General features: G+C 59.7%; 145 protein-coding genes, 69 pseudogenes, 1 riboswitch and 1 other annotated feature (2 of these 216 running past the window's edge). Of the genes and pseudogenes, 101 read left to right on the plus strand and 113 right to left on the minus strand.

Features of this window, described 5'->3' with window-relative positions:
* On the plus strand, positions 1-594 hold the 3' portion of the coding sequence (locus ACNJYB_RS37920; protein WP_439371695.1) for an alginate O-acetyltransferase AlgX-related protein. It extends 336 nt beyond the left edge of the window; 594 of the gene's 930 nt are visible here — the last part of the coding sequence; the start codon falls outside the window, past its left edge; the stop codon is at positions 592-594.
* A gap of 1494 nt (positions 595-2088) precedes the next feature.
* Here the strand turns inward: ACNJYB_RS37920 and ACNJYB_RS37925 are convergent.
* The 9 genes from ACNJYB_RS37925 to ACNJYB_RS37965 all read right to left on the minus strand — a co-directional run bounded on the left by ACNJYB_RS37925 (position 2089) and on the right by ACNJYB_RS37965 (position 16727).
* The gene (locus ACNJYB_RS37925) at positions 2089-3285 is read right to left on the minus strand and encodes an IS256 family transposase (protein WP_439371696.1); all 1197 of its coding nucleotides are present in this window, start codon (positions 3283-3285) and stop codon (positions 2089-2091) included.
* Between the two features lie 271 nt (positions 3286-3556).
* Positions 3557-4657, minus strand: a complete 1101-nt coding sequence (locus ACNJYB_RS37930) for a polysaccharide pyruvyl transferase family protein (RefSeq protein WP_439371697.1) — start codon at positions 4655-4657, stop codon at positions 3557-3559.
* Between the two features lie 118 nt (positions 4658-4775).
* Positions 4776-5219, minus strand: coding sequence for a hypothetical protein (locus ACNJYB_RS37935; protein WP_183232425.1), 444 nt, complete (start codon positions 5217-5219; stop codon positions 4776-4778).
* A gap of 40 nt (positions 5220-5259) precedes the next feature.
* A complete protein-coding gene (locus ACNJYB_RS37940; RefSeq protein WP_439371698.1) occupies positions 5260-9222 on the minus strand; it encodes a glycoside hydrolase family 99-like domain-containing protein in 3963 nt (1320 codons plus the stop codon).
* Positions 9223-9228: 6 nt separating this feature from the next.
* On the minus strand, positions 9229-11322 hold the full coding sequence (locus tag ACNJYB_RS37945) for a tetratricopeptide repeat protein (protein ID WP_439371699.1): 2094 nt from the start codon (positions 11320-11322) through the stop codon (positions 9229-9231).
* Positions 11319-12662 carry an HlyD family type I secretion periplasmic adaptor subunit gene (locus tag ACNJYB_RS37950; protein ID WP_439371700.1) on the minus strand — a complete coding sequence of 448 codons (1344 nt, stop codon included), beginning with the start codon at positions 12660-12662 and terminating at the stop codon, positions 11319-11321. The genes ACNJYB_RS37945 and ACNJYB_RS37950 overlap by 4 nt, the downstream gene beginning before the upstream one ends.
* Positions 12652-14886, minus strand: coding sequence for a peptidase domain-containing ABC transporter (locus tag ACNJYB_RS37955; protein ID WP_439371701.1), 2235 nt, complete (start codon positions 14884-14886; stop codon positions 12652-12654). The genes ACNJYB_RS37950 and ACNJYB_RS37955 overlap by 11 nt, the downstream gene beginning before the upstream one ends.
* 127 nt (positions 14887-15013) lie before the next feature.
* A complete protein-coding gene (locus tag ACNJYB_RS37960) occupies positions 15014-15628 on the minus strand; it encodes a class I SAM-dependent methyltransferase (protein ID WP_245312186.1) in 615 nt (204 codons plus the stop codon).
* A 175-nt stretch (positions 15629-15803) separates the two neighbouring features.
* Positions 15804-16727, minus strand: coding sequence for a calcium-binding protein (locus ACNJYB_RS37965; protein ID WP_439371702.1), 924 nt, complete (start codon positions 16725-16727; stop codon positions 15804-15806).
* A 989-nt stretch (positions 16728-17716) separates the two neighbouring features.
* Between ACNJYB_RS37965 and ACNJYB_RS37970 the strand changes: the two genes are divergently transcribed.
* Positions 17717-18076 (plus strand): helix-turn-helix domain-containing protein, encoded by a 360-nt coding sequence (locus tag ACNJYB_RS37970; RefSeq protein WP_439371703.1) that lies wholly within the window; start codon positions 17717-17719, stop codon positions 18074-18076.
* A gap of 312 nt (positions 18077-18388) precedes the next feature.
* Here ACNJYB_RS37970 and ACNJYB_RS37975 read toward each other — a convergent pair.
* From ACNJYB_RS37975 to ACNJYB_RS38000, 6 genes and pseudogenes are all read right to left on the minus strand, one after another.
* Positions 18389-18657: pseudogene (locus ACNJYB_RS37975) on the minus strand (IS256 family transposase); the annotation flags it as partial.
* Between the two features lie 218 nt (positions 18658-18875).
* Positions 18876-19038: pseudogene (locus tag ACNJYB_RS37980) on the minus strand (IS30 family transposase); the annotation flags it as partial.
* 488 nt (positions 19039-19526) lie between these two features.
* Positions 19527-19886: pseudogene (locus ACNJYB_RS37985) on the minus strand (IS110 family transposase); the annotation flags it as partial.
* 841 nt (positions 19887-20727) lie between these two features.
* Positions 20728-21801 carry a ribonucleotide-diphosphate reductase subunit beta gene (locus ACNJYB_RS37990; RefSeq protein ID WP_439371704.1) on the minus strand — a complete coding sequence of 358 codons (1074 nt, stop codon included), beginning with the start codon at positions 21799-21801 and terminating at the stop codon, positions 20728-20730.
* Positions 21792-23627, minus strand: coding sequence for a ribonucleoside-diphosphate reductase subunit alpha (locus ACNJYB_RS37995; protein ID WP_439371705.1), 1836 nt, complete (start codon positions 23625-23627; stop codon positions 21792-21794). Before ACNJYB_RS37995 ends, ACNJYB_RS37990 begins: the two co-directional genes overlap by 10 nt.
* A gap of 209 nt (positions 23628-23836) precedes the next feature.
* A riboswitch (cobalamin riboswitch) is annotated at positions 23837-24049 on the minus strand.
* A gap of 20 nt (positions 24050-24069) precedes the next feature.
* Positions 24070-24308: pseudogene (locus ACNJYB_RS38000) on the minus strand (hypothetical protein); the annotation flags it as partial.
* Positions 24309-25064: 756 nt separating this feature from the next.
* Here ACNJYB_RS38000 and ACNJYB_RS38005 point away from each other — a divergent pair.
* The 4 genes from ACNJYB_RS38005 (at position 25065) to ACNJYB_RS38020 (ending at position 28137) form a co-directional block, all read left to right on the plus strand.
* Entirely contained in the window at positions 25065-25289 is a 225-nt protein-coding gene (locus ACNJYB_RS38005) for a hypothetical protein (protein ID WP_439371706.1), read from the plus strand.
* A 558-nt stretch (positions 25290-25847) separates the two neighbouring features.
* A complete protein-coding gene (locus ACNJYB_RS38010; protein WP_439371707.1) occupies positions 25848-26087 on the plus strand; it encodes a hypothetical protein in 240 nt (79 codons plus the stop codon).
* Positions 26077-26457, plus strand: a complete 381-nt coding sequence (locus ACNJYB_RS38015) for a recombinase family protein (protein WP_439371708.1) — start codon at positions 26077-26079, stop codon at positions 26455-26457. Before ACNJYB_RS38010 ends, ACNJYB_RS38015 begins: the two co-directional genes overlap by 11 nt.
* 189 nt (positions 26458-26646) lie before the next feature.
* The gene (locus tag ACNJYB_RS38020; protein WP_439371709.1) at positions 26647-28137 is read left to right on the plus strand and encodes a recombinase family protein; all 1491 of its coding nucleotides are present in this window, start codon (positions 26647-26649) and stop codon (positions 28135-28137) included.
* Here ACNJYB_RS38020 and ACNJYB_RS38025 read toward each other — a convergent pair.
* A pseudogene (locus ACNJYB_RS38025) lies at positions 28090-28527 on the minus strand (transposase); the annotation flags it as partial. The gene ACNJYB_RS38020 and the pseudogene ACNJYB_RS38025 sit on opposite strands and share 48 nt — an antisense overlap.
* 785 nt (positions 28528-29312) lie before the next feature.
* Positions 29313-29729 (minus strand): annotated as a pseudogene (locus ACNJYB_RS38030) (IS3 family transposase); the annotation flags it as partial.
* Positions 29730-30003: 274 nt separating this feature from the next.
* Between ACNJYB_RS38030 and ACNJYB_RS38035 the strand changes: the two are divergent.
* Positions 30004-31341, plus strand: coding sequence for an IS110 family transposase (locus tag ACNJYB_RS38035; RefSeq protein ID WP_439371710.1), 1338 nt, complete (start codon positions 30004-30006; stop codon positions 31339-31341).
* Positions 31342-31343: 2 nt separating this feature from the next.
* Here the strand turns inward: ACNJYB_RS38035 and ACNJYB_RS38040 are convergent.
* The 13 genes and pseudogenes from ACNJYB_RS38040 to ACNJYB_RS38100 all read right to left on the minus strand — a co-directional run.
* Positions 31344-31604 (minus strand): annotated as a pseudogene (locus tag ACNJYB_RS38040) (transposase); the annotation flags it as partial.
* A 429-nt stretch (positions 31605-32033) separates the two neighbouring features.
* Positions 32034-32798 carry an FkbM family methyltransferase gene (locus tag ACNJYB_RS38045; protein ID WP_439371711.1) on the minus strand — a complete coding sequence of 255 codons (765 nt, stop codon included), beginning with the start codon at positions 32796-32798 and terminating at the stop codon, positions 32034-32036.
* 433 nt (positions 32799-33231) lie between these two features.
* Entirely contained in the window at positions 33232-34392 is a 1161-nt protein-coding gene (locus ACNJYB_RS38050) for an O-antigen ligase family protein (RefSeq protein ID WP_439371712.1), read from the minus strand.
* Positions 34393-34565: 173 nt separating this feature from the next.
* Positions 34566-37040 (minus strand): glycosyltransferase, encoded by a 2475-nt coding sequence (locus ACNJYB_RS38055; RefSeq protein ID WP_439371713.1) that lies wholly within the window; start codon positions 37038-37040, stop codon positions 34566-34568.
* A gap of 90 nt (positions 37041-37130) precedes the next feature.
* A protein-coding gene (locus ACNJYB_RS38060; RefSeq protein WP_439371714.1) for an IS5 family transposase occupies positions 37131-37891 on the minus strand; the annotation gives its coding sequence in 2 pieces (ribosomal slippage) (positions 37131-37532 and positions 37535-37891; 759 coding nt in all).
* Positions 37892-37939: 48 nt separating this feature from the next.
* Positions 37940-39340 (minus strand): methyltransferase domain-containing protein, encoded by a 1401-nt coding sequence (locus ACNJYB_RS38065; RefSeq protein WP_439371715.1) that lies wholly within the window; start codon positions 39338-39340, stop codon positions 37940-37942.
* Positions 39341-39476: 136 nt separating this feature from the next.
* Entirely contained in the window at positions 39477-40250 is a 774-nt protein-coding gene (locus ACNJYB_RS38070) for an ABC transporter ATP-binding protein (protein ID WP_439371716.1), read from the minus strand.
* A gap of 10 nt (positions 40251-40260) precedes the next feature.
* Positions 40261-41019 (minus strand): ABC transporter permease, encoded by a 759-nt coding sequence (locus ACNJYB_RS38075; RefSeq protein WP_439375748.1) that lies wholly within the window; start codon positions 41017-41019, stop codon positions 40261-40263.
* Between the two features lie 205 nt (positions 41020-41224).
* Positions 41225-42076 carry a glycosyltransferase family 2 protein gene (locus ACNJYB_RS38080; protein WP_439371717.1) on the minus strand — a complete coding sequence of 284 codons (852 nt, stop codon included), beginning with the start codon at positions 42074-42076 and terminating at the stop codon, positions 41225-41227.
* The gene (locus tag ACNJYB_RS38085; protein WP_439371718.1) at positions 42073-43002 is read right to left on the minus strand and encodes an NAD-dependent epimerase/dehydratase family protein; all 930 of its coding nucleotides are present in this window, start codon (positions 43000-43002) and stop codon (positions 42073-42075) included. The genes ACNJYB_RS38080 and ACNJYB_RS38085 overlap by 4 nt, the downstream gene beginning before the upstream one ends.
* Positions 42999-43721 carry a nucleotidyltransferase family protein gene (locus ACNJYB_RS38090; protein ID WP_439371719.1) on the minus strand — a complete coding sequence of 241 codons (723 nt, stop codon included), beginning with the start codon at positions 43719-43721 and terminating at the stop codon, positions 42999-43001. The genes ACNJYB_RS38085 and ACNJYB_RS38090 overlap by 4 nt, the downstream gene beginning before the upstream one ends.
* 14 nt (positions 43722-43735) lie before the next feature.
* Entirely contained in the window at positions 43736-44737 is a 1002-nt protein-coding gene (locus ACNJYB_RS38095) for an SDR family NAD(P)-dependent oxidoreductase (RefSeq protein ID WP_439371720.1), read from the minus strand.
* Positions 44712-45872 carry a glycosyltransferase gene (locus tag ACNJYB_RS38100; protein WP_439371721.1) on the minus strand — a complete coding sequence of 387 codons (1161 nt, stop codon included), beginning with the start codon at positions 45870-45872 and terminating at the stop codon, positions 44712-44714. Before ACNJYB_RS38100 ends, ACNJYB_RS38095 begins: the two co-directional genes overlap by 26 nt.
* A gap of 85 nt (positions 45873-45957) precedes the next feature.
* Here ACNJYB_RS38100 and ACNJYB_RS38105 point away from each other — a divergent pair.
* Positions 45958-47171, plus strand: a protein-coding gene (locus tag ACNJYB_RS38105) for an IS3 family transposase (RefSeq protein ID WP_271580986.1) whose coding sequence is annotated in 2 segments (ribosomal slippage) — positions 45958-46234 and positions 46234-47171 — 1215 coding nt in all. Because the reading frame shifts where the segments join, the coding sequence is not laid out codon by codon here.
* 179 nt (positions 47172-47350) lie between these two features.
* Positions 47351-48385 (plus strand): IS110 family transposase, encoded by a 1035-nt coding sequence (locus ACNJYB_RS38110; protein WP_271610751.1) that lies wholly within the window; start codon positions 47351-47353, stop codon positions 48383-48385.
* Positions 48386-48843: 458 nt separating this feature from the next.
* Here ACNJYB_RS38110 and ACNJYB_RS38115 read toward each other — a convergent pair.
* Positions 48844-49071 (minus strand): annotated as a pseudogene (locus tag ACNJYB_RS38115) (IS256 family transposase); the annotation flags it as partial.
* A 213-nt stretch (positions 49072-49284) separates the two neighbouring features.
* Between ACNJYB_RS38115 and ACNJYB_RS38120 the strand changes: the two are divergent.
* From ACNJYB_RS38120 to ACNJYB_RS38140, 5 genes and pseudogenes are all read left to right on the plus strand, one after another.
* Positions 49285-49486 (plus strand): annotated as a pseudogene (locus tag ACNJYB_RS38120) (IS110 family transposase); the annotation flags it as partial.
* A gap of 727 nt (positions 49487-50213) precedes the next feature.
* Positions 50214-51317 (plus strand): phosphoribosyltransferase domain-containing protein, encoded by a 1104-nt coding sequence (locus ACNJYB_RS38125; RefSeq protein WP_439371722.1) that lies wholly within the window; start codon positions 50214-50216, stop codon positions 51315-51317.
* Positions 51314-52063 (plus strand): hypothetical protein, encoded by a 750-nt coding sequence (locus ACNJYB_RS38130; RefSeq protein ID WP_439371723.1) that lies wholly within the window; start codon positions 51314-51316, stop codon positions 52061-52063. The genes ACNJYB_RS38125 and ACNJYB_RS38130 overlap by 4 nt, the downstream gene beginning before the upstream one ends.
* Positions 52053-53147, plus strand: coding sequence for a cysteine protease StiP domain-containing protein (locus ACNJYB_RS38135; RefSeq protein WP_439371724.1), 1095 nt, complete (start codon positions 52053-52055; stop codon positions 53145-53147). The genes ACNJYB_RS38130 and ACNJYB_RS38135 overlap by 11 nt, the downstream gene beginning before the upstream one ends.
* Positions 53144-53395, plus strand: a complete 252-nt coding sequence (locus tag ACNJYB_RS38140; protein ID WP_439371725.1) for an HpcH/HpaI aldolase/citrate lyase family protein — start codon at positions 53144-53146, stop codon at positions 53393-53395. Before ACNJYB_RS38135 ends, ACNJYB_RS38140 begins: the two co-directional genes overlap by 4 nt.
* Here the strand turns inward: ACNJYB_RS38140 and ACNJYB_RS38145 are convergent.
* Positions 53371-53583: pseudogene (locus ACNJYB_RS38145) on the minus strand (IS256 family transposase); the annotation flags it as partial. The gene ACNJYB_RS38140 and the pseudogene ACNJYB_RS38145 sit on opposite strands and share 25 nt — an antisense overlap.
* A gap of 79 nt (positions 53584-53662) precedes the next feature.
* Here ACNJYB_RS38145 and ACNJYB_RS38150 point away from each other — a divergent pair.
* The 4 genes and pseudogenes from ACNJYB_RS38150 to ACNJYB_RS38165 all read left to right on the plus strand — a co-directional run.
* Positions 53663-53845 (plus strand): annotated as a pseudogene (locus ACNJYB_RS38150) (transposase); the annotation flags it as partial.
* Positions 53844-54449 (plus strand): annotated as a pseudogene (locus ACNJYB_RS38155) (transposase); the annotation flags it as partial. The pseudogenes ACNJYB_RS38150 and ACNJYB_RS38155, both read left to right, overlap by 2 nt.
* Before the next feature lie 224 nt (positions 54450-54673).
* Positions 54674-54853 (plus strand): annotated as a pseudogene (locus ACNJYB_RS38160) (helix-turn-helix domain-containing protein); the annotation flags it as partial.
* 2 nt (positions 54854-54855) lie between these two features.
* Positions 54856-55047 (plus strand): hypothetical protein, encoded by a 192-nt coding sequence (locus ACNJYB_RS38165; protein ID WP_439375809.1) that lies wholly within the window; start codon positions 54856-54858, stop codon positions 55045-55047.
* Positions 55048-55356: 309 nt separating this feature from the next.
* On the opposite strand, the gene ACNJYB_RS38170 is transcribed toward ACNJYB_RS38165, so the two are convergent.
* The 3 genes and pseudogenes from ACNJYB_RS38170 to ACNJYB_RS38180 form a co-directional block, all read right to left on the minus strand.
* A complete protein-coding gene (locus ACNJYB_RS38170) occupies positions 55357-57132 on the minus strand; it encodes an ABC transporter ATP-binding protein (protein ID WP_439375749.1) in 1776 nt (591 codons plus the stop codon).
* Positions 57133-57341: 209 nt separating this feature from the next.
* A complete protein-coding gene (locus ACNJYB_RS38175; protein ID WP_439375750.1) occupies positions 57342-58454 on the minus strand; it encodes an AMP-binding protein in 1113 nt (370 codons plus the stop codon).
* A 408-nt stretch (positions 58455-58862) separates the two neighbouring features.
* Positions 58863-60130: pseudogene (locus tag ACNJYB_RS38180) on the minus strand (IS256 family transposase).
* Positions 60131-60733: 603 nt separating this feature from the next.
* On the opposite strand from ACNJYB_RS38180, the gene ACNJYB_RS38185 reads away from it, so the two are divergent.
* On the plus strand, positions 60734-63139 hold the full coding sequence (locus tag ACNJYB_RS38185) for a DUF3141 domain-containing protein (protein WP_439371726.1): 2406 nt from the start codon (positions 60734-60736) through the stop codon (positions 63137-63139).
* Between the two features lie 384 nt (positions 63140-63523).
* Positions 63524-64957: a hypothetical protein gene (locus ACNJYB_RS38190; RefSeq protein ID WP_271591202.1), complete on the plus strand. Its 1434-nt coding sequence runs from the start codon at positions 63524-63526 to the stop codon at positions 64955-64957.
* Between the two features lie 1325 nt (positions 64958-66282).
* Here the strand turns inward: ACNJYB_RS38190 and ACNJYB_RS38195 are convergent.
* Both ACNJYB_RS38195 and ACNJYB_RS38200 read right to left on the minus strand, forming a co-directional pair.
* Positions 66283-67059 carry an acetoacetate decarboxylase family protein gene (locus ACNJYB_RS38195; protein WP_439371727.1) on the minus strand — a complete coding sequence of 259 codons (777 nt, stop codon included), beginning with the start codon at positions 67057-67059 and terminating at the stop codon, positions 66283-66285.
* A 335-nt stretch (positions 67060-67394) separates the two neighbouring features.
* Positions 67395-68663 (minus strand): IS256 family transposase, encoded by a 1269-nt coding sequence (locus ACNJYB_RS38200; protein WP_439370872.1) that lies wholly within the window; start codon positions 68661-68663, stop codon positions 67395-67397.
* 885 nt (positions 68664-69548) lie between these two features.
* Here ACNJYB_RS38200 and ACNJYB_RS38205 point away from each other — a divergent pair.
* Positions 69549-70307, plus strand: a complete 759-nt coding sequence (locus ACNJYB_RS38205; protein ID WP_439371728.1) for a glucose 1-dehydrogenase — start codon at positions 69549-69551, stop codon at positions 70305-70307.
* 125 nt (positions 70308-70432) lie between these two features.
* Here ACNJYB_RS38205 and ACNJYB_RS38210 read toward each other — a convergent pair whose 3' ends face one another.
* The 4 genes from ACNJYB_RS38210 to ACNJYB_RS38225 form a co-directional block, all read right to left on the minus strand.
* Positions 70433-70678: a patatin-like phospholipase family protein gene (locus ACNJYB_RS38210; protein WP_439371729.1), complete on the minus strand. Its 246-nt coding sequence runs from the start codon at positions 70676-70678 to the stop codon at positions 70433-70435.
* A gap of 43 nt (positions 70679-70721) precedes the next feature.
* Positions 70722-72308 carry an IS66 family transposase gene (gene tnpC, locus ACNJYB_RS38215; protein ID WP_439371730.1) on the minus strand — a complete coding sequence of 529 codons (1587 nt, stop codon included), beginning with the start codon at positions 72306-72308 and terminating at the stop codon, positions 70722-70724.
* Positions 72309-72382: 74 nt separating this feature from the next.
* Positions 72383-72712 carry an IS66 family insertion sequence element accessory protein TnpB gene (gene tnpB, locus ACNJYB_RS38220; RefSeq protein WP_439371731.1) on the minus strand — a complete coding sequence of 110 codons (330 nt, stop codon included), beginning with the start codon at positions 72710-72712 and terminating at the stop codon, positions 72383-72385.
* Positions 72713-72723: 11 nt separating this feature from the next.
* On the minus strand, positions 72724-73065 hold the full coding sequence (locus ACNJYB_RS38225) for a transposase (RefSeq protein WP_439371732.1): 342 nt from the start codon (positions 73063-73065) through the stop codon (positions 72724-72726).
* Positions 73066-73184: 119 nt separating this feature from the next.
* Here ACNJYB_RS38225 and tnpC (ACNJYB_RS38230) point away from each other — a divergent pair.
* Positions 73185-73989, plus strand: a pseudogene (gene tnpC / locus ACNJYB_RS38230) (IS66 family transposase); the annotation flags it as partial.
* Here tnpC (ACNJYB_RS38230) and ACNJYB_RS38235 read toward each other — a convergent pair.
* Positions 73960-75148 (minus strand): annotated as a pseudogene (locus tag ACNJYB_RS38235) (IS110 family transposase). The pseudogenes tnpC (ACNJYB_RS38230) and ACNJYB_RS38235 overlap by 30 nt on opposite strands.
* Positions 75149-75400: 252 nt before the next feature.
* Here ACNJYB_RS38235 and ACNJYB_RS38240 point away from each other — a divergent pair.
* Positions 75401-75658 (plus strand): annotated as a pseudogene (locus ACNJYB_RS38240) (transposase domain-containing protein); the annotation flags it as partial.
* Positions 75659-76682: 1024 nt separating this feature from the next.
* On the opposite strand, the gene ACNJYB_RS38245 reads toward ACNJYB_RS38240, so the two are convergent.
* From ACNJYB_RS38245 to ACNJYB_RS38265, 5 genes and pseudogenes are all read right to left on the minus strand, one after another.
* Positions 76683-77756 carry a ribonucleotide-diphosphate reductase subunit beta gene (locus ACNJYB_RS38245; protein ID WP_439371704.1) on the minus strand — a complete coding sequence of 358 codons (1074 nt, stop codon included), beginning with the start codon at positions 77754-77756 and terminating at the stop codon, positions 76683-76685.
* Positions 77747-79489, minus strand: a complete 1743-nt coding sequence (locus ACNJYB_RS38250) for a ribonucleoside-diphosphate reductase subunit alpha (protein ID WP_439371733.1) — start codon at positions 79487-79489, stop codon at positions 77747-77749. Before ACNJYB_RS38250 ends, ACNJYB_RS38245 begins: the two co-directional genes overlap by 10 nt.
* Positions 79490-79625: 136 nt before the next feature.
* Positions 79626-79856: pseudogene (locus tag ACNJYB_RS38255) on the minus strand (IS481 family transposase); the annotation flags it as partial.
* Positions 79857-80446: 590 nt separating this feature from the next.
* Positions 80447-80749, minus strand: a complete 303-nt coding sequence (locus ACNJYB_RS38260) for a hypothetical protein (RefSeq protein WP_439371734.1) — start codon at positions 80747-80749, stop codon at positions 80447-80449.
* A gap of 219 nt (positions 80750-80968) precedes the next feature.
* Positions 80969-81178: a hypothetical protein gene (locus ACNJYB_RS38265; protein WP_439371735.1), complete on the minus strand. Its 210-nt coding sequence runs from the start codon at positions 81176-81178 to the stop codon at positions 80969-80971.
* Between the two features lie 281 nt (positions 81179-81459).
* Here ACNJYB_RS38265 and ACNJYB_RS38270 point away from each other — a divergent pair, with 281 nt between their 5' ends.
* The 5 genes from ACNJYB_RS38270 (at position 81460) to ACNJYB_RS38290 (ending at position 88802) form a co-directional block, all read left to right on the plus strand.
* The gene (locus ACNJYB_RS38270; protein ID WP_439371736.1) at positions 81460-81660 is read left to right on the plus strand and encodes a hypothetical protein; all 201 of its coding nucleotides are present in this window, start codon (positions 81460-81462) and stop codon (positions 81658-81660) included.
* Positions 81661-82528: 868 nt separating this feature from the next.
* On the plus strand, positions 82529-83797 hold the full coding sequence (locus tag ACNJYB_RS38275) for an IS256 family transposase (RefSeq protein ID WP_439370872.1): 1269 nt from the start codon (positions 82529-82531) through the stop codon (positions 83795-83797).
* 713 nt (positions 83798-84510) lie between these two features.
* A complete protein-coding gene (locus tag ACNJYB_RS38280) occupies positions 84511-85710 on the plus strand; it encodes an IS256 family transposase (RefSeq protein ID WP_439371737.1) in 1200 nt (399 codons plus the stop codon).
* A 761-nt stretch (positions 85711-86471) separates the two neighbouring features.
* A complete protein-coding gene (locus tag ACNJYB_RS38285; RefSeq protein ID WP_439371738.1) occupies positions 86472-86738 on the plus strand; it encodes a hypothetical protein in 267 nt (88 codons plus the stop codon).
* A gap of 886 nt (positions 86739-87624) precedes the next feature.
* Positions 87625-88802 (plus strand): IS3 family transposase gene (locus tag ACNJYB_RS38290; protein WP_439368046.1). Its coding sequence is split into 2 segments (ribosomal slippage): positions 87625-87922 and positions 87922-88802, totalling 1179 coding nucleotides; the frame shifts between segments, so codons are not numbered across the junction.
* Between the two features lie 25 nt (positions 88803-88827).
* On the opposite strand, the gene ACNJYB_RS38295 is transcribed toward ACNJYB_RS38290, so the two are convergent.
* Entirely contained in the window at positions 88828-89013 is a 186-nt protein-coding gene (locus ACNJYB_RS38295) for a hypothetical protein (protein ID WP_439371739.1), read from the minus strand.
* A 1103-nt stretch (positions 89014-90116) separates the two neighbouring features.
* On the opposite strand from ACNJYB_RS38295, the gene ACNJYB_RS38300 reads away from it, so the two are divergent.
* Positions 90117-90305: a hypothetical protein gene (locus ACNJYB_RS38300; protein WP_439371740.1), complete on the plus strand. Its 189-nt coding sequence runs from the start codon at positions 90117-90119 to the stop codon at positions 90303-90305.
* Between the two features lie 288 nt (positions 90306-90593).
* Positions 90594-90830, plus strand: coding sequence for a GNAT family N-acetyltransferase (locus ACNJYB_RS38305; protein WP_439375751.1), 237 nt, complete (start codon positions 90594-90596; stop codon positions 90828-90830).
* Positions 90831-90851: 21 nt separating this feature from the next.
* On the opposite strand, the pseudogene ACNJYB_RS38310 reads toward ACNJYB_RS38305, so the two are convergent.
* Positions 90852-91208 (minus strand): annotated as a pseudogene (locus ACNJYB_RS38310) (sigma factor-like helix-turn-helix DNA-binding protein); the annotation flags it as partial.
* 664 nt (positions 91209-91872) lie between these two features.
* Between ACNJYB_RS38310 and ACNJYB_RS38315 the strand changes: the two are divergent.
* Together ACNJYB_RS38315 and ACNJYB_RS38320 are read left to right on the plus strand one after the other, a co-directional pair.
* Positions 91873-92685: pseudogene (locus ACNJYB_RS38315) on the plus strand (IS630 family transposase); the annotation flags it as partial.
* 537 nt (positions 92686-93222) lie between these two features.
* Positions 93223-93324 carry a phosphatase PAP2 family protein gene (locus ACNJYB_RS38320; RefSeq protein ID WP_082821898.1) on the plus strand — a complete coding sequence of 34 codons (102 nt, stop codon included), beginning with the start codon at positions 93223-93225 and terminating at the stop codon, positions 93322-93324.
* A 149-nt stretch (positions 93325-93473) separates the two neighbouring features.
* On the opposite strand, the pseudogene ACNJYB_RS38325 reads toward ACNJYB_RS38320, so the two are convergent.
* A pseudogene (locus tag ACNJYB_RS38325) lies at positions 93474-94109 on the minus strand (hypothetical protein); the annotation flags it as partial.
* Between the two features lie 599 nt (positions 94110-94708).
* Positions 94709-95675, minus strand: a pseudogene (locus tag ACNJYB_RS38330) (ISL3 family transposase); the annotation flags it as partial.
* A gap of 437 nt (positions 95676-96112) precedes the next feature.
* Here ACNJYB_RS38330 and ACNJYB_RS38335 point away from each other — a divergent pair.
* Complete coding sequence (locus ACNJYB_RS38335; protein ID WP_082821953.1) at positions 96113-96397, plus strand: DUF3892 domain-containing protein; 285 nt, start codon at positions 96113-96115, stop codon at positions 96395-96397.
* Between the two features lie 350 nt (positions 96398-96747).
* On the opposite strand, the gene ACNJYB_RS38340 is transcribed toward ACNJYB_RS38335, so the two are convergent.
* Positions 96748-96951: a cold-shock protein gene (locus ACNJYB_RS38340; RefSeq protein ID WP_061877633.1), complete on the minus strand. Its 204-nt coding sequence runs from the start codon at positions 96949-96951 to the stop codon at positions 96748-96750.
* A gap of 348 nt (positions 96952-97299) precedes the next feature.
* On the opposite strand from ACNJYB_RS38340, the gene ACNJYB_RS38345 reads away from it, so the two are divergent.
* Both ACNJYB_RS38345 and ACNJYB_RS38350 read left to right on the plus strand, forming a co-directional pair.
* Positions 97300-97563: a hypothetical protein gene (locus ACNJYB_RS38345; RefSeq protein ID WP_439371741.1), complete on the plus strand. Its 264-nt coding sequence runs from the start codon at positions 97300-97302 to the stop codon at positions 97561-97563.
* 1215 nt (positions 97564-98778) lie between these two features.
* Positions 98779-99057 (plus strand): hypothetical protein, encoded by a 279-nt coding sequence (locus ACNJYB_RS38350; protein WP_439371742.1) that lies wholly within the window; start codon positions 98779-98781, stop codon positions 99055-99057.
* Here the strand turns inward: ACNJYB_RS38350 and ACNJYB_RS38355 are convergent, their stop codons facing one another.
* Genes ACNJYB_RS38355 through tnpA (ACNJYB_RS38370) form a run of 4 tightly spaced genes read right to left on the minus strand, consistent with a single transcriptional unit; the run spans position 99058 to position 102099 of the window.
* Positions 99058-99681, minus strand: a complete 624-nt coding sequence (locus ACNJYB_RS38355) for a UPF0149 family protein (protein WP_439369411.1) — start codon at positions 99679-99681, stop codon at positions 99058-99060.
* Positions 99678-101237, minus strand: a complete 1560-nt coding sequence (gene tnpC, locus ACNJYB_RS38360; RefSeq protein WP_439375492.1) for an IS66 family transposase — start codon at positions 101235-101237, stop codon at positions 99678-99680. Before tnpC (ACNJYB_RS38360) ends, ACNJYB_RS38355 begins: the two co-directional genes overlap by 4 nt.
* Positions 101238-101287: 50 nt before the next feature.
* Positions 101288-101641 carry an IS66 family insertion sequence element accessory protein TnpB gene (gene tnpB / locus ACNJYB_RS38365; protein ID WP_027577378.1) on the minus strand — a complete coding sequence of 118 codons (354 nt, stop codon included), beginning with the start codon at positions 101639-101641 and terminating at the stop codon, positions 101288-101290.
* A complete protein-coding gene (gene tnpA, locus ACNJYB_RS38370; RefSeq protein ID WP_439369410.1) occupies positions 101638-102099 on the minus strand; it encodes an IS66-like element accessory protein TnpA in 462 nt (153 codons plus the stop codon). The genes tnpB (ACNJYB_RS38365) and tnpA (ACNJYB_RS38370) overlap by 4 nt, the downstream gene beginning before the upstream one ends.
* An 86-nt stretch (positions 102100-102185) precedes the next feature.
* Between tnpA (ACNJYB_RS38370) and ACNJYB_RS38375 the strand changes: the two are divergent.
* Positions 102186-102980, plus strand: a pseudogene (locus ACNJYB_RS38375) (AMP-binding protein); the annotation flags it as partial.
* A 299-nt stretch (positions 102981-103279) separates the two neighbouring features.
* Positions 103280-105055, plus strand: coding sequence for an ABC transporter ATP-binding protein (locus ACNJYB_RS38380; RefSeq protein ID WP_439375752.1), 1776 nt, complete (start codon positions 103280-103282; stop codon positions 105053-105055).
* A 124-nt stretch (positions 105056-105179) separates the two neighbouring features.
* Here the strand turns inward: ACNJYB_RS38380 and ACNJYB_RS38385 are convergent.
* The 4 genes and pseudogenes from ACNJYB_RS38385 to ACNJYB_RS38400 all read right to left on the minus strand — a co-directional run.
* A pseudogene (locus ACNJYB_RS38385) lies at positions 105180-105650 on the minus strand (IS5 family transposase); the annotation flags it as partial.
* 336 nt (positions 105651-105986) lie between these two features.
* Complete coding sequence (locus ACNJYB_RS38390; protein WP_271610751.1) at positions 105987-107021, minus strand: IS110 family transposase; 1035 nt, start codon at positions 107019-107021, stop codon at positions 105987-105989.
* Between the two features lie 178 nt (positions 107022-107199).
* Positions 107200-110249 (minus strand): annotated as a pseudogene (locus ACNJYB_RS38395) (multidrug efflux RND transporter permease subunit).
* A gap of 10 nt (positions 110250-110259) precedes the next feature.
* On the minus strand, positions 110260-111429 hold the full coding sequence (locus tag ACNJYB_RS38400; RefSeq protein ID WP_439371743.1) for an efflux RND transporter periplasmic adaptor subunit: 1170 nt from the start codon (positions 111427-111429) through the stop codon (positions 110260-110262).
* Between the two features lie 723 nt (positions 111430-112152).
* On the opposite strand from ACNJYB_RS38400, the gene ACNJYB_RS38405 reads away from it, so the two are divergent.
* From ACNJYB_RS38405 to ACNJYB_RS38435, 7 genes and pseudogenes are all read left to right on the plus strand, one after another.
* On the plus strand, positions 112153-112413 hold the full coding sequence (locus ACNJYB_RS38405; protein ID WP_156504716.1) for a hypothetical protein: 261 nt from the start codon (positions 112153-112155) through the stop codon (positions 112411-112413).
* 1496 nt (positions 112414-113909) lie between these two features.
* Positions 113910-115468 (plus strand): annotated as a pseudogene (locus tag ACNJYB_RS38410) (oleate hydratase).
* An 819-nt stretch (positions 115469-116287) separates the two neighbouring features.
* Entirely contained in the window at positions 116288-117325 is a 1038-nt protein-coding gene (locus ACNJYB_RS38415) for an IS110 family transposase (RefSeq protein WP_439371744.1), read from the plus strand.
* Positions 117326-118419: 1094 nt separating this feature from the next.
* Positions 118420-118662: a tyrosine-type recombinase/integrase gene (locus ACNJYB_RS38420; RefSeq protein ID WP_439371745.1), complete on the plus strand. Its 243-nt coding sequence runs from the start codon at positions 118420-118422 to the stop codon at positions 118660-118662.
* A gap of 1007 nt (positions 118663-119669) precedes the next feature.
* On the plus strand, positions 119670-119954 hold the full coding sequence (locus tag ACNJYB_RS38425; protein WP_061883397.1) for a DUF3892 domain-containing protein: 285 nt from the start codon (positions 119670-119672) through the stop codon (positions 119952-119954).
* Positions 119955-121073: 1119 nt separating this feature from the next.
* Positions 121074-121439, plus strand: coding sequence for a tyrosine-type recombinase/integrase (locus ACNJYB_RS38430; RefSeq protein ID WP_439371746.1), 366 nt, complete (start codon positions 121074-121076; stop codon positions 121437-121439).
* Positions 121440-121640: 201 nt separating this feature from the next.
* Positions 121641-122435 carry a tyrosine-type recombinase/integrase gene (locus ACNJYB_RS38435; RefSeq protein WP_439375753.1) on the plus strand — a complete coding sequence of 265 codons (795 nt, stop codon included), beginning with the start codon at positions 121641-121643 and terminating at the stop codon, positions 122433-122435.
* Positions 122436-122510: 75 nt separating this feature from the next.
* Here the strand turns inward: ACNJYB_RS38435 and tnpC (ACNJYB_RS38440) are convergent.
* The 3 genes and pseudogenes from tnpC (ACNJYB_RS38440) to tnpA (ACNJYB_RS38450) form a co-directional block, all read right to left on the minus strand.
* Positions 122511-124088: pseudogene (gene tnpC / locus ACNJYB_RS38440) on the minus strand (IS66 family transposase).
* Between the two features lie 65 nt (positions 124089-124153).
* Positions 124154-124483, minus strand: coding sequence for an IS66 family insertion sequence element accessory protein TnpB (gene tnpB / locus ACNJYB_RS38445; protein WP_439371747.1), 330 nt, complete (start codon positions 124481-124483; stop codon positions 124154-124156).
* Positions 124484-124498: 15 nt separating this feature from the next.
* Positions 124499-124894, minus strand: a complete 396-nt coding sequence (gene tnpA / locus ACNJYB_RS38450; RefSeq protein ID WP_439371748.1) for an IS66-like element accessory protein TnpA — start codon at positions 124892-124894, stop codon at positions 124499-124501.
* Positions 124895-124983: 89 nt separating this feature from the next.
* Here tnpA (ACNJYB_RS38450) and ACNJYB_RS38455 point away from each other — a divergent pair.
* The 3 genes and pseudogenes from ACNJYB_RS38455 to ACNJYB_RS38465 form a co-directional block, all read left to right on the plus strand.
* A pseudogene (locus tag ACNJYB_RS38455) lies at positions 124984-125874 on the plus strand (tyrosine-type recombinase/integrase); the annotation flags it as partial.
* Positions 125875-126851: 977 nt separating this feature from the next.
* Positions 126852-127889: a cytochrome-c peroxidase gene (locus tag ACNJYB_RS38460; RefSeq protein ID WP_061877637.1), complete on the plus strand. Its 1038-nt coding sequence runs from the start codon at positions 126852-126854 to the stop codon at positions 127887-127889.
* Positions 127890-128893: 1004 nt separating this feature from the next.
* Positions 128894-129562, plus strand: a pseudogene (locus tag ACNJYB_RS38465) (IS3 family transposase); the annotation flags it as partial.
* Here the strand turns inward: ACNJYB_RS38465 and ACNJYB_RS38470 are convergent.
* The 8 genes and pseudogenes from ACNJYB_RS38470 to ACNJYB_RS38505 all read right to left on the minus strand — a co-directional run bounded on the left by ACNJYB_RS38470 (position 129532) and on the right by ACNJYB_RS38505 (position 140677).
* Positions 129532-131601: a recombinase family protein gene (locus tag ACNJYB_RS38470; RefSeq protein ID WP_439371749.1), complete on the minus strand. Its 2070-nt coding sequence runs from the start codon at positions 131599-131601 to the stop codon at positions 129532-129534. The pseudogene ACNJYB_RS38465 and the gene ACNJYB_RS38470 sit on opposite strands and share 31 nt — an antisense overlap.
* Complete coding sequence (locus ACNJYB_RS38475) at positions 131591-131827, minus strand: hypothetical protein (RefSeq protein ID WP_439371750.1); 237 nt, start codon at positions 131825-131827, stop codon at positions 131591-131593. The genes ACNJYB_RS38470 and ACNJYB_RS38475 overlap by 11 nt, the downstream gene beginning before the upstream one ends.
* A gap of 807 nt (positions 131828-132634) precedes the next feature.
* Complete coding sequence (locus ACNJYB_RS38480; RefSeq protein WP_439368201.1) at positions 132635-133657, minus strand: IS110 family transposase; 1023 nt, start codon at positions 133655-133657, stop codon at positions 132635-132637.
* Positions 133658-133930: 273 nt separating this feature from the next.
* A complete protein-coding gene (locus ACNJYB_RS38485; protein ID WP_439371751.1) occupies positions 133931-135067 on the minus strand; it encodes an MFS transporter in 1137 nt (378 codons plus the stop codon).
* A 771-nt stretch (positions 135068-135838) separates the two neighbouring features.
* Positions 135839-136062 (minus strand): annotated as a pseudogene (locus tag ACNJYB_RS38490) (ATP-binding protein); the annotation flags it as partial.
* A gap of 1103 nt (positions 136063-137165) precedes the next feature.
* The gene (locus tag ACNJYB_RS38495; protein ID WP_439371752.1) at positions 137166-138122 is read right to left on the minus strand and encodes a hypothetical protein; all 957 of its coding nucleotides are present in this window, start codon (positions 138120-138122) and stop codon (positions 137166-137168) included.
* A gap of 28 nt (positions 138123-138150) precedes the next feature.
* Positions 138151-138336 (minus strand): hypothetical protein, encoded by a 186-nt coding sequence (locus ACNJYB_RS38500; RefSeq protein WP_061883417.1) that lies wholly within the window; start codon positions 138334-138336, stop codon positions 138151-138153.
* A gap of 958 nt (positions 138337-139294) precedes the next feature.
* Positions 139295-140677 (minus strand): aspartate aminotransferase family protein, encoded by a 1383-nt coding sequence (locus ACNJYB_RS38505; protein WP_439371753.1) that lies wholly within the window; start codon positions 140675-140677, stop codon positions 139295-139297.
* Positions 140678-141430: 753 nt separating this feature from the next.
* Between ACNJYB_RS38505 and ACNJYB_RS38510 the strand changes: the two genes are divergently transcribed.
* Positions 141431-141649, plus strand: a complete 219-nt coding sequence (locus tag ACNJYB_RS38510) for a hypothetical protein (RefSeq protein WP_061877507.1) — start codon at positions 141431-141433, stop codon at positions 141647-141649.
* Between the two features lie 444 nt (positions 141650-142093).
* Here the strand turns inward: ACNJYB_RS38510 and ACNJYB_RS38515 are convergent.
* Together ACNJYB_RS38515 and ACNJYB_RS38520 are read right to left on the minus strand one after the other, a co-directional pair.
* Positions 142094-142423 (minus strand): annotated as a pseudogene (locus ACNJYB_RS38515) (hypothetical protein); the annotation flags it as partial.
* Positions 142423-142826 (minus strand): annotated as a pseudogene (locus ACNJYB_RS38520) (transposase); the annotation flags it as partial. The pseudogenes ACNJYB_RS38520 and ACNJYB_RS38515, both read right to left, overlap by 1 nt.
* Positions 142827-143294: 468 nt before the next feature.
* On the opposite strand from ACNJYB_RS38520, the gene ACNJYB_RS38525 reads away from it, so the two are divergent.
* The 5 genes from ACNJYB_RS38525 to ACNJYB_RS38545 all read left to right on the plus strand — a co-directional run bounded on the left by ACNJYB_RS38525 (position 143295) and on the right by ACNJYB_RS38545 (position 147466).
* The gene (locus tag ACNJYB_RS38525; RefSeq protein WP_439371754.1) at positions 143295-144941 is read left to right on the plus strand and encodes an extracellular catalytic domain type 2 short-chain-length polyhydroxyalkanoate depolymerase; all 1647 of its coding nucleotides are present in this window, start codon (positions 143295-143297) and stop codon (positions 144939-144941) included.
* A gap of 267 nt (positions 144942-145208) precedes the next feature.
* On the plus strand, positions 145209-145517 hold the full coding sequence (locus ACNJYB_RS38530; protein ID WP_156504812.1) for a hypothetical protein: 309 nt from the start codon (positions 145209-145211) through the stop codon (positions 145515-145517).
* A gap of 45 nt (positions 145518-145562) precedes the next feature.
* Entirely contained in the window at positions 145563-146081 is a 519-nt protein-coding gene (locus tag ACNJYB_RS38535) for a hypothetical protein (protein ID WP_439371755.1), read from the plus strand.
* Entirely contained in the window at positions 146078-146575 is a 498-nt protein-coding gene (locus tag ACNJYB_RS38540) for a hypothetical protein (RefSeq protein WP_439371756.1), read from the plus strand. Before ACNJYB_RS38535 ends, ACNJYB_RS38540 begins: the two co-directional genes overlap by 4 nt.
* A 60-nt stretch (positions 146576-146635) precedes the next feature.
* Complete coding sequence (locus ACNJYB_RS38545; RefSeq protein WP_439371757.1) at positions 146636-147466, plus strand: nodulate formation efficiency C protein; 831 nt, start codon at positions 146636-146638, stop codon at positions 147464-147466.
* A 142-nt stretch (positions 147467-147608) separates the two neighbouring features.
* Here the strand turns inward: ACNJYB_RS38545 and ACNJYB_RS38550 are convergent.
* A protein-coding gene (locus ACNJYB_RS38550) for an IS3 family transposase (RefSeq protein ID WP_439368046.1) occupies positions 147609-148786 on the minus strand; the annotation gives its coding sequence in 2 pieces (ribosomal slippage) (positions 147609-148489 and positions 148489-148786; 1179 coding nt in all).
* 343 nt (positions 148787-149129) lie between these two features.
* Here ACNJYB_RS38550 and ACNJYB_RS38555 point away from each other — a divergent pair.
* The 4 genes and pseudogenes from ACNJYB_RS38555 to ACNJYB_RS38570 all read left to right on the plus strand — a co-directional run.
* On the plus strand, positions 149130-149360 hold the full coding sequence (locus tag ACNJYB_RS38555) for a hypothetical protein (protein WP_061878729.1): 231 nt from the start codon (positions 149130-149132) through the stop codon (positions 149358-149360).
* Between the two features lie 388 nt (positions 149361-149748).
* A pseudogene (locus tag ACNJYB_RS38560) lies at positions 149749-149988 on the plus strand (IS3 family transposase); the annotation flags it as partial.
* Between the two features lie 65 nt (positions 149989-150053).
* Positions 150054-151076, plus strand: coding sequence for an IS110 family transposase (locus ACNJYB_RS38565; RefSeq protein WP_439368201.1), 1023 nt, complete (start codon positions 150054-150056; stop codon positions 151074-151076).
* A 193-nt stretch (positions 151077-151269) separates the two neighbouring features.
* Positions 151270-151798: pseudogene (locus tag ACNJYB_RS38570) on the plus strand (integrase core domain-containing protein); the annotation flags it as partial.
* Between the two features lie 8 nt (positions 151799-151806).
* Here ACNJYB_RS38570 and ACNJYB_RS38575 read toward each other — a convergent pair.
* Together ACNJYB_RS38575 and ACNJYB_RS38580 are read right to left on the minus strand one after the other, a co-directional pair.
* On the minus strand, positions 151807-153876 hold the full coding sequence (locus tag ACNJYB_RS38575) for a recombinase family protein (protein WP_439371758.1): 2070 nt from the start codon (positions 153874-153876) through the stop codon (positions 151807-151809).
* A complete protein-coding gene (locus tag ACNJYB_RS38580; protein ID WP_439371750.1) occupies positions 153866-154102 on the minus strand; it encodes a hypothetical protein in 237 nt (78 codons plus the stop codon). Before ACNJYB_RS38580 ends, ACNJYB_RS38575 begins: the two co-directional genes overlap by 11 nt.
* A 360-nt stretch (positions 154103-154462) precedes the next feature.
* Between ACNJYB_RS38580 and ACNJYB_RS38585 the strand changes: the two are divergent.
* A pseudogene (locus tag ACNJYB_RS38585) lies at positions 154463-154642 on the plus strand (IS3 family transposase); the annotation flags it as partial.
* A gap of 83 nt (positions 154643-154725) precedes the next feature.
* Here ACNJYB_RS38585 and ACNJYB_RS38590 read toward each other — a convergent pair.
* On the minus strand, positions 154726-156468 hold the full coding sequence (locus ACNJYB_RS38590; RefSeq protein ID WP_082821874.1) for an ABC transporter ATP-binding protein: 1743 nt from the start codon (positions 156466-156468) through the stop codon (positions 154726-154728).
* Between the two features lie 418 nt (positions 156469-156886).
* Between ACNJYB_RS38590 and ACNJYB_RS38595 the strand changes: the two genes are divergently transcribed.
* Complete coding sequence (locus ACNJYB_RS38595) at positions 156887-158473, plus strand: hypothetical protein (RefSeq protein ID WP_439371759.1); 1587 nt, start codon at positions 156887-156889, stop codon at positions 158471-158473.
* A 133-nt stretch (positions 158474-158606) separates the two neighbouring features.
* On the opposite strand, the gene ACNJYB_RS38600 is transcribed toward ACNJYB_RS38595, so the two are convergent.
* The 3 genes and pseudogenes from ACNJYB_RS38600 to ACNJYB_RS38610 form a co-directional block, all read right to left on the minus strand.
* Positions 158607-159784, minus strand: a protein-coding gene (locus ACNJYB_RS38600) for an IS3 family transposase (RefSeq protein WP_439368046.1) whose coding sequence is annotated in 2 segments (ribosomal slippage) — positions 158607-159487 and positions 159487-159784 — 1179 coding nt in all. Because the reading frame shifts where the segments join, the coding sequence is not laid out codon by codon here.
* 130 nt (positions 159785-159914) lie between these two features.
* Positions 159915-160091 carry a hypothetical protein gene (locus tag ACNJYB_RS38605; RefSeq protein ID WP_156504628.1) on the minus strand — a complete coding sequence of 59 codons (177 nt, stop codon included), beginning with the start codon at positions 160089-160091 and terminating at the stop codon, positions 159915-159917.
* A gap of 176 nt (positions 160092-160267) precedes the next feature.
* Positions 160268-160393 (minus strand): annotated as a pseudogene (locus ACNJYB_RS38610) (transposase); the annotation flags it as partial.
* A gap of 80 nt (positions 160394-160473) precedes the next feature.
* On the opposite strand from ACNJYB_RS38610, the pseudogene ACNJYB_RS38615 reads away from it, so the two are divergent.
* Positions 160474-160716, plus strand: a pseudogene (locus ACNJYB_RS38615) (hypothetical protein); the annotation flags it as partial.
* A gap of 174 nt (positions 160717-160890) precedes the next feature.
* Here ACNJYB_RS38615 and ACNJYB_RS38620 read toward each other — a convergent pair.
* Entirely contained in the window at positions 160891-161259 is a 369-nt protein-coding gene (locus ACNJYB_RS38620; RefSeq protein WP_439371760.1) for a hypothetical protein, read from the minus strand.
* A gap of 153 nt (positions 161260-161412) precedes the next feature.
* On the opposite strand from ACNJYB_RS38620, the gene ACNJYB_RS38625 reads away from it, so the two are divergent.
* Positions 161413-161787, plus strand: coding sequence for a hypothetical protein (locus ACNJYB_RS38625; protein WP_061876422.1), 375 nt, complete (start codon positions 161413-161415; stop codon positions 161785-161787).
* Between the two features lie 360 nt (positions 161788-162147).
* Here ACNJYB_RS38625 and ACNJYB_RS38630 read toward each other — a convergent pair.
* Positions 162148-162277, minus strand: a pseudogene (locus ACNJYB_RS38630) (cold-shock protein); the annotation flags it as partial.
* An 84-nt stretch (positions 162278-162361) separates the two neighbouring features.
* Between ACNJYB_RS38630 and ACNJYB_RS38635 the strand changes: the two are divergent.
* The 5 genes and pseudogenes from ACNJYB_RS38635 to ACNJYB_RS38655 all read left to right on the plus strand — a co-directional run.
* A pseudogene (locus ACNJYB_RS38635) lies at positions 162362-162759 on the plus strand (transposase); the annotation flags it as partial.
* A 412-nt stretch (positions 162760-163171) separates the two neighbouring features.
* Positions 163172-163516 (plus strand): annotated as a pseudogene (locus tag ACNJYB_RS38640) (integrase core domain-containing protein); the annotation flags it as partial.
* 265 nt (positions 163517-163781) lie between these two features.
* Positions 163782-163919, plus strand: a complete 138-nt coding sequence (locus ACNJYB_RS38645; RefSeq protein ID WP_439375754.1) for a hypothetical protein — start codon at positions 163782-163784, stop codon at positions 163917-163919.
* A gap of 116 nt (positions 163920-164035) precedes the next feature.
* Positions 164036-164296 (plus strand): helix-turn-helix domain-containing protein, encoded by a 261-nt coding sequence (locus tag ACNJYB_RS38650; protein ID WP_439371761.1) that lies wholly within the window; start codon positions 164036-164038, stop codon positions 164294-164296.
* A pseudogene (locus tag ACNJYB_RS38655) lies at positions 164178-164483 on the plus strand (integrase core domain-containing protein); the annotation flags it as partial. The gene ACNJYB_RS38650 and the pseudogene ACNJYB_RS38655, both read left to right, overlap by 119 nt.
* A 205-nt stretch (positions 164484-164688) precedes the next feature.
* Here the strand turns inward: ACNJYB_RS38655 and ACNJYB_RS38660 are convergent.
* The 3 genes and pseudogenes from ACNJYB_RS38660 to ACNJYB_RS38670 all read right to left on the minus strand — a co-directional run.
* Entirely contained in the window at positions 164689-165087 is a 399-nt protein-coding gene (locus tag ACNJYB_RS38660) for an avidin/streptavidin family protein (protein ID WP_439371762.1), read from the minus strand.
* Positions 165088-165319: 232 nt separating this feature from the next.
* On the minus strand, positions 165320-167113 hold the full coding sequence (locus tag ACNJYB_RS38665) for a di-heme-cytochrome C peroxidase (RefSeq protein ID WP_439371763.1): 1794 nt from the start codon (positions 167111-167113) through the stop codon (positions 165320-165322).
* A 751-nt stretch (positions 167114-167864) separates the two neighbouring features.
* A pseudogene (locus ACNJYB_RS38670) lies at positions 167865-167960 on the minus strand (IS66-like element accessory protein TnpA); the annotation flags it as partial.
* Between the two features lie 567 nt (positions 167961-168527).
* Here ACNJYB_RS38670 and ACNJYB_RS38675 point away from each other — a divergent pair.
* Both ACNJYB_RS38675 and ACNJYB_RS38680 read left to right on the plus strand, forming a co-directional pair.
* A pseudogene (locus ACNJYB_RS38675) lies at positions 168528-169466 on the plus strand (IS110 family transposase); the annotation flags it as partial.
* Positions 169467-169829: 363 nt separating this feature from the next.
* Positions 169830-170858, plus strand: a pseudogene (locus tag ACNJYB_RS38680) (IS110 family transposase).
* A gap of 507 nt (positions 170859-171365) precedes the next feature.
* Here ACNJYB_RS38680 and ACNJYB_RS38685 read toward each other — a convergent pair.
* The gene (locus ACNJYB_RS38685) at positions 171366-172235 is read right to left on the minus strand and encodes an outer membrane protein (protein WP_439371764.1); all 870 of its coding nucleotides are present in this window, start codon (positions 172233-172235) and stop codon (positions 171366-171368) included.
* Positions 172236-173483: 1248 nt separating this feature from the next.
* Here ACNJYB_RS38685 and ACNJYB_RS38690 point away from each other — a divergent pair.
* Positions 173484-173918, plus strand: a complete 435-nt coding sequence (locus ACNJYB_RS38690; protein ID WP_439371765.1) for a hypothetical protein — start codon at positions 173484-173486, stop codon at positions 173916-173918.
* Between the two features lie 299 nt (positions 173919-174217).
* On the opposite strand, the pseudogene ACNJYB_RS38695 reads toward ACNJYB_RS38690, so the two are convergent.
* Positions 174218-175229, minus strand: a pseudogene (locus ACNJYB_RS38695) (IS630 family transposase).
* 1710 nt (positions 175230-176939) lie between these two features.
* Positions 176940-177569, minus strand: a pseudogene (locus ACNJYB_RS38700) (IS3 family transposase); the annotation flags it as partial.
* Positions 177165-177282 (minus strand) — a sequence feature (AL1L pseudoknot). (Overlaps the previous pseudogene by 118 nt.)
* 114 nt (positions 177570-177683) lie before the next feature.
* On the opposite strand from ACNJYB_RS38700, the gene ACNJYB_RS38705 reads away from it, so the two are divergent.
* On the plus strand, positions 177684-178424 hold the full coding sequence (locus ACNJYB_RS38705) for a glycosyl hydrolase (protein ID WP_061883115.1): 741 nt from the start codon (positions 177684-177686) through the stop codon (positions 178422-178424).
* A gap of 577 nt (positions 178425-179001) precedes the next feature.
* Here ACNJYB_RS38705 and ACNJYB_RS38710 read toward each other — a convergent pair.
* Positions 179002-179256, minus strand: a complete 255-nt coding sequence (locus tag ACNJYB_RS38710; RefSeq protein ID WP_082822285.1) for a transposase domain-containing protein — start codon at positions 179254-179256, stop codon at positions 179002-179004.
* Between ACNJYB_RS38710 and ACNJYB_RS38715 the strand changes: the two are divergent.
* The 4 genes and pseudogenes from ACNJYB_RS38715 to ACNJYB_RS38730 all read left to right on the plus strand — a co-directional run.
* Positions 179183-179346: pseudogene (locus ACNJYB_RS38715) on the plus strand (cytochrome P450); the annotation flags it as partial. The gene ACNJYB_RS38710 and the pseudogene ACNJYB_RS38715 overlap by 74 nt on opposite strands.
* Before the next feature lie 257 nt (positions 179347-179603).
* Positions 179604-180032 carry an IS66-like element accessory protein TnpA gene (tnpA, locus tag ACNJYB_RS38720; RefSeq protein ID WP_439371766.1) on the plus strand — a complete coding sequence of 143 codons (429 nt, stop codon included), beginning with the start codon at positions 179604-179606 and terminating at the stop codon, positions 180030-180032.
* Positions 180029-180384: pseudogene (gene tnpB / locus ACNJYB_RS38725) on the plus strand (IS66 family insertion sequence element accessory protein TnpB). The gene tnpA (ACNJYB_RS38720) and the pseudogene tnpB (ACNJYB_RS38725) overlap by 4 nt, the downstream one beginning before the upstream one ends.
* Positions 180385-180507: 123 nt before the next feature.
* Positions 180508-181168: pseudogene (locus ACNJYB_RS38730) on the plus strand (IS66 family transposase zinc-finger binding domain-containing protein); the annotation flags it as partial.
* A gap of 269 nt (positions 181169-181437) precedes the next feature.
* On the opposite strand, the gene ACNJYB_RS38735 reads toward ACNJYB_RS38730, so the two are convergent.
* Positions 181438-182841 carry a GGDEF domain-containing protein gene (locus ACNJYB_RS38735; RefSeq protein ID WP_439371767.1) on the minus strand — a complete coding sequence of 468 codons (1404 nt, stop codon included), beginning with the start codon at positions 182839-182841 and terminating at the stop codon, positions 181438-181440.
* 1667 nt (positions 182842-184508) lie between these two features.
* On the opposite strand from ACNJYB_RS38735, the gene ACNJYB_RS38740 reads away from it, so the two are divergent.
* From ACNJYB_RS38740 to ACNJYB_RS38750, 3 genes are all read left to right on the plus strand, one after another.
* Positions 184509-185686, plus strand: a protein-coding gene (locus tag ACNJYB_RS38740) for an IS3 family transposase (RefSeq protein ID WP_439371768.1) whose coding sequence is annotated in 2 segments (ribosomal slippage) — positions 184509-184806 and positions 184806-185686 — 1179 coding nt in all. Because the reading frame shifts where the segments join, the coding sequence is not laid out codon by codon here.
* 374 nt (positions 185687-186060) lie between these two features.
* Entirely contained in the window at positions 186061-186225 is a 165-nt protein-coding gene (locus ACNJYB_RS38745; protein ID WP_156504765.1) for a hypothetical protein, read from the plus strand.
* 1927 nt (positions 186226-188152) lie between these two features.
* The gene (locus ACNJYB_RS38750; protein WP_439375755.1) at positions 188153-188215 is read left to right on the plus strand and encodes a hypothetical protein; all 63 of its coding nucleotides are present in this window, start codon (positions 188153-188155) and stop codon (positions 188213-188215) included.
* A gap of 569 nt (positions 188216-188784) precedes the next feature.
* Here ACNJYB_RS38750 and ACNJYB_RS38755 read toward each other — a convergent pair.
* Positions 188785-189138: pseudogene (locus ACNJYB_RS38755) on the minus strand (DDE-type integrase/transposase/recombinase); the annotation flags it as partial.
* A gap of 172 nt (positions 189139-189310) precedes the next feature.
* A protein-coding gene (locus ACNJYB_RS38760) for an IS3 family transposase (RefSeq protein ID WP_439368046.1) occupies positions 189311-190488 on the minus strand; the annotation gives its coding sequence in 2 pieces (ribosomal slippage) (positions 189311-190191 and positions 190191-190488; 1179 coding nt in all).
* Positions 190489-190798: 310 nt separating this feature from the next.
* On the opposite strand from ACNJYB_RS38760, the pseudogene ACNJYB_RS38765 reads away from it, so the two are divergent.
* Positions 190799-191026, plus strand: a pseudogene (locus ACNJYB_RS38765) (IS66 family transposase); the annotation flags it as partial.
* A gap of 137 nt (positions 191027-191163) precedes the next feature.
* Here ACNJYB_RS38765 and ACNJYB_RS38770 read toward each other — a convergent pair.
* Entirely contained in the window at positions 191164-191331 is a 168-nt protein-coding gene (locus tag ACNJYB_RS38770) for a hypothetical protein (RefSeq protein ID WP_156504658.1), read from the minus strand.
* Positions 191332-191569: 238 nt separating this feature from the next.
* Between ACNJYB_RS38770 and ACNJYB_RS38775 the strand changes: the two genes are divergently transcribed.
* Positions 191570-191956 carry a hypothetical protein gene (locus tag ACNJYB_RS38775; protein WP_061876649.1) on the plus strand — a complete coding sequence of 129 codons (387 nt, stop codon included), beginning with the start codon at positions 191570-191572 and terminating at the stop codon, positions 191954-191956.
* A gap of 52 nt (positions 191957-192008) precedes the next feature.
* Here the strand turns inward: ACNJYB_RS38775 and ACNJYB_RS38780 are convergent, their stop codons facing one another.
* A complete protein-coding gene (locus ACNJYB_RS38780; RefSeq protein ID WP_197488604.1) occupies positions 192009-192215 on the minus strand; it encodes a hypothetical protein in 207 nt (68 codons plus the stop codon).
* Between the two features lie 338 nt (positions 192216-192553).
* On the opposite strand from ACNJYB_RS38780, the gene tnpA (ACNJYB_RS38785) reads away from it, so the two are divergent.
* The 3 genes and pseudogenes from tnpA (ACNJYB_RS38785) (at position 192554) to tnpC (ACNJYB_RS38795) (ending at position 194975) form a co-directional block, all read left to right on the plus strand.
* Positions 192554-192976 (plus strand): IS66-like element accessory protein TnpA, encoded by a 423-nt coding sequence (tnpA, locus tag ACNJYB_RS38785; RefSeq protein WP_439371769.1) that lies wholly within the window; start codon positions 192554-192556, stop codon positions 192974-192976.
* Complete coding sequence (gene tnpB / locus ACNJYB_RS38790) at positions 192973-193317, plus strand: IS66 family insertion sequence element accessory protein TnpB (protein ID WP_439371770.1); 345 nt, start codon at positions 192973-192975, stop codon at positions 193315-193317. The genes tnpA (ACNJYB_RS38785) and tnpB (ACNJYB_RS38790) overlap by 4 nt, the downstream gene beginning before the upstream one ends.
* A gap of 69 nt (positions 193318-193386) precedes the next feature.
* Positions 193387-194975, plus strand: a pseudogene (gene tnpC / locus ACNJYB_RS38795) (IS66 family transposase).
* Positions 194976-195328: 353 nt separating this feature from the next.
* Here tnpC (ACNJYB_RS38795) and ACNJYB_RS38800 read toward each other — a convergent pair.
* Positions 195329-196105, minus strand: coding sequence for an acetoacetate decarboxylase family protein (locus ACNJYB_RS38800; protein WP_439371771.1), 777 nt, complete (start codon positions 196103-196105; stop codon positions 195329-195331).
* A gap of 217 nt (positions 196106-196322) precedes the next feature.
* On the opposite strand from ACNJYB_RS38800, the gene ACNJYB_RS38805 reads away from it, so the two are divergent.
* Positions 196323-196589: a hypothetical protein gene (locus tag ACNJYB_RS38805; protein ID WP_439371772.1), complete on the plus strand. Its 267-nt coding sequence runs from the start codon at positions 196323-196325 to the stop codon at positions 196587-196589.
* A gap of 599 nt (positions 196590-197188) precedes the next feature.
* Positions 197189-197947, plus strand: coding sequence for a glucose 1-dehydrogenase (locus ACNJYB_RS38810; RefSeq protein ID WP_439371728.1), 759 nt, complete (start codon positions 197189-197191; stop codon positions 197945-197947).
* A gap of 162 nt (positions 197948-198109) precedes the next feature.
* Here ACNJYB_RS38810 and ACNJYB_RS38815 read toward each other — a convergent pair.
* A pseudogene (locus ACNJYB_RS38815) lies at positions 198110-198353 on the minus strand (integrase core domain-containing protein); the annotation flags it as partial.
* Between the two features lie 254 nt (positions 198354-198607).
* Between ACNJYB_RS38815 and ACNJYB_RS38820 the strand changes: the two are divergent.
* A pseudogene (locus tag ACNJYB_RS38820) lies at positions 198608-198835 on the plus strand (IS110 family transposase); the annotation flags it as partial.
* Positions 198836-198854: 19 nt separating this feature from the next.
* Positions 198855-199097 (plus strand): annotated as a pseudogene (locus ACNJYB_RS38825) (transposase); the annotation flags it as partial.
* Here ACNJYB_RS38825 and ACNJYB_RS38830 read toward each other — a convergent pair.
* From ACNJYB_RS38830 to ACNJYB_RS38855, 6 genes and pseudogenes are all read right to left on the minus strand, one after another.
* Positions 198979-199500, minus strand: coding sequence for an ATP-binding protein (locus ACNJYB_RS38830; RefSeq protein ID WP_439371773.1), 522 nt, complete (start codon positions 199498-199500; stop codon positions 198979-198981). The pseudogene ACNJYB_RS38825 and the gene ACNJYB_RS38830 overlap by 119 nt on opposite strands.
* A gap of 67 nt (positions 199501-199567) precedes the next feature.
* Positions 199568-200862: pseudogene (locus ACNJYB_RS38835) on the minus strand (Mu transposase domain-containing protein); the annotation flags it as partial.
* 212 nt (positions 200863-201074) lie between these two features.
* Positions 201075-201618, minus strand: a pseudogene (locus ACNJYB_RS38840) (IS66 family transposase); the annotation flags it as partial.
* A 45-nt stretch (positions 201619-201663) separates the two neighbouring features.
* Positions 201664-202146, minus strand: a complete 483-nt coding sequence (locus tag ACNJYB_RS38845) for an NAD/NADP octopine/nopaline dehydrogenase family protein (protein WP_439371774.1) — start codon at positions 202144-202146, stop codon at positions 201664-201666.
* Entirely contained in the window at positions 202143-202778 is a 636-nt protein-coding gene (locus ACNJYB_RS38850) for an NAD(P)-binding domain-containing protein (protein ID WP_439371775.1), read from the minus strand. Before ACNJYB_RS38850 ends, ACNJYB_RS38845 begins: the two co-directional genes overlap by 4 nt.
* Before the next feature lie 223 nt (positions 202779-203001).
* Positions 203002-203865 carry a DMT family transporter gene (locus ACNJYB_RS38855; protein ID WP_439371776.1) on the minus strand — a complete coding sequence of 288 codons (864 nt, stop codon included), beginning with the start codon at positions 203863-203865 and terminating at the stop codon, positions 203002-203004.
* Between the two features lie 1184 nt (positions 203866-205049).
* On the opposite strand from ACNJYB_RS38855, the gene ACNJYB_RS38860 reads away from it, so the two are divergent.
* On the plus strand, positions 205050-205298 hold the full coding sequence (locus ACNJYB_RS38860; protein WP_061876656.1) for a hypothetical protein: 249 nt from the start codon (positions 205050-205052) through the stop codon (positions 205296-205298).
* Between the two features lie 191 nt (positions 205299-205489).
* Entirely contained in the window at positions 205490-205732 is a 243-nt protein-coding gene (locus ACNJYB_RS38865) for a hypothetical protein (RefSeq protein ID WP_061876657.1), read from the plus strand.
* Between the two features lie 345 nt (positions 205733-206077).
* On the opposite strand, the pseudogene ACNJYB_RS38870 reads toward ACNJYB_RS38865, so the two are convergent.
* Positions 206078-206290, minus strand: a pseudogene (locus ACNJYB_RS38870) (IS256 family transposase); the annotation flags it as partial.
* A 379-nt stretch (positions 206291-206669) separates the two neighbouring features.
* Here ACNJYB_RS38870 and ACNJYB_RS38875 point away from each other — a divergent pair.
* Positions 206670-207598, plus strand: a pseudogene (locus tag ACNJYB_RS38875) (transposase); the annotation flags it as partial.
* Between the two features lie 74 nt (positions 207599-207672).
* Here ACNJYB_RS38875 and ACNJYB_RS38880 read toward each other — a convergent pair.
* A protein-coding gene (locus tag ACNJYB_RS38880; protein WP_439375484.1) for an IS3 family transposase occupies positions 207673-208886 on the minus strand; the annotation gives its coding sequence in 2 pieces (ribosomal slippage) (positions 207673-208610 and positions 208610-208886; 1215 coding nt in all).
* Positions 208887-209533: 647 nt separating this feature from the next.
* On the opposite strand from ACNJYB_RS38880, the pseudogene ACNJYB_RS38885 reads away from it, so the two are divergent.
* A pseudogene (locus ACNJYB_RS38885) lies at positions 209534-209629 on the plus strand (hypothetical protein); the annotation flags it as partial.
* A 96-nt stretch (positions 209630-209725) separates the two neighbouring features.
* Here ACNJYB_RS38885 and ACNJYB_RS38890 read toward each other — a convergent pair.
* The 3 genes from ACNJYB_RS38890 to ACNJYB_RS38900 all read right to left on the minus strand — a co-directional run bounded on the left by ACNJYB_RS38890 (position 209726) and on the right by ACNJYB_RS38900 (position 212665).
* Entirely contained in the window at positions 209726-211285 is a 1560-nt protein-coding gene (locus tag ACNJYB_RS38890; protein WP_439371777.1) for an oleate hydratase, read from the minus strand.
* Positions 211286-211669: 384 nt separating this feature from the next.
* The gene (locus ACNJYB_RS38895) at positions 211670-211990 is read right to left on the minus strand and encodes a hypothetical protein (RefSeq protein WP_439371778.1); all 321 of its coding nucleotides are present in this window, start codon (positions 211988-211990) and stop codon (positions 211670-211672) included.
* Between the two features lie 459 nt (positions 211991-212449).
* Positions 212450-212665, minus strand: a complete 216-nt coding sequence (locus ACNJYB_RS38900) for a hypothetical protein (protein WP_439375756.1) — start codon at positions 212663-212665, stop codon at positions 212450-212452.
* 729 nt (positions 212666-213394) lie between these two features.
* Here ACNJYB_RS38900 and ACNJYB_RS38905 point away from each other — a divergent pair.
* Positions 213395-213706, plus strand: a complete 312-nt coding sequence (locus tag ACNJYB_RS38905) for a transposase (RefSeq protein ID WP_439371779.1) — start codon at positions 213395-213397, stop codon at positions 213704-213706.
* Positions 213703-214524, plus strand: a complete 822-nt coding sequence (locus ACNJYB_RS38910) for an IS3 family transposase (RefSeq protein WP_439371780.1) — start codon at positions 213703-213705, stop codon at positions 214522-214524. Before ACNJYB_RS38905 ends, ACNJYB_RS38910 begins: the two co-directional genes overlap by 4 nt.
* Before the next feature lie 1070 nt (positions 214525-215594).
* On the opposite strand, the gene ACNJYB_RS38915 is transcribed toward ACNJYB_RS38910, so the two are convergent.
* Positions 215595-216080, minus strand: a complete 486-nt coding sequence (locus ACNJYB_RS38915) for an NDP-hexose 2,3-dehydratase family protein (protein WP_439371781.1) — start codon at positions 216078-216080, stop codon at positions 215595-215597.
* 2020 nt (positions 216081-218100) lie between these two features.
* Here ACNJYB_RS38915 and ACNJYB_RS38920 point away from each other — a divergent pair.
* From ACNJYB_RS38920 to ACNJYB_RS38930, 3 genes and pseudogenes are all read left to right on the plus strand, one after another.
* A complete protein-coding gene (locus tag ACNJYB_RS38920; protein ID WP_439371782.1) occupies positions 218101-219276 on the plus strand; it encodes a hypothetical protein in 1176 nt (391 codons plus the stop codon).
* Positions 219277-219351: 75 nt separating this feature from the next.
* Positions 219352-220377, plus strand: a pseudogene (locus tag ACNJYB_RS38925) (IS110 family transposase).
* A 379-nt stretch (positions 220378-220756) separates the two neighbouring features.
* Complete coding sequence (locus ACNJYB_RS38930; protein WP_061882397.1) at positions 220757-220966, plus strand: hypothetical protein; 210 nt, start codon at positions 220757-220759, stop codon at positions 220964-220966.
* A gap of 294 nt (positions 220967-221260) precedes the next feature.
* Here the strand turns inward: ACNJYB_RS38930 and ACNJYB_RS38935 are convergent.
* The 3 genes and pseudogenes from ACNJYB_RS38935 to ACNJYB_RS38945 form a co-directional block, all read right to left on the minus strand.
* A pseudogene (locus ACNJYB_RS38935) lies at positions 221261-222365 on the minus strand (IS110 family transposase).
* A gap of 109 nt (positions 222366-222474) precedes the next feature.
* Positions 222475-222843 carry a transposase gene (locus tag ACNJYB_RS38940; RefSeq protein WP_439371783.1) on the minus strand — a complete coding sequence of 123 codons (369 nt, stop codon included), beginning with the start codon at positions 222841-222843 and terminating at the stop codon, positions 222475-222477.
* Between the two features lie 109 nt (positions 222844-222952).
* A complete protein-coding gene (locus ACNJYB_RS38945) occupies positions 222953-223435 on the minus strand; it encodes a hypothetical protein (RefSeq protein WP_439371784.1) in 483 nt (160 codons plus the stop codon).
* A 194-nt stretch (positions 223436-223629) separates the two neighbouring features.
* On the opposite strand from ACNJYB_RS38945, the pseudogene ACNJYB_RS38950 reads away from it, so the two are divergent.
* The 4 genes and pseudogenes from ACNJYB_RS38950 to ACNJYB_RS38965 form a co-directional block, all read left to right on the plus strand.
* Positions 223630-224390: pseudogene (locus tag ACNJYB_RS38950) on the plus strand (IS5 family transposase).
* Positions 224391-225222: 832 nt separating this feature from the next.
* Positions 225223-226869 (plus strand): extracellular catalytic domain type 2 short-chain-length polyhydroxyalkanoate depolymerase, encoded by a 1647-nt coding sequence (locus tag ACNJYB_RS38955; RefSeq protein ID WP_439371785.1) that lies wholly within the window; start codon positions 225223-225225, stop codon positions 226867-226869.
* 324 nt (positions 226870-227193) lie between these two features.
* Positions 227194-228211, plus strand: a pseudogene (locus tag ACNJYB_RS38960) (IS110 family transposase).
* 200 nt (positions 228212-228411) lie between these two features.
* Positions 228412-228675: pseudogene (locus ACNJYB_RS38965) on the plus strand (transposase); the annotation flags it as partial.
* A 239-nt stretch (positions 228676-228914) separates the two neighbouring features.
* Here ACNJYB_RS38965 and ACNJYB_RS38970 read toward each other — a convergent pair.
* Both ACNJYB_RS38970 and ACNJYB_RS38975 read right to left on the minus strand, forming a co-directional pair.
* A pseudogene (locus ACNJYB_RS38970) lies at positions 228915-229713 on the minus strand (IS110 family transposase); the annotation flags it as partial.
* 22 nt (positions 229714-229735) lie between these two features.
* Positions 229736-230222 (minus strand): annotated as a pseudogene (locus ACNJYB_RS38975) (IS110 family transposase); the annotation flags it as partial.
* On the opposite strand from ACNJYB_RS38975, the pseudogene ACNJYB_RS38980 reads away from it, so the two are divergent.
* A pseudogene (locus ACNJYB_RS38980) lies at positions 230219-230416 on the plus strand (IS3 family transposase); the annotation flags it as partial. The pseudogenes ACNJYB_RS38975 and ACNJYB_RS38980 sit on opposite strands and share 4 nt — an antisense overlap.
* An 89-nt stretch (positions 230417-230505) precedes the next feature.
* Positions 230506-230686 (plus strand): annotated as a pseudogene (locus ACNJYB_RS38985) (IS110 family transposase); its annotated part runs 478 nt beyond the window's last position; the annotation flags it as partial.

Consider the following 230686-nt stretch of genomic DNA (forward strand, 5'->3'; position numbering starts at 1 on the left):
CAGGCAGGCAACTACGAAGTATTCCATCGAACCGATACTCATTGGACAGTGGAGGGCTGCTTCAGCGCCTATCAGATGCTGTGTTCCTACATGACTATACCGCAAAAGACAGATCTGATCATGCGGAACGCACCGGCCCGCGAGGGTAGCTGGGACCTCGGCTCTAAGGTGACGCCCAAACGCTTCGAGACGATCCGGTTCGGACGTTTTGGTATCGGCGCATCCCGGGTCGAGGCCAACGAGATCGTGACCGCGCGTGAAACCGGCCAAGAACCGAACGATCTGTTGCTGCACGTTGGATCGATCGTCGAATATCGCAATGAAGGGCGCCCTCTGGCGAGATTGCGGATTCTAGTGTTCGGTGATTCCTTTTTTGAGTATCGGCCTCATATGCTCACCGGAATGTTTGCCGAGACCGTCGACGCCGTGATGTTTGTCTGGTCGGCCGCCATCGACTGGAAACTGGTCGACGAATTCAAGCCGGATATTCTCCTGACAGAAATTGCGGAGCGATTTGTTCGCGTCGTACCAACGGATGACGTCGACATTAGACGCCATGCGAGCAATAAACTTCAGTATATGTTGCGTTCGTAATCCGAACGAAGACCTTCATAACTTGACATGCGGAACCGCACATGCTCCCAACGTGGAACAAACTCCTGCGCTGTGAGTTCTTGCCCCCTCACATCTACGAGGAACGAACGGCAGCCGCATGGACGTCCTCCGATGAAAATGAATGGTGCCCCGCCATCCGGTCGCAACCGCAAATGTCAGCTATCTCGTACCTATCAGCGCGTCGGTCTCTTCTGCGAGGGCTTCTCGCCAGCCTTCTGCTTCCCATCCACAGTTACGCAAGAACTCGATGCCCGATCTTCGGAGCCATAAGGTGGGACGCACAATACTGCGACACGAGCGGGGAACCGTGTTTTGAAGAAGAAAAAGCTCTGAGTCCCCAAGGCTGGCACTTTCGCGCGCCGCTCCATAGCCGCCTGAGTGATTCCGAAACGTTGCGATTCCACGCTACTGAGGCCTCGTTCGACCAAGAGATACAGGTCGCTCATGCGGCCGGCCTCGGCTATTGGGCATATCTGGCGTACGGCAGCGATGGCAAACCTGACCTCGCGCACTCAATGATGCAGGGCCTGACGTACCATCGTCGAAGCGGCATTGCCGATCAGATGAACTACTGTCTAATAGCGACCTTGGACACGCTAGGTCGCGCTAACCGATTCAACGAAGCGACAAAGCGCATTCACGGTCTCTTTTCGGACCACAACTACCAGAGGACGCAGGACGGCAGGCCGCTTCTCTTCCTCTACTACCTCGATGCTCTATTGCCCTCATACTGGAATGGTTCGCTCGCCGAGCTTGGGAAATCGCTGTCTCACCTGCGAAATCAGACGACCTCTTCGGGAGGTAGACCCCCCTACATCGTACTTCTGCACACACCGCCTGCTACAGCTGAAACGATCCGAAAGCAGATAGGCGCCGATGCCGTTTCGGCATATGGGATAAATTTCGGGCCAAACAGGTCTGGCACTTATCTCGAGCTCCAACGACACGTGGAACAATATTGGGAAGATGAGTTGGCCCATACCTCAGGCAGTGTGGTGCCGACCGTCATGGTCGGCTGGGATTCGCGGCCGCGGAAGGAGACCCCTCCCGCTTATGATAAACGGGATTACACGCGCATCGACAAGAGCGCGCATGTCGCGACCGCAACCCCTAGCGAATTCTCTTTCGCCTGCCGACAGGCGTCGCGCTTTATGTCGAACCATCCGGACCGATGCCCCTATCAAATTGCGCTGATTTATTCATGGAATGAATACAGCGAAGGTGGAGCACTGGCTCCGACTTTGGGTGATCCGTCCGCCTCAATGTTGAGAACTGCGAGCGAGGTTCTGAAGGCCTGTCGCGCAGGAGGGGACTAAAGAAGTTCTGTGCGTCAAGTTCAGCAAAATTGATCATGGGGTCCGGCCGAGCCACCCCCTCGGAGCCGCCGTCGCTCGCTTGCCCAAAAGCGCAGCGCTGGCGAGCGACGGCGGCGGAGAGGGGTGGCGTGCATCCCCTTGGTGGGCCTGAGCATCGTCAGGCCGCCTGGCGTAAGGCCTCCTTCTTGTGCTCCTTGAGCAGGTCCATGTTCAGATAGCGATGATCCTCGAGCCAGGTCTCGTGACGCTCGGCGGTCAAGGCGCGCACCAGCCGCAAGCAGCTCTCGGCATTGGGGAAGATCCGCACCACATAAGTGCGCCGCCGGATCTCCTCGTTGAGACGCTCCAGCATGTTGGTCGATTTCATGTGCTTGCGGTGTGCCAGCGGCAGGCGGAAGTAGGTGAGCGTCTCCTCGATGTTCTCTTCCACCCAGCCGGTGAGCTTGGGGTACTTGCTACCCCATTTGGCGAACCAGGCAGCAAGATCGCGCCGGACCTCCGCGAGGTCGCGCCGGTCGTACATCCATCTGAGCTCCAGCAGGCAATCGTCATCGACCTTGCGGGGCACATAGTCGAGCGCATTCCTGAGGAAGTGCACATAGCAGCGCTGCCAGAACACGCCGGTGAGGACTTCGGGGATGGCCTTCTTCAGCCCGGGATGATCATCGGAGACCACGAACTCGACGCCGTGCAGGCCACGGGCCTTCAAGGCTTCCAAAAACTCCTTCCAGCTCGATCGGCTCTCCCGGTTGGCGAGCTCGACCGCGAGCACCTGGCGCCGGCCCTCCCAGTCGACCCCGATCGCGATCAGCACCGCCTGGCTCGCAATGATTCCATCCTCCCGGATCCGCTCGTAGCGGGCATCCAGGATCAGATAGGGAAACGGCTCCTTCAACTTGCGTTCGCAGAACGCCTTCAGCGAGACGTCCAGCCGCTTGTGGATGGCGCTGATCGCCGAGGCCGAGAAGGCATGACCCACCAGTTCCTCGGTGACCTGTTTCACCTTCCGCGTCGAGACGCCCTGCACATACATCTCGGCCAAGGCCGCAACCAGCGCCTTCTCCGACCGCTGGTAGCGCTCGAACAGCTCCGTCGAGAACCGCCCCTGCCGGTCCTGCGGCACCTTCAGCTCGATCTTGCCGACCCGGGTGATCAGTGAGCGGGGATAGTAGCCGGAGCGATAGCCAAGGCGCCCTTCGACACGCTCCCCTTTCTCCGCACCCAGCGTCTCCGTCATCTCAGCTTCGAGAATTTCCTGCACCGCACTCTGGATCAGCGGCCTCAGGAACTCCTTGTCCGACCTCAACAACTCTTTGACTGCAGAGACATCCGTCCTAATCTTCGTCACGGTCATGGCGGGTCCAAGCTCCTCTACGAGCGGTGATCTTCGCAATCACCGGACTTACCATGACCGCCTCAGCCTCTCAGCTTTTGCAGAACTTCCCGCACACTACCACTAAAGATCGCACGGGGCGCGCCAGGTCCACGACGACACCCGCGATCAGCTTCGGCTTTGCAAATCAGATTGTACGATAGCAATAACGCGGCAACGCGTCTATGTACCCGGCAAGGAATGGACGCGCTTACATGTCCGCTTCCGTCCCGGGATCTGCGGCTAGAGACGGTCAGTTCTTGACGATGAGTTTGTTGGCGGACAGAAATCGCGTGTATGCTGGATAGAGCCCTTGATAGCGTCGCGCGAGACTGCCGAGCCCGACGAGACTATAGAGTTGCTCCACATCAATTCCATCAAGATCAACGATGGACACGAATGGCATACCCAGGAACCGACACATATCCTCGGTCCTTGTATCGTGACAGATGACAAGAGCCGGAACGCCGCGTTGTAGAGCGATCATGCAGCCGTGGAAGCGACTCCCGAACACGAAATCATAGGTCTGAACGGCATCGAGCCAGTCATCCACGTCGAAAAAGACCTGCACGTGATCGGCCGCCCACTTCCGCACGTCGGCCTCCGGCGCGACGTTCGCCAAGAATGTTGAGATTTCCTTTAACGCTTCTTCAGCATTCCGCGCCTGTTTGTCTGCCAGCCTGATTTCCGCCTGCTCGCTTTGAGCAACGAAATCCGCTTTCCAGGATATTCCCGTGCCGTAGATTTCTCGCACGAGCCGAAGCATCCTTTCCTTGTCGAACGAATGACCGACGACGTCTCGCGACGCGTTGATGGAAAGGCGCTTGACCTCTTCAAAAGGCCGCCGGGGAATGTTCATGCCGTGAGGTCCTCCCATGTAGTAGGAAGGGCAGCCGGTCACAGTCACATTGTGCGCACCACGAAGCGCGAGAACTTCTTGCGTGTACGGGCCGCGGACGCCGATGCTCACCGCGCGTTCGGCAATAACTTTCACGAACCGCTCGGTGCCAGGCATCAAGCTTATGTTCGGATCGTAGTTGTTTGATTGAGCTCCGAGACCAACTACCGATACCGGCAAGTCGGCGCGCTCGATGTATTGCGCCATGCCACCCAAATCGAATTTTGGAAACAGAAAGTTGGCCGCCGCAACGACAATCATGTCGAAGCGCTCATGCACTGCCGTGGGATCGATACTGTGGTCCCACGAGAGGTCTTCGTAGACGATACGATCAAGCAGCCCGCGCGCAATCAACTGGTTCCCGGTATTGCCTCCGGTCTTCGCCAGTTTTGACATCGGATCTTCGCCAACTTCCGCAGAAAAGCTCGGCGTTGCCCCAAGTAGAAAAATGTTCACTGTGCTTCTCCGGAGGCGATATCGACCCTAAACCAATATTTCTCACCCATATTGCTCTTGACCACCATCATCCAAACAACTTTGCGGCCACAACAAGGATCGTCACGGTATCTTTATCCTACCTTCCCTTGATCGCTGATTTCCATTGCGCCGCCTCTCCCTCGTAGTCAGCCGCCGGCGATCGCCCTTCGCCGCCACCAATTGAAAGAAAATGCGCTTCCGCTGATTTCACCCGACCGTCTCTTACGGCTGCCGCGACGTCGGGGTATTTGCCGAGATACCATTCGGCATCCACGGCCGGCCCTCCTCCACGGCGGCCCTCAAAGTAGCCGAAGCCTATGTAGTGCATGTGTGCACTCTCGACCTCCCCACGAGAAACCGCTTTTGCGACGTCGGGATTGTCCCGCAAATAGCTGTCCTCGTCGAACTCGGCAGCGGCGATGGCGATCTGTAACAACAGCTTGAGTAAGCCTGCCGGCACCTTGACATGGCCGGATCCATCCAAAGCGGACTTGTCGAGGTTTAACGCGCTCATCAACGATTCAGCAGAAGGTACAAACATCAAGTCATCCAAAGAAGCCCCTTAGTTGCAGTCACCGCGATCACCTCTCGGCCGCAGCGCGCGCCGCAGCTTTTGCTGCCCGCTTCGGTTTCGCAGCGTCGGCGGCTGTCGCCAGCAATTGCGCCGAAACTTCCTGGAGATAGACCGTCTGGGCGCCGAGTTCCCGCTCTCCAAAGCCGAACCGCTCTCGAGCCAGGCGGTGTATGGTCTCGATCTCTTCGACGTGTTTTTGCGCTTTCAACGAATGGGTGACGCTCGCGGCGTGGCGGCGGTGAACGTTGAGAGGATCCGCGATATAGACGATTTTAGCGCCCGGCATCTCAAGAGCCTCGAGATAGAGCAGCCAATCGCCAGCCATCCGCAGCTCCTTAAGACGGTCACGGCAGGCATTGAGCGCGCGCAACAGCGCCTCTCGGCGCCACAGAACCGAGCTCACATTCAGAATCGTATTCCGGACGCCGAGGTAGCGGGCCACGAAGTCGCGACCATCGAACACATCGGTCCGCGACAATGCGCCTGGCTCGATTGTAGCGTAATAAGGCTTGTAGCTCGCATAGAGATGCGCCCCATCGGCATCGATGGATTTGGAGTCGGTGAAGCCGAGCGCGATATCGGGGTCACCGCTCATCAGTGCGAGCAGGCTGGAGATGAAGGTCGGCTCTGAGAGATCGTCGGCCTCGGCGATCCAAAGGAAGTCCCCCTTCGCCATCTCGGCAGCCTTGGCCCATTGCGCGAACACCGAGCCGGAATTCTGTTCATTGATCACAAGCGTAAGATCGCGCTGGCGCTGATCCGCAAGCTTCACGATGACGGAAATGCTGTCGTCGGATGAGCAGTCGTCGAGGACGATGACCTCCTCGACCGGATGGTTCTGGTCGAAAATGGTGTAAAGCCGCTCCGGCAGGCAGTGCGCGTAGTTGTAGTTCGGCACTGCAACCGACACGGTGGGTAGTGACGGAACGGCAAGCCGCAAGAGATCGCGGACATAATCCGAGAAAGCGAACTTGGTCTGAATGATTTCGGTCATGTGAGTACGCTCGGCGTCCGATGGCGTCCAGCGCAGAAAGTTCTCCACAGCCTGCGCCATCGCCGGCACATCACAATAGGGCACCACGCGGCCGATGTTCTCCGTGAGAAGGAAGCCCGGGATGCCGCCAGAGTTCTGGAATGCAACGACAGGCACGCCGACGCTTAGCGCCTCCAGCGCCACCGTCGGGAACGGATCCTCGCGCGAGGTCAGCGCGTAGACGTCGGACGCGGAATAGAGCGCCTGCATGTCCGAACGAGAGCCGGCGAGATGAAAGTGGCCCGTAGCCTCAGCCTGCCTGATCTCCGGTCCGAGCCATTCCAGGAGACCGGGATCGATGCCCCCGGCCCAACAGAAATGCACATTTCCATTGCGTCGTCGAACCAGATTCCAAACTTGCAAAAACAGGTCAAAGCCCTTGCGCAGATCGGCATAGCCGACGCCGAGCACCATCTTGTCGGCAGCTGCGATGCCAAATTCCTTGCGAACGAGCCCAGCTTCCGTCGGCGCTGGCTCGATCTGCTTGTAACTACCCTGCGCGCGAATGAGGAAACGCTCATCAGTCCTATCAAGCCCAAGCGCTTCGGCGAGCTTGTCGCGCACGAAATCCGAGGCGAACACCACACGATGCGCACTCTCAATCGCCGCGCGCGCGACCTCTTCCAGATGCTTCTCGTGCAGGATCCGCGGCAATTCGTGGACCAGGGAAACGGTCCGAAAACCCATTTCGACGAGGAATTTCGCGGCGCGCCCGCTCGCGGCCGTGTTGGCGATGGCCGCTGTAAAGCCCTTTTCCCGGAAGTGTCGTAGGATCGCAGGGATCTCGGAAGCCTGCTTGAGTACGGCGAGCGGCGCGACGGTGGCGTATTCGGCCTCCATCGCTCCGCCCTGAAGCAGGAGAAAGTCGATCTCGATATTAAAGGCGCTGCGCAGCGTCTTGCCGATGTTCAGCAAGAGATGCTGCGCGCCACTGGGAAACGCATCATGTCCGACCAGCAGAATCTTGGGCACTGACAGGTCGCGGGTCAGACCAGTGGCCGCGCGCGCGGTGGCATTTAGGTAAGCCGAACCGAAGTGGAGATCGGGCTCGAGATACGCGCCCTCGCACCATTCGTTCCAGGCATTGATACAGACGAACGATTCGCCGAAGAAGGTGTGGGTCTGCGCTTGCTCGACCAGCGCTGACAACCACGCCTCGTATTTTTGCGGAGTCGAGCCCTGGATCACCAGGCCCGCGCCTTGCCGGCGGGCATCGTTGTCCCAGCTCGGCACCACCGTCTTGATCAGCGGAAATTTCGGACGCGGCTCGTTAAGCGAATATTTTGCAACGTTGTCGTAACTGTAGATCTGCCCCGCATAGGTATCGTCCAGGATCTTAGCTTCGGAGTTCACCAGCGGCACGTGTTTGGTGAGCTTGTGCGGCGGAAATTCGATCACGCCGTCCATGCCGTTCGCGGTTGGATCGTAATCATCAAAACTCTGGCTCATGATGATAACTGGATCTTCGTTGAATCTCTTCGCGAAGATCGCGCGCCAGCGCGCGATGACGTTTGCCGTGTCCGGAATGAGGCGCGGCCGATAGATCATCAGGAGCGGACGACTCTGGACACGGATATAGCGTTTGTCCTTGAAGTGCCGATTGAAGTCCGACAACAGGCGCTCGTCATCGTCGGACAGGTAGTCCTGCGAAATCAGGACCTCGCCCTCCATGCCGTCCCATCGCCGCGTCCAGTTCTCGTTGGCCCACATCAAGCAGAACGGCATGTTGATATCGCGCGTCTTCAGGAATTGCTCAAGCGGCCTTTCCAAGAGGCGCTTGCCATTGAACCAATAGTAATAATAGACGAAGCCGTGGATGCCCGCCGCCTTGGCGAACTTCGCCTGCTTGCGCATGGTTTCGATGTCAGCGAGAGAGTAAAAACCTAGGTCGCGCGGAATCCGCGGCTGGTAGTGATCCTTGAACCGAGGTATGCCGCGCGCAATATTCGTCCATTCGGTGAAGCCGGTGCCCCACCATCTGTCGTTCTCAGGGAACGCGTGAAACTGCGTCAGATAATAGGCCAGCACCTTGGCGCGCGGCTTTGCGCCAGGCGGCAATGGACGCAGTTCCTCGAACAACGGGCTCGGACGGGTGAACCGCTTGATCTCGGCTGGAATGGTGGCTTCGTTCTCCGGAGGTGACGGATAGATGTCATCCTCGTGGCGATGCTCGAGATAGTGTAGAAGCGGATTCTGGTCCGTCTTCCCTTTGAAGTAGCGCTGAATGTAGAACTTGGTGTCGAAGTCCGCCGACGGGTTGCGCCCTTCCTTGTAACCATGAAAGATGAAGTGCTCGAACGGATCGACGCCGGCCGCGGCGACGTCCTGATAGTTCTGAAGATAGTATTGCGCGTCAAATTCCGGGATCGGGCTGAACGGGCCCAGTCGGTTCTTCAGATAGTGCGCGAGCGGGCTCTCGCCTTCTGGAATGCCGTACTTCTCGCGATACCAAGCCGGCTGAAAATAGGGGCTTGGCCGCCGCCCATCGCGCTCGCCGACCATCGCATAGTGCAGGAACGGATGCACATCCGTGTCCTGCACGTCGGGATAGGTCGTGACGTACCAAATCGGGTCGAAGATCGGATTTGGCTTACGACCTTCCCTGTAGCCATAGAGGAAGAAATGCTCGAACGGATCGGCGCCGACCGCGATCACGTCCGGATAACTCGCGGCGTAGAACTCCTCGTCGAACAGACCGAGGCCCTTGAGGGTGCGCGCGGCATCTCCAAGGGCGGTGGCCGGCGCTGGCTGCTCGACCTCGCGCGGCGGCTCCGTCTGTCTGCTCGCCGGTCCCTCGGTAGCGAGCTCCTTCGCGGAACTGTTTAGTTTTGTGGCGCCCGGCTCTGACCTGGATTGCAGCCTTGCAGCGGCGCTGCGCCTCGTCCGAGGTTCTCTTTGACCGGCGTTGCGCGCGAGCTTCGAAAGGAAATCAGCCATTGTTACTCACTCATGCATTGGACGGTTTGTTCCGCAGAACGCTTCTGTCTCCGGCGTGAAAGTTCCGTCGCGTGTCGCGCAGATCGACTGGAGGCGCCGGACGGCGCCTTCATTGCCTTGCCGCGCCGCGTATTGATACCAATTGACCGCCGCGTCGCGATCTTGCGCGGTGCCTCGGCCCGACATCAACGCGTCGCCCAGCGCAACCTGCGCTTCCGCCATGCCTCGCTCGGCGGCCCTCTGAAACCATTCCGTCGCCTTCGTCACGTCAGCCTCGCGCCCCTGTCCCTTCCCGAGCATCACGGCAAGGTTGTACTGCGCAACCATGTGTCCCTGCTCCGCAGCTGCCTCGTACCAGTTCACACCCTCTGCAAGATCCAGGCCCACTCCGGCGCCCGTGCAGTACATGACGGCGAGCTGGAATTGCGCCGCCGCATGCCCCGCGCGCGCCGCCTTGGCCATCCACGATGACGCTGCCTGCGCATTCCCCACGCCGCTCTTCGGATCCAGATGAAGAAGTCCCAGCATGTACTGCGCCTCGACATGACCGGCATCGGCCGCGCGCGTGAGCCAGGGAGTGGCGCCTGGCATATCGGCGGTCCCGCCGAACCTGCCCATCTTCAGGGCGCCGAGTTGAAACGCCGCCGGAGGATGACCGGCCTCGGCGGCCTCTCCCAGCAAGGAGTGCGCGCGTGCAACGTTATCCTCGGACGCGTCACGAGAAAGCAGGAAGAGCGCATAAGCGGTCTTGGCGTCAGGATCTCCGCTACCGGCGGCCCGGCTCAGCCATTCCGACGCCATTTCCTGATCTTTGGGAACGCCCGCACCGATCGAATAGAGCTTTCCGAGTTGCACCTGTGCGGCGCTGATGCCACCATCTGCGGCACGCTCGAACCATTTGATCGCTGCCTCCACGTTGCGCTGAACGCCGGAGCCGTTGAGATAGAAGATCGCAACGTTGAATGCTGCAGTGGCATGACCATTTTCGGCCGCGCGCTCGAACCATTTCGCGGCTTGACGGATGTTGGGGGAGACACCGACACCAGTCGCATAGAACCGGCCGACGAAGAATTGCGCCTGCACATCGCCGCGCTCGGCTGCCTTCTCGTACCAGACCGCCGCTTCCCGCAGATCGGGCTCGGCGTCGGCTCCGTGCGAATAGAATTCCGCGAGCGCCTGGATTGCCGGAAGGTAATCCTTTCGCGCCGCCTTGCGCAGCGCAGTCTCGGCCCGATCGAGGTCTTTGGCTACGCCCTTTCCGCCGAGCCGTAACATACCGATGTTGTAGAGCGCGATCGGATCATCATGCGCGGCCGCACTCTGGAACAGGCGCGCCGCTTCGGTTGGGTCCTCGGAGATACCGGCGCCCTTCAACGTCATGAATGCGAGCGCAATCTGCGCCCTCACGTGATCCTGCGCGGCGGCCTTGCCATACCAGATCGCAGCCTGCGCGAAATCGACGGGTACGCCGCGTCCCTGATAATGAACATCGCCGAGCGCAAACTCGGCCGGTGCAAACTTCTGATCGGTCGCCGCCTGATACCAACGAATTGCAGCAGCGAAGTCCTTCGTGCATCCCTGCCCCCCGCTGTAGAGATTGCCCAGGATGGTCTGAGCTTCCGCTTTGCCGACTTCGGCCGCGGCCGATATCCAGCGAAACGCGGCACTAATGTCCCTGGCGACACTGGTCCCGTGCGGAAATACTAGGTGATGCACATTCGATGCGGTATCGCCCAATCGCGCGGCGGAGGATTGACGCCAAGTCTCCGGCCTATTCGGTCCGAGGGTGGCATTGACTCCGTACAGATAGATCAGGCCGAGCTGATACTGCGCCTCGACGTGACCTCGCCGCGCCGCACGTTCGTACCATACCACCGCATCCGGGATACTGCCTACGACTCCCTTGTTCTTGGCGTAGAGCATGCCGATCCGATAGTCCGCTTCCGCGTCACCGTTTTGCGAATCGCGCTTCCAGAGCTTGAGCGCCTCCAGATAGTGACCGCGCTCGAACGCTGCCTCTGCCGGACCAAGCCGCCTTTCGTCGGATCCGGAAGATGCGGGCCGAAGCCACTGAAGAAGCGATCGGGTCAACGGCATCATGGCTCACGCATGGCCTCCTGGATGCCCTTCAGCATTCCGCCAAGCAGATACATTCCGACCGCCCGCGTGCCGACATGGACGTCTCCCGCAAGTGTCATGCCAGGAATCAGGCGGAAGTAGTTCGGGACATCCTTGAAGTTGGTCGAGTCCACCGAGCACCGCGCCTTGTAGTAGGCATCGATAGGTTTCCCATCGTCGTCGGTGGTGAAGGCGCCCTCGCTGATCCAGCGTACTTTGCCGTCGGCTGTACCATGCTCCGCGGCATTGAACGCGTCGATCTTCATCGTGCAGGAGTCTCCGGGCCGGATGAAGCCGACATCCCGCGAGGCGAGACGAATCTCGGCCTCGAGCTTGGTGTCGGTCGGCATCAGCGTAATGAAGGGATCGCCAGGCTTCAGGACCGATCCGACCGACAGCCTTGCCATCGTCAACACGACGGAGTCCTCGGCGGCAGTCAATCGGACCAGATCCTGATGCTTGAGGGCCTTCTCGTAAGAGGTTCTCGCCTCGTCGAGCTTGTTGCGGGTCGTCACCAGATCCTGGCTCAGCTGCGCAAACCATTGCTGCTTGAAGGCGTCACGGTCCGCGATCGCCGCGGCGAGCGTATTCTGGGCTTCGATCAAGCTGTTGTGGGTGTTCTCCAGGGTCCGCAGCAATTCAAGCCTTGTATCCTGGGAGATAAACATGTTGAGCTGCGAGCCCGTGCCGTGCTCGGCCAGCGTCGTGCGCATGGTCTCGATCTTCTGCAAGATCTCGTCACGCTGCCGATATCTCGCATCGTCCCCGCGAAGCTTCACCATGGTTGCCTGGGTCTGCTTGATCTTCGAATCGAAGCTATTGATCTGCGCGGTATATTGCGCCGTCCGCTGATCATAGAGCGCCTTCTGCAAGGCTGCGTATTTCTGGTAGTCTGGGTCCGGCTTGTTCGCAAAGACCAGCGGATGCGGGTTCAGCTCGGCTTCATCGCGCGCCACCTGAGTCTCGAGGCTAGCGATCTGCAACTTCGCCTGGGTTAGGTCAGCCGACGTAAAGGTCGCATCCAGGGTCGCAATAAGCTGTCCCGGTTGCACCTGCTCGCCTTCCCGCACGTCAATCGTCTTAATGATCGATGGATCCAGCGCTTGAAGGACGCTGATCTGTCCCACCGGCACGATCCGCCCCCCAACGCTGGTTATGACGCGATCTATCCGCGTCAGAGCCAGAATGGCAACGATCGCGACAAGGAAGGCCGAGAGCACAAACAGCGTTGCTCGCGCGACCAGAGGCTCAGCCTCCTCTCGGATCGCATCCGTTTCCGATTGAAATTGGCGAACGGTCGCAAGCGCACCATCAGGAGACAAGCGTCGGGCTCCCGAATCTCGGCCGTTCGTTGCGGACTGCCGGCACCAAATGCTTGTTCTGCTGATACCACAGCGAGCTGTAGATATCGTTGCGCGCCAGGAGCTCCTCATGCCGCCCGATATCGTCAACCACACCACGATTAAGCACGAGAATTGCGTCCGCCTTTGTCAGGGAAGACAGGCGATGCGAGATGATGATCAGCGTCCGGCCATGCGCGATGCGCGTTATGTTGGCGTTCACGATCGCCTCACTGTCGGCGTCGAGCGCGCTTGTCGCCTCATCGAGAATCAGGATGGGCGGGTTAACGATCAGCGCACGCGCGATCGCAAGCCGCTGCCTCTGCCCTCCCGAGAGGTTCGGCGAACCTTCATAGATATGCGTCTCGTAGCCGCGCGGCAGCTTATCGATGAATTCTTCCGCACCCGCCAGCCTCGCCGCCGTGACCACATCGTCGAACGACGCGTCCGGCTTGGCCGCGGTGATGTTTTCGCGGATGGTCCCACTGAAGAGAAAATTTTCCTGGAGCACGACACCCACGTTACGACGGAGATGGTCGATGTCGTACTCGCGAACGTCAATGCCATCGATCTTGATCAATCCGTCATAATCGCAATGCAGCCGCTGCAGCAACCGCGCAAGCGTGGTCTTGCCAGATCCACTCCTGCCCATCACGCCTAAAGTAGTCCCTAGCGGAATCTCGAAGGAGATGTTGTTCAGCGTCGGCGATAGCGCTCCCTTGTATTTGAAGGTGACGCCGGAGAACTCCACCTTGCCCGCTAGCGGCGAACGCACGCCATGGCCGGAACGTCCCTCTTCGGGAGGAAGGTTGACGAGATTGCCGACGGTTGCAACCGCACTTCGTGCCTCGTCGTATTGATTGATGAGCTGCGCCATCTGCATCAGCGGACCCGAGACGCGCTGTGACAACAGCAGGAATGAGAACAGCGCGCCGATATAGACCGGGTCGTTGCTTTCGAGCGCGAGATAGACGCCGAGCGCATAGGAGCCACTGACGGCCAGCCGCTCCAGCGGACGCACCACCGACTGGATGGCGTTTCCGGTCATGCCTTCCACGAGCCGGGCCTTGGCAAGTCGTGCGACCAGAACATCCCACAAGTGGCGCTGCCGCGTATCGAGCGCGAGGGACTTGATCGTCCGGATGCCATTTAAGGTCTGAACCAAAAACGCGCCCTGCGCGCCCTCCGCGGCCAGCACGGCAGTCGACGCCTTGCGGTAATTCGGCAACATTAGGACGAGCCACGCGACGATGAAGGCCGACAAGGCGAGCACCACGAACGTCATGACGGGGCTGAAGAATAACATGACGGGCAGGAAGAACATCAGCGTCGTAGAATCGAGAATGGTGCCGAACAATTGCCCAATGAGGAACGAGCGGATGCGAAAGACTTCGCGAATGTCGCGCGCGACGAGGCCGACGGGCGTCTGCTCGAAATAATCGATGGGGAGATTGAGGACCTTTTCGAAGACGTAGGTCGACAATTTGACGTCCAGCCTGGTCGTCAAGCGATGGACAAGGAGCTGTCTCAAGAACGAGAACGCCGCCTCGAAGGCTATGACTGCCAGCATCGCGACGCAGAGCACATAGAACGTGTTGTACGCCTTGTAGAAGATCACCTTGTCCGACAACAGGCGCCAGAACATGATCGGCGCCAGGCCGAGCAGCCCGAGGATCACAGCGGCAATCGCGACGTCGCGGACCATGCGGCGTTCGCGGAACAACAGCGCGGCTACGAGGCCGAAACTGAACGGCTGCGCTTCGTCCGATATCTCGTAGCTGCGCTTAATCAGGACCAGATCGCCGGACCAGATACCTTCAAAGCGTGGTTGGTCGATCACGAGCAGCGCGTCTTCCGCGGCATTCGGGTCCCTCAGCACGATGCGTGTATTGTGGGCGTCTCCCTCGACACGCAGGAGTACCATGTGGCTCCCATTGCGAAGCCGAATGATGACCGGTAGCGCCTTCTTCAGATGAGACAGCCCGCTCCAATCGAGCTTGACGCACTTCGCGCGCATGCCTGCTTTCTCCGCACAGCGGACAAGCTGATGGAGTGTGACGTTCTCTTCCCGCAGAAGGTTGTCTTGGATGAGCTGTGAGGACGTGAGGTGCAGCCCGTGCTGTCGTGCGACGATAATCAGGCACGCTAGTGCCGATGCGGGCGCCGCATCGGCCAGGTCTCGTTCATCGGCGCGGTGGACGGTCATTGGGGCCAAGCGATCTGCCATTGTGTTAAGGCGTTACATTCAACCATCAATATAACATTGAGCGGTAAAAAACCAGCCTCACTCATCGTTAAATTGTGAGGGGTGGCTGGCCGCACTCACCAATACCTCAGGCATTGGCTTCCTGGAAATTGAAGCCGTACTCTAACAAAGACCTTCGGATGGCCTCGTCGTCGGCCTCGGGCATCAGCGCGAGCGCACAGACCTCGAAATTTTGGCTGCTGACCGAAACGGTTGCAAACCCGGCCATCAGCAGGAGACTACCGAGTCGCTCGGCCGTAAATCCGGTGCGGTGGGCCATGTGGACGCGCCCCTCCTCAATGGCGCGCGAATGGCCATAGAGCATGTCCAGCGGCCTGATCGGCCCCGCCGGCGAATGATAGGCTATTGCGCCGATCCCATGCTGGGCTATGAAGTGAGCAACCGATTGCAGATCCGGGCTCATGATCAAGGCGAAACCATCGGGCTTGAGGATCTGGTGGAATTGCCGCAATGTAGGATAGACCTCGTGGGCATACAGGTGCTCGAGCACATGCGATGTCCACACCGCGTTGAAGGACTGAGGCTTGAACGCGCCACTCAACTCAAGGATCGAGCCGATCACATCTGGTTTGACGCCGGGGTCGATGTCGAATCGGGTCTCTTCCCAATCATGGTTGAGCATCATCCGGGCGATGCGCTGTGCCGTACCGGGTCCTGAGCCCGCGTTGAGCAATCGCTTCATCGTGAGAGACCAATCCGTGCCCGCACCGCGCGGTGAAAGGGCCAGATGATAGCATTAGCAAACCACAACACAGCCACCAACGAAAGGACATCCTCATAAGATGCGAAAGCGCTGAGCTCAAAGGCAAAGCCCCGCCATGAGCGGGGCTTTCTCAGCGCAGCTTGCAGGCGCCGATTCAGACCTTCGGCAAGTGCACGTCTCCATCGGTGAAGTGGAGATATTCGACGCCACTGACCACCACCGTCTGGCTGTCTCCGAAGTGCAGCGTGTAGGAGTTCGTCTTCTCGTCGACATCGACCTTGGTGACATCAAAGGAGGAGCGATCGGCGAAATCCACGGTGTCCGAGCCTGCGCCGCCTATAATCGTATCATTTCCGGTGTGGGTCTGAAGATGGAATGTATCGTTGCCATTTCCTCCCTGCAGCGTCGAGTTCGCTCCTGACTCACCATAGACCCAGAAGACGTCATTGCCGTCACCGCCCGCAAAGACATCGCCCTGAACGCCAATTAGCGTATCGTTGCCATCGCCACCGAGAAGCGTGCTGTGTCCCGACGATAGATCTCGCAGAATGTCGTTGCCGCTGCCGCCTTCGAGCACCTGAGCGCCGGTGCCCGCCTCAAGATAGTCGTTACCGCTGCCGCCATCCAAAGTGTCGTTGCCGCCGCCACCGTAGATACTGTCGTTGCCTGCGCCGCCGAACAGTGAGCTGTTACCGTGTCCGCCGCGGATCGCGTCGTTGCCGCTACCGCCATAGACCGTGTCGTTCCCATAATCATATAGGTTCACGCTATCGGAACCTTTTCCCATGGCGATAAACACATCATTATGCCCGCCAATCACATCGAGCGTCTTGCCGCCAGCGTCGTCTAAAATAATCGCCTTCAGGTTTGGCGTGGTCTCGACGGTGGTCGACTGCGTAATGTCGAGGATCTGAACGCCTGCTGGAACAGCCCCTCCGAACGGTCCAGACTGAAACGCAGCCTTCGAAGTATCCCCAGGATGATCGCTGTACACTCCGCTACGTTCTAACGAGTCGATCAGTGCCGACCTAACGCTCGCCTCAATGTGATTTCCGTTATGGTGGAGAAACTGGTCCAACTCAGTTTTCGTCAGGTAAGATATAGCCATTGGAGGCCCTTTCGGTTCTTATTGAGGACGACGCCATGCTCCGGGTCACGTCAAGGAACTTCACGCTGTGACATCCAGTCGCCGCGCGCGATTGGGAAGATAAGAAACCCGCAGCATATGTTATGTTCAATGTTAAGATTGTGAGTAGTGCGTGTCAAGGACGAAAAAATCCAACTGGCCGCACTCATTTCACCGAGCTTAGCGTCGCAAGTTCGGCGATCTGCTTGCGACTCCGGAGGTTCCGAGCCAACACTCCGGGTCGGGGAGGGATATTGCTATCCCCAGGAAAGGCTGGATCAGCCCTTTGCCTGATGAGATCCCCACCAACGCGACCCCCTCGCTGAACGTTGGATAGCTTCTGAAGTGGTTGCCCGCAGCAAAGTCGCTTATTCTGCGCAAGAAAGGCCATATGAGCTATACGTCGATGTCAGCTCGGCACGTGACTAAGCGCGACTAGGTTGCGATGTGCTTGCCCGAAAGAGTCACGATGCTGAACAATCATGTGACGGAGTCACTGATCCATCGAAGGTCCTTGCGCAACAACCACTTGCCGGGCTATCCAGATCATTGAGATGAAGATGTCAAGACGGAATGCAAGGACGATGTTCGCCATTTGCTACCCAAACACACATTGCGATTGGCGCCCTTCTGCCGGTCCGCTTCAGCTGATCATCACGATGGTCAGCAGCCCCTCGGTCTTCTTCGTCTCGGTTGGGCTAGTTGGGCAATTCCGCCATTCGGGAGGTCTCCGCCGGCAACCCCGTTCCTGCCTAGCTCCCAAGTTTTGCCCCCCGCCAGAAGGCGCTTCATCGTCTTCAACGCTTTCGCTGGTAGCGTTAACAACGGGGCTGTATGATACCTTTGTAGGTTAGCAGACGTCCTTGTATGTTATTTGACAGCACCCGCCCCTCGGTTCAAGCCGGCGGCGAGTTACTTTGTCTGAACCCGTTCTAGTCCGAATGAAAAAACATTCTCATCAAGAGATTAAACTGAAACTCGCTCAGGCGGATGAATTGGCTCGAGCAGGCAGCTCCCAGGTGTCGATCTGTGAGGCGCTTGGCGTGAGCGTTATGACGCTCCATCGTTGGCGGAAACTGCCGCTCAGCAAGGACGTGGGGCAATCTTCAGAGGGGCCTAACGCGGGCAGGGATCCGCCTCCTCCTCATGTTAGCATGGATGAAATGCGTCGTGCGTTGGAAGAGCTTACGGTTGAGAACCGGCGCCTCCGCAAACTTGTCACGGATCTGATGCTTGAGAAGATGACACTCGAAGAGGCTTCGGCACCCAGCTTTGCGTCTCGCCGAGTACACGATCGCTAACCCGAGCTTGTTCATCTCTTGCTCCAAAAGTTGATGCGCACTTCGGCTCCGGTCTCCAGCAGATCGGTCGCGAATGTGTGCCCGCCGCGCAGCATCGGATCCTTCAATATCCGACCTCTGTGCGCACACTGACCCGCCGAACTGATCTTCCTCCATCTCGACACCGGGGTGATATATCCGGTGCGGAATGGAGCCGAGGTTCGGTTGCAGAAGCAATCGAGGAGGGCGGTGATGTCGCGCTGGCCCGTACAAGTTTTGGGGATCTCCCGATCGCTGTCGAAGTAGGTCGGGCCGGCGTTGCTGGAATGAATGTTATGCGGCCCTCCTGACGTGGGCAACGGGCTTGATCGTCATGCTGTCGTCGTGAGTTTGAAGGGCCGCTCGCAGAATCCCCAATTGCTTATGTGCCTTTAATTGTCGGAAGCTCTTGTTGGCCTCGATCATGCCGGCCGCAAACCCAGCCCTAGGCCGTACCGGGATCCCGCCGGCGTTTGACGTTGGGCGACGTGAAACGGCGAATGGTGCTCCATGATGTTCTTGGCGATGTTGGTCTTCGGCAGCTTCAACCGGACGACGGTCAGGTGAAATGGACCCGCGGAGCGGGACCGCTTGAACCAGTTTGTTAGTCGCCCGTGAACAAGGCTCTAAGCGATTGAGCGGGAGTCTGCTTTCAGATTTGAGACGGCTTGAGATTGCAGGGGTTGGGAGGTGCTCCCCGGCAAGGTTGATTGGGACTGGATCGGCGGCGAGATCGCGCCGCTCTACAGCGAGAATGGTCGGCCGGGGATCGAGACCCGCTTCATGATCGGGCTGTTGTTGTAAGGGCGACCGTCGGCTTGAGGATGTCAGGCGTGGCAAAAGAGGGCCGGGCGTTGAGGGCCGCTGCTACAGCGATATCTCGTTCCGGCGCTGTGGATGCTCAGGTCTGTGCCTTTCGGAAAGTACTGCCGCAGCAACCCGTTGGCCGCCAAGATCGGGGAGCTGACCCTGGAGAGTCGACGTGCACCGAACCAGATCACGCAGTGGAAGGCCCAGCTTCAGGAAGCGGCGGCCGATGTGTTCGCAGGATGTCGGGGGCATCGAGATCGAAGCCGAAGGCCATCTGGCCAAATATGTGGACCAGCAGCAGTCGCTGGGTTTCAGTTCCGTGTCCAGCAAATCCTGCTGAAGGGCTACGTCAGCTTCGCCGAGGAGCACGGCGACCGGCACATCAGAAGTGCCCGGGTCCTGGCATGGGCCGCACGAGCGCCGTCAGCGGAGCAGCGCCGCAACCGGTTGCTTACCGCGCGGCGGTTCGCGCTGGCGATGCATGCCGAGAATCCGCGCCATCAGGTTCCAGCGGCGGATGCACTCGGCCACGCTGTCGTCAAGCGGCGATCGCCTTATTCTATAGTGCGGACGAGATCGCACGATTGCTTCGCGCTGCGGCGGCACTCCGGCCGGTAGATGTGACTGCCGTTAGCTCGCCGGCGCGTCGCAGCCGCGCGAGAGAAGCGGCATCCCGGCGGTTGGTCTTCACACGATCGCCCGGCTTCCTCGGGATTAGCGATGGCGCTACCACCGTGCATTCGTGGCCGAGCGACCGGATCAGGCGATATAGACCGTAGCCAGTTGGGCCGGCTTCGTAACAGAAGTGGACGTGGTCAAACCGGTTGGCAATCCGCCCTATGACGCGGCGCATGTTGGTGGTGGAAGCATCCACCTCACCGAAGAACCGAACCTCCCCCTCCCGGCCTGCATCCGCAATCGCGACGGCATTTCTCAGCTTGGCTACATCGATTCCGACAAATGCTTCTCTATAATCTGCCACGGCTCGTCCTCCTGTGATGAGGATCGGCTCGGTACGCCCGAGCCGATCCTCGGACGCGCAGTGTAGGGCGAGCCACCTCACCCGAGAGCCGGACATACGGTCTACCACTAGACTAGAAATGTCATCGGTGAGAGGACAGCTAGGCTGGCCTGATCGCCCTATGTTCGACCCGCCGGAGGCGCGGTCGATGGTGGGGACGCCGCCGGATAGGCTCGGTTGCTCGGCTTGCCACGCTTCTTCGACAGCAGTGCCGCAGGACCTCCGATCCGATAGGCCTTCAGCAGCCGGAATGCCTGCCGCGATGTGACCGGAAGCAGTTGCGCTGCCATCGCACTGCAATCCGTTCCGCCACAACATCCCGCAACACATGCACCCGGTCGATCTCAGCCCGGCTCATCGACAGCACCGTCATCACTCAAAATCTCCAAGCCTCCTGCCTTAGCCTGAACGCATCTAAGCCGGGCCGGCAAGGGCCCCTGCCCCGCATTGATGGCGCCTTTTGGACGCAGCCAAGTGATTTCAATGATCCTTCGGGTGCTATGAATCGACGGAACGAGAAGTCCTCTGGTCCCTTGTCGCATTCGAGCGGATTCGGGTCGTAGAGCCCTCCACATCATAGCCGCTGAAAACAGCCGCCCACCATCAAAGGCGGCTGTGATCGTCTTGCGCCTGACGGCTGGAAACAGGAAGGGCAGAATCGTATCGTCGACCATGGCCGGTGTGGTTGCCTCGATGATGTCAGCGCAGAATTGGTCTCAGCAACCGAATCTGACGTCCCATCAGCGGGTTAAACCACACTCGCCTCGCAGCCACCCACAGGCCATTCATCAATAAAGATGGGCTAGATACGGCCGAAAGCCGCCCACACCCCGTTTTCGCCGTCCCAGCTGCCGCGGCTTGCCGCCTTGGAGTACTCCGTGGCGCGCTGCTCGAAGAAATTGGCGTGCTCGACACCATTGAGAATCTCGACAAGCCACGGCAATGGATGCGCCTTGAGCTGGGTGAATCCGCCCTCCTTGGCCTCGAAGAAGCCGAAGACCGGGGCAATCCGCAGCTGGGTCAGTCGCCAGTCGGCGACATAGCGGACGTAGGCGTGGATCTGCTCAGCTCGCATGCCCTCGATCTTGCCGAGGCCGAAGGCGAGATCGACGAAGTTCTCCTCCAGCTTCACCATGGTCTTGGCGACGTCGACGATGTCGTCACGGACAGCGCGCGTCACCGCGCCGGTTTCGCGGTGCCATTCGTGAAACAGCTTGATGATACCCTCACAATGCAGACTCTCGTCGCGCACTGACCAGCTTACGATCTGTCCCATGCCGTTCATCTTGTTGTGGCGCGGGAAGTTGAGCAGCATGGCGAAGCTCGCGAACAACGCCATGCCTTCGGTGAAGGCGCCGAACATCGCCAAGGTCCGAGCGACATCGGCCACGCTGTCGACGCCGAACTCGTGCATGTAGTCCGCCTTGGCGCGCATCTCGGCATAGCCGCGGAATGCCTCAAACTCGGACTTGGGCATGCCGAGCGTCTTGAGCAGCAGCGCATAGGCGTCGATATGAACCGTCTCCATGTTGCTGAAGGCCGCCATCATCATCTGAACAGTGAGCGGCTGGAAGATCGGGATGTAGCGCTTGAGATAGTTGTCCCCGACCTCGATGTCCGACTGAGTGAAGAAACGAAAGATTTGGGTGAGCAGCGCGCATTCGCTGGCGGTGACGCGGTCCGACGCCCAGTCCTTGAGGTCGGCGCCGAGCGGCACCTCCTCGCCCATCCAATGGGTCTGCTGCTGGCGCTTCCAGAACTCGTAAGCCCAGGCGTAGCGATCGACATCATAGGTTCCGGTCGCGTCGAGCAGCCCCACTCGTCCCTTGCCGATCAGCGTACGCGGATCGACGGCCGAAAGATCGATCACTGACATGCAAGGCACTCCTCATAATCAGTACGCTGTGGCTGCGGCGCCGCCACCTTGTCGCTGTCGCCGATCTTGCCAGCGAACGCCGCGCGCGAGATAGACTTTGAGCGGCAGTAGTAGAGGCTTTTCAATCCGCACTGCCATGCCGTCCAGTGCAGCATGTGAAGGTCCCATTTATCGACATCGGCTGGGAGATAGAGGTTGATCGACTGGCTTTGGCAGATGAACGGGGCGCGGTCGGCGGCAAGCTCGACGATCCAGCGCTGGTCGATCTCGAAAGCGGTGCGAAAGATCGCTTTCTCGTGCTCCGACAAGATGTCGAGACGGGCCACCGACCCTTCGTGTGCTATAATCGACTGCCACATCGCCGAAGTGTCGGCGCCCTTCGCCGCAAGCACTTTGGCGAGATGCGGATTACGCACCGAGATGGCGCCGGACAATGTCTTATGGGTGTAGATGTTGGCCGGGATTGGCTCGACGCAGGCGCTGGTGCCGCCGCAGATGATGCTGATCGAGGCGGTCGGCGCGATCGCGATCTTATGGCTGAAACGCGCCATCACGCCGCGTTCCAGGGCATCCGGGCACGGACCACGCTCGCGCGCGAGCGTCACGGATGCCGCGTCGGCGTCGCGACGGATTTTTCGGAACATGTTCAGATTGAACGACTTGGCCATGACACTTTCCATTGGAATGCCCTTGGCCTGCAGGAAAGAGTGGAAGCCCATGACGCCGAGGCCGACGGAGCGCTCACGCAGGGCAGCGTAGCGGGCACGCTTCATGCCGTCCGGCGCCACCGTGATGAAGTGGCTGAGCACGTTGTCGAGGAAGCGCATGACATCCTCGATGAAGGTGGGCTCCTCACTCCACTGGTCCCAGGTCTCGAGGTTGAGCGACGACAGACAGCAGACCGCGGTGCGCTCCTCGTCGCGATGATCGATGCCGGTCGGCAGGGTAATTTCGCTGCACAGGTTGGAAGTCGAGACCTTGAGGCCCAGCTCGCGCTGATGCTTGGGGAGCGCGCGGTTTACGGTGTCGATGAACAAGAGATAAGGCTCGCCAGTCTGGAGCCGGTTCTCAAGGATGCGTTGCCACAGCTGGCGGGCATCGATCTGGCGGACGACCTCGTTAGTCTTCGGGCTCCGTAGAGCGAATGCGGTGCCGGCGCCCACGGCACGCATGAACTCATCGGTGACGTTGACGCCGTGATGCAGGTTGAAGCTCTTTCGGTTGAAGTCGCCGGACGCCTTGCGAATCTCGAGGAACTCCTCGATCTCGGGATGGTGGATATCGAGATAGACCGCCGCCGAGCCGCGCCGCAACGAGCCCTGGCTGATCGCCAGCGTCAGGCCGTCCATGACGTGGATGAACGGGATGATGCCTGAAGTGACGCCGCCCTTCACCTTCTCGCCGATCGAGCGAACATTGCCCCAGTAGGTGCCGATGCCGCCGCCGTTGGAAGCAAGCCAGACGTTCTCGTTCCAGGTACCGACGATGCCTTCGAGCGAGTCCGCCACCGAGTTGAGGAAGCAGGAGATCGGCAGGCCGCGCGTGGTCCCGCCGTTGGAGAGCACCGGTGTGGCCGGCATGAACCATAGCCGGGACATCGCATCATAGAGACGTTGGGCATGCGCAACATCGTCCGCGAAAGCGCAAGACACCCGCCCGAACATGTCCTGGTAAGTTTCGCCGGCGAGCAGATAACGGTCGGTCAGCGTCAGCTTGCCGAACGACGTCAACAAGTCGTCGCGCGACGGATCGAGCGTGAGGTCGGCCGGCTTTGGCGATGGCGCGAGGGGCCACGGCAGCGGAGCCGGCGATGGCGAAAGGGGCACCAGACACGGCTCAGGCGCCGCAGGCTTCGCCTGCGCTAGGCGCGGCCGCACACTCGGTGGCGCGACGAGATGACCACGCTGATCGAAATCGTAAGACGGCGACATCGGCAACCCCGCGATGTTAGGCGCCGGGGCCGCGCGGACGACTTGCGAGGAGAGCTGGCAAGTGTGCCCGGCTGCAAGCGCCCCACCGGGGCACCCCGCCCGAGGACTTTCGTTCAGTCGCGGCAGGTCTCCTGGCTCGCGGGTCGCTGGGGCTGTCGGCCTTCCCAGCGCTGTCGCGCCAGTGACCATGATGACAACCGCTCGCCGCTTACAGTTGCGGGGGCAGCCTCGGAATAGCCGTTGCCGGCGCACCGGGTTCCCTCTTAGCTTCCATCCTACGAGATGCGGATTGGAAGACCGTGACGGACTACATATAGGCACCGCTCGCAGAGATTCGTCAAGGCGGCGCCGTCAAGTTAACGAATTGGAGCAGCCCCGAGGTCAAGGTTCGGCGAGCGCTTGTCGTGGAGATCTCGCGCCAAGTCGCAAAGGCTCGCTCGCGCGAAACACGACGGAAATCGGCAGTGACGGCTCCGAGAGAGAGGATGTGGAAAAGGTTCGCGACCTGAGCATGAACTGACAGAAAAGTTGAGCCTGACGGGACGATTTGAAACGCTTCATGATTCGATCGCGTCGACCCGGCGATGTCCGCTGTAAGTGCCTCCCGTCGAGTCTCTACCCCTCGCCCTGGCGGGGGCTTGGCTCGGGGAATCACTTTCCAAACCGAAAGTGCCTTATGTGATGGGCTACGCGACCGTCGGGCTCGCAGGCGGCGTGGTCGCGCGCTTTGTTCACGATTCCAAAAGCTGCTTGGTTTGCCTCCATGAACATCGGAAGGACGAGAAACATATGTCCAAACCGCGTCTCGATAATACCGGAATCGTCACGCCGTTAGGGTGCAATGCGCCTACATTCACCGGAGGAGGCTTTGATCTGCAAGAAGTATCGCTTGAAGTCGTTCGCAGTGCGGTCGGATTGCTCTCAGAAGGAAAGTACGACCCCGGCACCTGGCAAGTGTCTATCCTGACACTGCAAGGCCAAAACGGAGTACGTGTGCTGCCACGCTGGGAGCATTTGATTGCCCCCCCACATCCACGCTGTTGGGCCGGGGAATGAACGTCTTGCTTTCTTCGCACGTGATGCGGGCAATGTGCAAACTTGCTTGCGAATTTGTCCCCCTCGAGAATGGCGGAGTTCTTCTCGGCTGGCGCGCGGGGAAAGACCGGGTGGTAATCGACCTTCGCAGTCCGGCCCGCACGCCCTTCACGGGCGACACTGTTTCGTGCCCGATCACGCTTGGCAGGTCGCGGAGATTCGGCGGGCTTTTCAGGATACCGCGGGTGACGTTGATTACCTCGGCGATTGGCACTCGCATCCGGTGGCGCCGCGGCAATGAGCGATCTGGACTCGGCTACGCTGCGGCGCATTGCTCGCCGCGTGAAGGAGCCGCTCATGCTGATCGTGGCAGGCGGCGAGATCAATCAAGACTGGTCGGCGCGTTGTTGGAAAGGGCGCATTAATGGGCGATTTCTGAGGCGCCGCTTGGAGGCACAACCACAGGAGCTAAAATTGTTCGATCCGCCACACGATTGGGCAACCGTCCGTCACGCTGTATGAGCCGACGCTTGGCGTGTAAGTCGCTCGGATGAATTGGACCAGTTCGGAACAGAGCTGGCCCCGGTTGTTTGGACAGAATTTCCGCGTTGATAGGTGGAGCGTCTGCCGTGGTTAGGCTGCCATGCGGAGCGGCAGCGAGTTGAAGTAGGCTTGATCCGGAGTGCCGCCGTCAAGGCTCGAGTGAGGACGCCGGCCATTGTACAACAACGTTTAAGAATGCCCACAGGACCGTTTTTCGCGAGGTTCTTTATCGGCATCATCCTTGGTTTGGTCGCCGAGTTTGCGTTCATGGGACCGTCGATAAGGCTGACGATGTCGTTTTCCGCTGCAACCTGGACGGCGCGCAAGCAGATCGTTGGCTGGAAGTTCCAGCATGGATGTTCGAGCGGACGGCATGCCCTGACGCTGAGCCTTTGACAGCTCATCCGCTTGTTAGCATCGATGCACTTACCGCGCTTTCTGCGCTTCTCGATCTGGCGTTGAAGGATCGAACGCCATCAGCTGTCCTGGTTTCTGGCGCATCCAAAGGCTCTCACCACCAGAATCGGGGAGCGACTCATGTCACGCCAGACGGCAATGCCAGGGAGCGGATGCCGACACAATCAAAAACCGCGATTGCAGCGGCAGATGGACCTGTTCGGGAGCGGCCTGTTGAACAGCGCCATCGGCGCGCCGGCATGGTCGGAGCTGCCGGCGGAAGTACGGGCGGTCCTGACGAGTCTGATCACGCAGTTAATCCTCGACCACGCTGCGGCGACGGCAACGCCGCGCGCAAAGGAGGTCGGTCATGATCTGTGACAAAGTCAGGCCTCATCATCTCGCGCGCAAGGCGATTCTTTACGTGCGTCAATCCTCAACGCATCAGGTGTTGCACAATCGCGAGAGCAGCGCGTTGCAATACGCCATGCAGGACCGGCTGACGGCGCTCGGGTGGTCAGAGATCGAAGTGATCGACGATGATCTCGGTCGTTCGGCCGCCGGCGGGGTCCAACGCGCCGGCTTCGAGCGGATGGTGGCGGAGGTTTGTCTTGGTAAGGTTGGTGCGGTTTGCGCCCGCGAGGTCTCGCACTTCGCTCGTAACAGCCGGGATTGGCAGCAACTCATCGAGATGTGCCGAGTGGTCGATACTGGCCGATCAGGAAACCATCTATGCGCCGAGGCACGGTAACGATCGCCTGTTGCTCGGGCTCAAGGGCAGCCTCAACGAGTATGAACTGGATCTGTTGCGCCAGCGCTCGCTCTCGGCCCGCTACGAGAAGGCGCGCCGGGGCGAGTTGGTTGTGACGGCGCCCGTCGGCTTCGTGAAGGCCGGCGGCCGTTATGAGAAAGATCCAGATCGCAGGAAGCGATCAAGCTGGTGTTCGACAAGGTCGAGGAACTGGGCAGTGCGCGACAGGCGCTCTGCTGGCTCCACGAGTACAACCTCGATCTCCCGGTAAAGCAGTCCAACGGCGATACCGCCTGGCGGCGACCGAATTACTCCGCCATCCACCGGATCATTGAGAACCCGGTCTACGGCGGCGCCTATGCCTATGGTAAGACGGTTGTGGCGGCGGGATACAGCGCCGAGGGCTTGAGCGTGAGGATCCGCCGTAAGGCGCGGAACGAATGGCTGGCGCTGAAGCCCAACACCCACGACGCGTATGTGAGCTGGGAGAGGTTCGAGGCGATCCGCACAATGGTCAGCAGCAACGTTCCCACTGGTCGGCATCGCGGCGCACCCAAGCATGGTGACGCGCTGCTGGCCGGTCTGATCCGGTGCAAGCGCTGCGGCCGCAAACTCACACTCCGGTACTCCGGCATGAAGCACCATATCCCGCGCTATAGCTGCAGCCGCGCCTGGATGGATAATGGCGGCCCTCACTGCATCGCCTTCGGCGGATTGCGCGTCGATGACGCGATCGAGGAAGCGCTGCTTGGCGTCGTCAGTCCGGGGGCTATCGCCGCTGCAACCGCTGCCGCCCAGGAAGCCGGGGACCGGCGCGATCAGGTGCGCGATGCTCTCAGTCGCGACCTCGAAGCGGCGCGCTATGCCGCCGACCGGGCCTTCCGGCAATACGATGCTGCTGACCCCGCGAACCGGCTGGTGGCGGGCGAGCTTGAAGCGCGCTGGAACAGGGCGCTCGCTCACGCGGCGGAGGTCGAGGGCAAAATCGCCACGCATGATGCGGAGATGCCCGCCCCCATTGCTGATCCAGCTTCGCTCGGCGTTCTGGCCTCGAACCTCAGAACGGTCTGGGATGCGCCGACGACGGATGCTCGCCTCAAGAAGCGCATTGTGCGCACCCTCACCCATGAGGTCGTGGCCGATATCGATGATGCTGCCTCCGAGATCGTCCTCGTCGTCCACTGGGTCGGCGGCGTTCACAGCGAGATACGCCTGCCCAAGCGCCGGCGGGGGCAGCGTAACAGCACCTCCGCCAACATCATCGAAGCTGTGCGTCAACTGGTGCTGATCGCCAGCGACGATCTGATCGCCGGTCTCCTCAACCGCAATGGCCTCAAGACAAGGCAACGGTCATCGCTGGACGCGCGAGCGTGTCACCTCGATGCGCTCGAACTATCGCATCCCGGTGTTCAAGCCCGCCGAGGACAGGATCGAGCCCTGGCTAAACCTGCGCAACGCGGCAAAGCTTCTAAAGATTCCGCCCAAGACACTCCGGCTCGCCGCTTAAGCCGGCGGGATCGCAGCCATCCATCCGTGGAACTTCGCCCGAGCAAAGCTGATAACAACTGCTGCTCAATCTATCGCCAAACGAGCGCGACAGAACCCAAGATACCCCACGGGATCGCATCCCAATCAGCAAAACCTCTTCTCTTCAACAACATAGACAGATGGGTGTTCTGATGCGCAGTTGTAAAAGTCGAGATAGCGGCCGATCGAGGCGCGGGCGTTGGACACCGTGTCGTAGGCGCGCAGATAGACCTCCTCATATTTGACGCTGCGCCACAGCCGCTCGACGAACACGTTGTCGCGCCAGGCGCCCCGGCCGTCCATGCTGATGGCGATGCCATGGCTGGCGAGAACGCCGGTGAACGCGGCGCCTGTGAACTGCGAGCCCTGGTCGGTGTTGAAGATGTTCGGCTTGCCGTGGCGAGCGAGAGCATCCTCCAGCGTCTCGACGCAGAATGCGGCTTCCATCGTGATCGAGACGCGCCACGACAGCACCCGACGGGTCGCCCAGTCGAGGACAACAGCCAGGTAGACGAAGCCCCGCGCCATCGGGAGTGGAGTAAGAAGCGCGAGCGCGCTTCTCCTCCGCGAACCGTACGTGCACCTTTCAGCGCATACGGCTCTCTGTTCAAAGCTTGGCCCATGGCCATAGCAACATCATGTCGCGAGCTTGTGCTGCATTTCACTGATTATCAAAGGTCTTCACCTCATTCGGTCAGGTAGTTTGCACTCCAAGCAGTTTGAACTGTTCCCCTTCGCCATGTGGCAGGCTTTCCCTGCCGCGGACTACTACGAGAACTCCGCCAGCATGATGGACATCAGGGTCAACTCCCTTGCGACGCAAAGCATCGTGGGCATTCCATTATGCCTTCCCTCGTTCATATACTGGACGTCATCGTATTGGTGAGGCTGCCGGTCGCAGTCTTTTCCCTTGCTTTCCGCAAGTCGATGCCGATGCCATGGTCTGGCTGCGTTCTTCCCATGACCCCTCGCGAGCGTCCTTACATCTGGGCTCGCGTTCGGATGCCGGCCGTCATATCTGTCCGGCGACATCATCAGCATTCCATCTGTTAAGCCGTGTAGGCGGAGACGACATTTCAGCCCTCAGATGCGGGTGAACCGGTTCGTGTTCCTCAACCTTCCAATACTTCAGCCTCGGGGACCATCTCGGCTTAACGGCTTCGCCTCAATCCCCTTTACCTGCGGGCTACGTCTCCCTGCCAGTTGACGACAGGTCACCGCCGCTTGGGCTCATGTCCCCTCACAGCAGGGAACAAGTCATTTTTCAGTCCTCCTTTCTCTTTTGCATTCCAGTCATACGCTTCCCCAACTGAGGGGCGAGGCGCACTGTAGGTGATGTCGATCGCCCAGACCTGGTTCGGGCGTGTGATCTCCATCCCGCGCAGCAGATACGGATAGATCTTGTGCCCTGGTTCGGGCTTGGTGGTACGCGGCCGGCGGTAGAGCGCCTCTATCCCCATCCGCCGCATCAGCGTCTTGACATGCCGGCGGCCGATCTTGCACCCCTCGGCAGCCAGCAGGTCTCGCAACATTCGCGAACCGGCGAAAGGAAACTCCAGGTGCAGCCGGTCGAGCCGTTGCATGATCGCGAGGTCGGCGGGCGACACCGGACGTGGTAGATAATAGACACTGCCACGACTGATCTTCAAAACTTCCGCCTGTTTGGTGATCGGCAGGTCGTGCTCACGGTCGATCATCGCTTTGCGCTCAGCAGGCCGGCTTTGCTGAGCGCGCCTTCTAAAAAACTATCCGCGGCGCTGCGCTCCCCCTGTGGGATAGAAACGGGCCGGCGCTAGATTGCCGGCCAGAAGGGAGCGGCCGATACGATTTTGGTGGCACGTGACCCCGTTAAAAAACCTGGTCCATGGGTTGTTGCGCACTTGAGAGTGGTGACGCCATGCGGCGATCCCGTTTAGGAATCTGACCAATAGCGCAGCCCAGCCCTTCCGCCGCCGTCAGCAGGAGGATTGGATATATGAACCCAAAAGATCGAAGTCGAGGAACGGTGGTAAGATACGGATGGTGCACCCGAACGCGGGTGCCATCGACGTCGGAGCGACTATGCACATGGCTGCTGTGAGGGCAGATCGCGCACCGGAGCCAGTCCGCAGCTTCGGTACCTTCACGGCCGATCTGCATCGGCTGGTCGACTGGTTTACTGAATGCGGCGTCGAGACCGTCGTCATGGAATCGACCAGCGTCTACTGGATTCCGATTTTCGAGCTTCTCGATGCCCGGGGATTTACCGTGTTCCTTGTCAACGCGCGCGATGCCAAGCACGTGCCGGGGCGCAAGACCGATGTCAGCGATGCGCAATGGCTGCAGCGGCTCCATTCATTCGGGTTGCTGCGGGCCAGCTTTCGGCCCAAAGGCAAGATTGCCGAGCTGCGAGCCTACGTGCGCCAGCGCGAGCGTCTGCTGGAGTACGCCGCCTCACACATCCAGCATATGCAGAAGGCCTTAACGGAGATGAATCTTCAGCTGCACCACTTTGTCGCCGACATCACCGGCGCGACCGGCCTGCGTATCATACGGGCGATCCTTGCCGGCGAGCGCGATCCGGAGGCGCTGGCCTGCTTGCGCCATTACAGTTGCCACTCCAACGCCGAGACGATCGCGAAGGCGCTCACCGGAAGCTATCGCGCCGAGCATCTGTTTGCGCTCGAGCAAGCACTTGCGCTTTACGACGCCTACCACGAGAAGGCATCTGCCTACGACGCCCGGATCGAAGCCGTGTTGAAGGAACTGAGCATCCATCGCGGTCGTGGCCATGGATCAGCGCCGCGGGCCTCGCGGCGTCGGAACCGAACCGATCAGGCGAACGCTCCAGCTTTCGACGTCCGCGAGGCGCTGTTCGCGTTGCTCGGAAAGGACATCACCACGATCGACGGCCTCGGTTCTTACCTCTCGCTGAAGCTGATCGCTGAATGCGGCGACGACCTCTCCTCGTGGCCAAGTGCAAAGCATTTTACCTCCTGGCTGGGACTGGCGCCGAGTAACAAGGTCTCCGGCGGCAAAATGCTCTCGTCCCGAACGCGCCGATCCGGCGGCCGGGCGGCGTCACTTCTACGCCTTGCTGCCGTCACCGTCGGACGCACCGATACTGCGCTCGGCGCCTTTTACAGGCGACTTTCATCGCGCATCGGTAAGGCCAAGGCCGTGACCGCCACGGCCCGCAAGATCGCAGTTCTGTTCTACAATGCTGTGCGATACGGAATGGACTATGTCGATCCCGGGGCCTCGTCCTACGAGACGCGCTACCGGACGCGAGTAGTCAGCAATTTGCATCGGCGTGCCAAGGCATTCGGCTTCGTTCTCCAGCCCTTGGAGCCGAACGTCGGCAATGCCGTTTCTTAGGAATCGTTCTCCAGCGTCAGTTCCCCGATCTTGGCGTGCAGCGTTTTCACGTCCACCGCGGGCTCGCTCGTTCTGTTGCCACCGCCAGGACCAAATACCTCGGCCGCCGCTTCCTGAAGCTGGGACTTCCACTGCGTGATCTGGTTCGGGTGCACGTCGAAATGCTCAGCCAACTGGGCCAGCGTCATCTCGCCCTTGATCGCCGCTAACGCCACCTTGGCCTTGAATGCCGGTGCGTGCTGCCGGCGGGCTCGTCTGCTCATCGTCTCTCCTGATTCGCGGGAAAATCTTGCCCGCCGTCAGGCACAAACTCCACTTATCGCCCTGTCCAGATTTCCGGAGCCAGCTCTGAGCGCCTGTAGAGCGTCGGGAGCCGATGCGTCATCTCCGATGCTTCCGCAATGGTGATCTCCTCCCCCGAAACTTCTTTGTATATGCGTCGAAACTCTTCGAGCCGCTCGGGCGCTACCTGGTGACCGGTGATGTGCATGATCGGATCCCACGAAACGCGCTTGCGAGCCATAGACCCGGGATTGTGCCTCTGATGGTTCGTTTGCGCACGCTTGCACTCAGTGTGATCTGTTCGCCGTCAGGGCCTGTGAGACAAACAGGTCCTGACGGCGAACACAGTTCCGCCCCGCCCGATCTCGAGTATCTAGCGAGCGATACGCGCGCGATCGCTATGACCGCCACTACGCGCCAAGCACTGCCGCGGTGCAGACATGCACGTCAACCCAGCCGGGTGCGAGATTCTCATCCATCGCTTTAAGCGCCCTCCATCGAAGATACATGTCCTTTACTGCTTCCAGGGGAGACCATTTTTGACGCGGGAGTTCGAGCCCGAACAGACCACTTGTTTCCCCAGTAAAGCGGGCTTCGTGGTAGCTTCCTTCGGAAGGAGGGTTTGGCACGTGCGTGAAAGGGTGCATCCATTGGTTGACGATCTGACCGCGATTGTATCCGGCTTCGGCCAGCGTCTCGATATCGACTTCGCTGTTCACCTCCAGCGACACAAATACGGGACGCCGATAATCTTTTGCTAGTTGATCGCGGAAGATTACGTCTGCTCCTTCCAGATCACATTTGATGTAATAGGGGGTCCCGTATTGGTCGAGGAGTTCATGCAGATCGGTAGTGGGGACAATGATCTCCATCGACTGGTACTCCCCTTTTTCAGCGGCTAATTTGGTAAGGCTGCCCCAATCGTCCTTCTCTGGGACGCTATAGAATGAGGCCAGCTCACCTGCGCGATCCGACAGCGCCTTGTTGACAGCCGTAAACCTTTCTTCAAAGCGAGAAAGTCGCTCACGTGTAGCATTGCAGATGGACGGTACCGCCTCCAGACCGATGACGCGAAATCCTTTCGAGAGGTAGAATTCAGAATCAAGCCCTCGGTGGAGCCCCAGGTCGAAAATTAGATCGCGCTGAGGCTGCTCCCGGCAACTGGCAGATTTCAAGATTAAAGCCCCTCTAGTTACAAATGTTTCGACGCGTGACAGCGTCTGCGGTCGAATACAGCAATTCGCGTGTGGAGAGATCCTATGTATCATTACAAGCTGATCAAGCGCAACCGAGGCGAGACCGTGATCCAGATTATCTTTGAGCGGGACGGCGGTGTGCGGTGCCCGGCGGGATCTGCAAAAGCCGGAGGCGGCTTCTCAATGAGGACGTCATGTGCTTGCGCGAGACGCGGCCAAGCTCAGCCGCGCGTTCTTCCATGGCTTGGGATACGTTCCCCAAATGGTCGGACAGGTTTCGATCGCGGCGGTGACGCGGAGTGGTCTGAACGCGTCAGCATGTAGAGCAACACGGGGAGCAGTAGGAGGAGGCTTCAGTCGACCTTGACGAAGGGAGGGCGAGACGTTGTGGCCCGTTGTTTCTCTTGCATGCTCACACCGGCCGCGAGCCTACTCCCAGGACATACATCCATCCCTCATGAAAATCGAATAGATGCGAATTGAGAAGGGAGCTGGTCATATTCTGGATTACGACAAGTAGTCCGAGCCAGCTCGCGAATCCGCCTCCGCGAAATAGCAGGAGATGGGAGATCCACATCGCATAGAGTGCAACAATCCCGATGATGCCCCATTGAACCGCAACGTTGAGGGTCTGGTTGTGCGGGTTCTTGGTCACTTGGGCGGCCAACCCGGTCTTGCCGACGGCATCGCGCTCAAACAATGCCTGTGCGGAGCCAGTCCCATTGCCGAAGATGGGGGCTTCAGCGAAGAATTTCAGCGACTTTTCCCAATATTCGAGCCGCTGCCCAGTCGAGCGGACAATATCCTGCTTCGAGGACTGATATTCGATCCAGAGATCCGCGACGCGGGCGCGCAAATAGCCAGACGTGAACCAGACCGCGACGGCAACCACAACACAGGCACTAAAAAGCAGCGTCGATCGGCGGCGGTTGAGATACCTTGTTGCGAAGACGATGAGCAGCACCGGAAGATAGACGATTGCTGCGCGCGCCGACACGACGAACGCCATGTTCGCGAAGAAGGCTACTATCAGTGCGGCGCACGCCGTAGCAGCCCAGTAATCGCCCCGCCGACAGAACGAAATAGTCCAGGGCGCGAGCGCGACCATGCACAGTACGAACTCCTGACTTTGATCGATATAGTTCTTAACCGGGACTCCCGCACTCAAAGTGGTTGTCAGCTTCAGTTCGGGCTTAAACAGAACAATCCACGACAGCCCCATGACTAGCGCACAAGATAGAACGAACGAGATGAAGATCCAGCTACCGCGCGGCGACCGCTCAAAATGGTAGATCAGAAATGGAAGCGCCAGCAACTTAGCGAGAGGCTTGATGCCTATAAACTTTGCATGCCAGGAAACATCGGCCCAAAGAGTCCCGACTAGCGCGATTAGGACCATCGCGAGCGGCAGCAAGCAAAACGGCCGGGTGACGAGATGGAGGAATGGACGGAAATCGGCCGACGAGGTCAGCGGGATCAAAGAGATCAACCACAGCAACAGAAAGATAGTAAATCCGGTCGTCGACCACGGCAACATCACCGCGGACAGAACCGCGAGGACATCGGCGTACAAAAATCGTGCTCGTGGTTCGGACCAGGAGCCAACTGTGAAAAATTTGGAAACCGTTGATCTGGTGGTTGTGAGCTCGATCATGTCCGAATACCGCGGCGGGGCGGACCGAAAGCGAAATCAATGGGCCTGATGCCGGTTCGAGGCTCTTGACGTGAGCGCGCCTCAAAATCGACCTAGTCGGCGAGTGAGGCGCTCTGTTCGCGCGGATTTGCTGATTCGATTAGAGCCTTTAGTCCTTGCTCATAACTGCAAAGCATCTTGCGCGCGTCGAGATTCCGCTCGGCGCTGCGCCGAGCGGCCTCCTTCATTCGTTGAAGTACTTCCCGATCGAGAGCAAGCTTCGTTAGCCTGTCTACAAACTCATCGAGCATGCGCGGCTGACAAAGAAATCCGTTCACGCCATCACGGACGAGTTCAGGTAAGCCCCCTACGGAAGACGCAATGACCGGAACGCCCAGTGCGAGCGCCTCCAGGACGACAACCGGTCTGCCGTCGAGCCGAGAAGGCAGGACAAGCACATCATACGATGAGACCCAGGGGCGGACATCTTCAACGTCGCCGATAAGATGAAAACGATTGCCGAGGTCTGCCGACGCGACTGCGCTCTCGATCTCCGGCCGAAGCGCTCCGGCTCCGGTCATTACAAACAAAATCGGTAAATGTAATGACTTACGAGCAATTTCAATGAAAGCCAGAGGGTCTTTCTCCTCGGACCAGCGGCCCGAAAAGCCGACGATGAGTTCGTCCGGCGTTGCATTCAAATGATCGATCACAGAGCCGTCTCGGGGGCGCGGCAGATAATCGTGCAGATCAATCCCGCTGGCGATTAGCCGGACGCGGTCTTGCGACTCTCCTGCCTCGAGGAGGAACTGCAAGACCTCCTTGTTCTCAACGAAATTGACGTCGATTAGATGAGCGTATTTTCTGTTGTTTTTGGTGTGACCAACCGTATTGAACAGCAAGTCTGCCACTCTGACCTTCGGGAATGCAGCGCGGATCGAAGGTAGTAGACTGTACATGAAGGCGCTTCCTGCGATCCAGACAACGTCAGTCTCGCGGGAGAGGATCAGGTAGTTCACGAAATCCGGCCACCGATCCGCGGCAAGGAACCGGGGCAAGTGGAAGATTTCGGCGGTGGCTTGTCCGAACCAACCCGTGGAATCCCCATGTTCGCGTCCAGCCTCGATTGAGGTGATGACCGTTACGCGCCATCCTTGTTTGGTGAGATGGGCGACAATGCCGCTAAGCAAACGCTCCGCTCCTCCTATTAGCGTAAACGGAAGCGCGAGCAGGATCGCTGGGGCTGCTCTAGCTTTCGAAGCGCGTCTCAGAAAGTTGGTAGCAGCATTCTCCGGACGTCTACCTGCCGCTGCAGCAAGACGCGAAGTGCGAAGCGCGGCGGGCGTCACGAGGTCTCCCAGCGCCTGCCGAATCAACTTGCGATGAACTGACATGCCGTGCAGGTCGGTCTGGGTGCTCAGGCTAGGGCCGTGGCGCCGATACAGGAAGAGGTGATCGTTCGCCATGTTATGGATGCGCGCGCCCATCGCTGAGAGCTGGGACCAGAACAGCCAATCCTCATAGACATGTCCGGTGACGGTGCGGTCGGTGTCGCGATAGCCGCCGGCCTTTTCCCAGAGGCTTCGGCGAAAAACCGCACATGTCAGAACATGGTTCCCTTCGAGCATGTCCGCCAGCACAGGCTCGCCAAGAATGCCAACCTTCTCGTCAGAGCTTCCGAACTGCTGCATGGCGCTGGAGACGATGTCGTATCCATAGGTCTCGAGCAGGAACACCGCCTTTTCGATATATGTCGGTTTGAGCAAATCATCGGCATCGAGGCAGCAGATGTATTTTCCGCGCGCCTTGCTGATGCCGAAATTTCGATTCGCGCCTACTTGATGAGGCTCCGTCTGAACAACGACCTTTGTCTTGGGCCGCGTCAGGGCTAATGTCTGCTCTCGGGAAGCCGGATGGGTTGAGCCGCCCTCGACAACAATTACTTCCAGATCGTCAAAAGTTTGCGCCAGAACTGAGTCGACTGCTTCGGCAACGAAATGACCGTAGTTGAATGATACGATAACGACCGAGACGAGCGGTCGCTCGCGCGGCCATGCTGCGGCTTCGTTCGATGTCGGCTCGACAGGCTCACAAAGACCCGTTCGCTGGTCGAAGACCAGCCTTGGCAGCTGGATTTGAGCTGCGGCCGACTCCTCTTCGCGTAGCCTTCGCCGATTGGCGATCGTTTCGCCCAACCTTTGTTGAAACTCAAAGTTTAAGGTCCATTTTACCAGCTTGAGCGCTTGGCGTGTTATCCGAGCCAGCTGAGGAACTCTATGCCCCGCCCGCCGCAATATCGACGTTGATCTCCAGATCGTACTGCGGAGAATGAGGTCCATCTCGGACCCCAGCGCCGATACCTGATCAGTCAGGGCTCTAACGCTCTCTTTCAGGTTTGCCACTTCTAGCTCTCTTGAAATCGTTTCAGCTTGAGCGGCTCGTTCGCGTTCTGCATAGTGGGCCTCCAAGAGTGAGACGTGACTGGAGAGGCGTGCTCGATCGGCTGTAATGGCGATATTGCTATCCGTAGCGCGCGCGAGTTTATGGGAGAGCGCATTGATATGGATGGCCAGTTCCCGCAGTTTCAACTTTGTATCCTGCTCTAACTGGGAATACGCGACCGCTGCCTGATCGAGCTCGCCGGTCAGAAATGTTATGCGCGCTTCTAGGGCTCGGACTCAATTGATCCAATAGGCAGCGATGGCGGCGAGATGGATGGCAGCCAAGAAGTTCCTGGCTAGTTTGTCGTAGCGAGTTGCGACACGCCTGAAATCCTTGAGGCGGCAGAAACAGCGCTCGATGACGTTGCGCCCCTTGTAGGCGCGTTTGCTGAAGCTGTGGAGAGTGACCCTGTTGGATTTGTTTGGAATGACAGGCTTGGCACCACGATCGACGATTTCGGCTCGAAAGCCGTCGCCGTCGTACCCTTTGTCGCCAATGAGGGCAGACATGGGTGGCGCGAGTTCCAAAAGGGCTGGCGCTGCGGCAATATCAGCGTCCTGGCCTGGAGTGAGATGAAATGCGCAAGGTCTGCAGTCAGGGTCGCTCAGCGCGTGGATTTTCGTGGTCCGCCCGCCGCGCGAGCGGCCGATCGCTTGTTCATGCTCCCCCCTTTTCCGCCGCTCGCCGAGCGATGCGCTTTGATCGTGGTGGAGTCGATGGACAAAGTCACGCCGTCTTTGCCGCAGCGGGCGAGCGCTTCAAAGATCGCCCGCCAATGTCCGCGCTTGGCCCAGCGATTGAAACGATTGTAGATCGTCGTGTACGGACCATAGTCGGGCGGGCAATCGCGCCAGCGTGCGCCGCACTGAAGCATGTGAATGATACCGCTGATGACGCGTCGATCGTCATCGCGCACCGGTCCGGTCTGGTTCGTTGGCAGATGCGGCTCTATCAGAGCCCATTGCTTGTCGTTGAGCCAGAACAGTCCCTTGCGCATCGAAGTCCCCCGCGTGGAATCAACCCGCTGCGAGGGAATCACAGTTCGCTAATTAGGTACAGACCCTAGTCCCTTGGACTTCTTCTCGCTTTGGAGCGTGAGTTTTGCATAACTCTCGGTCTCCTGCTTGAGCTGACTCGAGATCTGTTCAATTTGTGCTTCCAGCGCTTCGGAGTGCGCTTTGCTCTCGCGGGCCAGCGCCGCATAGTTTGCGGTCTCCCGCCTGAGCTGCTCGGAGTGCTCCTTTATTTGCGCTTGCAACGCTTCGGAGTGGGCGTTGCTCTCACGCGACAGCACGGCATAGTTGTTCGCCTCCTGGTTGAGTTGGTTGGAGAGCCTTTCTATCCGTTCTTGCAACATATCCAAGTTTGCGGTGCTGGTGCGCAGCAGCACCGCATAGTTGGCGGCCTCCTCCTTGAGGTGATCGGAAAGTTCGCTTATCTGCGCTTCCATTGCCTCAGACGTAGCTTTGCTCTCGTTCGCTAACGCCGAGTACTTGGCCGTGATAGCAGCGCATTCGGTACGCGCGGCGGTCAATCTCCGCAGATCACTGGTCCAGAGCTGCGCAATTCGACTCAACAGGGGGACGTCAAGGGGCGACTGCGATAGATCGGGCAAGCCCGCAACTAGATCGGGCGTACTCTGAGCTGCGTGGATTAACATTAACGTTTGCCGTGCAGCGCGCAGCTTGCTCTCCGCAATGCGACCCTCAGTTCCCGTTATGCGGGCAAATAGCTCCTTGATGTCGTCCGCAAGCGAACCGTCCCGGAAAACGATCCCGACAAAGTTCGAGGCGAAATCGCGGATGTAGATCTCGGCTCCAACCAGGTGAAATCCGAGTCCTTCTATTAGGAGACGTAGCGAGTCCCCCGATGGATAGAAGACATGTTCCAAGGAGCTCTCGAACCAAACTCGGTTTTCATGAGTGTCCGAGATGTAGGGCACTTCGAACAACAAGAAGCCGTCCGGCTTGAGCAAGCTTAGCGCAGCCTGAACTCCGCGACGGAAGTCACGTAGGTGCTCGAATACAGCGATGGCGGTTACGCAATCAAATTGAAGCGCATGCGTTTCCGGAATGGCAGGATCTAGCAGGTCCCGACCAAGGATCGTGATATTGGCGTCCGTCGCATGCGCGATCATGCCCTCATTGATTTCTATGCCATAGAGGTCAAAAGTGCTCGGGAGCCTCTTCAGAAGATTGCCGTCGGCACAGCCAATATCGAGAATTGTTCCGCCGTCCTTAAGGCGGCAAACCAGTTCAGCCGCCCACGACAGTCCATGCTCGGCCATCAATTGGTAGTCATTGTAGCCAACGGCGCAATCGACCTGCTGCGAGCCGTAGTATGCATCATCGTAAAATGATCCAAGATCGTCCGGTATCGCTTCTATGACGCCGAGCCCGCATTCGTCGCATCGAAGAACCGCGACATGGTCGGTGCGTGTTGCCATCAGGGTGAACGTCCGTCCCTGACAAGCGTTGCATCCGAAACCTGCTGAAGGGACGTGGAGGTTCATGCAATCACCGTAGCCTTTGACCGAACTATGCCCTGTCTTACGATTTTGATCTCGTGAGCGCCGACCGTTGCTAGCGAGGATCGAGTGCGGCGCTGCGATAGACCGACAAGATCTCGTCGATGGGGCCGATGGCTCTAACGTGCCCGCCGTCCAGCCATACGGCCTTCTCGCACCACGTCCTGCAGATCTGCTCGTTGTGGGAGGCCAGGATGAGAACGCTGGCATTCTCCACGAATGATTTCAGGCGTTGTTCGGCTTTGGCGAGGAAGCCGGCGTCTCCGGCAAGAATCCATTCGTCCATCAGAAGGATCTCGGGGGCGAAGCACGTGGCCACGGCAAATGTGAGCCGCGTCAGCATGCCGGACGAGTAAGTGCGTGCCGGCAATTCGAGATAGTCGCCGAGTTCAGTGAACTGTCCGATCCTCGGAATCAGTTGGTCGATCTCTTCAGGATCGAGGCCCAACAGAAGTCCACGAAGCTTGATATTGTCGAGCCCGCTCAACTCAGGATCTATCCCAAGTCCAATGTCGAACATCGGCGATATTCGCCCCGAAACGCGGACCGCGCCCGAGGCTGGCTCATGGATTCCTGCCATAACGCGTAGCAACGTCGTCTTGCCGGCTCCGTTGGCGCCCACGAGTGCCACACGGTCGCCGACAGAGAACTTTAGCGATACGTTCCGCAAGGCCTCTACCACCAGCCGGTCATTCGCATCGCTCGCGATCCGTCCGCGCGCTCCTCGATACAGAAGGCCCTTCTTCAGGGATCGCGATCCCCCACTGTAGATCGGAAAAGAGACACTGACGTTATCCAGTGCCAATCGTTCGATAGCTGCGTTCGTCAAAGAGGACATTCTAGACCCAATAGGAGATGCGTTCGCGGAATCTGCCAAAAAACAGCCCGACCACGACAAGATTGATCAGGGTCATCATGATGACCACCACGTAAGTGGCGGCGGTCGGAATGTCGCCTAACAGGGGGTCTCTCACGATTTGGATCAGATGATAGAACGGGTTCCAGTCCACAATGAGCGTGCGATCCTTAAGCTGATCGGACTTCCACATGATTGGTGTGATGAAGAACAGGATTTGGACAAGGGAGCCGATAAGCTGTGGGATGTCCCGAAAGCGTGCTGAAGCCATCCCGATGAACAGGGTTACCAAAGCGCCGTTGATCGTGACGAGTAAGAACCCCGGCACCGCCAGCAGCGCATTGGCGCCTGGCCAGGAGTGGAAGTAGGCCATGACGCCCAGGTAAATGACGAAGTTATGGGCGAAGATGATGACCTTGCTCCAAGTCGCGCGACAAACGTACAACGTGTAGGGCAACTTGATCTGCTTGATGTAGGTCTCCGAGCCAACGAACAACAAGCCGGCTTCGGTCAGGAAGCTGGAGAAATAGCCCCAAACCAGAAAGCCGACACACAGATATGGGAGAAAGTCGTCGATTCGGCTTTGAAAGATCTGCGCGTAGAGAAGCCCGAGAGAAACGATCATAATGGCCATACTGACCGTCAGCCAAAGGGGGCCGAGAACCGAACGGCGGTATCTCTGCATGATGTCATTCCAACCAAGCCGGAGCCAGAGCCGCCGCTGGCGAGCGGCCGATGCCATATCGACGATAGCAAGCGAGGCGCGCGACTTCCGTTCATTTACGGGTACGCCGCTTGGTGCCGTCTGCGGACCGCTCTTGCCAGTTCTCATATCTGTCATACCGAGCGCGTCCTTGCCGGCCCCTCTTGTTCATGGCTGATCGAGCGGCATTGAATTCGTGCCGAAGACGGGCATGCGACCGAGCCGATTGCGTTTGACGGGCAACTTATCTCTCCAGACCGCGGTTCGGGGTGGCATTCATTCGGTTACTCTCCGGATCGGTCAAATGGACTGCAACGTTACGGAGTTGAACGATCAAGAGCCGCCTTAGGTATTTCAAGAACGTCCAAGCGACGAGCGGAGCATACTCCCACGCGCTGATCACGCCCTTTTCCCACAAAGAGAAATGCGTGCGCATTTCGCCCAGCTGCATGGCATGCAACCGGCTGCTTAGCCCCGTTGTGCCGAACGCCGGCTTGTCCGCTCGCGCGAGTGTTTCGTCCATTCTCATGGAGCGGACGCCGGAGAGAACGTGCGCGGCCACGAACCAATAGTCTTCACACGCATAGGTCTGAGGAAAATAGTGCCTGACTTCAGCTCGCCGGATCACGACTGTCGAGATGGGCGCGATGTTGGCGACTAGGATGGCGCACCGCGTAATGCATCGCGTGTTCATAGCCCGATTGAAGGACGACCATGCGGCCCCGGCGAAACCCTTGCGATGGGAGCTAAGGAGCGGTGCTCCCGGAGCCAGCATCAGTTCCATTTGAATCCGCAGCTTTTCTGGATGCCACTCGTCGTCTGCGTCGAGAAATGCCAGAAAAGGCTCCGAGCTTGCCAGGATGCCGGCATTGCGAGCGGCACCAGGACCACGGTTTCGGGGAAGCTTGATCAACTTGATCGGTTGAGCGACATACTCCCTGCAAATCCTGTCAGTGGACTCGTCGCCGCTCGCGTCGTCCACTACGATTACTTCGCGTGGTTGGAGCGTCTGACACGCCACGGAGCGCAAGGCGCGCCGAAGCGCATCGCCGTCGCAGTAAGTGGGAATGATGACGGTGATTGGGGCCGTATTCAAAGCGACACCCGTCCGTTTTCAGCCTGTGCAGCAGCGAGCATCCGGCGCAAGATCGCATCGATGTCAGGAAGCGGAACGGCGATGCCAAGCTGGCTCAGACGACTGGCATCGCCGATAATGATATCGAGGTCGCTTGTGCCGCGTCGCTCTCCCTCAATCGCGTGAGTGATCGGGGCGTCGACGATTTCCATTAGGCGATCGACGAGATGCTGAACGGTGGTGCCGACCCCCGTGCAAACGTTGATGATCTGCCCCACAGCGCGGGGAGTGTCAGCCAGATCAATAAGAGCGCGGGCTGCATTAGCGGCGTCAATAAAATCACGCACGGCATTAAGCGGGCCGGTTCTCAACGTTCGCTCAGAGCGGGACGTCGCCGCGAGTTGGCTCACGAAGCTTCCCAATGCCGTTGAACGGGGCGCTCCGGCGCCAATGGGATTGAAAAGCCTGGCCATGATGACTGGTAACCCACGAGCATGCGCGGCAAGACCGTGATGAGTTTGGGTCAGCTTTGAAATGCCGTAGAGACTCAAGGGCATGCAGGGATCGGTTTCCCGAACGATGCAATCCCTATGTATGGATCGGCCGTACTCCGCAGCGGTTCCCGCCAGAACGATCGTGGGCGGCTGGTCGACGCTCAGTGCCGCCTCAAGAAGATGAATCGCCAGGATGACGTTAGATTGATAGATATCCTCCGGCAGGTCTGAGTGGGTCTGGCCAGCCAGATGGAAAATCATTGAGGGACGCACGCTATCCAAAACGCCGCTCAGGTCATGCCGCGTGGGCGACCTCGGAAGTAAAATCGATCGGTCGTCGACGGAGCCTGGCGATCTGCACAAGCCAACGGCCTTCACGCCCCGCCTTGTCAGCTCGCGCCTGACATAGTGGCCAAGGAACCCGCTCGCTCCGGTGACCAGTGCGACTGTCATCGCTCACTCTGCAAAAACAGTTCCCGCTTTTCTTCAAACAGCTGCTGCGCCGTTGCGTAGTCCTCTGGTCTGCCAATATCGAGCCATAGGCAATCCTGCGATCGGCAGAGGACGAAGTTACCGGCTTCGATCAAAATTTGCATAAGATGCGGCATGTCGAGGTACTTGCCGGGCACCAGATGGGGAGCAACCGAACCGCGGTTGAGGACGTAGAGACCCATGCTGACCAAATGAGAGTAGGTGGGCTTTTCACGATAGCCCGTAAGCCGCATGTTGCCGTCAACCTCAACCAGGCCGAATTCGATTTTCGTGCTTCGTTTGAAAACGGCAATCGACGCGGCGATTGGCTGCTCGCGATGCTCCTGTACCATTTTCGCTATGTTGAAGTTCGTGAGCAAGTCTCCGTTGGCAACAATAAAATCGTCGCTGAGTTTGTCGAGCGCATAGGCTAACGATCCAGCGGTCCCCAACGGCTCGTCTTCCAGTATATAGTCGATCTTCAGGCCAAACTTCGATCCATCCTCGCAAAATGCGCGGATCAGGTGATGCAAGTGATTGACGGAAAGCACCACCTCGTGAATGCCGGCGGCTTTCAATTGTCGGAGCAGGAGCTCAAGTACGGGCAAATCTCCGAGCGGGACAAGCGGCTTCGGAAAGGAGGCCGTGAACGGCTTCAGGCGTGTTCCTTTGCCGCCCGCCATAATCAGGGCTTTGGTCATACGACGAGTCTTCGCTAAAGGTTGTAAAGGGAGGCGCGATATGAGCCGATATTGGCTTCGACAAAACTGATCGTGAGCTTCAGCCCCTCGTCAATTGAGGTGCCTGGCGTCCAATGCAACAGTTGCCGGGCTTTGTCATTGTTAGAGACCAGCCGAAGAACTTCGCTCTTAGTGGGGCGAATGCGCTTCGGATCGTGACCAATTCTCTTTTTCACGTTCATCAACGACAGTATTCGTTCGACGAAGTGACTGATGGGGAATGTCTGGCCGGTACCGAGGTTGATTGTCTCGCCGTCGATCCCGGGCATTGCGCCTGCCGCGAGGAATCCGGAAACCGTGTCCCCTACGAAGGTCATGTCGCGCAATGTATCAAGAGCGCCGAGCTCAATGACGTCGCGTGTCAGGGCCTGTGAAATGATCGTGGGGATGAAAGCGCGGGCCGATTGCCGTGGGCCGAACGTGTTGAAGGGCCGGACTGTCACGACAGGCGTCGAGAAGGAACGGAAGTAGCTCTCCGCCATCTTGTCGGCGCCAATCTTGGACGCGGAATAGGGCGACTGGCCCTGGAGCGGATGACTTTCGTCTATTGTTTCGGTGATTGCGGTTCCGTAGACCTCGGAAGTTGAGGTGTGCACGACGCGCGAAACGCCGAGGCGCCGCGCAGCTTCCACGACGTTTAGAGTGCCTTCGACATTCGTTTGCACGTAGCTTCGTGGCGCGACGTATGAATACGGAATCGCGATCAGAGCGGCCAGATGGAAGACGATTTCCTGGTCGCGCACCGTCTGAGCGACGAACTCGGGATCTTCGATATTTCCAGCGACCACGTTGATCGAATTCTTCAGATCCGTCGACAAATACTCAAGATTGCCCCAGAAGGGAGACGAACTGTAGCGAATCATCGCCGTCACGTCAGCACCCGCGCCCGCGAGTGCTTCCGCGAGATGGCTTCCTATGAAGCCGGCGGCACCTGTCACTAAGACCTTTCGTCTACGATAAAATCGGTTGAGATGCATGACTGCACGGCATTTCTGTTAGATTTTCGTCCTCACGATTTGTGATGAGGTGTGAATAGACTTCGAGGATCTTCGGGACGACCACGGCTCTTGAGAAGCATTCGTCAAATCGTTCGCGGGCCTTTCGGCCCATTCGCATCCGCGTAACTGGGTCTCGCGCGAGGCGCACAATTGCTTCGGCCGCAGCGACGGGGTCGCCGTGCGGGACCAGGAAACCGTCAACGCCATCCCGAACGACAGAGCGACAGCCGGGCACATTCGTTGCGATCATCGGTATGCCGTAGCCCGCGGCCTCCATAAGCGCTCGCGGCATTCCTTCACTCTCGGACAAAAGGATCGCAATGTCGGCGCGCTCCCAGACTGTCGCGATGTCGGGAGCCTTCCCCATCCAGGTAATACCGTCGATCACAGAAAGTTGGGTCAGTTCGTCGGCTGTATAGCTCGTCGGATTTCCTGGATCTGGCGTCCCCCAGAGCTCCAACTCGATCCGTGGCCTCCGCGCCTGAGCGAGCGATACGGCCTCTACTGTGGTCTCGAGCCCCTTCGATTTGAGCATTCTTCCTAGAAACGCGATCCGTACGAGCCCATCACCCATGCTTCTTGTCGAGCGACGGGATTCGATCTCGATACCCCATCCACCGATAATCACGGAATCCGCCAGATGCGGAAACTCGCGGCGATCATCTTCGTTTTCGAATGAGACGAGAGCCGTTTGGCCCCGAGAGAGCCAGCAGGCCTGCAGGCGAACGAAGCCTCGGGCCATTTCGGCAGCCCATCCTGCGTGTCCCCATAGCTGCCCGAGGCCTGTGAACGAGGCGAGGAGAGGATACTTCCGTCCAATCGGGCCCGATAAGCCTAACAGCACAATAGACCTTATGGAGAGAGCATGGACGAGGTCCGGCCGCTCCTCCGTCAGAATTTTGCGAAGGCGCAGGATCGAACGAAGTAGGGAAACAAGCGACAAAGAGGCGCGTTCCGTCGGCGTCTCCAGCAGACGAAAGTCTTCTCGCTCGATCGCATCCCGCCGGTGCCGCACAAAAGTAGCGACCGTGACCTCAAAGCCTGCCGCTCGTGCTGCGCGAGCCGGCTCAAGGAAGTGGGTCGTGAACGTCCAGTCTTCCGGTACGATGTACAAGATCCGAGGCCGTGAAATGGACCCCGATTGTGGGACCACGTGCTTAGTTGGAAGGGGCTGCTCCGTTTGATAGACGGAGCGCATGATGACAACGAAGACGAGACGCAAGATCGACGCGGCACTGAAGGCAAAGATCGCGCTGGAAGCCGTGCGGGAGCAGACGACGGTGGCCGATCTGGCCCAGCGCTATGAGGTTCACCCGAACCAGATCTATGCCTGGAAGAAGCAGCTACTGGACCAGGCGGCCCGGGCCTTTGACGCGGGTGTCGGGCGGGAGAGCGAGGACGCTCGCGAACGAGAGATCGAGAAGCTGCACGCCAAGATTGGACAACTGACAGTCGAGCGCGATTTTTTAGCGCGGAGGTCCGGAAAATGAGCACGCCGGACCGTCGAGGAATGCTCGATCGCGCCGACATGGCGCTGTCGATTCGCCGGCAATGCATGTTGCTTGGTATCGCCCGCTCTGGGGTCTACCGGCCGCCACGGCCGGCCAACGACAACGACCTCGCCCTGATGCGGCGCCTCGACGAGCTGTTCACCGCCTGGCCGTTCCTGGGCTCGCGGCGAATGACCGCGATGCTGAAGGCTGAGGGGCTTCAGGTCAATCGCAAGCGTGTGCAGCGGTTGATGCGCAAGATGGGCATCGCGGCGCTGGGACCAAGGCCGAACACGACAAAGCCGGCGCCGGGCCACAAGATCTATCCCTATCTGCTGCGCAACATGACGATCGACCGGCCAAACCAGGTGTGGGCGGCCGACATCACGTATCTGCCCATCGGCCGCGGCTTTCTTTATCTCGTCGCCATCATCGACTGGGCGAGCCGTGCGGTTCTGGCGTGGCGGTTATCGAACACGATGGACGTCTCGTTCTGCGTGGCGGCTCTGGAAGAGGCGCTGGCGAAGTACGGCACGCCGGAGATTTTCAACACCGACCAGGGCAGCCAGTTCACCAGCGTGGCCTTCACCGGCGCGCTGGCGGCCGCAAAGATCAAGATCTCCATGGATGGCCGCGGTCGTTGGATGGACAACGTCTTCATCGAGCGGCTGTGGCGGTCTCTCAAGCATGAGGACATCTATCTCAAGGGCTATGCCGACGGCCGCGAGGCCAAGGCAGGGATCGCGAGCTGGATCGCCTTCTACAATGATCGTCGCCTTCATCAGTCCCTCGGCTATCGCACGCCGATGGCGGTCTGGCGCGAACGGATGCAGGCCGCGAAGGCTGTGGACATGGTGGACAACGCTGACGCGTTGACCACATGCCCACAGCAACAGCAGCAGACAGAGTCTCTGGCAGCGTGATAGAAAGGATCAGGAGCGGTCAGTTTCCAACTAACAAACCGGTTCAAGCGGTCCCGCTCCGCGGGTCCATTTCACCCGGCTCCGGAGCAAGGGGTCATGATGGTGGCTGTCCCCCGATAGATGATGAAACGGGGTCACGACTTGAGTCGGCCCCAAGCATCTGGAGACGGAGGACAGCCGTGGAGAATTATGCCGGAATCGACGTGTCATTGGAACTGTCGAGCGTGTGTGTTGTGGACGCCCAGGGTAAGATCCTGAAGGAAGCGAAGGTCGCAAGCGAACCCGACGCCTTAGTTGACTTTTTTGAGACGCTCGGCTTTGCAGTGAAGCGGATCGGGCTGGAGGCTGGGCCGCTGTCGCAATGGCTGCATGCAGGCCTGAAAGGTGCAGGATTTGAAACAGTTCTGCTGGAAACGCGGCACGTGAAGGCCGCATTATCTGCAATGACGGTCAAGACGGATCGCAAGGATGCCCGCGGGATCGCCCAGTTGATCCGGATGGGATGGTTTCGGCAGGTACACGCAAAGTCGGTTGATGCGCAAGAGATCCGGGCACTCCTGATCGCACGCAAACAGCTTCTCGGGCGGCTGATCGATGTAGAATTAAGTATCCGAGGGATTTTGCGCGGCTTCGGTCTGAAGGTTGGCCCGGTGACGCGAAGAAATTTTGAAGCGCGGATTCGAGAGTTGGTTGCAGGCCAGGCGACATTGGAGCGCATTGCTGGTGCGATGCTTTCGGCACGATCGGCCCTGAAGGCAGAATACGGAAGACTACACAAGGCTGTGCTGGCAATTGTGCGTGATGATGCAGTCTGCCGCCGGCTTATGACAGTACCAGGCGTTGGCCCCCTGGTGGCCATCACCTACAAATCGGCGCTTGATGATCCTCATCGCATTGTAAAGTCAAAGGCAGCAGGCGCGCTGTTCGGGCTCACGCCAAAGAAATATCAATCGGGAGAAAAGGACGTCACGGGCGGAATCACGCTGGCCGGCGATGAGACGGTGCGGACGGCCTTGTATGAAGCCGCCAACGTTCTGTTATCGCGCATCACGCGGTTCTCAAAACTCAAACGCTGGGGGATGGACGTCGCCAAGCGGAGAGGCTCGAAGCGCGCAAAGGTCGCCTTGGCACGCAAGCTCGCAGTGATCCTGCATCGGATCTGGGTCGATGGCACGACTTACCGATGGGCCGAAGCGGGCTCAATCGCAGCATAGAAGACGTGGAGGAGATCGAGAACGCAACCGGGATGAACTGAAGCCCGGTGCCCGAAGTCCCGTCGCCGGGACGGTGGATGCGGTGAAGCCGTTACACGCCCAGTGGCCGTCGTCCGACGAACCACGCGTATCTAGATAGGCTCACCGCTCCCTCTGACAGCATGATGTGGCGGCCAGGCGTCGACCACGAACAGAAGCATGAGCTCGGCGGCGTGGCGTTCACTCGGGAGGCTTGACATCATCGGGCCCATTACAGAAGCGCGCGTGTAGATGCGCGTCCAATATCGTAGACCGAGAGGCTGATCACCTCCTGAATCTGGTAGGATCTCTCTGTTGGAAATGGCCGCACACAGCCTCGGCCTTCCTCGAAGGCCTGATCGCGGCTATCCCCTACTGAAAACCTTAAACGACCATCGCCAGCGAGTGGAGCTATGACTGAATCTGGGTGACGGAGCCGATCAGGCGGCGTGGCTGTGCTGGGTCGGAATGACCTCGATGCCGTCAGCGAATCTGACACCGGCGATGAGCTTCGGCAACTGATTTGTGCCCTTCAATCGACGCCAGGTTTTCGAGGCTGCATCGATCAGCTTGAACACCATCAACCTGGCTGTCTGTGGCGACAACGATCCCTTGGTCCGAACTGTCCTGTGTCGCACCGTGGCGAACACGCTCTCGATCGGATTCGTAACCGGTATAAGATCCTCGGTGCTGATGTTCGGCTGCGGCTTTCAAGATCGTGGCGTATGGTGCGACCATCCGGGACAGAGGCACCGGGAGCACGAAAGTGTGGGCAGGCCGATGCGTACGATGAGCTGCGAGCTCGAGTTAGTAGCTGGCCGCCTCTACGACTAGCCCGGTTGCGCCGTGAGCGCGGATCCGTAGTTGTCGTGTCGCCCATCCGAACGTGCCTTTACGAGGCAGCGACCGTTTCTGCTTTATCGAACAATGAAATGGTCCTCCCTCAAAGCCTGGGGAATGAAACCTGCGAAGCGGATCGGCATGAAAAAGGCAAAGGTCGCCATCGCCCGCAAGGTCGCTGTCATCGTCCACTGCATCTGGGGCGACGGCACATCATTCCACTGGAGCAACGCGCCGGCCTGACGTTATTTTGAAAGGTCCTGGTCCTTTGCCGCCGCACCCAGTCCATACGCTGGTGGGTAAGGGTGCCAAAAACAGAGCAACCGGCGTGCCGGACCGAAAAGGCTAATCCTACGGGGATGGCGAGCATCGGGTCGACGACAATGGACGCAAAGCTGACAACCGCGTGCGACTGCTAACATTCTCACGCTAGCTCAATCAGTTTGGATTACTCGAAGGCAGCACATGGCGAGGCGGTAGGTTCTGGACCGGCATGATGCGAGCGCCGTGTGCTGCAGTTGAAAGTGCTCGATCCTATCAACTCGCATATAGCCGGTTGTCTTAGACTGGTCGCGCAGCAAGCTGATGCCGGTGTCGTCGTATTCATCTGGGCCAGTGCCAGGTCGATCACACATCGTCCGCAACTCGACGCCGAGCCTCTGGATCCGCACCGGCGAGGCACACCTTTCTATCTCTATTGAAACACTTTTGCGCAAATTCTCTGGTGGCACACTCATTGCTAGTTAGATCCCAGATCCCTGCCGGGGAGAATGCGCATTAGTAGCCTTAGCTAACCCTGCAATCGCAGTTGTGGCGATCGCGAGCTATCGCTCAAGCACTGTGGAGCCCACTTGATGCTCAGCTTCCTCGATTCGTTTGGCATTCAGCCGCAGAGGGCGTACGAATCGCTGCTTGGCCGCGCAGACGTTGTCCGCCAAGCCCGCTACATGATCGCGCACGTCACCTGCGAATGTTGACCGCCGCCGACAAGACCCAGTCGATCCAGTTGGCTACGGGCCGGCTCGATATCGCCGTGGAAAAGGCGGTCTGGCCGCTGGAAAGTCTTTGCGCGTTTGCGGCGCGCGAAAATCCGCGGCGGGGTTTCCTGGTCGTATCCCGCGTCCTAGGGCGCTATTTGCCCGCCACGCCGCAGATGATGCGGCAGAGCGCCCGCGATCTCGCGGCGCGGCTTCCTGACGATCTGCCGGGGCCGGTGCTCGTCGCCGGCCTGGCCGAGACCGCCGTGTGCCTTGCCCAGACGGTGCACGAGGAATTTCGCCTCGCAACGGGCCGGGTCGACATCCACTTCTTGCATTCGACGCGACAGCAACTGGATCATCCGTTGCTGTGCCGCTTCGAAGAACCGCACAGCCATGCCTCCGCGCATCTGATCTACAGGCCGGCGCTTCCGCAGCCGCGATCACTGGTATTGGTCGACGACGAGATCTCGACAGGAACGACCCTTTGCAACCTGGCCCAGGCGCTCGCCACTGCTTGGCCGCGGATCGAAGCAATGGCGGTAGCGACGCTGACCGACTGGTCGGCCGGCAAGACGTGGCAAGCACGCATGCCGCGTCCCACGTGCATCGCGGCGCTGCTGCGCGGACGCATGGAGTGGACGCAGGAGACGACGACGGTGCTCAACAGCGCGTTCGATACCGCTGCCGCTTCACTCGGGCGCATGGCGACGCATCGCAATTTCGGTCGGCTGGGACTCGACTGGCCCGTCGTGCCCGAACCCGATACCGCTGTGCCCGAGATCCTCGGCCCACTGCGGATCATCGGAACCGGCGAGTTCACCTATCCCCCCTTCCTGCTGGCGGAACGCCTCGCAGAAGAAGGGCATGATGTCGTCGTGCAGGCGACCAGCCGAAGCCCCGCACTCCCCGGTGCCGCGATGGCGACCAAGCTCCGCTTTGCTGACAATTATGGAACGGGCGTGCCCAATTACCTCTACAATGCCGACCGCGCCGATGGACGCGCGAACTGGATCGCGCATGAGACCGGCGCGGTGACAATCGACCCCGGGCTGATTGCCGCTCTCCGTGCCGAACTGATCGGCTGGACGGCATGACGCGTGCCATCGCCCTGGTCGATCTGGACGACACGCTGTTCCAGACGCTACGCAAATGCCCGCCCGATTTGCCGGCCGACCGGTTGACGCCGCTGGGCTTCGCGCGCGACGGATCGCCGCTGAGCTATGCGACCCCGCGGCAGATGCAGTTCCTGGAATGGCTGGCCGATACGACGCATCTCGTCCCCGTCACCGCCCGCAGCCTGGACGCATTGCGCCGGGCGCGCATTCCATTCCGCGCAGCGGTGTGCGCGCATGGCGGCGTCGTGCTGGATGACAGCGGTCAGGTCGACCTGGACTGGGCTGCGACGATCGCCGACCGCGCCGCGCCCTTCGCGTCGCAGCTTGCTAGCCTCGCGGAGGCGATCAGGCGCATGGCGCGCGACCGCGGCATCGCGGTCAACGCCCGTGTGCTGGTCGAGGACGCGCTGCCGCTCTACACCTTGGCCAAGCATGAAGATGCGGATGTCGCGGCACTTTTTGCGGTGGTCGACGCTGCCGTGCCGTCCTTGCCCAAGGGCTGGACGGACCACCGCAACGGCAACAACGTGGCGCTGACGCCACCCTATCTCGGCAAGGCCCATGCGGTGGCATATATCCTACCCGGCCTCCGCGCACGCTTCCCTGATGCGCCGGTGATCGGCATCGGCGACAGCCGCACCGATGCGCCCTTCATGGGCCTTTGCGATTTCGCCATGATGCCCACCCGTTCGCAGCTGGCCGGCGGCATGTTCCATGCGGACTGAGGTCGCGCCCCCGTTTTCGGGCAGCTACGACCCGGCCGACGTCACCTTCCTGCTCAAGCCAGTGGTAATGGCCCCGACTTCCGTCGCGGAAAAGGAAGCGGCGATCCAGTCCGGCCGCCACCACTATTCGGAGATGATCCCGCCGGAGAGGGTGCCGGACGACAGCTATCTATCCCTCTATCACGCCGCGCTTGCGCGGAACGGTGCCCGCTTGGCGCAGGATGTCGCCACCCTCGCTACGCAGCTCGCCGCACGCAGGCCGGGGCGCGAGCTGGTAATCGTCTCGCTGGCGCGTGCGGGGACGCCGATCGGCGTCTTGCTCGCGCGGACCTTACGGGCGCACGGACATCGCGCAGCCCATTATTCAATCAGTATTATCCGCGATCGGGGTGTCGACCGCGTCGCGCTCGCGCATATCGCCGGCCGGCACGATCCGCGCGACGCGGTGTTTGTCGATGGCTGGACCGGCAAGGGCGCGATTGCCGGCGAACTTCGCGCGGCCCTGGCCAATGCGTCATTCGGCTTCACACCGGACTTAGCCGTGATCGCTGACCCTGCAGGACAGGCAGACATCGCCGCGACGGCGGATGATTATCTGATCGCCTCGGGCTTGCTGAACGGCATCGTTTCGGGCCTGGTCAGTCGCTCGATCCTCAACGCCGCGTTGGTGGGGCCGGGCGATTTCCACGCCTGTGTCACCTACCCGCAATATGCCGGTGCTGATCTCTCACGTGCCTTCGTGGACACAATCGCGCCGTTGGCCGCTGCGGCGATACCGCAACCGGTAGACGGGCACGGCGCCCGCCGAGCGGCGCTGAAACAGGAATGCGAGGCGATGATGCGGCAGTTGCTGGCGCAAAGCGGAACGCGTGACCGCAACCGGATCAAGCCCGGCATAGCCGAAGCGACGCGCGCCCTGCTGCGGCGGGTGCCGGAACGGCTGCTGGTTCGCGATTTCGAGGACGCCGATGTGGGGCACTTGCTCCATCTCGCCGCCGCGCATGCCATTCCGGTCGATACGCTGAGTGGGGAATCGCAGTATCGGGCGGTCGCAATTATCCGTAGCCTGGGCGACGACGCATGAGCCGGGCTTCCGCCCTCGCCCTCGGCGTCATCTTGTATATGCCCTGCACCCGCGCGGATCTGGCCGATGCGTTGCTCGGCGCCAAGCGCCTACCCGGCCTCCGGTTCGCCCGGCTGTGTCTTGACAATGCCGTGCTCGAACGGGACCTGCCGGTCGCACTCACCTGGCTTTCGGCATTCCTTCGTTCCGAGCTAACGCCAAATTTTGTTGACGGCCGAGCCGGTCAGGCGGCGGTGGTTGTGGGCTGACGGTCAGTCGGTTTGGCGATGATCCCGCCGTTGAATGTCACATGGATAACGAGTTTTGGCAACTGGTTGTGGCCATCGAGACGACGCCAGCTTTTCTGCGCGGCCTCAAGAAGTTTTAAGACCATCGCGTGCGCCGTCCTGTTGAACAGGCAACCTTTCGACCGGATCGTGCGGTGGCGCACGGCGGCGCCATTCGTGGCGCGGGTGATTATGGCCAATCCGTCGCGCGTGTTCGCAATCGGACGGCCGATCCGACCAGGGTGAGCTGTGCCCAGCCAACTCGACGTCCATCTCGTCATGGATAACTGCGCCACTCACAAGACCCCGCTGATCGGGAAATGGCTGGCCAAACGGCCGCGATGGCATGTGCACCTGACCCCGACCAGTTCGTCATGGCTCAATCAGGTCGAGCGCTTCTTCGCGCTTCTTACCGACAAGAAGATCAGGCGACAACTTGGTCTCGCGCGGGCTCGACCCGACGGTGCCAAGACTGTTCATCGCCGACGGCGCGAAGGCGTTGTCGAAGGCCATCCGCCGCAACTTTGGTTCGGCCGCTGCGATCCAGCGCTGCCAGATCCACAAGGCGCGCAACATCATGGAACGCCTGCCAAAACAGCATCATGCGGCCACCCGTCGGGTGCTGCGCCAGGCCTGGGAGCTCGATGACGCCGACAAGGCTGAAAGATTGATCCGCAATCTCGCGCGTCGACTCGACCAGCAATGGCCCGGCGTAGCGGCGAGCATCCTCGAAGGCCTCGACGAAATCCTGACCGTCGTCCGGTTGAAGCTGCCGAAGGAGCTTCGTCGATCGCTCGCCTGTACCAACATCGCCGAGAACATGATGGGCACCATTCGCCGCGTCACGCGCAACGTCAAACGCTGGCGGGATGCCAGTATGGCCTTGCGATGGGTCGCGGCCGGCATGATCGAGGCCAACAAGGGCTTCCGACGATTGAAGGCGCATAAGCAATTGTCGCTTCTGCGTGCGGCCCTTCAAGCTCACCACGATCGCATGACGATCAAGCCCGTTGCCCATGTCACGAGGGCCGCGTAATCATTCGTTCCGGCAACGTCGGCCCGACGTAGTTCAACACCGATCGGGACATCTCCTCCTTCGAATCGTGCAACAAGAATGCACCATCTAAGCTTGGGACTAGACACCTAGATTAGGCCTAAGAAGATGCGGCCAGCCTGACAACGCGGCGAAAGACGGCGCAGGCGCTGGCTCTCACAGCGCGGATCGTGCTGACCTGTGCAGAAGGCGGTCAGAATAAGGAAGTGGCAGCCAAGCTGGGCCTGGAGCGCGGGACGGTAGGCAAATGGCGGCGGCGCTTTGTGGAGCAGCGCGTGGCCGGGCTGCACGATGAGCCGCGCTCGGGCGCACCGCGCAGCATTGACGATGGTCGCATCGAAGCAGTGATCGTGAGGACGCTGGTAAGCTGCCCCGAGAACGCCACTCATTGGAGTTCTCGGGGCATAGAGAAGGCCAGCGGCCTGTCGGTGTCGACGGTGCAACGCAGCGGGCCTTCGGGCTCCAGCCGCACCGGCTGGAGACATTCAAGCTCTCGACCGATCCGAACTTCGTCGCCAAGGTGCGCGACGTCGTCGGCCTTTACATCTCACCGCCGGCACATGCATCGTTCTGTGTGTAGACGAAAAATCCCAAATCCAGGCGCTGGACCGCAGTCAGCCGATGCTGCCGGTGCGTCCCGGTCAGCCGGCTCGAAGGAGCCATGACTGCAAAAGGCACGGCACCACATCGCTGTTCGCCGCCCTCGACATTGCGACCGGGCCGCCCTCAGGTCGGACATCGCCTCGTTCATCGAACGACACAACGCTGATCCCAAGCTGTTCCGGTGGACCAAGTCAGCCGACGACTTCTTTGCTTCTATCGAGCGTTTCTGCCGTTCCAATGCCCCGGCACAGCACGACGCGATGTTGCGAAATTCTGGTTCAGGACACTAGACGGCCTGCCGTTCGAACAGACTGCGATAGATGCCGCCGGGTTGCACGGTCAGTGCCGGATGCGTGCCCTGCTCGACGATCTCGCCACGATCGAACACCAGGATGCGGTCTAGCCCGCGCACCGTCGACAGGCGGTGCGCGATTACGATCGAGGTGCGGTCCTTCATTAGCCGTTCCATCGCCTCTTGGATTAGCGCTTCCGATTCTGAATCCAGGCTCGACGTCGCCTCATCCAGGATCAACACTGGCGCATCGGCAAGGAACGCGCGCGCGAGCGCAATGCGCTGCCGCTCGCCGCCCGACAGATTTACGCCCCACTCGCCCACCAGCGTGCCGTAGCCCTTCGGCGGTCGTATGATGAAGTCATGCGCATGGGCGAGCCTCGCCGCGTCCTTGATCGCGGCCATGCTGGCGCCGGGTCGGCCATAGGCGATGTTTTCAGCCAACGAGCGGTGAAACAGGATTGGCTCCTGCTCCACGATCGCGATCTGGCTGCGCAGCGACTGCTGCTTGGCTTTCGCAACGTCCTGGCCGTCGATCAGGATCCGGCCGCCGGAGACGTCGTAGAGCCGCTGAAGCAGCTTGACGAACGTGGTCTTGCCGGAGCCGGAGCGGCCCACGAGACCGATCCGCTCGCCGGCGCGGATGTTGATCGACAGTCCGTCGTAGAGCGGCACGCGATCGCCGTGATAGAGGAAGGTGACGTTCTCGAACGTGATCCTCCCAGAGTGAATTTTGATCGGCTTGGCGTCGGGAGCATCGATAATGCCGATCGGCTCGCCATAGATCGTAACCAGTTCCCCCATGTCGTTCACCGAGCGCTGCAGATTGTTGATGTGCATCCCAACGTCCCGCAAATAAGCGTGAATAATGTAATAGCTCGTCAACACATAAGTGACGTCGCCTGGAGAGGTCCGCCCCGCTATCCACAGGAGGATGGCGCCACCGATCACCGAAGCACGAAAGCACAAGAGCATCATCTGCTGCACCGTGCTCGTGCAGTTGGACCGCAGCCAGGTGCGCTGCACCCGCGCCCGCCAGCGTCTGACCACCCCGTCAAACCGCGCATCCTCACGCGCCGCAGCACCGAAGGATTTCACCACAGTATTGCAGGTGAGTGCGTCCGCTAGCGTGCCGCTGACTTTGCTGTCCCAGGCGTTGGAGACGCGCGCCGCCGGCGCGATGTAGCCGATCGTGAATGCCGCCGTCATGGCGACATAGATAACTGCGCCGAAGCCGAACACGGCGCCGAGCTCGAGCCAATGCAGGCCGAGCAGGATCGTCGAGCCCACGAGCACCGCGAGAGACGGCAACAATGCCGTCAGGATCGTATGATTAAGCAGTTCGAGCGCCCACATGCCGCGGGTGATCTTGCGCACGGTCGAGCCGGCGAACGAGTTTGCGTGCCAGTCCGTTGAGAAGCGCTGTACTCGCATGAAGCCCCCACGGGCCACATCTGACATGGTCTTCAGCGTGAACGGCACGATCGCCTGCAAGCCCATAAACCGCAGTACAATCGAGAGCAGACCAAGCGCGAGGGTGCTAGCGAACGCAATCAGTGCCGCATGTCGCGCCGCCTGGTCGGAGGGGACCGAGGTCAATGCGTCCACTAGACGGCCGGAATAGACCGGCATGAACAGATCGGCAACCGTCGCCCCCAAGAAGCCGACCAGGACAACAATGGCACGGACTGGCTGCTTCAGCCAGTGCTCCAACGCAAACGGGAGAACCACGCCGATTGCGACGAGGCGTTTGTTATCTTGACTGCTCATGGCGCTAGGGGCTTGCGGCGCACACTGTGTAAAAACCGTTCGCTCCAAACCCGATGTGCACAATGCTTGGCGCGCCGTCCGAGGGATGCGATAAATGCCCGTAGTCTTTGGGCTGCGGCCGAAGTCTTCTAACCATTCCACCCACTCCTGGCGTAACCGCTGAGCTGAAGCGCCTCACGCTTTGCGTGCTCCTCCGAGATCCACTCAAGCTACTGTCCGAATTTGCGACGTGGATTTGCATGCGGCGGGGAGAGACTGTCGTTGAGACGATCGGCGGTCCGATTGCGAACAGGCGGGTGTACCGTCCCTTCGGTAGGGCCGTAGTTGTTTATGAGCTTGAGAGCCGCTGGTAGAGACGCAGGCAAACGTGGGAGACGATCCCCGCCAACAAGCAAGTACTCCAATCTGGAATTGATGAGCTTATCTTCCAGCGCGAGTGTAGCCAGTGGCGTGATCAAAAATGAAACGGCCAGCGATTGATCTCGCCACCATTGCAGCAGACGCAAGGAATCTGCTGCTGCCGCTCTGGGCGGCAGCAGCGATGTGCTGCGGTTACATAACGCAGACCATAGCTCCCACGTGCTGGCATCGAATGCTGGTCCAGCCGTGAGTGCGCAGCAGGATTCTGGTTGCGGACACAACGCTTGCACATGCCATGCTATGAGATTGACCAGGCCGCGATGCTCGACCATGACCCCCTTGGGTGATCCGGTGGATCCTGAGGTGTAGATCACGTAGGCGAGGTGGCGCGAGGTCAGGCCGAGCGCACGCGGGTCCGGATCCGACGCCGGGAGATTGGCCCATTCCGGCGTCGCTGCCGCCAGATCCACCACCGTCAAATCGCGTAGCGCCTCGCCGCCCAGCGCGGATCGTCCGGCCGCGTCGGCCAGCAGCAGGTGGGGCGCCAGCACCTGGTGCAGCCGCGCCGACGGATAGGCCGGATCCAGCGGATGATAGGCGCCACCCGCGTTAAGGATCGCCAGCAGCCGGACCACCATCGCCACGCTGCGCGCAACGCAGATCGCCACCTGCTCGTCCGGCGACACCCCGAGGGCGATCAGATGATGCGCCAGCTGGTTTGCCCGCGCATTGAGCTCGCCATAGCTGACGCGCTGGTCCTGATAGACCTCCGCCACAACATCCGGCGCCTGGCGCACCTGGGCCTCGAACAGCTCATGGATGCACTGCTGTTCAGGATACGTCACCGCCGTCCGGTTCAGATCCTCCAGCAGATACGTGCGCTCGGCGACTGACAGTACCTCAATCCGCCCAACCGGCTGCTCGGCATCGGCAACAACAGCAAGCGAATTTAGCAAATGCATCCAATCGACCAAACTGAACCCTTAGACTTGGGTCGCGACGATCGTGACGGGTTCCCTTTGCATCTTAAGCAATGGATGTGCCAAATAGTGTTCGACGAGCGTTTCCTCGTGACACAACGCGCCTCTCGCTGCGTTGACAGGGTGTTCCCGACTTGCAGTCGAGCTTCGGACATCGATGTCTTGGAGATGACACAGCTTAATAGCGTCTAGCGGTTCTTGCCCGAGTGAGAACTGAAGTGTTCGTATTGCTTACCGTGCCGCACATGACGGGTCGGCCTTAGTGATCTTATCTCTCAGCCTTCGCTGATCAATTTCGACCAGAGCCGCTCCGCGAAATCCAGATGGCATTTCATTACGTCCGACGGAGTGTTGGATGAGCTATGGCTGATTTTGGGTGACGCGGCCTGATCAGGCGGCGTGGCTTTCAGTGTTCGGAATGACTTCGATTCCGTCGATGAACTTTACACCGGCGATGACTTTCGGCAACTGGTTCGTGCTCTTCAATCGCCGCCAGGTCTTCGACGCGGCGTCGATGAGCTTGAACACCATCAGCTTCGCGGTTTGTTGCGACACGATCCCTTGGTCCGCACCGTTCGGTGGCGCACCGTGGCGAAGACGCTCTCGATCGGGTTCGAGCTGCGTAGGTGGATCCAATGCTCGGCAGGGAAGTCGAAGAAGGCGAGCAGCGCGTGGCGATCCTTGATCAGGCACTCCACCGCACGTTCGTATTTGACGTGGTATTTTTCGACGAAGACGTCGATCGCGGTTTCAGCTTCGGCCCGGTGTGGGGCCAGATAGATGTTCCGCAGGTCGTTCTTCATGGTGCCCTGCACGGATTTGGCGACCTTGTCGAGTACGTTGCTTACTTTATGGCACCAGCATCGTTGGTGCCGCGTGCCGGGAAAGGCCTCGTCCAGTGCCTTCCAGAAGCCGAGGGCGCCGTCGCCGATGGCGAGTTGCGGGGCAATCCGTAACCCGCGTTGCCGCAGGTCGATCAGGAGTTCGCGCCAGCTCTGCGCGCTCTCGCGCACGCCGACCTGGAAGCCGATCAGCTCCTTTCTGCCTTCCGGCGTGGTACCAATCAGCACCAGCATGCATTCGCTGTGATCTTCCATGCGGGCCTGCAGGTACACGCCATCGGCCCAGATGTAGACATAGCGACGCGCCGACAGATCGCGTCTCTGCCAGCGTTCGTACTCGACCTGCCAATCGGCCTTCAGGCCGGCGATCACCGAAGGCGACAGGTTCGGCGCATCCTTGCCGAGCAGCGCCGAGAGCGCCTCCTGGAAGTCGCCGGTCGAGATGCCGCGCAAATAGAGGACCGGGATCAAGGCATCCAGGCTCTTCGTCCGCCGCGCCCATAGCGGCAGGATTGCCGAACTGAAGCGGAGGCGGTCGCCTGGCCCGCTCGCTCCGCGGTCGCGGACCTTGGGACGAGCGACCTCCACCGGACCGATGCCGGTCGCAATCTCGCGCACCGGACCGTGCCCATGTCGGACCAGGCGCGCTCGACCGTCGGGCAGCGTCAGATTGGCCGTGCTGGCCAGAAACGCCCCAACCTCGATCTCGATCGCCCTAGCAAGCAGGTCCCGCGCGCCGGCTCGAACGATATCGGTCAGTGGATCATCAACCGCGGACGGCTGACGGAAAGCAAGAACATTGGTAGTCTCGGTCATGGCGTATCGCTCTCCTCAAGAGGTTCTGGCAGGCTCGTCACCCGCCTCGATACGCCGCCTTCCTCACACCGTCATCACCCAGATTCCGCCATAGCTCCGGTTGAACCGGTCCAAAGTCGGTAGCGCGGTCCGCGGGATAAGGTTTTCTCGAAGCCGGTGCGCTCCGATCGACGCTGCATCGTCCCACACTGCCAACTCTATTCTCGCTTTGTCTCGGCTACACGGCTCGCGAGGTCCTGCAAGGGGGATGTAAAGACGTCGGCTGTCTAACAAAGATCACCCGCAGCGTCCGATCTCTGACAGCCTTGGTTTCTATCGGACAAAGATGCGCAGCAGAACAAAACGACGGAAGTTGCTTCGCGGTCTTTGTCTCTCCATTACGCTAGATGCTTGGCATCGGCTTTGCATAGAGAGACTGGGAACCTGGTGGAAAGCCACCCTGCTCGCACAACGTATTCTTGAGGTTACGCTTTCTTGGTCACACTTTGACCTCGCTTGCGAGCAGTTCGCCAGATGAGAGACGCCATAGATAGGCAATCCGGCACCACAGCGCAATTCAGTATCACGGGGCGGCATCTACTCTAGAAGATAGGAGGTCAGGCCATGTCTGACTCGTTCCAGCGCTCCAACCTGGCCCAGTCAATGAAAGCGCAACGTGCAGAACTCGAGCACGCGCTCACCCACAGCCCATTCAGAGCCCACGCCGATCGCATGATAGAGGCAGGTGCCAGGACCATCAACGTTCTGCAAATCGGGTGGACACTGCGGGTCAAGCGCAGCTGCGAAAGGGTCTTTATGCTCCTGCCCGAGCTCTTGGCAAGCGGCGAACGTCTGGCCAAAGATCTGCGGAATCTGCGTGAGAATGGACAGATTGGCGTTTCCTGGCGCGAATACATCCGCGATGCCAGCCAGCGCACCATATTGCTAATGGATCTTCTCCGAGAAAGCGGCGACATCTTCCTTGAACATGAGGCGGCAGGCTGTCCACCCGCTCTTTTCTACAAGTACGAAACGATCATGGACGGGCGGGATCTTCCCATAAAGTCCAACTTTGTATTGCTACGCATCATCCCGCCCCAAGACGTTACGGCCGATTACTCCCGTCGTCGGCCCTTTGTTATCATCCCTCCGCGTGCGGGACACACTGCGGGTGTCGGCGCCCACGCACCAGATAGTCAGGTCGGCGTCGTATTGCGCGAAGGTCATCCCGTTTATATGGTGGGCTTCCGCCGCGAGCCGGAGCAGGATCAACATCTTTCCTATGTTGCCTGCGCCGAAGCGGCGTTTGTTCGGGAAGTGGCGCGCCGGCATCCGCGCGCCCCTCTCCCCGCCGTTGTTGGCAACTGCCAAGCAGGCTGGGCGACCCTCGTCATGGCCGCAACAAACCCTGACTTGACAGGACCCATTGTCATCAATGGATCGCCAGTGACGGCTGTGTCGGGAAACATCGGCGATAATACTTTCCGCTACATTGCTGGCATATACGGCGGAGTCTGGATCCCAATGTTTCTGTGCGATCTCGGCAAGGGCATGTTTGATGGGGCCAACCTCATACATAATTTCGAATTGCTCAATCCCGAGCGACTGTTCCTAAAGTACGCTGAGCTTTTCCGCGACGTGGACACGGCGCGCGGAAGCTTCCTTGCCAGCGAGAAGTGGTGGAGCAGTTTCTGCCTGCTGCACGAGAACGAGATCTGTTGGATCCTGGAAAACCTGTTCATCGGCAACCGGCTCGGCAAAAACAAGGCCTATTTGGGATCGGAGCGTCAGCACGTGGATCTCAAGCAAATTCGGGCACCGATCGTCGTGTTTGCCAGCCATGGCGACAACGTTACTCCGCCGCAGCAGGCCCTGAATTGGATCACAGATATTTATGAGAACGAGGAGGAAATCCGCGTTCGCGGCCAACACATTATCTATATGGTGCATAATGACATTGGACACCTCGGCATCTTCGTCTCTTCAAAAGTTGTCAATAGAGAGTTCAGGCAAGTCGCAACCACTTTCGAAGCGATCGAAGCGTTGATGCCCGGACTCTACGAAATGTGCGTCAAGGATATTCAAGAGCATGATGGGCGGAAAACTTTCAGTGTTGAGCTGGTCGAACGCAGCTTCAAGGACATCCGGGCATTGAATGACAACTATCGTGACGAGTTTCCTTTCGACGCGGTTCACCGCACTTCTCAACTGCAGGCACAGATCTATCACACGATCGGCCGCCCCTTCGTAAGAGCGGCAGTCACAAGCTTCACGGCCGACGCCAGTCGAACTGTTCACCCGGAGCGCCTGTCGCGAGCGGTAATTTCTTCGCGAAATCTGATGCTGACTGGCTTGAAGTCGATGACCGAACAGGTTCGTCGGTCTCGAGCAAAGGCCAGAGTGGATAATCCATTCCTGCTTGCGGAAGCACTGTATGTGCAGCACATTGCAGAGGCCATTATCTTCTGGCGCGACCTGCGCGATATGATTTATGAGCTGCTGTTCCACAGCATGTGGAACACTCCTTTTCAGCGCTACTTTGGTAGTCCCTACGAGGTGATCCCGAGGCAAATGACGCCCGAAGAATTGCGGTCGCGCCCGGACGTTCAGTTTGCGCTTAAGATGATCGCGACCGGCGGCTTCATCGAGGCCCTCATCCGTATGATGGCGCTGCTTGTGACCGATCGCGGCGGTATCCGTCGCGATCGTCTAGATCGCTGGTCACGCGTCCTGACGCAGAACGAGCCATTCCGCTCCGTACCTTCTGACCGTCTGACTGCAATCACGCGCCAGCAGACCATTATCGCCACCTTGGAACGGGAGCAAGCAATCGAGACGCTGCCGTTGCTGCTGGATGAGTCCGAGGAGCGGCGGCGCGCCTACCTGGTCGCATGCTATATACCCGGTCCCATTGCGGAAATGTCGCCGAGCACGATCGACCTGCTATTGCGGTTTGCTCAGGTGCTTCAGCAACCGCCAATCACTGCCGATGTTACAGAAAATCCGTTGGCGGAAATGGAGGCTGAGTAAAGCGCCGATGCTTGGGACGAAAGGACGACCGTCGGCTTGAGGATGTCAGGCGTGGCAAATGAGGGCAATGTCTATGCGCCTCGTAGTTGGCCCATGATTTGAAGCCAGTTCGTCCTGCACATAGTACTCTGACGCCCCTCGCCGGATCGGCCAAACATGCTCGACGCGAGCCATATTGTGTGTTCCGTATCCTGAGCGCTGATCGTAACGGCGGCCCCGAAAGTTCAAGAATTGGATTGAGGAAAGAAGGGAGCGGATACCGATGCGGCCCCCCTTGCAAAGAACCAGCCGCCGCTGGAGTCGGCCAATCGAGTGGCGTCGCTCCGATATAGGTTGTTGGGCCACTTTTTTACCGCCGGGCTCCGCAAGAATGGAGGCTTCGTCTTGGACCACGATACCATCCGCGCCGAGTTGATGTACCTAGAGTCCCTTGGCTCCCGAGTCTCGGGCTCAAAGACCCACGACCAACTTGTCGAGCATGTCAAACAGCAGTGGGCGGGGTTCGGTATGCGGGTTCACGAGGACGTCTTGCATTTCGATCGCTGGAGCATGCCTGCCGAGAACCCGAACCGTCTGCGCCTTAAGATCGACGGGCGCGACGTAGAGATCTCTTCGGTCTTTCCCTACTCCGGGATCACCGGCCCGCTTGGGACCGAGAAGCAGTTGTACAGATTGCGTGGTCCAATACCGCGATGGACCAAAGCACGCGGCAGAATTGCGGTCATCGAGGTCCGCAATCGTGAGTTCCCGTTTAGTGCGGTGGTCAAGACTTGGGATCGGGCGCATGCATGGGGCAAGACCACTATGCCGCTGCTGCCTACGACAATCGCCGGCCTTGGTCTGACGCGTGCTCGACGAGCTGGCGTTGAGGCCGTGATCTTCGCCTGGCGCGGCATTAGCCCTTCTAACGCCAAAGGGCAGTATTTACCGTTCACGTTGCCCTACCAGGACATTCCAGGCGTCTTCGTGGCTGGAGACGAGGCCGGCTTCGTGCTGGACGCCGCCTCAAGGGGCAGGCGGGCGACGCTCGTCGTCGACGCCGTGATCGAGCGAGACAGCACTATGCGAACAATATGGGCCGCGGTGGAAGGTAACAGCGCCCCGTACGAAACTATCCTCGTGGTAAGCCACAGCGACGGTACAAATATTCTCGAGGAGAACGGCCACATCGGTTTGGTCGAACTCGCGCGCCAAGTGGTCGCTCAACCGTTGGCACGCACAGCCGTCTTCCTGTTAACCGCTGGACACCTCCGAATCCCGGCGGTCACCGATCATGGCCAAGCCACTTCGCGCTGGTTGCGGGACCACCCGCAGTGGTGGGCCGGTGGTCCGAGAAATCGCCACGCAGTGGCAGGTCTGGTGATCGAGCACCTCGGTGCTCGGGAATACCTTGATGATCCTCTCAAAAACAACTATGGCCCGACAGGCAACCCTGAACCCGAACTGCTCTACGCCTCCAACCCGGAGCTGACGGCGCTTATCGAATCAGAGTGGCGTACAACCGGGAAGGCGCCGAGAGTGTCGGCCCCAAACGCACTCATTCAGTTCGGCGAAGGCCAGCCGCTCTACCTAAAAGGCATCCCAAACATCGCGCTCGTCACCGTGCCGCAGTACCTATTAAGTACGGAACCGGGCGACTACGTTGACATCGCTCTCCTGGAGAGACAAATAGCCAGCTTCGCGAGACTGCTGCAACGAGTCGACGCTATGTCCAGCAAGGAAATCGGCACCGTCAAGGTTGTCACACCACTGGCGAAGGCGGCTGCCGCGCTGCGCGCGATTGGTATTCTGGCTTGCAGCTCATCGCTCTGGCGGTAAACCGCTTGCCGTCGCTCTGACCCATATGAGGACCAGAGCATGTAGCGCGGGCCTTTAGCGTAGCCTAATCCAACATGCTGATGTCCCTTCATGATCTTCAGTCGTGACAATTCGACTAATTAACGTTGATCCCTCTGCGTCCCAACAGCGCCCTTTTCATGTCTATCTGCGATCAGAGCGCCGGTTGGGCCCGAAGTCCATCGTCCGCCATCTCCCAGTCATCCGCAGGTTCCTGCACGAGGTGTGCTCCGGCGGCGCTGCCGCCCTGTGCAAGATCAGCCAAGAGGACGTGATCGGCTACGTTGAGCGCCACGCCCGGATTGGAGCCCGGGAACACGCAAGGCGATGTGCTGGTCGTTGCCTGCCTTTCTCCGTTACCTCCACCATCGAGGGCTGAACTCGCGCTCGTTGGGGGACTGTGTTCCATCAGATGCGCCGATGGAGGCTCGCAACTCTACCGACCTATCTGCCTACCGCTCAGGTGCGGAAGGCTCTTGACGGTTGCGACCGAAAGACGGTGATGGGACGGCGCGATTGCGCCATTCTGTTGCCGTTGGCCAAGCTCCGGCCTGTGGGCCGACGAGCACGCGCGATGATATGGACTGGCGCTCCAGCGAGATACTCGTTCGCGCCAAGGGCCGCGATACTGCCAGACATTGGCGCGGCTATCGTTGCATATCTGCGCAATGGCCGCCCAAAGTCCTCGTGCCCACGGCTGTTCGTCCGCACACTCGCGCCACACGTCGGCCTTGTTTTTGGATGCGCGATACGCCAAGGCCACCCTCTATCGCGTTAAAATCGAAGGCGCGCCCAACGCTGCGCCCATATCTTCCGACATAGTCTCAGTACAGAGCTTCTCCGATCTGCGGCGACCTTTCGGAGATCGGACAGTTGCTGCGGCAAGAGAGGCGACGGGCGACACCTCCGCTCTCGGAGTCGAAGTTGGCGACATGGCGCGCGAACCCGCGCACGTCGCTCAATCGCGGCGCCCAGGATGCATGCCGATCGGGCGGCGGCATTGCCCATTCCATTGCCAGCTTCTTGGTGATGATCCTGGCTTTGCGCTTCTCCAGAAGGCAATGAAGTCGGCGAGCCGACGGGTCTGGTGCTCACACTTGTATCCCAGCCCCTTGCGCATGCTCAGGTACTTATCGGGTGCGCAGTGCAGATCGGTCATTGCACGGCATGCTGCCCCGATGAAAGCGCGCCAAGCCCCATGTCTACAGCGACGCGGAGATCGATGCGATGCTGTAATGGCCCATTAGTGGGGATGCCGAGAGCCCGGGGCTGAACTCAGGATTGTATGAACTCCTTAAGCTTATCGATCACTGTTTACCTGGAGTTGCGGTTTCCGAAAGGATATCAATGACCTCGAGCTTGGCGTCATACTCCTCGTATGTGCCGAGCACGGGTTCGCCAAGTGCAATATTGTGCACGGGATCGACAACGGAGGGTGAGTCGTAAGTTAAGGAGGTGGGTCCAGTAAACTGAACTTCTTCGCCAAGCTCGTCGCGTCGCAACGTTCGCGCGGTGCACCATTTGACGAGCTGCGTTACTGCACCCTTCCCGCGCTCATTGATGGGGGGCAGATGCCGAACCGAGTAGAAATACGTCCGCGCAGAAAACATCTGTTGCGAACTCGAGCTCATGCGCTCGTCCGGTTGAGCGGTAAGAGTCAGCAGGCGCTTGCCAGCTGGACGCTCGAGCGTACCCTGAATTAGGCCAGCTTCTCTAATCAGAGTAATGTGCGCCAGCTTTTTTGGAGCACCAAGAACCTCTCGCCCCGAGGCAAGCGCTGCATCATTCGTTGTCACGTAAATGTAAGGAATGTAAAAGCCGGTTTCACCGCCGGGATCGCGAACTTGAATTCCTGAATAGCACTCCGAGTACGGCCCCACAGTGCTTGAGGGATAGCTCGCGACCCCCACAATGGCGATTGAAGGGTTTGCTACAGGTACTAATCCCTTCGGCAATAGAGACGAGACCTCGTGCCCCACGCTGAATACAAGGTTTATGGCTTGGCAGCCGAGAAACGCGCTGCCACGGCCTTTGCTCCCACGGTAGAGAGGCGCATCAAACGGAATACCTTTGACGTCGGGCATCGCATTCCTCCTGTCTCTTGGAGTGTTTGGACGCAACTGTAGATTCAGCTAACTCATCTCACCAAGAGTATTAGGTTGTTGAAGCCTCCTGAAGAGACTGTGATGTGCAACTTCCAATGCGGCTCGGTGATCCGTCGGCTCATAGATCCGGTGATCGCGATCGTCTTACAGACGACGCATCCAGTTCTGCGCGTTGCACCTCAATTCTGTGCTCAGAATGAGCCTGACGATTGTGCGTTCATTCCGGCGAAGCGTGCTCACCGACGATGACGCTACTCGACAGGCCTCTCTATCTGTCGTCTGCGAGCTATGCAGGATTTTGGGTGACGAGGCGATCAGGCGGCGTGGTTTGCCGGCATGTGGATGACCTCGATGCCGTCGTTGAATCTGACACCTGCGATGAGCTTCGGCAACTGATTTGTGCCTTTGAGCCGCCGCCACTTTTTTGATGCGGCGATAACCAGCTTGAACACCATCAGCCTGGCGGTCGTTGAGGACAGCGATCCTTTCGTTCGCACGGTTCTGTGTCGCACGGTCGCGAACACGCTTTCGATGGGGTTGGTCGTGCGCAAGTGATCCCAATGCTCGGCAGGAAAGTCGTAGAAGGCCAGCAGCGCGTCGCGGTCCTTTGCGAGGCATTCGACCGCCCGGCCGTACTTGGTGCGGTATTTCTCGGCGAAGACGTCGATCGCCACTTCGGCGGCCGCCCGGTTTGGCGCCCAATAGACTTCGCGCAGGTCCTTCTTCATGTTGGCCTGCACCGAGAGCGGGACCTTGTCCAGGACGTTGACGGTCTTGTGCACCCAGCAGCGCTGGTGCCGCGTGCCGGGAAACACCTCGTCAAGCGCCTTCCAGAAGCCGAGCGCGCCGTCACCAACGGCAATTTCCGGGGCGATTTGCAACCCGCGTTGCTTCACGTCGATCAGGAGCTCACGCCAGCTCTGCGCGCTCTCCCGGACACCGACCTGAAAGCCGATCAACTCCTTCTTGCCTTCCGGCGTCGCGCCGATCAGCACCAGCATGCACTCGCCGTGGTCTTCCATGCGTGCCTGCAGGAAGACGCCATCGGCCCACACATACACGTACCGCCGCGCCGAGAGATCGCGCTTCTGCCAACGCTCATACTCGCCCTGCCATTCGGCCGTCAGCCGGGAAATCACCGCCGGCGACAGGTTCGGCGCGTCCTTACCCAGCAGGGCCGTCAGCGCCTCCTGGAAATCGCCCGTCGAGATGCCACGCAGGTACAACACCGGCAACAGCGCATCCAGGCTCCTGGTCCGCCGCGCCCATAGTGGCAGAATCGCCGAGCTGAAGCGGATCCGCTCGCCATCGCCGGCTGCACCGCGGTCCCGGATCTTCGCCCGTGCGACCTCGACCGGTCCGATGCCGGTCGCAATCGTTCGAGCCGGGCCGTAACCATGCCGCACGACACGGGCGCGCCCGTCGGCAAGCTTCAAATCTTTCACCGTGGCAAGAAACGTCTCGACTTCGATCTCCACGGCCTGCGCCAGAAGCTGCCGAGCACCAGCTCGCAAAATATTGGTCAGTGGATCGTCGATCTCGTCGGGCTGACGAAGGGCAACAATATTGCTAGTCTCGTTCATGGCGTATCGCTCTCCTTGAGAGGTTCTGGCAGGCTCGACACCCGCCTCGATACGCCGCCTATCTCATTCCGTCATCACCCAGCTTCACGCATAGCTCGTCGTCTGCAACGTCGATGCCAAGCACCTCATCGGGCGTTATAGGACTCGCTCGGCTGAAGATGTCGAATTGGAGTACGAGGAGGCCGCCGACAACCTCCGCCTCTTCTTCTGTTGCCTTTCCGCTTGTTTGATTGGCGACGCGGAATGTCGAAAGCCCGACATGATCAAGCGGGACATAAACGGATGAGGAGCTCGCATGGCTCAAAGTTGTGGGTGGCTCGACTAAGCCTTCATAAGTCGAAACGCTTTCGCTGTGCATGGCCCGAAACGCATGCTAGCGGATACCCAGGTCGCGTAAGAAGATCGGAACAGCTGTAGCAACTCTGCAAGAGTTGCTGGAGTTTGCATTCGTATCAGATTCTCGGCGCGTCGATTGCACAGGGTGGATACTCCAATTCGCAAGGCTCGGAGAACCTCATGCGTTCTGCGCCCCACTCCCGCGGCCAGCCACCAAGAGCTCAGTACGTGCACCTGTGCGGAACCGGCATTGCGTCGCCTGCGGTCCACACCCATCTTGCGGAGGAAGCTCGGTCGTGAATTGTTGGGCTCAACAAGGTGGCCCAATGTCGCGAAGCCAATTCAACACTCCGACGGTAACGCCTGAGCGGCGGACGCGTGTCCACGACGTGAAATCGTTATCGAGTTGGTTTTTACGCCGAGTTACACGGGGACTCCGACAACCATCGGGCATCGCAGCGCGACACAGCAGATCGACCAGGGGCCAATTGAGAGCATAGTGGATGTCGCAAAGAGCTTGCACCACCACACTGTCGAGGAAGCAAAATTATGGGACGTGTCAGCGAAAAAGTCATTCTGGTGACCGGCGGGGCTCGAGGGATGGGGGCCGCTCATGCGCGCCTGCTGGTAGCGGAGGGAGCAAAAGTCGTGATCACCGATATTCTTCATAAGGAAGGAGAGGCCTTCGCGGCCGGCCTTGGCGCATCCGCGATCTATCTGTACCAAGACGTTGCTCAGCCAGAGGAATGGTGCCAAGCGATCGCGGCTGCGGAGAACAAGTTTGGCGCGCTGCATGGCCTTGTTAACAATGCCGGCATAGCCAGTATTGCTCCTATCGAGCAGTTTCCGCTCGAGCAGTGGACGAAGACCCTTGCTGTCAATCTCACCGGTGTATTTTTGGGAATGCAGACTGCCCTGCCGGCCATGCGCCGCGCGGGCGGAGGCTCGATCGTCAACATCTCGTCGGTCGAGGGGCTGAGGGGTAGTGCAGGGCTTCACGCCTACGTTGCTTCCAAGTTTGGCGTGCGGGGCATAACCAAGTCCGCTGCTTTGGAGGCCGCGGCGTCTGGGGTTCGCATCAACTCAGTCCATCCGGGGTTAATCAACACTTGGATGACAAAGGACTTCGATTGTTCCAGTTTTCCCATTCCGCTTGGGCGGGCAGCCGAGCCGCCAGAAGTGTCGCAGGTAGTGTTGTTCCTGCTCAGTGACGAGTCCTCTTATCTTACGGGTTCCGAAATCGTCGTCGATGGCGGTCTGACGATTGGCATCCCGTACAAGTGTCAGGCGCCCGAAAGCATCTTCTGACTAGAAGTTGACCAATTGTCACATAAAACAGGATCTGAGCTTGTGATGTATTACAGCAGTGGGAACTACGAAGCCTATGCTCGTCTCCGCAAGCCGTGGACAGCAAGACGGCGTGGTTCGTTGGTTCAGGCTTGGCGGCGCTCTCCGGCGCGGCCGCCGGTGCTGGTTCCGGCGACATAGTCGAAATAGTCCGCCAGACGATAGTCGGCGCGGTTGCTTGCCTTGGTTAGCAACCGCTCGATTTCCTCTAGAATTTTCAACGAGAGGCCCCCTCGGATTCCGCCCCCGTCGATGGCAAGACGTTTGCGCGGCCCGCCACTCTCGAGCCGCGCTTTTAGTTCAATCCGACGTTCTGGAAGACGTCCCACCATGTGCTTCTCCCGCTTCTGAAACGTAAGCGGCAAGCTGAGGCCGTCAGGTGGCGTCGTTCCATGGCATAAGCGCGTCGATTTCGCCGCTCGGCCAGCCGTTGGCGATACGCTGAAGCGTGAGAGCAAGCCAAGCGAACGGATCGACGTTATTCATTTTCGCCGTCTGCAGCAGCGTTGCGATGGTCGCCCAGGTTCGTCCGCCGCCGTCGCTGCCAGCGAAGAGGCTATTCTTTCTCGTGATTGTTTGTGGCCTGATGGCGCGTTCGACGATATTGGAGTCGAGCTCGATGCGGCCATCGGTCAGGAAGCGTTCGAAGATGGCACGGCGCGAGACGGCATAACGGATCGCCTCAGCCAGTTTTGATTTGCCGGAGATCCGCCGCAAGGTCTGCTGCCAGAGATCGAAGAGATCTGCGACGACCGCCGCGGAGGCTTGCTGACGCGCGGCAACGCGGGTGTCGGGGTTTTGACCGCGCACGGATTTCTCGACCTGCCAGAGCCTTGCCATCCGCTCGACCGTCGCCGTTGCCACTTCTGAGCTCCCTGCAACATGCAGCTCGTAGAACTTGCGCCTGCTGTGTGACCAGCAGCCAGCCAATGTGATGCCATCATTGCCGCGATCTCGCGCGAGCTTGTTATAGGCGGCATAGCCATCCACTTGGAGGATGCCGCGATAACCATTGAGATGCCGGACCGCGCATTCGCCGGAGCGGCTGTCTTCAAAACGATAAGCCACCATCGGGGGACCGCTACAGCCAAACGTTCGGTCATCCCTGGCATAGGCCCATAAGTAGGCCGTCTTTGTCGATCCGGAGCCGGGAGCGAGCGTCGGCAAGGTGGTTTCGTCGGCAAAGACCCGTTCGGCCTCCTTGACCTCGCTGAAGACGTAGTCGGCCACGATCTCGAGCTCGAAGCCGAGCTTGCCCATCCATTGCGCCATCAGCTGACGGTCGAGCTCGACCTTGTCGCGGGCGTAGATAGCCTCCTGCCGGTAGAGCGGCAGGCCGTCGGCATATTTGGCGACGGCGATCTGGGCGAGAAGCGCTTCCGTCGGAACGCCTCCTTCGATGATATGGGCCGGGGCCGGCGCCTGGATCACGCCGTCCGCATTCTTGAAGGCATACTTGGGACGGCGGGTGACGATCACCCGGAACTTCGGCACCACATCCAGACGCTCCGACACGTCCTCGCCGATCAACACCTTCTGCTTACCGGCATGCTCAGCCAGCTCTTCCGGCTCAACGATAGTTTCGATCCGTTCCAGATGAGGCGCAAAGCCCTTGCGCCGGCGCGGTGCACGCGCGCCATCCGCTTGCTCACGACCCTTGCTGACCTGGGCCTTGATCGCGGCGATACCGGACTCGATCTCCTCGAAGACAAAGGCCTGCTGTTCATCGTCGCCGCTCGCCGAGCCGAGCTTCTCCGATCGTCGGCCGAACCGGGCGCGGTCGAAGGCCTTCAGGATCTGCGTCAACCGCTCGATGCGCGCATCGGCATCGGCGTTGCGGGCCTTGAGATCAGCGACTTCGCTCTCCAGAGCATCGGCGCGGGCCGCCTTCTTGGCCATGGCAAGAACCATGGCCTTCAGCGTCTCTACGTCATTCGGGAGGCTGAGATCGGGCGGCGTCATTGACCCGACCAGAGCACATTTTGCTTCGCTTCTTTCGTCCTTTCAGGCGGTTGATTCACTTCGCCGCAGTGCTTTTACCCAACAATTCCCGGGGGCCTGATCGGCACAGCCCGGATCCGCTTCCAATCCATCCCATCCACCAGTGCCATCAACTGCGCCGGATTCATCTGCACCCGATGATGCCCGATCCGCGGCCAGCAGAACTTCGCCTTCTCGAGCCGCTTCAAATAGAGGCACACGCCGGAGCCATCCCACCACGCGATCTTGATTCTGTCGGCTCTTTTGGCCCGGAACACATAAAGAGCACCGTCGAACGGATCTGAGCCTGCATCGCGCACCAGCGCAATAAGGCCATCGATACCCTTGCGGAAATCGACCGGATGGCTGGCCAGGAACACCTTCACACCAGAGGGGATCATGCCGAACGGACCGCCCGGATCACCCGCTGCAAATGCGCCTCGTCGACGTCCACGCCGGCGCGCACGACCACCTCGCCAATGGCAATCTCGATCACTGACATGCACGCCATCGCGGCTTCGCGGCTCGAAGACTGCGAGGGGTAAGTTCGTTCGGCCCGAGCATCGCGACGCCACGCGAAGAGCTGCGACGGGTGAATGCCGATCCGATGGGCGATCCCCGATACACTCGCGCCGGGCTCCAGCGCCTCTGCCACCACTTGTGCTTTGAACTCATCCGACCAGCGTCGGCGAAGTTGTCGCGGAGCCCCCTCAAGACGCTCGGCGACCGCTTCGATCATATGGAAGGTTCTAGTTTCAGAACTAGGCGCAGACATAGAAGCTCACATCGGCTCACAGACTCGCAGCCGATAGCCGATCGCTCCCCACTCCGCCAGACGGGGTCTCTTTGCCGCTTACGCTCAACCGCCAGAGCGTACGCTTTAAGGCCGAGAGGATCGATTTGCCGCTATCGACGCTGGCCGACCAGATCGGCCACGGGACCTTTGCCGTCATGTCGCTCTTCCATGATCGAGCGTCATGTGCTTGCGGCCGAGCGCCTTCATGGCGACGACACCACCATCCGCATCCTGGCCAAGGGCAAGTGCACGACCGGCCGGATCTGGACCTATGTGCGGGATGACCGGCCGTTCGCCGGGCCTGCGCCGCCGGCGGCGGTCTATTACGCCTCAAGCGACCGACGAGGCGAGCATCCCCAGAAGCATCTGGCGGTCTTCGCCGGCATCCTGCAAGCTGATTGCTACCACGGCTTCGAGCCGCTGTTCGACCCCCAGAAGAAGACACTGCCAATTACGCCGGCGTATTGCTTTGCCCATGCCCGGCGAGGCTTCTTCGAGCTGGCTGACATCGAGAAAAATGCTCGGGAAGGCAAGAAGGGCAAACCGGTCTCCCCGATCGCACTGGAGGCGGTCAGGCGGCTGGACACGTTGTTCGAGATCGAGCGCGCCATCAACGGCTGTGACGCTGACGACCGGCGCGCCCTCCGCCAGGAACAGAGCAAGCCGCTTCTCGACGACATGCACGCCTGGCTGCTGCGCGAGCGCGAAACCCTCTCGCGCTCGTCCGAGGTCCTGAAACCTATCAACTACATGCTCAGGCGCTGGGAGGGCTTCGCCCGCGTCCTCGACGACGGCAGGATCTGTCTGACCACGGATGGTGTTGAGAAGTCATTACCTTCAGTTCGTGGCAACTTTTTTTGGTTTTTCCTTCCAGGCAGCCACCATGCGTTCGTAGGCCTGCTCGACGCGTGCGACGTAACCAGCTTCCCGTTCGCGGATTTCCTTGATCCAATAGTCCCGGCCCGGGCCAGCCTTGCCGTAGGCACGGGGAGCCCCAGCCTTCAGAGCCACCTTCCGGAGTTTCATCGCTGTGAACGTTGGCCGCGCGTAAGCGTAGTCCTTCCCGGTCGTCAGGACGTGCCAGATCATGACTGCGAGCTTGCGCGCCGTCGCGACGGCTGCGACCCCGGCCCCGTGCTTTTTCTGCGTTCGGTGGAAGAATGCTCGCAACGGACCCGGCGCCGTCTTGGCTGACCACGCCGCCTCAACCAGCATCTTGCGGGCGTCACGGTTGCCCTGCTTCGAGATCCGGCCATGCCGTGCCGGGTGCTCGCCTGACTGCCGAACCCGCGGTGTCAACCCGAAATAGCTGCTGAGCTTATCCGGCGACGGGAAGCGTGCGATGTCGCCGATGGAGGCCAGTACACTCGATTCGACAACCGAACTCACGCCGGGGATCGTCATCAGCTTGAGAGCCCGTGGATCGTCCAGAGCCTGCTGGGCCACGACTTTGTCGATTTTCCGCGAGTTGCTTCGTCACGCGTTCGAGTTCCACGATCAGACGCCGGAGCATTGCACGCTCCTCCGATGGAAGAGGCAGACTGTTCAGCCAATGCTGTCCGCGCTTGCCGAAGAGATAGCCTTTGTAGGGCGGGATCAGGTTAGCATGCAGGATGGCCTTCATGCGTCCTTTAATGCGGATGATCTGCGCCAAGACGCCAGTGCGCTCGGCCATCTGGCGCCGGCGGCTGTAGGTGTCCTCGTCAGCAACCCAGACCTCCGGCAAGAAGCCGGCAGCATGCAACTTTGCCAGGGTCCCAGCATCGACCTTGTCCGTTTTGACTCGCGCATAGGCAATCGCCCGAACGAGCCTCGGATTGGCGACCGCGACGCGCTTGACGTGCGGGCGCAGAATACGTTCGACCGCCGCGCTGTTGCCCGTCACCTCGATGACCACCTCATCTTCGAGGCTGAGTGTCTTGGCAAAGGCGACAAGCCGATCGTGGACGAGATCTACGCGGAGCTGTCGGATTATTGTTCCGTCCTCCAGGATCGCCACCTGGGCGAACGATCGGTGGATGTCCATGCCGACGATTTGCATGCTTGGTTCTCCTTTGTCTCAGGAGCCAGTAGCTTGCACGACATCTACGGATCCGCGCTCGCAGCGCAGCCGGGCAAGTCGTAGGGGGCGGCCAAGTAACAAAGCGAGCTCACAGCTCATGGTCATGGCGGCCTGCCACCGTTTCGTGCTCCAGCGCCCCTATCCCGGCTTCGACAGACTAATCCGGACGACCAGTCCTCTCCACCGGGTTTGAGCGCTGAAAATATCATGCCCTTTAACAATTGCGCCGAACGCGCATTGAGAGGCATCGCCTTGGGACGACGCAACTGGACCTTCGCCGGCCAGCGCGGGGCCGACCGTGCCGCCATCATGCTGACGATGATCACGACGTGTCGTCTCAATGACGTCGATCCAAAGGCCTGGCTAGCCGATGTCCTCGCCCGTATCGCCGATCTTCCTACATCACGGCTACACGAACTGCTGCCCTGGGAATGGAAGCTTCTGCGCCAAGCCGGCAACTCCGACGATCAGTAAGCCGCCTGACCTTCACCCGACGCCATCATATAGCTCGTCGCTCTCGCGCGCGCACGTCAATCAGGCGGTCTTCGTCGTACGCGTACAGCACATCCGTAGCACTACTCGATGCACCCTAACCTAAGCCTCAGGCCGAGGTTGTATCGTGAAGTTTCTCACAATCGCTGTTGTAGTTGGATGACGCAGCTCACCGCGGAGTGTCCGCGACGATCGACGGCGAGTTCGGCAGTCTCGCGCAGGGTCTCACCAAATTCGCGGTGTCGGCGCCTGATAGACAAGTCGCAGGTTCCGCTCACTAGAAATGTCATCGGTGAGAGGACAGCTAGGCTGGCCTGATCGCCCTATGTTCGACCCGCCGGAGGCGCGGTCGATGGTGGGGACGCCGCCGGATAGGCTCGGTTGCTCGGCTTGCCACGCTTCTTCGACAGCAGTGCCGCAGGACCTCCGATCCGATAGGCCTTCAGCAGCCGGAATGCCTGCCGCGATGTGACCGGAAGCAGTTGCGCTGCCATCGCACTGCAATCCGTTCCGCCACAACATCCCGCAACACATGCACCCGGTCGATCTCAGCCCGGCTCATCGACAGCACCGTCATCACTCAAAATCTCCAAGCCTCCTGCCTTAGCCTGAACGCATCTAAGCCGGGCCGGCAAGGGCCCCTGCCCCGCATTGATGGCGCCTTTTGGACGCAGCCAAGTGATTTCAATGATCCTTCGGGTGCTATGAATCGACGGAACGAGAAGTCCTCTGGTCCCTTGTCGCATTCGAGCGGATTCGGGTCGTAGAGCCCTCCACATCATAGCCGCTGAAAACAGCCGCCCACCATCAAAGGCGGCTGTGATCGTCTTGCGCCTGACGGCTGGAAACAGGAAGGGCAGAATCGTATCGTCGACCATGGCCGGTGTGGTTGCCTCGATGATGTCAGCGCAGAATTGGTCTCAGCAACCGAATCTGACGTCCCATCAGCGGGTTAAACCACACTCGCCTCGCAGCCACCCACAGGCCATTCATCAATAAAGATGGGCTAGATACGGCCGAAAGCCGCCCACACCCCGTTTTCGCCGTCCCAGCTGCCGCGGCTTGCCGCCTTGGAGTACTCCGTGGCGCGCTGCTCGAAGAAATTGGCGTGCTCGACACCATTGAGAATCTCGACAAGCCACGGCAATGGATGCGCCTTGAGCTGGGTGAATCCGCCCTCCTTGGCCTCGAAGAAGCCGAAGACCGGGGCAATCCGCAGCTGGGTCAGTCGCCAGTCGGCGACATAGCGGACGTAGGCGTGGATCTGCTCAGCTCGCATGCCCTCGATCTTGCCGAGGCCGAAGGCGAGATCGACGAAGTTCTCCTCCAGCTTCACCATGGTCTTGGCGACGTCGACGATGTCGTCACGGACAGCGCGCGTCACCGCGCCGGTTTCGCGGTGCCATTCGTGAAACAGCTTGATGATACCCTCACAATGCAGACTCTCGTCGCGCACTGACCAGCTTACGATCTGTCCCATGCCGTTCATCTTGTTGTGGCGCGGGAAGTTGAGCAGCATGGCGAAGCTCGCGAACAACGCCATGCCTTCGGTGAAGGCGCCGAACATCGCCAAGGTCCGAGCGACATCGGCCACGCTGTCGACGCCGAACTCGTGCATGTAGTCCGCCTTGGCGCGCATCTCGGCATAGCCGCGGAATGCCTCAAACTCGGACTTGGGCATGCCGAGCGTCTTGAGCAGCAGCGCATAGGCGTCGATATGAACCGTCTCCATGTTGCTGAAGGCCGCCATCATCATCTGAACAGTGAGCGGCTGGAAGATCGGGATGTAGCGCTTGAGATAGTTGTCCCCGACCTCGATGTCCGACTGAGTGAAGAAACGAAAGATTTGGGTGAGCAGCGCGCATTCGCTGGCGGTGACGCGGTCCGACGCCCAGTCCTTGAGGTCGGCGCCGAGCGGCACCTCCTCGCCCATCCAATGGGTCTGCTGCTGGCGCTTCCAGAACTCGTAAGCCCAGGCGTAGCGATCGACATCATAGGTTCCGGTCGCGTCGAGCAGCCCCACTCGTCCCTTGCCGATCAGCGTACGCGGATCGACGGCCGAAAGATCGATCACTGACATGCAAGGCACTCCTCATAATCAGTACGCTGTGGCTGCGGCGCCGCCACCTTGTCGCTGTCGCCGATCTTGCCAGCGAACGCCGCGCGCGAGATAGACTTTGAGCGGCAGTAGTAGAGGCTTTTCAATCCGCACTGCCATGCCGTCCAGTGCAGCATGTGAAGGTCCCATTTATCGACATCGGCTGGGAGATAGAGGTTGATCGACTGGCTTTGGCAGATGAACGGGGCGCGGTCGGCGGCAAGCTCGACGATCCAGCGCTGGTCGATCTCGAAAGCGGTGCGAAAGATCGCTTTCTCGTGCTCCGACAAGATGTCGAGACGGGCCACCGACCCTTCGTGTGCTATAATCGACTGCCACATCGCCGAAGTGTCGGCGCCCTTCGCCGCAAGCACTTTGGCGAGATGCGGATTACGCACCGAGATGGCGCCGGACAATGTCTTATGGGTGTAGATGTTGGCCGGGATTGGCTCGACGCAGGCGCTGGTGCCGCCGCAGATGATGCTGATCGAGGCGGTCGGCGCGATCGCGATCTTATGGCTGAAACGCGCCATCACGCCGCGTTCCAGGGCATCCGGGCACGGACCACGCTCGCGCGCGAGCGTCACGGATGCCGCGTCGGCGTCGCGACGGATTTTTCGGAACATGTTCAGATTGAACGACTTGGCCATGACACTTTCCATTGGAATGCCCTTGGCCTGCAGGAAAGAGTGGAAGCCCATGACGCCGAGGCCGACGGAGCGCTCACGCAGGGCAGCGTAGCGGGCACGCTTCATGCCGTCCGGCGCCACCGTGATGAAGTGGCTGAGCACGTTGTCGAGGAAGCGCATGACATCCTCGATGAAGGTGGGCTCCTCACTCCACTGGTCCCAGGTCTCGAGGTTGAGCGACGACAGACAGCAGACCGCGGTGCGCTCCTCGTCGCGATGATCGATGCCGGTCGGCAGGGTAATTTCGCTGCACAGGTTGGAAGTCGAGACCTTGAGGCCCAGCTCGCGCTGATGCTTGGGGAGCGCGCGGTTTACGGTGTCGATGAACAAGAGATAAGGCTCGCCAGTCTGGAGCCGGTTCTCAAGGATGCGTTGCCACAGCTGGCGGGCATCGATCTGGCGGACGACCTCGTTAGTCTTCGGGCTCCGTAGAGCGAATGCGGTGCCGGCGCCCACGGCACGCATGAACTCATCGGTGACGTTGACGCCGTGATGCAGGTTGAGGCTCTTTCGGTTGAAGTCGCCGGACGCCTTGCGAATCTCGAGGAACTCCTCGATCTCGGGATGGTGGATATCGAGATAGACCGCCGCCGAGCCGCGCCGCAACGAGCCCTGGCTGATCGCCAGCGTCAGGCCGTCCATGACGTGGATGAACGGGATGATGCCTGAAGTGACGCCGCCCTTCACCTTCTCGCCGATCGAGCGAACATTGCCCCAGTAGGTGCCGATGCCGCCGCCGTTGGAAGCAAGCCAGACGTTCTCGTTCCAGGTACCGACGATGCCTTCGAGCGAGTCCGCCACCGAGTTGAGGAAGCAGGAGATCGGCAGGCCGCGCGTGGTCCCGCCGTTGGAGAGCACCGGTGTGGCCGGCATGAACCATAGCCGGGACATCGCATCATAGAGACGTTGGGCATGCGCAACATCGTCCGCGAAAGCGCAAGACACCCGCCCGAACATGTCCTGGTAAGTTTCGCCGGCGAGCAGATAACGGTCGGTCAGCGTCAGCTTGCCGAACGACGTCAACAAGTCGTCGCGCGACGGATCGAGCGTGAGGTCGGCCGGCTTTGGCCCAGAAGAACTCCTTCCGCTCGATCTTCTTCTTGATGTCAGCCGCGGTCCAACTGTCGCCGGCCGGATCGGTGAAGTGAGTGCCATTGTCCGTGAGGACGGTGTGAACCTTATAAGGCACGGCCTCGATGAGAAGGACAGTTGACTTGGCTTCCTTGGGGCCAGTCGAACGATCGGTGACAGTCTCGCGCTGCTTCCACTTCGCGACAGTCTTCTGGTTGATTCCGTAGCGCTTGGGGAGACCTCTCAGGCTCTCTTGACTATTTTGTATTGCTCGACGGACTGCCTCCGTCGTGGTGGCGCAGCCGTGTAAAATCTGTCCCATAGCGCTTCCTTCGAATCGTGCGACAAGGATGCACCATCAAAGTCTGGGACTAAACACCTAGTGGTGCCAAGACCAACGATGAGGCCGCGCCGCCCTTTCAACTTTGAACCAGTCCAGTGCGACTATCACACAAGACCCGACGGTCATTGCATCCTTGGCACGCGAGAACTGGATCGGGGCGATCGGTCGGTCGGCAATTGGTAATCTCGCCAGACAGGGCCTGCCGGCCTCCTCGCCCTCCAGATCATCGGTCGTTCGCTTTGTGGATTTAAACCATTTCGGCGGCAGACCCAGCACGTACCCGCGCCGTCTAAGTTCCTGACAAGTTTTGTTGAGCGCTGCCGCGATGAATTTCTCTGGAGTTTGCTTTCCTACCAAATGCCAGAAGATCTCGTCCTGCTCGCGCGTCCAGCCTACGGAGGTTTCGCTATCAGGAAATGATCAAGTCATTGAAGAATGGGTTGCTATGATGCCGGCGAACCGGGCAATCTAGGTGCGCCGGCATCGAGATGGAAGAGAGACCCGCGCCTCCTGCCTACAAAGCAAAACGGTGGAGTGTGGCCGCGTGAAACCAGGAGCCACATTCTGCGTCATTGGCGAATGAAGGCGCCGCCGATGCCGATAGTTTCGGCATTGAAATTAACGAGCCCACCGAAGCTCTTGAGCCGTTTGAATTCCTGGTTTTCAGCGGTTAAGGACAAGGCGACATAGCCAGTGTCATCGTCAAGGCCAGTGAGAACCGCTACCGTAGTTGGGCCAGTGCTGTTCTTGAAGTGGTAGTGGCCGGTTGCAGGATAGTTATGTCCATTATAGCTGATCGAAGCAGAAGTAATTTGGCCGGTCGCATCGTTTGCCTGTGAAATTACCAGCTTCGCTCCGATGTTGTCGTTCACATACGTCCCCTGAAGTCTAGACATGATTCTGCTCCATTACGAGTGGCGGTATCGCGCAATGAGTCTGCGAGAAGAGGCACTATCGCCAAGGGCGAACTGCGCCGCACCTATCAGGATTGAGGGTTGCCTAGGCTATGAAGATGTTCCAGGCCTTGCTGCGGCGATATATATGCTTTTGGGGATGCTTTTAATCATCCCGATCAGATCCGGGCGCTCCCGTTAATAGGTGAATTCGGTCGTATCATGCAGGACAAGAACAAGCCCTTCCGCAGCCGCGATACATTCCCGCGTCGATTTAAAATGACCAGACAGGATGTCGGCCTCGCTTGCTCGTTCATTGGAAAGAAAAACGATAGGCCGCCTTGTATTCGCCCGGTTTTGGCAAACCATCGGAATGCTCTGTCCGATGTCTCCACCAATCTGCTTCACCAGGATACGAAATCTCTCGCCAAGTCGAGCGTCCTGGAATTCGCACAGCGCAGCTTCACGAAGCTCTGTTCAGCGCCGACAAGTGGTTCGCGATCAATACGCTGCCCTGACCGGCCGCATTGCACAGGAAGGTTGCGCGCTCGATATCGGAATGAGGTTACCATGTCGGCCTCAAACACGAAACGTTTCTGCCGGCGCTCGCGCCGTTCTATTTTAATGTCGCGTGCGGCTATCTGAGCTCGTACAGGCCAAAAGGCCCAGGGTGAGTTTCAAACCAGAAATTGCCGGAGCGGTCGAAGAAGTATTTCAAGGGCGACCCATTCTTTTCGGTGGGATTCGACGACTTCTCGAACCGTTGTAAAGTGCTCCGTGAGGCATGCAATCACGATCCTCGTCAAACGATCGCCTCTCTGGCCGATGAAATGGATGACGTCATCGAGCAGCAGGACGTCGGGATCGGCATCATCGCGGACGGCGTTTAGGAAGGACAGCAGACGACGCGCGACGTTGCTGTTCTCGATACCCAGGCCTGGCGCCTCGCCTTCTCAAGGAAGGTCGGGCCTTTGCTGCGGAACGCGGTTGGAACGTAAGCGCTGTTCAGCGGCCACCTACCGGATGAGGGGGCGATCTGCGAGGCTGCGGTTCGGTCAAGTCGGCCGCGTCGGCCTGGTCGTTCGCGTTGTGATCAGCGACATATGCGCCAGTAGCGTTCGCAACGGCATCAATCTGGACGAATTCTCGATCGTTCGACGCTTCGAACGAAGCGGTTAGTCTATCCGTTTCATTGCGGGATCAACGCGACCTTCGCAGGGTTGGGGCGACGGCAAGGTCTCAACGTCGGCCGAAGTGCATGGGACCGTGGAGGGTTGGGCCGAGATGCATCAGAACATCACAGTTACCGTCGAGCCGTCCGCATACTTGCAAGCCGCTGTGGCTCGCGCCGAAGCGGCGTCACGCATTCAGCTAAACGGCCAGCTCGGCACGTCAATGCAAGGGCCCGGTGATAACGCGGTTAAGTCCTTACAAGCGCCGCCGACAGGATCATAAAACTGTTGCTATTTCCACAATCGTGGCGCGCTGGCATGCAGAAGGTCAGCGCGGCCATAGACGATAACATGGGTGAACCTGTCGTGGTTATGCCCGTCACTCCGGGGAGGCCAAACTTCCCCGGAGACCCTCAGCCTGACAGGGCTGTCAGAGCTATCGCTGTGTTCATGGCCAAGCCTGAGACCGTGGTGACGGGGGACAATAAGGAGCTATGCGTGAAGCTGGGTGATGACGGAATGAGATAGGCGGCGTATCGAGGCGGGTGTCGAGCCTGCCAGAACCTCTCAAGGAGAGCGATACGCCATGAACGAGACTAGCAATATTGTTGCCCTTCGTCAGCCCGACGAGATCGACGATCCACTGACCAATATTTTGCGAGCTGGTGCTCGGCAGCTTCTGGCGCAGGCCGTGGAGATCGAAGTCGAGACGTTTCTTGCCACGGTGAAAGATTTGAAGCTTGCCGACGGGCGCGCCCGTGTCGTGCGGCATGGTTACGGCCCGGCTCGAACGATTGCGACCGGCATCGGACCGGTCGAGGTCGCACGGGCGAAGATCCGGGACCGCGGTGCAGCCGGCGATGGCGAGCGGATCCGCTTCAGCTCGGCGATTCTGCCACTATGGGCGCGGCGGACCAGGAGCCTGGATGCGCTGTTGCCGGTGTTGTACCTGCGTGGCATCTCGACGGGCGATTTCCAGGAGGCGCTGACGGCCCTGCTGGGTAAGGACGCGCCGAACCTGTCGCCGGCGGTGATTTCCCGGCTGACGGCCGAATGGCAGGGCGAGTATGAGCGTTGGCAGAAGCGCGATCTCTCGGCGCGGCGGTACGTGTATGTGTGGGCCGATGGCGTCTTCCTGCAGGCACGCATGGAAGACCACGGCGAGTGCATGCTGGTGCTGATCGGCGCGACGCCGGAAGGCAAGAAGGAGTTGATCGGCTTTCAGGTCGGTGTCCGGGAGAGCGCGCAGAGCTGGCGTGAGCTCCTGATCGACGTGAAGCAACGCGGGTTGCAAATCGCCCCGGAAATTGCCGTTGGTGACGGCGCGCTCGGCTTCTGGAAGGCGCTTGACGAGGTGTTTCCCGGCACGCGGCACCAGCGCTGCTGGGTGCACAAGACCGTCAACGTCCTGGACAAGGTCCCGCTCTCGGTGCAGGCCAACATGAAGAAGGACCTGCGCGAAGTCTATTGGGCGCCAAACCGGGCGGCCGCCGAAGTGGCGATCGACGTCTTCGCCGAGAAATACCGCACCAAGTACGGCCGGGCGGTCGAATGCCTCGCAAAGGACCGCGACGCGCTGCTGGCCTTCTACGACTTTCCTGCCGAGCATTGGGATCACTTGCGCACGACCAACCCCATCGAAAGCGTGTTCGCGACCGTGCGACACAGAACCGTGCGAACGAAAGGATCGCTGTCCTCAACGACCGCCAGGCTGATGGTGTTCAAGCTGGTTATCGCCGCATCAAAAAAGTGGCGGCGGCTCAAAGGCACAAATCAGTTGCCGAAGCTCATCGCAGGTGTCAGATTCAACGACGGCATCGAGGTCATCCACATGCCGGCAAACCACGCCGCCTGATCGCCTCGTCACCCAAAATCCTGCATAGCTCGACAATAAGGTACATGCGCGCGGCCACTCTCTGGGCCCGCTCGTAAGTACAAGCGTTCCCATCTTCAGTTTCGATCATAAGGCTTTGCCGTGGCCGTTGCTGCAAGGCTACCGGATCACGCTCATTCGCTCGGGCGAGACCTTCGAGGTGACAGACATTAAGTCTGACAGCGTCGCGCATATTGAAGTCAAGGTCGTAAGGCTCGGCAGGGGCGTAGAGTGATGGGCGTAGCAAAAATACAATTCGCGCCGCGTACTGCTCCTGTCTAAACTGATTGTCCCGATGTCCTTGCTCACTCGCTCGCGAAGCTGAGGCGATGTGGGGGCGATGCGATCAACGTCCTGCGTCTGACCGATGAGTTGCCTGAGGTCGTGTTGCCGTTCCTTGCTGGGGCGGCTTCACGACGGCAGGACATTCCGGCTCGCGCCATTCGGGTTGTGATGAAATGCTGCGGTGAGCCAGTACTTGAGCGCTTGAGCGAGCGCTCGGCCTTCATCGCTTGCGGCAACTGAAGCAGAGATATGGGTCCTGTCCCAAGGAGTGGTGTAGCTGATTAGCAAAGTCGCTCGCGACGCGCGCCCCCACATAGCGCCGTAGCGAGCGAGCGGCTTTGCGGGTGGTCACCGATGATTCGTCGGTAAGGTTTGGATTGCGACAGCCAACCTGATTCGAGGAACCACCGATGACCGACGACATGATGAACCTGCGCACGCTCGTAGAGAAGACCCCCGACGCCGATCTGTTGCGCGAGATGATCGGCTTTGCCGCCCACCGGTTGATGGAGCTGGAGGTCGAAGGCCTGACCGGGGCCGGGTATGGCGAGAAGAGCCAGGAGCGGCAGGTCCAGCGCAACGGCTATCGCGACCGGAGCTGGGAAACGCGCGCCGGCAGGGTCGAGCTGCGCATCCCCAAACTGCGCAAAGGCTCCTACTTCCCGGGCTTCCTCGAACCGCGGCGGATGGCCGAGAAGGCGCTGACCGCCGTGGTGCAGGAGGCTTATGTGCAGGGCGTCTCCACCCGCTCGGTCGACGATCTGGTGCAGGCGATGGGCATGAGCGGCATCTCCAAGAGCCAGGTGTCGCGGCTGTGCGGTGAGATCGACGACAAGGTGAAGGCCTTCCTCAATCGCCCCATCGAGGGTGACTGGCCCTATCTGTGGATCGACGCCGCCTACGTGAAGGTGCGCCAGAACGGGCGCATCGTCTCGGTCGCAGTGATCATCGCAGTCGGGGTCAACAGCGACGGCCGCCGCGAGGTGCTCGGTATGGACATCGGCCCCTCCGAGGCCGAGACGTTCTGGACCGCGTTCCTGCGCAAGCTGGCGCGGCGCGGACTTCGCGGTGTCAAGCTGGTGGTCTCCGACGCCAACGAGGGGATCAAGGCCACGGTCAGCAAGGTTCTCAACGCCACCTGGCAGCGCTGCCGCGTGCACTTCATGCGCAACGCGCTGGCGCATGCTGGCAAGAGCGGCCGGCGCGTCGTCTCCGCCTTCATTGCCACCGCCTTTGCCCAGGACGATGCGGAGGCAGCGAAGGCCCAGTGGCGGCGCATCGCCGACCAGCTCCGCCCTAAACTGCCGAAGCTCGCCGGCTTCCTCGACGAGGCCGAGACCGACGTGCTCGCCTATATGAGCTTACCGGCCGCGCACCGCGCCAAGCGGCACTCGACCAATCCGCTCGAACGCGTCAACGGCGAGATCAAGCGGCGAACCGAAGTGGTCGGCATCTTCCCGAATGAGGACGCCATTACCCGCCTGATCGGCGCCATCCTGCTCGAACAGAACGACGAGTGGGCGGTTCAGCGCGGCCGCTACATGACACTGGAAACCATCGCCCCGTTGGGCGATGATCCCGCCGTCAGCTTCCCGGCAATCGCCACCTGACCGATCCGGCCCATGCCGGCGAATGCGGTGACCCGCACTCAGCTACACCACGCTCGGGGACACGATCGAGATATGGGGAGATCAGCGCGCCATTCGCAACGCTCGGATCGTTTCGGCATGCCCACCAATCCCGGTAGGCGATTGCTTGGCGGCTGCCTTGCTAGAACCCACTGCCGGGATTTGCGGCACGTGACAGGGACAGCGCCTTCCTTTTTCCATTCCAACTGGAATGCGCCGAGTCACGCTCGCCGCCAACTTCCCGGAAGTGCGGATGCGGCAGGGACAGCGCCTTTATCTAGGGGCCGCCCCCTGGCCGATAAAGGCGCCGAGTCGCATCCGCGCTGCTTCCCATAGAAATCGATTTATCAAGGAGCGCAGCCGTAACGCCTTACCGCTGGGAGGCGCAACGTCGTTCAGTCTGCGTAAGGAATGTCACCTTACAAATCACCAACAAAACCAGAGACTTAGATCGGATCTGTGTTGACAGAAAAGGCGCGGTTGTGCACTGTATGGTTGCGCAATCGATAGATTGCGTGGGGCGTGACAACCCCTGTAGAGGCGCCCGAAGCGCCGAACGTCAACGGCGCTTTTTTGTGCCCAGATTTCCGTTGACGTTCGCTATGGCGGGAGGGCCGCGATATAAGGCTGGCAACAGCACGAATAAGCGCGCCTGTCCTCTACAGGTTTCTAGCCTCCCGCCGCCAGCGGGGGCTTCCATCAGTCTCTGCGGCGTTTCACTCGAAGCCCATAGGGGAACTAAAATGGAAGTCATCCGCAACGTCTCGAACTCGAAGACCTTCAACACCGACATCGTTGTCGCCACTCGCATCGACCTTGAGTGGAACGCGCAAAAGGGCGATTGGCCTGAGCCCTATTCCCGTCTGATGCGCACGCCAGACGGCAAGCTCTACTCGGTTGAAGAGCCGAACAAGGCGGGAGGGCGTGAAGTCGTAACGGCGCTCAGCCATAAGCGTGCAGTGGCTTGGCTGAGCGCCAATCCGGCCCGTCGCCCGGGCGCCCGCCGCTGATCGTAAGCGGGCCGAACGGCTTTTGTCTGCGGCCTCAACGTTCTCAATTGTTCTCGACGGCAAGCGGCCACACGGGCCGCTTTTCGTTTTTGAATTGCCGCGCAGTCTCGTCAGCTTTCAGTAAGCTAGGCCCGATACGGAATCGTTTGAGTTTAACGGGGGCGTGGCAGCGACAACGCATGAGCTGAAGGACCACCATGCGCCGAGTCACGGCTTTCGCTAAACTCATCGGCAATGCGGATGCGGCAAGGATGGTGCCCTGTCATGCCCCCCAGGCCGTCAGGCGCCGCGCCGCGTCCGCACTGCTTCCAGCTCACCGGCTTAGGCCCCGTTATAATGGTTATTCGTTCTGCGAGCGATATGCTCCCGGTCAGCTTCTTTCCGCTGCTTTGAGGCTGGCTGGTTGGGGCGAGTTAGCGGTGCGTGGCAGGGACAGCGCTTCCTCTGTCCAGGCGTGGGGGACAGGCGCCGAGTCACGTGCCGCTAGCTTCAATGGTAAATAGTGCGGGCGAGGCAGGGACAGCGTCTGATCGAACGCAACCGAACAGCGCCGAGTCTCGCCCGCATTGCCTGCGATCCCGTGACTGATCGGCAAGTCACCGCCCTGTCTTGGTAGTTGTTCCAGGGCATTCGTCCGGGGAGGATGCATCCCTGTCAGCTTCTTGCCGCCGCTTGAAGCTGACAAGGGTGAAGTTAGCGGCACGTGGCAGGGACAGCGCTTTATCGGTCCACTTTCAAGGCGCCGAGTCGCGTGGCCGCTAACGGTCCCGCTTTTTTAGTCGCGCGGCTACCACCTTCTTGAGCGGCCTGTGGACCCCGGACCGGTGTGAACCTCCTCCGAATTGATGGACACCCGTAGTAGGCTCGAAGAGCCAGGAGGTGTCGGATGGAAGGACGTCAACGTCGCTCGTTTACCGATGACTACAAGCGGCAAGCGGTTGATCTCGTAGCGTCTAGCGGTCGCTCGATCGGCTCGGTTGCCAAGGAACTTGGCTTGCGTGATTCCGTGCTACGGCGGTGGGTGGAGCAGCGAGGGGCCCGGCTGGAGCCGACGGCGGCGGCGCGGCGCCCCGCAACGCAGGCGACGCTGCCGTCGGCGGACCACGCGGCGGAGATCGCTCGTCTGCAGCGCGAGAACGACCGGCTGCGCATGGAGCGCGATATTTTAAAAAAGTCCATTGCGATCTTTGCTGGAGTTCAGAAATGAGATTTCGCTTCATCGAAGATCGCCGCGCCGACTATCCAGTGACGATCATGTGCGACGTGCTTGGCGTCTCGCCTGCTGGATATTACGCCTGGCGAGCGCGCCCTGAGAGCCAGCAGGCCATTGCCAACCGTGAGCTCGTCGACGACATCAAGCGGGTTCATCGCGACACAAACGGCCGCTACGGCAGCCCGCGCATCCATGCCGAGCTGAGAGCCCAAGGCCGTGGAGCGAGCCGTGGTCGCATCGAGCGGTTGATGCGTCGTCACGGTATCAGAGCCATCATGGCGAGGCCGCGACGGGTGCGCACCACCGACAGCCGTCACGATTTCCCGATCGCGGCGAACTTGCTCGAGCGCAACTTCGTCGCCGCCGCGCCGAACCGCATCTGGCTCGCCGACATCACCTATGTCCAGACTGATCAGGGCTGGCTCTATCTGGCCACGGTCATGGACCTCTACAGCCGCAAGATCGTCGGCTGGGCGATGGCGGATCATTTGCGCGCCGAGCTGCCTCTGGCGGCGTTGCGGATGGCAATCGCGGCGCAGCGGCCAAATGCCGGCCTGATCCACCATTCCGATCGCGGCGTTCAATATGCCTCGGCGGATTATCGCAAGCTGATGCAAGCCACCGGCCTCAGAGCCTCGATGAGCCGCAAGGGCGACTGCTATGACAATGCCCCGATGGAGAGCTTCTTTCACACGCTCAAGACGGAGCTCGTTCACCACCGGCACTATGAAACGCGGGCAGAAGCCACACGGGATCTCTTTGCCTATATCGAGGGCTTCTACAATCGAGTTCGCCGTCACTCCGCCATCGGCTTTATCAGCCCGATCGAGATGGAGCTAAAAGCAGCTTAACCCTGTCCATTTTTTCGGTGGAGGATCAGGTGTGATCCTTTAGGCCATCGATTTCCTTGAGCGCCACTTCGAGTCCATCTCGAAGGCGCTTCGTAATCCGCAGAATGCTGCTCGCAAGCTCCTCGCGGCTGAGTTCTGCACCGTGAGCAACTTTTTCTTCGAGGTCGCGTATAGTTTCGTAGATCTTGTGCAGCGAGAATGTAGGCATCATCCGGCTGCGTCGATGATTAAGGGTCGGGCATACGCCGGGAGGACCCGCAGCGGAAAAATGCGTCCGCTACACGGTTGAGTAAAGCGGGCGGCGTTGAAGGAAAATCTGTCCCCATCTCGCGTCTGAGCGCCTCGAATTCGGATAAGGTCGAAAGAGGACACTCCGCCAGCGCGTCCATTTTTGAGCAGATAACTTCAACCCGGGCTGGCCAATCGGCCAGCTGTTCTTCAGTTCGCTGTGCCCCGTGGGTGTCTTCTGCCGGTGTATGGCTTGGCCTACGGACGTAGTCCGTGAATGCTTGGAGCCGCTACAATTTCGGTCCTAGGCACGGCGTTACTCCTATGAGCGGAGCCAGCTTCGACGGGTTGCAGGCCGAGCATTTTAATTTGACAGGCACGCGGTGGCGCGGCAACCCACTGGTGCTGGTAGGTGCTCTCCAATTCTTCTCAGGATACAAATTGGTAGCCCCCTTGAGAGTTTGAGCCTCTCGGGAGCAAATGTGGCTAGCCCGTCTGCACGGCACGGGCTAGCCACCATCGCTTGCGAAGCCTACCCCAGGGTAGCTACAGGCCAACGGATGCACATATTCGAGCGATACATCACGTCCCTACGCTCCCAGGCGCTTGCGGTGCTTGCAGCCAATCAGGCCCGGGCGGCCGATCGGTCTTTGAGCCTGGCAGACCGCCAAGTCGCGACATTTGATGCTGAGGACGCTCAGGAAATCTTAGGCATCCTCGATTGCGTGAAACTCGACCCCGGGCCTGAGGAGGCACGGAAGATCGCTGCGCGCATACGTGCGTTTCTAGAGGGAAGGATTGAAGGTTGCTAGGGAAGGTCAGCGGGGAATGCGTTGCAAATTAACGACATTACAAGAATTAAATGCGCGCGGGGTCTGCCTAGCGAGCGCTGCTGCATACGAACGCGGCGCGAGCCGTAGCCGCGAAACCCTTTTTTGTCCTGTGTGTTGTCCCCCGTTATAATTGCCCCATCTAAGGAGTTCAGATACTTAGCCGTACCCTATCAGAGAAATTTTCTCCTGGGCGTGCGGGCCGCTAAAGTCTATCAGACGACAACCCCACCATTTCAAAGAAAGGAGGCCGCTGTTGATAAAATCTAACGCATTTGGGCGTGTCACCTTGATGGACGATGATGCGAAAAAGTTCCGTAACCAAGTTGCCTTCGGCAAGCCGAAGCAAGCGGCGCAGGCGAGCGTGCTGCGTGGTACGCAAATGGTCCAGTCGTTTAAAGACAAGGGGAAAGTGACTGTCAAACTCAGGAAGCAACAAGGCTGAGATTGCAGACATAGAAATTCGTCAGATCGAGCCCGGTGACAGTTTCACCGGGCTTTCTCTTGCTCTTGGCGACGTTGCTTTCAAGCCTCTGAAACTTTTATCCGCAAACACGCCCGAGTCTACCACAGTCAGGGGTTAGCCCGGACGTACGGCGCATTTTTGCCAGACGCCCCAAATCGACTGGTGGCATACATTACCGTGGTTGTGGTCAGATAACTTGATGACCCGGGACTAGGTGGCGGCGTCGAATATCGATACGACCATTATCCGGCCGTAAAGATTGCGCGGCTGGCAACAGATAGACGACTTCGCGGCAAAGGGATTGGCGAGGCGCTGGTTGACTTCGCGCTCGGCATCGTCCGAACTCAAATTTGTCGCTTCGTAGGGTGCCGATTTGTTGTCGTCGACTCCGCGCGAACGGCAGTGGCATTCTATTCGAAAAGGTGCGGGTTCACGTTGTTGGACACGGCGGAGAATCGCAACTTGGATTGCCCTTTGCTTTTCCTCGATCTGTTTAAGGTGTAGAGAGCTATCGACGCCGCAGAGACGGAAGGTCGGGTTCGCCCGGCGCCGATAGGCCTCAAACTTCTCGCAGAACCACGTGTAACCATAGCCGTCGGGATGCGCCACCCGTGGCCACTCAGGCTCGCTCAAGTCCTGCGGCGGCCGCCCGACCCGCCGGAACAAGGCTCGCTGCAAGGCCGCCTGGCTCTCGTAAATCGGCGGCAGCGGCCAGCTCAAACCCGCTTCACGCGCTCGCAGCAGGTAGGTGGCAACCGAACTCTTGCTGATCTGCAGCCGTTCCGAGATCTCCCGAACCGACAGGTCCTGCTCGTACGTCAGCCTCAGGATTGATCGTAGGTCCTTCACTGTGATTCGTTTCGCTTGCTTCCGTCTCGGCATTGCCCCTCTCAAACTCATCTTGAGAGAGAACATTGCCTGAACGGCGCTCCCGAAAACCAATTTCCCGCAACTGTCCGCGATTTAGCGGAATCCCTGGCCCGCAATTACTGAAATCGCTGTCCGCAAATTACCGAAATTGCTGTCCGGAAATTGCCGAAACACGCACATATTCGCGCCTGCCTGACGACGAGCTCGATGCCCCTGATTCACTTCGCCGCAGCGCAGCCCACAATTATCCGGCTTGCGTCGGGACGACCGTCTCCCGACCGTCGTGGTGGCGCAGCCGTGTAAAATCTGTCCCATAGCGCTTCCTTCGAATCGTGCGACAAAGGATGCCCCATCAAAGTCTGGGACTAAACACCCAAGTCTCGCAATAGAGGGGCTTTCGATGCAATCCGCTCTGCTGATACCGGGCCCACCCCCTGATCGAAGTTAAAGCCAGAAGCCCCTCAACAGTTCGGGTTTTGACATCAAGCATTTGGAGCGCCTTTGCCATACAGTGCCCCCTTCTCCTCACAGTGCTGCCGAACTTTGCTAACCCATGTTTCGTACCAGCACCAAACCCCGCCGAGTATTTCCACGCCAAATCCCTTTGACGGGTTCTTTGCATCGAGAGAGCGCCACAGCTCCGAGTTTCGATGTAAGTCGAACTTGGTATATCCTTCCTTCTGCATCATCGAGACAATTTGCTTCGCTTGAGCTGCTGGCAGGTGCGATGGTCAAGCTCACCGAACACAAGAGCCTGTCGCATGAAACGGTGCGGCGGCGTGTGGCCGAAAATGGCCTCAAGCCCTGGCGCACGGACATGTGGTGCATTCCGCAGATCGACGGAGAATACGTCGCCCGTATGGAGGACGTTTTCGACCTCTACGCCGAGGTGCCAGATCCCAAGCGCCCGGTGGCGTGCTTCGACGAAAGCCCGGTGTAGCTCATCGGCGGGGACGTCAACCGATTCCGGCCGAGCCCGGCCGGCTCGAACGCTACGGTTACGAGTACCGTCGCAACGGCACGGTCAATCTCTTCGTGTTCCTCGACGTGCATCGTCCCTGGCTCAAAGTCAAAGTCACCGAGCGGCGCGCGGCTGAAGACTATGCCTCCTGCATGCGCGACCTCGTCGACATCCATTATCCCGACGCCGAGATCATCCGAGTCGTCCAGGATAATTTATCGACCCACTCCGCCGGCGCCCTGTATCAGGCCTTCCCGCCCGCTGAAGCCAGCCGGATTTTCTGACGGCTCGAGTTCCACTACACGCCCAAGCACGCAAGCTGGCTCAACATGGCGAGATCGAGATCGGCGTCCTGCGGGGCCAGTGCCTAGATCGCAGAATCGACGCCCCAAGCGGTTGCGCCGCGAAATCGCCGCTCGGCAACGGAAGCGAAATACGGCCCGCTCTCGTATCAAATGGATGTTCACGACAGACAAGGCCCGCACCAAAATGGGCCGCGCCTATCCCGCTACTTCCAAAGAGTCATAATCACTGTTGCGGAGCCACTAGTGGAAGGATACAGCTCAAGGTGGTAGGCTATCCTAGCGGAGAAGAGCGCTGAATATCCTTATGCGGAATACCCGATGCGCACAGCAACGGAAATGAGGCTGTTCTGTATCTCGACACTGGTGCGCGCCGATGTCGGCTTCGTTCACCTCTGTGTCGGCTCTGTGCGATAGCCCGCGCTCAAGCGGCTGGCGGTGGCTGCCAGTTGGCTAGGAAACGGCTGGATCTACGCCGGCATCGCAATCGCGATTGTCATTGCCTTGGGCACGGAGGCGGTCGGCCTCATTTGGAGGTCGTCAGCCAGCGTCGCCATACTGCATTCGATCTATCGGCCGCTTAAGACCCGGCTTTCGCGTCCACGGCCGTTCCGGATCTTTCCCGAACTTCAGCCTCTATTACCGACGCTCGATGAATATTCCTGCCCGAGCGGTCATGCGATGACACTCACTGCGAGTCCTGATCACGCTGCCCGTGGCGAGCGTTTCGGCTATTCTGGGGCTGGTCTGCGTTTGGACATTGATGGCGTGGGCCCGCATTGCGGTGGCCCACCACTACCCGAGTGACGTGCTGGCCGGATCTGCTCTGGCAATACTTGTCGCGTATCCGATCTCGAAAATCTAACGCGACCGGCGTGTTGGAAGTCGCACCCGAGTGCGATAGCAAAGGTCTTTCGCGGAGGTCAGCCGAGCGCCGCGCGGACCATTCCAGCCGATGGGTATTGCTTGTTCAAGCGGGTACCTGGCGAGCACCTGCTCAACGCGCGTCGCTGAGGTGAGATGCGGCGCCTTTTCGACGTCGTCACCGCCCCAGCCGGCGTCCGCGATCGATGTGTCGATCAGCTCGCCGCGCAACAGCGCGAGCGGCGACTTGTAGTACAGTGCGACGTTGTGGAGGGGATCCGTCAGGACTTTGAAGACCCATACAATCGCGGTCTGGCCGTCACGGGTCACGAACAGCTGGATCATCCGAAAGAGGCCGCCGCCAATACCGATGACGAGCCATACCGTGCCGACTTGCCGGATGAAGCCTAGCCTCCCGGCAGGCGGGTCGAACATGCCAAACCGCGGGAAGACGTACAGTGCGAACGGCGCCAGGGCCCAGATTATCAAGAGCACAGTCTTGCGCGCCTGGTTGTAGCCGACCTTGACCGCCTCCTTGTACTCGTTGCTGACGTTGTTCACGTCATCGTAGCCGCTCGGCTCGAAGAAGAAATGTCCGGCCTGCCGCGTCAGCATCGCAAGCCAGCCGACGAGGCCGGCCATTGCCGGATCCTTGAACAATAGCCCATAGCAACCGAGGAAGATGAAAGCGCTGATCAAATGCAGCGTCTGGTTAGTTCTGCTCTGGTGATAGTAACGGTAGTCATCCCACCGCAGGTTTCGCAGCATGTCTGACAAATGGCTCATGATCAACCTCGGTCATTTGACGGCGTTTAAGCCATAGGCCGTGTCCGTAACAGATGCGTGAATGAATTGTGATTTCGCATGGCAGCTTATAGAGGTGAAGGCCGAGCGCCAGGCGCGCCCGAAAAGTCGGACGTTCGCTTTTTCGGGAGCATAGATCGACCACGATCTCCCTTTCTCCGTGCGACGGCTCCGCCGCTGCTTTTTGAGCATTCTTTCCAGCCCGAAGCGGCAGCAGTTAAATACTTTGAAGCCAGCAGGCGCTTTCTCCGGCGGCAGGCATAGGGGTGAGCCGCCGCAGCGCAACGCATCGCGGGTGAGGTACGCCACCAGAGTAGGTAGGGAACCTGCCCCTCTGTTGATGAGGTACAATCGGGTTAGTAAATAGCCGAACACTAGCTTTTGATAGCATTCGGCAAACTCTCATGCGAACGGTTGCTCGCCGAATCGACGGCCACACTCGCGTCTTTCCTGACGCCTGCCCGGGCCACGCGTTAAACACACGCTGACGAATCGAGGGATTTCCGCATGCGCTCCCGCATCGCAAGAAATCTGGATTGCCTGTTCGCCCCGCAAGCGCCTGCAGTCAAATCGATGGCGCGCGTACTCTCGCCGCGACTGACTTGGCGAACGAGTTTACGGCTGTGTCCTGTTCGACGGACAATCTCCTTGAGTGGCACTGCTTCTCTGACGAGCGCCATGATGGCAGCATTCGTCTGCTTGCGCCGGAGATACCCTTCATACTGCAGCCTTTCCGCGCAAGTGAGCAGTTTTGGATTGATCGTCGTCGCACCGATTGCGGTGCGGATCACCCGCATGGAACGGCGTACCGCGTTGAGGAAGGCCGCGCTTGCGTTCTCCATCAGGTGCCATCGGTCGGCGACCTGGACGGCGTCGGGCAGCGCCTTTGCCGCGGCCTCACTGTAGCCGCGGCCACGGTCGCGCGATACGACCCTGATCTCCGGATGGTCGGAAAGCCAAGCCCGCACCGTTGCAATCTCGCGATCTGGAAGCAGGGTTACGATCCGCCGCCTCTCCAGATCGCACACGATTGTTCCATAGCGATGGTTCTTGCGAAAAGCCCAGTCGTCAATGCCGGCGACGATCAGAGGCTCCGTTCGCGGGCGGGTTCGTCGCCTAATAACCCGCAGCAGAGTATCGTTGCTCACCGGCAGCATCAATCGCTTGGCGAAGCTCGCGGCCGGCCTGCCGCCGAGTGCCAGCCCCAGATGGTGGACGATGCATTCCAGCCGTGCCGTCCGGCGGGACCGGGTCGGGAGAACATCGTCCCCGAACCGTTCAGCGAAAATCCTCCGCCGGCAATGAAGTACCTCGCAAACGAACCGTCGCGTGATCACGCGGAGGCGTATTTGCTTGCCTGCACATGGCAAATCCGCGACTTGTCTGTCGTATCGGCTATGGATTCGGCGCGATCTCGCCCCGCAGAATGGGCACTCGGCCGAGCCGCCTTCGGATCGGACGGCTAAAATAATCGAGTCAGATGAATCACTTACTCTCGATAACCAACCCGCTCGGCACGAGCGACGAAATGCGAATACCGGCTCGCATGGCGCTGATTCCCCCGTTGGAGAACCGCACGCTCCGCAGAAAAATCATCAGATGTGAGTCAGACCTCCAGTCCAACGCCGATTGACACCCCGGCTGAGCGCTTACGGTCCGTTTAGCTGGGCCACTTCCTTTGAGCGTGTGAAGCCAGCCAGCGTACAAGCGCGTCGTCTGCCGGACTGGCCGACGTTGTCTCACCGTCCATTTGGGCACCATGGTAGAAGTTAGCGGTCACGTGACTCGGCGCTCATCTGAGAGAAGAAGCGCTGTCCCTACCACGCGCCGCTAACTCCACCGCCAGCCTCAGCGACGGAAGAAGGCTGACGGTAGGATACATCCACCGCAAAAAGCCGCGGCACAACTGCCAGAGTTGGCCGTCCCCTCCTCCACGACCAGTCTCTAAGCTAGTGCCTCAGGCTTGCAGAGATGGGAGACACCGCATGGCCAAACGCGTACGCATTCGTTGCATAAACAAGACTGACAGGCGAAGCGCACACGAGAGAATCAAAAATGTCGGCGGGCTAAATTCAGACGGAACGCGATGGAAGCTATCCGTTAAGAAGACTATCCGAGACCTCGAAAGCCGCGAGTGGGAGTACTACGTCGAAGAATCAGGCGTCACTGTTGAGGTCATCGTCGCCACCGACGGGCGACACAAGTACATCAAGACAACAGTGGACCGAATTCAACCGGACAATCTCCTTTCGCTCCCTGAATGTCCGTGATGATTGTCGATCCCAGATCGCAGGCAGTGCGGGCGAGACTCGGCGCTGTTCGGTTGCGTTGGATCAGACGCTGTCCCTACCCCGCCCGCGCTGCCGGTGAAGTTAGCGGCACGAGTGCTGTCCCTGCCGCGCGGCGCTAACCTCGGGCCAGCCTCAGCGGCGAAAGAAGCTGACCGCGCTTCCCGTGGGGGAGTGTAGCCCACGGGCCTCAAGTTGTATGGGCGAAAAGTCTGCCTGGCACCTACCTGAATCGGCGGCGGCATTCTGTCGAGCTAGGGCTTTATGCAGCGACGCACGGGCGACGTCGGACATTGGACGCCGCGAATCCGCTGGATCGAATGCTGGGCGCGTCACCCGATCCGCAGATTTTCCGCTGAGTCTTTTCCGCGATTTTTCACGATGTCGAAGCTGACTTTTGCGCCCTCTGCGAGCGAAGTAAAACCAGCCTTCTCAACCGCGGAGATGTGGACAAAGACGTCATTGCCGCCCGAATCCGGTTGAATGAACCCGTAGCCCTTTGTTGGGTTGAACCATTTCACAGTACCAATAGCCACTTTCAGTTCTCCGTTTTCAAATCAAAGCTAGGGTGCGTGGTCGCTCCTAGTGGCGCGCCAACGCCCATGGCTTCAACAAGCTATAGCCGGGCGGCGTGGTCGTCTAGCCTGCAGGCAAGCGCGTCGGCTCGGGCGGTTTCGAGCAGATGGCGCCGATCCGCCCGCTTACTACCCGAGTAAGGTGCGTCCGCTAGCGAATGATTGCTCGGTCAAGATCTTAGACGCGCTGCGCGCGCGCCGAGAGCGCGGTGCGATTGCCGTCGCCGCTGCTTGACCATGATGCCGCACCACCGTCCATTTTGCCTATCACCGTCGCCCAGTGATAGCCCTCACGAAAGCCCTGTTTTTATGCTGCGCGCAGAAGCGCCGACCGACATTCCGCCAACACCAGTCCCCAACAAGGTCAAGAGCACGCCGTTTGGCTCGGGTGTCGTCGTGCTGTCGATTCCGATGGCGGAAAAACTGTTGGTGCTTACCGTGCTGTTGCTGAAGCCGGCAACGCCTTCCATGACGTCCCAGGTTTCGCCGCTCCAGATCAACGCCTCGATTCGAATCTCGCTGTTCACCTCTGTAAAACTTGCGGACGTGGTCGACCGCGAAGCCGTGAACTGATTATAGCTGAGGATGGCCGGGTCGTTATACCACGAGCGTAAAAACCGCTGCGCGGGGGCCGGCCGACTCTGGTAGTTGTGCTTGGCCTTTCCCTTATGGCTGTATCCCAGCGTCAGCTTCTTCCGCGGCTGAGGCTGACAGCGTCGAAGTTAGCGGCGCTTGGTAGGGACAGCGCTTCCCTCTGATTGTGGCGCCGAGTCACGTGGCCGCAAACTTCGACCTTGGGTGATCCAAGTGGGCGGTGCTGGCCAGAGGTTATGCCAAATGACCGGTGTTCAATACTTCGTCACGCGCTACAAGGGCCAATGGGCGGTTTCGCTCAAGGACGTGTACTCCGGTTAAGCGGAGCTCGCGCTCGGAAGCGGGCCGCTAAGCTGATGGGTATGGATGATCTTCATCTCCTAAGCCGGACGGACAGCCAAGCTCGCTCGTGCACGTCAGGCAAGCGATCCAGATTAAGCAAGAGCTACCAAATGAGAAAGATTCGACGTGTTACCAGTTATGATACTTGCTGACGCCTCTTGGTCGGACTTAGACCGAACAGCGCCCGGCGATCCCGATCAGGCGGGGAGATGTTAAATGTCTGCGAGAAGACCTGCACACGAGAAACGCGAACCGAAGACAGGTTCAGAGCCCGACCTAGCCGCCCAGGCATCATTCTCTGAAGCGGATGCCACGACGCACGATATTTGAGACTCAGCGAGGGTCGAATCAAGCCATCCATTTGCGTCTCCAGAGTGGATCCGATCTCTCGAAAAGACAACGGACCTGTACGCTGAGGAAGTGAAGGACGGGTCAAAGCTGTGCTTTCTCTTTGCACGCTCAAGCGAATCTTCTGAAGACTCTTGCCAAATCCAACACTCCGTCGGACGTAATGAAATGCCATCTGGATTTCGCGGAGCGGCTCTGGTCGAAATTGATCAGCGAAGGCTGAGAGATAAGATCACTAAGGCCGGCCCGTCATGTGCGGCACGGTAAGCAATACGAACACTTCAGTTCTCACTCGGGCAAGAACCGCTAGACGCTATTAAGCTGTGTCATCTCCAAGACATCGATGTCCGAAGCTCGACTGCAAGTCGGGAACACCCTGTCAACGCAGCGAGAGGCGCGTTGTGTCACGAGGAAACGCTCGTCGAACACTATTTGGCACATCCATTGCTTAAGATGCAAAGGGAACCCGTCACGATCGTCGCGACCCAAGTCTAAGGGTTCAGTTTGGTCGATTGGATGCATTTGCTAAATTCGCTTGCTGTTGTTGCCGATGCCGAGCAGCCGGTTGGGCGGATTGAGGTACTGTCAGTCGCCGAGCGCACGTATCTGCTGGAGGATCTGAACCGGACGGCGGTGACGTATCCTGAACAGCAGTGCATCCATGAGCTGTTCGAGGCCCAGGTGCGCCAGGCGCCGGATGTTGTGGCGGAGGTCTATCAGGACCAGCGCGTCAGCTATGGCGAGCTCAATGGTAACCGGTATGAGCTCCCACGTCCGCTGTGATCAGCGGGCGCGTGCGTAGCGGATCGGCATCCAGTATTGGCGCAGCGCCTCGACGGCCGCTGGAATATCGAGGTGGGCGTTGCGGAGAAAGTCCTCGGTCTCGCGGCCGCTTCGCGGCGGTCCGAGCAGCGGACGGCCCTGATCGTCGCGACAGTGCAGCAGGACGGGTAGCAGCAGGCCGTGATTGACGTTGCTGGTGTCCAGCAACGGCGCCCACGCCGACAGCCTGAGCCGCATCGCGACATAGAAGCCCTGGCACCAGGGACGCGCATCGATATCGCCATTGACTTCACGCCGGTGCATCGGCGCGAACTGGCGAGGCGTGGTCGAAAGGGTCTGGCTGATCTCGTTATGACGCAGCGCAACGGCGGAGATCGCCGCGAACTCCGGAGTGCCGCCGTGGTTGAAAGCATCGGCATCGATGGCGAGCAGCGGGCAGATCCAGTCGAGTGGGCTCATCGACACTGGTCCAGCCACGATCGCGGCGACGTAGCCGTCGAGCATGGGAAGACTGGTGGCGGCAGGATGCTGATCGACGCGAGCTTGGAGCCATCTCTCGAGTTCCGCAAGCGGCATCGCGGCGGCGGCCATCGACGACGATGTTTTATGGCGACGTGGGCTCATGCGGCAGCTTGTGCGACGCGCTCGCGTGCCGCCTTCCAATTCCAGGCAAGCAGCTCGTGCAGCTGATGGCTCTTGGTTCGCCCTGAAACGATGCGTTCCAGCACGTCGTTCAGATAGGCCTGCGGATCGAGCTCATGGAGTTTTGCCGTGTTCACGAGCGACGCCAGGATTGCCCAGCTCTCAGCACCGCCGTCGCTACCGCTGAACAATGAGTTGCGTCTCCCCATGGCAATCGGGCGCATGGAACGCTCGACCGTATTGCTGTCGACCTCGACGCGGCCGTCGCGGAGAAACAGCGTCAACCCGTCCCAGTGATTGAGCGTGTAGTTGATCGCCTCCGTCAGCTTCGACTGCGAGAAGAGCTGGTCGACCATGGCGGTCAGTCGCGCCTTGAGCGCTGCCATCAACGGTGCGCTCCTGGTGCGGCGGGCGGCCAGCCGCTGCTCGGCGCTGCTGCCGCGGATCTCCGCCTCGATAGCATAGACCGCCTGCAGGCGTTCGATCACCTCGTGCGCGAATGGCGACTGCATCATCTTGTAGATCTCGACGAATTTGCGTCGGGCATGGGCGAGACAAAAAGCAAGCTGGATCGCGCCACCATGGCCGCGGGCGAGCGCCTTGTAGGCGGCATAACCATCCACCTGCAGAATGCCGGAAAAATCCGTCAATTGTCCGGCGATCTCCTCGGTGCCGCGGCCGTCGGCGAACACGTAGGCGACCGCCGGCGGCGAAGGGCCACCCCATGGCCGGTCATCCATGGCATGCGCCCAGAACTGGCAGATGCGGGTGCGATGTCGTCCGGGATCGAGCACGGGCATCGGGGTCTCGTCGCAGAACACGCGCGGCGAGGCCTGAATTGTGCGCAGCTGGAGCTCATAGAGGCTCTTGAGCCACCAGGCTGCACGCTTCACCCAGCCGGCAAGCGTCGCCCGGTCGAGATTGACGCCCTGGCCGGCCAGAATCTGCACCTGCCGATACAGCGGCAAATACCAGGCGAACTTCGAGACCACCACGTGAGTCACGAGCGCGGTCGAGGCCATGCCGCTCTCGATCAGGCGCGGCAACGCCTTCACCTGGACCACGCCATCGGTGCAGCTGCGGCAGCCGTATTTGGGACGGATCGTGCGCAGCACCCGCAAGATCGCCGGGATGATGTCGAGCACCTCGCTGACGTCCTCACCGATCTTGTGGAGCTGACCCTGGCAGCACAGGCAGGCCGTCGCCTCCGGCTCCAGCACCTGCTCGCAGCGCGGCAGGTGCTTTGGGAGTGCGCCGATGTTGCGGCGCGCCTTCTTGCGCACCTTGCCGGGCGGCTTCGCCGCAGGCACATCGTCGTTGGCCTGCACAGGCAACGTGGCATCGGTCTCGAGATCGCCCAGCTCAAGCGCGAGTTGCTCGTCCACGAGCACCGCAAGTCGCTCTGAGCGCTTCCCGAAGATCATCTCCTTGAGCGTCTGCATCGCCACACGCAGCTTCTCGTTCTCGGCGTCAAGCGCGAGCACCATCTCGGTCAGAGCTGACGGATCGGTCGGCAGAGCGTCGGGGCGAATCGCCATGATCGAACGATACATGCGCACGCTACACGCTCCAGCGAAATCCTCACCTCTCAGCCGACAACGGCCGGCTGCTTCACAGGCTTGGGTGAGACACGCGTCCACTCAAGCCCGTCGAGCAGCATCGCGAGCTGCGTCGCACTTAGATGCACCACACCGTCGCGGATCGGTGGCCAGGTGAAACGCCCCTGGTGCAACCACTTCGTCACCAGCACCATGCCGCTGCCGTCCCACGCCAGGAGCTTCACTCTGTCCATGCGTTTGCTGCGGAACACGAAGACGTCGCCACAATACGGGTTCGCACGCAGCGCTTCGCTCACCAGCGCCGACAGCGTGTGCACCGACTTGCGAAAGTCGACCGGCTGCGCCGCCAGCACCACCTTGAGGTCGGAGCGTAGTGCAATCACCGGATGCCCCGAAGCGCCGACAGCACCGTCGAAAGTGTCGCCAGCTCCACGCCCGGCTCAACCCGGATGCGAACCCCACTCAGCTCGATCTCGATCACCCCGCAGGCCTTCGCCGGCGGCGCGGCGATCTCGAAAGGCCTCGTCTGTGATGGCGAACTGCGCTCGGACTCGCCGGCCGTCTCGCCGTCGCTCTCGGCACCAATTTGGATCGGCACGAAGCTCGGCGCCTTGCCGGCCACCGCCGCCGCAACCTGGCGTCGCCACACCGTGAGCAGCCCGCGGGAAACGCCATTGCGCCGCGCCACCTCGGAGATGTTCGCACCCTCCTCAAAGCTCTCCGCCGCGATCCGCGCCTTCTCCTCGCCCGTCCATCGTCGCCGCCGGCGCTCCCCGGTGATCACCTCGACGCGACGATAGGAATCGCCTTCCTGCCTGGCATCAAGCATGGCATTTGCCATCGTTCCACCTCCACCGAACCGCTCATGCCAGGCTGTATCGCGCGCAAGCCGAGGGATGGCTAGGTGGGGGCGTCACGCCGGTTACGCTCAATGCGCGGGCAAACCAGCTGGCGCATCATCTGATCGCCCTCGGGGTGTCGCCGGACGAGCAGGTGGCGATCTGCGTTGCGCGCAGCGTGGCGATGGTGGTCCGGCTGCTGGCGATCCTTAACGCGGGTGGCGCCTATCATCCGCTGGATCCGGCCTATCCGTCGGCGCGGCTGCACCAGGTGCTGGCGCCCCACCTGCTGCTGGCCGACGCGGCCGGACGATCCGCGCTGGGCGGCGAGGCGCTACGCGATTTGACGGTGGTGGATCTGGCGGCAGCGACGCCGGAATGGGCCAATCTCCCGGCGTCGGATCCGGACCCGCGTGCGCTCGGCCTGACCTCGCGCCACCTCGCCTACGTGATCTACACCTCAGGATCCACCGGATCACCCAAGGGGGTCATGGTCGAGCATCGCGGCCTGGTCAATCTCATAGCATGGCATGTGCAAGCGTTGTGTCCGCAACCAGAATCCTGCTGCGCACTCACGGCTGGACCAGCATTCGATGCCAGCACGTGGGAGCTATGGTCTGCGTTATGTAACCGCAGCACATCGCTGCTGCCGCCCAGAGCGGCAGCAGCAGATTCCTTGCGTCTGCTGCAATGGTGGCGAGATCAATCGCTGGCCGTTTCATTTTTGATCACGCCACTGGCTACACTCGCGCTGGAAGATAAGCTCATCAATTCCAGATTGGAGTACTTGCTTGTTGGCGGGGATCGTCTCCCACGTTTGCCTGCGTCTCTACCAGCGGCTCTCAAGCTCATAAACAACTACGGCCCTACCGAAGGGACGGTACACCCGCCTGTTCGCAATCGGACCGCCGATCGTCTCAACGACAGTCTCTCCCCGCCGCATGCAAATCCACGTCGCAAATTCGGACAGTAGCTTGAGTGGATCTCGGAGGAGCACGCAAAGCGTGAGGCGCTTCAGCTCAGCGGTTACGCCAGGAGTGGGTGGAATGGTTAGAAGACTTCGGCCGCAGCCCAAAGACTACGGGCATTTATCGCATCCCTCGGACGGCGCGCCAAGCATTGTGCACATCGGGTTTGGAGCGAACGGTTTTTACACAGTGTGCGCCGCAAGCCCCTAGCGCCATGAGCAGTCAAGATAACAAACGCCTCGTCGCAATCGGCGTGGTTCTCCCGTTTGCGTTGGAGCACTGGCTGAAGCAGCCAGTCCGTGCCATTGTTGTCCTGGTCGGCTTCTTGGGGGCGACGGTTGCCGATCTGTTCATGCCGGTCTATTCCGGCCGTCTAGTGGACGCATTGACCTCGGTCCCCTCCGACCAGGCGGCGCGACATGCGGCACTGATTGCGTTCGCTAGCACCCTCGCGCTTGGTCTGCTCTCGATTGTACTGCGGTTTATGGGCTTGCAGGCGATCGTGCCGTTCACGCTGAAGACCATGTCAGATGTGGCCCGTGGGGGCTTCATGCGAGTACAGCGCTTCTCAACGGACTGGCACGCAAACTCGTTCGCCGGCTCGACCGTGCGCAAGATCACCCGCGGCATGTGGGCGCTCGAACTGCTTAATCATACGATCCTGACGGCATTGTTGCCGTCTCTCGCGGTGCTCGTGGGCTCGACGATCCTGCTCGGCCTGCATTGGCTCGAGCTCGGCGCCGTGTTCGGCTTCGGCGCAGTTATCTATGTCGCCATGACGGCGGCATTCACGATCGGCTACATCGCGCCGGCGGCGCGCGTCTCCAACGCCTGGGACAGCAAAGTCAGCGGCACGCTAGCGGACGCACTCACCTGCAATACTGTGGTGAAATCCTTCGGTGCTGCGGCGCGTGAGGATGCGCGGTTTGACGGGGTGGTCAGACGCTGGCGGGCGCGGGTGCAGCGCACCTGGCTGCGGTCCAACTGCACGAGCACGGTGCAGCAGATGATGCTCTTGTGCTTTCGTGCTTCGGTGATCGGTGGCGCCATCCTCCTGTGGATAGCGGGGCGGACCTCTCCAGGCGACGTCACTTATGTGTTGACGAGCTATTACATTATTCACGCTTATTTGCGGGACGTTGGGATGCACATCAACAATCTGCAGCGCTCGGTGAACGACATGGAGGAACTGGTTACGATCTATGGCGAGCCGATCGGCATTATCGATGCTCCCGACGCCAAGCCGATCAAAATTCACTCTGGGAGGATCACGTTCGAGAACGTCACCTTCCTCTATCACGGCGATCGCGTGCCGCTCTACGACGGACTGTCGATCAACATCCGCGCCGGCGAGCGGATCGGTCTCGTGGGCCGCTCCGGCTCCGGCAAGACCACGTTCGTCAAGCTGCTTCAGCGGCTCTACGACGTCTCCGGCGGCCGGATCCTGATCGACGGCCAGGACGTTGCGAAAGCCAAGCAGCAGTCGCTGCGCAGCCAGATCGCGATCGTGGAGCAGGAGCCAATCCTGTTTCACCGCTCGTTGGCTGAAAACATCTCCTATGGCCGACCCGGCGCCAGCATGGCCGCGATCAAGGACGCGGCGAGGCTCGCCCATGCGCATGACTTCATCATACGATCGCCAAAGGGCTACGGCACGCTGGTGGGCGAGCGTGGCATAAATCTGTCGGGCGGCGAGCGGCAGCGCATTGCGCTGGCGCGCGCGTTCCTTGCCGATGCACCAGTGTTGATCCTGGACGAGGCGACGTCGAGCCTGGATTCAGAATCGGAAGCGCTAATCCAAGAGGCGATGGAACGGCTAATGAAGGACCGCACCTCGATCGTAATCGCGCACCGCCTGTCGACGGTGCGCGGGCTCGACCGCATCCTGGTGTTCGATCGTGGCGAGATCGTCGAGCAGGGCACGCATTCGGCACTGACCGTGCAACCCGGCGGCATCTATCGCAGTCTGTTCGAGCGGCAGGCCGTCTAGTTCGGTCCGCTCTCGGCGGAAGGCCCAGCCTAAAACATGGCTGGCCGCATCTTCTTAGGCCTAATCTAGGGTTCAGACTCAATTGGTCCAATAGGCGACGATGGCGGCGAGGTGGACGGCAGCTAGGAAGTGTCTGGCAAAGGGCCGGCGCCGCGGCAATATCTGCGTCCTGGCCTGGAGTGAGATGAAATGCGCAAGATCTGCAATCAGGGTCGCTCAGCGCGTGGATTTTCGTGGTCCGCCTGCCGCGCGAGCGGCCGATCGCCTGGTCATGCTCCCCCTTTTCCGCCGCTCGCCGAGCGATGCGCTTTGATCGACGTGGAGTCGATGGACAAAGTCACGCCGTCCTTGCCGCAGCGGGCGAGCGCCTCAAAGATCGCCTGCCAATGTCCGCGCTTGGCCCAGCGATTGAACCGATTGTAGATCGTCGTGTAAGGACCATAGTCGGGCAGGCAATCGCGCCAGCGTGCGCCACACTGAAGCATGTGAACGATGCCGCTTATAATGCGTCGATCGCATCGCGTGTCGGGCCAGTCTGGTTTGTTGGCAGATGCGTCTCTATCTGAGCCCACTGCTTGTCATTGAGCCAGAACAGTCATTTGCGCATCGAAGTCCCCCACGCCGAATCAACTCAGCGCGAGGGAATCAGAGTTCGCTATTTAGGTACAGACCCTTCTGTAATGGGCCCGATGATGTCAAGCCTCCCGAGTGAACGCCACGCCGCCGAGCTCATGCTTCTGTTCGTGGTCGACGCCTGGCCGCCACATCATGCTGTCAGAGGGAGCGGTGAGCCTATCTAGATACGCGTGGTTCGTCGGACGACGGCCACTGGGCGTGTAACGGCTTCACCGCATCCACCGTCCCGGCGACGGGACTTCGGGCACCGGGCTTCAGTTCATCCCGGTTGCGTTCTCGATCTCCTCCACGTCTTCTATGCTGCGATTGAGCCCGCTTCGGCCCATCGGTAAGTCGTGCCATCGACCCAGATCCGATGCAGGATCACTGCGAGCTTGCGTGCCAAGGCGACCTTTGCGCGCTTCGAGCCTCTCCGCTTGGCGACGTCCATCCCCCAGCGTTTGAGTTTTGAGAACCGCGTGATGCGCGATAACAGAACGTTGGCGGCTTCATACAAGGCCGTCCGCACCGTCTCATCGCCGGCCAGCGTGATTCCGCCCGTGACGTCCTTTTCTCCCGATTGATATTTCTTTGGCGTGAGCCCGAACAGCGCGCCTGCTGCCTTTGACTTTACAATGCGATGAGGATCATCAAGCGCCGATTTGTAGGTGATGGCCACCAGGGGGCCAACGCCTGGTACTGTCATAAGCCGGCGGCAGACTGCATCATCACGCACAATTGCCAGCACAGCCTTGTGTAGTCTTCCGTATTCTGCCTTCAGGGCCGATCGTGCCGAAAGCATCGCACCAGCAATGCGCTCCAATGTCGCCTGGCCTGCAACCAACTCTCGAATCCGCGCTTCAAAATTTCTTCGCGTCACCGGGCCAACCTTCAGACCGAAGCCGCGCAAAATCCCTCGGATACTTAATTCTACATCGATCAGCCGCCCGAGAAGCTGTTTGCGTGCGATCAGGAGTGCCCGGATCTCTTGCGCATCAACCGACTTTGCGTGTACCTGCCGAAACCATCCCATCCGGATCAACTGGGCGATCCCGCGGGCATCCTTGCGATCCGTCTTGACCGTCATTGCAGATAATGCGGCCTTCACGTGCCGCGTTTCCAGCAGAACTGTTTCAAATCCTGCACCTTTCAGGCCTGCATGCAGCCATTGCGACAGCGGCCCAGCCTCCAGCCCGATCCGCTTCACTGCAAAGCCGAGCGTCTCAAAAAAGTCAACTAAGGCGTCGGGTTCGCTTGCGACCTTCGCTTCCTTCAGGATCTTACCCTGGGCGTCCACAACACACACGCTCGACAGTTCCAATGACACGTCGATTCCGGCATAATTCTCCACGGCTGTCCTCCGTCTCCAGATGCTTGGGGCCGACTCAAGTCGTGACCCCGTTTCATCATCTATCGGGGGACAGCCACCATCATGACCCCTTGCTCCGGAGCCGGGCCCATTACCGCATCTAGTGCGCTCGCACGGATGCGTATTCTCTGCCACGCCCGAAAGATCTCATGACTACGACCTAGAAGACCGGCACAAAGAACACAGCAAGGACGGTTGCTGAGATCATCCCACCGAATACGCCGGTCCCAATTGCGCGCTGGGTTTCGGCGCCGGCGCCACGTGCAAGCATCAGCGGGACCACACCGAGTGCAAAGGCCACCGAGGTCATCAGAATCGGCCGCAATCGACGTCCGGCTGCTTCGACGGCGGCCTTCATTGGGCAATGCCCCTGAATGCGAAGATGCTGGGCGAATTCAATGATGAGAATCGCGTTCTTGGCTGAAAGTCCGGTAATGGTTATTAGACCGATTTTGAAAAAGACGTCATTCTCGAGCCCACGAAGATGGACTGCAAGAACAGAACCGATGATTCCAAGCGGTACGACAAGCATCACCGAGAACGGTATTGACCAACTCTCGTAAAGCGCAGCTAGCACCAGAAAGATGGCCAGCATGGAGAGAGCAAGCAGGAAGGGAGCCTGCGAGGCGGATTGCTTTTCCTGCAGCGACTGCCCAGTCCATTCAACCGCGAAACCTGCGGGCAATTGTGACGCTAGTCCTTCCATTTCCAGCATCGCGTCGCCGCTGGATATCCCGCGTGCAGGCCTGCCTGCAATGCGTGCAGCCGGATACCCGTTATATCGGACGAACTGGAGGGGGCTAGTTTCCCAGATTGGCGTGACGAGCTCTGACAGGGACACCATGGCGCCTGCATTGTTGCTGACATACAACCTAAGCACGTCGTCAACCTGCATTCGGGTCGCAGCATCGGCTTGCACGATCACCTGTTGCATGCGTCCAGCATTTGGAAAATCATTGACATAAGTTGACCCGATGGCAGCCGTGAGGGTATCACTGACCGCGATGAACGATACACCCAGCGCTTCACCTTCTGTCGATCGATCTTCAGCTTGACGTTCGGCGCGCTTGGCAGGCCTTCAACATGGACGTTTCCCACGAGTTTGCTTTGAGCCGCAAGCTGCAACAACTGGGCTTGTGCTGCCATCAATGCAGCAACGTCGCGATTGGCTCTATCCTCTAAACGCAAGGAAAACTCGGAAGTGGTCCCTAGTGATTCGATGGCAGGCGGCTTCAAACTCATGATCAGCCCTTCCGGTGCGCTGACCATGGCTGCCGTTGCGCTGTCAATCTCGTCGTCGATCGTCCCGCTCCGTACGCTCCAATCCTTGAGTGTCGTGAACGAGGTCGCGGTGTTCGGCCCAGAGCCGGAAAATCCGTAACCGATTAGCGAGAGGTTGCCCGCAATGTCTGGGCGTGACCCCACATGTTGGTCATACCGATTCACAATTTCGATGGTGCGCCCTGCCGTCGCGTCGGCGGGCAGGACGAAGGTCGTCAAAAAACTACCTTGATCCTCTTCGGGCACAAACGATGTCGGCAAACGCATATACGCAGCCGCGAGAGCAACGCCGATCACGGCATAGAGCACCATCATCCGGCCGGTCCTCGTGACCATTTTAGCAAGCCATCCGACATAGGCGTTGGTCAACTGGTAAAGGGTACGATTGAACGAGCCGAAGAAGCCTCGTTTTTCATGATGGCCGCCCTCGATTGGACTAAGTAGCGTTGCGCATAGTACTGGTGTCAATGTGAGGGCAACAACAGCTGAAAAGAGGATCGAGACCGTCATCGATAATGTAAACTGCCGATAGATCTCGCCGACCGACCCGCTCGTGAGCCCCATCGGAACGAACACTGCTGACAGAGCGAGCGTGATACCGATGACCGCACCTGTGATCTGGTTCATGGCTTTCTGCGTAGCAGCTTTGGGCGTCAGCCCCTCCGTGGCCATGATGCGTTCTACATTCTCGACTACAACGATAGCGTCATCGACAATGATACCGATTGCCAATACCATACCGAACATCGTGAACACGTTGATCGAAAAGCCGGCCATCCACATCACCGCGAAGGTGCCTAATAGTGAGATCGGGACGGTGATGGCCGGGACCAGTGTGTATCGGACATCCTGAAGAAACAGCAACATGATGAGGAAAACGAGGATCATCGCCTCGAATAGGGTCTGAAGAACATTCTTGATCGAGATCTTCACGAAAGGTGCGGTCTCGAAAGCTACGGCGTAACTCATTTCGTTCGGCATGGCCGGCGCGAGCTCGGCGAGACGGGCCTGGACGGCGGCGGTCGTCCGGATCGCATTTGCGCCCGGCGTCAATTGAATCCCGGCAGCCGTCGCCGGTTTGCCGTTCTCGCGGATTGCAAAAGTGTAAGTTTGTGCACCCAGCTCCACGCGCGCGACATCGGCCAGCACGAGCTTTGAGCCGTCCGGCTCTGAACGGAGCAATATGGCCGCAAATTCTTCTGGCGTTTGCAATTGTCCTTGAACTGTGAGTGGGATGCTCACCTTCTGCCCGGGCACGGTTGGTTCCGAACCGACGCGTCCCGGCGCGATCTGCGCGTTCTGAGCCCGAATTGCTGCTATGATATCAGTTAATGATAGCGAATAAGACACGAGCTTGGTTGGATCAACCCAAATGCGCATTGCGCGTTCCGAGCCAAAAGCCTGCACGCGACCGACGCCTTCAACACGCTTTATTTCAGGAGCAAGGATTCGCAACAGGTAGTCGCCAAGGGCGAGTTCGTCACATTGGCCATTGTTGCAACCGAGCGTCACAATCATGATAAACCCGGTGGAAGCCGATTCCACAGTAACGCCGATTCTGCGCACCGGCTCAGGAAGACGCGCTTCGACACTCTTCAAGCGATTCTGGACATCCACCTTCGCCATTTCGAGATCGGTGCCGGGCTTAAACGTAGCGGTGATGCTCGCCTCGCCCGACGTATCGGCGGTTGATTCGAAATAGAGCAGGTTCCTGACGCTCGACAGCTCTCTTTCAATCAGACTGAGAACGCTGTCGTTGATCGCCTGAGGTGTGGCTCCTGTATGCATTGCATAGATGCTGACTGTCGGCGGCGCGATGTTTGGAGCGCGAGAGACAGGCAGTTGCGGGATTGCCAAGCCCCCCAAGAGAACGACAAATATTGCGATTACCCATGCGAAGACGGGCCGCTCGATAAAGAACTGAGGCATAGCTCTTCTCTCAATGCTCGGCTTGCACGGCGGCGTGCTTGAATGGCTGCGAGTGCACCGTGGCCCCATCCCGCACGCGCTCCTGCCCCTGCACCACGACAACGTCGCCGGCTTTTAACCCCGAAGTAACAATGTAGCGGCCATCCACAACCTCACCCACATCGATGGGGCGTCGGGCCGCTTGCTTGTTGTGGTCGACGATGATGAGTTGCGCTCGGCCCGCCAAATCCCGGATGACGGCTTCCTGCGGCACTAGCAATGCGCTATGCCGCACCACGCGGGGTAAGCGGGCGCGGACATACATTCCTGGAAGCAAGAAGCGCCCCAAATTCTGCATCTCGACGCGCACGGTGATATTGCCCGTGCCGGGATCGACGTTGACGTCCGCGAACAGCGCGCGCCCGGTGACCGGATAAGGCTTTCCGCTCGTGGCGCTAATCTCAACGGGCACCTTAGACAGATAATCAAGCTGCCTAGATTGAACAGACTCGCGGATCGCGTCGATCTGCACAGCAGGTCGGCGAATATCAACGTAGACCCGGTCGATCTGCTGGACGATCGCGAGAGTCTTGGCTCCGTTAGCCGAGACAAGTGCGCCCTCAGTAACAAGCGCCGGGCCGATCTGCCCAGAGATCGGGGCCCTTACTGTTGTGAAAGCCAAATCGAGCCTGCGGCGCTGGAGCATCGCCCGTGCCTCGGCAACATTCGCCTTCGCCTGAGCAAGATTGGTGATCGCATCATCATATGCATCACGGCTGATCGCATTGCTCGTCACCAGCTGTCTTGCACGGTCGAACTTGCTTTCAAAGCGCATCAGACTGGATTCAGCTCGCTGAAGCACTGCGGCCGCGCTGTCGACCTCCGCTTTGAATGGATCAGGGTTGATCTGAAACAGCCCTTGCCCCGCCTGGACTTCCGAGCCTTCGTCGAACAGGCGCTTTTCAATGATCCCGCCGACCTGAGGCCTAATCTCGGCGGTTCGGTAAGCAGCCACGCGTCCCGGCAGTTCGTCAGCGAGCGTCACCGCCTCCGGCTTCACCGTCAGCACCGTGACGAAGGGCAGACTTACTTCTGGTGGTGCGGCCGGCGTGTCGCTGGACTGTTCGCCACTGCATCCAGCGATCAGCAGAGCCGTCGGCACAGCTAACCACAAGCCAGCCCTATCGAGACCGCGCGCCATTATCCTGGATCTAAAGCTATGCGGGTGAAATGAACATTGGTTCGTTATTGCCTCGCTCATGTCGTGCTTGGCCAAATTGTATGGAGTGAAGACAGCTCTGCGCGAACGGCGGGGGGGGTAAATGAAGAGCTTCTGTGAGCCTCATTTTCAGAATTCGATAGGAAGAGCGGAATCACCGTATGCTCCACTGAGGTTAGCGGTGAAATCAGGGTGCTCGATTATGCGCATGCGCCCCCTCCACCTTTGTATGTAACGCAGCGATCCTAGATGAATGTGGCCGCCCGTGCGCATCTCTGCGTTTACCATGATCCGCTCCTAAAGAGTTTATGCTGTGACGCACGTGATGCGGACCGCCGTGCAGGTGTCGTGCCAAAGGAGACACTCATTTGGCACGAAAGGATGACCTCGACGTCGCTACGTCTGACAGACGGATTGTCCAACTTCTGACAAGGAGAGGAACTTTCTACCGGCCCGTCCACGAGCGAGAACGGCTGCGTAAGGGACGAAGCTTACAAGAGCGTAGTGCAAGATCGTGTGTCGGGATGGAGATTTCGACCCTACCTGCATCACCATCGGCGGATGGCGCGTCGATAATACGATCGAGAAGATTGCCTGCTGGCATCGGCAGAGGATCGCCGCTTCCATCCGGATTGCGCGCGGAAACAACCGCCACCGCTAAGAACTATTCCTTGTAAGATCCTAATTGGGATTGTCGCCGCCTTCGTGGCGTTGAAGAAGGCCGGCGATGCCGGTGACGGCAAGAAGGCACGTCGCGGCGAGCAGAAGACCAAAGGCGTGTTGATCAGCTCGACCAGCACGATCCGCAACGCTTTCCGCGAGAAGAACAGCTGGTTCGAGCGCCGACAATTCAGTCGGGCTGCGGCGATCGCCGGCCGCCGAGGATCGGGGCCATTAAAGGCGGGCGGCCAGGTTCGGTCGTTCAGAAGAAGCGAAAGGCACCTACCGAGCTGGCGACCCGCCTGATCGACGGCTGCGTCTAAGTTGCTAGCGACTGGAAACGCGTTTCACGCGCGTTCCTGATCGGCAGCTGGCTCAACATGCTTCAACGCGAATGCGTCCTCGCGGGCTATTACGCTATACGTTCCATACGCCAGGCTGGCGCGAAGGGCTGAAGGTCGTCTGGTTCGCAGCCGAAGCTTCAAAGAGGGCGAAACATAGCGATCGCGCCTAAGAAGCGGGCAATAATTGCGCACCCGTGGCACACAGCGTTCCCAATGCCGTAATTTAGCTCGTCCGATCTGGCTCGGAAAGGGGAGATGCGGAGCGTGCCGTACGTGGTCCGCTGTTCGAGCCACGACTGCCATCGGTTAGCATTCCAGACGGCGTACCGACAACGTACGCGCGGCACGTCACATTCCTGCGGCCGCAAGCCCTTGCGGTGCTTGCGGCCCATCAGGCCCGCGCTTTTCAGTCTCTGAGCCTAGCAGATCGCACGCTATGCGATCTTGATCATCGCCGATACGAAGGCAACCGGCATCACTCCAAAACTTGGTAGGTTGAATTCTGTGGATCTGAGACGTTTAATGACGCTATCGGGCGACTTGCGCTGTGACGCCGGTAACTGGCTGAGATCAACTTGCCGCAACGGCGAGAGGACTTTAGCGGCCCGCTCATCTGTTCGAGCGAGTCTAAGAGGATGGGCCATACAATGTTTCGTGTGTTCTCTCTGCTTGGCTTAACCGTTGCTGCTATGACAAGTTCGAGCGCCCAGGGCGCCGACGCCAATCCAGTTTATGTTGACCAAGGCCCGGATTGGACCGGCTGTCCCTGGCGTGAAAATCCACGCATTGTTAACATACGTTCCGGTGAAATTCCTCGTCGATGCATCGAGTGTTTGGATCGAGAGAAGAGAGCCTCGCTACTTTACCCATGTAGAGGGGACTGGCAACTGCGCGTGAGCAGGCATCGACGTAACGGCAAAGAGCAGGAGCACAATCAAACGTGTCCTGGTATTCCCCTAGGCACAGGCAACTGCGCAGACTGCCGGGGATGCGCTCTCATAACGACGCACATTTCGCTCCCGCAGCCTCCACTAAGAGTTCTCGCGTTGTCGTTTCGGCGGATTTGTTCAGAGGCCGACTTGCCGACGGCCTCATCATCCTCGTTCGGCTTGATTACCGCCTCTTGAACATGCTCAAAGAGCTAATGACGCAGCAGGTCATAGCGTCTTGGTATCCGAGCAATGCCTTTTTTTATCTTGTTCGCTCAAAGTCGTCCCGAACTCGTGGCCGCATCGGCTGTTTCCAGAATTGATGTCGTTGCAATCCGTGACGGATAGTGCCTCACTTGGAGGCTCCTGCGTGGCAGCAAGACCAACGTTTTTTGCGGCAACAACGGCTCAATCCGCCGCCATTCCGCGTAGCTGAGCCAGTCCTCACCGCGCTTGATCCAGCGCAACCTTGGATGCGTCCGGCCATGCTATGTTGCTTCGAGATGTCGAATTGCAATCGAGGCACGTCATGAAGGCGTATTTCATCGGAGCTGGCATCGGATCGCTCGCGGGCGCGGCATTCCTCGTTCGCGACGCGCAGGCGCCGGGGCGCGATATCGTGATCTACGAGCCACAGCCGCTGGTCGGCGGCAGCCTCGACGGCGCGCTGCTTGCGAACGGCGCCTATTCGCTGCGCGGCGGGCGCATGCTCACCACCGATCACTACGAATGCACCTGGGACCTGCTGTCGAGCATTCCGTCGCTCGAACATCCCGGCCTCAGCGTGCGCGAGGAGACGATCGCGTTCAATCTGGAGACTCCCGCGCATTCGCAGGCGCGGCTGGTCGACCGCAACCGCTTTAAGGTCGATGTTACGCATATGGGCTTCTCGGCGCGCGACCGGCTCGAGCTGCTGCGGCTCGCCGAGGCATCAGAGGAGACGCTCGGCAACAGCCGCATCACCGACTGGCTGTCGCCCGGATTCTTCGAATCGAATTTCTGGTACATGTGGCAGACCACCTTCGCCTTCCAGCCCTGGCATAGCGCCCTCGAGCTGAAGCGCTATCTGCACCGCTTCATGACGAGTTCCCGCGGATCGAGACCCTCGCCGGCGTCAAGCGCACGGTCTACAATCAGTATGACGCGATCGTGCGGCCGCTCGCCGAATGGCTGAAGCAGCAGGGCGTGCAGTTCGTGCGCGGCACGACTGTCACCGACATGATGCTTGAGGACGACGGCGGGCGCATGCGCGTCCGCCAGCTCATGCTCGATCGCGACGGCCGCACCGCCAATGTCCGCCTCGAGGACGACGACCTCGTGTTCTTCCAGAACGGCTCAATGACGGACGCCTCGAGCCTCGGCACCATGCCGGATCCGGCGCCGCAACTGACCAAGAAGGATAGCAAGGGCTGGGCGCTGTGGGAGAGGATCGCGAAGGGACGTCCCGAATTCGGCAATCCGTCCGCGTTCAACACCTCAATCCCCGAATCCTACTGGCTGTCGTTCACCGTTACCTGCAGAGATCCCCACTTCTTCGACAAGATGGAGGCGTTCTCCGGCAACAGGGCCGGCACCGGCGGGCTCGTCACGTTCAGGGATTCGAGCTGGCTGATGTCGGTGGTGCTGTATCATCAGCCGCATTTCGCTGGGCAGCCGAAGGACGTGCAGGTGTTCTGGGGCTATGCGCTGCACCCCGATCGCGTCGGCAATTTCGTGGCCAAGCCAATGTCCGATTGCGGCGGCGCAGAGATCCTGAAGGAGCTCTGCGGTCACCTCAACTTCGACGCGAGCGTGTTCGAGGATGCGATCTGCATTCCCTGCCGCATGCCCTACATCACCAGCATGTTCATGCCGCGCAATCTGGCCGACCGGCCGTTGCCGGTGCCGAAGAATTCGGTCAACCTCGCCTTCGTCAGCCAGTTCGTCGAGATCCCTCATGACGTCGTCTTCACTGTCGAATATTCGGTGCGCGCGGCGCAGATGGCGGTCTATCAGTTGATGAAGGTCGATCGCCCGGTGCCGCCGGTGACCCGTCACGACAAGTCGCTCGCGGTGATCTTCGCGACGCTGAAGAAGGCTTTCGGGTGACGCATTCCCGGGACGGCGTCGCGATCGCGTGACTGCAAGCGGCAGTCTGACGTGAAAGACGGCGCCCCTGACGGGACGTTTTCGGCCCCGATGCGGCCGCCATGCGCTTCGACGATGGTATGCGCGATGGAGAGGCCTATGCCCTTGCATAGGCGTGGTGACAATTACACCAGTCCAGCTTCGCCGTGCTCGATTACCCATGCCCGGCAGCCTTCGCAAAACGGCTGATGTTGCCGGTAAGCGCGTGGTCCGACGCCGTCATCGTCCCCTGGCTGAGCCGCTCAGGGTTATCGGTTTGTAGATAAGCTGGGCGAGAAGGTGTCCGCACTAAAGGGCGGAGATCGTGTGTTCGGGTCCGTGCCTCCTGGCGAGTTGGCGGAAGAAGTCGCAGTGCCCGCCAGTGAATTGTGTCGGATCCCGAATCGTCTGTCATTTGCCCAGGCAGCTGCCTTGCCCGTGAACTATCTTACCGCGGCTTACGGCCTCATGGAACTAGTGGCACTACGCTCTGGACCGAATCTGCTCATTTTGGGCGCGGCGGGAGGTACAGGCACTGCGGCCATCAAGATCGGTAGGATGCTCGGAGCCCACATCATAGCCGCAAGCTCCACGGATGGGAAGCGAGGACTCGCCCGCGCCCAAGGGGCCGCGGAGCTCATCGACGACACTGCGCAAGATTGGAGGAAGACCCTTTCCCTGATGAGTCAGATGGGGTATTGAGCCTGTTGCTGAGCCCCGTTAGCAGGGTGCTGCGCTTCAGGTTGATGATAAGCGTGGTCTGTGTCGAGCAGCGACAAACATCGGACGGAGAAGCGCAGCATGAAACATCACGCCGGATTGGACGTGTCGGTCAAAGAGACGTCCCTATGCATTGTCGACGAAACAGGCCGCATCTGCCGGGAAGTGAAAGTGGAGAGCCACCCGGAAGATCTTCTTGCTGTACTCAACGATCCGACTTGGCGGTTTGACCGGATCGGACTCGAGGCCGGGCCGCTGTCACAATGGCTGTTCAGCGGGCTGGCGGAAGCTGGCCTGCCGGCAATCTGCATCGAGACACGGCACGCCAAGGCGTTCCTCAAGGCGCAGGTGAACAAGAGCGACCGTAATGATGCGCGTGGCATTGCGCAGATGATGCGTGTCGGCTTGTTCCGGCCTGTCCACGTCAAGACCCTGACCAGTCAGAAGCGATGGGTCCTGCTTGCCGGTCGCAAGCTGCTTCAGGAGAAGCCCATTGCCATCGAGAATGACATTCGTGGGCTGTTGCGCAACTTCGGCTTGAAGGTTGGAATTGTGGGGGTGATCGGCTTCGAACAACGCATCCACGAACTCACCGTTGGTCAGCCGGAGCTGACCGAACTCATGGAACCGCTTCTCGTCGCCCGACGCGTTTTACGCGAACAGTTCACGCGACTGCATCGCAATGTGCTTCTGCTTGCCCGGGAAAGCGAGGTTTGTCGCCGGTTGATGACAATCCCCGGTGTTGGCCCCGTCAGGTCGTTGGCCTTTATCAGCACGATCGACGTTCCCGCCCGCTTCAAGAGTTCGAAAGCCGTCGGGCCCTCCCTCGGATTGACGCCAGTCCTCAACCAGTCCGGTGAAAGCCACCGCATCGGTCGGATCTCGCTGTGCGGCGATCAAGCCATGCGAGCGCTAATCTATGAGGCCGCGCAGGTCATGCTGACGCGGGTCCAGAAATGGTCCTGGCTCAAGGCGTGGGCCATGCAGATCGCCAAACGACGCGGGCAGCAAAAGGCGATCGTCGCTCTGGCGCGGCGGCTCGGCGTCATCATGCACCGCATTTGGAGCGATGGAACGGAATTCCGCTGGACACGGGAGGTCTCGCCCGCGGCACAATAGTGCGACGCGCGGTCCACACACTCGTTGTTTAGTGGGGCGAGGTCCCTCGCGGGACGATGGACGAGATGAGTTCGCTTTGGGCTCTTGTACGGTCGCATCCCTGCGATCAGCACGCGAGTCCGATTGTTCCGTCTCGTTCTACTGATCCCATGCTGGGAGAGCCATACGGCTGATCCCGAAGAGAAGCACGGCCCAGCGAGCGGTATCGAACCCGAGGAGGCGCCCAACCAAAGCCCTTGACCAAATCCGGCCGAATAGAGAAGACTCTAAGTCGCAAGAGGGCCATTTCGATATGCCCGACAGATGTTGGTGACCGCCTCCGGATCGGCCTCGATACAGTTAGTTCTCAAATGTTTCGAAGAAAAGCGCGAAGCCCTGCTTGCCCATTGAGATGGCGGTTTCGGCTTTTGTGCTACAGCGCCGCAACCGGGTCCACCGGTCGGGTGGAGAGATCTTCCGGTGGCCCTGACGGTCACTTTCAATGCCCTGTTCTGCTTGTGCAGTTGGCGTGGCCTCTATTGACCCGCCAGTGCATGCAGACGCATGCACCACAATACAGGGAATTGCGGCCCTACCAGAATCAAGCAGCGCCTCGATGAGGCGACCCAGGCCCAGCAACAGGAACGCTGGTGCTTGAAATGGCCCTCAGGCCTCGGGGCTTCTCGGCGGCGCTCCAACTACTGAGAGCCTGGTGTGTTAGATACGTCGCGGCCGATTCATTCCAGGATCTCACGACCTGTCAGGGCACGTTCGGCGGCGATGTCCGATGCCAAGCTTGGCTCGTTCAACCATGGGTAAAGAGACTCGAGCTGCTCCGAGTCGCCGAGCGTGAAACTGTCATCATCCCGAAAACCATGAATGTCGCGAAACCGGCGATCTCAAGTTGCATGCCCAAATCTTGTGAGTCCAGCCAACGGGTGATTGCTTCTAGTGGAGACATAGCTTTGTTCTCCTGTGGGGTTGATCGCGTTTCGGCCCGGAGAACACCGCGTAGTCAACTACAAGAATTCGTAGGTGACGGAAATCAAGAGCTGTCAGGCGTGCCGCCGCTAGTGTCTTTCCATTGAACGGAGAAGGGTACTCGCGCGCCATCAATGAGCCAAGCAGTGCGGCGCTTGTTGAAAGACAAAGAGCTAGCAGCCTTCACACCCCACGACCTCAGGCGTACGGCCGCGATAATCGTTCAGGCGGCAAGACTTTCCGTCGACTGCGTGAAGGCGCTACTGAACCACAACGATAAAGGCGTGACTGGCGTGTATGCCCGCTGGCACATGTTCGAAGAGAAGCGCGAAGCGGTAACCGCAATCGAAGGGCAGGTAGCGCCGATTACGGGCTGATACGTCAGCTCTTCTCTCGTTTGTATGGCGCCAGCGCGCGCTCCTCTGTGCTAATTGCCCATAAATGTTATGCCGTTATACCCGCCGTTCGAGAGGGCAGAGCGCAGGTCATCGGTCGAAGCTCTGATATCGTGAGCGATGATAGTTCCTGAGCTCCTCAGCATCGAACGTCGCGAGTTGGCGATCTGCCAGGCTCAAGACTGATCGGCCGCGAGCTCTGATGGCTGCAAGCACCGCAAGCGCCTGTGAGCGTAGGGACGTGATGTACCGCTCGAATATGTGCATCCGTGGGCCTGTATCCTACAACGTGGCGTCGCAAGCGGTGGTGGCCAGCCCGTGCCCTGGAGACGGGCTAGCCGCCTTTGCTCCCGAGAGGCTGAGTTCTCAAGTGCGACCACTTCGTATCGCTGAGAAGTGGCCTTGGCACCTATCAAAATTGGTGGGGACGAGAATGTAAGGTGGTGCGAGGGTCTTCGGCGCCGTCGAGGTACATTCCGACGCGAAACACAGCACGTTCTATGGAAGTCGCAGATGGTGAAGTGGTGGTTTTACAAAACTCACGAAGGGGGCGCTCAGATCGTTCCGACCGGGAAGGATTTTGCGGTCACGTTTGGCGGCGAGACATTGGGGTGTTATGCTTCGCCATCTTCAGCCGCCGAAGACTTGGCGAACGGTACATGCTCTCTTGGCCTTCGACCGGAGACCCATCAAGTCGGGCATACCGGAGAACATTAGCGAGTGGCAGCCCGTGCGGTGACTTACGGCTGTTTGGATCATCCACAGTCGAAGTTAGCGGCCACGTGGCTCGGCACCCCATGCGAATAAAGGTGCTGTCCCTACCACGCGCCGCTAACTTCAACGCCGCCAGCCTCCACGGCGGAAGAAGCTGACGGCAGGATATATCCATCAGGAAAAGCCATGGCACAACTACCAGAACCGGTCGGCTCCACCTCGTCAGACACGCTGTAAGCTCGTCCGACAGCCTTGCAGAGAGGGGAGAAATCCGCATGGCCAGACTCGCACGCGTCCGTTGCATCAGTAAGACCGACAGGACGAATCCACACGAGAGAATCAGCAGCATCGGCGGGGTATATTCGAACGGAAGTCACTGGAAGCAATCTGTCGTTCAGACGATCAGAGACATCGAAAGCGGCGCGTGGGAATTCTACGTCCAGGAAGACGGGCGCACTGCTGGTTTGATCGTGGCCAGACACGAAGGGTACAAGTACATCAAGACAACAGTGGACGGGATTCAGCCGAACAATCTCCTCTCGCTCCCTGAGTGTCCGTGAGGGGATATGATTCCCAGATCGCAGGCAGTGCGGGCGAGACGCCGTTCGGCTGCGCGGCCGCAGGCGCTGTCCATGCCACATCCCGCTTCCTGGCCCGGCATTTAGGGTCGTCTAGCGATATCGTGTTGACAATCACTGTCCGTTTGATCTGCTCTGGACGCTCTTGAAGCCACTCGAACACGTACTCAAGACTGATCGCCGTTTCGACTTCAGGGTCGCCCGGCCGCGCAGGCCCTTCGACAAACGCGAACTGCCCGCACGCTTTGCGAACCACACGGTCAACTAGTCCCATCACGATGCCGCCACAGAACGACGGGTTGCGATGGTGAAGTCTCCATTGGTGTCCACCATGTTCGTCGTGCTCCCCCATCATTGATGAATCGATGTCTTTGGGCTCCTGAGTTGGGTCGCGGGCCGTCGCTATAAGCTGGTCGATCTCGATGAGCAGGTCGTTGAGCGGTACCTCCGACATCGAGGCGGGAGGCAGTCTATCCAACCCGGTGACCGGGCCGCGCTCAAACGATGGCTGTCGGTGCTGCGCGGGGAAGGCGCGATCGCGCCATCGGTGCTGCCGCCTCTCACCCCGCACGAACGGATCTTCTGGGAGTTCGATGCCTACCTGCGATCAGAGCGCGGCTTGGCCCCGAGGTCCATCGTTCGCCATCTCCCGGTCATCCGCAGGTTCCTGCACGAGGTGTGCTCCGGCGGCGCCGCCGCCCCTGTGCAAGATCAGCCAAGAGGACGTGATCCGCTACATTGAGCGCCACGCCCAGGATTGGAGCCCGGGAACAGGCAAGGCGATGTGCTGGTAGCTGCGCGCCTTTCTCCGTTACCTCCACCATCGGGGGCTGAATGCGCGCCCGTTGGCGGATTCCGTTCCATCGATGCGACGATGGAAGCTCGCAACTCTGCCGACCTATCTGCCTGCCGCTCAGGTGCGGAAGGCTCTCGACGGTTGCGACCGAAAGACGGTGATGGGACGGCGCGACTACGCCATTCTGTTGTTGCTGGCCAAGCTCGGCCTGCGGGCCGACGAGGTCGCGACGCTCACGCCCGATGATATCGACTGGGCGTGCCAGCGAGATACTCGTTCGCGCCAAGGGCCGACAGCGTGCACGGATGCCGATACCGCCAGACGTTGGCGCGTCCATCGTTGCATATCTGCGCAATGGCCGCCCAAAGTCGTCGTGTCGACGGTTGTTCGTCCGCACACTCGCGCCGCACGTCGGCTTTGCTTCCGGATGTGCGATCACCATGATCGCCAAGGCCGCCCTCGATCGCGCTGGAATGGAAGGTTGCGCACACCGTGGCGCCCATATCTTCCGACACAGTCTCGCTACCGAGCTTCTCCGATCCGGCGCGACCTTGTCGGAGATCGGACAGTTGCTGCGGCACGAGAACCACGACACCACCCGGATCTACGCGAAGGTCGACATCGATGCGCTGAGAACATCGAGCCGACCCTGGCCGGGAGGCGTGCAATGACCAATCTGCGCGCCGCACTCGATAAGTACCTGAGCATGCGCAAGGGGCTGGGATACAAGTACGAGCACCAGACCCGTCGGCTCGCCGACTTCGTTGCCTTCATGGAGAAGCGCAAAGCCAGGATCATCACGACGAAGCTGGCAATGGAATGGGCAACGCTGCCGCCCGATCGTCATGCATCCTGGGCGCTGATTGAGCGACGTGCGCGGGTTCGCGCGCCATGTTGCCAGGTTCGATCCGAGAACGGAGGTGCCGCCCGTCGGCATCCTGCCGGGATGGAAGCGCGCCAAGCCCTATGTCTACAGCGACGCGAAGATCGATGCGTTGCTGACAGCAGCCCTGGCTCTGCCGCCGGCGGACGGGCTGCGCCGATGGGCCTACCATACCCTGTTCGGGCTGATCGCGGTGACGGGCATGCGTATATCCGAGGCGATGGGCCTGGAGCGTGATGACGTCGACCTCGACGCCGGCGTGCTGACGGTCCGGCTGACCAAGTTCGGCAAGCCGCGGCTCGTGCCATTGCATCCGACGACGAGAACCGCGCTGCGCGACTACGCCGACCGGCGCGACGCGCGGCTCGGATCACGCTGCGGCTCGACTTTCTTCGTTGCCGAACAGGGAGGCCGCTTGCTGCACCAGTACGTTCATCGCGTTTTCTGGCGATTGTCCGGAGAGATTGGGCTGCGGCACCCAGGTGAACGTAGCGGGCCACGCGTGCACGGCTTCCGTCATCGCTTCGCCATCCGGACGCTGCTCGACTGGTATCGCGAAGGCAAGGACGTCGAGCAGCAACTCCCAGTGCTCTCCACTTACCTCGGCCACGTCTGCGTGCGCGATACTTACTGGTATCTCTCGGCCTGCCCCGAGTTGATGGAAGAAGCGGCGCGCGGCGTCTCGATCGGCGATGGGAGGCGACGCCATGAAGCCCGCCTGCAATGTCGCCACGCTGATCGAGCGCTTCTTCACCGAGCGCCTCATGCGCCAGCGCAATGTTAGCGCCAACACGATCGCCTCCTACAGGGTACGCATCCGGCCAGCACCCCGGGCAGGCGCGCCGGTCTGCCGCGGCGCTCAGGCAGCAGCCGCTTTGGACTGTTGGGTCGCCTTCCAATTCCACGGGAGCAGGTCGGCGACTCTATTGACGGGGTGATCTGGAAGCCTGGCCAACACGTCAGCGAGCCAGGCTTGCGGATCAACGTCGTTCATCTTGCAGGTTTCGGTCAGGGTATAGACAGCGGCGGCACGATTGCCGCCAGCATCTGAACCGGCGAAGGTCCAATTTCGTCTTCCGACAGCCACACCGCGTAACGCTCGTTCGGCAGCGTTGTTCGAGAGGCAGATGCGGCCATCGTCCAGGAAGCGGGTGAACGCCGCCCAGCGGTTGAGCAGGTAGTTGATCGCCTTTGCAGTATCGTTGCCTGATGAGAGCAAGGTTCGCTGCTGGCGCATCCAGATTTCGAGATCGGCGACGATCGGCCTCGACTTATCACGACGTGCCGCAAGCCGCTGTTTCGGCGTTTTGCCGTTGATGGTGCGCTCGATCTCGAACAGGATATCGATGCGTCGCACGGCCTCGCTGGCAATCGGCGCCTCTCCAGATTTCGCCAGACTTTCTGCGGCCGTGGCTCCAACAGGCCGCTTCAAGGATCGGAGCTGGCTTCCTCTGGGCCTTGTAGAGCTGGTTATATCCATCGAAGGCATCGGCCTGCATGAGGCCCACATAGCCGGCAAGATGGCTTTGCGGATGTTCTCCAGCCCGGTTGCGTGAGTAGTAGAACAGGGCCGCCGGCGGATCCGTGCCGCCAAACGGCCGGTCATCGCGAACATAGGTCCAGATCCGGCCGGTAACCGTCTTAAGCTTGGCCAGCACCGGCACCGTCGTATCGTCGGCGTGGATGCGTTCCGCGCTCATGATATGGATCCGGATCGCCTCAATAATGGGATCGAGCGCCACCACGCAGGCGCCAATCCGATCCGCCAGGGTCGAGACATCGATTTCGACCCTTCGCGGGCATACGTCTTGCTCTGCCGGTTCAATGGCTGATGCAGCAGGAACTTGTTGACCAGCACCATCGCCAGCAGGTTCGGCCCGGCAAAGCCTCGTGGGATCGGATGGGAGGGTGCCGGCGCTTCTGTGATCGCCTCGCAATCCCGGCAGGAGAACTTTTCGCGGACATGCTCGATAATCTTCCAGCGCCGCGGCTCGCATTCCAGGGTCTTCGAGACCACCTCGCCGAGCTTGTGCAGCCGCTCGCTGCCGCACTTACCACATGCGCAAGGCGCGGGTTCGACGACGCGCTCGACCGGCAGATTGTCCGGCAACGGACGTCGCGGCGGCCGTGGATTTTGCGCGCGCTTCTCCTTGGCGGCCCCTGGCGCGGCGAGTTCGGCCTTGGTTTCCTGTTCGGCCTGCGTCTCTTCGAGATCCTCGATGGCAAGCTCGAGCTGTTCGACCAGCAGCTTGCCGCGTTCGGAGGATTGCCCGAACTGTTCGCGCCGTGCCTTGGCCAGCATCAGCTTCAGCCGCTCGATTCCCAGTCGACCGACGGTCACTTCGCTCTTCGCCAGCGCCAGTTGTTCGCGCTGCGCAAGGATTATTGCGTGCGCAGCGGCAAGGTCGGCGGGAAGCGGATCGGAAGGCGCTGTCACGAGGGCAAATCAATCATATTCGCCGCTAAAATTCGCATCTCCCTCGTGAGTCAATAAGCCACAGCTTAACCGGAAGCCTGCGGACGCCAGGTTGCCTGCGGCATTCGCCAGTCAATTCCGGACAGGAGATAGGATAGTTGCGCAACGCTGATTGTCACAACGCCGTCCGCCAGCGATGGCCACAAAAAGCGGCCGCGCTCCAACCGCTTCGTGAACAGACATGCGCCCTGGCCATCATGCCAAATGATCTTGATCAGGTCGCCGCGGCGGCCCCTAAAAACGTAAAGATCACCAGCGTGCGGATCACGCTTCAAGCTCTCCTGAACCAGACGCGCAAGGCTCGGGAAGCCTCGGCGCATATCGGTATGGCCGGTCGCAAGCCACACCCGGCACATTACCTGGTATGGCGATCATCGGCGCTCAAGCACCTCGAGAACCCGCGCCAGCGCCTCCGGGTCGACGTGCGCATCCACCCGGATGCGTCGCCGGTTGCCAAGATCAATCTTGATCAATCCAGTACGCGCGGACGCTACGGAGCGCACCCGGCCGTCACCCGCAGGCAAAAGCTTCGGAGTTTCCTCCACCTCCGTAGCGACGATCTGCACCGGCGCAAAAGATGGTACAACCTGCTCTGATGTCCGTGCTTGTCGACGCCAGGTAAACACTAGGCTGGTCGCGACTCCGTTGCGGCGCGCAACCTCAGTCACCTTCGCGCCCGGCACCAACGTCTCCTCGACAATCCGCGCTTTGTCGTCCTGCGACCAGCGCCGCCGCCGCTCCAGCCCGCCCAAAACCTCGACCCGCATCGCCTGATGACCTTAAAGCTAGACTTAAGGTCACACGCTTCGCGAATTACCTCGCGTCAGGCAAGACGGCGCCCGTCGGATGCGTACCCTACAGGGACACGTTCCGGCTGCTGTTCATGTTCGCACAGGTGCAGCTGCGGAAGCCCCCATCGGCCCTGACGCTCATCGAGCTGGACGCAATGTTCATCGGCGCATTCCTCAACCGATCTCGAGGTAAAGCGCGGCGCCAGCGCGAAGACGCGCAACCTGCGTCTGACCGCCATCCGATCCTTTTTCAGGTTCGTGTCCTTCGAGGAACCGGCACACAGTGCGCTGATCCAGCGCGTGCTCGCCATACCGAGCAAGCGCCACGACAAGCGACAGGTGCACTTCCTGACGCGCCCTGAGATCGAGGCGGTTCTCGCTGCGCCCGATCGAACGACGTGGCTTGGCCGCCGCGATCACACCTTGCTGCTGGTCGCGGCCCAGACGGGCTTACGCCTCTCAGAGCTGACGGGCCTTGACCGGGATGCCGTCCACCTCCGGTCTGGCGCACACGTACGATGCGTCGGTAAAGGGCGGAAGGAGCGGACCACTCCGCTGACCACACTCGCTCGGTGTGCGCTCCAGGCATGGCTCAAGGAACCGTTGCGGAAAGGAGCAACAGCGTTGTTCCCCAACGTGCACGGGGGCCGGCTCAGTGCCGACAGCGTCCAGTCCCTGCTGGGAAAGCATGTTCGTGTCGCTCACAAGAGTTGCCCGTCTTTGAAGGCCAAGAGCGTGTCACCGCACGTGCTGAGGCACAGCGCTGCGATGGAACTGCTGCAGGCCGGTGTCAACTGCTCCGTGATCGCGCTGTGGCTCGGTCATGAATCGGTCGAGACGACGCAGACGTACCTGCACGCCCACCTCGCCCTCAGGAAGCTGCCCTGGCGAAGCTCAAGCCGTACGAGCGCGGCAAGCAAACCCGCTTCCAGCCGAACGACCGCCTGCTCGCCTTCTGGAGGCGCTCTGACCGACCAGACTATGCCGAATGGAATGGGGCTGCCGTGCACGCGATCGACGGTGCCAGCGTGACAACGGCGTGCCATACCAAACCAGTTCGGCATAGTTCGGCGGGCGGCATAAACGGCAAAGATGAACGGCATCGACCCGCCTCCGTCGTGGTGGCGCAGCCGTGTAAAATCTGTCCCATAGCCCTTCCTTCGAATCGTGCGACAAGGATGCCATCAAAGTCTGGGGACTAAACATCCAGTGACGCTCGCGTGCAGCTCGCTCTCTCCTGCCAGTACCAGCTTGCTTCGTTGGCTCCTCGTATGGCGGCCAGTCGAGCCCTACGGCGGCGGCGGGTTGATCATTTGAAGTCGCTTTGCTTAAGACATGAAAAACCTCTTTCCGCTCTCCTGACAAGGCACTCAGTCGAATGCTGCTAGTCACATAAAATGGTGCACGGCGCCCTTGACCGCGCCGCCATGCGACAGACAGTCAGCTAAGTTAACCGAGCTCAGCGCTAGACCTCATCTCGGCGTGTAGCCTGGCAGCCCCCTTTCAGGCCGCATGGGATCGAAGCTAGTTGGGGAGAGACTGACGGCCTAGGCACGGGGCGGAGCGTTGATCGGGGGCTCGCATTAATAGTGTAACGGCTGTGGCATCGATTCGAACCCAATTGGAGCTAGTTTTCATCTGAGCTCCCGGGGACAGGTGCTTGCGGCGTCACTGCACCCCTGCAATTCGTCGGAGAGACGCCTTTTGCCTCCTCGAAGAGCGGTGAAACGCTATGCTTCGTGAGCAGTCGAGGTGTTCGTGTCGCGCTAACGACAACTGTCGCGAAGCCAACAGCAAGCACAAAAAGCCTAGACCAATTTACTCGCGAGCGCTGGCTCAGTTCCTGCATAGCAGCAGCCTTCGATGCAGTGGGCGCCCTTTCTGAAGAACGATTGTTCGTCTACGGCGCGGCAACATCTGGAAGTCTCACGTCATGCGCAAGGTATCGATTACTGCCGTTCTGATGCTCGTCTCATGCAATGCTATCGCCAACGACGATTTGATGATGACAGCCAAACAGATCTTCAAACCGATCCCTTCTGCTATCCCCGCCCTAAAGGACAATCCCTTGACGACCGAGAAAGCGGAGCTGGGGAAGATGCTGTTCTTCGACCCTCGTTTGTCAGCGAGTGGGATCATTAGCTGCAATACGTGCCACAATCTTGGCACCGGCGGCGTAGACGCGGGTCCAACGTCAGTTGGTCACGGCTGGCAACGGGGAGCGCGGCGGGCGCCGACCGTCTACAATTCGGTGTTCAATGTCGCGCAATTCTGGGACGGACGCGCGCCGGATCTTAAGGCACAAGCTAAGGGGCCCGTTCAGGCGAGCGCCGAAATGAATGCGACCGCGGATCACGTAACGAGCACGCTGAATTCGATGGAAGATTATGTCGGCAAGTTCAAGCAAGCATTCCCGCGTGATACACCGCCCGTCACCTTCGACAATTTCGCGAAAGCGCTCGAGGCTTTCGAAGCGACGCTCACGACACCGGGAGCTCCGTTCGACCAATACCTGAACGGCGATGGCAACGCGCTGGATGACCACCAAAAGGCAGGATTGCGGCTGTTCATGGACAAGGGCTGCGCCTCCTGCCACAACGGAATCAATATTGGTGGGCAGGAGTTTTTCCCGTTCGGCCTGATTGAAAGACCAGACATCAAACTGCTTCCCGCAGCCGACCAGGGGCGTTTCGAGGTCACGAAGGCCTCCAGCGACCGATACGTGTTCCGCGTCGCCCCTTTGCGCAACGTTTCCTTGCGGGCTCCCTACTTCCATTCGGGTCAGGTTTGGACGCTCCAGGAAGCCGTAGGCATTATGAGTGAGGTCCAGCTCGGCGCCAAGCTCACCGAAAACGAGAAGAACGATATCGTCGCGTTTCTTAGTTCACTGAGTGGCCGTCTACCCAAGATCGAATATCCGATACTTCCAACGCGCACAAAGGAGACGCCGCCACCGTCCTTAGACAGGTAAGTCGTTGTTCACTATAGTGGGTGTTCTAGGGTTCAGTTGCGGCGAGGCAGGTCCGCTTTGCAGCTGCCGCAAGCCCGAGCGCGTTCAGGCTCATCGAACCGATCTCTGAGCAATCGCACTCCTCCCTATCGCGAAACACTGGATCAAAGGTGAAGAGCGGCCGCATCCCAGGTGTCGTGCGAGCTGTAACGGGGGTGAGATGACGACAGTCATTGAAAATCTGCTCGCTCGAAAGCAGAAAGTCGAGGCGGCCTGACGATGCTCAGGCCCGTCAAAGGGATTTGCGCCCCTCACCGCCGCGACGCTCGCCGACGCTGCGCTTGGGCGAGCGAGCGACGGCGGCTGCAATGGAATCGATTGGTCGGACCCCAATAATCAATTTTGCTGAACTTGACCCTCAGAATTTAAGCCGCACCATGGTTGCGCGATCCCTCCCAGCGTCGCGTAAGAGCTTGCTGCTGAGACTCTGAATCGACGGCTTGCGGACTGTTATGCCCGAGCCATCAATGACAGTTGGGTCTGCGCGCCTCAGCTCCCACAACCTGCCTTGGCAGCATAGTTGAGAGGTTTCCCCAGAGCAACGTGCCCGGATCACGACTAAATAATTCGCGTGACATTGCGACAGCGTGCCCTTCTTCTTGGCACTGACAGAACCCCCACCGCCGAGCTCTCCAGCGTGCGGCGTCGACGCTACGTGCCGGCAGGTCATCGAGAAGACGACATTTGGATCGTGCTGCCCGGTAAAGCGATCTGACGATCTGCTCGAAGGCGACCGTGCGAGAGTGCACCGTGCGTGGTCGCGAAATTGAGGACGATCTCGAACGGTAGCGTATGCGAACACGCGCTACCTATCAGCCGATCATCACTCTGCGCTCGCCAAGTATTGCTCGGGCAGTGGTTGCGCAGCAGTCGGTATCGAGACAATGTCAGCAACTTGACGCCACACGTCGCGACGAAGTGCCTGCAATCCCGCGGTTCACTTCAGCACGCGACTTGCTCTCTGGCGCATCATCACCAATCGTAGTGTGCGTTGGTCTTCGAGACGGACTCGGCTCGCGCCGCAGCGACTGCTCCGCCGCGAGGGATGGCGTCATGGCTAGAACAAGACCCGTCGCATCTATCGCGAATTGGGCCTGCAATTGCGCAATAAATCGCCGAAGCGGAGGGTCAAGGCCAAGCTGCGCGATGACCGCAGGCCAGCGACGCGCGCCAACGAGACCTGGGCGATGGACTTTGTTCATGACCAGCTGGCAAATGGTGGCAAGCTCCGGGTGCTCACGATCATCGATATCTTCTCTCGCTTCTCGCCGGCGCTGGAGCCGCGGCTCACCTTCCGCGGCACCGATGTCGTGGATGTTCTGGAAAGGCTTTGCAATGAAGTGGGAATCCCTGCCACGATCCGCGTCGATCAAGGCAGCGAGTTTGTGTCGCGTGACGTCGACCTCTGGGCCTACCAACGCGGCGTCACGCTGGACTTCTCACGCCCGGGCAAACCGACTGACAATGCTTTTATCGAAGCGTTCAATGGCCGCTTCCGTGCCGAATGCCTCAACGCCCACTGGTTCCTGTCGCTTGCGGACGCCCGGGAAAAGGTGGAGACTTGGCGCAGATACTACAACCGCGCATCAGAACACCCATTTGTCTATGTTGTTGAAGAGAAGAGACGTTGTTGATCGGGATGCGATCCTGCCGGGTATCTTGGGTTCTGCCGCGCTCGTTCGGTGATGGATGTGGCGGCATCCGTGGTCAAGGCCGCGCGCGCGAAGATCCATGGCCCATCCGGCAGAGGGTGGACCGCTTCGATCTGACCAGCTTCTGCGGCCAAGCGCAGCGTCTTGGATGCGACCTTGATAAGCCTGGCGGCGTCGGAGAGATTGAGCCATGGCTCGACGCTATCCTCGGCCCGCCGAAAGACGGGTATCCGATGATAAGATCGCGTGGTTGTGACGCGCTCACGGGTCCAACGGTTGCCGTTGCCCGTCTTGAGGCCGTTGCGGTTGAGCAGGCCCGCAATCAGGTCGTCGCTGGCGATCAGCACCAGTTGCCGGATGGCTGCGATGATGTCACCGGAGGTGCTGTTACGCTGCCCCCGTCGACGCTTCGGCAGCCGCATCTCGCTGTGAGCGCCGCCCGCCCAATGCACGACAAGAACGATCTCGGACGCTTCGTCATCGATATCGGCAACGACCTCGTGGATCAGCGTACGGACGATGCGCTTCTTCAGCCGCGCATCGATGGTCGGCCCTGACCAGATTGACTTGAGGTCTGAGGCCAGCACGCTGAGCATCGTTGGATCGATCGCTGTCGGTGCGGTCGTCGCATCATGCGCGGCAATCTTGCTCTCTACCTCGACGACGCGGGCAAGCGAGCGATTCCAGCGCGTCTCAAGCTCCGCGGCAACCAGGCGATTTGCCGGATCCGCCGTGTCATATTGCCGGAAGGCACGATCGGCGGCGTAACGGGCCGCTTCGAGATCACGGCCGAGTGCTTCGCGAACTTGATCCCTCTGATGTGTGGCTTGGGCTGCGGCGGCCGTGGCCGCCGCAACGGCGCCGGGTCCGACAACGCCGAGCAGTGCCCCTTCGATCGCATCATCGACGCGCAAGCCACCGAACGCGATGCAGCGCGGTTCGCCGTTGTCCATCCAGCCGCGCGAGCAGCTGTAACGGGGGATGTGATGCTTCATACCGCTGTAGCGCAGCGTCAGCTTGCGGCCACAACGCCGGCAGCGGATGAGCCCAGCGAGCAGCGCCTCGCCATGCTTGGGCGCGCCATGATGCCGGCTCGTGGGCACGTTACTGGAGACCATTGTACGGATCGCTTCGAACCTCTCCCAGTTCACATAGCCTTCGTGGGCGTCCGGCTTGAGGACGAGCCACTCGGCGCGCGCCTTCCGCCGGATCTTCGCGCCTGCGCCATGGACGCCGTACCCCGTCGCTACGGCTATTCTACCATAGGCGTAGGCTCCGCCGTAGACCGGGTTCTCGACCATCCTGTGGAGAGTCGCGTAGCTGGGCCGCCGCCAGGCTGTGTCGCCGTTCGGCTGCTTCACTGGTAGGTCGAGGCCGTGCTCATGGAACCACAGCAGCGCCTGCCGCGCGGTCCCGAGTTCCTCGATCTTGTCGAAGACGAGCGTAATGGCGTCCTGCACACGCCGGTCCGGATCCTTCTCGTAGCGATCACCGACCTTCACAAAGCCGACTGGCGTGGCCGCAATCAGTTCGCCACGGCTGGCCTTCTCGTAGCGTGCCGAGAGCGAGCGTTGTCGCAAAAGGTCCAGCTCATACTCGTTGAGGCTCCCCTTCAGCCCGAGAAGCAGTCGGTCGTTGCCATGCCGCGGAGCATAGACAGCTTCCTGGTCAACCAGCACCGTGTCGACGACGCGACACATCTCGATCAGCTGTTGCCAATCCCGGCTATTGCGGGCAAAGCGCGAGACCTCCCGCGCACAGACTGCGCCGACCTTGCCGAGGCAGACCTCGGCCACCATCCGCTCGAAGCCCGCGCGCTGGACGCCGCCGGGAGCGGAACGCCCAAGATCATCGTCGATCACCTCGATCTTGGACCACCCCAGCGCCGTCAATCGGTCGCGCATCGCGTATTGCAACGCGCTGCTCTCACGATTGTGCAGAACCTGATGGGCGGAGGACTGGCGCACATAGAGGATCGCCTTGCGTTCGAGATGGTGAGGGCGGACCTTGTCACTGATCATGACCGTCTTCCCTCTTCGCGAGCGTTGCGCTTACCCGTGCATGGTCCAGCACCAGCTGCGTCATCAAGTTCACCAGCGGATCCTGCGCCTCCTTCGGCAGCTCCCGCCATTCCGGTACCCCGACGGCGCCGTGCGCTATGCCACCCGTGAACAGGTCCATCTGATGCACGCCGAACCGCCGGTTGCGCCGAACCGGGTTCGCCGATATCGCCGTCCTGCTTGCCATGAGCCTCTCCCCGATTCTCATCGTGAGAGACTCCGCATGCACCGGAAAGCGGTTCATTCAATGATGATGTCGCGCTCTTGACCGCTGAATCGACAAGCGACCACAACGCGTTGAGCGCTTCCAGGCTGACAAGGGGCTCTGCCGTTAGGCTGCCACCGCGAGCACATGCCGCGCGGTCGAACATCCAGAATGGGATCTCCAGAAAACGCCGCGTCTCCGATCCATCCAGCGTGCAGCGGAAAACAACGCCGTCCGCCTTGTCGATCACACCATGGACGAAAACCTCGCGGCCTGCCCAAGGGTGATGCCGGTACAGAACCTCACGGCATACGGTCCCGTGGGCGTTCTCAAGCTTTGTTGTACAACGAGGAGCGGCCGCATGGAGCCATCGGCAATCGGCCGCCGATTTTGCTGCACAATCGCGCCGGCGCCACCAGCCCGCCAACGTGATCAGAGCGCAAAACTCTAGTTCTGGGTGGTCCAAAGTTCGGTCTCGCTACAAAGACCGCGAGAGTCTGGCTAGCGATGGATGAAAATTCCGTGGCAGATCATAGCCCTCGCGCACCGATAGAATGGCGCGGGGGATCAACTATCCTGAACAGCTTGTCGTCTAATCGCTGTCAACTGCCCTGGGTACCGGACCTTGTCGTCTTCGAGGTCGGAAGAATGTGCCGCCTCATCATGGCCCTCGCCAGTGGATCTCCCCATGTGATTCCCGCGGTCTGAAGCCGCCCAAGAAGTTACGGGATAATCCAGCCAGCGTCCTTCCAGGACGATCTACAGAGATATTGGCTTAGCTAGCTAGGCTCAGGTAGCCGGCGCAGCTGCGAACTCCGTGCCATCCAGCCAGATACGATGCAGGATGATGGAGAGTTTGCGCGCCACGGCGACCTTCGCCTTTCGCGACCCGATCCGAGCCATCAATTGCTGCCCCCAACGGCGGAGTGCACTATCTTTGCGCACGCGCGTCATGAGCGCGTTGGCCGCCTCGAACAGAAGGCTTCGGGCCATGCGGTCGCCTGACTTGGATATCCGGCCAGAGATATCGACCTCGCCGGATTGATAGCGCCGAGGTGTCAGGCCGAGAAACGCTCCGACATCGGTGGATCGGGAGAAGCGGTTAGGATCGTCGATGGCCGTCGTGAACGTCAATGCAGTAATCGCGCCTACACCGGGGATCGTTATCATGCGCTGGCAGGCCTCATGGGAGCGCGCGAGACGTAGAAGTTGCGAATCGAGCCTCTGCCTGCGCTCTCCCGCAACACGCCAAGCCTCAAGCAGCGCGTCAATGGCGCTTCGGATCAAGGGGTCCGCCGGACATCGCGTGAGCACTGCGCGCTCGAACGTTCCGCCCTTACCGGCTGCGAGCACCACGCCGAAGGTCTTCAGTAGACCACGAATTTGATTGTAAAGCGTCGTACGAATCGCAACGAGTTCGCTTCTGGCTGAGAGCAGGGCTCGGATACGACAGCTCTGCAGGCTCTTGATGGCGACGGGCCGGTACCAACCGGAGCGCACCACTTGCGCGATCCCAAATGCATCGTTCACGTCCGTCTTGTTAACTTGTAGCGAGAGCGCCGCCGCGACATGGCGCGCGTGGATGCAGTCGATTGGAACGTCGACAGCGCGCAGCCCATGCCAAAGCCAGATCGCCAGCGGCCCGGTTTCCATGCCGACCCGAACTGCGTCTGGAGCGTGCTCGCGCAGCGCCATTGCGATGCACTCCGGTTCCGAGGAGCATTTGCCCCGCCAAGTGCGCCGACCGTCACCGTCGATGACACAAATCTCCGTTTCCTTTTGCGATACGTCCAAACCAACATAAAGCGTCATCACATGCTCCTCTTTTGCACTGAGGAGAACATTCTGCCTCAGTCTCGCGCGTGCGATTAGGCCATGTGATTAACTGGTCGGCGCAGCCGACGACGCCGCCATCGAGAGCTTTTTTGACGCGCTTCCCGCCACCGTGATCGGCTCGCAACCACCGTTCGATCGCCACTCGAGCCGCTGTCGAGTAAGACCGTGCCGTCCTAGCGGCCGGAAATCAGAAGGCGGAGGAAGGCGGTCGCTTGGCCGAGCTGCGCGCGTCGCACCGCCGCGTTGATGTCACCGCGCCTCGATGGTGACGCTGCGCGCCGACACGGTTACCAGACACATGAGTGCGGCCAACATCGCAAATGCGTTCGGCAACCCCGCGAAGTTGGCGAGAAAACCGACGAACCCCGGTCCAACGAGGAGTCCCGCATAGCCAACCGTGGTGATTGCGGCAACCGCTAGACCTGTAGGCATTACCTTCTGAGTGCCGGCCCTCCGGAAGAGAATGGGAACCAGGTTTGATGCACCAAGACCAATGAGCAGGAAACTTGCCACCGCGAAGGCGACGCCTGGGGCGGCCAGCAGAAGCGCAAAACCCGCGACGGCCATCAGACTGCCGACCACCAGTGTCGCGCGGTCGCCCACGCGCGACACCACGGAATCGCCCGCCAGGCGCCCGACGGTCATGCCAATGGAGAACAGCATGAAGCCGACGCCACCCTGCGCTTTCGGTACGAGGCCACGGTCCACCAGCAGCAAGGCGCTCCAGTCGAGGATGGCTCCCTCAATAAGAAACGTGATCGCTGCTATTATCGCCAGCAGCACCACAATGGCATGCGGCATGACGAACAACGCCCCTCGCTGAGCCTGCGCTCTTTGGGGCAATCGCGACCAAGTCAGCACCATGATGCTCGCTATGAAACTCGCACAGATCAGGGTTGATGCAAAAGCACCAACATTCAACCAAAGCAATATGGTCATCGCGGCGGAGCCGGCAAAGCCGCCGATGCTGAATTGCGCGTGAAAACCGGACATCAGCGGACGCTTGGCTGCACATTCCACCTCGACCGCGTAGATATTCGCAGCGACATCGATCGCGCCGAGCGAGGCGCCGAAGGCGACCAGCGCGGCCCCGAGCGCCCAAGGCGTACCGGCAACCACCAGCCAAGGAAGGATGAGTGTAAGGCCGACCCCACCGATCAGAATGATCGGTTTACTGCCGTAGCGCGCACTCAACAAGGCGGTCAAAAGCATGGCGACAACCGAGCCAAAGCCCAAGCATAGCAGCAGAAGACCGAGAACGCCTTCGTCGACAGCCAGTCGTCCCTTCGCGAACGGCACCAGCGGCCCCCAGGCCGCCATACCAAAACCAGCGACAAAAAATGCAAGACGCGTCGCGAGTCGCGTGGCGGGCCGATCGGCAGACATCGTTTAGGAACTCCGGAGGAAATTGCTGGCGAGTGCAGCCCGCGGGTAATTTGCACAACTTTCCGCCATGTACGGCGATCGAAACCGAAGAGTCCACCTGTCAAAAATGAGGGGCACTGCGCACACAAGGCTTGGTCTGTCCAACTTTCTCACGCGCCGAGTCCGATGGTCTCTACCCGACCGTAACATTCGGCCGTGATCGCCCCTGTATCAGCTTATCGGACCGTGGACCTGAGCTCGCGGCGTGCGTCACTGCGGGTGCGTCCCTAGAGGCATTAGATCAGCAGAGCATCACGTTCCAGGCTCCGAAGCAAATGAGCGCCATCTCAAGCAAGCTGAACAATAGCGCGGCCATCTACCGTGACGGTGCAGATCACCATTAAACCGATGGTCTCCGCGGCGTTCGCAGCACCCCAGCCGACCCAATTCGCGCCTGAAAGTCGCGACCACGCTAGCAAGGAATTGCGAGTTCGACACCTTTAAGTGTAGGTTACTCGGAGTACCGACCCGATCCTCATAACAGCAGGACGAGCCGTGTCGGAATCGACGTCCCCCGTCGCAATCGCGAAAACAGGTCCGAAAGGAGAGGTTCGCTGCTTGGGTGAGCTCCAACGAAGCGAAAATCGGACCAAGATCGGTGCGGGTGGTGGTCGGCTGGGCGGATCGTCCGGTCATATGCATGATCACTGGTGAGCAGCGATTTCGACGCGATCGTGAGCGCCGAATTTAGACGATCGCGAGCAGCCCGCTCCGGCCGAGGCGGTAATAGACTCAGCGTTCTGGCTGCTCGTCAAGGGTGATGGTTTTGGCGTTGCGTTTTCGCATGCTTTCGCCGGCAAGCTGGAGGCGGTGAGCGTTATGGACGAGGCGCGGATGCCACTGGTCCACGGGGAGCTGGCTGGTGACGATGGTGGAGCGAGACCGGAGCTATCTTCAAGGATTTCCAGGAGGTCGTGACGGGCGCGGGCATCGAGCGGCTCGAGCCCCCAATCATCATATGTGGACGGCCTCTGATGGCAAGCACAATGTGGCACTTCAAACGACTTGGACGGCTGCGATCGTATGTCCGGCCTTTAGCGCGGATCATATCTCCGCGGGCCCTGATGAAGTCCGACAACCAAGGGGTCACATCAAGGATGCGAGCTTTGGAGCTCACACGACTGGTCGGGTTCCTGGTTTTCGGTGGCGACCGTTGTCTTTCATCATGCCTTTCTTGCGCTTACCAAGCTTAGAACTCTTTGATTTGACGACTGACGAAACTGACGCTCAGGATTTCGCGAAGATCTCGGTGCAGAAGCATTCTCCGGTTCTGATCATTGCCCAGATGATCCGAGCCAGCTTGTTGGCAAGGGCTACGGTCACAAGCCGCGCCGGCTTTTTCGCCAACAGCCCGACAATCCAGTCGCGCAAGCCGCCGCGGCGTTTTCCACAACGTTTAGAAGCGATGTTGCTCCGAGAACCAGTAGCTTCCTTATATATATATCGATTACCCGCCTTGGTGATGCTTCCGAGAGTCGGCGCGCTTCATGAAGCGCTGCAGGACCTGGTACGAGCGCGACACGCAGCCGGTCAAGATGTCCACCGGGCCCCGCATCCGCATCCAGGCCTTCATGCTCCGTTGCGACCCGCGTTTCGAAGGTAAGGCTTGGAGTCGCCGACACCGGACGTCGCCTTGCAACAAGACGTTCGCCCATCCGGCGGAACAGATTGCGCTCCGGACTATCTCAACGCGCTCAAACGGCTGTATCGTGCGATCGTCCTTGTCCGGGATAAGTCTCGGTTTGGCAGCGCAGCCATCGACGCCGAATGGCGCGATGAGGAATTGACAGAGGAAGGCGTCGAATGTCCCGATAAAATGCGGGAACGCCGGTCCCGATAAGCCGCTCTCGACGCAACCTATCCTCCAATTTGGAGACGGCGGAGATGGCGAACGATGGAAAGACCATGCCGCGGCCTGTCGGTCCGCCACCAAGACGCTTCCGCGCTCGCTCGACCATTACGCGGGTCTTCCCCGCGCCCGGGCAGGCAGCGTCGAACGTCGAGCCTGCTTGCTCTATCACCCGCCGTTGCTCTTCGGTCGGCTCGAACGGTTTGGCGATCATTTAGCCAGGACCTCGAACGCCATCTTCAGATAGCTTGGCACAGTGAATGCTGTGCCGTTGTTGATTTCCTCGGCGACCAGTCGCGCGAAATCGCCCTTGCGCGTCATCTTGAAAAGTTTATGGATCGCCACCGCCTGGGCGGCATCGGCCTGACGCACAGCCGAATCCCTCCTATCGCCGGAACGCGGATGGAGCTTGAGGTAGACGTTTTTTTGAACGTCAGCGTTGCCCGCGCGCACAAGCTCGGTCTTGAGCGAATAGTCGTTGATAACGACATCGAGGAGATCCGCTGCCTCCAAACCGACGAGAACCTCGAGATCGCCTGTGCGCCGGGCGCCGGTTGTCACCTCGCCTTGGGCCACGTCTGCGCCGTCGCCGTCCGTTACCACGACTAGACGAGCGGCGATTCGAACCTCGTTGAGTGGCGAAAGTAACAGCATGGCGTACGGCCGGAAATTTATCCCATTGATCAGCACGAAGGCTGGCGAACGGATCAGGCGCAGCTTGTCGGTGTCGCCCTTCAACACGATCTTCTTGGTTATGACGGGAAGCAGCAGCGCTCCGGCAATACCTTCTACGAGCAGCACGCGGCCGCCAAACAGGAAGGCCGATTTGATCATGTCCTGATAACGGTCGGCCCTCCGGCGCTCGACCGGATCGAGCGGTAACGCTGCCAGCGGGACGCAACGTGTTACCGGCCTCGGACGGCCGACCGGCATGATCGGATGCGGCTCGATCTCCGGCATCCTCTCGGCAGGGAGACCAGCGAGCGGCTGCGCCTCCTCCGCTATCGTCCCCGCCGAGCCCACCGGCGCGGGCAGGAACGACCGGAAAAAGAGGAGCTTTTTGCTCTCAACCCCTGCCGACAGGTTTGGCGAATGAGTGGCGACGATCAGCTGCAGCTCGCCGCCGGCCCTTGATGGCGCGCACGCGGTTTGCGCCCTTCCCGGCATGCTCCTCTAAGAAGCCCAGAACCGCAGCCTAAAGCTGAGGGTGCAAATGCGCTTCCGGCTTCTCGACGAGGAAAAACGTTAGATCGGCGTCGTTCACCTTCTCGAGCTCGACCGCGATGGTCGCCGTGTAGAGTAGGTTGGCATAGCCATGACCTGAGTGTCGAAGATCCTCGAGCTCGATGGCCGTGATCGGCAAGGTTGAAGCGTAGGTCACGGGCGATATCGATAAGCTTCTCATCTCTCGCAAAGCCGAGCTACGCGGCTTGCGACGGACACCTGCGGTCAAGGCACGAAGATTAATTTCGACCGCTCCTCCGGCCTTGCCGAGGATTTCCGCCTCGCCCCCCGCCGCAATGACTTTGCGAGCGCTTCCGGATCACCTCCTTCGAGGAAGCGGTTCAGCAGCGCGTAGATTCGGGTCGGAATGCCAAAAGCGAGCGCCCGATCGCGTCGCGCAGCGGAGGCAGATAAACGTGGCGAGCCATCTCGTGGCAGCCGGGCTCTGGATTACCCTGCCGATGCCCCGCCCATAACCCCCGCCGGATCGGAAAGCGTCCAGTCGTCTCGTCGTATCGGAGTCCGAAGATGCATCCGCTGATGGCTGCGTCGGTTGAAGCTGATATCATCCGGCCTTGCTGTGGGGGACTTAGCTCCGTGAACGTCGCGGGAAGCTCCAACTCCCGCTCCGCGCTTTCTGAACCGTGATCTGTCGTGGCATCCGCCCTCCAGGCGGCTGACTACGCCGAAGCGCTTGAACCGACCATTCAACCGAATCCCATAGTGTGGCGGTTTTGCCGACCACGAACAGAAGCAAGGTAACCGCGGCACGCGCTCTTAAGGGAGTGAAAGAAGCAGACGGAATACAGAAGCACAGATCATATAGGCTTCGTTGCAAAATTGAATCCCGCGCAACCTCAGCCCCAGTCATCACCACCGCAAGGCGCCGCGTAGGCAATCCTCTCGCTAGCGTCCCCGCCGACCAAACCTTAGCCCAGTCATCCCCGCGCATTGTCGCTGGAAATACCAGGCGTGCACGGCGATGCACTGCACGGGGAGCCTCGAAGGATAAGCCCGTCGCAGCCAGACGGGCCGGCGCCCTTCAGGGGCGCTGAAGAAGGCGGCCACTTCAGGGGTAACGGGGTTGGACTGATCGCCAGACGAAGCGCGTCCCTTCAAGCCGGCGTCAGCTTGGCCACTTCCGGTTTTATGTCGTTCAGCACACCGGTAATGGCCGCAATCAGTTCGTCCATGTGGGCCCTGGTGACGATCAGCGGCGGGCAAATGGCGATGGCATCGAGCATGTTGCGCGAGATCACGCCGCGCTCCTGGAGCATGCGGCTGGCGATGCCGCCGACGGCGCCCGGCGTAGTGGCGGCGGTCTTGCGCGTCTTGTCGAGCACGAGCTCGAGCGCGGCGATCATGCCGACGCCGCGGACCTCGCCGACCAGCGGGTGGCTCACGAGCTCACGCAAGCGGCCCTGCATGTAGGCGCCGAGCTCGGCGGCGTGTGCGACCAGGCCGCGCTCCTCGATGATCTTGAGGTTCTCCAGCGCAATCGCCGAGCCGACCGGATGGCCGCCCGCGGTGAAGCCGTGGCCGAGCACCCCGATCTTGTTGCTCTCGTCCGCGATCGGCTCGAACATGCGGTCGTTCATGATGATCGCCGACAGCGGGAAATAGCTCGAGGTGATCTGCTTGGAGACGACGATCGCATCGGGCTTGATGCCGTAGGTCTCGCAGCCGAACATCTTGCCGGTGCGGCCGAAGCCGCAGATCACCTCGTCGGCAGCCAGGAGGATGTCGTACTTCTTGAGAACCGTCTGGATCTTGTCCCAGTAGGTCACCGGCGGCACGACGACGCCGCCCGCTCCCATGACCGGCTCACCGAAGAAGGCCGCGATCGTATCCGGCCCCTCCTTCTGGATCAGCGCGTCGAGCTCCTCGGCCCGGCGCGTGGCGAAGGCTTCCTCGCTCTCGCCGGGGGCGCCGTCCTTGTAGTAGTGCGGCGAGCCCGTATGCAGGATGTTCGGCAGCGGCAGGTCGAACGAACGGTGATTGTTCGGCAGGCCCGTCAGGCTGGCGGACGCGATGGTGACGCCGTGATAGGCACGCAGGCGGCTGATCACCTTCTTGCGCTGCGGCTGACCGAGCGCATTGGAGCGATAGGCGATCAGCTTCAACACGGTGTCGTTGGCTTCCGAGCCGGAATTTGTGAAGAACACCTTGCTCATCGGCACCGGCGCGAGCGCGACCAGCTTCTCGGCGAGGTCGATCGAGGGACCATGCGATTTGGCGGAGAAGGTGTGGTAGAACGGCAGCGCCTGCATCTGCTTGTACGCCGCCTCGACCAGCCGCTTCTCGTTGAAGCCGAGCCCGACGCTCCACAGGCCCGCCATCGCTTCGAAATAGCGCTTGCCCGACGCGTCAAAGACGTAAGGCCCCTCGCCGCGCTCGATCACCAGCGGACCGGCCTGCTGATGCGTGCGGGCATTGGTGTAGGGATGGAGCTGATAGGCCACATCCCGGGCCTCTTGCGAATTGGGCAGCATGGACATTTGCGGTGATCCTTGAAAGCGTTACGCCGCCGGTGCCGTCATGACTTTTGCAACGCCATTCGTCGGCAGCAAGTGCTCAGCAGTGGCCGCAAGAAGCGCGGGCGAGACTCCGCGTCGCCAACTGCCAACCACGCTGTCCCTGGCACACGCGCGCCGCCGGTGAAGCGCGCGGCAGCGAGACTCGGCGCCGCCATAAGCGCTGTCCCTGCCACGTGCGGCAGACTTCGGTGGTCAGCCTTCCCCTTGGATTGGCAAGGCTGACCACCTTTGCTCCTGAGACATATTCCCGAGGCGCCACCAGATAATGGCGCGCACAAGTAACCGGGGCACCTACCAGCACCGGTGGGTTGCCGCGTCCCCTCGTGCATGTCATATCAGAGAGTACTCGGCCTGCAAATGTTCGAGCTGGCTCCGCTCATAGGAGTACCCGCCGTGCCCGGGACGGAAGTGGTAGCGGCAATCCAAGCATTCACGGACTCGGTAGGCCAAGGCATACACCGGCAGAAGACACGTACGGCCCACAGCGAACTAAAGAACAGCTGGCCGATTGGCGATCCCGGGTTGAAGTTATCTGCTCAAAAATGGACGCAGTGGCGGATTACCCGCTTTCGACCTTATCCGAATTCGAGGCGCTCAGACGCGAGATGGGGACAGATTTTCCCGCAACGCCACCCGCTTTACTTAACCGTGTAGCGGACGCATTTTTACACCGTGGTTCGGCGGATGCCCGACCCTCAATCAGGACGGAGCCGGATGATGCCTAGCACATTCTCGCTGCACAAGATCGACGAAGCTATACGCGACCTCGAAGGAAAAGTTGCTCACGGTGCAGAAATCAGCCGCGAGGAGCTCGCGAGCAGCATTCTGCGGATTACGAAGCGTCTTCGAGATGAACTCGAAGCGGCGGTCACGGTAGTCGATAGCCTCAAGGATCACACCGGACTCACGGTGGCAGCCGCGCGACCTAAATAGCGGGAACGTTAGCGGCCACTTGACTCGACGCTTGGAAGTGGACCAATAAAGTGCTGTCCCTGCCACTCGCTAGTGACTTCTACGCAGCCAGCCTCAGCGACGAAAGAAGCTGGCGGGGATACATCATCCCGACGAATGCCCTAGCGCAACTACCAGGATAGGGCGGTGACTTGGCGATCAGTCCCGGATCGTAGGCAGCACGGGCGCGGCGCGCTGGCGAAAGTCTCCAGGCATCCCACCCGAACCGGCTGGTACACCGCGACGCTCATTGGAACGAGGGCACGAAATCACCTTCGGCCCCTTTAGCCACGTGCCCACGGCAGTAACCAGCATTATTGAGGATTGGATTGAGGGCGTCGTCATCTTAACCGACAACGATGAGAACCTGGAAGAGATTGCCGCGTGCTTCAGTAGCAGGCTGTTGAAGAACTCAGCCGCGTTCGCAACGAAGGCTGAATCGTCGCCATTGTGGATGTAGAAGTGGCCGACGAGCCTACCCGCAGTGCCGATCATAGCCCATCCGCGACCACAGGTCGGATCATTCTCGTCGTGCCCTTCCCATGAGAACTCGGCGCAGGCCGATCCGTCGCGGGTGCCGTAGCGCACGACCAGGAAGCCCTTGAGAGCCCCAAAGGCGATTTCGCCATCGCACTTGCCCCGGAAGGTGAGATGCGCCTCTTCGACAAGATCGAGGAAGTCGCTGTCCCAGACGTCCATCTCAACAATGCGCCAGCGGCCGACAAAGGCCTTGGCGAAGCCGGGCAGCTTGGCCATCAGCCGGTCTCCGCAATCAGCTTGGGCAGCCGCATCAGATTGTAGCGGCGGCAGCGAAGGTAAAGGCCCATGCGACGCGATCACGGCCACGGAAGCTGGTCTTCTCTTGCCGGGCGACCGTCTTGATCCAGCCGAATGCCTTCTCGATGCGCTTGCGGATGCGCTGACTGACGGCATAGCCGCCGTGCCGGGTCGTTCACCCGTCAATCGCAGAGCTACGGCCGCTGGTGTTCTGTGCAACATGCGGCGTCACGTTCATCGAGCGCAGCTCGTTGACGAAGTCTTCTGCATCGTAGGCTTTGTCGGCGCCAAGCCTGATCGCTGTCGGCCGGTCGGCACGAGGCTCGATCATGTGCAGCGCCGCCACCCGCTCGGCATGCCCGTCGGCCTGCGTCAGGCACGCCCTAGGTCACGGCAAACGACTTGAATCGACACCAAGCACGGCAGGCAAGCTGAACTCAACAGGGTAGGTTGAACCCTACAAGTTTTGGCGGGTGGAAGGTTCAACGAATCAAAACTAGGATTGGTTAAAAGGATCGATCATCTTGCATTAGGGAACCGTTGATAAGGAGTGCCAAGCGAAGCGGCCACTGATGTCGGCATCGGGTTTGGCTGCGTAGAATGCCACCATGCTCCAAACGCCTAGTTCATTGGGGCAGAGGCCGGCCATCAGCTGGGATTCTACTCGCATCATAATCCAGCTAGTGGTTTTCGGCTCGCGAAACCCTGGAAACCAGCTTCGGTATCCTAGCTTTAAGACGCGAATTCGTCGTGCGCATTGATCGCCTGTCATGAATTTCCTTCACCAGCACCTATCCCCCGCTTTCCTGGCGGCGTCCGGGAACGTCTGACCAGATGAAGGAGATCAGACATGGCCTACCAGAAACTGACCAATCAAAGCGGACGGATGCTCAACGGGTCGCTCCTCACGCGTGTTGCCTCGGAGCCGGACCAGCCCGACACGATCATCACGTCGGCGCTGCCGCGGGACGGCAGGCAGACGGTCGACTATGGTAATCTGCAGAATCCTTTTCCGAACTGGCGAGCGATTTCTTGTTCCGATGGCGCGTTTTCACATGAACACCGGAGACTGCCCGTCGGTTCGATTAGCACGTTTTTCAGGGGCTTGGCCATCTTGCGGCAACACGCTATCGGCGCCATTTGTGCCGCGGTCGTTGGAATGTCGCCGCTCTCTGCCGAGCCCTTGGCACTGCGCAGCTATCACGCGCCGATCGGCGAGAGCTCGATCTCCGGCATTTCGTCAGGCGCCTTCATGGCAGTCCAGTTCGGCACAGCCTGGTCCTCGATCGTCAAGGGAGTGGGGGTGGTCGCTGGCGGTCCCTATTGGTGCGCTGAGGCCAAGATGTGGCGTGCGACGGGTCCGTGCATGAAAGGGCCTGCATCGGGCCTGAACATCACGGCGTTCACGACGAAGGCTGATGCGAACGCGTCAGCAGGCAAGATCGATCCGGATAGTAACCTTGCCGGGCAGAAGATCTACCTCTTTCACGGCTACAACGACGCGGTCGTCGATAGGGCCGTCACCGACGCGGCTGCCGACTTCTACCGTCGCTATCTAGGTGACGCCAATCGAGGCAATCTCTTCTATCAGACGGCCCTCGGCGCCGGGCACTCCTTCGTGGTGGCCAAGCAGGGCGACACCGGACTGAATAGCTGCAGTGCTAACAAGGAACCGTATATTGACCAATGCGGCTACGATCAGGCCGGAATCATCCTGCAGCATATTTATGGCCGCCTCAATCCACCTAATCGCGGGCAGCTCGCGGGCGTCGTGAAGAGCTTCGATCAGTCACTCTATACCAGGCCGCAGGCGCCCGCCGCGTTGAGCCTGAGCGATACCGGCTATCTCTTCGTGCCTCAGGACTGCGAGCAAGGCGCTCTCTGCCGTGTCCACGTGGCGCTGCACGGATGCCGCCAGAATGCCCGCGAGATCGGGCTCAAGTTCGTCAATGATACCGGCTACAATGCTTGGGCGGATACGAACCATTTAATCATTCTCTATCCACAGACCAGGACCAGCTTATATCAGCCCACCAATCCGCAGGCCTGCTGGGACTGGTGGGGCTACGTCAATCAAACCAGCAGCTATGTGAACAAGTCTGGCGCGCAGATTAATGCCATCAAGGCCATGCTCGACGCGCTCGCGACGGATGGCGCGACGCCCGTCAGCGCGACACGGCAATTGACATCAGCACCTCAGGGGCTCACGGTGATCGATGCTTCGGATACTAGCGTTGATCTGGTCTGGTCGCCTCTGGCAGGAGCAACGACTTACCGCGTGCTGCGTGCAGGCCCGGATGACACATTTCAGAGGATCGGCGAGGTTGCAGGAGCCAGCTTCGGCGATTCCGATCTTAGGCCGCAAACAACATATCGCTGGCGCGTCTCGGCCGTTCTCAATGGAGCAGAAGGACCTGCGTCCGAGGAGGCCAGCGCGACCACGCGCTCGACGCCTCCACGCTGCAAGCATCCGGGGACTTGCCCGGTGACCCAATAGAAGACTCTTGGCCTCTACGGCCTGCGACGAGAGGGCGGTTCGCATCGGCGCCGTGCCAATCCTGGCAATCTCATCTTCCAGGCGTGGAGACGCTCCGCGGGGACGTTTAAGCTAATGAGATCTTTTATGAAGTGGGCATGATCGGCGTTTGGCGTCCGAAGACCAAAGCATTTATTTATTCGTTTGAGGAGCGCGACGCTCAGTTTTCCACAAGCGACAAGCTTGCTTTTCATCCAGGGCTTCGTACGGTCCAAGAAACGAAGTAGAATGTTCGATGCCTTGGCCACCGGCGCGAAAGCGCACAGCACCAAGCTGGGTCTCGGCAATCGCGTCGCTGAGCTGCGGCGCTCGGAGGTTTCTCGAAGTATTGCAATTAATGCAAAGCGCCTTGCCGCTGCCGTGGCGGCGAAGCGCCTGATCCCATCCACACATTTGAACGGCTTCGGCTTTCTGAACTTTTTAACAACGTGGAATTGGCAAACGATGGCGAATGAATTGACATCTGAATTGAACCTCCTCAAGCCGGTCTTTCAGGTTCGCAAATCGCGGGTTTGCAAGAGCTCGCGGCGAGCTTGACTGACAATTGGTGGAAGGAGGTCTTGGAGAGCAAGGACCTGCTGCTTGCAGTTCGAAACGGGTACCTGGACGCTTACGTCAAGGGCCAGAGCGTCTTCAAGATCGCCTTCGACAGAGGGGCAGCGCTGGCAGCCAGCCCCGGCTTGCGACCCATTACAAGTATCTGGTGAGCCGGACCTTGAGAAAAAGGATCCGTATGTATCGTTCGACGGCAAGACATTCAATATCGATCCCGCCGACATCGTGAACACCGAGTATGAATCAAAGCTGACCTTGCCGCAACTGATCAAGACGGCTGCGCGATTCGCAGGGCCCGAGAAGAGCGGCGTCCATAAGATCGCCAGGAAAGAGCCGAAGGTCGTTGATCTCGAGATTGCTTTTACGAAGGCTGGAGAGAACGGCGATCTCTCTGCGCCGCGAGTGGACATCGCCGTATTGGTGCAGGTGAAGCCGGGCAAGGCCGAGCTGGTCTTCTGCGAAGCGAAATGCGCAGACAATCCTGAGTTGTGGGGGCTGGAAAAGCTGCCCAAGGAAGCAAAAAGCTTCGTCCTCCCGAGCGCTTGACGGCGGTGATTGCTCGGGTCAGGAAGTATGAGCATGACATTCAGGCCAAGGAAACCCAGGAAAGCCTCATTGAGGGCTACGTCGGGGTCTGCAGGAATATGGTGGAGATCAGCAGTCAGAGCCCCGCCCGGCCGATCGATGATCTCGTCAGGCAGGTTGCAGAGGGGAAAGTGGGGCTTTCAATCCACCCTCACGTTTTTCTCCTGATCTACGACTTCGGCAAAGACGAGAAGAAAGGACGAATCAAGGAGAAGCGGCAGCAGTTGGAAGAGGCAAGGGATAAAGATCATCGCCAAGGGCAAGGCCGAGGACTTCCAGTTGGGCGGTGGCGTTTTCGGCGTCTCCCTCCGCTAAGGACTTCGTCGTATGCGTACCTTTCGGCCTTTGGTTTCTCGCAAGAAAGTGGCTTTCCCGAGCCGTATATCATCCCCGACGGGCCTTTACTCCAGACGCAGCGGCATTTTGACCAACCAACCCTGATAGGTGCGTCTTGAGTCTCTTCGGAGATATGATGCGACGCGCATATATGGGCCGGCTGCGTGGGGTAAGAGAAAATGGTTGATAGACGCGTGCTTTGGTTCGGACTCGGGCTCGGGGGCTGTGTCGGCCTCACTCTATGGCTGGTTTTGAGCGGTGGGTTGGCTGGTAAGGGCGATGGCGCCCGTGCGGATGACAACCCTCTGATCGACAAGGTTAGATCAACTTGGCGAGCGCAGGATGGTGAGACGGCGGAGGAAATCTTTGCCAAGGTCGCGACGGTAGCCCACTTCATTCCTAGGGGATGGGAGGTTGGCCGAAAGACCGACACTGGCGAGCCCGTCGTCTTTTCATGGGCCAAACACCGGTCTGGTAAAACGAAGGACGAATATACGGTTGCTTGGGAGGTGGCCCCCGATGGCACAATGAAACTTTTGGCTCCGCATGCGAAACCGATGGAACTAGGCTGGCAAGCGTTTGCGCTCTCTCTTGTTGCTGACGAGGTAGCGAACGACGAAAGGGGCGTGAACCGCCGCTTTCTGCATGATCCCGCTAATTTAAACTTCGTGACGACCGCACAAGGCAAGCTGGGCGATCTCCTGCGGCGTGGCCGTTGCAGGATCGACGATCCTGTTGAAGTGTACAACTCGCCGAAGGTAGACGAGCAGCAAACTACCGCGGGTGACCTGTGGCACGTCGAGCTTTCGGTCGACTGCAATATTCCCGGACCTAGTTATTCAACCCGTGACGGAGTCATCATTTTCGAGAAGCGCGAAGGGCAGGATTGGGAGCCACAATCCTTCTTTGCCAAGCTTATCGCTACGTCTGCGCCCGGCTCTTGGTTTGAGTTTGCAGACCCGAAAGACCAGGAAGCATTCGAGCCGGCTAGAAAGACATTGGCAAAATGAACGCAGCAAACCAGCTCGCGGTGCGGCCGTCGATCATGGATAGCGAAGGCGAACAGGTCGATGATGCAGATACGTGCCATCGCCCGCACAGAGAACGGGTACGGAGAGCGTGTCTGATCCTCCACCGAAAAAATGGACAGGGTTAAGCTGCTTTTAGCTCCATCTCGATCGGGCTGATAAAGCCGATGGCGGAGTGACGGCGAACTCGATTGTAGAAGCCCTCGATATAGGCAAAGAGATCCCGTGTGGCTTCTGCCCGCGTTTCATAGTGCCGGTGGTGAACGAGCTCCGTCTTGAGCGTGTGAAAGAAGCTCTCCATCGGGGCATTGTCATAGCAGTCGCCCTTGCGGCTCATCGAGGCTCTGAGGCCGGTGGCTTGCATCAGCTTGCGATAATCCGCCGAGGCATATTGAACGCCGCGATCGGAATGGTGGATCAGGCCGGCATTTGGCCGCTGCGCCGCGATTGCCATCCGCAACGCCGCCAGAGGCAGCTCGGCGCGCAAATGATCCGCCATCGCCCAGCCGACGATCTTGCGGCTGTAGAGGTCCATGACCGTGGCCAGATAGAGCCAGCCCTGATCAGTCTGGACATAGGTGATGTCGGCGAGCCAGATGCGGTTCGGCGCGGCGGCGACGAAGTTGCGCTCGAGCAAGTTCGCCGCGATCGGGAAATCGTGACGGCTGTCGGTGGTGCGCACCCGTCGCGGCCTCGCCATGATGGCTCTGATACCGTGACGACGCATCAACCGCTCGATGCGACCACGGCTCGCTCCACGGCCTTGGGCTCTCAGCTCGGCATGGATGCGCGGGCTGCCGTAGCGGCCGTTTGTGTCGCGATGAACCCGCTTGATGTCGTCGACGAGCTCACGGTTGGCAATGGCCTGCTGGCTCTCAGGGCGCGCTCGCCAGGCGTAATATCCAGCAGGCGAGACGCCAAGCACGTCGCACATGATCGTCACTGGATAGTCGGCGCGGCGATCTTCGATGAAGCGAAATCTCATTTCTGAACTCCAGCAAAGATCGCAATGGACTTTTTTAAAATATCGCGCTCCATGCGCAGCCGGTCGTTCTCGCGCTGCAGACGAGCGATCTCCGCCGCGTGGTCCGCCGACGGCAGCGTCGCCTGCGTTGCGGGGCGCCGCGCCGCCGCCGTCGGCTCCAGCCGGGCCCCTCGCTGCTCCACCCACCGCCGTAGCACGGAATCACGCAAGCCAAGTTCCTTGGCAACCGAGCCGATCGAGCGACCGCTAGACGCTACGAGATCAACCGCTTGCCGCTTGTAGTCATCGGTAAACGAGCGACGTTGACGTCCTTCCATCCGACACCTCCTGGCTCTTCGAGCCTACTACGGGTGTCCATCAATTCGGAGGAGGTTCATGTCATCAGGTAGCTCGTACCTCGCCCCTGCAGGGCGGTAAATCATGAAGGGACTGGCGAGCAAGCCGACCGTGGAAACATCTCAATCGCGTTAGAATAGCGTCCGGCGGTAGAGGCTGTCTTGCCGGTCACCAGCCCCACACTAGGCGGCAATCCGGTCCGAAGCTCGATGCTGTACGATGGTACAATGACGTGCTGAGGAGCGGCCGTTATCCGTAGTCTGCCTTTGACCAACCTATTGGGCAGGGCGGAGTAGTGTGCTGGAGGACGGGCTGGTGGATGCAATAACACCGACTTGGTACGTCACGTTTGAGCGCAAGCGCGGTGTCCTGCCCAAGCAGCGCAGCCCCCGCGAAACGAAGACTTTTGCGACCGAGGCCGAAGCCAAGGCGTTCACGCGGTTGATGCTCGAAGAAGGCTTGGCGATCTTCGCAGGCACAATCAATCCCCACTTACCCAAACGGCTCATTCCGTCTTCAGGCATCCATTCTTGGCTTGAGGATGAACCGGCGTGAGAGCGGCGGCGTCAGCTCGTGGCCGCTTTTGCGACGCATCCGCCTGTCGCCTGAATGGCGGTTGGTGGGGTAGACGGGACCTCCAAACCCGTCGCGAGTGACCCCCTAGGCGACATCAGCCTCTTAAGTCCCGAAAGCGCGGCAATTTTCCTGCTGTAACCGCGACGGCCGAGCCGGGTACGACCGGGATCACGATCTCCGTGCCGTCGACCTTGACCAGGTCGTTGTAGAAAGCTCACTTGAGATTTGAAAGCTGATGTTGGCTGCATCCCGTCCTGGCGGCATGGTCACGCGGACGATGCTGTCAGCGCTGCAATGTACACCATCGGACAACGCTTCGCCCGCTGCGATGATCGGGCCGTTCAGAACCTCGAGGGCCATCCCATTAATGGTGACGCCCGCAGCCAAGCAGAAAGCTGTCGCCCATCTCATGGATGCCCAGGGGATGAGCGAACGGCGGGCGTGTAAAACCATGGGCAGCTGCCGCATGACCGTGAGATACAAGACGATCCGGACGGACGATGGCGGCCTTCGCCAGCGCATGAAGGCGATCGCGCACGAGCGCCGCCGCTTCGGCTATCGGCGCGTGCATGTCCTGCTCAAGCGGGACGGCTATAGGGTCAACCACATGGCCTAATCGCACGCGCGAGACTGAGGCAGAATGTTCTCCTCAGTGCAAAAGAGGAGCATGTGATGACGCTTTATGTTGGTTTGGACGTATCGCAAAAGGAAACGGAGATTTGTGTCATCGACGGTGACGGTCGGCGCACTTGGCGGGGCAAATGCTCCTCGGAACCGGAGTGCATCGCAATGGCGCTGCGCGAGCACGCTCCAGACGCAGTTCGGGTCGGCATGGAAACCGGGCCGCTGGCGATCTGGCTTTGGCATGGGCTGCGCGCTGTCGACGTTCCAATCGACTGCATCCACGCGCGCCATGTCGCGGCGGCGCTCTCGCTACAAGTTAACAAGACGGACGTGAACGATGCATTTGGGATCGCGCAAGTGGTGCGCTCCGGTTGGTACCGGCCCGTCGCCATCAAGAGCCTGCAGAGCTGTCGTATCCGAGCCCTGCTCTCAGCCAGAAGCGAACTCGTTGCGATTCGTACGACGCTTTACAATCAAATTCGTGGTCTACTGAAGACCTTCGGCGTGGTGCTCGCAGCCGGTAAGGGCGGAACGTTCGAGCGCGCAGTGCTCACGCGATGTCCGGCGGACCCCTTGATCCGAAGCGCCATTGACGCGCTGCTTGAGGCTTGGCGTGTTGCGGGAGAGCGCAGGCAGAGGCTCGATTCGCAACTTCTACGTCTCGCGCGCTCCCATGAGGCCTGCCAGCGCATGATAACGATCCCCGGTGTAGGCGCGATTACTGCATTGACGTTCACGACGGCCATCGACGATCCTAACCGCTTCTCCCGATCCACCGATGTCGGAGCGTTTCTCGGCCTGACACCTCGGCGCTATCAATCCGGCGAGGTCGATATCTCTGGCCGGATATCCAAGTCAGGCGACCGCATGGCCCGAAGCCTTCTGTTCGAGGCGGCCAACGCGCTCATGACGCGCGTGCGCAAAGATAGTGCACTCCGCCGTTGGGGGCAGCAATTGATGGCTCGGATCGGGTCGCGAAAGGCGAAGGTCGCCGTGGCGCGCAAACTCTCCATCATCCTGCATCGTATCTGGCTGGATGGCACGGAGTTCGCAGCTGCGCCGGCTACCTGAGCCTAGCTAGCTAAGCCAATATCTCTGTAGATCGTCCTGGAAGGACGCTGGCTGGATTATCCCGTAACTTCTTGGGCGGCTTCAGACCGCGGGAATCACATGGGGAGATCCACTGGCGAGGGCCATGATGAGGCGGCACATTCTTCCGACCTCGAAGACGACAAGGTCCGGTACCCAGGGCAGTTGACAGCGATTAGACGACAAGAAGCTGTTCCGGCTGTACCGGGAAGAAAAGCTTGCAGTGCGCCGCCGTGGCGGCCGCAAGCGCGCCATCGGGACCAGGGCGCCGATGGCGCCGAACGAGCGCTGGTCGCTCGACTTTGTGTCGGATCAGCTGACCTGCGGCCGCCGCTTCCGCGTCCTCACCGTGGTCGATGACTGCACGCGCGAGTGCCTGGCGCTGGTGGCCGATACCTCGCTCTCCGGCTTCCGTGTGGCGCGGGAACTGGACCGGCTGATGATCGAGCGCGGCAAGCCGAAAATGGTGGTCAGCGACAACGGCAGCGAGCTGACCAGCAACGCCATCCTGACATGGGCGGATCAGAGCCGCGTCGCCTGGCACTACATTGCGCCGTGCAAGCCCATGCAGAATGCGTTCGTCGAGAGCTTCAACGGCCGGCTGCTGGGATGAATTGCTGAACGAGACGCTGTTCACGTCAGTGGCCCAGGCTCGCCTCGCACTCGGATGCTGGCGGGCCGATTACAACCGCGCATCAGAACACCCATTTGTCTATGTTGTTGAAGAGAAGAGACTTTGTTGATCGGGATGCGATCCTGCGGGGTATCTTGGGTTCTGCCGCGCTCGTTCGGTGATGGATGTGGCGGCATCCGTGGTCAAGGCCGCGCGCGCGAAGATCCATGGCCCATCCGGCAGAGGGTGGACCGCTTCGATCTGACCAGCTTCTGCGGCCAAGCGCAGCGTCTTGGATGCGACCTTGATAAGCCTGGCGGCGTCGGAGAGATTGAGCCATGGCTCGACGCTATCCTCGGCCCGCCGAAAGACGGGTATCCGATGATAAGATCGCGTGGTTGTGACGCGCTCACGGGTCCAACGGTTGCCGTTGCCCGTCGTGAGGCCGTTGCGGTTGAGCAGGCCCGCAATCAGGTCGTCGCTGGCGATCAGCACCAGTTGCCGGATGGCTGCGATGATGTCACCGGAGGTGCTGTTACGCTGCCCCCGTCGACGCTTCGGCAGCCGCATCTCGCTGTGAGCGCCGCCCGCCCAATGCACGACAAGAACGATCTCGGACGCTTCGTCATCGATATCGGCAACGACCTCGTGGATCAGCGTACGGACGATGCGCTTCTTCAGCCGCGCATCGATGGTCGGCCCTGACCAGATTGACTTGAGGTCTGAGGCCAGCACGCTGAGCATCGTTGGATCGATCGCTGTCGGTGCGGTCGTCGCATCATGCGCGGCAATCTTGCTCTCTACCTCGACGACGCGGGCAAGCGAGCGATTCCAGCGCGTCTCAAGCTCCGCGGCAACCAGGCGATTTGCCGGATCCGCCGTGTCATATTGCCGGAAGGCACGATCGGCGGCGTAACGGGCCGCTTCGAGATCACGGCCGAGCGTTTCGCGAACTTGATCCCTCTGATGTGTGGCTTGGGCTGCGGCGGCCGTGGCCGCCGCAACGGCGCCGGGTCCGACAACGCCGAGCAGTGCCCCTTCGATCGCATCATCGACGCGCAAGCCACCGAACGCGATGCAGCGCGGTTCGCCGTTGTCCATCCAGCCGCGCGAGCAGCTGTAACGGGGGATGTGATGCTTCATACCGCTGTAGCGCAGCGTCAGCTTGCGGCCACAACGCCGGCAGCGGATGAGCCCAGCGAGCAGCGCCTCGCCATGCTTGGGCGCGCCATGATGCCGGCTCGTGGGCACGTTACTGGAGACCATTGTACGGATCGCTTCGAACCTCTCCCAGTTCACATAGCCTTCGTGGGCGTCCGGCTTGAGGACGAGCCACTCGGCGCGCGCCTTCCGCCGGATCTTCGCGCCTGCGCCATGGACGCCGTACCCCGTCGCTACGGCTGTTCTACCATAGGCGTAGGCTCCGCCGTAGACCGGGTTCTCGACCATCCTGTGGAGAGTCGCGTAGCTGGGCCGCCGCCAGGCTGTGTCGCCGTTCGGCTGCTTCACTGGTAGGTCGAGGCCGTGCTCATGGAACCACAGCAGCGCCTGCCGCGCGGTCCCGAGTTCCTCGATCTTGTCGAAGACGAGCGTAATGGCGTCCTGCACACGCCGGTCCGGATCCTTCTCGTAGCGATCACCGACCTTCACAAAGCCGACTGGCGTGGCCGCAATCAGTTCGCCACGGCTGGCCTTCTCGTAGCGTGCCGAGAGCGAGCGTTGTCGCAAAAGGTCCAGCTCATACTCGTTGAGGCTCCCCTTCAGCCCGAGAAGCAGTCGGTCGTTGCCATGCCGCGGAGCATAGACAGCTTCCTGGTCAACCAGCACCGTGTCGACGACGCGACACATCTCGATCAGCTGTTGCCAATCCCGGCTATTGCGGGCAAAGCGCGAGACCTCCCGCGCACAGACTGCGCCGACCTTGCCGAGGCAGACCTCGGCCACCATCCGCTCGAAGCCCGCGCGCTGGACGCCGCCGGCAGCGGAACGCCCAAGATCATCGTCGATCACCTCGATCTTGGACCACCCCAGCGCCGTCAATCGGTCGCGCATCGCGTATTGCAACGCGCTGCTCTCACGATTGTGCAGAACCTGATGGGCGGAGGACTGGCGCACATAGAGGATCGCCTTGCGTTCGAGATGGTGAGGGCGGACCTTGTCACTGATCATGACCGTCTTCCCTCTTCGCGAGCGTTGCGCTTACCCGTGCATGGTCCAGCACCAGCTGCGTCATCAAGTTCACCAGCGGATCCTGCGCCTCCTTCGGCAGCTCCCGCCATTCCGGTACCCCGACGGCGCCGTGCGCTATGCCACCCGTGAACAGGTCCATCTGATGCACGCCGAACCGCCGGTTGCGCCGAACCGGGTTCGCCGATATCGCCGTCCTGCTTGCCATGAGCCTCTCCCCGATTCTCATCGTGAGAGACTCCGCATGCACCGGAAAGCGGTTCATTCAATGATGATGTCGCGCTCTTGACCGCTGAATCGACAAGCGACCACAACGCGTTGAGCGCTTCCAGGCTGACAAGGGGCTCTGCCGTTAGGCTGCCACCGCGAGCACATGCCGCGCGGTCGAACATCCAGGATGGGATCTCCAGAAAACGCCGCGTCTCCGATCCATCCAGCGTGCAGCGGAAAACAACGCCGTCCGCCTTGTCGATCACACCATGGACGAAAACCTCGCGGCCTGCCCAAGGGTGATGCCGGTACAGAACCTCACGGCATACGGTCCCGTGGGCGTTCTCAAGCCTTGTTGTACAACGATGCCCGACCCCACTCGCAGCTCGGATGGAAAACGCCCTCCGAGTTCGCCTTCACCTGTCACCCGCGCCGGGATCTGGCGCTGCGCTATGCCGAAGGCTCCGCGCCAGCTCCCGTCGCTCCCACCGCCCAACTGGGCAAATCCAATGGCTTGAGCGAACTCAGAACTGGATAAAATTTGGGGGCAAGGTCACATCTCGTCCAGCAATGCGCCTGCAGTGCAGACAATCAACGCGCCGGGCTGATCATCCCCTTCGCCTATGTCAAGGACAAGCCGCAGTCGGTCAGCTCGACCACGACGTCGGTTGTAGAAATGACCCCTTTGCGATGAGTGATTGCCAGCACGGTCACATCTTCCGCTAGGCTGCGAATATGGTCCAAAATGTCCCGCTCGGTTCGTTCGTCAAGCGCGGAGCTAGCCTCGTCGAGAAGAAGGATCGCCGGCTCGCCATAGAGCGCCCGGGCAATAGCAATACGCTGGCGCTCCCCGCCTGAAAGCTTCAAACCGCGTTCTCCAACGGTTGTTTCAAATCCTTCCGGCAGAGCCTCGATAATGGGGAGAATAGCGGCTTTTTCCGATGCACCGCGAAGGCGCACCTCGTCGCGGGGCCGTCCTAGCAGAATGTTGTCGGCTAGCGACTCATTGAGCAACATCACGTCCTGCGGCACAACAGCAACTGCGGCATACCAATCCGTGTGATTGATGGTCGCTATATCGGTTCCATCGACCAGAATACGGCCGCAGTCTGGCTCAATCGATTTCAGGACGAGCTTGAATATTGTCGACTTCCCCGATCCGGTTTCGCCGACAAGAAAGGTAATGGCGCCGCGCCTAGCCTTAAACGAGACATTCGTAACGCCACGACCGTTGTCGTAGGCATAACCAATGCCCTCGAAGGATAGCTGGCCAGCGGAGGGCGTGAAATCATGAGCATGAGATGTTCGCCGCTCTTCTGGTGCGACCCACAGTCTGGCGAGAGGAATGAGGTCGGCTCGCGACCGCGCCGCGTCAGAGATCGCGCGCGCGACCATCTCGAAGGGCATATTGAGTTGGAGTAGAAGCGTGTTGAATAGCACAATATCGCCGAGCGTGACCGCGCCGGCCCGGTATTTAGGTATTAGAAGGAGAAGTGTGACGGCAAATTGTAGCGCGATGGCTAAGCCGAGCACGGCTATGTAGGCCAATCGTTGAAACACGTAGGTTCGCCAGTTATCGCGCACTTCCCGCGCCTTCATCGTAAAGCGCTGACTCATCCAGGAATGACTGCCGAAATGGCGCAACGTGTCCATAGAGTTCATGACGTTGCCGACGAAACGCGCATTCTCCTGTCCGGCTTCGATGGCCCGGTCCAGAAACACGCGCGCCCGACGCGTGGAACTCCACCCCAATGTAATCGCGACAGCCCCATAAGCCACGACGATTGCAGCGATTTGGATATTGACGAGCACACCGAGAATAGCGAGCGTAAGCAGAAGCTGCGCTGCGGCCGGGATGAATATCATAATTCCAAGCTGGACCAACGTCGTCAACGCGCTGCACCCGCGCGCGGCCGCACTCTGTATCTCCACGGGATTGTGCTCAAGAAAAAAGGCTGAGGTTTTTCTCAGGATGCGATCGAAAAAGCGAGTTGCAGCGATGAAGCCCAGGTTCTCGGCTGTCATGAAGGAAAGATAGTGCAGCATGCGCTGCAATGCGGAGGCTATGCCGAGCAGGACCGCATAGCCTCCGAATCCCCAGGCAAACGCCGACATGCCTTCCCCCCGCGGGAGGCGATCAATGAGACCCGAAAATACATAGGGGGCTGCGACGCTGCTCACGCTGGAGATCAGCACCACTGTGGCAACGATGAGAAGCAAGCGCCGATCGGATCGCCAGTACGCATGCAGAATTTCGGAAACCGGCGACAATGTGCTGTCGTTGACCTGATCTGCGGCGGATCCAGGGAATGGGGCTTTGCTTGCACTGAGAGAGCCGACATGGCCTTGCGATCTGGATTCCATACGATCTCACGTAAAGATGCGGCTCTGCGGAATTTGCTGCCGTTTACCGTTACTAAGCTCCAACCCAATTCTGTCCAGCACCGTCATCCAACCCGCAAATCTTGGTAGGTTGTCGCCCGGCTTCTCACATGAGAGACGCTATAGAGTGGCTCGACACGCTGCCGCGCCACACGACGAGAAGCCCGATCACGCTATTAATAGGAACACGACATGAAGAGGACAACTGCAGACACGTCTAAGCGGCCATCGCGGCCCGATACAACTGACCTCCCCTTACCGGTGCTGCCACCTCCCACTACTTCATATCCGAAGGGCCCCTTCCCTAGCGACAGCGCTAACGAAGGTTACCTTTAAGATCATTCTTCACTCTGTTACCGCCTCTCACACGAGAGGCGGTAACGTTTAAGTTGAGGAACAAATGCTCAAGGCCACTCTGAAAATAGCCGACCTGGAAAACTTCGATCCTGTTGTCAAAGGCTGTTCGATAGAGTTTGGTGAAAGCTGCATCTGGCCATTCCAACATAAGAGTCTTGAGAGCTCGTTAGTGAAGAGCACTGAGCAATGGTTCTTCGTCATACGTGAGCGTCAAGGAGCGGCGGACGGGGCTGGCGTTCATTCGGCCGTAATAGACCATGCGTCTACAGATCAGTTTCGTCAGCACTACCAGAAATGCATGCACTGGCCGCTCGATTTTATCGTGATCGAGGCCGCTCGCTGGGGTCCTCGGTTGCGTGTACGAGCAGGCCATATTGGCAGCCTCCCAATTTACTTCCACGTGGAGGAGCGCACTCGCACGGTTACGCTCTCCTGGGATTTTGTCGAGTTTTTGGATAAATCGCGAGCGATTGATGCAGAGATTATAGCGCATCACCTGTCGATGAGAACGTTCTACTCTGCGCGACAGGCCTGCGTTGGCGTTAACCTGCTGACTGCTGGCTCCACCTTGTACGTCGACAGATCGGAAACGTCATTTGAGTACGGCGCGATAACTTCATCAGCCCCTGAGCTCTCCGGACGAGAGGAGAGCGATCATGTCCTTGAGTTTTCTGATACTCTTCAGGCGGTTGTTCGTTCGCGGCCGACGACCTTCTGCGCAAGCGCTATGGAGCTGAGCGGAGGAATGGACTCCGCTTCCGTCGCAATTGCTGTTGGCGAGAGCGTAGCATCGCTAGCATGTGGCGGGATACTATTGGGCGACGGGAGTAGCCCCAAGCAGATTGACCGCCGAGCGAGCATTTTGAGCGCACTGAACTGCCGCGATCACAAGGTTGAAATGTGCGCCCACATGCCGGCGATTGATCTAGATCTTGACCTGAAAGGACGCCTGCCACTCAATTCAGAGTATTACCTTGAGGCGTTCGGGTCACTCTGGGATCGGTTTCGCGGTGATGGCTGCGAAATAATCTGGTCCGGCATAGGAGGAGACGAGCTTTTCGCTCGCTTCAGCAGCGACGAGGGGGACCCCCGATCTCCCTCTTCACCCCATCTGGATATCGCGCTTGGGGTTGCAGAAGACCTATTGACGAAACGCGGGCTCGACGCCGCTCGTTCATCCTTCCTTTTTAGCGCCCCCCTCAGCGCCACTCTATCCACAACTCTGCTCGCAAGTCTTTGTCATGCTCGCCCACTCGCGACGCGAGGTCTTTGGCCCGTCCGCCCATTCGGCGATCCGAGATTGATCAATTTTGGAGCGAAGCTTCCGTTTGCACTTCGCTCGGGCAAGGAACTCCTCCGTTCATATTTGAGTGAGCGCTTGGGCTCTGACGTATTTCCACACGGATACGCAAAGGAGACTTTCGCGCTTGTACTGCCAAAGGCGATTGCGGCTCGTGCGGACATAATTTCATCACAGCTTGCTTCTTGCGCCTTGGCCGACTTCGGCTTGGTTTCGCAAGAGGCTGTCATGGCGCTCTTGAACAGGGTGATAACAACACACGAATTTTCCGCAACAAGCACCTTGGCTCGCTTTTTATGGGCGGAACGTTTCGTTCGACAACTCTGTTGATTTCGTTATGATAAACGATCACGCGTCAGAACACCTGCTACAGTGGAGAAGGGTTGCAATTGGGCGTTCTCGCTAGTCGACCCGACGGAAGGAGAAACTATGGAGTGATCCTCCACCGAAAAAATGGACAGGGTTAAGCTGCTTTTAGCTCCATCTCGATCGGGCTGATAAAGCCGATGGCGGAGTGACGGCGAACTCGATTGTAGAAGCCCTCGATATAGGCAAAGAGATCCCGTGTGGCTTCTGCCCGCGTTTCATAGTGCCGGTGGTGAACGAGCTCCGTCTTGAGCGTGTGAAAGAAGCTCTCCATCGGGGCATTGTCATAGCAGTCGCCCTTGCGGCTCATCGAGGCTCTGAGGCCGGTGGCTTGCATCAGCTTGCGATAATCCGCCGAGGCATATTGAACGCCGCGATCGGAATGGTGGATCAGGCCGGCATTTGGCCGCTGCGCCGCGATTGCCATCCGCAACGCCGCCAGAGGCAGCTCGGCGCGCAAATGATCCGCCATCGCCCAGCCGACGATCTTGCGGCTGTAGAGGTCCATGACCGTGGCCAGATAGAGCCAGCCCTGATCAGTCTGGACATAGGTGATGTCGGCGAGCCAGATGCGGTTCGGCGCGGCGGCGACGAAGTTGCGCTCGAGCAAGTTCGCCGCGATCGGGAAATCGTGACGGCTGTCGGTGGTGCGCACCCGTCGCGGCCTCGCCATGATGGCTCTGATACCGTGACGACGCATCAACCGCTCGATGCGACCACGGCTCGCTCCACGGCCTTGGGCTCTCAGCTCGGCATGGATGCGCGGGCTGCCGTAGCGGCCGTTTGTGTCGCGATGAACCCGCTTGATGTCGTCGACGAGCTCACGGTTGGCAATGGCCTGCTGGCTCTCAGGGCGCGCTCGCCAGGCGTAATATCCAGCAGGCGAGACGCCAAGCACGTCGCACATGATCGTCACTGGATAGTCGGCGCGGCGATCTTCGATGAAGCGAAATCTCATTTCTGAACTCCAGCAAAGATCGCAATGGACTTTTTTAAAATATCGCGCTCCATGCGCAGCCGGTCGTTCTCGCGCTGCAGACGAGCGATCTCCGCCGCGTGGTCCGCCGACGGCAGCGTCGCCTGCGTTGCGGGGCGCCGCGCCGCCGCCGTCGGCTCCAGCCGGGCCCCTCGCTGCTCCACCCACCGCCGTAGCACGGAATCACGCAAGCCAAGTTCCTTGGCAACCGAGCCGATCGAGCGACCGCTAGACGCTACGAGATCAACCGCTTGCCGCTTGTAGTCATCGGTAAACGAGCGACGTTGACGTCCTTCCATCCGACACCTCCTGGCTCTTCGAGCCTACTACGGGTGTCCATCAATTCGGAGGAGGTTCAGAGTATCTTCAGCGGTGGGGCACTCTCGGGCAGAGCACGCGAGCTAGAAGCAACCGCTTACCCCGATCGCTTCATGTCGTTTTAGCCACGTTGCTCTTCACTTCCAACTTACCGGTTCGAGCACGCTCCTGCGCAACAACCTCCGGCTCAAAGCGTTGCCGGAGAAATCTGATATTGTTCAAAATGCGTTGGCTCTTCCGTTTGCAGATCGCGAAGGATTTGTTGCGCCCACTCGGCACGTTTTCCATGCAAACTGTACTCCCAGCTCGAAATTCATGAAGCTTTCATGACGTAGCCCAGGAAAACGCCCTCAAGAAGGAGGGCGTGAACGTCCGAGTGGAACCGGGAACAGTGCTATCGGCAGACCGAAAACGATGATGATCGCCCAGACCGCTCGTAGCAGATCTACCGTAACTCCCAGATTGATCTGGTTCGGGTGCACGTCGAAATGCTCAGCCAACTGCGCCAGCGTCATCTCGCCCTTGATCGCGGCTAACGCCACCTTGGCCTTGAATGCCGGTGCGTGATGCCGGCGGGCTCGTCTGCTCATCGTCTCTCCTGATTCGCGGGACAATTTTGCCCGCCGTCAGGCAGAAACTCCACTTATCGCCCTGTCCAGATTTCCGGAGCCGGCTCTGGCCATGGCGCAACTTCGAGGCTGTCGAGTTGGCCACCCTGGAATGGGTCGACTGGTTTAACCGACGGCTCCTCGAGCCCATCGGAAACATCCCGCCGACCGAAGCCGAGCAACGCTACTACGCCATGCTGGAACAATCCTCCATGGCGGCAGAACTTAAACCAAATTGCCTCCGGCAAACCCGGCGTGGTTCAGTCAGGACCAAATGCACCGACCAACGTGATCGCGATGAATAGGCGGAGCCGACCCGGCGACTTCGATCTGCAGAAGCCGGACATCGTATTCTTAACCTGACATAGCTGAATGCCCCAAAACGCTCGCCCCGACCACAAATCTCAACCAGCTGCCGCTACAAATGCAGGTACAGTTGAAGCCCCAAATTTCATAATCTTATGGAAGACCTCGACCTTTCAGCGCAAGGCGCACCAGTCGAGCTTTTCGACGGCGGCTGCTAGGTCGTCGACTGGCAAATTGGTCACGAGCTTCCAGTCGACCGGGACGCAATTCGAAGGTGGGTGGACCGCCAAGGCGTGAATATAGACGAGCGTTTGCGGCGCGTAGCGCTTTTGCTCGCCGATAGGCGGCAATTGTTTCACCGAGGCGAACTTGATCTGCAAGGAAGCAGTTTCGCCATCTTCACCGCCAATCGCGCCCCGGTGGCGGCCGGACAACGGGACCGCGGCAAGTTGAGCGGAAGACGCGATGGGCCGCATTCGCGGCGAGGCCTTCGACCGTGGCTCGGCCAGTTGATTCGTCTGAACGCGCACAAGAAACCGCATCCCGAGATCCCGCGCCAGGCACAATCATCGTGACGAGAAAGCGTCGCGGCGAGAAGCAGCTCCAACTATCAAATCAAGTAGTAACGCCAGCTGCCGCGACCGCTAATCTCGCGGGGCTGCACCCAACACGATTTTGCTTATAGGAGCTTCAATATGCTTACCGCCACTGAGACTGCTCGCGCCAAAAAACGGGTCAAACTCTTTCTTCTAGAATATGATGACAGCGTTAGGGTTGCCTATCAATGGCTCGATGCGCAAATAACAACGAAGAAAAAGCTAATGCCGACGTCTCCCTTAAGCGAGATCATCCAAGTTTGGAGCGGTAGGTTTGTCGCAGCGTTCGATGTGGAGGCTGCGGCTGAAATGCACCCAACAATCCGGGGGACTTACCCTAAGTTCAATATTAGCTCGCGCCTAACGCTTCCTTCAGTCTTGCGGCTTACAGGTATCATCGGGGCGAGAACGCACGACGATTTGCTTACAGCCGATTACGTCATCAAAACATATTGTCGGATCGAGAGACCATAGATGATGAGCATCAGCGCGGGCGTGGCGACCATCGCGTTATTGCTAGGCGTAGTTTCGCGCTTGCCGTTGTCACCAACGATTATCGCGCGGATTCACAGCAATCGAACGTGGCAATAGCAATGGCCGTCATTCTTCTTACGGTCTGCGGCAGCGAGGTAGCAATTACTCTACCGGTAATCGTGGGAGCCAAAAAACGCGGCGCCCACGATGGTCATTCGGATCCATGATTGGAGCGGTCCCACCTGGAAGGCTGGTCGAGCGCCTAGTCTTTCACCCAGGCGGGAAAGGTATTGGAGAGTTTTGAGCGGAGTCTTGGAAGATGGTCCAAGGACTTCTTATTCCAGCTAAACGACGAAAGCTTTAAGTCAACCAGGGGGTCTCTACGCTGTCTTTACCGCTCTTCAGGTCGGTCATGACCCCGTAGTTCAGCCGCTGGCCTTCGGCGAGGCCACTAAGGCGCGCGCTCGACCGCGCTGATATGAACAAACACGGATAACGTACAGACTCTTTCGCACTTTCAGGATTGACGGCTTCTTCTAGAATGAAGGAGCTTTGAATGAACGATAGGAATGCCATGGGTCAGGTGATCCAAATTGATGAGGCCCGGATTCGAGATCACCTGGGCGAGATGGTCCGCGGGACGGTGGAAGAGACACTGAACGCGATGCTGGAGGCCGAAGCGGACCAGCTGTCCGGGGCTGGGCGGTATGAGCGCAGCCCGGCCCGGCAGGACACGCGGGCAGGCCGCTACGAGCGAACGCTGCACACCAAGGCGGGCGACGTCAATCTGAAGGTCCCGAAGCTATGGCGGCAAACCTTCGAGACGGCGATTATCGAGCGCTACCGGAGGCGGGAGAGCTCGGTCGAGGAGGCGCGGATCGAGATGTATCTGGCCGGGATTTCGGTTCGGGGAAAATCATCACGGAGGCGCTGTGGGGCACCCGGGTCAGCCCGAGCACTGTGTCGAACCTGAGGATCCGGCGACGAACCCGTGTCGTCAGCGCCTTCCCCGACGGCCAATCCTGTCTCAACTTGGCGGCGGCCCGGCTGCGGCACATTACGGGAACGGCGTGGTCGACCAAATGCTACTTGAACATGCGACCGCTCTATCAGCCACAACTCTCTGAAAACGGAGCCGTCGCCTGATCAAAAGTGCGAAACATTCTGGACAGTACCTTGGCAAGCGAGTGATTCCTCTTGGCGGAAGAACCACTTGCATAACCAGCCGGCCGCGATCACCAATTGGCGCGGTCCCTCGCGGATCGCGCCGACGCCGGGCTCGTAACTCCGGTCGCGGGCTACGCCCTACCTAGTCACGAGCCCGGCGAAACTCTCTCTCCTTGATTGACGCTGCCTTCCTTCCTGATCGCCGCGCGACAGTTCGAGTTACGTGGCGGATGATCTGGCCGGGTGGCTCGACCAGAAGGGCATGCAGCACGTGCGCGGCGCTCCGTACCATCCTCAGACCCAGGGAAAGATCGAGCGCTGGCATCAGACGCTGAAGAACCGCATCCTGCTCGGCAACTATTACCTACCCAGTGATCTCGAGCGTCAAGTAGGAGCCTTCGTCGAACACTATAATCACGTCCGCTATCATGAGAGCATCGACAACCTCGCGCCAGCCGATGTCTACTTCGGCAGGGCTGAGGCGATCCTCGCAGAACGAAACCGCATCAAGCGCGATACCATCGCAAACCGCCGCTTGCAGCATCAACTGCAGGTCGCTTAAACTCCAACCCTGATGAGCCAGAGCCTCTCTCAAAAAGCCCGACCAGTCTCAAATTATCTGACGACGGACAGCTTTGGACGAGCGCAGTCTCGGGCTCGATCGGTTCATTGAGACTTCGCAAGACATGCTGGAAATGGTGGGTCTCACTTACCACGCACATGTGAGCGCCGCGAGAACCGGACGTGTAGCCCAGAGCGGGCGGCAAGGGAGCCTGCTGACTCAACGCGAGCGGCAGTGTCTCGCCTGGATCTCCGATGGCAAGACGATGCAGGACATAGGAGAGCTTCTTGATGTCACCCCGCGAGGTGTGAAGTTTCATCTAGACAACGCCAGGCGCAATCTTGCTACATTGCCCCTCCCGCACGCCGTGGCCCTCGCGTTTCGGCAGGGATTGCTCCCGTAATGCGCAAAACAGCTGTCCGCTTGTATGAAGTTCCGAGGTCACGATTCAATCAGAATGGCGGGGTGAGCGGTCACATTCAAGGCGCGGGAGTTTTTGGTACATAACCACGGCGTTTTTTGCGGCCACGCGCCACATTCTATCGCTGGTATGATCGTTACCGCGAGGGCGGCATCGCCGCTCTGGCCGATCATCGATCTCGATTGGAATCGTATCCTGGACGATGTGCGAGGTCAGATCAATCTGGCCAGGTGCCGCGAGAAGGGCATGCAACATGTGCGCGGGGCTCCGTACCATCCTCAGACCCAGGGAAAGATCGAGCGCTGGCACCAGACCCTCAAGAACCGCATTCTGCTCGCCAACTACTACCTGCCCGGTGACCTCGAACGACAGATCCGGGCGTTCGTCGAACACTACAATCACGTCCGCTACCATGAGAGCATCGACAACCTCACGCCTGCCGATGTCTACTTCGACAGGGCTGAGGCGATCCTCGCCGACCGAAAACGCATCAAGCGCAACACCATCGCAACCCGCCGCTTCCAGCATCAACTGCAGGTCACTTAAACTTTTACCTCTGATGAGCCAGAGCCTCCCTTCTCGAAAAGCCTGATCGGTCTCACTCCGAACTCTGTCCAACGACTGGCCGGAGAAAATGCCGATCTCGCCGCTTTCGTTGCCCATCATCACGTCGGCGGAGAAGGCGCATACACGCAGCGACCGAGCTCGCTCGCTCCCCTGACACGGGAGGAACAACTTGAAGCAGTTTGGTCTACCTCCTCGTGAACAAGTCACGCCCCGTCATTTTGTGAAACTGCCAGTCCGATCCCACGTAATATAGTGTCCAACCAGCTGGAATCTTATTAGCAGCTACACGACCGTTCCAAATCGTAATTGTTTTGCAGTCTGGGGCCGCGGGTGCCGTCCAATTGACGTAGAAATCTATTCTGTTTGCGGTGACGACACCTGCGACAGGGTAAGGTTGTCCCCGGCACGAGAATCCAGTCGCGTTGTTGACATACGTTCCCGCGAAATTTCCCGTTGACGGGTCTAGCGTCTGGATCAAGAGAAACGAGCCCCTTTGATTCACCCATGTGGAGGGGACGGGCAACTGCGCGTGAGCAGATACCGATACGGCGGCAGAGAGCAGAAGCACAAACAAGCGTGTCATGATATTCCCCTGGGCATTAGGCAACTGCACAAACGCTGCCGGATATAGATTCGCTCTGACGATACGGCCATGCAATTCGCTTCCACACTCAACCCAGAAGTGTACCCCGCCGACGAAAAGTTCTCGCTTCGTAGTTTCGCCGGATTTCTGGAGGTGGATTTGCCGACGGCCTCATTTTTCTCGAGCGACGTTGGGCCTCTTGAGAATGCTCAAGAGCGAACGACGCAGCGGGTCACAGCGTCTTGAGGTATTCGAGCAGCGCCTTTTTGTCTTGTTCGCTCAAATTCGTCCCGTACTCGTGGCCGCATCGGCTGTTTCCAGAATTGATGTCATTACAATCCGTGACGGATAGTGAGTTACTTTGAGGCTCCTGGGTGGCGGCAAGACCAACGTTTTCGATGTCGTACTTCCGTCCAATGCTAAACTGCGATTTGCGCTGCCCGGATGGTTTGAGCAGTTCCGCCAGGGTAGGAACCGAGCCGTTATGAAGATAAGGTGCGGCGGCCCAGATGCCCTGCAGTACGCGGGCCTCGTAGGCGCCCCATGGAGGGAGTCGACTGCGCGATGCTTTTTCTGTCCCCTTGCGCTTGGCTTTTTTGATTTCTTCCGGAGTGCTGACAACGTCGAACGCCGTTACCAGATCCTGCAGGGTCGGCGGTAGTCTTACCAACCCCAGAGACTCCGGGGTCTGCGACGACCCCGGATCTGGCGCCGTCGCGACCCGTGCGTTGGTGGAAGGGGCACCACCGGCAAGCAGGTGTTCTGCGATCGAACCAATCACCGAGGTAGCGAGAATGTTAATAACCTGATCCTCCTCCTTAAGTGGAGCGGTCGCGAAGGGAATGTACGCTCCATTCAGCACGCCAGTCTTGGCTTTCCAGGCGAGGACATCGTACTCACGTGTATCGGTACCGACGTTCTGGACCACGGTTCTCCACGTTTTGATGAATGGAAAGCGCTGCTCGCCGTCTTCAATCCCATGACAACCGCTGCATCCCCCTTCATCAGAACCTCTTTCGAAAATCATCTTACCCCGGATGGCTAAGGCAGCGTCAATCTTCCAGGGCCATTTCGGAGGGCCGATTCGCTTCACGAGGTTTTCAAGCTCGCTAAGGCCGTCGAAATTGGTGGAATTGCCATTGAGGAAATTGATGACCGCTCCCTGACGCTTCGGCTCGAACGTAGCGAACACCCCTAGAACCTCGCCAACGTTCCGGGCCAGCCCCAAGATGTCACTTCCGTTCTTTGCAAATCCCGGCCATTGCGTCTTGTCCTGCCGCGGCGCATTCCAAAGGAATGGGTATCTTACGGGAGCGTCAGCGGTTTTTATGTTTTCCGGGATCATGAAATCGGGTGGCGGACCGATGTCTAGTCCGGATAAGCGGTTGAAGATCATCCCGACAGCATCCAGACGGCCTACTCCCCAGCCGCTTTTGGGCAGGGCTCGCACCACAAGCGTGTGAAACCGCAAGTACCACCTGTCTACCTGCCGGCGAAGATCCTCAAGATCAGCCGTATCGGGATTTGCGGAGTGCAGAACAGCTGCAGCAAACGGAGCAAACGAGTCATCGCTAGCAAGCACATCGCCGACAGCCCTGTCCAAATCACCAAGCAGCGCGTAGAAGTCCACGAGTCCGGGACCGCCATCGACACGATACATATTGCCGTCGACTTCGATCTGGCGCGTATGACATGCGGAGCAGGTCATTCCGACAATTTGGAAACCTTCAGGACCGGAGGCATGAAAGCCGATGGGAAGGCTGGCCTTGTTGCCGGGATTGGGGAGATAGCCGTACCGCGACAAACCATCGGCGAGAAACGGTTGTCCGTTCCTTTGCTTTAGCGCCTGCATCCAAGACAGCGCGATCAAACGCGAGCCCTGATCGCGCACATAGAAGTCCGCTCGCGCGGTCGCGGTCCAATCTGCACCTTGGTCAACGTAAAATGGAATGGCGTCCGCGCCCTGTACGCTCGATCTTGTCGTGGCAGCAACGGTTAAGCCGATCAGAAAGAGAACACGAAGCATCGTATGGCCCACCGTCTTTCAAAGTCGCCTGAAGAGTTGCTCGCGGTCCTAACGTCCTCTCGCCGTTGCGGCAAGTTGATCTCAGTCCTCTAGCCTGGCCTCAGAATACAGGTCGCCTGATGATGAGGCATTAAAGGTCTCAGACCCACTACCAACTTTTGTAGTTCCGGCTGCCTCTGCATCGCCCATCAATGGAAATCGCAGAACCTGCGCCATAATCCGAGGGCCCACGCCTGCCCTTGCCCTATGTTCGCTCTCTGAGGTGCTGGGTGGCCCGCCCGCGGCAAGCTCCTATCGAGGATTGCGCCGGATTGTCCGGCGCCGCCCCTCAAGCATGGCGAGCGGGCCCGACGAACGACAGCATTTTCGTGGGCTGCATGTGCACTAGGCGACGATTTCGGTTGCGGTGGCCGAAGGGACGCCGCGGCGAGGAAGTTTGTAACTTTGCGATCATCGCCAATCGCGCCGACCAGATCGACAAGCTGGCGAAGAAGCGCGGCAAGAGTGACCCGCAGGTGAGTCTTTGCTACGAAGCCGGACTCTGCAGATATGGCCTGCATCGACAACTGAAGGGACTGGGGCACGGCTACCTCGTGGTGGTTTCCTCGCTGATTCCGATGAAGGCCGGGGATCGGGTAAAAACCGACCGGCGCGATGCAGCGGTGCCGGCCGAGCTGCACCGGAGCGGCGGGCTGACAGCCCTGTGGATCCGGATGCGGCGCCTGAGGCATGCGCGACCTGTTGTGCGCCGGGCTCCGATTATCGCTGTCAATGCATCCACATCGCTGCATTCCAGCGCGAGCTTCACGCCGTTCGGCAAGCACACGCTCACTTTGGCCGGAGAACAAAAAGCTGGAGTCCTTTTGGGTTCCGAACCACGCACTTCATCGGTAAGCGTAGCGCCGAGGCCCTTTGGATTGTTTGTGCGGAGTCATGAGAGCACGGTTAGAAGAGTCATCTTCTGGAAGGGTGCTCACAATGGACAACCATTCTGACGACATAAGACGACCGTTCTCACCGCGAATTGAAGTGTGCGCTGGCGAAGGTCGCAAGCGCTGGCCGGATGATTTGAAGGCACAGATTGCCGCGGAAAGCCTCGAGCCGGGGCGGTTGTCACAGACGTCGCCCGTCGCCATGTCTGCCGGTCCCAGCAGGTGCATGACTGGCGGCGCCGGCCGCGTTTGGGCCAGTTGGTGCTGCCGGCATGGCAGACTCGGGCCCGTGAGTGATTTGCCTGATGAGCTGCCGAGCGATCCCGCCGAGCTGCGTGTCTTTGCCGCGGCTCTGCTGGATCGCTGCGCAAGGCTCGAGCGCTTGCTCAAGCTTGCGAAGGATGCGCAGTTCCGTCGCTTATCGGAAAAGCTGGACGCTGATCTGTCATTCGGCATGCAAAATTTTGCATGCCGAATGACACCACCCGGAAGATCTTCTTGCTGTACTCAACGATCCGACTTGGCGGTTTGCCCGGATCGGACTCGAGGCCGGGCCGCTGTCACTATGGCTGTTCAGCGGGCTGGCCGAAGCTGGCCTGCCGGCAATCTACATCGAGACACGGCACGCCAAGGCGTTCCTCAAGGCGCAGGTGAACAAGAGCGACCGTAATGATGCGCGTGGCATAGCGCAGATCATGCGTGTCGGCTTGTTCCGGCCTGTCCACGTCAAGACCCTGACGAGTCAGAAGCGACGGGTCCTGCTTGCCGGTCGCAAGCTGCTTCAGGAGAAGCCCATTGCCATCGAGAATGACATTCGTGGGCTGTTGCGCAACTTCGGCTTGAAGGTTGGAATTGTGGGGGTGATCGGCTTCGAACAACGCATCCACGAACTCACCGTTGGTCAGCCGGAGCTGACCGAACTCATGGAACCGCTTCTCGTCGCCCGACGCGTTTTACGCGAACAGTTCACGCGACTGCATCGCAATGTGCTTCTGCTTGCCCGGGAAAGCGAGGTTTGTCGCCGGTTGATGACAATCCCCGGTGTTGGCCCCGTCAGGTCGTTGGCCTTTATCAGCACGATCGACGTTCCCGCCCGCTTCAAGAGTTCGAAAGCCGTCGGGCCCTCCCTCGGATTGACGCCAGTCCTCAACCAGTCCGGTGAAAGCCACCGCATCGGTCGGATCTCGCTGTGCGGCGATCAAGCCATGCGAGCGCTAATCTATGAGGCCGCGCAGGTCATGCTGACGCGGGTCCAGAAATGGTCCTGGCTCAAGGCGTGGGCCATGCAGATCGCCAAACGACGCGGGCAGCAAAAGGCGATCGTCGCTCTGGCGCGGCGGCTCGGCGTCATCATGCACCGCATTTGGAGCGATGGAACGGAATTCCGCTGGACACGGGAGGTCTCGCCCGCGGCACAATAGTGCGACGCGCGGTCCACACACTCGTTGTTTAGTGGGGCGAGGTCCCTCGCGGGACGATGGACGAGATGAGTTCGCTTTGGGCTCTTGTACGGTCGCATCCCTGCGATCAGCACGCGAGTCCGATTGTTCCGTCTCGTTCTACTGATCCCATGCTGGGAGAGCCATACGGCTGATCCCGAAGAGAAGCACGGCCCAGCGAGCGGTATCGAACCCGAGGAGGCGCCCAACCAAAGCCCTTGACCAAATCCGGCCGAATAGAGAAGAGCCAATATTGCAGACGATGACGTAATTGCGGTTGGCGCCCGCGGATCGAAAGGTCCGCTATCTTCAAGCCTTCCCGCAATCTCGCGAATCGGAGGGGACGTGAAGCAATATGTTGGACTAGACGTCTCGCAAAAAGAAACGTCAGTATGTGTGGTCAACGAAGTGGGTCAGGTCTTGTTCGAGGGAAACGCCAAGTCCGACCCGGGAGCGCTTGCAGCGCTGCTTCGCAAACGGGCGCCACAGGCGGAGCGCATCGGATTTGAAACCGGAGCGATGGCGAGTTGGCTATGGCATGAACTTCGTAGAGTTGACTCTTCCGGTGGTCTGCATCGACGCGCGCCATGCCCACGCGGTTTTGTCCGTACGCATGAACAAGAGCGATCAAAATGATGCTCGAGGTTTGGCCGAACTTGTGCGGGTGGGCTGGTATCGAGAAGTCAAAGTCAAGAGCGGGGAAAGTCAGAAAATCCGCGCTGTACTCGTCGCGAGATCTCGGCTCGTGGCCATGCGTCGAGATATCGAGAACCAGGTCCGCGGTCTACTCAAAGAATACGGCTTGCTCTTCCAACGCGCGATCGGACTGCAGTTTCGCAATCAGGTCTGCGAGCTATTGGGCGAGGATCATCAGCTCCGCGATGTGATCGCGCCGCTTCTGTCGATCCATGAGCAGATCTGCAAGCAGCAAACTAAATTCGACGTCGAAGTCCGCCGATTGGCGAAGTCCGACGAGACGACGTGCCGCCTAATGACTGTTCCTGGTGTTGGCGTGGTGACCGCCTTGACCTTCCGCCACACGATCGACGACCCATCGCGCTTCCGATCGGCATCGAGCGTTGGCGCCTATCTTGGTCTTACACCTCGGCGCAACCAATCTGGCGAAACTGACATCAATGGAAACATATCACGGTGGGGCGACCGTCTTCTCCGAACTTACCTGTTCGAGGCGGCGACCGTCCTGCTTTATCGAACGAAGAAATGGTCCTCTCTCAAGGCTTGGGGGTTGAAGCTCGCCAAGAGGATTGGCATGAGGAAGGCGAAAGTCGCCATCGCGCGCAAGATCGCCGTTATTCTGCATGCATCTGGGTCGACGGCACATCGTTCGACTGGGGCCTTGCGAAGGAAGCCTGATCCGATTTTTTAAAGTTCCTGGTCCGGTCCGCCGGACTGGCGATGTCCCGCTGGGACGGTGTTGTGGCGACCTCGTTCATTCGGCTGGGACGGCTTAACCGTACTCCGCTGCAGACGTTGAGGCGTCCGACCCGGACATCATCATGAGGCGCTGCGCGACCTCGGAAAGGACCATGACCCCAGCGAAGACATCAACCAGCCCGTACGATCCGATGCCTGGCCAGCACTGCATGTATCATCCGCGCCCGCGCCGTCTCCGCACCCCCTACCAGCTCCGACGGCGCGGACGCTACCACCGTGCCATGGGCGAGTTCAGAAATGTAAGCTTGACAACAAACCGCAATTAAAGGGCCGAATGACACGCGAGTCGCGATTGTACCGCTAAGGGGGGCCGCATCTCAGCTGCCTCTTTCTTCTAACTTGAAAGCCGCAGCTCCTGGAAACGAGGTCGCTACGTCGCGGGTGAGTTGCCGAAGAAACAGAGCGCCAGATCAAAGCTCCTGCTAGTCAGAAGTGGTAGTTCACCCCAACCCGGATCGTATGAAGCTGCTGCTTGAAGGAGACAGGCGTCCTGACTCCGACAGCGATGGCACCAGGCGCACCGTCGCCCGCCTGCACACGGCCTGCTGCCGAAACTGGTAGCGTTACGTCTTGCCTGCCGAAATCGAAGTAGTCATACTCAACTTTGGCTGACCAGCCGGGCAGGAAGGCATACTCGATGCCCGCACCCAGTGTGCCGCCAAATGTGTTCTTGCTCGCTCGCCCATCGACGGCACCGTCAGCAGCAAAGCCCGTCCCCAAGTTCGATGTAACCGCAAAGGACTGGTTGATGCCGATGCTGGAATCGGCCCATGCCGCGCCCCCCTTGATGTAGATGAGGCCGCGGTCGCCCACCGTGAAGCCAAGCCGTCCGGTGATATCGGCGATCCATTTGGTGTCGTTCGTGCAGTTCAAGACCACAAAGCAGCCATTGCGTCCCTTGATACCACTCCATAAAAAATCGCCTTCCACGCCGTAGACCATCACACCGGACTGGAAGTTGTAACCGGCTTGTACGCCGCCGAGGAAGCCGTTCATCTGCACCTGCGGCAATGGCACATTCAAATCGACAGTGCCGCCAATGAGCTGGTTCGCCGTTTGGTTGACCGGGGCGCCAATGAACGTATTGCCTACGCCGAGGTCGGCCTGGCCGGTCCCCCAACCTGAGCCTACACTGCCTCCGATGTAACCTCCAGTCCAGCTGAAGAGAGGAGGAACGGGAGCCGGCGCTTTGATGAAAGGTGCCGCAGGCAAATCAGCAGCTAAACTTCCGCTCCCAAAAGCGATCGCCCCTAACGCAATGATGCCTGCGAGCGACAATTGCTTGTTGCACTTCATCCTGGAGTCCTCCTGCTGGGGACGGAAAATATTGCGTAGCTTGGCCCCGAGTTGTGGTTATCTCGATAGTTCGAGCCGGCAAGCAGGGGGCGCCAGCTTCTTGCCGCAACCGCGACAGCCGCTTCTTGCCGTGTCGCTTCCAGAGAGGTTAAGCAGGCTCTGCTTTCCAGCTTGTACGATACGCATGATGGCCGACCGATGATCTTGCGCGAGCGCCACCCATTTGTAGGTGTTGATTTCCCTGACCGCGATCAGTTCGAAGTAGAACGAGTCCGAGATGAAAAGGATAACGTCGCCTCTTTGGCTCCGAAGCTGCGCTCTTCGAAAACTCTGCTACTCGAATTCGTTACTCGATACCCGGCCGTGAGGATGATGGGATGGCTCGCGTTCTCAAAATACCGCACCGACAGGCGGTCAACGTAATTTGTCGGAATCTCGCCGACGTAGGCGGTGTTCGCAGAACAACTCTCCCGAACGGAAAAATTGAAAGTATCAAACGATGCACGGTCAAACGCGGTTATCACGGTCGTCGTCGAATCCCGACGCTGACGGCGAGGTCTTTCCCGCCAAACCCCTTCGTCCGGCTAACGAAGCATCGCGTCGACTGCGAGCGGATTGTCCCGGTTGGCGGGATGCGGCTAGGATCAGAGGGAAATTTGGAGGCAGACACGAGGTTACCGGTCGCCGCGGGAGCCTACGCTTTCGTGGAGGAGGAGATTGGTGTCTATGTTGGCGCGGCCACGATGGGACTGCGGCCATCTTGAACGTCGCGAACCCCTCGCCGCTGTACGCAACTCGGCAGATCGTCTCTGCCTCGATTTCGTCTTCGGCAATCGCGATGGTCACGCGCGCCGCCGCGGCGAAGGGAGTTTTCCATCCAGTTATTTTCGAAGTCAGCCTTACTGGGGCCGGCAGATTAGCGTGTTCTTGGCGCTTTCGAAAGTGAGACCGCATGTCCTTTCTGGATGCCGTCGGTGAGGTGGTTCGCCCTACACTGGCGGTGTTGAACGAGGGTGCTGAAGGAGCCGATCCCACGCCAGGAGGACGAACCGTGGAAGATAATAACACCCTTTTAGTAGGTTGGATGTTTCCAACCATCGACATGCAGTTGCGGTTGCCGAGAGCGGGCGCAACGGTGAGGTTCGGTATCTGGGTGAATTATCCTCTGACAACGCGGGCAGGACGAGTCCGCAAGCTCGCGCGGCCAGGTTTAGGTTTAAGATTTCTATGAGGCTGGGCCGACGGGATATGGGGGCTGTCATTGCCCCGTCGCTGATTCCACAAAAGCCCGGCGATCGGATCGAAAAAAACCGCCGGGACGGCGAGAAGCTTGCCCGCTTGTTCCGCGCCGGCGAACTGACGGAGATCAGGACCTCAGACGCAGCGCATGAGCCAATGCGTGACCTGATCCATGCGCGGGAGGCGGCGGTGAAGGATCGGACCCGCAAACGACAGGAGATCCGATCCTTTCTATTGCGCCGTGGCACGGACGATGGATACGTGGGATTGCTTGCCGATTTTTTCGAGGTCGGCGATACTGGAATGGATAATGGGTATGCCTTGCTCAGTGCTGGTTCAGAAGCGCCCGAGCGGGCAGGGGATAAGACGATGCTGGAAACGGAGGGGGGCCAGTCGTCAGTTTGGGGCAGGCAATTAAAGTTGTCAGAAATTCCCAGAAGGTAGAGCGGGGGATCGATTTCAGCAATGCCGCGAGAGACCGTGCACTGGCCCGTAGGGGCGCTGAAGTTGAACCTGGTTAGATAAATGAATCGGCGAAGCTATTTTCCGGTAAAAAGCTGGCTGGTTTTAGCGGCACCACTTTTCGGCGCCGTCTTTCTTGAAGCCGTTATCGACACTGCATTGTACGCAAGCTGCGACAGTGGACTGCAGACCGCAGCATTTTGAGCTGGAGGAAGCGCAGGGCGCGCACAACTGCCCCTAGGCTAATGCCGGCCCGTTCAAAAGCACACTAGTACCCGGAATCAGAGCTGAGTGATACGTCGGCCTTTGAAGCGACGTTGACGGACCTTTTTCTTGGTCCAGACGAAGGGCTCGGCTCTTTCGTTGTATGCGTTCGTAGGCATCGATGTGATCCTGAAGCTGCTTGAGGCTTGTGAAGGAGGTGCCGCTGAGCGACTGCCCTGCGGGATCGAAAACCATACCTCGACCTGATTGAGCCAGGACGCACTTGTCGGCGTGAAATGAAATTGGACGTTGGGATGGGCCTCAAGCCAGTCCTCGTTCTTTTTGTGGGTGTTGAGGTTGTCGAGATTGACTTGAAGCTTGCGGCCCGGATAGGCCTCGGTGAGGCTGTTCATGAAGTCGAGAAACTCGACCCGGCGACGGCGCTTCGAATGCGTGCGACGATCTTTCCGGTGGCGACTTCAAGCGCCGCAAACAGCGTCGTCGTGCCATGCCGCGTGTAGTCGTGGCTCTGGCTCGTCAAGGCGCGGCCGTTGGGCAGCTTCAGATAGCCCTGCGCTCGTTCCAAAGCCTGGATCGACGGCTTCTCGTCGACGCACAGCACAATCGCCTTCGCGGGCGGGGCGACGTAGAGGCCGACAACATCGGCGGCTTTGGCTGTAAAGCTCGGGTCGTTGCTCTCACACCAGGACTTGCGAGCCACGAGGTCGATCTTGTGGTTGCGCAGGAACCGCCAGACATATTGGACGTCAACATCGCCCATGCCCCGGCCAACAGAGGGCCGGTCCAGCGCGCAAACCCTTGTGGGGGCGGTTTGTCCAAGAGCTTCAGAATCCGCTTGTCGGTGGCCTTCGTATAGATCGGCTGCTTGCCCGGCCGCGGCTTGTCTTGCAGACCTTCAAGGGCGTGATCGGCATAGCGATGCCGCCACAGGCTGACAATCCAAGGCTGGACCCCAACTTCCTTGGCAATCGACCGGGTGCTGCGCCCGGCCGCCGCCAACAGAACGATCCGAGCCCGCTTCAAATCGCGCTGCAATGTCACCGGTGAGCGACAAAGCGCCTCAAGCACCTTCCGATCCTTCTTCGAAAGGTCGACTTCTCCTGCCTCGGGTTACCATCCCGATCTTCAATCATGACTCACCCTCTAAGAAAAGGGGGTACTAGGTCGACTAATCAGGGGGGCCAGCCATCGACGACGTCGCCCTGATATCCTTGCATTTTATATTACCGAACTTGCACGATTGCTGGCGACCTGGTCAGGGCTGGCAATCCGCCGCCGGGAAATGTTGTCATCTGGCGCAACCCCTCGAGACTCACAGATATCCAACTCGGTGCCGAAATCGCAGGGGCTGGAAATGTGGGTAATTGACAGCTTTACCGGACGGATACCTCTCTTCGCCCCGGCGGTGTGCAGATGCGCATTGGTGGAAGCAACTGCGGTCAGATATCCGAAGTCCGGACATCGTCTAACGCGCCCGATACCCCTCCCATCGAAGTGCCGGAGCTCACTGTCACTCTGGCTGCTGATCGCGCCAAGGACTGCCGTAGCGCAATCCAAAGCACACTGCCACTAAACATCTGGTTGTGCCGCCAGGTGGAGCCCTTCCGACGGGGCAATCTATGATCATTGACGCCCCCCGAGGCCGCATCACTCAACACCAAACGAACAGCCAAGGCTCCCAACGAGAAACCTAATCTGACTTGCGGTCTCGCGGGAGGACAAAACGTAGACTGTCCGATTTCTGACATGCTGTCGGCCTGGTCCGCTTGCTTGAGAAAAAGTTACTTTACTGATCAAGCTCTCGCACTTGGCACAAGGTTTGAAGAGAAGGGCACATCGGCCGCAGCCGCTCGCGAAACGAGGCTACAATACTGCTTCTTCGGCTATGGCCCTTTTTTTGCAATGATATGAGCTGTCACATGGAGTCGGTCTCAATAGCACGTCACAAAATCTGCCCTCAATGTGGCTCCGGTTTGGTCCACCTTGAGTGGCATGAACGCATCGGTGCGCGGGAGGTCCAATATCTTTGGCGCTGCTGGAACTGTAGAAGCGAATTCGCCACCCTTTTCACCTCCGACGAGAAGGATCCCCCTGCCGCTGAGATCGCGAAGCTATTCTTTACCAGCCTGTTAGTTTGATCAATGACGCCTGAGCCGCGAATGCTCCCCTTGGCCACACGCGCAGGCCGGGATCGGCGCGGAACATTCCGGCCTCGAGCTAAGAGAAGTGGAACATATTTCGCGCTCTCGCAAAGCGCTTGGGCACGAGAGATGGTGGCTGCGCCATTCCTCTTGAAGTCGATTGACTTTGTTCGTTCAAACCCGCGCACCAGCGATCTAGGTTGGTCTGGCACTAGAGCGACTATGCTCAAACCATTCACGAAGTGCTAACGGCAATCGCCTCGCCGCTGGATTTTGCAGACCAGTCGCTAGTTGCGGCTCGCTGCTGGGAAGTCCGCCCTTCAGACGGCTGTATTGCAGGTGATCGGATAACGCTCCGGAAACGGCCCAGCTGCGTAGAACTCCGATGCGGCTGTTTCGTTGCCGCTAACTTCCAATGGCATGCGGACGCGGCAGGATAATGCCTCATTATGCCCCCAGGCCGTCAGACGCCGAGCCGGGTTCGCACTGCTTCTCGCTCACGGCTAAGCCGGTTATGAAATTTATGGCTATTCCGCGCGAAATACGCTCCCGGTCGGCTTCTTCCGCTGCTTTGAAGCTAGCCGAGTGGGAGTTGGTGGCTCGTCCGGGACAGCGCTTACTCTGTGTAGGCGTGGGGGATAACTCCTTGCAAACCCATGTCCCGCATCAATCGCGACACCGTGCAACGGGCAACGTCGAAGCCTTCGCGCTTGAGCTGGCTCCCGACCTTGGGCACGCCCGTAGACAGAGAAGTTCCCCTCAAACACGCGCCGAACCTCGATCTTCAACGCTGCGTCCCGCCTGGCACGGGCCGACAGCTTGGCTGCCTCGCGCCGCTTGGCTCCATGGGAGTGGTAGGTCGAGGGCCCGATCGGCAATAACTTGCAGATGGGCTCGACCCCATACGCCCACGATGATAGTCGATGAACAGCGATCATGGCTTGGACCGGCGGTCGAGCTCCGCCGTCGCAAAATAGGCGGCGCTTGCCTTGCGGAGGATCTCGTTGTCCCTGCCTAAGCTAACGTCTCTCCCGTTCCAGCGCCTTTCAGCTTCTTGGCGATCTTGGTCGGAACGCCGGCAGCTGCCCACTCTCAATCTCGGCTTTCCTGTCCCAGTCATGCGGCGTCTGCGGTGTGCAGCCCCTCTTGACCGCAATCGAGGTCACCGTCGCCCAGCGCGACGGGTGCTCGCAGGCGTGATCCAGAACCATCCGAACCGCTTGAGCCCGGACCTCGGGGGACACTTGTTCGCCGTCTTGCTTGTCATGACTCCAACCTCTCAGGAGTTGGAGCCTCCGGCAAACCCGGCGCGGGTCAGTTCTCGGACTGGCCCCACTTTTGCTCATTGCTGGTTCGCTGGCGGCCTCTGGTGGAGATTAGAATGTTCGAGTTGTCCAAGCTTAACGTACTTACGCTGCCTTCTGCGCTATTGATTGCGCTATTCCCAGCATCCGCAAAAGCGCCGATCTGGAGTTCGAGCGATCATTACGGTACGTTTTCTCTTGATGGCTATTCCTGGAACAACGACGTTTATGGTCAAGATGCCGGGCCTCAGACGATCTCTGTGCATTCGGTCAACCAATGGAGCGTGTGGTCGAACCAACCTGATACTGGCGGCATCAAGAGCTATCCCCACGGAGCTTTCAATGTTGGAAAACTGCTGAGCGCGATCAACCACCTGAGCTCAAGCTATGATCAGAGCGTTCCGGCCAGCGGCCGCTGGAACTTCGCCTACGATATCTGGGACAGCTCAAATGCCTATGAGATAATGCTTTGGACGAACTACACCGGGAATCCCGACGGAAGCGGTGACGTTAAGCCCATTTCTTACAAATATAATTCCTCAGGAACAGCCGCGATCCCAGTCTACACAGGCGTGCGGGTGGGGGGAGCCACTTGGAACGTTTTTGAAGGCTGGAACAATCACAAGGTCATCTCGTTTCTGCGCACTTCCAAGACAAACAGTGAGACCGTGGATATCAAGAGTATCCTGCAATGGACAAGGTCGAAAGGGTATTTCAGTGACATAATCGTCGGCAGCGTCCAATACGGCGTTGAGATAACCTCATCCCCAGGGGGACAACACTTCGACGTCAACCATTGGGGTGTGATCTCGAAGTGACTACCGTGGGACCTTCGATGGGGTGATCGTCCGCCCCTGGATGCCTGCGCTGTATGATGAGATCGTACTGAAACAAGTCAGGCGGGCGTGTGTGGGCCCGACGAAGATCGCCCAAGGCTCATGATGGACAACGGCCCTCGCGCCGCAAGGCTCGCCTCGCAGTGGTTCGCAGCTTCGCTCAGTTCGTCGCAGCGTGTAGCGTCGGGTTGCTGACTTGGTCTGCTCAAGCATGAGGGCATCTATCTCGAGGGCTATACCGATGGCCGAGAGGTCAAGGCAGGGTCGCAAGCTGGATCGCCTTCTACAACGATCGTCGCCTTCATCACGCGCACGGCTATCGAACGCCGATGGCGGTTTGGCGCGAAAGGATGCAGGCAGCGAAGGCCGTGGGCTTAGTGGACAACGCTGACGCGTTGGCCACATGCCCGCAGCAACTGGAGCAGATAGAATTTGTGGCAGCGTGATAGAAAGAGATCAGGAGAGGTCAGTTTCCAACTAACAAACCGGTTCAAGCGGCCCCGCTCCGGGGGTCCAGTTCAATCACGAGAGAACATGGAGGAGAGCACGACAAAGCTTCTCAGGCGACGGCTTTGAGGTCGTGACGGCAATATGTCCACAGACGCAGCTGATCGATGTCGCCGTTTTGATGGCTGTTGAAAATCCTCGTGAGGGCGTCAGTCAGGTAGGCAAGCGGATCGACGACGTTCAGGTTGCACGTTTCGACCAGAGAGGCACTGATGGCCCAGTGATCGTCGCCGATCGATGCGCGGTTGCGCGAGTTCGTCCGCGACGCGCGTGAACATGCTGCGCGCACCGGGCTGATCAACGACATGGTGAACGCCTTCGATCGCAGCGACGATGCGCTCTCCGACCACCGCCTCCCACGATGGCCTGGATGGTGATGGAGCTGGCGCGGCAGCCTGAGGCTCTGCAGCAAGTTCTTCCGCTCTTCCGGCGGCGATAATTTCTATTCCGAGCGGCGTCAGAGTCCCGATCGCGACCGTCCCGCCGGCAGTATTCGGCGGAAGAGAAGATCCGTATCGTGCTGGAAGGACTGCGCGGCGAGGAGAACATCTCGAGCCGTCGTAACGTGGAAATCGTAAGCGCTGTTCAGCGGCCACCTACCGGATGACGGGGTGATCTGCGAGTCTGCGGTTTGTTCGGACCGTTAGGCTTAGAATGGACACAGTGCATAGTGCTATCACGGAGCCGGTGCGCCGGCTTGAGGTCTTCACCGGAGCCGGTCGTCGGCGGAAGTGGAGCGACGAGGACAAGGCGCGGATCGTCGCGGAAATCGTGGCGAGTGGCGACTCAGTGTGTTCCGTGGCTCGACGGCATGGATTGTCGCCGCAGCGGCCGTTTGGCTGGCGGCGTCAGTTGCGAGAAGTCGCAGGCGGTCATTCGGAAGCGGACGAAGTACAGTTTGTGCCGGCGGTGGTGGACGCCGTGGTGCCGATGCCGACCGCTCACCGGGAGCGCAGAGCGGTGCGCAAGGCGGATAGCGGGATCATCGAGATTGAAGTCGACGGCATCACGATCCGAGCCGGTCGTGGAGCGGACCCGACGATGATTGCGTCGATTGTCCAGGCGCTGAAGGCGAGCCGGTGATCGGTCCGTCGTGGGCGATCCGGGTGATGGTGGCGACCAAACCGGTAGACTTCCGCAAGAGAATAGAGGGGCTTGCGACCCTGGTGCGCGAGAGTATGGGGACTGACCCATTCTCAGGAGCTGTCTATGTGTTCAGGGCCAAGCGGGCGGACCGGATCAAGCTGGTGTTCTGGGACGGAACGGGTTGTGTCTGTTCGCCAAGAGGCTCGAGGATGGAATCTTCCGCTGGCCGAAGATCGAGGACGGCGTGATGCGTCTGTCGGCAGCGAAATTGTCGGCGCTGCTGGAGGGGCTCGACTGGCGGCTTGTGCATGAAGCACGGGCGACGCCGGCGCCAACACAAGCGGGATAGTTGTTGGGCGGCGCTGCGGCGAAGTGAATCAGGAGCGTCCGATGCGTCGTCAGATGGCGGCGAATTTGTTCTGAATTGGGTGTGAGCGACGCCCTGCGTGACGATCCCGAGACGCTGAAAGCGATGCTGCTCGCCGAGCGATGCGAGAGCGAACGGCTGCGTCAGATCATCAAGGAATTGCAGCGGCATCGGTTTGGCCGGTGGGCAGAGACGCTGCCTGAAGATCAGATGCTGCTGTGTCTGGAAGACGTCGAGCAGGTCGCCGCGTACGCGAGACGGCGGAGGACGTGAGCGCACCTGAAGGCGCGAGGCGCGGGTTCGCAAGCGCCGCGGCAACCGTGGCGCCTTGCCGACGCACCTGCCGCGGATCGAGGTCGTTGTCGACATCAAGGACAAGACCTGTCCCTGTTGCCAGGGTGAGTTGCACCGGATCGGCGAGGATAGGAGCGAGCGGCTGGACCTGGTCCCGGCGCAGTTCCGGATCCTTGTGACTCGGCGTCCCAAATATGCCTGCCGGGCTTGCGAGGACGGCATCATGCAGGCGCCGGCCCCCGCCCGGCTGATCGAGGGCGGTTTATCGACCGAGGCCACCGTCGCCCAGGTCCTGGTGTCCAAATATGCCGATCACCTGCCGCTCTACCGGCAGGCCCAGATTTACGCCCGCCGGGGCATTGAGCTCGATCGTTCGACGTTGGCGGACTGGGTGGGACAGGCAGCCTTCCACCTGCGTCCGTTGCATGAGCGCCTCCGTTGGCAAGCTCAGGCAAGCGGATTGATGATCGCGGCGGGGGCCAAGGGGCGGCCGCCTTGGAGAGGTGAGGCGACCGCCAGCTGAGCGCTCGATGGAACGATGGCTGTCACGCGACGCCGTTGGAGCAAGAAACGACATAACAGCTCCCGGCAGGTAGTGGCCGCAGCTTATTGCGGTGAGAACCGGCCTGCAAATGTTGCAATGGATGGACCATGACCGAATAGTTTTAGCAGAGGTGCGGCTTTGGCTTCGGAGAAGAGCGAGAACGGGCGTCCAGGCCCAGAGCACCGGAGAACGTTATCCTAAGCGACAACCACGCGGTTGCGGCCGACAAATTTTGCGCGATAGAGTCGCTGGTCGGCGACGTTCAAGAACCCGTCGAGCGTGTCTCCATCGCGCCCGAACTCCGACACTCCAACACTGATGGTGACGCCGACCGATGGTTCGACTCCGACATCGAATGCAGTGCGTTCGATGGCTGATCGAAGGCGCTCGGCGACCGCGCCAGCCGCGTCGAGCGTGGCCCCCGGTAGCAGTACCATGAATTCTTCACCGCCCACGCGCGCGACAGAGTCGTAAGGCCGGATTGCCTCCAGACACTTTCGCACGAATACGCGCAGGACCTCGTCGCCGACGCTGTGACCACGTGAGTCGTTTATATCCTTGAAATGGTCGAGATCGAGCGACAGTAGGGACAACGGAGCTCCGGTCCGCATGGCCCGTGCGATCTCCGCGCCGATATGCTCGATGAAGTGGCGCCGATTCCCGGCGCCGGTTAGTGGATCGGTTGCGGCGAGCCGCTCCAGCCGTTGATTGCTCAATTGCACTTGCTGAAGTGCCTTTTGAGTGTCGGCCATCGACTTGGCCAGGCGGGCGGTCATTTCTTCCTGGCTATAGATGGTGGCGAACGATTGCGTTGTTCGGAAAGCCTGGACGACGCCATAGCTGAGCAGAAAAAATCCGCCGGCGAAGATCGCGTGAGCTAGCCACCACATATGATTCCACGGCGCGGCCAAAATGAATGCGAGCGACGATAGCGCAAACCACGCGACAGAAACGCCAAAAACAAGCATGAGCGGCGAGTGAATCCGTCGCATGAGCAAGACCGCGACGTTCAGCGCATTGAATAGCAATGCGCCGCCCTCCATGGACAGGCGGACCACCGGGTGCCCAGCATAGGGTGAATAGGCGACCAGTGCGACAGCTAAGTCCATCGTAAAGAACAGGCCAATCCACGTCAGCCATGCGCGCGTGTCCGAGCGCTTCTCAAGCCCGTCTGACGGCAAGTTGTAGCTGAGTAGCCCGACGAAGAGCAAAATCGACATCGCCAGGCGCGACGCTGGCCCATAGAGCAGAAACAGCCAAATGTTGCGCTGTGCCATGCCGGTGAAGGCGCCGTGCAGCGTATAGATCAGCACGAAGGCCAGAAAACCAAGGGTCAACCACCTCAACAGAGGCTCGCCTGAAGACCGATAGCAACGCCACGTCACATATGTGACGAACAGTCCCTCCAGGGTGGCGATGGCGATGGCGAATTCGTGGAACAGGTGGTCTTCAAACTTCAGCGCGGGATCTTGCTGAAAATTGAGGTAAGCGATGAACTGAGTGGGCAGCAGGGCGAAGCCAATAATGAGAAGGCTCATATACGCCTGTGTGATCAGCCGCAGCGCGCTGGGCGGCTCGTGCAACATAAGATTGGTACTCATATGCTATGCCGTCATTCCATGATGATCCCACGCGGTCCTTTCATGAACTCGTGGGGCCCTTCTCAAGCACGTTGGAGTCCTGCTGGACCACCAAAGTGACATCCCAACACGCCGGCACGGGTGATCACGCTGAACGGCGTGGAAGTCACAAGAGTTTCGTTTCCGGCCATCGGCTGCACTCATCCGGGCGGGGCTGCGACGCCGCCAGCATAGCCTTGCCATCCAGGACGTGCCGTTGCGGGTTATCTGTTCGAGCCCACCACGTTCAGCCACCCGCTCCGCTAAGGGTAAGGGTAAGGGTAAGGGTATCGTGCGTATTCAGTACAGTATCCCAGCTGCTGCCCCGACTCGTCACGATCTGCGCCATCGGAGGATGATGGAAATCACGAGCTCACTTGAGGAAGGATTCTACGCTTTACCTTACTCAATTGTCTGTTTGCTACCCACTGGTAGCGCCGCTGTGACGACCGGCGCGGACTGGTTCGACTCGGAGCCAGCGCGCGGGATGAGCAACAGCGTAAGTGTCAGCCCGCTTTGATTGAACAGTTTCTTGTACGCCACCTGTGACCTCCGTTCCGCGCGAGTCCCCGGGCAAAATGCGGGACAGAGGTTCCGCTATATACATGAGCTGGCTAAGCTAAGCCCCTGCCAGATCTTGTAGGCGGCCGAAAATTTCGAGCCTGCCAGGACCGGGCATGTCACTTTATGCCAAGCGGCTGGAGCGCGGCCGCATTTTGTGACCGTCGTCGGCGGATGCGGTGGTGACAATCACACCAGTCCAGCTTCGCCATGTTCGACTGCCCTGCAGCCTTCGCAAAGCGGGTGATGTTGCCGGTAAGTAAGGATAACGCTCCTGCGCGGGGCCCGACGCCTTCATCGCCCCTGGCTGGCCCGCTCAGGGTTATCGGTTTGTAGATAACCTCGGCGAGAAGTGTCCGCACTAAAGGGCGGAGATCGTGTGTTCGGGTCCCTGCCTCGTGGTGGTTTGGCGGAAGAAGTCGCAGTGCCCGCCGGTGAATTGTGTCGGATCCCGAATCGTCTGTCATTTGCCCAGGTAGCTGCCTTGCCGGTGAACTATCTTACCGCGGCTTACGGCCTTATGGAACTAGCGGCACTACGCTCTGGACAGAATCTGCTCATACAGGCACTCCGGCCATCAAGATCGGTAGGATGCTCGGAGCCCACATCATAGCCGCAGCCATCCGCGATGGGAAGCGAGCATTCGCCCGCGCCAAAGGGGCCGCGGAGCTCATCGAACTACACTGCGCAAGATTGAGGAAGACCCTTTCAGGGCTTGCGGCCGCAGGTATGTGATGTGCCGCGCCCACGTTGTCGGTACGCCTCCGTCTGGAATGCTAACCAATGGCAGTCGCGGCTCAAACAGCGGAGCACGTACGGCACGCTCCGCATCTCCCTTCCGAGCCAGATCAGACGAACTAAATTACGGCATCGGAAACGGTGTGTGCCACGGGTGCGCAATTATTACCCGCTTCTAAGGCGCGATCGGTATGTTTCGCCTTGGTTGAAGCGGCGGCTGCGAACCAGACGACCTTCAGCCCTTCGCGCCAGAGGCCTTTAACGCTTGCCAAACTGGCTGGTTGGCCTGCTTGAACCTCCTCCGAATTGATGGACACCCGTAGTAGGCTCGAAGAGCCAGGAGGTGTCGGATGGAAGGACGTCAACGTCGCTCGTTTACCGATGACTACAAGCGGCAAGCGGTTGATCTCGTAGCGTCTAGCGGTCGCTCGATCGGCTCGGTTGCCAAGGAACTTGGCTTGCGTGATTCCGTGCTACGGCGGTGGGTGGAGCAGCGAGGGGCCCGGCTGGAGCCGACGGCGGCGGCGCGGCGCCCCGCAACGCAGGCGACGCTGCCGTCGGCGGACCACGCGGCGGAGATCGCTCGTCTGCAGCGCGAGAACGACCGGCTGCGCACGGAGCGCGATATTTTAAAAAAGTCCATTGCGATCTTTGCTGGAGTTCAGAAATGAGATTTCGCTTCATCGAAGATCGCCGCGCCGACTATCCAGTGACGATCATGTGCGACGTGCTTGGCGTCTCGCCTGCTGGATATTACGCCTGGCGAGCGCGCCCTGAGAGCCAGCAGGCCATTGCCAACCGTGAGCTCGTCGACGACATCAAGCGGGTTCATCGCGACACAAACGGCCGCTACGGCAGCCCGCGCATCCATGCCGAGCTGAGAGCCCAAGGCCGTGGAGCGAGCCGTGGTCGCATCGAGCGGTTGATGCGTCGTCACGGTATCAGAGCCATCATGGCGAGGCCGCGACGGGTGCGCACCACCGACAGCCGTCACGATTTCCCGATCGCGGCGAACTTGCTCGAGCGCAACTTCGTCGCCGCCGCGCCGAACCGCATCTGGCTCGCCGACATCACCTATGTCCAGACTGATCAGGGCTGGCTCTATCTGGCCACGGTCATGGACCTCTACAGCCGCAAGATCGTCGGCTGGGCGATGGCGGATCATTTGCGCGCCGAGCTGCCTCTGGCGGCGTTGCGGATGGCAATCGCGGCGCAGCGGCCAAATGCCGGCCTGATCCACCATTCCGATCGCGGCGTTCAATATGCCTCGGCGGATTATCGCAAGCTGATGCAAGCCACCGGCCTCAGAGCCTCGATGAGCCGCAAGGGCGACTGCTATGACAATGCCCCGATGGAGAGCTTCTTTCACACGCTCAAGACGGAGCTCGTTCACCACCGGCACTATGAAACGCGGGCAGAAGCCACACGGGATCTCTTTGCCTATATCGAGGGCTTCTACAATCGAGTTCGCCGTCACTCCGCCATCGGCTTTATCAGCCCGATCGAGATGGAGCTAAAAGCAGCTTAACCCTGTCCATTTTTTCGGTGGAGGATCAGCTCGACGGGATTCCGCTAAGGCGGTGCTTAGCAAGGACCAGGACTGGCCGCCCGCTTGCTTTAGGCTCTTTAGACGCGCCCGGCGTCCGGCTCGGTTGCTATGATAAAACGTACCGCGTAATAGCCCTTGAGGACGCATTCGCGTTGAGGCATGTTGAGCCGGCCGCCGATCAGGAACGCGCGTGAAACGCCTTTCCAGGCGCTAGCAACGTGGACGGCAGCCGTCGATCAGGCGCGTCACCAGTTCGGTAAGTGCCTTTCGCTTCTTCTGAACGACCCAGCCCGGCCGCCCGCCTCTAGTGGCCCCGACCCTCGGCAGCCGGCGATCGCCGCAGCCCGACTGAATTGTCGGCGCTCGAACCAGCTGTTTTTCTTGCGAAGAGCGTTGCGGATCGCGTGCTGGTCGAGGTGATCAACACGCCTTTGGTCTTCTCGCCGCGACGTGCCTTCTTGCCGTCACGCATCGCCGGCCTTCTTCAACGCCACGAAGGCGGCGATAATTCCAATTAGGATCTTACAAGGAAGAGTTCTTAGCGGTGGAGGTGGTTTCCGGCGGCAATCCGGATGGAAGCGGCGATCCTCTGCCGATGACAGCAGACAATGCTTATCGATCGCATTATCCACGCGCCATCGGCCGATGGTGATGCAGGTCGGGTCGAGATCTCACACGATGTTGCACTCTTGTGAGCTTCGCCCCTTGCGCAGCCATTCTCGCTCGTGGAGCGGCCGGTAAAAAGTTGCTCTCCTTGTCAGAAGTTGGACAATCCCCCTGTCAGACCTAGCGACGTCGAGGTCATCCTTTCGTGCCAAATGAGTGTCTCCTTTGGCACGACACCTGCACGGCGGTCCGCATCAGGTGCGTCACCGCATAAACTCTTGAGGAGCGGATCATGGTAAACGCAGAGATGCGCACGGGCGGCCACTCTTCATTTACCCCCCGTTCGCGCAGAGCTCTATTCACTCCATACAATTTGGCCGAGCACGGCATGACCGAGGCAATAACGAACCAATGTTCATTTCACGCGCATAGCTTATGGATCCAGGACAATGGCGGGTGGCCTCGATAGGTTTGGCTTGTGGTTAGGTCTCTCGGCGGCTCTGCTGGTCGCTGCATGCAGTGGCGAACAGTCCAGCGATACGCCTGCCGCACCACCAGAAGTAAGGCTGCCCTCCGTCACGTGCTGACAGTGAAGCCGGAGGCAGTGACGCTCGCTGACGAACTGCCGGGACGCGTGGCTGCTTACCGAATCGCCGAGATTAGGCCTCAGGTCGGCGGGATCATTGAAAAGCGCCTGTTCGACGAAGGTTAGGAGGTCCAGGTCGGGCAAGGGCTGTTTCAGATCAACCCTGATCCATTCAAAGCGGAGGTCGACAACGCGGCCGCAGAGCTTCAGCGAGCTGAATCCAGTCTGGTGTGCTATTGAAAGTAAGTTCGACCGTGCAAGACAGCTGGTGACGAGTAATGCGATCAGCCGTGATGCATAATGATGCGATCGCCAATCTTGCTCCAGGCGAAGGCAAATGTGGCTGAGGCGCGGGCTATCTTCGGACAAGGACAGGAGTTCGCGCGCCGACGCCGGGCCGATCGGCGGGTCAACATGACTGCCTCGATGATGCGCCTTGGTGGGCGGTGCGTGGGAGACTCACTCAGCATTCTCCAAGGATACCCGGAACATGTAAAACAGGAGGTCGGTTCGAGCCAACCCCAATTGTACAGGCGAAACCCATAGGTTATTGTAGTCTTGCTCGAAGCAAATGGCCGTTAACTACCAATAGCTACCGCGGCGACGGAAGCACCGTCTGATTCTAAAAGCAGTCATTCGTCGTGACGGGGTCAGAGGTTCGAGTGCTATTTGCGACATCACTCAACCTAATGAATTGCTCCCGAGTCCTTGCGCGATTCGGGGTGTAATAACGTCAGTCCCGGCGACCGAGGGCAGGTCAATCCCCTCGCTGTCGTGCCGGTTGATCGCCGTGGCCTGCAGGCCAGCGTTCGGCCGGTTCGCAATGCGCAATCGGTATCGAGCCAAAGACGTTCATGGATAGCCAGCGCAGCCCCAGGCTGGCCACCTTTGCTCCTGAGAGGATCACGTTCCCCAAGCGTCACCAGATAATGGCGCAGACAAGTAACCGGGGCACCTACCAGAATCGGCCGGTTCGTCCTCCTCGACCAATCTCTAAGCTGGTCCGACAGCTTGCAGAGATGGGAGACACCCGCATGCCCAAACGCGTGCGCATTCGTTGCATAAACAAGACTGACAGGCGAAACGCACACGAGAGAATCAAAAATGTCGGCGGGGTAAATTTCGGACGGAACGCGATGGAAGCTATCCGTTAAGAAGACTATCCGAGACCTCGAAAGCCGTGTGAGTACTACGTCGAAGAATGAGACGTCACGGTCGAGGTCATCGTCGCCACCGACGGCCGACACAAGTACATCAAGACGACAGTGGACGGAATTCAACCGGACACACTCCTTTCCCTCCCTGAGTATCCGTGATGCTTATCGTATCCTAGATCGCCGGTAGTGCGGGCGCAACTCGGCGCCGTTCGGCTGCGCGGCGTCAGGCGCTGTCTCCGCCACGCCCGCACTACCCTTCGAGTTAGCGGCAACGTGACTCGGCGCATGGTCGCCCTTCAGCTCATGCGCCGTCGCTGCCACACCCCCTTAAACTCAAACGATCTTGTATCGCGGCTAGCTTACCGAAAGCTGCCAGACTGCGCGGCAATTCACAAACGAAAAGCGACCCGTGTGGGCCGCTCGCCGTCCAAGGGAATGAAGCTCGCGCTGAACTTGGCGCTGGCACCGGTGGTGTCCCAGCTGTCGGTGGGTCGGCAGACCACTCGTCATAGAGGGCGCGCTGCTCTTGATCATCGCTTCTTGATCATCAGAGAACAGCCAGGGCGGTGGCTCGTCTTTGTCCCCGGTACCCATAGTCATGTCCCTGATTAGCACCACCGCAAGGGACGGCGGCCATTTTGAGCCATCGGTAAAGCCGACAAAATCATCGAACCGGACGAGGTGATGCATCGCTTCGGGGGCAGCATCAACGATCGCCTGAATCCGCCCTGGCTACCTTGGTCGGTGTTGAAAATCTCCCGCGTGCCGTACCTCTCCAGCGCCTCTTCCAGAGCCGCCACGCAGAACGAGACGTCCATCGTGTTCGACAACCGCCACGCCAGAACCGCACGGCTCGCCCAGTCGATGATGGCGACGAGATAAAGAAAGCCACGGCCGATGGGCAGGTACGTGATGTCGGTCCGCCTTGCCTGCTTTGGCCGGTCGATCGTCAAGTTGCGCAACAGACAGGGATAGATCCTGTGGCCCGACGCTGGCCTCGTCGTGTTCGGCCTTGGTCCCGGCGCCGCGATGCCCATCTTGCGCATCAACCGCTCCACGCACTTGCGATTGACCTGAAGCCCCTCATCCTTCACTATCGCGGTCAATGGGCATGCGAGTGTCTCCCATCTCTGGAAGCTGTCGGATCAGCTCAGAGATTGGTCGACGGGGAGGGGACGGCCAATTCTGGTAGTTGTGCCAGGGCTTTTTCTGATCGATGTACCCTATGATCCTCCACCGAAAAAATGGACAGGGTTAAGCTGCTTTTAGCTCCATCTCGATCGGGCTGATAAAGCCGATGGCGGAGTGACGGCGAACTCGATTGTAGAAGCCCTCGATATAGGCAAAGAGATCCCGTGTGGCTTCTGCCCGCGTTTCATAGTGCCGGTGGTGAACGAGCTCCGTCTTGAGCGTGTGAAAGAAGCTCTCCATCGGGGCATTGTCATAGCAGTCGCCCTTGCGGCTCATCGAGGCTCTGAGGCCGGTGGCTTGCATCAGCTTGCGATAATCCGCCGAGGCATATTGAACGCCGCGATCGGAATGGTGGATCAGGCCGGCATTTGGCCGCTGCGCCGCGATTGCCATCCGCAACGCCGCCAGAGGCAGCTCGGCGCGCAAATGATCCGCCATCGCCCAGCCGACGATCTTGCGGCTGTAGAGGTCCATGACCGTGGCCAGATAGAGCCAGCCCTGATCAGTCTGGACATAGGTGATGTCGGCGAGCCAGATGCGGTTCGGCGCGGCGGCGACGAAGTTGCGCTCGAGCAAGTTCGCCGCGATCGGGAAATCGTGACGGCTGTCGGTGGTGCGCACCCGTCGCGGCCTCGCCATGATGGCTCTGATACCGTGACGACGCATCAACCGCTCGATGCGACCACGGCTCGCTCCACGGCCTTGGGCTCTCAGCTCGGCATGGATGCGCGGGCTGCCGTAGCGGCCGTTTGTGTCGCGATGAACCCGCTTGATGTCGTCGACGAGCTCACGGTTGGCAATGGCCTGCTGGCTCTCAGGGCGCGCTCGCCAGGCGTAATATCCAGCAGGCGAGACGCCAAGCACGTCGCACATGATCGTCACTGGATAGTCGGCGCGGCGATCTTCGATGAAGCGAAATCTCATTTCTGAACTCCAGCAAAGATCGCAATGGACTTTTTTAAAATATCGCGCTCCATGCGCAGCCGGTCGTTCTCGCGCTGCAGACGAGCGATCTCCGCCGCGTGGTCCGCCGACGGCAGCGTCGCCTGCGTTGCGGGGCGCCGCGCCGCCGCCGTCGGCTCCAGCCGGGCCCCTCGCTGCTCCACCCACCGCCGTAGCACGGAATCACGCAAGCCAAGTTCCTTGGCAACCGAGCCGATCGAGCGACCGCTAGACGCTACGAGATCAACCGCTTGCCGCTTGTAGTCATCGGTAAACGAGCGACGTTGACGTCCTTCCATCCGACACCTCCTGGCTCTTCGAGCCTACTACGGGTGTCCATCAATTCGGAGGAGGTTCACTACGGCCAGCTTGTTCCGCCGTGGAGGCTGGCAGCGTTGGACTTAGCGGCGCGTGTTTGGGACAGCGCTTCTTCTCTCGGATCACAAGCGTCGAGCCACGTGCCCGCTAACTTCTACCATGGATGATCCGAGCGGGCGGTGTTCACCAGAGGTTATGCCGATGACCGGTGTTCCAATACTTCGTCACGCGCTACAAGGGCCAATGAGCGGTTTCGCTCAAGGATGTGTACTCCGGCACACCCGGGGCGGTTCAAAGCTTGATCACCTTTCACAGAAGAGCGACACGGCGAAGGCCTTGCGTTATGCGCTGCGTCATTGGGACGGCCTGACGCTCTGACTTGATGACGGGGGCACGAGATGGACACGAATGCTGTCGAGCGTGCGATGCGGCCAATTAAGCTCAACGCCAAGAACTCTCTTTTTGCCGGTTGCGACGAGGGCGCCGAATTGGGCAGTTCTGGCTTCGTTAATCGAGACAGCCCTATGCCGCGCGCATAGACAGGTTGCGACCAGAGGCGATGATGGCCCAGTGCTCGGCGCCGCCGTCGGAACCTGCGAACAGCACATTTTCCGGTTGAGCGTGATGGGACAGATCGTACGGATCCGGTGTAGGCCTCAGGCGGGTTGGTTCATTCCCGTGCCAGCGCTGAGCAGCTTGGGGTTTTCTTTGTGGAACCTGACGAACTCGATCAGGTTTTCGATGCCAAAGTCGCAGAACGCCTGAACACCATCTTCGCCGACGCCATAGACCCACTGGCCGCTCTCTACAGCCTTTTGCGACATGCCGATTCAGACTCTCCGCGAAATATAGCCATCGGGGCACCCACCGGGAATCTGGCAGACTGAACAATCCGCCTCCAGCATTGGTCACGTCAAATGTCGTCGTTAAGTCAGGTCCTTGCGATCAAAGCTACCAAAAGTGGCAGGTGCCACATATTGGAGATCGTGTTACCCTCTGAAGGTTGATTGAGCTGAGCCGCGAAACCAATCACAACGTTACAGTTCAGAGAGGAGACGTTCAATGGCATCGAGCGTAGCTGAAGACGAGAAACGCCGTACACAGCAAGCGCCGCAAGTGACCCAGGCATCGGCTGCTGAGCCAGGTGGCGCCGCCGAGCACACTAAGCAGTCGACGGCAGCCACGCGCGCTTCATTCGTGTTTGCAGATTGGCAGAAGTCGATCGAAGCAACGACAAACTTCTTCGCGGCGGCTTTGAAAGACGGCTTGAGATTGACTGCTTCCTCTTTGCACGATCACGCCAATTTTCTAAAAGTCGTTGCTGAGGTCAAAGCGCCCTCCGAGTTGCTGAAAAGCTATCTGGACTTGGCAGAGCGATCTTGGTCGAGATCGTTCAGTGAAGGCTCGAAGTTGTTGGATAATCTCAAGATACAACAACATCAGCGTTGAGCAGTCGAATCGATGTAGATCATATAAGCGACGACGAGCTTGGGGCGGTCGCCTAGTACTTTCCCAAGATCGTCTGATCGGCCAGTTCTGATGGCAATGCGCCTTCGGTAAAGCAAAGCATTTTCGAGCGCCCGGTGGTCAGCTCATTGTCGCCGTTTGCTGAAAACGGACGCGGGTGTAAGATAAGAGCAGGAAGGCCGTCCAGGCATTGGTGCTCGCAATTTGTATTATAAGGCCACGATCGGAGCAGCGACAGCATTGCTTATGTGCCGGTCCGCACCGTGGCTGCAGGCGCACCTTGAAAGAACTCGGAAGCCGCGAGCCAAAGGGCGCTGGCGGCGTGGGTTCCTTGGCATGAGCGCCTCGATTTCTGTCCTGGGCCAGCCATTAGGGATACGCTGAAGCGTTGTGGTGATCATGCGAATGAACGACGTTGTTCATATTAGCAGCCTACAGCAGTGATGATCACCGCTTTTCATCCGCGAGCTCGCTGATTATGCCGCAAGCCGGATTATGCGTAAGCGCTTAGCCTTAACCCTTGCTTCGGGATCTGGATAGCTATGCGAAGAAGCCTCCGGCTTTGGACGGAGGTTTTGGATGGAGTTGGACAGCAAAAAAGACGTCCATTTGGACGGCCCATCGGCGGGGTCGGTGAGCCGGCTGGAAGTTCTTGAAGGACCGTCGGGGCGGCGCGTGCGTTCGGAAGCTGAGAGAGCTCGGATTGTCGCTGAGAGTCTGTTGCCCGGTGCCCAGGTGTCCGAGGTCGCGCGCAAGCACGGAGCGACGCGCTGGCAGATTTACGATTGGCGACGGCGGTTTCGACAGCGAGGCATGTTGCCGCCGGGCGAGGCACCCCCGCCGACATTCGCTCCGCTGGTCGTGGAACGCGCATTGGGGGAGCTTCCTGCTCCGGCGATCAAGCTTGAGATCGCGATTGGTGATATCGTGCTGCGGACGGATACGGCCATCGATGCCGAGCAGCTGTCCCGGGTGATCCGCGTGCTGCGAGCATCCCGATGATTGCGGCCGGTGCTGATCTGAAGATTTACGTTGCAACGCGGCCGATCGAGTTCCGCTGTGGCCACGAGGGGCTTGTGCAGGAGATGCTTCGTCTTGACCCGTTCAGCGGCGCAGCCTTCGTGTTCCGATCGAAACGAGCGGACCGAATCAAGAGTTTGGCGTGGGACCGAACGGGACTGGTGTTGGTTCACAAGCGCCTCGAAGGTTGCAAGTTCGTTTGGCCAACGATCGCGGACGGCGTGATGCGGATATCGCCGGCGGTGTTCGCGGCACTGTTCGAGGGGCTGGATTGGAGGTTGGTCCGCCCGGAAGAAGCACGGCGCCCCCAGGCGGCGGGATAACGGCGGCAGAATGACTCGGCAGCTATTTCGAGCGTGGCACGCGCGGCGCCGATGTGCTCGAAATAGCGCATGAGCATCGCGGCGCTGCGCGACGAAAACGAACGCCTGGAGGCGCTTTTGGCGCAAACGCAGGCGGCCTTGAGCGAGCATCAGGGGGCGCTGGCGGCGTCGGAGGAAGCGCGGCGTCGGCTGGAGGTCATCCTCGGCGAATTGCGGCGCGACAGGTTCGGCGCGAAGTCCGAGAAGCTGCGGCCAGATCAGTATCACTTACCGTTGGAAGACGTGGAGATCGCGCAAGGCATCCTGGACGCGGCGCAGGAGAGAGCCGAGGCTGTGATCAAGGGCCGATCGCGGAGCGTGCCGGATCAAGGTTCTCATCGCAATCGCGGCTGCTTGCCTGCCCATTTGCCGCGGGTGGAACGGATCATCGAGCCTGCAAGCACGCTCTGCCCGTGCGGTTGCGGCGCCATGACGAAGATCGGCGAGGACGTCAGCCAGCGCCTTGACGTGATCCCGGCGCAATGGCGCGTGCTGGTCACGCGCCGGCCAAAATATATCTGTCGTCGCTGTTCGGGGCCAGTCGTGCAGGCGCACGCACCGGAGCACGTCGTGCCCGGTGGGCTGCCGACCGAAGCGGCCATCGCGCACGTGATCGTCTCCAAATTTGGCGACCATACGCCATTTTACCGTCAGGCCGAGATCTGTGCGCGCCAGGGGATCCGGCTTGATCGGGCGACACTGGGCAACTGGTCTGGCCGCGCCTGCTTCCATCTTCAGCCCATCGCGGACCACATGCGCCACCACCTGGCCATGGCGGATCGGCTGTTCATGGATGAGACCAAGGCGCCGATACTCGATCCGGGGCGCGGCCAAACGAAGAAGGGCTACTTCTGGGCGATCGCTTCAGACGACCGCGGCCATAGCGGGCCAAGTCCGCCGATCGTGCTGTTCCGATATGCCCTGGTCGCAGCGGTGCCTTTGCTGAGCAGTTCCTCGAAGGTTTTGGCGGACGCTATCTGCAATGCGATGCCTATGACGGGTATGACCGGTTGAGCGAAGTCATTCGACCGCAAGGGCCATGGACGCTCGTGCATTGCTGGAGCCATTTGCGCCGGCGCTTCGTCAAATTGGTGCGCAACAGCAAGTCACCGATCGCCGAGGCCGCTGTTCGGCACATCGCGCAGCTTTACGCCATCGAAGCCATGGTGCGCGGCTCATCGCCGGACATCCGGCTGGCCGCGCGCAAAGAGCACTCGCTGCCAATGGTAGCCGCGTTAAAGTCGTGGTTCGAGAAACAGCTTTCGATGATCTCCAGCGGTTCGACCCTCGCCGAGGATATCCGCTATGCGCTCAATCATCGGCAGGGGCTGACCCGCTTCCTCGAAGACGAGCGTCTCGAGCTCGACACCAACCCGGTCGAGAACGCCATCCGGCCAGTCTGCTTGACCAGGAAAAACGCCCTCTTCGCCGGTCATGAGATCGGGGCAGAAAACTGGGCCTTGCTCGCGTCGATCGTCGCCACCTGCAAGCTCAACGACGTCAATCCGGCCGCCTACATCGCCGAAACACTCGAGGCGATCATCGACGGCCATCCCTATAGCAGAATCGGCGACCTCATGCCGTGGCGCTTCCGCAAGGCGTCAAGCCTGCGTCCATAGGGTGGCGGCTGAGCGCTTACGATTATGCCGCATGAGCAGTCTTCTTCGCTTCGAGGCCGGCACCCGTTGGTCGTCACGTCGCTGCGCGGGGACCAGGTCGGGTTCTTTCATAGCCGTCGGCGTAGACGGCGTTGATGGTCTCGGGCGTTAGATGGCGATGAAAGGCGGACGTTCTCCGTCGAGTCGACCGCCGAGAAGTCGCCCCGCGGCGGGCGCACGCGGCAGCCTTCTCCCTTGCGTGTTTCATGCAGTGCGTTAGGACCCTAGCTTGCGTCGGTGTAATGGCCCATCAATGGGCGCGCCGAGAGCCCGGGGCTGAACTCAGGATTGTATGAACTCCTTAAGCTTATCGATCACTGTTTACCTGGAGTTGCGGTTTCCGAAAGGATATCGATGACCTCGAGCTTGGCGTCATACTCCTCGTATGTGCCGAGCACGGGTTCGCCAAGTGCAATATTGTGCACGGGATCGACAATCGAGGGTGAGTCGTAAGTTAAGGAGGTGGGTCCAGTAAACTGAACTTCTTCGCCTAGCTCGTCGCGTCGCAACGTTCGCGCGGTGCACCATTTGACGAGCTGCGTTACTGCACCCTTCCCGCGCTCATTGATGGGGGGCAGATGCCGAACCGAGTAGAAATACGTCCGCGCAGAAAACATCTGTTGCGAACTCGAGCTCATGCGCTCGTCCGGTTGAGCGGTAAGAGTCAGCAGGCGCTTGCCAGCTGGACGCTCGAGCGTACCCTGAATTAGGCCAGCTTCTCTAATCAGAGTAATGTGCGCCAGCTTTTTTGGAGCACCAAGAACCTCTCGCCCCGAGGCAAGCGCTGCATCATTCGTTGTCACGTAAATGTAAGGAATGTAAAAGCCGGTTTCACCGCCGGGATCGCGAACTTGAATTCCTGAATAGCACTCCAAGTACGGCCCCACGGTGCTTGAGGGATAGCTCGCGACCCCCACAATGGCGATTGAAGGGTTTGCTACAGGTACTAATCCCTTCGGCAATAGAGACGAGACCTCGTGCCCCACGCTGAATACAAGGTTTATGGCTTGGCAGCCGAGAAACGCGCTGCCACGGCCTTTGCTCCCACGGTAGAGAGGCGCATCAAACGGAATACCTTTGACGTCGGGCATCGCATTCCTCCTGTCTCTTGGAGTGTTTGGACGCAACTGTAGATTCAGCTAACTCATCTCACCAAGAGTATTAGGTTGTTGAAGCCTCCTGAAGAGACTGTGATGTGCAACTTCCAATGCGGCTCGGTGATCCGTCGGCTCATAGATCCGGTGATCGCGATCGTCTTACAGACGACGCATCCAGTTCTGCGCGTTGCACCTCAATTCTGTGCTCAGAATGAGCCTGACGATTGTGCGTTCATTCCGGCGAAGCGTGCTCACCGACGATGACGCTACTCGACAGGCCTCTCTATCTGTCGTCTGCAACGTCGATGCCAAGCACCTCATCGGGCGTTATAGGACTCGCTCGGCTGAAGATGTCGAATTGGAGTACGAGGAGGCCGCCGACAACCTCCGCCTCTTCTTCTGTTGCCTTTCCGCTTGTTTGATTGGCGACGCGGAATGTCGAAAGCCCGACATGATCAAGCGGGACATAAACGGATGAGGAGCTCGCATGGCTCAAAGTTGTGGGTGGCTCGACTAAGCCTTCATAAGTCGAAACGCTTTCGCTGTGCATGGCCCGAAACGCATGCTAGCGGATACCCAGGTCGCGTAAGAAGATCGGAACAGCTGTAGCAACTCTGCAAGAGTTGCTGGAGTTTGCATTCGTATCAGATTCTCGGCGCGTCGATTGCACAGGGTGGATACTCCAATTCGCAAGGCTCGGAGAACCTCATGCGTTCTGCGCCCCACTCCCGCGGCCAGCCACCAAGAGCTCAGTACGTGCACCTGTGCGGAACCGGCATTGCGTCGCCTGCGGTCCACACCCATCTTGCGGAGGAAGCTCGGTCGTGAATTGTTGGGCTCAACAAGGTGGCCCAATGTCGCGAAGCCAATTCAACACTCCGACGGTAACGCCTGAGCGGCGGACGCGTGTCCACGACGTGAAATCGTTATCGAGTTGGTTTTTACGCCGAGTTACACGGGGACTCCGACAACCATCGGGCATCGCAGCGCGACACAGCAGATCGACCAGGGGCCAATTGAGAGCATAGTGGATGTCGCAAAGAGCTTGCACCACCACACTGTCGAGGAAGCAAAATTATGGGACGTGTCAGCGAAAAAGTCATTCTGGTGACCGGCGGGGCTCGAGGGATGGGGGCCGCTCATGCGCGCCTGCTGGTAGCGGAGGGAGCAAAAGTCGTGATCACCGATATTCTTCATAAGGAAGGAGAGGCCTTCGCGGCCGGCCTTGGCGCATCCGCGATCTATCTGTACCAAGACGTTGCTCAGCCAGAGGAATGGTGCCAAGCGATCGCGGCTGCGGAGAACAAGTTTGGCGCGCTGCATGGCCTTGTTAACAATGCCGGCATAGCCAGTATTGCTCCTATCGAGCAGTTTCCGCTCGAGCAGTGGACGAAGACCCTTGCTGTCAATCTCACCGGTGTATTTTTGGGAATGCAGACTGCCCTGCCGGCCATGCGCCGCGCGGGCGGAGGCTCGATCGTCAACATCTCGTCGGTCGAGGGGCTGAGGGGTAGTGCAGGGCTTCACGCCTACGTTGCTTCCAAGTTTGGCGTGCGGGGCATAACCAAGTCCGCTGCTTTGGAGGCCGCGGCGTCTGGGGTTCGCATCAACTCAGTCCATCCGGGGTTAATCAACACTTGGATGACAAAGGACTTCGATTGTTCCAGTTTTCCCATTCCGCTTGGGCGGGCAGCCGAGCCGCCAGAAGTGTCGCAGGTAGTGTTGTTCCTGCTCAGTGACGAGTCCTCTTATCTTACGGGTTCCGAAATCGTCGTCGATGGCGGTCTGACGATTGGCATCCCGTACAAGTGTCAGGCGCCCGAAAGCATCTTCTGACTAGAAGTTGACCAATTGTCACATAGAACAAGATCTGAGGTTGCGATGTAGTACAGCAGTGGGAACTACGAAGCCTATGCTCGTCTCCGCAAGCCGTGGACAGCAAGACGGCGTGGTTCGTTGGTTCACGCTTGGCGGCGCTCTCCGGCTTGGCCGCCGGTGCTAGGTGTTTAGTCCCGGCATTTGCTGGAGCGGGTTGAGTTTGAATCGCTCGGGCTGGGAAGTCCAGCATTTGCAAATGTATTTGTAGGGTGTGAGGCCCTTCAGGGTCTTCAGCCGCCGAGCATAGTTGTAGGCCTTGATGCAGTCGGCAAGGTGAGCTTCGAGCTGATCGTTGTCGATCGTAGTAATAGCGTTGGACGGTCGCTTCCTTGATCGTGCGGTTCATGCGTTCGACCTGGCCATTATCCGGTATGTGATCTGCGGTGCCTTTTCGTCCGGTTGTTCTCTTCTGAGAACGGCATTATGGTGAGCCCATCCGGGACGCGGGGCACCGGGAGCACGAAGGTGCGGGCAGGCCGCCGATAGACAGTGGGCTGAGAGCCCGAGCTCGTTACATGGCCGCCCCTTGCGACTTTCCCGGATGCGCCGCGAGCGCGGATAAGTAGATGTCGTGTTGCCCGCCAGCTCCCGTTTCGTCAGACCGGAAAGGGAGCAGACATGCGCATTATAGGACTTGATATCCACCGCGCCTTTGCGGAAGCGGTGGCTTGGGAGGATGGCAAACTCAGACGTCTCGGCCGCGTGGACATGCGACGTGCGCTGTTGACCGCGTTCGCCGAACGGCTTTCGAAGGACGATGTCGTCGTCGTCGAGGCGACCGGGAATGCCGCAGCGGTCGCGGCGGCCTGCGGGCCGCGCCACGGTCGCGATGCGGCGCGGCCGCGCTGCGGCAGTAAACGGCGCCTACTATGCCTTTCCGGACATCCATTGGCGGAAGATTCGAACGAAGAATCCGCTCGAGCGCATCATGAAGGAGATCCGGCGACGAACCCGTGTCGTCGGCGCCTTTCCCGACGGCCAATTCCGTCTCAACTTGGCGGCGGCCCGGCTGCGGCACATTGCCGGCACGGCGTGGTCGACCAAATGTTACACGAACATGCGACCGGTCTATCAGCCTCAACTCTCTGCAAACGGAGCCGTCGCCTGATCAAAAGTGCGAAAGAGTCTGGACAGTACCGATCGGCGAACAGGCGGGATGCCCGCTTGTAGAGGACGGAGAAGCCGTCGCGGCAGGCTTTGTTGCCGAGCGCACAGGCAAGCCAGGACTTGCCGGTGCCGGTTGGGCCGACAATGACCAGGTGGTTGGCATCACGGATCCATTGGCAGGTAGCGAGGGTCTGGAAGAGCGAACGATCGAGGCCGCGGGCGGTGCGATAGTCGACGTTCTCGATAGCGGCAGTTTGACGGAGCTTGGCACTGGTCAAGCGCCGCATGAGGCGGCGGTTGTCGCGGGCGGTGACCTCGCGATCGACGAGGAGGCCGGGCCAATCGGGGTGCGGCATCCCGGCCGCCTCGGGATTGTTCTGCAGTTCGACGAGGGTATCGGCCATGGCGGCGAGGCCGAGGGCGCGCAAGCGATCGACAGTGGGGTGAATGAGCACGATGATCTTCGATCAGTTGTAGTAGCTGCCGGCCACGGATGTTGGCGTGGAAGAGGATGGGCGCCTCCCCGGCGGGAGGAGCGGTTCTGTCGGTGCCGGTCTTGAGGATGGCGGCGACCCATTTGTAGGAACGGGCGTTGAGCAGAAGGGCACGAGCGCAGGCGGCGTCGACGCGCTCCTGGCCATAGCGCTTGACCAGGGAGAGAATTGCCGATGGCGAAGCGGAAGCCCTGTTCCGGATGCGGCCGCGACTGCAGGATGACGTCGATCAGCGTCTCGGCATCGGGACCGACCTTGGCGGCTTCGGAACGAATGCGCTCATGGGTCCAGTCGCGATAGCGGTGATGTGAGCTCGGCATATGCTCGGGAATCGTCGTCGGGCGATGCGGCAAGGTGCTGCGTAGATGCGACGCCACTAGCTTGCCGCGGAGGAAAATCTCGACGGTCTTTTGGGGTGATGCGAGTCTCGGCCTCCTGATGCACAAGGTTGTGAGGAACGCTGTGGTGATGCTTGGCGATCTCGACGTGATAATCGAGGTTGACCCAGCAGCGCTTCCACTCGGCATACTCGTAGGGCTCATCCGGCAATGGGGTCAGCGCCGGCCGATCGAGCTCCTCGAGCAAGTCGCGCCGACTTGTCCCCAGCTGCGCAGCGGTGGATCGTTCGCCTCGACAAGGAGCGCGTGGATCGCCTCGTTGAGGGCGGCGAGCGAGAAGAAGCGGCGGTTGCGCAGGCGCGCCAGGATCCATCGCCCGACGATTTGGACCCCGACTTCGACCTTGGCTTTGTTGCGCGGCCGATACGGCCGTGCCGGCAAGATGGCGGTGCGGTAATGGCGGGCGAGATCGGCATAGCCGGTCAACCACCTCCATGGTGTGGCCGGAATAGTCGACGAACAGCTTCTCGCCGACGACATGGACCTGGCGCAGGGTCGGCTTGATACGGCCGGACCATTCCTTGTAGCGTTCGCAGAACCACGAATAGCTGAAGCTGTCGGAGCTTGCGTCGCAATACTCCTCCCACAACAGCATCAGCGTGACATTCGGGCGCCGCAGCTCGCGGTGCACGAGCGCCCAATCGGGCTGCGGACGCTCGTCGCCAGGCCGATCGGATGGTGGCGGATATAGGCCGTTCTCGAGCCGGACGTCGTCATCCAGCTCCGGCGGCAACGGCCAGGTCAGGCCGGCGCGGCGGGTTCGGTTCAGGTACTTACTGACCGTGCCCTGGACCCAGCCCAGGCTGCGGGCAACGCCGCGTTGCGACATGCCAACGCTGTAGTGCAGGCGTAGAACTTCACGAATATGGCGCATGGACAGTCTCTCGGTCGGCATCTCGATCCTCTGCGGTTAGGCAAAAGACCAAGCTACCCGGGTTGCAGACTGTCAGCCGTGCGCGCCTCCTGGTTGCCCTCTATCGCGATCGCTGGAAATAGCGATCACGATCGTCTGGAAATTGATCACGATGCTCTGGAATGGGTGATTCGATGGCCTGGAACGATGATCACGAGCGGCTGGAACGCGCAGTCATCCGCGTGGATGCGCTCGGCTGCGAAGACGTGGCTCCGAATCGCATCGACCAGAGGCATCAGGGTTGCCGCGGAGGCACCTACCCAGTCCGCGAGGGTCGATACGTCGAGGTCGATGCCTTCACGCTGATAGACATCGCTCTGACGATGAAGCGGCAGGTGCAGGCCGTACTTGGCGAACAGGACATGGGCCAGCAGCTTGGACCCTGCATTCCCGCGCGCGATCGGATGGGAGGGGGCCGGCGGTTGAGTGATCGCTTCGCAGGCCCGGCAGACGAGCTTCTCGCGCACGTGCTGGATCACCTTCCACTGGCGCGGAACGAGCTCCAGCGTCTCGGTTACGCAATCGGCTGTCGCCGCAGCACAGGCAGGTGGCCGGCACCGGATAGACAATGCGCTCCCGCGGCAAATGCTCCGGCAGCGGCCGGCGGGCTGGCTTGCGGCCCTCGAACGATGGCAGCGCTACCTTCTCGGCTGCCATCTGCGCCCTCTCAGCTTGAGCCGCACTCTCCTCCAAATCGGGTAGCTTTAACTCGAGTTGGCAGCAACGCGCCTCGCTCGGAGGACTGCTCGAAGGGCAGCGCGGTCATAGCGGCCGAGTTGGAGCGGGTCGCTCACCCGTTTGAACGAACATGGCAAACTCTTCAGATGTCATATTGCCGATGCCCAGGTTCGCCAGGGTACGCCCATTTGACAAGAATGAATTGTCTTTTAGCAGATATTGGGCAAGTTCTGCGATCAACTTCATTCGGCTCATCGACAATCCCTGCATCCTGCCCAATTCGATCATGGGAACGAGGCCGAACGGGATATCTTCAAGAATATATCTCGTCCGCAGGTCTTTCTGCCCCCTAATCTTCTCGTAGGCCGGATTCTTGCGACAGATTTCGGAAAGGCTTTCGCCCTGCACACCGTAAATTAATCGGTACAGCTCGCGCACAGAGGGCAAGTCAAAGCCGAAAGACTTCCCAAGAGCTACGCGTTCCTGGTCGATATCTTCCGCAAAGGCTCCAATGGTGGGGGTGATACCTTCTGAATAGTAAAGCCAGTCGTGCTGAGATTCGATCATGGAGAGGTTAAAGATCTCGGGGCCGGATGCATTATGGCAGCGCCATTGGACAGGCTTGTTTCCAGGACATTTTTTCCGCCCCGAATCTGCGGGAACACCTCGTTGAGCAATTCCAGGATTTCGCGATTCTTGTTTGCCGGCAACGTGGCAAGTAATACATCCTTCTTGATGGCAAGGATTTCGGCGTAACCAGGTTTCGAACTTCTGCACGCGTAGAGAAGATGATTGCTTTCCGCAATGGGGATATTTGCGATGCAACCCGCATTTCGGAGAATCTCGCGGAATTCTATAGCGCCGCACATCGCACCCGGATGAAGGAAAACGATCTGCCCGTCAACCAAGTGCGAAGCGCACTTGGTTGCTATCTCAGCATGCGCGGTTGCTGGGGTGACCACCACCACAACGTGTGCCCCTGCGAGCGCTTCGCCGATGTCCGTAGTCGCGAGTTCAAGTCCGCCAAAACCTTGGAGAGCGCCGTCAATATTAATCCCACCAAGTTTGTTTATCTCTTCAATTGTTCTCGCCGTTCTATTGTACAATCTAACGCGACATCCCATGATGGCTAGATGACCAGCCATGGATTGACCACCATGTCCTCCACCTATGATTGCCCATATGATATCCTCTTTCATTTATGGTTTTACAGGATAGTGCCCCGAAGCGGATCTCGCGACCGTAGTGACAGAGATTCGTCTCCTGGGCGGGCGGCTCGATAGCCGAAGGATCGGCGAACGCTGTTGAAAGCCGCGCAATCTATGGCCTGCAGCGCCTTCCTCTCAGCAATGATGTCAGGTTTCCGGGGTGAGTTCCGTCGGCATTCTTGATCTCCGCAAAGCGCGTTGTGAAGTGCAAAGTTCATCGTTGTCGCTCGTAGAAAGCAGTGACAAAGCCGGAGATAGTTATAACTAAGATACCAAATAATTCGATCATGGTAGGAAGTTCACTCCAGATAATAAAACCGATACCAAGTGAGAAAACTAACGAGATATAGCCGAAGGGCGCGACCATCGAAGCAGCCCCCAACTGGTAAGCCATAGTTATCAGGATCTGCCCGATGCCGCCGACAAGCCCGATAGCAATCAAAGTCGGTATATCAGCGAGTTCTGGCCAAACATTTGCAAAGGGCAAGGTGGCTGCGCCAACGACGACTCCCGCCAGTGTGAAATAGAAAGCGGTCGCAGTGCTTGACTCGGTATCAGCCATCCTGCGGATAAAAATCATCGCGAGGGCGGCAGTCAACGCGCCGGCCAGCGACAGAACAGCGCCGAGCGAGATGCCGCTAACATCTGGATGAACGACCAAAAGAACGCCAGCAAAGCCGATGATCACGCCGGCCCAGCGATGGAGCGGTACGGTTTCGCCAAGCATGGGAATGGCTAGGATCGTTACGAATATCGGTGCAACATAGCTTAGCGCCATGACCGTTGCTAACGGGATCATGCTGAGAGCGGTGAAAGTGAAGAACATCGAGCATATGCCAGCACCCGAGCGATAGAGATGAGCGCTAATCCGCCCAGTGCGCAGCTCCTGCCATCCGCTCAGCCGATATGCCAACCACAACGTTGGGATCATAGCGAACAAGCTACGAACGAACAAAATCTGTCCAATTGGATACTGTGGACCCATTCCTTTGATAAGCGCCACCATAATGGTAAAAAGGGCGGCCGAGGCCAGACTACATCCGATAGCTTTATAGACAGCGACACGGGTTGAATTCACCAATGCAATTCCGAGAGAAGACCGTTTTCATACGATAAAACTCATGGTATCCCTAGCTATAACCGGGGCACCTACCTGAATTGGTCGGCGGCATGGTCTGCCAGTCGCGCTCGTGTTACCCTGGGGGCCGACACGTCCGGACGGTTTGCGACAAGCGGCCGCCTCCGCCATTGGCAGAGGTGACCTAGTGTTTGAGGGCTAGAAGCAGCGTCTCGCTCGACAGCTGTTGCGCTGTTGTTGTAGCCGTCGGCGTGGTGCGGAATGGGGACTGCTGCGGGTGACGATATTACTGCTGTTGCGCTGATTTCGGCGAAGATCGTATGCAGCACTGCCGATGACCGAGCGCCCCTTCAGCTTCAGACGGCGGCCGTTTGCGTGAACCATTTCCTCGGTAGGGCAATGTAATAGCTGTGTCTGCGAAGCTCTGCCGGCGGATCTATTGAGTTTTTCACAGATGAATTTCACATGCACGCCCACTTCAAAAAGCTCGCGCAGCCATTCGTCTTCTTATCGACCAACGAGGGTCGAGAGCCAACTTCAATCCGGCCTCGTAGCTGCGATTTCAGGCGGGATCTGGAGAAGAGTGCTATAACCGCCAGCGTGGCCTTTCTAGGGAGCCCTGCCTGTCCCAGGCATCGGATCTGGCTAAACGCAGGCGAGGTGTTCCCTGGAAAGCTATACGTTGGCATACCCGAGGTTCCCGCGTCCTCTCCCGATGGGATTTTGATGCGATTGAAATTCACCCGACCTGGCGGTCGACTTGGCGACGGTTGGTGCTCTTTTGAGAAGCTCGCGCGGGCGCTGCGTTTTGACGAGCGGCCGTCATGCAAAGCTCCCCAACTGGGAAGTGGGGATCGTGTGTACGAACTCGGATTTGGTGCCATGAAGCGCATGCTCGTGTCAGTCAACTGCCGGCTTACGCAGTTGATCGAAACGAGAAAAAGTCGGACGTGATAGCAAGGAATGCGTTTCTGCGTTCGCTGAACACCTTCATGTCTCGTAGTGTCAAGCGCGGAATCGAGGCAGGTGGCTGGTGCTGATAAGCGGAGCTGTTAGGGGATTCAGATCTATGCCATGCCTTGACGAGGAAATTCAATTTGCCGGCGAGAGCTGCCGTCTATTGACCCGTCATGTCGTTCGACCGAAGCATTTCGTTCTCGGGTTGACCAGGCGAGCGGAGCCCGATGCCGCTGCAGTTCCATCGCGCTGTCGAAGACATGGAAATATGGAGTGCGAGCAGCGACGGGTATTCGTTCGTGATCAGCTTCCAGAGCCCGACTGGTCATGGCTTTCGCGGAAGGTTGGGCTATGTCGCCTCCTGGCGCCCGCTTGACCAGAGCCGTGGCTCGTTCAAGATTCTTGGCTCGCCCTTCCAAAGCTTCGCTGAGGCCGAGAATGCGTGCAACAGGATGTTGAGCTACCTCCGAGACTGAACGGATTCCGCTCGCTGCAACGTGGAGCTCTCTAAAATGCCGCAGTTGCTCCGAGTGCGGCCTAGAATATTCGACGAACCTGACCGCTCACTCATTATGTAAAGCATATAAAGGCGCAGGAGCATATGCTGCAACCGAGCAGACGAGGTTGATCTTTAAGAGACGGCATTCGGAATGATGCGTGGTGTACAATGAGCAGCAGACAGTTTGAAGACGAGCACGACCGCGAGGAAGCCGAGGCGATTGCGGCGGCTCTTTGCCTCACGCCCGATGAATTAGATAAAGTCGAATATACGATACACGAGATCGCCAACGACGACGGGTTTGTTTACGCTTACGGCGTGGAGATCAAAGAAGGCGCTCCGCAGTACATTCTCGACAAGCTTGCGCCGCTGCCCAGGCGAGGCAACTTAGTGCTGATTCATCTGCCCTGATACGCTCGCGACGCAGCAAATGGAAATATAGCTCTACAGCATCGCAACCGATGAAGTGGTTATCTCTCCCTCATGGCCCCTCACTAGAGGGTAAGCGCGATTTTCTCCGCACCTTTTGCTTTTGCTCGAAGGTAGCACACTTCATCCCCAGGGGATGGGAGGTTGGTCAAAAGACCGCCTCGGGCGAGCCAGTTATCTTTTCGTGGGCTAAACATCGGGCCGATCAAACAAAGCAAGAGTACACGGTCACGTGGGAGGTGGCGCCCGATGGCACAATGAAAATTGTGGCGCCGTATGCAAAGCCGATGGAACTAGGCTGGCAGGCGTTCGCACTCTCGCTTATTGCAGCCCATCGATTTGGACCACCAGAAGGTCGAGCGCGGACAGATCGGCTGCCATGAAGTCGGCTCGCCGCGCCCCCGACAGCGCGACGAACCTTTGCGAGGCCGCCGACTTCGAAGCTCCCGATCCGAGTGGTACTGGCACGTCACCCTCGGGCAGCCGGACAGCGCGGCTGAACCGGCGTGTCGACACATTGATCAGCATCAGGTTCATCGCTCACCTTGCCATTAATGAGGCCGCGCGCCCGGTCGCTCAACAGCCTCCGGTCGGTTTCTTCGATGTACCGCCAGGCTTTGATTATCCCGCGAACAAGCAGACACTTGAGCAATATCGGACATGGGTAAACCGGAGCCTCCGCCTGGAAGATGAGATTGCCAGGATTGGCAAGGCGCCGATGCGCACCGGCCTCTCGTCGCAGGCGGTAGAGGCCAAGAGTTTTCTATTGGGTCACCGGGCAAGTCCCCGGATGGTTGCAGCGTGGAGGCGTCGATCGCGTGGTCGCGCTGGCCTCTGTTCGCCGTCAGGACTTGTGAGACAAACAGGGGGATTTTGCGGAGGGAGGATTTCTGGTTCATCGTAGCCGCCAGGAGCGAAGATGAAACAGAAATCCGGACCGGGCAAAGCGTCGGCAGACCAAGTGCTAAAGGACATTCGGCGCCAGAGCCGCCGGCGGTATTCGGCGGAAGAGAAGATCCGCATCGTGCTGGAAGGATCGCGCGGCGAGGAGAACATCTCCGAACTTTGTCGCCGAGAAGGCATTGCCGCCTCGACGTATTACGGCTGGTCGAAGGAGTTTCTCGAGGCCGGCAAGCGCCGCCTGGCCGGCGACACGGCACGAGGTGCGACCTCCGGCCAGGTGAAGGACCTCCGCCGGGAGGCCGCCGCCTTGAAGGAGGCCGTCGCCGATCTGACCCTGGAGAACCGTCTGCTCAAAAAAAGTATGAACGGAGATGGGGAAGACGAGGCATGAGGTATCCCGCCTCAGGGAAGGCCGAGATCATCCATTTGGTCGAGCAATCGCACCTTCCGGCCAAGCGCACACTGGACAAGCTCGGGATCCCGCGCGCCACATTCTATCGCGGGTATGATCGCTACCGCGAGGGAGGCCTTGAGACGCTGGCCATCGGTCTCGACCAGACCGGGTCTGGAACCGCATCCCGGACGATGTGCGGGGCCAGATCATCGACCTGGCGCTGGAGTTACCTGAGCTGTCGCCACGCGAGCTGGCCATGCGGTTCACCGACGAACGAAAGTAGGCCAAGGCTTCTCAGCGACAATGGTTCGAGTTACGTGGCGGATGATCTGGCCGGGTGGGTCGACCAGAAGAGCATGCAGCACGTGCGCGGCGCCGTACCATCCTCAGACCCAGGGAAAGATCGAGCGCTGGCATCAGACGCTGAAGAACCGCATCCTGCTCGACAATTATTACCTACCCGGTGATCTCGAGCGTCAAGTGGGAGCCTTCGTCGAACACTATATCACGTCCGCTATCATGAGAGTATCGACAACCTCACGCCAGCCGATTGAAATGGACCCGCGGAGCGGGACCGCTTGAACCGGTTTGTTAGTTGGAAACTGACCGCTCCTGATCCTTTCTATCACGCTGCCAGAGACTCTGTCTGCTGCTGTTGCTGTGGGCATGTGGTCAACGCGTCAGCGTTGTCCACCATGTCCACAGCCTTCGCGGCCTGGATCCGTTCGCGCCAGACCGCCATCGGCGTGCGATAGCCGAGGGACTGATGAAGGCGACGATCATTGTAGAAGGCGATCCAGCTCGCGATCCCTGCCTTGGCCTCGCGGCCGTCGGCATAGCCCTTGAGATAGATGTCCTCATGCTTGAGAGACCGCCACAGCCGCTCGATGAAGACGTTGTCCATCCAACGACCGCGGCCATCCATGGAGATCTTGATCTTTGCGGCCGCCAGCGCGCCGGTGAAGGCCACGCTGGTGAACTGGCTGCCCTGGTCGGTGTTGAAAATCTCCGGCGTGCCGTACTTCGCCAGCGCCTCTTCCAGAGCCGCCACGCAGAACGAGACGTCCATCGTGTTCGACAACCGCCACGCCAGAACCGCACGGCTCGCCCAGTCGATGATGGCGACGAGATAAAGAAAGCCGCGGCCGATGGGCAGATACGTGATGTCGGCCGCCCACACCTGGTTTGGCCGGTCGATCGTCATGTTGCGCAGCAGATAGGGATAGATCTTGTGGCCCGGCGCCGGCTTTGTCGTGTTCGGCCTTGGTCCCAGCGCCGCGATGCCCATCTTGCGCATCAACCGCTGCACACGCTTGCGATTGACCTGAAGCCCCTCAGCCTTCAGCATCGCGGTCATTCGCCGCGAGCCCAGGAACGGCCAGGCGGTGAACAGCTCGTCGAGGCGCCGCATCAGGGCGAGGTCGTTGTCGTTGGCCGGCCGTGGCGGCCGGTAGACCCCAGAGCGGGCGATACCAAGCAACATGCATTGCCGGCGAATCGACAGCGCCATGTCGGCGCGATCGAGCATTCCTCGACGGTCCGGCGTGCTCATCTTCCGGACCTCCGCGCTAAAAAATCGCGCTCGACTGTCAGTTGTCCAATCTTGGCGTGCAGCTTCTCGATCTCTCGTTCGCGAGCGTCCTCGCTCTCCCGCCCGACACCCGCGTCAAAGGCCCGGGCCGCCTGGTCCAGCAGCTGCTTCTTCCAGGCATAGATCTGGTTCGGGTGAACCTCATAGCGCTGGGCCAGATCGGCCACCGTCGTCTGCTCCCGCACGGCTTCCAGCGCGATCTTTGCCTTCAGTGCCGCGTCGATCTTGCGTCTCGTCTTCGTTGTCATCATGCGCTCCGTCTATCAAACGGAGCAGCCCCTTCCAACTAAGCACGTGGTCCCACAATCGGGGTCCATTTCAGATGTCTACTTCGGCAGGGCTGAGGCGATCCTCGCAGAACGAAACCGCATCAAGCGCGACACCATCGCAAACCGCCGCTTGCAGCATCAACTGCAGGTCGCTTAAACTCCAACCCTGATGAGCCAGAGCCTCCCTTCTCAAAAAGCCTGACCAGCCTCAAATTATCTGACGACGGACATGCTGGGCCGGCTCGGCATTGTTCAGAATGTCGGCGAGCGGCTGGTTCAGCTCGTGTGCGGGTGAAACGGACATCTCTCCCGCGGTTGCGTGGCGGTTGGGCGAGCTCCGATATGCGCTGGCGCGCCTCGACCTCGGCGACGAAGAGCAACCCGCGCTCCGCAGCAGAATGGCTCTCATCAGCCCCCAGCACCGCGCCCGCCTCCAGTCCGATCCCAGGAAACGGGCGAGATCGAGGCTCTTGCAGTAGATCACCGCGTGACCCTTGCCAGGTCACGGAGTCGGCCCGCAGACACTCGCGTGGCGACATGACCCTGCTCGGCGAACCAGTCTCGCCGAGGGCAACCTCGCCCTTGTCTCTATCACCGACGCAGGTCACGGCATCCTTGCGGGGAAAGTGGCCCGGATCTTCGAGCCGTTTTTCACGATCAAGGCGCAATGCATGGGCATAGGCCCCTCGATCGCGCATGCCATCGTCGAAGCGCATGGCGGCCGCATCGGGGCCGAAAACGTCTCGTCAGGGGGCGCCGTCATTCACGGCGGCCTGCCGCTTGCAGTCGCGCAATGGCGACGCCGTCCAGGGAACGCGTCACGCGAAAGCCTTCTCCAGCGTCGCGAAGATCACGGCGAGCGACTTGTCGTGCCGCGTCACCGGCGGCACCGGGCGATCGATCTTCATGAGCTGATAGACCGCCATCTGCGCCGCACGCACCGAATATTCGACGGTGAACACGACGTCGTCAGGAATTTCGACGAACTGGCTGACGAAAGCAAGGTTGACCGAATTCTTCGGCACCGGCAGCGGACGGTCGGTCAGGTTGCGCGGCATGAACATGCCGGTGATGTAGGGCATGCGGCAGGGCACGCAGATCGCGTCCTTGAACACGCCCACATCGAAATTCAAATGGCCACACAGCTCCTTCAGTATCTCCGCGCCGCCGCAATCGGACATCGGCTTCGCGACGAAATTGCCGACGCGGTCGGGATGCAGCGCATAGCCCCAGAACACCTGCACATTCTTCGGCTGTCCGGCGAAATGCGGCTGGTGATAGAGCACGACCGACATCAGCCAGTTGGAATCCCTGAACGTGACGAGGCCGCCGGTGCCCGCACGATTGCCGGAGAACGCCTCCATCCGGTCGAAGAAGAGTGGATCGCGGCAGGTGACGGTGAAGGACATCCAATAGGATTCGGGAATCGAGCTGTTGAACGCAGCGGGATTGCCGAATTCGGGACGCTCCTTCGCGATCGTCTCCCACAGCGCCCAGCCCTGGCTGTCTTTCTTGGTCAGATGCGGCGGCGGCTCTGTCATCGTGCCGAGGCTCGAGGCGTCCGTCATCGAGCCGTTCTGGAAGAATACGAGATCGCCATCCTCGAGCCGGACGTTGGCGATGCGGCCGTCGCGGTCGAGCACGAGCTGGCGCACCCGCAAGCGTCCGTCCTCGCGCTCGATCGCCATGTCCGTGACGCGCGTGCCGCGCACGAATTGCACGCCCTGCCGCTCCAGCCAGTCGGCGAGCGGCCGCACGATCGCGTCATACTGATTGTAGACGGTGCGCTTGACGCCGGCGAGCGTCTCGATGCGCGGAAACTCGTTTATGAAGCGGCGCAGATAGCGCTTCAGCTCGACCGCGCTGTGCCAAGGCTGGAACGCGAAGGTGGTCTGCCACATGTACCAGAAATTGGACTCGAAGTATTTCGGCGAGAGCCAGTCGGTGATGCGGCTGTTGCCGAGCGTCTCCTCCGAAGCCTCGGTGAGCCGCAGCAGTTCCAGCCGGTCGCGCGCGGAAAAACCCATGTGCGAGACGTCGACCTTGAAACGGTTGCGGTCGACCAGCCGCGCCTGCGAGTGCGCCGGGTTCTCCAGGTTGAACGCGATGGTCTCGTCCCGCACGCTGAGGCCGGGATGCTCGAGCGAAGGGATGCTGGAGAGCAGATCCCAGGTGCATTCGTAATGATCGGTAGTCAGCATGCGCCCGCCGCGCAGGGAATAGCCGCCGTTCGCAAGCTGCGCACCATCGAGGCTGCCGCCGACCAGAGGCTGCGCCTCGTAGATCACGATGTCACGCCCAGCCTGCTGCGCGTCGCGGATTAGAAACGCCGCGCCCGCGAGCGATCCAATGCCTCCGCCGATGAAATACGCCTTCATGACTTGCCTCGATTGCAATTCGACACCTCAAAGCAACATAGCATCGCCGGACGCATTCAAGGTTGCGCTGGATCAAACGCGGTGAGGACTGACTCAGCTACGCGGAATGGCGGCGGATTGAGCCGTTGTTGCCGCGAGGGCACGAGCGCATCGGGTGGATGATCGATGCGTGATCAACGGCATTGTCCACTTGCTAAAAGCAGGTTCGCGCTGCCGTGATTGCCCGGAAGTCTACGGTCCTTACACAAAGGTCGTCCGCGTCAATCGCTAGAGCCGAGAGGGCATTTGGACGAACGTTTGTTACGCTCTGACTGAATCAAGCGGCGTGTCCGGCTCGATCTCGGTGGATTACAGCTAGATCAAGCCCATGGCCCCGCGGCCGGCTCAAAAGGGACCTTTAACATTCGATCGGCCGCTCGCGCGGCGAACAACCACCAAAATCCCAGCCTTGATCGACAATTTGGCCGCCCGCTTTTTTCCTGATACTCGTGGCAACACCCGCGCAGCCCGCGTCGGAGCCGGACGATACCTAGCACATTCTCGCTGCACAAGATCGACGGAGCTATACGCGACCTCGAAGAAAAAGTTGCTCACGGTGCAGAAATCAGCCGCGAGGATCTCGCGAGCGGCATTCTGCGGATTGCGAAGCGTCTTCGAGATGAACTCGAAGCGGCGGTCACGGCAATCGATAGCCTCAAGGATCACACCGGACTCACGGTGGCAGCCGCGCGACCTAAACAGCGGGAACGTTAGCGGCCATGTGACTTGACGCTTTGAAGTGGACCTATGAAGTGCTGTCTCTGCCACTCGCTAGTGACTCTACGCAGCCAGCCTCAGCCACGAAAGAAGCTTACGAGGATATATCATCCCGACGAATGCCCTAGCGCAACTACCAGGACAGGGGGTGACTTGGCGATCAGTCCCGGCTCGTAGGCAGCACAGGCGCGGCGCGCTGGCGAAAGTCTCACAGGCATCCCACCCGAACCGGCTGGTACACCGCGACGCGGAACGAGGGCACGAAATCACCATCGGCTCCTTTAGCCACGTGCCCACGGCAGTAACCAGCATTATTGAGGATTGGTTGAGGGCGTCATCATCTTAACCGACAACGATGAGAACCTGGAGGAGATTGCCGCGTGCTTCAGTCGCAGGCTGTTGAAGAACTCAGCCGCGTTCGCAAACGAAGGCTGAGTCGTCGCCATTGTGGATGTAGAAGTGGCGGACGAGCCTGCCTGCAGTGCCGATCATAGCCCATCCGCAACCACAGCTCGGATCATTCTCCTCGTGCCCTTCCCATGAGAGCTCGGCGCAGGCCGATCCGTCGCGGGTGCCGTAGCGCACGTCCAGGAAGCTCTTGAGAGCCCCGCGAGGCTCGATCATGTGCAGCGCGGCCACCTGTTCGGCATGCCCGTGGGCCTGCGTCAGGCAGGCGGGCCAACCTGTATGGCGCAACCTAACAGAAATCCCGCAGTGATAGTGGGGCGCGCGCCACTACGTCTTGGCTGACGCCCGGAATGTTTCAGCGTTCTCTGCGGCCACAGCTAAGGATCGAGATAACTCACGTGCCTACCCCGCCATGACCTGGATGGTGAACGCCGACGACGCTCGCGATGGCAATCGAGATCTCATCATCGATCTGCTCAACTAATGATGGCAACCGACTTGTCGACTCTCGATCTCGCAATACGTCCAATGATAGCATCCTGTTCATTCGCGATCACGACATGGCCTCTATTTGTGATCGGTTCGGCTGGCGACCCTATCCATAAAATCGAATCAAAAGGCGGATAGCAAAGAACGCCCCCGCGGCTACCACTGCCGTCATCGCTATCGCGAAAACTATTCTGCGGCTTGGATGGGGGACCCTTGGCGTTAATTCCAGGGTGGCGCTCTTGGTAGGCGGATTCCCGCAGCGAGAAAATGAGTAGTTGCTAAATCGCGTGGCCCCTGGCTGGAGGCAAAGCCCCAGAGGCCGGCTATGCCAAAGACTATTCGTGAACAGCTCGAAGAAGTGGAGCGAGAAGAGCCGGCTCCGGAAATCTGGACAGGGCGATAAGTGGAGTTTCTGCCTGATGGCGGGCAAGATTGTCCCGCGAATCAGGAGAGACGATGAGCAGACGATCCCGCCGGCATCACGCACCGGCATTTAAGGCCAAGGTGGCGTTAGCCGCGATCAAGTGCGAGATGACGCTGGCGCAGTTGGCTGAGCATTTCGACGTGCACCCGAACCAGATCACGCAGTGGAAGTCCCAGCTTCAAGAAGCGGCGGCCGAGGTGTTTAGTCCTGGCGGTGGCAATAGAACAAACGAGCCCGCGGTGGACGTGAAGACGCTGCACGCCAAGATCGGGGAACTGACGCTGGAGAACGATTTTTTAGAAGGCGCGCTCAGCAAAGCCGGCCTGCTGAGCGCAAAGCGATGATCGACCGTGAGCACGACCTGCCGATCACGAAACAGGCGGAAGTTTTGAAGATCAGCCGTGGCAGTGTCTATTATCTGCCACGTCCGGTGTCGCCCGCCGACCTCGCGATCATGCAACGGCTCGACCAGCTGCATCTGGAGTTTTCTTTCGCCGGCTCGCGAATGTTGCGAGACCTGCTGGCTGGCGAGGGGTGCAAGATCGGCCGCCGGCATGTCAAAACGCTGATGCGGCGGATGGGGATAGAGGCGCTCTACCGCCGACCGCGTACCACCAAGCCCGAACCCGGGCACAAGATCTATCCGTACCTGCTGCGCGGGATGGAGATCACGCGCCCGAACCAGGTCTGGGTGATGGACATCACCTATATCCCGATGGCGCGCGGCTTCGTCTACCTCGCTGTTGTGCTTGACTGGTTCAGCCGCCTGGTGCTGTCGTGGCGCGTCTCGATCACGATGGAAGCCGCATTCTGCGTCGCTGGAGGACGCTCTCGCTCGCCACGGCAGGCCGGACGTCTTCAACACCGACCAGGCTCGCAGTTCACAGGAGCCGCGTTCACCGGCGTTCTCGCCAGCCATGGCATCGCCATCAGCATGGACGGCCGGGGCGCCTGGCGCGAAAACGTGTTCGTCGAGCGGCTGTGGCGCAGCGTCAAATATGAGGAGGTCTATCTGCGCGCCTACGACACGGTGTCCGACGCCCGCGCCTCGATCGGCAGATACCTCGACTTTTACAACGGCCGGCGTCCCCACTCGAGCCTTGACGGCGGCACTCCGGATCAAGCCTACTTCAACTCGCTGCCGCTCCGCATGGCAGCCTAACCACGGCAGACGCTCCACCTATCAACGCGGAAATTCTGTCCAAACAACCGGGGCCAGCTCTCTTCCCCTGTTTATGCGTGGGCGCTAAGCGCCGAGGCACGCTCTGCTAACTTCAATTGGCAGTGCGAGCTGGGCCAGGGGCAGCTTCCGTCCAGCGCAACCGAACGGCGCCGAGTCGCGCCCGCACTGCCTGCGATCCGAGACTGATCGCCAGATCACTGGCTACGACCAGTCCTGATAGTTGCGCGAGGGCGTATGCCGAATGATACATGCCACGGTCAGTTTCTTCCACTGCTTGAGGCTGACTGTGGTGAAGTTAGCGGTGCGTGGTAGGGACAGCGCCTCCTCGGTTCACGTCAGGGCGCCGAGTCACGTGGCCGCTAACTTCATCGGTAGCGCGAGCCTCGGTAAGTACACCGCCTGTCGCGAAGGCGGCGCGCCGCGCTCGCGTCAGGAACGCATCCCGCAACGTAAAAAGGGCCCGACGACGCGGTAAGTAAAGCGGACGGCGTTGGAGGAGAAATCTGTCCCCATCTCGTCTGAGCAACTCGATTTCGGATGAGGTCAAGGAGCCGCTCCCCGAGCGCGTCCATTTTCGGGCAGATAACCTCAACCTGGGATCGCCAAACGGCCAACTGTTCTTCTTTTTGAAGTTGCGCGAAAGTGTCTTTGGCCGGTCTATGGATTGGCCTACGGACGTAGTGCGTGCATGCTTGGATTCGCCGCTACTACTTCGGTCCGAGGCACGGCGCTTACTCGCAAGCGGGGGCCAGCACAACCAATACAGGTGGGGACGTCGTTCATATGACATGGCGCGGAGGTGCAGCAACCTACGAATGTGGGTAGGTGCACTGCTGTACTTCTCGAAGATACTACTTGGTCGCACCCTTGAGAATTTGAGCCTCTCGGGGGCAACAGTGGCCAGCGCCCCAGTCGCCAGATAGAGGGCGGCCGCCACGTTGGCCGGGGCCGTCTCAAAGGAGGCGGAGGCGACGGCACCAAACCTTATCATCACCCCGCCGGCCACCAGCCCCGCCGTGTCCGCTCCCTAGGGCCTTTGAGCTCGATCTTCAATCGAATAGGCTAATGCAGGACAGTAGATTCCGAGCCTCGATGTTGACGCCCCCATAGGCATTGAGTGCGCTCAATTGAGCGAAAGTCATGAAGCAATAATTTTCCGGCAGGCGGAGGCGGACATCCAGAGGCAGCTCGACCAGCACGTAGGCGCTCACTAAGTGCATGAAGCGGGCCCCCTTCCTCCACGTGTCTGGCCTCGTAGCCGAGCAGGAGGATGGCGGACTTTGGAAATATTCCAGAAACGGTGGCGCGTCCGCCGCACTGAAACGGCAGTTTCGCATTGGCCCGCGAGACGGTCGGTCCGAGCTCGAACAATGCACCGTTCCCCGGAAACGCGCAGACCGCACCAGCCCATGCAGGACGCCGCCGATCCGCTGAACGAGAAGTCCGTTGATTCCATATCCCGAATGCTCACCTTGCGTAGCGACGGCTGATCGCCGCGAGTCCCAAATTATCTGACGACGGACAGCCGTGATCACGGTGAAGCCGAGAGCTTGAAGCTACGGATGACGTTCTTTCTGCGCCTTCGAGCTCGAACCCTTGGGCGTCTTCAGTTCGATGCTAAGCAGAGACCCGCCGGTGACATAAACGCGAACGTGGGTTCGCCTGCCGTAAGGCCCGTTACCTTTTCATCCATGCGCTCGCGCCGCGAACGCTTGGCTCGGTTCATATCACCAGCACAGGTGATCGGAAGGCGGCAAGGAACGACAACCGGTCGGGGGTGCATAAAAAGAAAGCCGCCTGCGTCTTCACAAGCGGCTAAGTCGAGGGAGGAACGCCCAAGGAGGGCCGCGACAGCAATAGCGCTACCGCATTTCCACATATAATCATTCGCGATTGACGGCTCAACTGAACGTGTGGTTGACGAACGGATACGAAGGTATATTGGCCTCGCCCTCGAAAGCGAGATGTCGCTTTCTGCCCGCCAGGCGGAGCTCTTACGATCACTCAAAGTTGTCGCTCGTGCCCTGACGCGCGCATCATGAAACACAGAAGAGAAGTGGTTGGCCGCGCGGAACTCGGAGCCAACGTCGAAGGGTTCGCCGTCTCGGACGACCGATCCTCGCACCGGATGACTACATGGTCCTAGTCGGCATGGCGGCGGGCAAACGTGCTCGAAATCGCCGAGCCGCCAATTGTTGTCGCGCGTGGGTGGAGCGATCAACAGAAGCGCGCCTATGCCATCTCCGACAATCGGCTGACCGCGCCAGCCATTGGTATGACGAGATGCTGGGGCTCGAAACGAACGATCTCTTGCATAGCGGGTTCGAGCTATCGCTGACCGGGATAAGTCTGCACGAGTTGTCGCGCCTATCGGCGGGCGTCAGCGAGCTAGAGCGATGTCGGAATTGCCCGATAGCGACGAGCCCCATACCCGACATGACGTTCATACTGTGATCAGGGGGAGACGGTTGCTGGGCGACCAAGTTCGCGATCCTGCCGCTCCCTCCGAGTTATGCACCAGGCGAAAACCTGCGACGGTGAATGCCAATTTGTTGGGCGATCGCCGATTCGTCCGCGCCGAGCTCCAGCGTCTCTGCACAATTTGCGCTTTGAACTCCTCCGACCAGCGTCGGCGAAGCCGCCGCGGCGCTCCCCCCAAGACGCTCGGCCACCACTTCGATTATATAAGGTTTGAGTTTCAGAATTATGCGCATATATGGAAGGTCACATCGGCTCACAACTCAGCGGCCAATAGCCGATCGCTTACCCACTCCACCAGACGGAGTCTCTGCTTTCAATTGCATAGACTGGCGGGGTTACGCGGGCGCGGTTGTAATGTGTCGGATCAAGGTGGTTACGGCCTCGGTTGCGCTGGCGTGTCGCATCCCGATCCTAAAGGAGGACTGCCTGTGACCACCGCCCGCTACGGCGCTACCGGAGGCGCGCGTCCGGGCGGCTTTGCTCTATCGAGTTACGCCATCACCCCGGGTACGACCAAGACCTTACTGCGTTGATGGGAACGCTCGGCGGGCGGCGGGTCGACCATCCTATATCGGAGACGGCCAAGGTTGAATTGTTCTGCTCGTTCCCGATCGAGCGATTTCGATCACACCGGCAGGGTGGAGCGACTTCGACCGGCGGTGAAGTCGGAAGTCGATCCAGCAGCCCAGCAACGCACCGGGTTCGAAAGCTGACCAGGTGATATTGGTACAAGCAGGCATTGAGGCTATTGACAGGGGCAATGGCGGGGCTCCGACAGGTCGAGCGCTACCGCCGTCAAGACGCGCCGATCACCGGCTTATCTTCAGCGCATGGACGCAACATGGCCGATTGCAGCTTGGCCAGTCGGACCGCGAATCGTGTTCTGGCTCTCAGCGCCGCCACCATCGATCGCCTACTCGTCGATGTGAAGATCGCGGCGACCGGCGGCAGGCGGCGCCGTGCCGGGTTCTATTCGGCAATCCGGCGCGAGGTCCCGATCCGCGCGTTCAATGACTGGAACAGCCCAGAGCCCGGCTTCTGCGAGGTCGACATGGTCGCCATGGCGGCACGTCGGTGGCTGGCTCGTTCATCCAAACCCTCACCATGGTCGATGTCGCCACCGGCTGGACGGAGTGCCTGCCGTTGCTGACGCGGGAAGGTTCGCTCGTCGTCGAGGCGATCAACCGCGCACAGAGCCTGTTCCCCTGGCTGTTGCGCGGCGTGGACTTCGACAACGATAGCGCCTTCAGGAGCGATGTCGTCGTGCCATGGTGTCGTGAACAGAAGCTCGAAGTCACTCGCTCGTGCGCCTATAAGAAGAACGATCAGGCGTTTGTCGAGCAGAAGAATGGCGCCGTCGTCCGCCGCCTCATGGGCTATGGCCGCTTCGATGGCGTCGAGACGGCGCGTATGATGGGCCGCCTCTATGCGGCGGCACGGCTCTACGTCAACTTCTTCAAGCCGTCGTTCAAGCTGAAGGAGGAGCGTCGCGAAGGGGCTAAAGTGATCAAGCGCTATCATCTCCCATCGACGCCCTATGAGCGTGCATTGGCGCATCCCAAGGTGACCGCGGCCGTGAAGAAACGGCTACGCGATCAGTATCGCTCGCTCGATCCGGTCGCGCTGTTGGCGGAGATTCGCGCCACCCAAGAGGAATTAGGTAATCGCGTCGATCGTCGTGCCGGACAGGCGCGCGGGCCGCAACCCGCTCACACTAGCGTCCTGCCAGCGACCGCGGCGACGTTCGCGAAGACGCTCGGCAAGACCGCGACGGTCGGCGAGCCGCGTGCCACGCACCGGCAAACTCGTCGGCCCTATAAGACCAGAGTTCGCATGCCGTCCAAGCTCGACCCGCATATTGCTGCGATTGAAGCCTGGCTCGCCGAGCAGCCGCAGCTCACGGCGCTCGCAATTGTCGGCCGGCTGTGCGAGAAATACCCCGAGGAGTTCGGAAAGACACAGCATTCGATTGTGCAACGTCTGCTGAGGGCGCTCAGACGAACTGCCGAACGGTTGGTCGCCCAGTGCCCGCTCGACGACGCCACGACCGCTGCCCCATTGCCCGGGGTTGTGGACGGCTCGGGCTATGTAGGGCCCGACCCGCCCACAGCCCCTCTCGTCGAGCAAGCCGGGAAAGCCATCTGGCGCGACCCATTTAATCGACATCGGATCGTCATCGGCAATGGCGCCATCAGGGTAACATTCTCAGATGCGGCAATACGGGGGTCAAATTTGCAGACCATGACGTAATTGCGGTCGGCGCCCGTGGCAGACAAGCTCCGTTATCGTGGAGCCCTCGCAATCAAATGATTCGAAGGAGCTCCCATGAAGCAGTACGTCGGGCTGGACGTCTCACGGAGAGAAACCGCTGTGTGCGTTGTCAACGAGACTGGTCAAGTAATCTTCGAAGGAAAAGCCAGGTCTAATCCTGGTGCCTTGACTGATCTGCTTAGCAAACATGCGCCTCTGCCGAGCGTATCGGCTTCGAGACCGGTGCGATGGCGAGTTGGCTATGGCATGAACTTCGCAGGGTTGAGCTTCCGGTGGTCTGCATCGACGCTCGGCATGCGCAGGCAGCCTTGTCGGTCCGAATGAACAAGAGCGATCAGAATGATGCGCGAGGCCTTGCCGAACTGGTGCGGGTTGGATGGTATCGAGAGGTCAAAGTCAAAAGTGCGGAAAGCCAGAATATCCGAGCGATCCTTGTCGCCAGATCTCGGCTAGTGTCCATGCGCCGAGACATCGAGAACCAGGTTCGCAGCTTGATCAAAGAATGTGGATTGCTATTCCCTCGCGCAATCGGCCAACAGTTCCGCAACCAGGTCAGGGAACTCTTGGGCGTCGATCACTTGCTTCTCAGCGTGATATCGCCGCTGCTCTCGATCCATGAGAACGTTTGTCAACAACAACGTAAGTTCGACAACGAGGTCCGCCGGTTGGCAAAGCTGGACGAGACGACGCGTCGCCTGATGACGGTCCCGGGGGGCGGTGTCGTGACGGCCCTAACGTTCCGCCACACGATCGATGACCCCTCGCGCTTCCGATCGGCTTCGACGGTCGGCGCCTACCTAGGCCTTACGCCGAGGCGCAGCCAATCCGGCGAAACCGACACCGACGGAAAGATATCTCGATGGGGCGACCGGCTTCTCCGAACTTACTTGTTCGAGGCCGCCACTGTCCTTCTTTATCGAACCAAAAAGTGGTCTTCCCTAAAGGCCTGGGGCATGAAGCTCGCCAAGCGGATCGGCATGAAGAAGGCAAAGGTCGCCATCGCCCGAAAGATCGCCGTGATTCTCCACTGCATCTGGGTCGATGGCACATCGTTACTGGGACCAGCCGAATCCAACCTGATATTTGCTCGCAAGTTTCTGGTCCGGTCCGCCGGACTGGCGATGTCCCGCTGGGACGGTGGTCGTGGTGACCTCGGTCAATCGGCTGGTGGCGGTTCGCCCGCACTCCGCTGCAAACGTTGAGGCGCCCGATCCGGACATCATCATGAGGCGCTCGCGACCTCGGAAAGGACCATGACCCCAGCTACGACATCAACCCAACCCGCTGAAGCGGCCAACGACGACGATTGCCAAGCCCGCTAGGCAATCGTCTCGCCATCCGCGATCGCTCCGTCTCCGCAACCTGACCGGCTCCGACGGAGCAATCGCTACCGGCGTGTCACTGGAGAGAGAAGAATGGTAGCTTGACAACAAACCGCAATTAAAGGGCCGATTGACAAATCGCCTTTGGGGCTCTCAAGGGCTTCCTGGACGTGCGCTATGGCACCCGCGACGGATCGGCCTGCGCCGAGTTCTCATGGGAAGGGCACGACGAGAATGATCCGAGCTGTGGTCGCGGATGGGCTATGATCGGCACTGCGGGCAGGCTCGTCGGCCACTTCTACATCCACAATGGCGACGATTCAGCCTTCGTCTGCGAACGCGGCTGAGTTCTTCAACAGCTTGCTCTCATGTTTGCTGTCAAGGGACTCGATCAAGCGGAGCCGCTTCCGGCTGAGCGCCCGGACGCTGGACTTCGAAGGTGCCCACGGTAGGAGGCAGGGAAGACGACGGTTGATCAAGCTCTCATGCGCGGGTTGGGCACCGCATGACCGTGGTTTCGTCTTGGGGCTGCCTCGGTCTAGGGGGCGAGCGTCGGCAATGCCGGCTCATAACAGGCCACGAGGATTCCCCACCGCGCCCTGCCTCCTGCCCTAGGCACCGATATGGTCGAGCAGCGCTCTTCAGGCGGCCGGCCCGAGTTGGGCTAGACGAGTGATCGCCCACAGGAAGCCGACCATCTCGCGTGCGATGGCGGTGGTGACAGTCACCTTGGGTTTGCCGGCCGCCGGCAAGCTGCGATAGCGGGCGCAGAGCCTGACGGGCCTTCCAGGCGATATCGCGGATAGCTTGAGGCAGGCGCTCGTTGCGGTCATGGAGCTTGCGACTGACGCGGGCTTGCATGCGATAGGTCCATGCTCCCTCGATCAGAGCCCGCCTGGCCAGAGCGTTGCCAGCCTTGGTGATGCCGCCGCGTCGGATGATGGCGCCGCTCGAATGCTCCGACGGCATGAGGCCGAGAAAGGCCATCAACTGGCGGGGATTGTCGAAGCGAGAGAAGTCGCCGATTTCAGCAACCACCGTCACGGCAACGATGAAGGCGACGCCGCGCATGGCCTGCACGGCCTCAACGAATGGCGTCATCCACATTGTGGCGCCAGCTCCTCGATCCGCTTGATCCAGCAGTCCACACGGGCCTCAGCGTCGGTCACGAATGTAGTCGTGCAGAACGATTTGGCTCGCCGGGTGATCAAAGCGCACCGTGGTGAGCCAGCGACGATAAGCCAGAGTCCACCCCCTTCTTCCCGGCATAGATGCGCCCATGTCGCAGCAGGAAAGCCTTGGAGATTTTGCCGTCCCTTGCCGAGCACACGCATCGCCGTGGCGCGGGCTCTGACCAAGTCGCGCATGGCCTCGTGCGCCGCATCCGGAACCCACACCGCTGTCAGCTCGCCGCTCCGGTGCAGCTTGGCCAGCATCGCCGCATCGCGCCGGTCGGTTTTTACCCGATCCCCGGCCTTCATTGGGATTAGCGAGGGGCCACCACGATGCAATTGTGCCCCAGTGCCGTCAGTTGGCGATGCAGGCCATATCCGCAGGGGCCGGCTTCGTAGCAAAAACTTACCTGCCGGTCACCCTTGCCAAGCTTCTTCGCCAGCTTGTCGATCTGATCGGCGCGATTGGGGATGATCCCCAAGTTACGAATTCCCCGCCGCGCATCTCTTCGGCCACCGCGACCGAAATCGTCGCCTTGTGCACATCCAGCCCCACGAAAATGCTATCGTTCATCAGGCCCGCTCCCCAAGCTTGAGGCTCGGCGCTGGACCATCCGGCGCAACCCTCGATAGGAGCTTGCCGCGGGGCGCGCCGCCCGTCACCTCAGAGGGCGAACGTAGGTCTAGGCCTTCGATGCGATCTCTCGCACGACCTCAGGCATGTGCCGGCTTGCGAAGTACTTTCGTTTCCCTAACTTGGCCGGATAGCGGTAAGTCCAGGCGGTCTCAGCTAAAACCCGGCGCACTCTGGCATTTCCAGTGTTGGTGATGCCACCACGGCGTACGGCATCACCGGTCGAGCGTTCCGAAGGTACAAGGCCGAGATAGACCATTAATTGCCGCGGGTTCCTAAAGCGGCGGACGTCACCAACCTCAACCATGAAGGTCGCCGCGCAAATGAGCCGGACCCCGCGCAAAGCCTGCAAACGTTCGACCACCGGTGTAAGCGGCCAGTCGAGCATGCTGTCTGCGATTGCCTTTTCCAAACGCAATACTCTTTCCCGCACTGCGACTCCGCGACGATCAACTCCTGCAGGACAGTCTGCTGGCCCGAATACGCAAAGCTGAGTCCGTGCATCCAGTACTTCGTTCCCCAGGCTTTCAAGCCGGGAAAATCTTGCCATGTCGCAACAGAAAGGATCGGATCTCCTGTCGTTTGCGGGTCCGATCCTTCACTGCAGCCTCCCGCGCACGGATCAAGTCACGCATAGCTTCATGCGCTGCGTCTGGAGTCCAGATCTCGTCAGTTCGCCGGCATGGAACAAGCGGGCAAGCTTCTCGGCATCCCGGCGGTTTGTTTTTGATCCGATCACCGGGCTTGTGTGGAATCAGCGACGGGGCAATGACAGCACATTCATGGCCAAGTGTTTCGATCTCTCGCTTCAGCCCATATCCCGTCGGCCCAGCCTCATAGCAAAATCTCAAACGCGCGAAGTTGCGGACGAGCCGTCCTACCGACGCGTTGTCAGAAGATATTTCCCCCAGATAGCGAACCTCGCCGTTGCGCCCGCTCTCGGCAACCGCAACTGCATGTCGATCTTTGGAAACATCCAAACCTACGAAAAGGGCGTTGTTGTCTTCCACAGTTCGTCCTCCTGGCGTGAGGATAGGCCCCTTGAGCAACCCTCGTTCAACACCGCCAGTGTAGGGCGAACCACCTCACCGCCGGCATACCAGAAAAGACATACGGTCTTACGATCAAACAAACATTAGGGTCTGTACCTAATTAGCGAACTGTGATTCCCTCGCAGCGGGTTGATTCCACGCGGGGGACTTCGATGCGCAAGGGACTGTTCTGGCTCAACGACAAGCAATGGGCTCTGATAGAGCCGCATCTGCCAACGAACCAGACCGGACCGGTGCGCGATGACGATCGACGCGTCATCAGCGGTATCATTCACATGCTTCAGTGCGGCGCACGCTGGCGCGATTGCCCGCCCGACTATGGTCCGTACACGACGATCTACAATCGTTTCAATCGCTGGGCCAAGCGCGGACATTGGCGGGCGATCTTTGAAGCGCTCGCCCGCTGCGGCAAAGACGGCGTGACTTTGTCCATCGACTCCACCACGATCAAAGCGCATCGCTCGGCGAGCGGCGGAAAAGGGGGGAGCATGAACAAGCGATCGGCCGCTCGCGCGGCGGGCGGACCACGAAAATCCACGCGCTGAGCGACCCTGACTGCAGACCTTGCGCATTTCATCTCACTCCAGGCCAGGACGCTGATATTGCCGCAGCGCCAGCCCTTTTGGAACTCGCGCCACCCATGTCTGCCCTCATTGGCGACAAAGGGTACGACGGCGACGGCTTTCGAGCCGAAATCGTCGATCGTGGTGCCAAGCCTGTCATTCCAAACAAATCCAACAGGGTCACTCTCCACAGCTTCAGCAAACGCGCCTACAAGGGGCGCAACGTCATCGAGCGCTGTTTCTGCCGCCTCAAGGATTTCAGGCGTGTCGCAACTCGCTACGACAAACTAGCCAGGAACTTCTTGGCTGCCATCCATCTCGCCGCCATCGCTGCCTATTGGATCAATTGAGTCCGAGCCCTAGTACAAAATGCAGCAAGCCGCGTGCTATGCCCAACGACAACTGCCCCGAGCAAAATCGTCTCTCGTGCGATCACCAGGTCACCGCTGCTCGGCCGCTACAATTTCCGCCGTTATCTTTTCGCGCTCGGCTTCAATCTCACGAACAAGCATTTGGAAGCTGAATACATTCGACCTCACCCACGACCAAAGCCTATCGCCTTCTCCAAGTGCTCTCGGCCGGAGCGAAGCGGCTCGTAGAACCTCGCAACAAGGATTGGATTCTGAAAAGCGTGCGTGAAGGTCGCTTGCAAATCCCGCAATCAGACGACGGTCTTATGAATAACTGTGCAGTTGGCCAGCATACCGATGTACAATTTTGACGGCATCTCCTCCAACGACTTGAATCGACGCCAAGCACGGCAGGCAAGCTGAACTCAACAGGGTAGGTTGAACCCTACAAGTCTTGGCGGGTGGAAGGTTCAACGAATCAAACTAGGATTGGTTAAAAGGATCGATCATCTTGCATTAGGGAACCGTTGATAAGGAGTGCCAAGCGAAGCGGCCACTGATGTCGGCATCGGGTTTGGCTGCGTAGAATGCCACCATGCTCCAAACGCCTGCCAGTTCATTGGGGCAGAGGCCGGCCATCAGCTGGGATTCTACTCGCATCATAATCCAGCTAGTGGTTTTCGGCTGGCGAAACCCTGGAAACCAGCTTCGGTATCCTAGCTCAAATTCGTCGTGCGCATTGATCGCCTGTCATGAATTTCCTTCACCAGCACCTATCCCCCGTATTCCTGGCGGCGTCCGGGAACGTCTGACCAGATGAAGGAGATCAGACATGGCCTACCAGAAACTGACCAATCAAAGCGGACGGATGCTCAACGGGTCGCTCCTCACGCGTGTTGCCTCGGAGCCGGACCAGCCCGACACGATCATCACGTCGGCGCTGCCGCGGGACGGCAGGCAGACGGTCGACTATGGTAATCTGCAGAATCCTTTTCCGAACTGGCGAGCGATTTCTTGTTCCGATGGCGCGTTTTCACATGAACACCGGAGACTGCCCGTCGGTTCGATTAGCACGTTTTTCAGGGGCTTGGCCATCTTGCGGCAACACGCTATCGGCGCCATTTGTGCCGCGGTCGTTGGAATGTCGCCGCTCTCTGCCGAGCCCTTGGCACTGCGCAGCTATCACGCGCCGATCGGCGAGAGCTCGATCTCCGGCATTTCGTCAGGCGCCTTCATGGCAGTCCAGTTCGGCACAGCCTGGTCCTCGATCGTCAAGGGAGTGGGGGTGGTCGCTGGCGGTCCCTATTGGTGCGCTGAGGCCAAGATGTGGCGTGCGACGGGTCCGTGCATGAAAGGGCCTGCATCGGGCCTGAACATCACGGCGTTCACGACGAAGGCTGATGCGAACGCGTCAGCAGGCAAGATCGATCCGGATAGTAACCTTGCCGGGCAGAAGATCTACCTCTTTCACGGCTACAACGACGCGGTCGTCGATAGGGCCGTCACCGACGCGGCTGCCGACTTCTACCGTCGCTATCTAGGTGACGCCAATCGAGGCAATCTCTTCTATCAGACCGTCCTCGGCGCCGGGCACTCCTTCGTGGTGGCCAAGCAGGGCGACACCGGACTGAATAGCTGCAGTGCTAACAAGGAACCGTATATTGACCAATGCGGCTACGATCAGGCCGGAATCATCCTGCAGCATATTTATGGCCGCCTCAATCCACCTAATCGCGGGCAGCTCGCGGGCGTCGTGAAGAGCTTCGATCAGTCACTCTATACCAGGCCGCAGGCGCCCGCCGCGTTGAGCCTGAGTGATACCGGCTATCTCTTCGTGCCTCAGGACTGCGAGCAAGGCGCCCTCTGCCGTGTCCACGTGGCGCTGCACGGATGCCGCCAGAACGCCCGCGAGATCGGGCTCAAGTTTGTCAATGATACCGGCTACAATGCCTGGGCGGATACGAACCATTTAATCATTCTCTATCCACAGACCAGGACCAGCCTATATCGGCCCACCAATCCGCAGGCCTGCTGGGACTGGTGGGGCTACGTCAATCACACGAGCAGCTACGTGACGACGTCTGGGGCGCAGATCCAAGCGATCAAAGCCATGCTCGACGCGCTCGCGGCCGATGGCGCGACGCCGGTCAGCGCGACGCGGCAATTGACATCAGCACCTCAGGGGCTCACGGTGATCGATGCTTCGGATACTAGCGTTGATCTGGTCTGGTCGCCGCTGGCAGGAGCATCGACTTACCGCGTGCTGCGTGCAGGCCCTGATGACACATTTCAGAGGATCGGCGAGGTTGCAGGAGCTAGCTTCGGCGATTCCGATCTTAGGCCGCAAACAACATATCGCTGGCGCGTCTCGGCCGTTCTCAATGGAGCAGAAGGACCCGCGTCCGAGGAGGCCAGCGCGACCACGCGCTCGACGCCTCCACGCTGCAAGCATCCGGGGACTTGCCCGGTGACCCAATAGAAGACTCTTGGCCTCTACCGCCTGCGACGAGAGGCCGGTTCGCATCGGCGCCGTGCCAATCCTGGCAATCTCATCTTCCAGGCGTGGAGACGCTCCGCGGGGACGTTTAAGCTAACTGAGATCTTTTATGAAGTGGGCGTTGACCTTGCCCCACGGGCATAATCCAGTTTGAAGTTCGTTCTGGCCGACGACAAGGACCAGAGCATGAAGCGCAGCCGCTTTTCGGAAGAGATGGGGTATTCGGTCCCGATCGTCTGACCTATTTGCTGCGCGGCACGTTTTGGCTGACGATCATGGACCAACTCCATCCGAAGGAGAAAAGTCATGATCTACGTCGGCCTCGATGTTTTGCTGAATTCCGCTGCGGTATGTGCGGTGGACGAGACCGGAAAGCTTATCCGGGAGGGAACCACCTTGGCGGATGCGCCATCGATTGTGCAGTACCTCGAACCATGGGCTGGTCAAGTTCAACGGGTGGGCCTTGAGGCAGGACCGACGTCAGAATGGCTGACCGCAAATCTAATCGAACTGGGCCGCCGGCCGTCAGTTTGGAAGCCCGCCAGGTTAAGGCGGCACTTTCGGCCATGCCGGTGAAGACCGATCGGAATGACGCCCGTGGGATCGCGCAGGTGGTGAGAACGGGATGGTTCAAGCCTGTTCACGTCAAGAGCATCGGCAGTCAAAGGGCCCGGACGCTGGCCGCGGCTCGCAAGCATATCATCCGCTCCATCGCTGCCGCAGAGCAAGTCATCCGCGGACTTCTGCGTCCGCTCGGTCTCAAAGTCGGAGTCGTCTCGCGGAGTCTGTTCGCGACGCGAGTTCGTGAGTTGGTCGGCGATGACGACTTGCTGGAGGCGATCATGAATCCGCTGCTTGCCGGACGCGAAGCGCTGATGCGGGAGTACGGCCGACTGCATCGTCTGGTTCTGAAGGCCGTGCGCAGTGACCCGGCTTGTCGGCTCTTGATGACAATGCCGGGATCGGCCCGGTCTCTGCGTTGACCTTCCGCTCCACTGTGGACGATCCGAGGCGATTCCTGCATTCCCAATCCGTCGGTGCCTATCTGGGGTTAACGCCCCGGCGATACCAATCTGGCGAGCTTGATCGGGTGGGACGGATCACAAAAGTCGGAGATGGAGAGACGCGCACAGCCCTGTTCGAAGCTGCCAACGTTGTTCTCAGGCCATCAACCCGATGGTCTCCGATGAAGGCTTGGGCGGTGCGTGTTGCCCACCGGCAAGGAAGCAAGCGAGCGAAGGTCGCGCTGGCCAGAAAGATGGCTGTCGTCCTTCACCGAATGTGGGTTGATGGAACCGAATTCCGATGGACGGCGGTGGCGTAAGGACGCCATCGCCATCCCAAGAGACGCCCGTCGCGGGGCGTGGGGATGGTCGAGTTCGTATGATCTGTCGTGACGTCCGCCCTCCAGGCGGCTGACTACGCCGAAGAGCTTGAACCGACCATTCAACCGAATCCCATCGTGTGGCGGCTTTGCCGACCACGAACAGAAGCAAGGTACCCGCGGCACGCGCTCTTGAGGGATTGACAGAAGCAGACCGAATACAGAAGCAGATCATCGGGACTTTGAAGGAGCACGAGGCTGGCGTGTCGGTTGCCGATCTGTGCCGGAAGCACGGCGTCAGCGACGCCAGCATCTACAAATGGAAAGCCAAGTTTGGCTGGATGGAGGTGTCGGAGTCTAAGCGGCTGAAGGCACTGGAGGATGAGAACACGCGGCTGAAGCGGCTGCTGGCGGATGCCATGCTCGACAATGTCGCGCTGAAGGACTTGCTGGGAAAGAATGTATGGTCCGCCCCGTCCGCGCAAGGGTTCGTAACAGCAAAAATGACGCTTCCAGTTGCATAAATGTATCCGGCCTCTCGCGAGTGGACTGCGGTTGCAGCCAGGCCATGATGAGATCCGCGCACGCCGTTCCCAATAAATGGTTCGGGCACGAAGCCCGCTTTTTTGCACAGGGCTTACGGCATGTTGATCCACTGTTTCGTCATCACTGTTCCCGAGCCTTGCAATCGAAGCCAGAAGCGTCAGGTGAAAGCAGGATCTCTGCGTTCGTAGAGAGCTCCAGGCTTGTTCAAGACCACCCAGACAATTCGGGCCATCTTGGCCGCTAGGGCGACGCCGGCCTTGTTCGGATGCATCCGAGCCTGCAGCCCGTCGAGCCAGTTTCCTAGGCGATCGCGCGTCCGGTCCAAATGCCGGAAGCAAGATCGCGCGCCATGCACTAAAAGTGTTCTCACATGACGGTTGCCGCGTTTGCTGACGCCAAGCAACCTCTGTCGAGTATTGCCTGGGCACTAACCCCAGCCAGGCAGCAAGGTCGCGGGCCTTGCGAAACTGCAGCCCATCACCGATCGCGGCAAGTACAGCGGTCGCACCCAATGCGCCGATACCAGGGATTGTCATCAGCCGGCGTGTGACGTCCTCTCGATCGGCGACCGCTTCGATCTCCTGTGTCACTTCGCGGATCCGTTCTTCGAGGCAGCGGAGATCAGCGAAAAGATCGCCCACCAGGCGACGCATCACTGGTGACAAATCGTTTCCTTCGTCATTCAAAGCGCGCGGCAACTCGAGTTTGAATATTCCGACACCCTGACGCAAAGGTGCGCCGTACTCGAGGCAGAAAGCCCGCATCTGATTGATCAGGCGTGTCCTCGAGCCGACAATCTGCTCACGGATCCGATGCAGCGCTTGAAGATCGACTTGGTCCTCCTCCTTCACGGCGACGAAGCGCATTGTCTGTCGCGTCGCGGCCTCAGCGATCGCCTCAGCGTCGATGATATCGTTCTTGTTTGACTTCACGTAGGGCTTCACGAATTGCGCGGGGTAGCGTCAGTTCCTCGTCATCCAACAAGTCCGCCAGACCATCCACCCGTTGCCGGCCTTGCCCGACAATGATTCCGAACTCAGCAAAGTGAGCCCGAATGGCGCAAGCTGTCATGGTGCGTTGGCGGACCAGCAAGCCTCTTGCACGATGAAGCATCAAGAAGCCCTGGTTCTCGACGCTCTTGATTAGAACGAACGCATATTGACGGGTGACCGCTTGGCAGATCGCGGCCGCGTCAGCGGCGTCATTCTGGGCTCCTCTTCGTACGTAGGGTTTAACATAGGCTGATTGGATCAATCTCACATCGTGTCCCAACTGCCGAATCTTCCCGCGCCCAGTGGTGAGCAGTCGCGCAGCCCTCAATGCCGACCAGGCAAGGTGCGAGCGAGGAGAAGAACGACACGATCTCGCCTCGCCGGAGGCGTAGGCGACCGGCCACTTGGCCATGGCCATCAACTGCATGGACGTGAAAGACGTGCTTCGAAATGTCCAACCCAATTGTCGCGATGCTGGCGGGCCGATTTCAACGATGCACGACCACACTCGCGGCTCGGATGGAAGACGCCGTCCGAGTTCGCCTTGACCTGCCATCCCCGCCGGGATCTGGCGCTGCGCTATGCCGAGGGCTCCGCGCCAGCTCCCGTCGCTACCACCGCCCAACCGAGCAAATCCAACAGCCGCGGCGAACTCAGGACTGGATAAAACTTGATGTGGTGGAACGGCCCGCTCCAACAGCATCAAAGTGCTAGAACGTGGTCGTTGTTCGAACGCCACAAAGGAGGGACCGTTCCGTGAAACAGGTTATCACCATCGGGCTCGATCTGGCCAAGCACGTTTTCCAGGTTCACGGGGCGGATGCCGAGGACTCACCCGTGTTCAACCGGAAGCTACGGCGCAGCGAAGTTCTGCGTTTCTTTGAGAAGCTGCCATCATGCCTGGTGGGAATGGAAGCATGCGGTAGCGCCCGCTATT

This window comes from Bradyrhizobium sp. SMVTL-02 (assembly GCF_051853005.1).
Taxonomy (GTDB): Bacteria; Pseudomonadota; Alphaproteobacteria; order Rhizobiales; family Xanthobacteraceae; genus Bradyrhizobium.

Bases quoted from the DNA above. Each gene is read 5' to 3' on its own strand.
- tnpA (WP_439369410.1), bottom strand. From the start codon at position 102,099: ATGGCAAATGCCATGCTTGATGCCAGGCAGGAAGGCGATTCCTATCGT.
- ACNJYB_RS38090 (WP_439371719.1), bottom strand. From the start codon at position 43,721: ATGACCAAAGCCCTGATTATGGCGGGCGGCAAAGGAACACGCCTGAAG.
- ACNJYB_RS38295 (WP_439371739.1), bottom strand. From the start codon at position 89,013: ATGATGCCTACATTCTCGCTGCACAAGATCTACGAAACTATACGCGAC.
- ACNJYB_RS38865 (WP_061876657.1), top strand. From the start codon at position 205,490: ATGAGCAGCAGACAGTTTGAAGACGAGCACGACCGCGAGGAAGCCGAG.
- ACNJYB_RS38380 (WP_439375752.1), top strand. From the start codon at position 103,280: ATGAGCAGTCAAGATAACAAACGCCTCGTCGCAATCGGCGTGGTTCTC.
- ACNJYB_RS37925 (WP_439371696.1), bottom strand. From the start codon at position 3,285: ATGACCGTGACGAAGATTAGGACGGATGTCTCTGCAGTCAAAGAGTTG.
- ACNJYB_RS38510 (WP_061877507.1), top strand. From the start codon at position 141,431: ATGATGCCTAGCACATTCTCGCTGCACAAGATCGACGAAGCTATACGC.
- ACNJYB_RS38660 (WP_439371762.1), bottom strand. From the start codon at position 165,087: ATGACACGCTTGTTTGTGCTTCTGCTCTCTGCCGCCGTATCGGTATCT.
- ACNJYB_RS38010 (WP_439371707.1), top strand. From the start codon at position 25,848: ATGTCACGCCAGACGGCAATGCCAGGGAGCGGATGCCGACACAATCAA.
- ACNJYB_RS38075 (WP_439375748.1), bottom strand. From the start codon at position 41,019: ATGGCATCGGCCGCTCGCCAGCGGCGGCTCTGGCTCCGGCTTGGTTGG.
- ACNJYB_RS38480 (WP_439368201.1), bottom strand. From the start codon at position 133,657: ATGACGCTTTATGTTGGTTTGGACGTATCGCAAAAGGAAACGGAGATT.
- ACNJYB_RS38425 (WP_061883397.1), top strand. From the start codon at position 119,670: ATGGCCAGACTCGCACGCGTCCGTTGCATCAGTAAGACCGACAGGACG.
- ACNJYB_RS38275 (WP_439370872.1), top strand. From the start codon at position 82,529: ATGAACGAGACTAGCAATATTGTTGCCCTTCGTCAGCCCGACGAGATC.
- ACNJYB_RS38430 (WP_439371746.1), top strand. From the start codon at position 121,074: ATGCCGATACCGCCAGACGTTGGCGCGTCCATCGTTGCATATCTGCGC.
- ACNJYB_RS38065 (WP_439371715.1), bottom strand. From the start codon at position 39,340: ATGGCAACACGCACCGACCATGTCGCGGTTCTTCGATGCGACGAATGC.
- ACNJYB_RS38335 (WP_082821953.1), top strand. From the start codon at position 96,113: ATGGCCAAACGCGTACGCATTCGTTGCATAAACAAGACTGACAGGCGA.
- ACNJYB_RS38245 (WP_439371704.1), bottom strand. From the start codon at position 77,756: ATGTCAGTGATCGATCTTTCGGCCGTCGATCCGCGTACGCTGATCGGC.
- ACNJYB_RS37940 (WP_439371698.1), bottom strand. From the start codon at position 9,222: ATGGCTGATTTCCTTTCGAAGCTCGCGCGCAACGCCGGTCAAAGAGAA.
- ACNJYB_RS37990 (WP_439371704.1), bottom strand. From the start codon at position 21,801: ATGTCAGTGATCGATCTTTCGGCCGTCGATCCGCGTACGCTGATCGGC.
- ACNJYB_RS38625 (WP_061876422.1), top strand. From the start codon at position 161,413: ATGCTTACCGCCACTGAGACTGCTCGCGCCAAAAAACGGGTCAAACTC.
- ACNJYB_RS38530 (WP_156504812.1), top strand. From the start codon at position 145,209: ATGTTCGATGCCTTGGCCACCGGCGCGAAAGCGCACAGCACCAAGCTG.
- ACNJYB_RS38890 (WP_439371777.1), bottom strand. From the start codon at position 211,285: ATGAAGGCGTATTTCATCGGCGGAGGCATTGGATCGCTCGCGGGCGCG.
- ACNJYB_RS38900 (WP_439375756.1), bottom strand. From the start codon at position 212,665: ATGATCGAGCCTCGCGGGGCTCTCAAGAGCTTCCTGGACGTGCGCTAC.
- ACNJYB_RS38285 (WP_439371738.1), top strand. From the start codon at position 86,472: ATGGAAGTCATCCGCAACGTCTCGAACTCGAAGACCTTCAACACCGAC.
- ACNJYB_RS38475 (WP_439371750.1), bottom strand. From the start codon at position 131,827: ATGGCAAGCAGGACGGCGATATCGGCGAACCCGGTTCGGCGCAACCGG.
- ACNJYB_RS38495 (WP_439371752.1), bottom strand. From the start codon at position 138,122: ATGCCGGGAAGGGCGCAAACCGCGTGCGCGCCATCAAGGGCCGGCGGC.
- tnpA (WP_439371769.1), top strand. From the start codon at position 192,554: ATGGAGTTGGACAGCAAAAAAGACGTCCATTTGGACGGCCCATCGGCG.
- ACNJYB_RS38775 (WP_061876649.1), top strand. From the start codon at position 191,570: ATGGCATCGAGCGTAGCTGAAGACGAGAAACGCCGTACACAGCAAGCG.
- ACNJYB_RS38125 (WP_439371722.1), top strand. From the start codon at position 50,214: ATGTTGACCGCCGCCGACAAGACCCAGTCGATCCAGTTGGCTACGGGC.
- tnpC (WP_439375492.1), bottom strand. From the start codon at position 101,237: ATGGCGATTCGCCCCGACGCTCTGCCGACCGATCCGTCAGCTCTGACC.
- ACNJYB_RS38690 (WP_439371765.1), top strand. From the start codon at position 173,484: ATGGGGGCTGTCATTGCCCCGTCGCTGATTCCACAAAAGCCCGGCGAT.
- ACNJYB_RS38580 (WP_439371750.1), bottom strand. From the start codon at position 154,102: ATGGCAAGCAGGACGGCGATATCGGCGAACCCGGTTCGGCGCAACCGG.
- ACNJYB_RS37955 (WP_439371701.1), bottom strand. From the start codon at position 14,886: ATGACCGTCCACCGCGCCGATGAACGAGACCTGGCCGATGCGGCGCCC.
- ACNJYB_RS38140 (WP_439371725.1), top strand. From the start codon at position 53,144: ATGAGCCGGGCTTCCGCCCTCGCCCTCGGCGTCATCTTGTATATGCCC.
- ACNJYB_RS38810 (WP_439371728.1), top strand. From the start codon at position 197,189: ATGGGACGTGTCAGCGAAAAAGTCATTCTGGTGACCGGCGGGGCTCGA.
- ACNJYB_RS38085 (WP_439371718.1), bottom strand. From the start codon at position 43,002: ATGACAGTCGCACTGGTCACCGGAGCGAGCGGGTTCCTTGGCCACTAT.
- ACNJYB_RS38545 (WP_439371757.1), top strand. From the start codon at position 146,636: ATGGTTGATAGACGCGTGCTTTGGTTCGGACTCGGGCTCGGGGGCTGT.
- ACNJYB_RS38860 (WP_061876656.1), top strand. From the start codon at position 205,050: ATGCCGCTGCAGTTCCATCGCGCTGTCGAAGACATGGAAATATGGAGT.
- ACNJYB_RS38800 (WP_439371771.1), bottom strand. From the start codon at position 196,105: ATGCCCGACGTCAAAGGTATTCCGTTTGATGCGCCTCTCTACCGTGGG.
- ACNJYB_RS38505 (WP_439371753.1), bottom strand. From the start codon at position 140,677: ATGTCCATGCTGCCCAATTCGCAAGAGGCCCGGGATGTGGCCTATCAG.
- ACNJYB_RS38685 (WP_439371764.1), bottom strand. From the start codon at position 172,235: ATGAAGTGCAACAAGCAATTGTCGCTCGCAGGCATCATTGCGTTAGGG.
- ACNJYB_RS37960 (WP_245312186.1), bottom strand. From the start codon at position 15,628: ATGAAGCGATTGCTCAACGCGGGCTCAGGACCCGGTACGGCACAGCGC.
- tnpA (WP_439371748.1), bottom strand. From the start codon at position 124,894: ATGCGGGTCGAGGTTTTGGGCGGGCTGGAGCGGCGGCGGCGCTGGTCG.
- ACNJYB_RS38205 (WP_439371728.1), top strand. From the start codon at position 69,549: ATGGGACGTGTCAGCGAAAAAGTCATTCTGGTGACCGGCGGGGCTCGA.
- ACNJYB_RS38705 (WP_061883115.1), top strand. From the start codon at position 177,684: ATGTTCGAGTTGTCCAAGCTTAACGTACTTACGCTGCCTTCTGCGCTA.
- ACNJYB_RS38320 (WP_082821898.1), top strand. From the start codon at position 93,223: ATGGCGTGGGCCCGCATTGCGGTGGCCCACCACTACCCGAGTGACGTG.
- ACNJYB_RS38780 (WP_197488604.1), bottom strand. From the start codon at position 192,215: ATGCTGTCGCTGCTCCGATCGTGGCCTTATAATACAAATTGCGAGCAC.
- ACNJYB_RS38565 (WP_439368201.1), top strand. From the start codon at position 150,054: ATGACGCTTTATGTTGGTTTGGACGTATCGCAAAAGGAAACGGAGATT.
- ACNJYB_RS38590 (WP_082821874.1), bottom strand. From the start codon at position 156,468: ATGGAATCCAGATCGCAAGGCCATGTCGGCTCTCTCAGTGCAAGCAAA.
- ACNJYB_RS37945 (WP_439371699.1), bottom strand. From the start codon at position 11,322: ATGATGCCGTTGACCCGATCGCTTCTTCAGTGGCTTCGGCCCGCATCT.
- ACNJYB_RS38605 (WP_156504628.1), bottom strand. From the start codon at position 160,091: ATGGAAAACGTGCCGAGTGGGCGCAACAAATCCTTCGCGATCTGCAAA.
- ACNJYB_RS38400 (WP_439371743.1), bottom strand. From the start codon at position 111,429: ATGGCGCGCGGTCTCGATAGGGCTGGCTTGTGGTTAGCTGTGCCGACG.
- ACNJYB_RS38200 (WP_439370872.1), bottom strand. From the start codon at position 68,663: ATGAACGAGACTAGCAATATTGTTGCCCTTCGTCAGCCCGACGAGATC.
- ACNJYB_RS38130 (WP_439371723.1), top strand. From the start codon at position 51,314: ATGACGCGTGCCATCGCCCTGGTCGATCTGGACGACACGCTGTTCCAG.
- ACNJYB_RS38955 (WP_439371785.1), top strand. From the start codon at position 225,223: ATGGCCTACCAGAAACTGACCAATCAAAGCGGACGGATGCTCAACGGG.
- ACNJYB_RS38225 (WP_439371732.1), bottom strand. From the start codon at position 73,065: ATGATCGAAGCGGTCGCCGAGCGTCTTGAGGGGGCTCCGCGACAACTT.
- ACNJYB_RS38845 (WP_439371774.1), bottom strand. From the start codon at position 202,146: ATGATCGAATCTCAGCACGACTGGCTTTACTATTCAGAAGGTATCACC.
- ACNJYB_RS38645 (WP_439375754.1), top strand. From the start codon at position 163,782: ATGCAGGACATAGGAGAGCTTCTTGATGTCACCCCGCGAGGTGTGAAG.
- ACNJYB_RS38015 (WP_439371708.1), top strand. From the start codon at position 26,077: ATGATCTGTGACAAAGTCAGGCCTCATCATCTCGCGCGCAAGGCGATT.
- ACNJYB_RS38770 (WP_156504658.1), bottom strand. From the start codon at position 191,331: ATGTCGCAAAAGGCTGTAGAGAGCGGCCAGTGGGTCTATGGCGTCGGC.
- ACNJYB_RS38420 (WP_439371745.1), top strand. From the start codon at position 118,420: ATGAGCCAAGCAGTGCGGCGCTTGTTGAAAGACAAAGAGCTAGCAGCC.
- ACNJYB_RS38195 (WP_439371727.1), bottom strand. From the start codon at position 67,059: ATGCCCGACGTCAAAGGTATTCCGTTTGATGCGCCTCTCTACCGTGGG.
- ACNJYB_RS38710 (WP_082822285.1), bottom strand. From the start codon at position 179,256: ATGTCGTTGATCAGCCCGGTGCGCGCAGCATGTTCACGCGCGTCGCGG.
- ACNJYB_RS38485 (WP_439371751.1), bottom strand. From the start codon at position 135,067: ATGTCTGCCGATCGGCCCGCCACGCGACTCGCGACGCGTCTTGCATTT.
- ACNJYB_RS38280 (WP_439371737.1), top strand. From the start codon at position 84,511: ATGACCGACGACATGATGAACCTGCGCACGCTCGTAGAGAAGACCCCC.
- ACNJYB_RS38905 (WP_439371779.1), top strand. From the start codon at position 213,395: ATGAGCAGACGATCCCGCCGGCATCACGCACCGGCATTTAAGGCCAAG.
- ACNJYB_RS38135 (WP_439371724.1), top strand. From the start codon at position 52,053: ATGCGGACTGAGGTCGCGCCCCCGTTTTCGGGCAGCTACGACCCGGCC.
- ACNJYB_RS38460 (WP_061877637.1), top strand. From the start codon at position 126,852: ATGCGCAAGGTATCGATTACTGCCGTTCTGATGCTCGTCTCATGCAAT.
- tnpC (WP_439371730.1), bottom strand. From the start codon at position 72,308: ATGACGCCGCCCGATCTCAGCCTCCCGAATGACGTAGAGACGCTGAAG.
- ACNJYB_RS38620 (WP_439371760.1), bottom strand. From the start codon at position 161,259: ATGCGGTTTCTTGTGCGCGTTCAGACGAATCAACTGGCCGAGCCACGG.
- ACNJYB_RS38095 (WP_439371720.1), bottom strand. From the start codon at position 44,737: ATGCATCTCAACCGATTTTATCGTAGACGAAAGGTCTTAGTGACAGGT.
- tnpB (WP_439371770.1), top strand. From the start codon at position 192,973: ATGATTGCGGCCGGTGCTGATCTGAAGATTTACGTTGCAACGCGGCCG.
- ACNJYB_RS38470 (WP_439371749.1), bottom strand. From the start codon at position 131,601: ATGATCAGTGACAAGGTCCGCCCTCACCATCTCGAACGCAAGGCGATC.
- ACNJYB_RS38805 (WP_439371772.1), top strand. From the start codon at position 196,323: ATGAGCCTGACGATTGTGCGTTCATTCCGGCGAAGCGTGCTCACCGAC.
- ACNJYB_RS38345 (WP_439371741.1), top strand. From the start codon at position 97,300: ATGCTGCGCGCAGAAGCGCCGACCGACATTCCGCCAACACCAGTCCCC.
- ACNJYB_RS38575 (WP_439371758.1), bottom strand. From the start codon at position 153,876: ATGATCAGTGACAAGGTCCGCCCTCACCATCTCGAACGCAAGGCGATC.
- ACNJYB_RS37970 (WP_439371703.1), top strand. From the start codon at position 17,717: ATGAAAAAACATTCTCATCAAGAGATTAAACTGAAACTCGCTCAGGCG.
- ACNJYB_RS38185 (WP_439371726.1), top strand. From the start codon at position 60,734: ATGTCTGACTCGTTCCAGCGCTCCAACCTGGCCCAGTCAATGAAAGCG.
- ACNJYB_RS38735 (WP_439371767.1), bottom strand. From the start codon at position 182,841: ATGAGTACCAATCTTATGTTGCACGAGCCGCCCAGCGCGCTGCGGCTG.
- ACNJYB_RS38665 (WP_439371763.1), bottom strand. From the start codon at position 167,113: ATGCTTCGTGTTCTCTTTCTGATCGGCTTAACCGTTGCTGCCACGACA.
- ACNJYB_RS38355 (WP_439369411.1), bottom strand. From the start codon at position 99,681: ATGAGCCCACGTCGCCATAAAACATCGTCGTCGATGGCCGCCGCCGCG.
- ACNJYB_RS38525 (WP_439371754.1), top strand. From the start codon at position 143,295: ATGGCCTACCAGAAACTGACCAATCAAAGCGGACGGATGCTCAACGGG.
- ACNJYB_RS38910 (WP_439371780.1), top strand. From the start codon at position 213,703: ATGATCGACCGTGAGCACGACCTGCCGATCACGAAACAGGCGGAAGTT.
- tnpB (WP_439371747.1), bottom strand. From the start codon at position 124,483: ATGTGCCGGGTGTGGCTTGCGACCGGCCATACCGATATGCGCCGAGGC.
- ACNJYB_RS38170 (WP_439375749.1), bottom strand. From the start codon at position 57,132: ATGAGCAGTCAAGATAACAAACGCCTCGTCGCAATCGGCGTGGTTCTC.
- ACNJYB_RS38830 (WP_439371773.1), bottom strand. From the start codon at position 199,500: ATGGCCGATACCCTCGTCGAACTGCAGAACAATCCCGAGGCGGCCGGG.
- ACNJYB_RS38210 (WP_439371729.1), bottom strand. From the start codon at position 70,678: ATGGTGGGACGTCTTCCAGAACGTCGGATTGAACTAAAAGCGCGGCTC.
- ACNJYB_RS38415 (WP_439371744.1), top strand. From the start codon at position 116,288: ATGAAACATCACGCCGGATTGGACGTGTCGGTCAAAGAGACGTCCCTA.
- ACNJYB_RS38005 (WP_439371706.1), top strand. From the start codon at position 25,065: ATGAGCGATCTGGACTCGGCTACGCTGCGGCGCATTGCTCGCCGCGTG.
- ACNJYB_RS37935 (WP_183232425.1), bottom strand. From the start codon at position 5,219: ATGTTTGTACCTTCTGCTGAATCGTTGATGAGCGCGTTAAACCTCGAC.
- ACNJYB_RS38035 (WP_439371710.1), top strand. From the start codon at position 30,004: ATGGTGCACCCGAACGCGGGTGCCATCGACGTCGGAGCGACTATGCAC.
- ACNJYB_RS38175 (WP_439375750.1), bottom strand. From the start codon at position 58,454: ATGCATTTGCTAAATTCGCTTGCTGTTGTTGCCGATGCCGAGCAGCCG.
- tnpA (WP_439371766.1), top strand. From the start codon at position 179,604: ATGGACACAGTGCATAGTGCTATCACGGAGCCGGTGCGCCGGCTTGAG.
- ACNJYB_RS38850 (WP_439371775.1), bottom strand. From the start codon at position 202,778: ATGAAAGAGGATATCATATGGGCAATCATAGGTGGAGGACATGGTGGT.
- ACNJYB_RS38595 (WP_439371759.1), top strand. From the start codon at position 156,887: ATGCTCAAGGCCACTCTGAAAATAGCCGACCTGGAAAACTTCGATCCT.